Annotated in this window: 215 protein-coding genes (1 of these 215 only partly in view); 97 read left to right on the forward strand and 118 right to left on the reverse strand. The window is 31.4% G+C overall.

Annotated elements, in window-relative coordinates:
* From NMK29_RS12295 to NMK29_RS12305, 3 genes are all read right to left on the reverse strand, one after another.
* Positions 1–183 carry the 5' portion of a MepB family protein gene (locus tag NMK29_RS12295; RefSeq protein WP_371924101.1) on the reverse strand. The gene continues 336 nt to the left of window position 1, outside the view, so 183 of the gene's 519 nt are visible here — the first part of the coding sequence; the start codon lies at positions 181–183; the stop codon falls past the left edge of the window.
* Positions 184–251: 68 nt separating this feature from the next.
* Positions 252–665 carry a VOC family protein gene (locus NMK29_RS12300; RefSeq protein ID WP_108803935.1) on the reverse strand — a complete coding sequence of 138 codons (414 nt, stop codon included), beginning with the start codon at positions 663–665 and terminating at the stop codon, positions 252–254.
* Positions 666–669: 4 nt separating this feature from the next.
* Positions 670–1,599 carry a glyoxylate/hydroxypyruvate reductase A gene (locus tag NMK29_RS12305; RefSeq protein ID WP_108803934.1) on the reverse strand — a complete coding sequence of 310 codons (930 nt, stop codon included), beginning with the start codon at positions 1,597–1,599 and terminating at the stop codon, positions 670–672.
* Positions 1,600–1,717: 118 nt separating this feature from the next.
* Here NMK29_RS12305 and NMK29_RS12310 point away from each other — a divergent pair, with 118 nt between their 5' ends.
* Positions 1,718–2,128 carry an Lrp/AsnC family transcriptional regulator gene (locus NMK29_RS12310; protein WP_108803933.1) on the forward strand — a complete coding sequence of 137 codons (411 nt, stop codon included), beginning with the start codon at positions 1,718–1,720 and terminating at the stop codon, positions 2,126–2,128.
* A 130-nt stretch (positions 2,129–2,258) separates the two neighbouring features.
* Positions 2,259–3,533, forward strand: coding sequence for a M18 family aminopeptidase (locus tag NMK29_RS12315; protein WP_108803932.1), 1,275 nt, complete (start codon positions 2,259–2,261; stop codon positions 3,531–3,533).
* Positions 3,534–3,538: 5 nt separating this feature from the next.
* Here NMK29_RS12315 and NMK29_RS12320 read toward each other — a convergent pair whose 3' ends face one another.
* From NMK29_RS12320 to NMK29_RS12510, 39 genes are all read right to left on the reverse strand, one after another.
* Positions 3,539–4,108 carry a hypothetical protein gene (locus tag NMK29_RS12320; RefSeq protein WP_108803931.1) on the reverse strand — a complete coding sequence of 190 codons (570 nt, stop codon included), beginning with the start codon at positions 4,106–4,108 and terminating at the stop codon, positions 3,539–3,541.
* A gap of 128 nt (positions 4,109–4,236) precedes the next feature.
* Entirely contained in the window at positions 4,237–5,625 is a 1,389-nt protein-coding gene (locus NMK29_RS12325; RefSeq protein WP_108803930.1) for a S41 family peptidase, read from the reverse strand.
* A gap of 86 nt (positions 5,626–5,711) precedes the next feature.
* Entirely contained in the window at positions 5,712–6,578 is an 867-nt protein-coding gene (locus NMK29_RS12330) for a helix-turn-helix domain-containing protein (RefSeq protein WP_108803929.1), read from the reverse strand.
* A gap of 393 nt (positions 6,579–6,971) precedes the next feature.
* Positions 6,972–8,534: an amidohydrolase family protein gene (locus NMK29_RS12335; RefSeq protein ID WP_108803928.1), complete on the reverse strand. Its 1,563-nt coding sequence runs from the start codon at positions 8,532–8,534 to the stop codon at positions 6,972–6,974.
* Positions 8,535–8,591: 57 nt separating this feature from the next.
* Positions 8,592–8,960: a nuclear transport factor 2 family protein gene (locus NMK29_RS12340; protein ID WP_108803927.1), complete on the reverse strand. Its 369-nt coding sequence runs from the start codon at positions 8,958–8,960 to the stop codon at positions 8,592–8,594.
* An 11-nt stretch (positions 8,961–8,971) separates the two neighbouring features.
* Positions 8,972–9,715 (reverse strand): SDR family NAD(P)-dependent oxidoreductase, encoded by a 744-nt coding sequence (locus tag NMK29_RS12345; protein ID WP_108803926.1) that lies wholly within the window; start codon positions 9,713–9,715, stop codon positions 8,972–8,974.
* On the reverse strand, positions 9,712–9,915 hold the full coding sequence (locus NMK29_RS12350) for a 4-oxalocrotonate tautomerase family protein (protein ID WP_108803925.1): 204 nt from the start codon (positions 9,913–9,915) through the stop codon (positions 9,712–9,714). The genes NMK29_RS12345 and NMK29_RS12350 overlap by 4 nt, the downstream gene beginning before the upstream one ends.
* Before the next feature lie 132 nt (positions 9,916–10,047).
* On the reverse strand, positions 10,048–10,611 hold the full coding sequence (locus NMK29_RS12355) for a Crp/Fnr family transcriptional regulator (protein WP_108803924.1): 564 nt from the start codon (positions 10,609–10,611) through the stop codon (positions 10,048–10,050).
* A gap of 152 nt (positions 10,612–10,763) precedes the next feature.
* Entirely contained in the window at positions 10,764–11,462 is a 699-nt protein-coding gene (locus NMK29_RS12360; protein WP_108803923.1) for a thioredoxin family protein, read from the reverse strand.
* Between the two features lies 1 nt (position 11,463).
* Entirely contained in the window at positions 11,464–11,979 is a 516-nt protein-coding gene (locus tag NMK29_RS12365; RefSeq protein ID WP_108803922.1) for a TlpA disulfide reductase family protein, read from the reverse strand.
* A gap of 82 nt (positions 11,980–12,061) precedes the next feature.
* A complete protein-coding gene (locus NMK29_RS12370; RefSeq protein ID WP_108803921.1) occupies positions 12,062–12,958 on the reverse strand; it encodes a DUF2911 domain-containing protein in 897 nt (298 codons plus the stop codon).
* 72 nt (positions 12,959–13,030) lie between these two features.
* On the reverse strand, positions 13,031–14,287 hold the full coding sequence (locus NMK29_RS12375) for a hypothetical protein (protein ID WP_108803920.1): 1,257 nt from the start codon (positions 14,285–14,287) through the stop codon (positions 13,031–13,033).
* Positions 14,288–14,435: 148 nt separating this feature from the next.
* Positions 14,436–17,630 (reverse strand): AsmA-like C-terminal region-containing protein, encoded by a 3,195-nt coding sequence (locus NMK29_RS12380; protein ID WP_108803919.1) that lies wholly within the window; start codon positions 17,628–17,630, stop codon positions 14,436–14,438.
* A gap of 195 nt (positions 17,631–17,825) precedes the next feature.
* Entirely contained in the window at positions 17,826–18,638 is an 813-nt protein-coding gene (locus NMK29_RS12385) for a DUF2306 domain-containing protein (protein ID WP_108803918.1), read from the reverse strand.
* Positions 18,639–18,723: 85 nt separating this feature from the next.
* A complete protein-coding gene (locus NMK29_RS12390; RefSeq protein ID WP_108803917.1) occupies positions 18,724–19,308 on the reverse strand; it encodes a Crp/Fnr family transcriptional regulator in 585 nt (194 codons plus the stop codon).
* A gap of 123 nt (positions 19,309–19,431) precedes the next feature.
* Positions 19,432–20,625 carry a serine hydrolase gene (locus NMK29_RS12395; protein ID WP_108803916.1) on the reverse strand — a complete coding sequence of 398 codons (1,194 nt, stop codon included), beginning with the start codon at positions 20,623–20,625 and terminating at the stop codon, positions 19,432–19,434.
* A 24-nt stretch (positions 20,626–20,649) separates the two neighbouring features.
* Complete coding sequence (locus tag NMK29_RS12400) at positions 20,650–21,060, reverse strand: DUF6326 family protein (RefSeq protein ID WP_108803915.1); 411 nt, start codon at positions 21,058–21,060, stop codon at positions 20,650–20,652.
* A gap of 293 nt (positions 21,061–21,353) precedes the next feature.
* The gene (locus NMK29_RS12405; RefSeq protein WP_108803914.1) at positions 21,354–21,755 is read right to left on the reverse strand and encodes a hypothetical protein; all 402 of its coding nucleotides are present in this window, start codon (positions 21,753–21,755) and stop codon (positions 21,354–21,356) included.
* A gap of 208 nt (positions 21,756–21,963) precedes the next feature.
* Positions 21,964–22,311, reverse strand: a complete 348-nt coding sequence (locus NMK29_RS12410) for a YciI family protein (RefSeq protein ID WP_254097219.1) — start codon at positions 22,309–22,311, stop codon at positions 21,964–21,966.
* 65 nt (positions 22,312–22,376) lie between these two features.
* Positions 22,377–23,339 (reverse strand): RNA polymerase sigma factor, encoded by a 963-nt coding sequence (locus tag NMK29_RS12415; protein ID WP_159092256.1) that lies wholly within the window; start codon positions 23,337–23,339, stop codon positions 22,377–22,379.
* A 31-nt stretch (positions 23,340–23,370) separates the two neighbouring features.
* Positions 23,371–23,640 carry a sigma factor gene (locus NMK29_RS12420; protein ID WP_108803911.1) on the reverse strand — a complete coding sequence of 90 codons (270 nt, stop codon included), beginning with the start codon at positions 23,638–23,640 and terminating at the stop codon, positions 23,371–23,373.
* An 86-nt stretch (positions 23,641–23,726) separates the two neighbouring features.
* Positions 23,727–24,629, reverse strand: coding sequence for a hypothetical protein (locus tag NMK29_RS12425; RefSeq protein ID WP_108803910.1), 903 nt, complete (start codon positions 24,627–24,629; stop codon positions 23,727–23,729).
* 191 nt (positions 24,630–24,820) lie between these two features.
* Complete coding sequence (locus NMK29_RS12430) at positions 24,821–25,267, reverse strand: nuclear transport factor 2 family protein (protein ID WP_108803909.1); 447 nt, start codon at positions 25,265–25,267, stop codon at positions 24,821–24,823.
* A gap of 418 nt (positions 25,268–25,685) precedes the next feature.
* A complete protein-coding gene (locus NMK29_RS12435; RefSeq protein ID WP_108803908.1) occupies positions 25,686–26,234 on the reverse strand; it encodes a hypothetical protein in 549 nt (182 codons plus the stop codon).
* A gap of 302 nt (positions 26,235–26,536) precedes the next feature.
* Positions 26,537–26,914 (reverse strand): VOC family protein, encoded by a 378-nt coding sequence (locus NMK29_RS12440; RefSeq protein ID WP_108803960.1) that lies wholly within the window; start codon positions 26,912–26,914, stop codon positions 26,537–26,539.
* A gap of 138 nt (positions 26,915–27,052) precedes the next feature.
* Positions 27,053–27,865: a helix-turn-helix domain-containing protein gene (locus NMK29_RS12445; RefSeq protein WP_108803907.1), complete on the reverse strand. Its 813-nt coding sequence runs from the start codon at positions 27,863–27,865 to the stop codon at positions 27,053–27,055.
* 273 nt (positions 27,866–28,138) lie between these two features.
* Positions 28,139–28,726 (reverse strand): hypothetical protein, encoded by a 588-nt coding sequence (locus NMK29_RS12450; RefSeq protein WP_108803906.1) that lies wholly within the window; start codon positions 28,724–28,726, stop codon positions 28,139–28,141.
* A gap of 196 nt (positions 28,727–28,922) precedes the next feature.
* Positions 28,923–30,173 carry a DoxX family protein gene (locus NMK29_RS12455; protein ID WP_108803905.1) on the reverse strand — a complete coding sequence of 417 codons (1,251 nt, stop codon included), beginning with the start codon at positions 30,171–30,173 and terminating at the stop codon, positions 28,923–28,925.
* 115 nt (positions 30,174–30,288) lie between these two features.
* The gene (locus tag NMK29_RS12460) at positions 30,289–30,678 is read right to left on the reverse strand and encodes a hypothetical protein (RefSeq protein ID WP_159092254.1); all 390 of its coding nucleotides are present in this window, start codon (positions 30,676–30,678) and stop codon (positions 30,289–30,291) included.
* Positions 30,679–30,943: 265 nt separating this feature from the next.
* Positions 30,944–31,318 carry a GrpB family protein gene (locus tag NMK29_RS12465; RefSeq protein WP_234424281.1) on the reverse strand — a complete coding sequence of 125 codons (375 nt, stop codon included), beginning with the start codon at positions 31,316–31,318 and terminating at the stop codon, positions 30,944–30,946.
* A gap of 22 nt (positions 31,319–31,340) precedes the next feature.
* Entirely contained in the window at positions 31,341–31,529 is a 189-nt protein-coding gene (locus NMK29_RS12470) for a hypothetical protein (RefSeq protein WP_159092253.1), read from the reverse strand.
* A 276-nt stretch (positions 31,530–31,805) separates the two neighbouring features.
* Positions 31,806–32,639: a DKNYY domain-containing protein gene (locus tag NMK29_RS12475; protein ID WP_108803901.1), complete on the reverse strand. Its 834-nt coding sequence runs from the start codon at positions 32,637–32,639 to the stop codon at positions 31,806–31,808.
* A 101-nt stretch (positions 32,640–32,740) separates the two neighbouring features.
* Complete coding sequence (locus NMK29_RS12480) at positions 32,741–33,901, reverse strand: trypsin-like serine protease (protein ID WP_108803900.1); 1,161 nt, start codon at positions 33,899–33,901, stop codon at positions 32,741–32,743.
* A 58-nt stretch (positions 33,902–33,959) separates the two neighbouring features.
* On the reverse strand, positions 33,960–35,327 hold the full coding sequence (locus NMK29_RS12485) for a serine hydrolase (protein WP_108803899.1): 1,368 nt from the start codon (positions 35,325–35,327) through the stop codon (positions 33,960–33,962).
* Between the two features lie 230 nt (positions 35,328–35,557).
* Positions 35,558–36,121, reverse strand: a complete 564-nt coding sequence (locus tag NMK29_RS12490; protein WP_108803898.1) for a porin family protein — start codon at positions 36,119–36,121, stop codon at positions 35,558–35,560.
* A gap of 103 nt (positions 36,122–36,224) precedes the next feature.
* Positions 36,225–37,331 carry an AraC family transcriptional regulator gene (locus tag NMK29_RS12495; RefSeq protein ID WP_159092252.1) on the reverse strand — a complete coding sequence of 369 codons (1,107 nt, stop codon included), beginning with the start codon at positions 37,329–37,331 and terminating at the stop codon, positions 36,225–36,227.
* A 233-nt stretch (positions 37,332–37,564) separates the two neighbouring features.
* Entirely contained in the window at positions 37,565–38,611 is a 1,047-nt protein-coding gene (locus NMK29_RS12500; protein ID WP_108803959.1) for a S9 family peptidase, read from the reverse strand.
* A gap of 254 nt (positions 38,612–38,865) precedes the next feature.
* Positions 38,866–39,381 carry a GNAT family N-acetyltransferase gene (locus tag NMK29_RS12505; RefSeq protein ID WP_159092251.1) on the reverse strand — a complete coding sequence of 172 codons (516 nt, stop codon included), beginning with the start codon at positions 39,379–39,381 and terminating at the stop codon, positions 38,866–38,868.
* Positions 39,374–39,610 (reverse strand): hypothetical protein, encoded by a 237-nt coding sequence (locus tag NMK29_RS12510; RefSeq protein WP_108803895.1) that lies wholly within the window; start codon positions 39,608–39,610, stop codon positions 39,374–39,376. Before NMK29_RS12510 ends, NMK29_RS12505 begins: the two co-directional genes overlap by 8 nt.
* Positions 39,611–39,775: 165 nt before the next feature.
* Here NMK29_RS12510 and NMK29_RS12515 point away from each other — a divergent pair, with 165 nt between their 5' ends.
* Positions 39,776–40,186 (forward strand): Lrp/AsnC family transcriptional regulator, encoded by a 411-nt coding sequence (locus NMK29_RS12515; RefSeq protein ID WP_108803894.1) that lies wholly within the window; start codon positions 39,776–39,778, stop codon positions 40,184–40,186.
* Positions 40,187–40,289: 103 nt separating this feature from the next.
* On the opposite strand, the gene NMK29_RS12520 is transcribed toward NMK29_RS12515, so the two are convergent.
* From NMK29_RS12520 to NMK29_RS12570, 11 genes are all read right to left on the reverse strand, one after another.
* Entirely contained in the window at positions 40,290–40,718 is a 429-nt protein-coding gene (locus NMK29_RS12520) for a VOC family protein (RefSeq protein ID WP_108803893.1), read from the reverse strand.
* A 183-nt stretch (positions 40,719–40,901) separates the two neighbouring features.
* Positions 40,902–41,495 carry a hypothetical protein gene (locus tag NMK29_RS12525; protein ID WP_159092250.1) on the reverse strand — a complete coding sequence of 198 codons (594 nt, stop codon included), beginning with the start codon at positions 41,493–41,495 and terminating at the stop codon, positions 40,902–40,904.
* 45 nt (positions 41,496–41,540) lie between these two features.
* Positions 41,541–42,254 carry a hypothetical protein gene (locus tag NMK29_RS12530; protein ID WP_108803891.1) on the reverse strand — a complete coding sequence of 238 codons (714 nt, stop codon included), beginning with the start codon at positions 42,252–42,254 and terminating at the stop codon, positions 41,541–41,543.
* 212 nt (positions 42,255–42,466) lie between these two features.
* Positions 42,467–42,871 (reverse strand): DUF6326 family protein, encoded by a 405-nt coding sequence (locus NMK29_RS12535; RefSeq protein WP_108803890.1) that lies wholly within the window; start codon positions 42,869–42,871, stop codon positions 42,467–42,469.
* Between the two features lie 34 nt (positions 42,872–42,905).
* Positions 42,906–43,547, reverse strand: coding sequence for a hypothetical protein (locus tag NMK29_RS12540; protein WP_159092249.1), 642 nt, complete (start codon positions 43,545–43,547; stop codon positions 42,906–42,908).
* 312 nt (positions 43,548–43,859) lie between these two features.
* Positions 43,860–44,558, reverse strand: coding sequence for a LytTR family DNA-binding domain-containing protein (locus tag NMK29_RS12545; RefSeq protein WP_108803888.1), 699 nt, complete (start codon positions 44,556–44,558; stop codon positions 43,860–43,862).
* Positions 44,559–44,581: 23 nt separating this feature from the next.
* A complete protein-coding gene (locus tag NMK29_RS12550) occupies positions 44,582–45,607 on the reverse strand; it encodes a sensor histidine kinase (RefSeq protein ID WP_108803887.1) in 1,026 nt (341 codons plus the stop codon).
* Between the two features lie 238 nt (positions 45,608–45,845).
* On the reverse strand, positions 45,846–46,241 hold the full coding sequence (locus NMK29_RS12555; RefSeq protein ID WP_108803886.1) for a VOC family protein: 396 nt from the start codon (positions 46,239–46,241) through the stop codon (positions 45,846–45,848).
* A gap of 25 nt (positions 46,242–46,266) precedes the next feature.
* On the reverse strand, positions 46,267–46,671 hold the full coding sequence (locus NMK29_RS12560) for an AraC family transcriptional regulator (RefSeq protein ID WP_108803885.1): 405 nt from the start codon (positions 46,669–46,671) through the stop codon (positions 46,267–46,269).
* Between the two features lie 105 nt (positions 46,672–46,776).
* Complete coding sequence (locus NMK29_RS12565) at positions 46,777–47,667, reverse strand: sugar phosphate isomerase/epimerase (RefSeq protein ID WP_108803884.1); 891 nt, start codon at positions 47,665–47,667, stop codon at positions 46,777–46,779.
* Between the two features lie 182 nt (positions 47,668–47,849).
* Entirely contained in the window at positions 47,850–48,305 is a 456-nt protein-coding gene (locus NMK29_RS12570) for a hypothetical protein (protein ID WP_108803883.1), read from the reverse strand.
* Between the two features lie 122 nt (positions 48,306–48,427).
* On the opposite strand from NMK29_RS12570, the gene NMK29_RS12575 reads away from it, so the two are divergent.
* From NMK29_RS12575 to NMK29_RS12585, 3 genes are read left to right on the forward strand one after another with little or no spacing between them, the layout of a single operon-like run.
* On the forward strand, positions 48,428–49,153 hold the full coding sequence (locus NMK29_RS12575) for a DUF4386 domain-containing protein (RefSeq protein ID WP_108803882.1): 726 nt from the start codon (positions 48,428–48,430) through the stop codon (positions 49,151–49,153).
* Complete coding sequence (locus NMK29_RS12580) at positions 49,141–49,593, forward strand: MBOAT family O-acyltransferase (protein ID WP_108803881.1); 453 nt, start codon at positions 49,141–49,143, stop codon at positions 49,591–49,593. The genes NMK29_RS12575 and NMK29_RS12580 overlap by 13 nt, the downstream gene beginning before the upstream one ends.
* 12 nt (positions 49,594–49,605) lie before the next feature.
* Positions 49,606–50,073, forward strand: a complete 468-nt coding sequence (locus tag NMK29_RS12585; protein WP_108803880.1) for a nuclear transport factor 2 family protein — start codon at positions 49,606–49,608, stop codon at positions 50,071–50,073.
* A 17-nt stretch (positions 50,074–50,090) separates the two neighbouring features.
* Here the strand turns inward: NMK29_RS12585 and NMK29_RS12590 are convergent, their stop codons facing one another.
* The 14 genes from NMK29_RS12590 to NMK29_RS12655 form a co-directional block, all read right to left on the reverse strand.
* Positions 50,091–50,672, reverse strand: a complete 582-nt coding sequence (locus NMK29_RS12590) for a Crp/Fnr family transcriptional regulator (RefSeq protein WP_027391965.1) — start codon at positions 50,670–50,672, stop codon at positions 50,091–50,093.
* A gap of 98 nt (positions 50,673–50,770) precedes the next feature.
* Positions 50,771–51,412: a DUF998 domain-containing protein gene (locus tag NMK29_RS12595; RefSeq protein ID WP_027391966.1), complete on the reverse strand. Its 642-nt coding sequence runs from the start codon at positions 51,410–51,412 to the stop codon at positions 50,771–50,773.
* A 519-nt stretch (positions 51,413–51,931) separates the two neighbouring features.
* Positions 51,932–52,582, reverse strand: a complete 651-nt coding sequence (locus NMK29_RS12600) for a suppressor of fused domain protein (protein ID WP_108803879.1) — start codon at positions 52,580–52,582, stop codon at positions 51,932–51,934.
* 81 nt (positions 52,583–52,663) lie between these two features.
* A complete protein-coding gene (locus NMK29_RS12605; RefSeq protein ID WP_108803878.1) occupies positions 52,664–53,404 on the reverse strand; it encodes a hypothetical protein in 741 nt (246 codons plus the stop codon).
* 89 nt (positions 53,405–53,493) lie between these two features.
* Positions 53,494–54,144 (reverse strand): hypothetical protein, encoded by a 651-nt coding sequence (locus NMK29_RS12610; RefSeq protein ID WP_155839625.1) that lies wholly within the window; start codon positions 54,142–54,144, stop codon positions 53,494–53,496.
* 184 nt (positions 54,145–54,328) lie between these two features.
* Positions 54,329–55,006 carry a hypothetical protein gene (locus NMK29_RS12615; protein WP_108803877.1) on the reverse strand — a complete coding sequence of 226 codons (678 nt, stop codon included), beginning with the start codon at positions 55,004–55,006 and terminating at the stop codon, positions 54,329–54,331.
* 211 nt (positions 55,007–55,217) lie between these two features.
* Positions 55,218–56,978: a hypothetical protein gene (locus tag NMK29_RS12620; protein WP_108803876.1), complete on the reverse strand. Its 1,761-nt coding sequence runs from the start codon at positions 56,976–56,978 to the stop codon at positions 55,218–55,220.
* Complete coding sequence (locus tag NMK29_RS12625) at positions 56,971–59,193, reverse strand: tryptophan-rich sensory protein (protein ID WP_369862977.1); 2,223 nt, start codon at positions 59,191–59,193, stop codon at positions 56,971–56,973. Before NMK29_RS12625 ends, NMK29_RS12620 begins: the two co-directional genes overlap by 8 nt.
* The gene (locus NMK29_RS12630) at positions 59,193–60,491 is read right to left on the reverse strand and encodes a BatA domain-containing protein (protein ID WP_108803874.1); all 1,299 of its coding nucleotides are present in this window, start codon (positions 60,489–60,491) and stop codon (positions 59,193–59,195) included. The genes NMK29_RS12625 and NMK29_RS12630 overlap by 1 nt, the downstream gene beginning before the upstream one ends.
* A 1-nt stretch (position 60,492) precedes the next feature.
* Positions 60,493–61,389 (reverse strand): DUF58 domain-containing protein, encoded by an 897-nt coding sequence (locus NMK29_RS12635; RefSeq protein ID WP_108803873.1) that lies wholly within the window; start codon positions 61,387–61,389, stop codon positions 60,493–60,495.
* 11 nt (positions 61,390–61,400) lie between these two features.
* A complete protein-coding gene (locus NMK29_RS12640; RefSeq protein WP_108803872.1) occupies positions 61,401–62,402 on the reverse strand; it encodes a MoxR family ATPase in 1,002 nt (333 codons plus the stop codon).
* A gap of 14 nt (positions 62,403–62,416) precedes the next feature.
* Positions 62,417–63,037 (reverse strand): DUF4159 domain-containing protein, encoded by a 621-nt coding sequence (locus tag NMK29_RS12645; protein ID WP_108803958.1) that lies wholly within the window; start codon positions 63,035–63,037, stop codon positions 62,417–62,419.
* 200 nt (positions 63,038–63,237) lie between these two features.
* Positions 63,238–64,554, reverse strand: a complete 1,317-nt coding sequence (locus tag NMK29_RS12650) for a TldD/PmbA family protein (protein WP_108803871.1) — start codon at positions 64,552–64,554, stop codon at positions 63,238–63,240.
* Positions 64,555–64,585: 31 nt separating this feature from the next.
* Positions 64,586–66,226, reverse strand: coding sequence for a TldD/PmbA family protein (locus NMK29_RS12655; RefSeq protein ID WP_108803870.1), 1,641 nt, complete (start codon positions 66,224–66,226; stop codon positions 64,586–64,588).
* A 526-nt stretch (positions 66,227–66,752) separates the two neighbouring features.
* On the opposite strand from NMK29_RS12655, the gene NMK29_RS12660 reads away from it, so the two are divergent.
* Positions 66,753–67,325 (forward strand): uracil-DNA glycosylase family protein, encoded by a 573-nt coding sequence (locus NMK29_RS12660; protein WP_108803869.1) that lies wholly within the window; start codon positions 66,753–66,755, stop codon positions 67,323–67,325.
* Between the two features lie 12 nt (positions 67,326–67,337).
* Here NMK29_RS12660 and NMK29_RS12665 read toward each other — a convergent pair whose 3' ends face one another.
* Positions 67,338–67,856: a DinB family protein gene (locus tag NMK29_RS12665; protein WP_108803868.1), complete on the reverse strand. Its 519-nt coding sequence runs from the start codon at positions 67,854–67,856 to the stop codon at positions 67,338–67,340.
* Between the two features lie 85 nt (positions 67,857–67,941).
* Positions 67,942–68,595 (reverse strand): hypothetical protein, encoded by a 654-nt coding sequence (locus NMK29_RS12670; protein WP_108803867.1) that lies wholly within the window; start codon positions 68,593–68,595, stop codon positions 67,942–67,944.
* Between the two features lie 474 nt (positions 68,596–69,069).
* On the opposite strand from NMK29_RS12670, the gene NMK29_RS12675 reads away from it, so the two are divergent.
* The gene (locus tag NMK29_RS12675; RefSeq protein ID WP_027391981.1) at positions 69,070–69,291 is read left to right on the forward strand and encodes a hypothetical protein; all 222 of its coding nucleotides are present in this window, start codon (positions 69,070–69,072) and stop codon (positions 69,289–69,291) included.
* 65 nt (positions 69,292–69,356) lie between these two features.
* Here NMK29_RS12675 and NMK29_RS12680 read toward each other — a convergent pair whose 3' ends face one another.
* From NMK29_RS12680 to NMK29_RS12705, 6 genes are all read right to left on the reverse strand, one after another.
* Complete coding sequence (locus NMK29_RS12680) at positions 69,357–71,195, reverse strand: YfiR/HmsC family protein (RefSeq protein WP_108803866.1); 1,839 nt, start codon at positions 71,193–71,195, stop codon at positions 69,357–69,359.
* Positions 71,192–73,897, reverse strand: coding sequence for a TonB-dependent receptor (locus NMK29_RS12685; RefSeq protein ID WP_108803865.1), 2,706 nt, complete (start codon positions 73,895–73,897; stop codon positions 71,192–71,194). Before NMK29_RS12685 ends, NMK29_RS12680 begins: the two co-directional genes overlap by 4 nt.
* Before the next feature lie 128 nt (positions 73,898–74,025).
* The gene (locus NMK29_RS12690; protein ID WP_108803864.1) at positions 74,026–74,436 is read right to left on the reverse strand and encodes a response regulator; all 411 of its coding nucleotides are present in this window, start codon (positions 74,434–74,436) and stop codon (positions 74,026–74,028) included.
* Positions 74,402–74,854 (reverse strand): response regulator, encoded by a 453-nt coding sequence (locus NMK29_RS12695; RefSeq protein ID WP_108803863.1) that lies wholly within the window; start codon positions 74,852–74,854, stop codon positions 74,402–74,404. Before NMK29_RS12695 ends, NMK29_RS12690 begins: the two co-directional genes overlap by 35 nt.
* Before the next feature lie 180 nt (positions 74,855–75,034).
* Complete coding sequence (locus NMK29_RS12700) at positions 75,035–75,436, reverse strand: response regulator (RefSeq protein WP_108803862.1); 402 nt, start codon at positions 75,434–75,436, stop codon at positions 75,035–75,037.
* A 46-nt stretch (positions 75,437–75,482) separates the two neighbouring features.
* Entirely contained in the window at positions 75,483–75,908 is a 426-nt protein-coding gene (locus NMK29_RS12705; protein ID WP_108803861.1) for a response regulator, read from the reverse strand.
* 266 nt (positions 75,909–76,174) lie between these two features.
* Between NMK29_RS12705 and NMK29_RS12710 the strand changes: the two genes are divergently transcribed.
* Together NMK29_RS12710 and NMK29_RS12715 are read left to right on the forward strand one after the other, a co-directional pair.
* Positions 76,175–77,362, forward strand: coding sequence for a hypothetical protein (locus NMK29_RS12710; RefSeq protein ID WP_108803860.1), 1,188 nt, complete (start codon positions 76,175–76,177; stop codon positions 77,360–77,362).
* 2 nt (positions 77,363–77,364) lie between these two features.
* Positions 77,365–78,375 (forward strand): metal-dependent hydrolase, encoded by a 1,011-nt coding sequence (locus NMK29_RS12715; RefSeq protein WP_108803859.1) that lies wholly within the window; start codon positions 77,365–77,367, stop codon positions 78,373–78,375.
* A gap of 53 nt (positions 78,376–78,428) precedes the next feature.
* On the opposite strand, the gene NMK29_RS12720 is transcribed toward NMK29_RS12715, so the two are convergent.
* Positions 78,429–78,929 (reverse strand): DUF1761 domain-containing protein, encoded by a 501-nt coding sequence (locus tag NMK29_RS12720; protein ID WP_027391989.1) that lies wholly within the window; start codon positions 78,927–78,929, stop codon positions 78,429–78,431.
* Between the two features lie 57 nt (positions 78,930–78,986).
* Positions 78,987–79,586, reverse strand: a complete 600-nt coding sequence (locus NMK29_RS12725) for a LysE family translocator (RefSeq protein ID WP_108803858.1) — start codon at positions 79,584–79,586, stop codon at positions 78,987–78,989.
* A gap of 302 nt (positions 79,587–79,888) precedes the next feature.
* On the opposite strand from NMK29_RS12725, the gene NMK29_RS12730 reads away from it, so the two are divergent.
* The 4 genes from NMK29_RS12730 (at position 79,889) to NMK29_RS12745 (ending at position 83,839) form a co-directional block, all read left to right on the forward strand.
* Positions 79,889–80,374, forward strand: coding sequence for an acetyl-CoA carboxylase biotin carboxyl carrier protein subunit (locus NMK29_RS12730; RefSeq protein ID WP_108803857.1), 486 nt, complete (start codon positions 79,889–79,891; stop codon positions 80,372–80,374).
* 54 nt (positions 80,375–80,428) lie between these two features.
* Positions 80,429–81,871: an acetyl-CoA carboxylase biotin carboxylase subunit gene (accC, locus tag NMK29_RS12735; RefSeq protein ID WP_108803856.1), complete on the forward strand. Its 1,443-nt coding sequence runs from the start codon at positions 80,429–80,431 to the stop codon at positions 81,869–81,871.
* A gap of 3 nt (positions 81,872–81,874) precedes the next feature.
* Entirely contained in the window at positions 81,875–83,416 is a 1,542-nt protein-coding gene (locus NMK29_RS12740) for an acyl-CoA carboxylase subunit beta (protein WP_108803855.1), read from the forward strand.
* Positions 83,417–83,482: 66 nt separating this feature from the next.
* Complete coding sequence (locus NMK29_RS12745) at positions 83,483–83,839, forward strand: hypothetical protein (protein WP_108803854.1); 357 nt, start codon at positions 83,483–83,485, stop codon at positions 83,837–83,839.
* Positions 83,840–83,965: 126 nt separating this feature from the next.
* Here the strand turns inward: NMK29_RS12745 and NMK29_RS12750 are convergent, their stop codons facing one another.
* Positions 83,966–84,856, reverse strand: a complete 891-nt coding sequence (locus NMK29_RS12750; protein ID WP_108803853.1) for a hydroxypyruvate isomerase family protein — start codon at positions 84,854–84,856, stop codon at positions 83,966–83,968.
* Positions 84,857–85,184: 328 nt separating this feature from the next.
* On the opposite strand from NMK29_RS12750, the gene NMK29_RS12755 reads away from it, so the two are divergent.
* Genes NMK29_RS12755 through NMK29_RS12785 form a run of 7 tightly spaced genes read left to right on the forward strand, consistent with a single transcriptional unit; the run spans position 85,185 to position 92,810 of the window.
* Complete coding sequence (locus NMK29_RS12755) at positions 85,185–86,876, forward strand: GMC oxidoreductase (protein ID WP_108803852.1); 1,692 nt, start codon at positions 85,185–85,187, stop codon at positions 86,874–86,876.
* Between the two features lie 10 nt (positions 86,877–86,886).
* On the forward strand, positions 86,887–87,525 hold the full coding sequence (locus NMK29_RS12760; protein ID WP_027391997.1) for a gluconate 2-dehydrogenase subunit 3 family protein: 639 nt from the start codon (positions 86,887–86,889) through the stop codon (positions 87,523–87,525).
* Between the two features lie 25 nt (positions 87,526–87,550).
* Positions 87,551–88,537, forward strand: a complete 987-nt coding sequence (locus NMK29_RS12765) for a sugar phosphate isomerase/epimerase (protein WP_108803851.1) — start codon at positions 87,551–87,553, stop codon at positions 88,535–88,537.
* Between the two features lie 13 nt (positions 88,538–88,550).
* On the forward strand, positions 88,551–89,783 hold the full coding sequence (locus NMK29_RS12770; RefSeq protein WP_108803850.1) for an MFS transporter: 1,233 nt from the start codon (positions 88,551–88,553) through the stop codon (positions 89,781–89,783).
* A gap of 2 nt (positions 89,784–89,785) precedes the next feature.
* The gene (locus NMK29_RS12775; RefSeq protein WP_108803849.1) at positions 89,786–90,931 is read left to right on the forward strand and encodes a Gfo/Idh/MocA family protein; all 1,146 of its coding nucleotides are present in this window, start codon (positions 89,786–89,788) and stop codon (positions 90,929–90,931) included.
* A 6-nt stretch (positions 90,932–90,937) separates the two neighbouring features.
* The gene (locus NMK29_RS12780; protein WP_108803848.1) at positions 90,938–91,990 is read left to right on the forward strand and encodes a sugar phosphate isomerase/epimerase; all 1,053 of its coding nucleotides are present in this window, start codon (positions 90,938–90,940) and stop codon (positions 91,988–91,990) included.
* Positions 91,991–92,006: 16 nt separating this feature from the next.
* A complete protein-coding gene (locus tag NMK29_RS12785) occupies positions 92,007–92,810 on the forward strand; it encodes a DUF1080 domain-containing protein (protein WP_108803847.1) in 804 nt (267 codons plus the stop codon).
* On the opposite strand, the gene NMK29_RS12790 is transcribed toward NMK29_RS12785, so the two are convergent.
* A complete protein-coding gene (locus NMK29_RS12790; protein WP_108803846.1) occupies positions 92,811–93,692 on the reverse strand; it encodes a carbohydrate kinase in 882 nt (293 codons plus the stop codon). It abuts the gene before it with no gap.
* A gap of 207 nt (positions 93,693–93,899) precedes the next feature.
* On the opposite strand from NMK29_RS12790, the gene NMK29_RS12795 reads away from it, so the two are divergent.
* Positions 93,900–94,304, forward strand: coding sequence for a response regulator (locus NMK29_RS12795; RefSeq protein ID WP_108803845.1), 405 nt, complete (start codon positions 93,900–93,902; stop codon positions 94,302–94,304).
* A gap of 30 nt (positions 94,305–94,334) precedes the next feature.
* Here NMK29_RS12795 and NMK29_RS12800 read toward each other — a convergent pair whose 3' ends face one another.
* From NMK29_RS12800 to NMK29_RS12855, 12 genes are all read right to left on the reverse strand, one after another.
* Positions 94,335–95,459: an ATP-binding protein gene (locus tag NMK29_RS12800; RefSeq protein ID WP_159092248.1), complete on the reverse strand. Its 1,125-nt coding sequence runs from the start codon at positions 95,457–95,459 to the stop codon at positions 94,335–94,337.
* A 305-nt stretch (positions 95,460–95,764) separates the two neighbouring features.
* The gene (argH, locus tag NMK29_RS12805) at positions 95,765–97,042 is read right to left on the reverse strand and encodes an argininosuccinate lyase (RefSeq protein ID WP_108803843.1); all 1,278 of its coding nucleotides are present in this window, start codon (positions 97,040–97,042) and stop codon (positions 95,765–95,767) included.
* On the reverse strand, positions 97,039–98,103 hold the full coding sequence (locus NMK29_RS12810; RefSeq protein WP_108803842.1) for a M20 family metallo-hydrolase: 1,065 nt from the start codon (positions 98,101–98,103) through the stop codon (positions 97,039–97,041). The genes argH and NMK29_RS12810 overlap by 4 nt, the downstream gene beginning before the upstream one ends.
* A 2-nt stretch (positions 98,104–98,105) precedes the next feature.
* Positions 98,106–98,888 carry an acetylglutamate kinase gene (gene argB / locus NMK29_RS12815; RefSeq protein WP_108803841.1) on the reverse strand — a complete coding sequence of 261 codons (783 nt, stop codon included), beginning with the start codon at positions 98,886–98,888 and terminating at the stop codon, positions 98,106–98,108.
* Complete coding sequence (locus NMK29_RS12820) at positions 98,885–99,835, reverse strand: N-acetylornithine carbamoyltransferase (protein ID WP_108803840.1); 951 nt, start codon at positions 99,833–99,835, stop codon at positions 98,885–98,887. The genes argB and NMK29_RS12820 overlap by 4 nt, the downstream gene beginning before the upstream one ends.
* Positions 99,828–100,616: a glutamate 5-kinase gene (proB, locus tag NMK29_RS12825; protein ID WP_108803957.1), complete on the reverse strand. Its 789-nt coding sequence runs from the start codon at positions 100,614–100,616 to the stop codon at positions 99,828–99,830. Before proB ends, NMK29_RS12820 begins: the two co-directional genes overlap by 8 nt.
* Positions 100,600–101,796 (reverse strand): glutamate-5-semialdehyde dehydrogenase, encoded by a 1,197-nt coding sequence (locus NMK29_RS12830; protein ID WP_108803839.1) that lies wholly within the window; start codon positions 101,794–101,796, stop codon positions 100,600–100,602. Before NMK29_RS12830 ends, proB begins: the two co-directional genes overlap by 17 nt.
* A gap of 2 nt (positions 101,797–101,798) precedes the next feature.
* On the reverse strand, positions 101,799–102,938 hold the full coding sequence (locus NMK29_RS12835) for an aspartate aminotransferase family protein (protein ID WP_108803838.1): 1,140 nt from the start codon (positions 102,936–102,938) through the stop codon (positions 101,799–101,801).
* A gap of 6 nt (positions 102,939–102,944) precedes the next feature.
* The gene (gene proC / locus NMK29_RS12840) at positions 102,945–103,739 is read right to left on the reverse strand and encodes a pyrroline-5-carboxylate reductase (protein WP_108803837.1); all 795 of its coding nucleotides are present in this window, start codon (positions 103,737–103,739) and stop codon (positions 102,945–102,947) included.
* Position 103,740: 1 nt separating this feature from the next.
* Positions 103,741–104,718 carry an N-acetyl-gamma-glutamyl-phosphate reductase gene (gene argC, locus NMK29_RS12845; protein ID WP_108803836.1) on the reverse strand — a complete coding sequence of 326 codons (978 nt, stop codon included), beginning with the start codon at positions 104,716–104,718 and terminating at the stop codon, positions 103,741–103,743.
* Positions 104,715–105,905 (reverse strand): argininosuccinate synthase, encoded by a 1,191-nt coding sequence (locus tag NMK29_RS12850; RefSeq protein WP_027392013.1) that lies wholly within the window; start codon positions 105,903–105,905, stop codon positions 104,715–104,717. The genes argC and NMK29_RS12850 overlap by 4 nt, the downstream gene beginning before the upstream one ends.
* Positions 105,893–106,534, reverse strand: a complete 642-nt coding sequence (locus tag NMK29_RS12855; protein ID WP_108803835.1) for a GNAT family N-acetyltransferase — start codon at positions 106,532–106,534, stop codon at positions 105,893–105,895. The genes NMK29_RS12850 and NMK29_RS12855 overlap by 13 nt, the downstream gene beginning before the upstream one ends.
* Positions 106,535–107,426: 892 nt before the next feature.
* On the opposite strand from NMK29_RS12855, the gene NMK29_RS12860 reads away from it, so the two are divergent.
* The 14 genes from NMK29_RS12860 (at position 107,427) to NMK29_RS12925 (ending at position 127,115) form a co-directional block, all read left to right on the forward strand.
* Positions 107,427–108,140 (forward strand): FadR/GntR family transcriptional regulator, encoded by a 714-nt coding sequence (locus NMK29_RS12860; RefSeq protein ID WP_108803834.1) that lies wholly within the window; start codon positions 107,427–107,429, stop codon positions 108,138–108,140.
* Positions 108,141–108,465: 325 nt separating this feature from the next.
* A complete protein-coding gene (locus NMK29_RS12865) occupies positions 108,466–111,612 on the forward strand; it encodes a SusC/RagA family TonB-linked outer membrane protein (protein ID WP_108803833.1) in 3,147 nt (1,048 codons plus the stop codon).
* An 82-nt stretch (positions 111,613–111,694) separates the two neighbouring features.
* Complete coding sequence (locus NMK29_RS12870) at positions 111,695–113,188, forward strand: RagB/SusD family nutrient uptake outer membrane protein (protein ID WP_108803832.1); 1,494 nt, start codon at positions 111,695–111,697, stop codon at positions 113,186–113,188.
* On the forward strand, positions 113,188–115,605 hold the full coding sequence (locus NMK29_RS12875) for a polysaccharide lyase 6 family protein (protein ID WP_108803831.1): 2,418 nt from the start codon (positions 113,188–113,190) through the stop codon (positions 115,603–115,605). The genes NMK29_RS12870 and NMK29_RS12875 overlap by 1 nt, the downstream gene beginning before the upstream one ends.
* A gap of 18 nt (positions 115,606–115,623) precedes the next feature.
* Positions 115,624–117,174 (forward strand): IPT/TIG domain-containing protein, encoded by a 1,551-nt coding sequence (locus NMK29_RS12880; RefSeq protein ID WP_108803830.1) that lies wholly within the window; start codon positions 115,624–115,626, stop codon positions 117,172–117,174.
* 35 nt (positions 117,175–117,209) lie between these two features.
* Complete coding sequence (locus NMK29_RS12885) at positions 117,210–119,474, forward strand: heparinase II/III family protein (RefSeq protein WP_108803829.1); 2,265 nt, start codon at positions 117,210–117,212, stop codon at positions 119,472–119,474.
* Positions 119,475–119,477: 3 nt separating this feature from the next.
* Positions 119,478–119,846, forward strand: a complete 369-nt coding sequence (locus NMK29_RS12890) for a cupin domain-containing protein (protein ID WP_027392020.1) — start codon at positions 119,478–119,480, stop codon at positions 119,844–119,846.
* A 4-nt stretch (positions 119,847–119,850) separates the two neighbouring features.
* Complete coding sequence (locus NMK29_RS12895) at positions 119,851–121,125, forward strand: MFS transporter (protein ID WP_108803828.1); 1,275 nt, start codon at positions 119,851–119,853, stop codon at positions 121,123–121,125.
* 71 nt (positions 121,126–121,196) lie between these two features.
* Positions 121,197–121,958 (forward strand): SDR family NAD(P)-dependent oxidoreductase, encoded by a 762-nt coding sequence (locus tag NMK29_RS12900; RefSeq protein ID WP_108803827.1) that lies wholly within the window; start codon positions 121,197–121,199, stop codon positions 121,956–121,958.
* Positions 121,959–121,976: 18 nt separating this feature from the next.
* Positions 121,977–122,981 (forward strand): sugar kinase, encoded by a 1,005-nt coding sequence (locus NMK29_RS12905; protein ID WP_108803826.1) that lies wholly within the window; start codon positions 121,977–121,979, stop codon positions 122,979–122,981.
* Between the two features lies 1 nt (position 122,982).
* Positions 122,983–123,663, forward strand: a complete 681-nt coding sequence (locus NMK29_RS12910; RefSeq protein ID WP_108803825.1) for a bifunctional 4-hydroxy-2-oxoglutarate aldolase/2-dehydro-3-deoxy-phosphogluconate aldolase — start codon at positions 122,983–122,985, stop codon at positions 123,661–123,663.
* Between the two features lie 175 nt (positions 123,664–123,838).
* Complete coding sequence (locus NMK29_RS12915) at positions 123,839–125,035, forward strand: T9SS type A sorting domain-containing protein (protein ID WP_108803824.1); 1,197 nt, start codon at positions 123,839–123,841, stop codon at positions 125,033–125,035.
* Between the two features lie 106 nt (positions 125,036–125,141).
* On the forward strand, positions 125,142–126,263 hold the full coding sequence (locus NMK29_RS12920) for a T9SS type A sorting domain-containing protein (protein WP_108803823.1): 1,122 nt from the start codon (positions 125,142–125,144) through the stop codon (positions 126,261–126,263).
* 30 nt (positions 126,264–126,293) lie between these two features.
* Positions 126,294–127,115: a heparin lyase I family protein gene (locus NMK29_RS12925; RefSeq protein WP_108803822.1), complete on the forward strand. Its 822-nt coding sequence runs from the start codon at positions 126,294–126,296 to the stop codon at positions 127,113–127,115.
* 44 nt (positions 127,116–127,159) lie between these two features.
* Here the strand turns inward: NMK29_RS12925 and NMK29_RS12930 are convergent, their stop codons facing one another.
* Together NMK29_RS12930 and NMK29_RS12935 are read right to left on the reverse strand one after the other, a co-directional pair.
* Complete coding sequence (locus NMK29_RS12930) at positions 127,160–128,014, reverse strand: DUF5777 family beta-barrel protein (protein WP_108803821.1); 855 nt, start codon at positions 128,012–128,014, stop codon at positions 127,160–127,162.
* 32 nt (positions 128,015–128,046) lie between these two features.
* Positions 128,047–128,430: a hypothetical protein gene (locus NMK29_RS12935; RefSeq protein WP_108803820.1), complete on the reverse strand. Its 384-nt coding sequence runs from the start codon at positions 128,428–128,430 to the stop codon at positions 128,047–128,049.
* A gap of 127 nt (positions 128,431–128,557) precedes the next feature.
* Between NMK29_RS12935 and NMK29_RS12940 the strand changes: the two genes are divergently transcribed.
* The 9 genes from NMK29_RS12940 to NMK29_RS12980 all read left to right on the forward strand — a co-directional run bounded on the left by NMK29_RS12940 (position 128,558) and on the right by NMK29_RS12980 (position 138,033).
* Positions 128,558–128,923 carry a hypothetical protein gene (locus tag NMK29_RS12940; RefSeq protein WP_108803819.1) on the forward strand — a complete coding sequence of 122 codons (366 nt, stop codon included), beginning with the start codon at positions 128,558–128,560 and terminating at the stop codon, positions 128,921–128,923.
* A 12-nt stretch (positions 128,924–128,935) separates the two neighbouring features.
* Positions 128,936–129,475, forward strand: coding sequence for a YceI family protein (locus NMK29_RS12945; RefSeq protein WP_108803818.1), 540 nt, complete (start codon positions 128,936–128,938; stop codon positions 129,473–129,475).
* A 271-nt stretch (positions 129,476–129,746) separates the two neighbouring features.
* On the forward strand, positions 129,747–130,646 hold the full coding sequence (locus tag NMK29_RS12950; protein ID WP_108803817.1) for a nucleotidyltransferase: 900 nt from the start codon (positions 129,747–129,749) through the stop codon (positions 130,644–130,646).
* Positions 130,639–132,102, forward strand: coding sequence for a radical SAM protein (locus tag NMK29_RS12955; protein WP_108803816.1), 1,464 nt, complete (start codon positions 130,639–130,641; stop codon positions 132,100–132,102). Before NMK29_RS12950 ends, NMK29_RS12955 begins: the two co-directional genes overlap by 8 nt.
* Positions 132,095–132,886: a class I SAM-dependent methyltransferase gene (locus tag NMK29_RS12960; RefSeq protein ID WP_108803815.1), complete on the forward strand. Its 792-nt coding sequence runs from the start codon at positions 132,095–132,097 to the stop codon at positions 132,884–132,886. The genes NMK29_RS12955 and NMK29_RS12960 overlap by 8 nt, the downstream gene beginning before the upstream one ends.
* Positions 132,883–134,259, forward strand: a complete 1,377-nt coding sequence (locus NMK29_RS12965; RefSeq protein ID WP_108803814.1) for a B12-binding domain-containing radical SAM protein — start codon at positions 132,883–132,885, stop codon at positions 134,257–134,259. Before NMK29_RS12960 ends, NMK29_RS12965 begins: the two co-directional genes overlap by 4 nt.
* Before the next feature lie 27 nt (positions 134,260–134,286).
* Positions 134,287–135,273, forward strand: coding sequence for a glycosyltransferase family A protein (locus tag NMK29_RS12970; protein ID WP_108803813.1), 987 nt, complete (start codon positions 134,287–134,289; stop codon positions 135,271–135,273).
* Between the two features lie 28 nt (positions 135,274–135,301).
* Positions 135,302–136,984: an ABC transporter ATP-binding protein gene (locus NMK29_RS12975; protein WP_108803812.1), complete on the forward strand. Its 1,683-nt coding sequence runs from the start codon at positions 135,302–135,304 to the stop codon at positions 136,982–136,984.
* Positions 136,981–138,033, forward strand: coding sequence for a glycosyltransferase (locus NMK29_RS12980; RefSeq protein WP_108803811.1), 1,053 nt, complete (start codon positions 136,981–136,983; stop codon positions 138,031–138,033). The genes NMK29_RS12975 and NMK29_RS12980 overlap by 4 nt, the downstream gene beginning before the upstream one ends.
* Here NMK29_RS12980 and NMK29_RS12985 read toward each other — a convergent pair.
* A complete protein-coding gene (locus NMK29_RS12985; protein ID WP_108803810.1) occupies positions 138,006–139,109 on the reverse strand; it encodes a glycosyltransferase family 4 protein in 1,104 nt (367 codons plus the stop codon). The genes NMK29_RS12980 and NMK29_RS12985 overlap by 28 nt on opposite strands.
* A gap of 210 nt (positions 139,110–139,319) precedes the next feature.
* On the opposite strand from NMK29_RS12985, the gene NMK29_RS12990 reads away from it, so the two are divergent.
* Both NMK29_RS12990 and NMK29_RS12995 read left to right on the forward strand, forming a co-directional pair.
* A complete protein-coding gene (locus NMK29_RS12990) occupies positions 139,320–140,453 on the forward strand; it encodes a hypothetical protein (protein ID WP_108803809.1) in 1,134 nt (377 codons plus the stop codon).
* An 89-nt stretch (positions 140,454–140,542) separates the two neighbouring features.
* Positions 140,543–141,625 (forward strand): hypothetical protein, encoded by a 1,083-nt coding sequence (locus tag NMK29_RS12995; RefSeq protein ID WP_254097221.1) that lies wholly within the window; start codon positions 140,543–140,545, stop codon positions 141,623–141,625.
* 6 nt (positions 141,626–141,631) lie between these two features.
* Here NMK29_RS12995 and NMK29_RS13000 read toward each other — a convergent pair whose 3' ends face one another.
* From NMK29_RS13000 to NMK29_RS13035, 8 genes are all read right to left on the reverse strand, one after another.
* A complete protein-coding gene (locus NMK29_RS13000; protein ID WP_108803807.1) occupies positions 141,632–142,312 on the reverse strand; it encodes a sulfotransferase in 681 nt (226 codons plus the stop codon).
* Positions 142,313–142,356: 44 nt separating this feature from the next.
* Positions 142,357–142,899 (reverse strand): adenylyl-sulfate kinase, encoded by a 543-nt coding sequence (cysC, locus tag NMK29_RS13005; RefSeq protein WP_108803806.1) that lies wholly within the window; start codon positions 142,897–142,899, stop codon positions 142,357–142,359.
* Positions 142,900–142,949: 50 nt separating this feature from the next.
* Positions 142,950–143,108 carry a DUF5989 family protein gene (locus tag NMK29_RS13010; protein WP_255411785.1) on the reverse strand — a complete coding sequence of 53 codons (159 nt, stop codon included), beginning with the start codon at positions 143,106–143,108 and terminating at the stop codon, positions 142,950–142,952.
* Between the two features lie 2 nt (positions 143,109–143,110).
* Entirely contained in the window at positions 143,111–143,518 is a 408-nt protein-coding gene (locus NMK29_RS13015; protein WP_108803805.1) for an SxtJ family membrane protein, read from the reverse strand.
* Positions 143,505–145,256, reverse strand: coding sequence for a carbamoyltransferase N-terminal domain-containing protein (locus tag NMK29_RS13020; protein ID WP_108803804.1), 1,752 nt, complete (start codon positions 145,254–145,256; stop codon positions 143,505–143,507). Before NMK29_RS13020 ends, NMK29_RS13015 begins: the two co-directional genes overlap by 14 nt.
* Positions 145,257–145,259: 3 nt before the next feature.
* The gene (locus tag NMK29_RS13025) at positions 145,260–146,246 is read right to left on the reverse strand and encodes a hypothetical protein (protein WP_159092246.1); all 987 of its coding nucleotides are present in this window, start codon (positions 146,244–146,246) and stop codon (positions 145,260–145,262) included.
* A 76-nt stretch (positions 146,247–146,322) separates the two neighbouring features.
* On the reverse strand, positions 146,323–146,829 hold the full coding sequence (locus NMK29_RS13030; protein WP_108803802.1) for a nuclear transport factor 2 family protein: 507 nt from the start codon (positions 146,827–146,829) through the stop codon (positions 146,323–146,325).
* A 256-nt stretch (positions 146,830–147,085) separates the two neighbouring features.
* Positions 147,086–147,628, reverse strand: a complete 543-nt coding sequence (locus NMK29_RS13035) for a hypothetical protein (RefSeq protein WP_108803801.1) — start codon at positions 147,626–147,628, stop codon at positions 147,086–147,088.
* A gap of 114 nt (positions 147,629–147,742) precedes the next feature.
* On the opposite strand from NMK29_RS13035, the gene NMK29_RS13040 reads away from it, so the two are divergent.
* Both NMK29_RS13040 and NMK29_RS13045 read left to right on the forward strand, forming a co-directional pair.
* A complete protein-coding gene (locus tag NMK29_RS13040; RefSeq protein ID WP_108803800.1) occupies positions 147,743–148,120 on the forward strand; it encodes a hypothetical protein in 378 nt (125 codons plus the stop codon).
* Positions 148,121–148,128: 8 nt separating this feature from the next.
* Complete coding sequence (locus NMK29_RS13045; protein ID WP_108803799.1) at positions 148,129–149,040, forward strand: IS3 family transposase; 912 nt, start codon at positions 148,129–148,131, stop codon at positions 149,038–149,040.
* A 116-nt stretch (positions 149,041–149,156) separates the two neighbouring features.
* On the opposite strand, the gene NMK29_RS13050 is transcribed toward NMK29_RS13045, so the two are convergent.
* The 6 genes from NMK29_RS13050 to rpmH all read right to left on the reverse strand — a co-directional run bounded on the left by NMK29_RS13050 (position 149,157) and on the right by rpmH (position 161,942).
* Positions 149,157–149,669, reverse strand: a complete 513-nt coding sequence (locus tag NMK29_RS13050) for a hypothetical protein (RefSeq protein ID WP_108803798.1) — start codon at positions 149,667–149,669, stop codon at positions 149,157–149,159.
* A complete protein-coding gene (locus tag NMK29_RS13055) occupies positions 149,669–153,358 on the reverse strand; it encodes a DUF6443 domain-containing protein (RefSeq protein ID WP_159092245.1) in 3,690 nt (1,229 codons plus the stop codon). Before NMK29_RS13055 ends, NMK29_RS13050 begins: the two co-directional genes overlap by 1 nt.
* Before the next feature lie 34 nt (positions 153,359–153,392).
* Positions 153,393–157,091 carry an RHS repeat protein gene (locus tag NMK29_RS13060; RefSeq protein ID WP_108803796.1) on the reverse strand — a complete coding sequence of 1,233 codons (3,699 nt, stop codon included), beginning with the start codon at positions 157,089–157,091 and terminating at the stop codon, positions 153,393–153,395.
* A gap of 5 nt (positions 157,092–157,096) precedes the next feature.
* Positions 157,097–158,452, reverse strand: a complete 1,356-nt coding sequence (locus NMK29_RS13065; protein ID WP_108803795.1) for a hypothetical protein — start codon at positions 158,450–158,452, stop codon at positions 157,097–157,099.
* A gap of 368 nt (positions 158,453–158,820) precedes the next feature.
* A complete protein-coding gene (carB, locus tag NMK29_RS13070; protein ID WP_108803794.1) occupies positions 158,821–161,673 on the reverse strand; it encodes a carbamoyl-phosphate synthase large subunit in 2,853 nt (950 codons plus the stop codon).
* A 110-nt stretch (positions 161,674–161,783) separates the two neighbouring features.
* Positions 161,784–161,942: a 50S ribosomal protein L34 gene (gene rpmH / locus NMK29_RS13075; RefSeq protein ID WP_081414554.1), complete on the reverse strand. Its 159-nt coding sequence runs from the start codon at positions 161,940–161,942 to the stop codon at positions 161,784–161,786.
* A gap of 174 nt (positions 161,943–162,116) precedes the next feature.
* On the opposite strand from rpmH, the gene NMK29_RS13080 reads away from it, so the two are divergent.
* Together NMK29_RS13080 and NMK29_RS13085 are read left to right on the forward strand one after the other, a co-directional pair.
* Positions 162,117–162,632, forward strand: a complete 516-nt coding sequence (locus NMK29_RS13080) for a hypothetical protein (protein ID WP_108803792.1) — start codon at positions 162,117–162,119, stop codon at positions 162,630–162,632.
* A gap of 147 nt (positions 162,633–162,779) precedes the next feature.
* Entirely contained in the window at positions 162,780–163,604 is an 825-nt protein-coding gene (locus tag NMK29_RS13085) for a redoxin domain-containing protein (RefSeq protein ID WP_108803791.1), read from the forward strand.
* A gap of 11 nt (positions 163,605–163,615) precedes the next feature.
* On the opposite strand, the gene NMK29_RS13090 is transcribed toward NMK29_RS13085, so the two are convergent.
* From NMK29_RS13090 to NMK29_RS13100, 3 genes are all read right to left on the reverse strand, one after another.
* Positions 163,616–163,984 (reverse strand): sulfite exporter TauE/SafE family protein, encoded by a 369-nt coding sequence (locus NMK29_RS13090; protein WP_108803790.1) that lies wholly within the window; start codon positions 163,982–163,984, stop codon positions 163,616–163,618.
* A 71-nt stretch (positions 163,985–164,055) separates the two neighbouring features.
* The gene (locus tag NMK29_RS13095; RefSeq protein WP_108803789.1) at positions 164,056–165,003 is read right to left on the reverse strand and encodes a lytic transglycosylase domain-containing protein; all 948 of its coding nucleotides are present in this window, start codon (positions 165,001–165,003) and stop codon (positions 164,056–164,058) included.
* Between the two features lie 72 nt (positions 165,004–165,075).
* Positions 165,076–165,735 carry an alpha/beta hydrolase gene (locus tag NMK29_RS13100; RefSeq protein ID WP_108803788.1) on the reverse strand — a complete coding sequence of 220 codons (660 nt, stop codon included), beginning with the start codon at positions 165,733–165,735 and terminating at the stop codon, positions 165,076–165,078.
* 293 nt (positions 165,736–166,028) lie between these two features.
* Here NMK29_RS13100 and NMK29_RS13105 point away from each other — a divergent pair, with 293 nt between their 5' ends.
* Positions 166,029–166,331 (forward strand): N-acetyltransferase, encoded by a 303-nt coding sequence (locus NMK29_RS13105; protein ID WP_027392050.1) that lies wholly within the window; start codon positions 166,029–166,031, stop codon positions 166,329–166,331.
* 140 nt (positions 166,332–166,471) lie between these two features.
* Here NMK29_RS13105 and mtaB read toward each other — a convergent pair whose 3' ends face one another.
* Positions 166,472–167,785 carry a tRNA (N(6)-L-threonylcarbamoyladenosine(37)-C(2))-methylthiotransferase MtaB gene (gene mtaB, locus NMK29_RS13110; RefSeq protein WP_108803787.1) on the reverse strand — a complete coding sequence of 438 codons (1,314 nt, stop codon included), beginning with the start codon at positions 167,783–167,785 and terminating at the stop codon, positions 166,472–166,474.
* Between the two features lie 242 nt (positions 167,786–168,027).
* Here mtaB and NMK29_RS13115 point away from each other — a divergent pair, with 242 nt between their 5' ends.
* Positions 168,028–169,548 carry an ABC transporter substrate-binding protein gene (locus tag NMK29_RS13115; protein ID WP_108803786.1) on the forward strand — a complete coding sequence of 507 codons (1,521 nt, stop codon included), beginning with the start codon at positions 168,028–168,030 and terminating at the stop codon, positions 169,546–169,548.
* A gap of 118 nt (positions 169,549–169,666) precedes the next feature.
* Positions 169,667–170,749, forward strand: a complete 1,083-nt coding sequence (locus NMK29_RS13120) for a hypothetical protein (RefSeq protein ID WP_108803785.1) — start codon at positions 169,667–169,669, stop codon at positions 170,747–170,749.
* Positions 170,750–170,813: 64 nt separating this feature from the next.
* On the opposite strand, the gene NMK29_RS13125 is transcribed toward NMK29_RS13120, so the two are convergent.
* The 3 genes from NMK29_RS13125 to NMK29_RS13135 form a co-directional block, all read right to left on the reverse strand.
* Positions 170,814–171,992, reverse strand: coding sequence for a GlmU family protein (locus NMK29_RS13125; protein ID WP_108803784.1), 1,179 nt, complete (start codon positions 171,990–171,992; stop codon positions 170,814–170,816).
* A 107-nt stretch (positions 171,993–172,099) separates the two neighbouring features.
* Positions 172,100–172,351 (reverse strand): type B 50S ribosomal protein L31, encoded by a 252-nt coding sequence (locus NMK29_RS13130; protein ID WP_027392055.1) that lies wholly within the window; start codon positions 172,349–172,351, stop codon positions 172,100–172,102.
* A 126-nt stretch (positions 172,352–172,477) separates the two neighbouring features.
* Positions 172,478–172,948, reverse strand: a complete 471-nt coding sequence (locus NMK29_RS13135) for a hypothetical protein (RefSeq protein ID WP_108803783.1) — start codon at positions 172,946–172,948, stop codon at positions 172,478–172,480.
* 234 nt (positions 172,949–173,182) lie between these two features.
* On the opposite strand from NMK29_RS13135, the gene NMK29_RS13140 reads away from it, so the two are divergent.
* From NMK29_RS13140 to NMK29_RS13180, 9 genes are all read left to right on the forward strand, one after another.
* Positions 173,183–173,713, forward strand: coding sequence for a DUF4199 domain-containing protein (locus NMK29_RS13140; RefSeq protein ID WP_108803782.1), 531 nt, complete (start codon positions 173,183–173,185; stop codon positions 173,711–173,713).
* A 110-nt stretch (positions 173,714–173,823) separates the two neighbouring features.
* Positions 173,824–174,351, forward strand: a complete 528-nt coding sequence (locus NMK29_RS13145) for a DUF4199 domain-containing protein (protein ID WP_108803781.1) — start codon at positions 173,824–173,826, stop codon at positions 174,349–174,351.
* 119 nt (positions 174,352–174,470) lie between these two features.
* The gene (locus tag NMK29_RS13150) at positions 174,471–174,980 is read left to right on the forward strand and encodes a DUF4199 domain-containing protein (protein ID WP_108803780.1); all 510 of its coding nucleotides are present in this window, start codon (positions 174,471–174,473) and stop codon (positions 174,978–174,980) included.
* Between the two features lies 1 nt (position 174,981).
* Positions 174,982–175,929, forward strand: a complete 948-nt coding sequence (locus tag NMK29_RS13155; RefSeq protein ID WP_108803779.1) for a glycosyltransferase family 2 protein — start codon at positions 174,982–174,984, stop codon at positions 175,927–175,929.
* A gap of 143 nt (positions 175,930–176,072) precedes the next feature.
* Positions 176,073–177,800, forward strand: a complete 1,728-nt coding sequence (locus tag NMK29_RS13160; protein WP_108803778.1) for a phospho-sugar mutase — start codon at positions 176,073–176,075, stop codon at positions 177,798–177,800.
* A 31-nt stretch (positions 177,801–177,831) separates the two neighbouring features.
* Entirely contained in the window at positions 177,832–179,658 is a 1,827-nt protein-coding gene (locus NMK29_RS13165) for an ABC transporter ATP-binding protein (protein ID WP_108803777.1), read from the forward strand.
* A gap of 962 nt (positions 179,659–180,620) precedes the next feature.
* Positions 180,621–181,166 carry an RNA polymerase sigma factor gene (locus tag NMK29_RS13170; RefSeq protein WP_108803776.1) on the forward strand — a complete coding sequence of 182 codons (546 nt, stop codon included), beginning with the start codon at positions 180,621–180,623 and terminating at the stop codon, positions 181,164–181,166.
* Between the two features lie 31 nt (positions 181,167–181,197).
* Entirely contained in the window at positions 181,198–181,839 is a 642-nt protein-coding gene (locus NMK29_RS13175) for a hypothetical protein (protein ID WP_108803775.1), read from the forward strand.
* 10 nt (positions 181,840–181,849) lie between these two features.
* The gene (locus NMK29_RS13180; RefSeq protein ID WP_159092243.1) at positions 181,850–182,293 is read left to right on the forward strand and encodes a hypothetical protein; all 444 of its coding nucleotides are present in this window, start codon (positions 181,850–181,852) and stop codon (positions 182,291–182,293) included.
* 43 nt (positions 182,294–182,336) lie between these two features.
* Here the strand turns inward: NMK29_RS13180 and NMK29_RS13185 are convergent, their stop codons facing one another.
* Complete coding sequence (locus NMK29_RS13185; RefSeq protein ID WP_108803773.1) at positions 182,337–183,410, reverse strand: oxidoreductase; 1,074 nt, start codon at positions 183,408–183,410, stop codon at positions 182,337–182,339.
* A 76-nt stretch (positions 183,411–183,486) separates the two neighbouring features.
* On the opposite strand from NMK29_RS13185, the gene NMK29_RS13190 reads away from it, so the two are divergent.
* The 9 genes from NMK29_RS13190 (at position 183,487) to NMK29_RS13230 (ending at position 201,101) form a co-directional block, all read left to right on the forward strand.
* Positions 183,487–184,695: an RsmB/NOP family class I SAM-dependent RNA methyltransferase gene (locus NMK29_RS13190; protein WP_108803772.1), complete on the forward strand. Its 1,209-nt coding sequence runs from the start codon at positions 183,487–183,489 to the stop codon at positions 184,693–184,695.
* A gap of 20 nt (positions 184,696–184,715) precedes the next feature.
* Positions 184,716–186,533, forward strand: coding sequence for an endonuclease (locus NMK29_RS13195; RefSeq protein WP_108803771.1), 1,818 nt, complete (start codon positions 184,716–184,718; stop codon positions 186,531–186,533).
* A gap of 156 nt (positions 186,534–186,689) precedes the next feature.
* Positions 186,690–190,355: a phosphoribosylformylglycinamidine synthase gene (purL, locus tag NMK29_RS13200; protein WP_108803770.1), complete on the forward strand. Its 3,666-nt coding sequence runs from the start codon at positions 186,690–186,692 to the stop codon at positions 190,353–190,355.
* A gap of 168 nt (positions 190,356–190,523) precedes the next feature.
* A complete protein-coding gene (locus NMK29_RS13205) occupies positions 190,524–192,923 on the forward strand; it encodes a M14 family metallopeptidase (protein ID WP_159092242.1) in 2,400 nt (799 codons plus the stop codon).
* A 276-nt stretch (positions 192,924–193,199) separates the two neighbouring features.
* The gene (locus NMK29_RS13210) at positions 193,200–194,972 is read left to right on the forward strand and encodes a long-chain fatty acid--CoA ligase (protein WP_108803768.1); all 1,773 of its coding nucleotides are present in this window, start codon (positions 193,200–193,202) and stop codon (positions 194,970–194,972) included.
* A gap of 193 nt (positions 194,973–195,165) precedes the next feature.
* A complete protein-coding gene (locus tag NMK29_RS13215) occupies positions 195,166–195,621 on the forward strand; it encodes a MarR family winged helix-turn-helix transcriptional regulator (protein WP_091408787.1) in 456 nt (151 codons plus the stop codon).
* A gap of 19 nt (positions 195,622–195,640) precedes the next feature.
* Positions 195,641–198,046 (forward strand): 3-hydroxyacyl-CoA dehydrogenase/enoyl-CoA hydratase family protein, encoded by a 2,406-nt coding sequence (locus NMK29_RS13220; protein WP_027392073.1) that lies wholly within the window; start codon positions 195,641–195,643, stop codon positions 198,044–198,046.
* 15 nt (positions 198,047–198,061) lie between these two features.
* On the forward strand, positions 198,062–199,252 hold the full coding sequence (locus tag NMK29_RS13225; protein ID WP_027392074.1) for an acetyl-CoA C-acyltransferase: 1,191 nt from the start codon (positions 198,062–198,064) through the stop codon (positions 199,250–199,252).
* A 31-nt stretch (positions 199,253–199,283) separates the two neighbouring features.
* Positions 199,284–201,101 carry an acyl-CoA dehydrogenase family protein gene (locus NMK29_RS13230; protein ID WP_108803767.1) on the forward strand — a complete coding sequence of 606 codons (1,818 nt, stop codon included), beginning with the start codon at positions 199,284–199,286 and terminating at the stop codon, positions 201,099–201,101.
* Positions 201,102–201,213: 112 nt separating this feature from the next.
* Here NMK29_RS13230 and NMK29_RS13235 read toward each other — a convergent pair whose 3' ends face one another.
* Complete coding sequence (locus NMK29_RS13235; RefSeq protein ID WP_108803766.1) at positions 201,214–202,005, reverse strand: hypothetical protein; 792 nt, start codon at positions 202,003–202,005, stop codon at positions 201,214–201,216.
* 746 nt (positions 202,006–202,751) lie between these two features.
* Between NMK29_RS13235 and NMK29_RS13240 the strand changes: the two genes are divergently transcribed.
* Complete coding sequence (locus NMK29_RS13240; protein ID WP_108803765.1) at positions 202,752–205,046, forward strand: starch-binding protein; 2,295 nt, start codon at positions 202,752–202,754, stop codon at positions 205,044–205,046.
* Positions 205,047–205,272: 226 nt separating this feature from the next.
* Positions 205,273–206,067, forward strand: a complete 795-nt coding sequence (locus NMK29_RS13245) for a CBM9 family sugar-binding protein (RefSeq protein ID WP_234424280.1) — start codon at positions 205,273–205,275, stop codon at positions 206,065–206,067.
* Positions 206,068–206,114: 47 nt separating this feature from the next.
* Here the strand turns inward: NMK29_RS13245 and NMK29_RS13250 are convergent, their stop codons facing one another.
* Positions 206,115–207,917 carry a glycoside hydrolase family 15 protein gene (locus NMK29_RS13250; protein ID WP_108803764.1) on the reverse strand — a complete coding sequence of 601 codons (1,803 nt, stop codon included), beginning with the start codon at positions 207,915–207,917 and terminating at the stop codon, positions 206,115–206,117.
* A 92-nt stretch (positions 207,918–208,009) separates the two neighbouring features.
* On the opposite strand from NMK29_RS13250, the gene NMK29_RS13255 reads away from it, so the two are divergent.
* From NMK29_RS13255 to NMK29_RS13365, 23 genes are all read left to right on the forward strand, one after another.
* On the forward strand, positions 208,010–210,223 hold the full coding sequence (locus NMK29_RS13255; protein ID WP_108803763.1) for a bifunctional alpha,alpha-trehalose-phosphate synthase (UDP-forming)/trehalose-phosphatase: 2,214 nt from the start codon (positions 208,010–208,012) through the stop codon (positions 210,221–210,223).
* 46 nt (positions 210,224–210,269) lie between these two features.
* Positions 210,270–211,397, forward strand: coding sequence for a nitrate/nitrite transporter (locus tag NMK29_RS13260; protein ID WP_367182328.1), 1,128 nt, complete (start codon positions 210,270–210,272; stop codon positions 211,395–211,397).
* Positions 211,398–211,458: 61 nt separating this feature from the next.
* Complete coding sequence (locus tag NMK29_RS13265) at positions 211,459–212,640, forward strand: nuclear transport factor 2 family protein (protein WP_108803761.1); 1,182 nt, start codon at positions 211,459–211,461, stop codon at positions 212,638–212,640.
* A gap of 252 nt (positions 212,641–212,892) precedes the next feature.
* Positions 212,893–213,564: a DUF6624 domain-containing protein gene (locus NMK29_RS13270; RefSeq protein ID WP_108803760.1), complete on the forward strand. Its 672-nt coding sequence runs from the start codon at positions 212,893–212,895 to the stop codon at positions 213,562–213,564.
* Positions 213,565–213,693: 129 nt separating this feature from the next.
* Entirely contained in the window at positions 213,694–214,626 is a 933-nt protein-coding gene (locus NMK29_RS13275) for an NAD-dependent epimerase/dehydratase family protein (protein ID WP_108803759.1), read from the forward strand.
* 146 nt (positions 214,627–214,772) lie between these two features.
* Positions 214,773–216,323, forward strand: coding sequence for a tetratricopeptide repeat protein (locus tag NMK29_RS13280; RefSeq protein ID WP_108803758.1), 1,551 nt, complete (start codon positions 214,773–214,775; stop codon positions 216,321–216,323).
* A gap of 59 nt (positions 216,324–216,382) precedes the next feature.
* Positions 216,383–216,718, forward strand: coding sequence for a n-acetylglutamate synthase (locus NMK29_RS13285; protein ID WP_108803757.1), 336 nt, complete (start codon positions 216,383–216,385; stop codon positions 216,716–216,718).
* 59 nt (positions 216,719–216,777) lie between these two features.
* Positions 216,778–217,338 (forward strand): outer membrane beta-barrel protein, encoded by a 561-nt coding sequence (locus NMK29_RS13290; RefSeq protein WP_108803756.1) that lies wholly within the window; start codon positions 216,778–216,780, stop codon positions 217,336–217,338.
* An 87-nt stretch (positions 217,339–217,425) separates the two neighbouring features.
* Positions 217,426–218,190, forward strand: coding sequence for a toxin-antitoxin system YwqK family antitoxin (locus NMK29_RS13295; protein ID WP_108803755.1), 765 nt, complete (start codon positions 217,426–217,428; stop codon positions 218,188–218,190).
* 24 nt (positions 218,191–218,214) lie between these two features.
* Positions 218,215–219,354: an AraC family transcriptional regulator gene (locus NMK29_RS13300; RefSeq protein ID WP_108803754.1), complete on the forward strand. Its 1,140-nt coding sequence runs from the start codon at positions 218,215–218,217 to the stop codon at positions 219,352–219,354.
* 93 nt (positions 219,355–219,447) lie between these two features.
* Positions 219,448–221,088: a serine hydrolase gene (locus NMK29_RS13305; RefSeq protein WP_108803753.1), complete on the forward strand. Its 1,641-nt coding sequence runs from the start codon at positions 219,448–219,450 to the stop codon at positions 221,086–221,088.
* Between the two features lie 342 nt (positions 221,089–221,430).
* Positions 221,431–222,012 carry a Crp/Fnr family transcriptional regulator gene (locus NMK29_RS13310; RefSeq protein WP_108803752.1) on the forward strand — a complete coding sequence of 194 codons (582 nt, stop codon included), beginning with the start codon at positions 221,431–221,433 and terminating at the stop codon, positions 222,010–222,012.
* Positions 222,013–222,114: 102 nt separating this feature from the next.
* Positions 222,115–222,630, forward strand: coding sequence for an NAD(P)H-dependent oxidoreductase (locus NMK29_RS13315; RefSeq protein ID WP_108803751.1), 516 nt, complete (start codon positions 222,115–222,117; stop codon positions 222,628–222,630).
* 50 nt (positions 222,631–222,680) lie between these two features.
* Positions 222,681–223,172, forward strand: coding sequence for a RidA family protein (locus NMK29_RS13320; protein WP_108803750.1), 492 nt, complete (start codon positions 222,681–222,683; stop codon positions 223,170–223,172).
* A gap of 36 nt (positions 223,173–223,208) precedes the next feature.
* On the forward strand, positions 223,209–224,084 hold the full coding sequence (locus NMK29_RS13325; protein ID WP_108803749.1) for a sulfurtransferase: 876 nt from the start codon (positions 223,209–223,211) through the stop codon (positions 224,082–224,084).
* 193 nt (positions 224,085–224,277) lie between these two features.
* Positions 224,278–224,841, forward strand: coding sequence for a Crp/Fnr family transcriptional regulator (locus NMK29_RS13330; RefSeq protein WP_051335997.1), 564 nt, complete (start codon positions 224,278–224,280; stop codon positions 224,839–224,841).
* Between the two features lie 65 nt (positions 224,842–224,906).
* Positions 224,907–225,278: a hypothetical protein gene (locus tag NMK29_RS13335; protein WP_108803748.1), complete on the forward strand. Its 372-nt coding sequence runs from the start codon at positions 224,907–224,909 to the stop codon at positions 225,276–225,278.
* A 256-nt stretch (positions 225,279–225,534) separates the two neighbouring features.
* Positions 225,535–227,205: a DUF4832 domain-containing protein gene (locus NMK29_RS13340; RefSeq protein ID WP_108803747.1), complete on the forward strand. Its 1,671-nt coding sequence runs from the start codon at positions 225,535–225,537 to the stop codon at positions 227,203–227,205.
* A gap of 99 nt (positions 227,206–227,304) precedes the next feature.
* A complete protein-coding gene (locus NMK29_RS13345; RefSeq protein WP_108803746.1) occupies positions 227,305–228,012 on the forward strand; it encodes a DUF3667 domain-containing protein in 708 nt (235 codons plus the stop codon).
* A 136-nt stretch (positions 228,013–228,148) separates the two neighbouring features.
* Positions 228,149–228,919, forward strand: a complete 771-nt coding sequence (locus NMK29_RS13350) for an alpha/beta fold hydrolase (protein WP_255411793.1) — start codon at positions 228,149–228,151, stop codon at positions 228,917–228,919.
* A gap of 162 nt (positions 228,920–229,081) precedes the next feature.
* Positions 229,082–229,516, forward strand: a complete 435-nt coding sequence (locus NMK29_RS13355) for a DUF1801 domain-containing protein (RefSeq protein ID WP_108803744.1) — start codon at positions 229,082–229,084, stop codon at positions 229,514–229,516.
* A gap of 87 nt (positions 229,517–229,603) precedes the next feature.
* The gene (locus tag NMK29_RS13360; RefSeq protein WP_108803743.1) at positions 229,604–229,981 is read left to right on the forward strand and encodes a DUF2200 domain-containing protein; all 378 of its coding nucleotides are present in this window, start codon (positions 229,604–229,606) and stop codon (positions 229,979–229,981) included.
* A 29-nt stretch (positions 229,982–230,010) separates the two neighbouring features.
* Complete coding sequence (locus tag NMK29_RS13365; protein ID WP_234424278.1) at positions 230,011–230,244, forward strand: DUF2071 domain-containing protein; 234 nt, start codon at positions 230,011–230,013, stop codon at positions 230,242–230,244.
* The last annotated feature ends 442 nt before the right edge of the window (positions 230,245–230,686 follow it).

A 230,686-nucleotide genomic window follows, 5' to 3' on the forward strand; every position in this document is an offset into this window, starting at 1 on the left:
TGGTGTAACTTTAGCAGTTCTACTTAGAACATTTTGTCCATTAAGGGTAAATCGGCAAGCACAATATTCTTGACTTTCAGTTTCTTTTACATATTCTAAAATTTCTAGAGAACATCTATCATACACTTTCTTTTTTATCTGACTAAGATTATCATCCATGCGTTCAACTTTATTTATTTTCAATTCTTAAGATAATTAATAATATAAGTTATAATCCCGTTTTGTTTGTATTAAGTAGATATGAATGGCCCTTATTTAAAAATATCATGATCCTTATTAAATGTTTTAAACTCAATAGGATTCTTACTAAAATCTAAAATAAACATGGTTTGTTGTTCCCCTTTTTTATTTTGATATCTTTTTTGAGGTTTAAAAATAAAATCTACTTTATGATCTTCTAATCTATTTTTTATATCCTGAAATACCTTGTTATCTAAAATACAACCAAAATGCGGAATTGGGACTTTAAGGTTCTCTACTATTCCGCAATAATCTAATTCAGGTATATTATCTGATACGTGAGCTGAAAGTTGATGTCCAAAAAAATTAAAATCTACCCAATGTTCCGTTTGTCTTCCTAATTCGGAACCTAGTACGGTATGATAGAACGCTATGGTACTTTCTATATCTTTTACCTTAAATGCTAAATGAAACTTTGTATCCATATTACTAATACCCTTTATTTAACGAAACCATATTTAACAGTTCTCTATTATCTAAAAACCTCCTGTAATTTTCTACAATTTGATTTGCTGCACTTTCTACATTAGTTAAACTTGCCACATGTGGTGTTATTTGAATTTTGGGATGCTTCCAAAAAAGATGCTCTTTTGGTAATGGTTCTGTTCTAAAAACATCAAGAAAAGCTCCAGCCAGTTCATTAGTATCAAGTAACTCTATTAAATCATTTTCTACCAAATGCTCACCTCTTCCTACATTAATAAAAAATGCATCGGCAGCTAGTTTTCTTAAGGTTTTTCTGTTTATAATATCTCTAGTCTCATCAGTTAAAGGCAATAGATTAATCAAAACATCAGATTGACTTAAACAAGAATCAAATGCATCAACTCCATTGAAACTTTTTACTCCAGAAATTTCTTTTCTCGAATTACTCCATCCTTTTACGGTAAATCCTAAATCAGCAAATTCTTTAGCTACGTATCCTCCAATACTACCTAAACCCAAAATTGTAATGGTTGTATTTTTAATAGATTTATATTCTTTTTGATCCCAAATTCTCTTTTCTTGTTGTTGTATATATGTTTTAGTATTCTTTAATTGTGCAAGTACAATAGTTAACAAAAACTCCCACATATCAATAGACAATTTCATATCCACAATTCTAGTAACAACAATGTTTTCTGCAATTGTTTGCGAATTAGTAATATGATCTATGGAAGCTCCCACAGATTGGATAACTTTGATGTTTGGAAACTTTTTCAGAATGTCTTTTTCTGGTTTCCAGCAAATAACAAAATCTACGGCAGCTACATCTTTTACCTTTGGATATACTTCAATACTGGTAGTAGCTATTTTTTTAGTTAACACCTTCTTCCAAGGTTCTGGATCTTTATTATTAAAAATTATAAGAATACTCATGGACAAGAATTTTACACAAAGGTATAGCAAAGCCTACATACCAAAAAGTTGAATCGTCGAAAAATAATTATATTTACCATTGAAAAAATTAATTTAAAAACAAAAAACCATCGATTCTATGATAGATGCTATAGATAAGCAGTTATTAGATATTTTAACAAATAACTCTAGACTATCATTTGCTGATTTAGGGAGAACTATAAATTTATCTCCTTCATCTGTTAGAGAAAGAGTTCAAAAGATGGAAGATTTAGGTGTAATCCAAAAGTATAGTATTCAAATTGATCATAGTAAACTTGGATACGATTTAGAAGCTTTTATATTGCTTAAAGTTTTTCCCGGACAATTAGCACATATTCTTAAAATAATTAAAGACTTTCCTGAAGTTAAAGAAGCACATCGTATTACGGGAAACCAAAATATTCATCTAAAAGTTGTAGTAAAAAATCAGACTTCTTTACAAGGATTATTAGATAAACTAATGATTCATGGAGATACTAATACATTCCTTATTTTATCCGAAGTTTAATACTGTTCTTTCTCTGACATCACTTATATAATATAAGTACAGTATCTTATTCTATAGAATCTTTAACTACCTTTGTTTTTGATTAAAAACCATCCTTTAATTATATTTAGAGCAACTAAAAACACCATTAATGTCTTACTCCCAGAGCCTTTTAAATTTTATAGATTCGAGTTCTACCTCTTTTCACGTGGTTTCTAACTTAAAAAAAGAATTGATTTCTCAGAGCTATCAGGAATTACAAGAGCAGGATACCTGGGATCTAAAGAAAGAAGAAAAGTATTTTGTAACTAGAGCTGATGGCTCGATCATAGTATTTAGAACTCCTAAAAAATGGTCTAATGATTATTCTTTTAAAATTATCGGTGCGCATACAGATTCGCCTTGTCTTAAAATAAAGAACAATCCTGTTTCTACAAAAGAAGGATATCAATTATTAAATATTGAAATCTATGGAGGTGTTTTATTAAGTAGTTGGTTTGATAGAGACCTTTATTTTGGCGGTAGATTAATTATAGAAAATGAAAGTGGAGAATTAGAACAAAAACTTATTACGGTAGAAAAAAAAATAAGAATCCCTCGTTTGGCTATTCATTTAGATCGAGAGGTTAATAAAAAAGGATTTACTCCCAACCCGCAAGAACATATGTTTCCTATTATTGGGCTTTCTAATGACATCAATTTTGAAAATTGGTTAAAGGAAGAAACTGGAGTATCTGGAACCATTCTGAGTTGGGATTTATTTTTATTTGATGCAGAAAAATCAAGTTTTGGAGGTATCCACGATGAATTTATTTATGCACCTAGATTAGATAATTTAGCAAGTGTCCACGCCTCTTTTGAAGCGTTAAAACAATCTACCATTACTGATAATGAAATCCAAATGGCTGTTTATTTTCAGCATGAAGAAATCGGTTCTGAATCACAAAATGGAGCAAATTCTAATTTTTTAGAAACTACACTAAAACGTATTCATTCTTTTACTTCTGCTAAGGAAGAGAACTATTTTCAAGCAGTGGCACGTTCCTTTTTTATTTCAGCAGATATGGCACACGCAGTACATCCGAACTACATAGTAAAACACGATGCCAATCATAAACCGATGATTAGTGCTGGTCCAGTAATTAAAAGTAATGCTAATATGCGTTACGCCACAGATGCATTTTCTATAGCTAAATTTAAACAATGGTGTAAAAAAGCAAATGTTCCGTTTCAGGATTTTTGTAGTAGAAATGATATCGGTTGTGGTTCTACTATAGGGCCTATGGTTGCATCAAATATTGGAATGCCAACCATTGATGTTGGAAACCCAATGTTATCAATGCATAGTATCAGAGAAATGTGCGGTACACAAGATCACGAATATATTATTAAAGTTTTTACAGAGTTTTATAAAACCTCATCTTAGATATATTAGTCTTGGGATCTTACATCCATTAATGCTTCATACATTGCATCAAGAAAATCTTGTTGTTTTTTATCATCCTTATCATAGCGCTGGTACAGCACGCTGCAACCTTCTACATCTAATATATTAGAATTATTAAAAGACCAGTCATCTCTATTCTTTACGGTGATACCAAGATCACAACCTTCTTCTTTCCATTTTTTGTAAAATATAGTTTCATTATCAGGTGCTACTTCAAAATTCGCATACACACTATACCCGCTCATATCTTTATTATAAAACTTATGAATAGCATTTATTGGTACACCTCCCCAATTTATTGTTTTGTTCTCTGGTAACCTAAAACCAGTAAGGTATTTTTCATTAAGTATTGAGCCTTGTTCTCCTTTTTTAAGGAAGTGTTTTTCATATTCTAACTTGGTTCCTTCTGGTATTGTTATTCCTTTAACCGTAACCTGTTCTGTAGCTATAAAAAAAGGATTGTTAGGGCGCGGACCATTAGGATTTAGGGTAAGATTACAGGCCGTAAGAAAACTTATAATTGTTACGATAAAAGATAGTTTTAGGAGCTTCATGAGTTGTTATCTATTTTTTTTAGTAGAAAAATAATATTCATATAAAAATAAGGAAAATGTATACAACCACTATAATTTTAAACTTCCGTTATTTTTATTCTTATTAGAAACAAATCATTGCTAAACGCTTACTTTTTCTGCAGTGCTTTTTTTAAGTTTTCTTGATATACGGAAAGATCAGGAGAGTTGTCAGTCTTTGCAAGCTCTACTGCTTTTTTATAATTTTTTATAGACTCATCATAGTTCCCCAGATTCATTAACCCTTCTGCGTAGCTATCAAATCCATTTGCTGATTGTGGATGTAAAATAGTATTGGACTTAAATATACAGACTGCAATTTTTGGTTTTTTATGTTCTATCATGTATTGATATCCTAATGCGTTAATTTCCCATTCTTCAATAAATCCTTTTTCTTTACATTTTTTTAAAGTAGCTAATATATTTTTTTCAGAATTCACTTCATCATACTTGTCTAATTTTGATAAAAGATCAATGAAAGTATTAGTGTATAATTCTTTTAAATTCTCTCTATATTGATCCGCTCCTTCTTTTGCTAATTCATGTGCTTTACTATATGAATCATCTTTACTTACTTTAATTTCAGGAACTACACCTACGCCTTCCCAATTTGTTTTAGTAATCGGATTAATCGCTTTTCCAGTTGGAATAAAAACACTTAAAAATTCATTAATTGGAATGGTACCACCTGGATTAGCACCTCCTCCTGTAGTTTGACCTATAATAGTCGCTCGCTTTTGTGTTTGCATATTATATGAAAACTCTTCAGCACCAGAAAATGTTCTTTTACTTGTAATTACAAATAAAGGAACATCTATCATTTTTTTTCCATCTACTTTATCAAGTGTATGAAAATCGATTGTTCTATCACCTTCTCTGAAATAAAGGCTGTTTAAGTGAATATCCCCTTTAAAAAAATAACTACATAAATATTGAACCATCTCAGGATCTCCACCACCATTTTTACTTAAGTCAATTATTACCGCATCTGTATTTCTGATAAGTTTCATGTAAGCATCTGCAATTATTTTTCCTTCTTTAAAGTAAGTAAAACCTCTTAAATCCAAATACCCTACATTTCCTTCAAGGATTTTAACATTATTAAATCCAGCATTGTATTCTTTTTTTCTTTTGAGGTTAAAAATCTTCTCTTCAATAAGTCGTTCTGGAGTCATCGCGGGAGCTTCATATGGAGGCTGACTCATAATTTTCATATGCTTATCATTATTGATAGATTGTACCGATTCTGTTAGAGCAGTAGCAAAACTTTCATTAGATGTAAACTGATCAAAGTGTCCTTTATTAAGTTGTTCCTTTACATGTTCCTCTGTCTTTTTTGCAATATCAGGGAAGACGTACTTATCATTCATCAAATTAGACAAGGTATTAATAACCTCTTTTTTATATTCTATACTTAACTCACTATCCTGTGAATAACTACTAAAACGACATAGTGATAGGATTAAAAAAAGAAAAATGTATTTACGAATTACCATCATTGTTTTTAGATTTTTAAACGAAATTAAAAAATAGAATTTTTATAAAATTGTAAAAAAGTAAATGGTAAACAATAACCTCAAACATGTTATCTTATAATAGGATCGTATTGATTGGTAAATCGTTTTGCAATATTAAGGTTTGCAATTTCTACCAAGTTTGATTTTTGAGCAAAAAACTTAAATGGTGTTATCTTAAAAATTGCATTGAAATCTTTAATAAAATGTGCCTGATCATAAAACCCGGCCTCTAAACCTATAGAAGTCAGATTCATGTCAGGAAATTCTTTTCTTAGTTGAAGTATTCTATTCATTCTCCATATTTGTGAAACCTTTTTTGGAGAAAGCCCTACTTTATTTATGAAATGTTTATGTAAAGTAACTTTACTTACATTAAATTCTTCAAACAATTCACTGATCTGTATACTACCATGTCTAAACATTATATAGTTTAACTGAGCTCTTAAACTTTCATCTACTGACATTGTTTTTGATAACAAACCATTAATGAATTCATTAATAAGTTGTTCTTGTATTGCAGTTTTACTTTCCATAGAAATTCTTTGGATAAGTAAGTGTGCTATATTATCAAGAGAGAAAATATTTTCTAAATTAACTATAGTATCATTAAAATCTATGAGTGGATTCTTAATAAGATTTGCAAAAGCAAATGGTTTAAATCTTATTCCTGTAATATTAACAGCTTTTTTAGACTTAAAACTTAATGAAGTATTTGTTTGTCCAATAAAGTAAGCGCCGGGATTTAAACGTTTCCACTTGGTGTGCAAACTACTTCTTACAATACATTGAGAATCAATAAATATTATATTAAATGTACAAGTTGGCAGAAACATTTCTAAAGGATTACCTGTTGGTTGTTTCTCAAAAAAAACATGCCAATAACTTTCTATATGATGAGAAAATAAATGATCTGGTAATGTTTCTTTGTATTCCATTTTTAATATATAACTATTATATGCCTTCTAGTTTTATTCTTAAATAAAATCTTAAAACAAATTCTAACTTATTGACACTAGATTATACACCATTGTTGCTAGTACTAGCGAATTATTTACCTAAAATTAAGTTTTATACTTCACAATTTACATCATCTTCTATATTCGTGCTAAAAATAGTGATGTATAACCTTTTTCATAATTTGATTTTTCTATAATTTCCAATACCATAAGAAACTAATAAACAATAAAAATGTTCTAATTAATTTCAAAATGAGTGGTTTATATCCGTTTTAAAACTCATCAAAAATGAAGCCAGTTTAGAATAAACTATTTAGATAATAATACCGTTGATAACAGAGAAATCTTTCAACCCTTTAAATGGTCTTAGATTTAGTCTGCAAATTGTACTCTTATAAGAGGGCTTTTTAAAAAACTTAAGAGTACTTTGCTATTCATATGGAAGCTAGCAGCAATTGACTCTGTAAAGTTTTTTAGTTCAATTATTTTTTCTGAGTCGTAATAGACCCCATTCATAAATACTCCATCAATTGTACTAGTATAAGTAATATTTTCTAGAGGATTATGCTGTAACAAAACCAAATCGGCTACTTTTCCTTTTTCTATACTCCCATAAAAATCTTCTTTTTCTGCATACTTAGCAGGCACTATTGTAGCACTTTGCAGAGCTTCAAGGTTTGTTAATCCACTTTTTGTTAACTCCATCAATTCTTCATGAATACTAAACCCTGCAAATATATACGAATCTGTTACATCTGTTCCCGTCATTATTGGCACTCCGATGCTATTAGCCAATCTCACTTGATTCATTGCTGCTTTGTAAAAATTTTGGCTTATATCTTTAGTCTGATCATCCATATTTCTTGAAGCATTATTATTAGTATCTATACCCCACCATAACCTTTTTCTAATTCCTGTTATATATTTTAAATTAGGATTCGCTACATAATTTTCGAGATGTGCATTCGCTTCAAACTTTAGTGTTTGTAGGGTTGGTGTCCAATGTGCATTTTTCGATTTCATTAATTTCATAAGCTTAGTAGCTATCTTTAGATCAAATTCATCAACTAACCTTCTCTTCGATTTAGAAAAATAGCTTTTCCAATTATTAGGATTCTTTAAACTATCTGCTTCCGGAAATGATTCGAACATAAAAATACGCCCATGTTCGAAACTACGTTGTCCTAAATTAACAGCCTCCTCTAAACTAAGAAACATTGGTTTATGCCCAGCAATATGCATTTCATACGATGGTGCTTTTTTAGCCAAGGCTTTGTATGATTCTTTTGGTATTTGCTGATATACCTTAATAAAATCTACCTGTTCTTTTTTATAAAAATGTAACAATGAATCTACTTGTTCTGGGGTATCTAGTTTAAAAAAATCTGGAAATCCATCAGGTACACTAGAAGCTCCATCTATTTGATAACTACTTTGTAAAACATATCTAGGCATAATTCTTTTATGCACACTCAATTCAGCATTCCATTGCAACCGTTCTTTACTGCCTACCCAATAGCTATCTTTACGATCTAATTGCCCAGACATATCTCTAATTCCTGTAATACCATTGGCTATGTAAAGTGGATGATGTAACCAAGGAGAATGCTGATTTGAATGTGTATGCATATCCCATAAACCTGGGATCATATATTTATTAGCACCATCAATTATTAATGAATTAGAATTTTCGACTAAAATTTCTAAACTATCAATGGCAACAATGATATTATCTTTTATCAGTACATTTCTGTTTTCTAAAACTTGACCAGACTTTACATCTATAATGTTTATTGATTTTATAAGTACGGTATCGTACTTTGCCGGAGGAATGAGTTTTGGCATTGGCCAAAAAGCTCCAACCATAATTATTAGTCTTAGAAATAATAAAATACCTAATAAAATTTTCAGAAATTTAAATAGTTTCTTTTTCATTATTATTTGAATCTGTTATCATCTAGACTCTATACTTTAAAAAATGTAACAGCATCTTTAGGCTACATGCGTAAAAATTTTGTTTACAATTTTCCAGTTGTCATTCACTTTCGCTAGCGATAAATAATCATAATAGTTATAGCCTAGCATAGGTACTCGCAGTTTTACCATAGCCACATTTCCAATAATATCAATCCCTACAACTTCCATTTTAAACATTTCGTTTAAATCATTAAGGCTTTTTCTTTCTTTAACACCATCCAAATATTCTATCACGCTTTTCTTATAAGGAACTCCGTTTATATCACCATAGATAAATGCACTATCAGTAAAACAAGGAGCTAGTTTATCAACCTCTCCATAAAAAATGCCTTCAAAATAATTCGTTATTACATTTTCAATGTCTTTTATATTGTCTTTATACATAATTTCTTTTTTTAAATAGCGTGTCCAACTGTATGACCTCCAGCTACGTTAATAGTCTCACCTGTGATAAAATCAGAAGATGCCAAATAGTAGGCAGCTTCTGCTATTTCCTTAGCTTCTCCTATACGGTTTAATAAATGTAATCCAGCTAAACTATCAGCATCTTCAATTCCCATTTTTCCTTGTAATGGACTTCTAATGATACCAGGAGCTATGGTATTTACTTTAATATTATTTTTACCAAACTCTGTTGCTAACTGTCTAGTTAATGAATGAATAGCTCCCTTACTCGTTAACGGCGCGGTTGCAGGAAAACCATCAATAGCGTGATCTACTAGCACAGTTCCGATATTTATAATAGAACCATTTTTTTGTTTTATCATTTCAGAGATTGCAGCTTGTGACGTAAAGTAGGTTCCTTTTAAATTTACATTCCAATAAAGCTCTAAATCTTCTTCTTGGACGTCTAAAAAAGGTTTTGGAGCAAATAGACCTGCATTATTTATTAAGACATCTACAGAACCAAAATTTTCTTTAGCCAGATGTATTAGTTCCCGACCTGTAAACTGTTTACTAATATCTCCAGCTAAATACACTGCATTTTTTGGTGATCCAAGTTCTTCATACGTTTTTTGTAAATTCTCTTTATTAGATGAGTTCATAACTACATTACTATTTTGCTCAATAAAATAAGCTGCTATAGCTTTTCCAATACCTGTAGAGGCTCCTGTAATAATTACTGTTTTGTTTTTCATGACTTAAATTTTTCTGAGTTTGAATATTGTTTTGCATCTACTCCCCAATTATCAATAGGGATTTCTTCTATAACCACGTGTGTGGTTTTAGGGTTCTTGTCCAATACATCTGCAAGCAATTGTGTTGTACCTACAATTAACAGACGCTTTTGTTCTTTGGTTACCTGTTCATCGGTAACTTTGATGTTGATGTAAGGCATCTTTTTATAGTTTTAAATTAACACTACAAAGTTGAGAGGAATCAGAAGAAATTATAAGGAGGTATGTCACTACTTTAAAGTGATCTATGTCACTTTATTAGTGTGAAAAAAAATAATATTATAAAAATTGAACTATGAGTTAAGTCTACTCAAGGTTTCTCTAGAAACCCCTAAGTAAGAAGCTATAAGTTTTTTAGGGACTCTTTGAAATAGTTGAGGATATTGTTCTAGTAGTAAATCATACCGTTCTTTAGCAGAATTTTTTAACAATGAAAGGATTCTTTTTTGTAAAGCAATACGTCCAAACTTACTTTTTTTTGCCCAAAACCGTTCCATTTTATGCATTTGAGATGTAAGCTTATCCCTGTTCTCAAAAGAAATGTATAAAAACTCACAATCTTCTATGCAGTCAATATATATGTTTGATGGGGTTTGTTTTACAAAAGATTCATAATCGGTAATCCACCATTGTTCCATTGCAAACCGAAGAATATGTTCCTTACCATTGTCATCTAAAAAATAACTTTTTACACATCCTTGAGTTATCCAATACTCTTTTTTTACTACCTCTCCTTCCTGAACAAGATATTGATGTTTTCGTTTTTTTGTGGTTTCAAAATGACCTAAAACAAAATCAAATTCTTCATCCGTTAACTCAATTATCTCTTCAATATGTTGTCTTAAAGGGTGCTTCATTTTATGTATGGACGAACTCTTATATCTTGGTAGTAATATATTGCCGAAAACTTCTTTTAAAAAGGTAATTTACAAAATAAAAAAGAATAGCGATTTGAATTAAAATTCAAATCGCTATTCTTATAATGGTATTATAAAATAGTTTACTTTACTTAAATCGCTTTAACAGGACATCCTATAGCTTTAGTAAAATTAACCTTTGGTTTTTCACCTTTTTGAAGTGCTTCTATCGCATTTTCAAGATATTTCACCTTCACATCATTAGCTGATCTTGCGTTGTCGTCTATAGTACCTATATACTGTACTTTCCTTTCTTTATCCAAAAGAAAAACATGAGGAGTTCTTACAGCTCCATATTTTGGAAATACATTATGTTGTTCATCCGCTAGATATACAAAAGGGAACTCTTTTTCTTTAGACCTATTTTGCATCGCTTTGAAATTTTCTTTTGTATTAGACTCGCTAACATTTGGATTAATTGCAACTACAGTATAACCTTCTGGAGCGTATTGATTGTGAATTTGAATTAATCGGTCTTCATACATTTTTGCAAATGGGCACTCATTACAAGTAAATACTACGATGTAACCTTTTGCATTATCAATATTGGATAAAGAAAACATAGTGCCATCCACATTTTTAAGCCTAAAATCCGATGCAGTTTCTCCAATTTTGTAACCACCTATTTCCTCTAGCGTTTTTGTTTGTTCTGGACCGTGTCCTCCTCTTGGAGGTCCTTTACGTTCTCCATTAGGTGGTGGGCCTTTTCGGTCTTGAGCATATATACTATTAGTGACTAAAAAACTGCACAAAATTAGAATCATTCCTAAAATGATATTACTTTTTTTCATCTTATTTATTATTTATAGTGGTATTAATTATTTTTTCTAAGTCTTTAATATTATCAAAAGACCGCTCATGATAAGATCTCTTTTGGTTATTAAATATTATTGTAAAAGGAATAGCTCCTGACCAATTGGGATCAATTTTATTTATCCAACTATTTGCATCTGGATCGCTTAACAGAACAACTTTTGATGAAATTCTTTTTTTCTTTAAAAAAGGTTTAAGTTTTGTCTCAATATCTTCTGGAAAATCAAGACTTACTAATATCATTTCTACATCAGGATTATTTTTTTCATATTCCTGAAAAACAGGCAGTTCTTTGACGCATGGAGCACACCACATAGCCCAAAAATTAATAATATGAGTTTTATTGGTTTTCGTGTACAACAGAGGTTCTAATGAATCAAAGTCATAGATGGGAATATCTAATTGATCTACGTTTTCAAATACCACATCTGAGTTAATTTCAGTAGTAAATCCAAAAAACAGAAAAGGAATAATTAAATGAATATTTTTATGCATTAATCGATAATTTAGTCTTTAGACTAACTGTTTGCAAAAAGGTTTAATTAGTAACCAAAATATTTAAAGAAGTTTATTTTAATCACTTACTCCACTTTCTAATATTTTCAGTATTACTATTTATATAATATTCACTTTTTATTTTTTTTGCAATAATTAAAGATTTTTTTGCTGACTGTATGGCTTGTTCTTTTTTATCTAAATCATTTAATATATTTGATTTAAGGTAGTAGTTGTATGCTAATCGTCTATCTTCTAAATTTACATTTTCAAGCCATAGTTCAAACGGCATTCCTTTCTCCTCTATCTCAATAGATTTTTCAATTGCTACAAGCGCTTTTTTGCTATTTTTTTCCTTATCAAAGTATATGTAAGCTGCTAAACTATATTCTCGTGAAAGTGCAGTATTCTTTTCAGAAAGGTAATTTTTTAAAATTTTATCAGTAGGAATTTTAATAGGTATTTCAACTTTTGTTTTTTCCCAAGAAATACTCAAAATCGCAGTATTAGCTGTTAAATTATCAAATGTTATTGCTAGGGTCTCTAATTCTTTATCCAACTTAATTACGGGAACATTAAGTTGTACAACGCTATTTTTAGGATCAAACGTTTCTGGCACGCCATACTCATCTATTTCGGCATGAAAATAAACGTCCCAAATATCCATTGATGGCTTTGTGAAAATAGTGTATATTCCAGGAGCTACTTCAACATCTCCAATTATGACATAATCGGAAAAAACTATTTTAGTATTTTTATTTGCTCCAGTTCGCCAAATTTTATCATACGGTTCCAAAACTCCAAAGATTTTTCTTCCACGCATCGAAGGACGTGAATATTCTAAAGAAACATCTACAATACCTAGCTTAATTTCTGTTTTCTGAAAAGGACTTAGTTTTGGGTTTTTTAATTTAGAAATCTGTCCTATTAATGTAGTAGTAAATAATAGAGTTAAAGCGAATAAAATAGTGTTTTTCATGTATTATATGTTTTCTTGTTTTATAACAACTAGTTACAGGTTAGTCTTAACTGGACTAAGTTTTCGGAAATTTTAATATCTGCTTAAATTCAGTATGGATTCATCATATTCATTTAAACTCTTTCTTCTTTCGTTTATAATCTCTATTATACTGCTCAATAAATTACCGTCAATATGTCTTAAAAGAATTACTATCTCTTTATCAGATTCTTGAATAGAATTATCCATCCGACCAAAAAACCGAATAAGAGATTTTTTGATAATTACTTCTGTGATTTTAATATCTGAAAACTTAATTGCATCAAAATGTTTTGTAGAAAACTCTAATCGAACTCTATTATTTTTTTTATCGATAATATCTCTGTAAACGTTTCTTACCAGCGATTGATTAATGTCATTTTTAGTAAAAATTTCAACATCTAAACCAACTCTTAGTATTTCAGATAACTTAACTGAATTACCAGAATTTATATAGATAATCCAGTCCACAAATCCTTTTACCAGTTCATTATCGTTACTGTATAAAAAAGATAGTTGCTTAGGAGGAAAACTAGAGTACATATAAGTTAGTCCGTCAATAGTACTGGAAGTTGTTTTAATTTTTTCTAGGTTTCCAACTTTAATAGAAGCTCTTTCTTTCTTTTTTAATTTTATCAGTGCTTCTTGATTCTTCCTACCAGTCAATCTAATTCTATCGTGAGCACCAGGACCACCTCCTCGTTCCATAATTTTCATCCATTGTTTATTGGTTATACCATCGGCACCTATACTTTCCTCAAAAATCTTGGAGTCACTTTTATATTTGTTAATATTACTTTGTTTAGGCATATAAGGATTACCCATGTCATTTCTAAATAATATTATTTCATCACAGTAAGCATCAACATAGGCAATAGCGTTTAAGAATCTATTCCAATTCAAAAAAAGCAAGGCTTCTTTATTATTAGTTAGTTTATTACTAGCCTCTTTAAAGTTTAATAATGTATTCTTTCTTATTTCATAAAATGAGATTTCTTTTTTGTTCGATTTTAATAGATTCTCTTTACCTGAAATAGCATTAATTATGTATTCAGACATTTGATAAGTGTCTTCTAATAATAATCTCGGTAATTTTCCTGAATAAAAATTAGCATTTAGCTCATCAGTCATTAAACTATCAGTAACCGAATAGTATTTGTAACCTAAATCATCTATTGCTTTTACAATAATACTTCCTTCAGGTTTTTTTTTATATACTTCCTTTTTATTGTACGGTAATTGTGCTGCATTATATTGAACGTATAGTATACAGAATATTAAAAGGCAAAAAACTTGTTTCTTATATAACATCTTACCTCATTAAACATATTTTCAATTAAACGCATCCATTAAGTTACTACACTCAATATCCTACAAAAGTTCTCATATACTTAAAATATCCGGAGTAATCCTAAAAATGCCAAGAATTCATTATCAATAAAATTGTAGAAATCAACTATTACTTTTGTTTTTTCTTACCTAATGAAATCTTGTAGTCATCAATACTTCCTTTGATCTTTAGATTTAGATATTTTGTTTTTTCATCTGGATCTACTTCTACAATCTCATCTTCTTGTTCCTTACTAATTACAGTATCTTTTTTCTTTCCAAATAATTTTTGCCAAGAAGCTTTTCTTACCGTTTTCCAAGGAATTCGTATGTAATAATCAATGTTTTGATTACTATCATGAGAACCAGATAGTTCCATATGACCTAATGTAGATTCTATTCTCATAGCTGGAATAGTAATCTTTCCTTTCTTTATATCTAAACTATTTTGTAACGTATCAAACCGAATGTTTAGTAGGTTTTTATCTCCCATATAATCCGAAAGAGCAAGCATGGGATCGTAGTTTTTCAGTCTTCCATTTAATACTTTCACATCCATTTCTATAGTAGACTGATCCAAATCCGGCACCATATCAGGGTATACTCTAATCTTACCTTTAATTTTAGAAGTAAGTTTCCCCTGTAAATTTTCTGAAACAAGATGATCTTGTCCAAAATTTTCAAACTTGAACAACAGTTTATCTAAATCTACATTATTCATAACCAAATCCGGTTGCATATAAATATGTTCTGGATCACTACCGTTAAAATAACCATTTAACCGAATATTTCCTCCTGCAGCATTCATATCTAAGGTATCGATATATATATAATGATTAGGTGTTGTCCTTATAGCCGCTTTAATATCCTGAAGATCAATTCTGTGGTAGATAAAGTGAGCAATATCAGCCTTAAATTGCATATCTGTAAATGGCAACTCGTATACATTGAAAGCTTCTGCATGTTCTTTTACATCTGCAGTTTTTGAAGTGTTAACTTCTGTGGATTTTGGAGGATTTATATCAAACTTAAAAAGTGCGTCAAAATCAATATAATTTGCCTTGACCGAGAGATAATTATCTCTTTTCTTTATTTTTTCATCTTTGCCCAAATAATAGTTAAGGTCAAAATTAAAATTGGTAGTTCCTATCTCGCCATGAAAATCTTTTATAACCAAGTGTTCATCCTCATAATGGATTTTTCCTCTAAAATTATCAAAGCGCAAAGGATGCAATTCCATTTTGGTATCTAACTTATCTAAAGTCAAATCGATGGAATGCAAAGCAGAGTCCTTATAATGCATACTAGAAGCAACATGCAATGCCAAATCATCAAAAATCTCATGTCGATACTCTTCTGGAACATAATTTTCTCCCTTATACGAAAAGACATCCTCTAACCTTATTTTTTTAGAAGTAAGATTGACATCTAAGTCCACATCTCCATTGAGTTCGGGTTGCATCCAAAAAGCATACTCATGTATAAGTCCATCTAAATGAAAATCACTATCATCGATAAACCCTGTAAAATCAACTATTTCGAGATCCTTGTCATCTATTAGTACATCGGCATGAAAATCATGTAATTTATGAGGATAATGCTTCAAATCTGCATATAAACTATCTATAAAAAATTCTCCTTTTGGCAAATATTTAGATTCCGTAAAATCTTTGGCAGAAGCCTTAAAAGAAAGCCCTAAGCTTAAATCTTTTATTTGTTCATCGAAACCTTTTTGAATAGTGTCTTGTTTTGTAAAACCAGTTAATTCTGCTAAATCCAAATACTTGGAAGAAATATCTAAATGTGCCTCTACCGGTATACTGGTATGATGCACAATAGCGGGTAAATCCGAAAGAAATCCACTTACCGATAAATCAGAATTTCCCATCAACAATTCGAACTGATTCAATGTAGCCTCCTTACCATTCATTACTAAATGTACATTCATATCATGCAAAGGAGCAGGAAGTTGTTCTGCCACTAAACTCAAGTTTTTTACAATTAACTCTGTAAAATATGCTTGATTAAGTTTTTGTAATGCTTTTTCGGGCTCATCAATATCTATAATATCGTGAAAATTCATTTTTAGTGAAACCTCTCCAGAAGCTTCTTGTACCTGCTCTAATTCTAAAAATTCTGCTATAAAATCAAGATTGAAATTAGAATTTATCTTCATATCCACTTCCGGAGATTCAAAATTCTTTACAAAAATCGAACCTTCGAATTCTCCTTTTTCTAAAGATGCAGTCATGTCCGTTAATGAAAACTCCATAGTACTTGGATCTCTGTTTTCTCCATTGGTAAAATGACCATTGAATCCCATATTATCAATCTTTTTTGCTCTTTTAGTATTCTCTAAAAAAGCTTTTCCAGCTCCAAAATTGGCTTTGATAAAAGGTCTGTTTCCTTTATTAGCAGGTCCTTGAATACTAGCGTTAAAATAGATTTCGCCCGCATTTTTGTATTTCTCTAATACCGGTATTACGTCTGTTGGTGCAAAAGCGATCAACATATCAAAATTAGGTTTTCTTCCTTCTATAGAAAGATTTAGATCTACATCATTCTTTGTATCTATGGATCCTTCTAACTCGAAATCTCCATTTTCCATAACAATACCAGAAGGCTGTATATCAAGAATACCCGTATTTTCATTAAATACTACATCCGTATGTACTTCAAAATGTTTATTATGGATAAAAGTGGTATCGCCATCTTTAATTACATTTAATTCAAAATGGGTATCTATGTGACCAGCGATAACACTATCCTTTTGACTAAAACCACCTGTCCCTGCATAAATAAACTTTTCGACATCCGTATTGGTAGCTTCGTCTAAAGTATGGATATCCAAACTTTTAAATCTAATTTTTTTTAAATGAATATTGGTAGATGGTGTTTCTGTTCCAGAAGTACTGGCTAAAGAATTTTGAATATTCGTGGTATTATTTTCATGAATCACAATATTAAAAACACCATCTTCTATTATTAAAGACTGAATATCATAATTCCCTTTCACCATATCCCATAGATTAAAACCAATGTAGATATCTTTTACATCCATGATAATGGGCGCATTGTCTTCTTTGGTTTCTAAAATTTTTACATCATATACTTTTATGGAAATGTAAGGGAAATTACTAAAAAGAGATAATTCACTTTCGCCAACACTAATAAGACCTTCGTGCTCTTTATTTAGTTTTGCAATTTCTCCTTTAATAATTTCAGATTGATTACTCTGAATATATAACATGAGTCCCCCTATTACCACAATTGGGACTACGATTAATCCTACTAAAATTCGTTTCCAGAATTTCTTAATTTTCACAGCAGTGGTCTTTTAGGGTTAACAAAAGTCTTTAACGTTAAAAGTAACGAATTCGTATGAAAAAATCTTGTTTCGCATACGAATTCGTCTTTAATTGAACTGCATTTTATAATACATCTTAAACTCTTAATCAACTATATGTTATATTGTTAATATTTCCCTTAGTTATAAATTAATGATTGTAAGATCTATAAATCAAATACGTGGTAACCACATCCCCATAGTTGCAGAAAACGTCCCTATTGCAATACAGCCCGTAAGTAGTACGATAAAAATGGAAAGCATAAATTTCCTTTTAACCGATTTAGATTTTTTTGCTCTAAAGTAAAAGTTTGCAAATAGTACTGGTAAGATATAACTAAAAACATATAGCATATTTAATGCAGGGCCCTGAAAAGACTCCATATCAAAACCAACTGGACCCTGATTAATAGTAAGCCATAACATTAAAAACACTCTAAAAAACCAAACTCCGCTCATAGCTAAGAATAAACGAATTGCCCATTTTCGATGTATCTTTAGTTTTCTAGAAACGGCAAATTTTATGGTGTTATAAGCACATATGATAATAAAAATTCCATTTATAGTAATAAAGATGGATCCTATTAATCCTCCAACAGAACTTCGGATCCAAGCTAAATATAAACCAGCGATACTTATCAAGAAAGCTGCACTAATATAAATGCGACCGTTTATTCTATGAAACTTCGGAAACTTAGCGCGCACTTTTTTTATAAGTTGCAGAGGTCCACCAATTGTAATTATAGCGGCTAATACTATATGTAAACCAAAAAATATATTACCCACAAAATCTTTTTCGACATATCCGTGACCACTTGCTTCGTTCCAACGTTCGAAATCACCTGCAATACCGCTTATACCATAAAGCCCCATAATATATAAGGCAAATATAAATTGACCAGTTATTACTACAATAAACCAAATGTTTACAGATGTTTTGAGGATTTTTAGAGGTTTCTCTTTTGAAAGTATTACTGAAGACGACATATGATTGATTTTTTGATTGATCTACAAACCTAAAAATCATATAATAGAAACTACTTCACAATTGTGAAGAAATATAAGGTAATCCCTATTTAACCAACTCATTACGTATGCGGCTTAGACTCCCTGGATTAATTCCTAGATACGAAGCAATATATTTTAGAGGAATGTTTTGAATGATTGAAGGATATTCTTTTTGCAATTTTACATACCGTTGCTCCGCAGAAAGTGTAGCATGGTCAATGATTCGTTGTTTATTCTTTTCCAACTGTTGTTGCAAGATCTGTACAGTGTATTCCATTTGGGTGATTCCTAGTTTCGCTGTAATATCTACATCATCTCGTTTAATTCGCAATAACTCGCAATCCGTAATACATTGCAGATTTTCGTTTGAAGGTGTTCGATGCATAAAATGATTATATGAAGTAAAAAAGCGAGGACCATCATTAATATCAGTAATAATTTCTTGACCTAGCTCATTACTATAAAAATTCCGCATAAACCCCGAAACAATGAAATTATGATACTGAGGAACTTTTCCGGAGGATTCAATTATCTCCCCTTTTGTAGCAGAAAAAGGTTTAAAATATTTACGACATAAGTCTTGATCAATTTTTGGGATATCTACGAGCAGTCGTACATAGTTAAAAAATATTTCAAAATTGTCATTCATATAACGTTCGATTTAAAAGATTAATATCAAAAAAATGAATCCTGTCACGGCTTACAAATATTAAATTAATTTAGTTTTTGGCTTTTTCTTATTGACTATAAACAAGTTGATCCGTAGTACCTATTACTTATCATAAGGTACGAAGTTCTCCCAATACCAAGGCATCCAAGTATCTCCTATCGCAACTTCTAGTAATTCTTTAAAAATACTTTCGGCATTGGAACTGTTGGACATGATTATAATTCCTAAATTCTGTGATGGATAAAATACGGTATAATGTTCCCAACCCCGAATATGACCTTCTTTAAAAACTGCTTTTCCAAATGGTGTTTTGTAGGTGCCAAATCCCAAGGCATAGCTTAATTCGATGTTATTATTTTCTGTAGTTTTTATCAATCGATTTTTACCAAATTGTTGCTTAGACTCAATTCTTATTTGCGGTTTAAAAAACTCTTCATACGTTTCTTTGCTCATTCCCTTTTGGGCTAACATTGCTTGTATAAACTTAGTATAATCCTCTGGTGTAGTATCCATACTACCGGCAGCATATTCTTGACTTCTTTTTATTCGTTTTAAGGTTTTTCTTTTCTTGTAGTGACCAACGGCATAGTTAGTATCAAATCTTTTTTGCCATAGAAAACTTGTCATATCCATTTTAAATGGCTTAAAAACGTATTCTTGTGCAAGTTCCTCCAAGTTAGTTTTTGTAATTTGTTCTACCACAAACTGAAGCAATTGAATCCCTTCTCCCGAATAGCTATAAAAAGTTCCTGGCTCTAATTCTATCTCCAACGGGTTTTCCATATCAATACCAGATTTTTTGATATATCTCCAGTTCGGAAATCCAGTGGTATGTGATAAACACATTCTTGCGGTTATTTTTTCATATCGTTTATCTGCTTTTAAATCTTTGAAACCTTCATAACCATGAGTAAATTCATAAGAATATAAAGGATTATCTAAGTATTCTACTAAAGGTTTGTCTAAATCAATTTTTTCTGCATCCACTAATTTCATAACAACAAATGCAAAAAGTGGTTTGCTAAGAGAAGCTGCATAAAAATTATGTGAGATTTTTAGTTCTTGCTTATCTTTCAGGTTTCTTGCACCATAGGCTTTCTGGAATAAAACACTGTCTTTAGTAACTATCGTAATTGTAAGTCCATGAACATTTCCAGCATCTTTTAACCGCATAATTTCATTGTCCAAAACTGAGGTAATGATTGCCGAATTGTCTATTCTATTGATGGATTGAGCATCAATATTAAAACTAACCACTAGAAATAAGAATAAAATGAAATATCGTATCCTGCCCATACTAAATCTATTTTTATTTTTTTGCTATATCGTCTCTTCTTTAGGCCATTTCCAAGCATACCAAACTATTAAAGCAGTAAGAATACTTTCTAAGAATGCTAAAAACACATAAAAACCATACCATCCAGTGTTTGAATTGAACCCGATAAACAACATCATCAGTGTAAATAACATTCCGAATATAATATTCAGAATACGACTTATTTTTGGTTTTAAAATAATTGAGAGCGCAACCATTACCGATGAAATTGCCAAAATCACCGTCGCTATTAATAATTTGGTGGGACTATCTAAAATATTTTCACCTGTTAGTAAGCTATCTATCTTACCTGGCGTATAAAGCTCGAAATAATCTCCATATAAATAACAGAATGTTACAGAGGCCCACAAAGAAGCAAGTTTTATTTTGATATTTACTTTTGGGTTTTCTAACATATCCTTTTGACTTTTAAAATTGAATTATAAGCCTCTTTATTCATAAAGACGCAAAATTCCTTAAAATGGTTGCTTGAATTTAAAATTTAATTGGGTTTTCAGTAGTAAGAAGCATATAACAATTACCTATAGTCTTCGCTAAAACCATTTTTTATTGGCAATAATTCTTCTCTTTTCCCATTTAATGCATAATCAAAAATAGCAGGGCTAAATAAAAACATGTCATTTCAAAGGGTAATGTCTCCTATCCAACCATTACCGATATAATCATAAATACGTTGTTGTAGCGCTTTTTATTTAGAATTCATATCAAGCCATAGTGAGTACGCTCCAAGAAAAAGTCCTATAGGAACACAAATTGCGCAAAACCCTGAATATTCATTAAGTTCAATGGATTTAAAAATAAATATAAATAAAATAAAAAAAGAGCATATCATTCCAAAAATAGCAAACCCTTTGGTTAATATCCCTCCCACTTTCTTATTAAATTCATTATGCATTAAAGTGTTATAAGAGCTTCGATAAATAGTGGAATAAAATAAATAAAGCATATGATATGCAGCATTAAACGAAATAGCACCAAAAATTCGTTCCATCAATTCAATTTCTGGCGAAATAATAATGAAAATCACTCCTAAAATAAGATTTAAATATCCGAAAATCTTATAATATATTTTTATTCGAATCTTGATCATTCTAAATGTATGTAGCACGGGAATTGCGAATTACATATAATTTTCCTTACTATATTTTAAAACTTTTATGATATGAAATCTAGAGTTGCTAACCTTACCTATTAGAGCTGACTGTAAATATAAAAAAGCGACTTTGAGTAAACACCAAAGTCGCTATTATTTCTATAGACTATTAGAAGTCCTTTTTCATCTACTTTCTTTATTGGATTTATTCATTGATTCCATCAATTTTCATAATTGGACGAACTTCCACTCTCCATTTTCCGTCCTCAAATCTTGGATCAGATTTTGCAATTTCAATTGCTTCTTTTAAGTCTTTTGCCAACATGTGGTAATATCCCGAAATGACTTCTTTTGTTTCGTTAAATGGACCATCTGTAAAACTTCCATTTTCATAAGATAGAATACTGCCCTGCATTTCTAAAGGTTGGGCAGATTTCATTTTTCCTTCGTCGACCATTTTTTTTATAAATCCTCCAACTTTTTGAACATGTTCTTGTTGTTGCTCTGGCGAAAGATTCACCACCGGATTTCCTTCGCTTCTAATAAATAACATAAATTCTTTCATAATTTCATTCTTTAAATTAATAGATTATTATACTCTTAAAACAATCCAGTTTGTCAAATAGGGACAACATCTATTAATTTTTTTCGAAGTAATTTTAAATCTCGCTCATTTTCAGCCAACGATATAGCCTTTTCATAGTTCTTTTTTGCTTTTTCTAAATTGTTTTCTAATTTATAAAACTCCGCCAAAGTTGAGAAGAAAAGGTGACTGTTGTCAATTTTTGACTTTTTTACGAATTTTTCTAATTCCAATATGGCAAATCTATTTCCTTTTACTTTAGAAAGAGGAACACTTCTATTAAGCCTTATAATTGGTGTGTCTTCTAATTCGAGAAGACTATCGTAAAGAGATAAGATTTCTTTCCAATCTGTTTTTTCAAAACTTGTTGCTATGCAATAATTTGCAGAAATAGTTGCCAAAATTAAATATTTGGAGACTTGTTCACCTTTGGTAGCTTTATTTAAATTCTGAATGCCTTTATTAATTAATTGTTGATTCCAGTTTTCACGATTTTGTTTATCCATTTCTATAATGGAATTGGTAGAGTTCATTCTTGATTCAAATCGAGAAGCATTGAAATACATAAGCGCCAAAAGAGAGTAACAATCCGCTTTTTGTTTAATTACTTTACTTTCAACTAAAATTTCTGTTAATCGAATTGCCTCAAGACATAAATCGTATCGAATCAACTCATTTTTTTGTGTAGGACTATAGCCCTCATTAAAAAGTAAAAAAATAGTTTTTAAAACAATTGGAAGGTTTTTATTAATGTCCTTTAGAAGTTCAAAACTAATGTTATTCGTTCTCAATTGCTTTCTACCTCTTACCAATCGCTTATTTATAGTTTCTGTTGAAGTGAAAAAAGAATTGGCTATTTCCGAAATACTAAAGCCACAGAGGATTTTTAAAATCAGACAAATTTGTGAGCTTTCTGATATTTGGGGATTACAGCAAACAAACATCATTTTTAATTGCTCATCAGAAATGAGTTCTTCTGAAATTAGCAAATTTTCCAATTCATCAGAATTTTGTTCAATTGATCGATTTTTAAACTCTGACAGATATTTTTTTTCGCTTTAGAACGTTAATTGTCAAATTTTTAGCGGTTGTATACAACCAAGCTTGTGGGTTATTTGGTATTCCGTTGTGTTGCCAATTATCAACAGCTTTCAATAAAGTTTCTTGTACAATGTCTTCTGCTGTTTGAACATTCCCTGCTCCTATGTACTTGGTGATGACAGAAACCATTTTCCCATACTCATTTCTAAAAAAATGTTCAGTTAATTCTCGACTATGTTTCTCATTAGTTATAGCCATGTTTTAACTTACTATAAACGTCCGTTGTATGTAACATCTGATTCCTAAAGTTAGTATTTGTAATAAATATATTGTTTTAATCAGTTTTATAACCATTCTGCTTCAATTCCCATTTTATTGAATTCATCGATTACATTTTCCTTTGCATAACACAACACCACCTTCTTTAAGTTCGGAAACTGTTTTACATCTTTAGTGTTTTCTATATCCCAATAATCTTCCCAACCTTCTCCAAATCTTAAAAGTTGCATATAAATATTATTCCCACCGTTTTGATATATTTCGGTTACCTCATTTGCCATTCTTTTAGGTATAGGTAATTTTTTAAAGTAATTTGTTACTTCCGATATAGGTTCGTAACCTTCTTTTTCAAGGTCAATCTCTCTCTTAGTATACCATATCACAAATTCAAATAAGTCAAACTTGGGTTTAAGAAGGTCTTTATTATACATTAATTCTTGGATAATGGATAACTTAAACCCAAAATCCGAAAACTCAATCACTTCTTCATCTAATTCCTTTATTATATACTTTTCTTTAGATATTTCTGTAATTGTAGAACCTTTAAAAGCACTTATTTCAATAGCCTCAATATTATTATCTACAGTGTCAAACCAAACACTAATATTATTTAGCACTAAAGCCCCAGATGAATCTCCATCAAAAAGCTTGATTCTTTCATTTTTATTGTTTTTATAGTAGGTTATAACTTCTTCTTCTTCAAAATAAAATCTCCCTTTAAAAATCTGCTTAGAACTAAAATCAAAATCCTCATCTTTTAATTCTATTACCAAACTCTCTACAACTTTATCATTTTTTGAATAAGCAAGGATTCCTAAATCATCCCAAGTGTAGATCGTATTGTGTTTCTTCTTTTTTTTTCTTCGGGAACCTGATAATAATTTATCTAAAACCTCAATTTCAATTGGAAAAGATATAGAAGTATGATTAATGCTGAAATTACTTTTAGATAATCGTAATATAATCATATTAATTTGGTTAATTAGCTACAGTGCCTTTTATATTATTTTGTTTCATGCTTATAATAAGTAAATGGAAAATATGAGAAGACTTTTATAAATAGCCTCTAATAAGTAATAAATTATGAACGACATTGGTAAATCGTTTTATTTTGTGAGTACTATTTTTTCCATTTCATAGTTTTCTATGATTTGTTCTTCTATTTTTCTTGGCTAAAAAGGTTTTTCTGTTGTATAACATCGACTCTTTCGATTTTACCATCTTTATTAAAAGTAAAAATTTCTACAACAGAACTTCCATCTTTTTTCTTGGGTGTAAGCCAAACTTTGTCATGCATGATAAGCCTATTATCAATTTCTGCCAAGTGTTGTATTTCATTTCGAACTTCTGGATGATTTTTTAGATGTTCTGCACGATTCTTATATAACGCTTCAATTCCATCAACTCTCAGCACAAAATTGCCATCTTCGCCATACATGTATACCTTTACATTTTTACTAAAATTATCAACGTACATTTTGGCATCTTTTTGATTTACAGCCTTTACAATACTTCTAGCTCTATCTGATTTAGTTATCTCTTGAGCCTTTGACAGTATAGGAAGCAACATTATTATAACCAATACAAAAAAAATATTCTTTTTCATTTTATCTATTCTTTCAAAATTAGTGGCAACCTCTGGTATAAGAAATGTAAAACAGACGATAAGCACTTCTGTTTAGATTGGATACTTAGCTAAATATAGATATTTTACTTTTATCTTTTTTATTGAAAATGCTAAATTTCATATTTAACGACTTTGCTAATATTCACAGATCTTTTGATTAGAACAATTATCCTGTACTATTATACACTGTTAACTGTCCTTTCTTATTTCTTAGTTTTTTTTGATAGACCAACTTTATAATACTCAATTTTTTACTGTATTTTAAATAAAATTTAACTGAAGTGCCAAAAGTTCAAAGTTATTATCAAAGTGAAATATTTTGTCTTTTTTATGCATTTTTGGGTAACCTTAAGTAACAGTTTGGTTCAACGTTTTTTATTTTGAAATGATAGTGAGTTTACTTTCTTTTTTTAAATATCAATACTACTAAACCTAATGTTAATAAAATATGGCCCAGTACAATAAGTAATCTACTGTCAAAAGCAAAAGCTCCTAAACCAATACCAATAACTCCAATAAAAACCAAAATTGGCCATAATGCATGAGTTCGTATGAATTTTCCAGCGTGTGCCACTAACCCAAAATAGAATAGAGATGGTCCTACAGTCATAAACGGAATTCTAATTGATGGTCGTTCCATTATTTGACTTGTTAATTTATCCATTCCTTCAAAATCGGTCCCGTAACTCCACCATAAGAAATCAATAGTTGACTGTCCGATTAAAGCAACTATTCCCAAAGAAGTTAAAATTGTCGCTACGTTACCAAAAATAGTGTCTGAAAAAACGTAGTTTAAAGATAAACACAATAGTGCTCCAATTAATAATAACCAATGCGCATAATCAATTGGTTGTTGATTTTGAATAAATTCGTTGCCTCCTAAAAGCAATACTTGATTTAGAATTAGAAAAACAAGTCCAATTGTTGCAAATATTTTTAATTTCATTTGTGCCGTTTAATGTCTATTTAACTGGTTTATTTTTCAAAACTCTAGTATTCTTTATAATTTAAAAAGATTTTAATCTCGAATTGTCAAATATTAGTGACAGATTGTAATAAATGTTGTGCAACTTCTCAGTTAAGATATCTAAAGCAGTAGATAAGTGATTACTTTCTGCCACTCAATTAGCAAAACCAAGAGTTTTGTTTTTCCCTTTTTTATCGAAAACGACAAATTAAATATTTGCAGATCTTTTGATTAAACTCAAAAATCCTATGTTTTTTCACATGATTGTACATAGTCTTTTATCATTCAGGTTTAGTGTAAGTAACAATGTCAATTCCAATTCCATTTGGATCAACGATTGCAAAATGTCTGTCTCCCCAAGGTTCATCTCTAATTTCAATTTCGATAGCTACTCCTTTATTTTTAAGTTCTTGGTAAAATTTATCCACTTCTTCTATTTCTATCGTCAAATAAGCACCTTTTCCATTAAATGGTAATTGAAAAATTGGTTGTTGGCTTGGATGATTCGGTTTTAAAAAACCTATTTCTGCCGACTTATCAGGAGTGTGCATCAAAAGGTAAAAGTCATTTTCGAAGCTTACTCCAAAATTTAAGGTATTCGTATAGAATTCTTTTGTTTCCGTTAGTTTTTCCGTGATTATTCCAGCATTTAACTTCATTTTACTTTGTTTTTGTGCATTTGCCCAACTTAATGTTAGGATACATACGATTGATAATAGTGTTTTCAAATTTTTATATTTTCTTGAAACAAATTTAGAATGAGATGTTTGAGAGAAATTGTAAAAATCGGACAAAGTCTAACGGAAGGCTTCTGAAGGTGTTACACCATAAAATGTTTTAAAATTTTTGATAAAATGAGCTTGGTCAAAAAACCCAACATCAAAATATAGTTTATTTTCCTTAAGGCTCTGTTTTGATGGTTTCGTATTTAAAATATGCTGAAATCGTACAACATTACTAAAGCTTTTTGCGGTTGTACCTATATGGAAATTAAAAATTCTACGAAGTTGTCGAGAACTCAAACCTGTATTAAGATCTTTCTCTGTATCTAAAAATCCATTTTTTTGAAAAATGAGATTTAGCGAATTAAAAAAACGTTGATCTAGCTCAAAATTTTGCTTTTTAATTATATGAATTAATTGCTCATTTAAATGTTCAATAATGTTTTCATATGATACCGATGGTTTGATTTCTGACGAAATCCAATCTGAAATATCTGGTAAAATATATTTTAATTCTTGTGATTGATTGCTCAAGGATTTTGCATCTACTCCAAATATGATTGGAAAGGCACAAGGCAAAAATCGAATTCCGATATAGTCAAATGTTTTACCAATAGGAAATTCTGTATATTTTTTACAAAATCCCATTACGAAATTTTCATTCGGTTGATTATGGTCGAAAAAAATATCAATACATCCGTCAGAAACAACTCGGTATATGAAAGGTTGATTGAGCGGTTTTTGTGTTTTGAGTTGCCAAAAACAATACACAAAATTTTCTAGTTTCTTATCAGGCTGGACTTCTTTGTAGATTATTTTTCCTTTTTCAGATTTTACAGTTGGCTGAATCGGTTTGTAATATTTTTTTATAGCTTGAAATTCTTTCACTTCATTCTTACAAATTATGACACCTTCTATTTGATTTGATTTCGTTGCGTTTTTAAAAACTAATTTAGCAAATACAAACTAAATAGAAAATCCGAGAGGACTTTTCATAAGTATTCGATTACTATCTTATATCCTCCATACGAAATCTATTACTCTTCTATATGTTTTATTACCTGTAAAACAACCAGTCACGAACTAGTTTTGGAATCAGTGTTATTCTTATCAATTTGAATGATTCCATCATTTATAGAGAACACTGCTAACACATGTTTTCTAATATTCATATTCTAATTTCTCTTTAATCTCTAATAATTCCTTTTCTTTTTCAGGAAACATTATAAAGAGTTTATCTAACAGTTCTTTAGCCTTGTGACAATTTTTAAATTCACTTTCGCAATGAAAACTATATGATCTAACGAGTCTATAGTTAATTTCATAATTTCTTTGAAAAACTTCTTTTGCTTGTTCATAGTAAAAGATAGAATTATACCATTTTCCTTTTTCGAACCAATCGTCTCCTTTATGCACTAGTAATAAAAACTTTTTTTCTTTTTCTTGGAATTTTAATGCTTGTATACTTTCCGTATTTACATTATTTTCTCGAATTACAAGTATAGTAAAATATGTAAAAACACTTGTTATAAGTATTGCGATACCAATTAGTATTTTACTTTCTTTTCGGCTTTGCTTTCTTATTTTTTTTCTTATTTGTTCTAACTCTTCCTCTGAAGGGTTTTTAAATTTCACCTTTCTCCTAGTCGATTTTAAGTTTTCCTTTTCTAATAACTTTTTAGACCTAATTAACTTTTTATCATTACTTAAGCCCGTTATAATTCCCCGAACACTTCTTCCCTCAAACATGTTTAACTATTTACCAATAATTAGATGTAAACAATTGGATACATCCCTATTAATTCCCTACTAATATGTAGATCCAAAATGGAATTTGTTACAATAGTTTTATGGAAAATAATTAAAAGCAGCGTACAATTTCTCATTACTTTTAATATGAATAGTCAAAACCCATGAATGTTTTGAAAATTTCAAAAGAACTGTTTTATCTATTATAAGGACGCTCATTAATCCAATTGAAACCACGAGAGTTTAAATTAAATTTCATGTGGTCTTTTCTCGAAAATATGATATGTAACGTATCAGATTCTATAATTCCATCGAGTTCAAGAAATTCTGAGTTCGGATTTTTATAGCTGAAATTATAATTTTCAGCTTCAGAATCTTTTTTATGTATCATTATTTTTTGAGACGTTGAATCTGTTACAAATTTATATTGATGTTTTATATCATCCATTGTTTTTACAGTTGCTTTATCTTTTAAATCTACGATAAGATAACGCCATCTATAATTATCAGTAATTAAAGGCTGTAATGTATCCCTATTTTTAATAAAATATGAAGCTTCCCATATACCATAGAGCAATGGTTTCTCTCTATTGTTTCCTCTATGACTTTCTGTCGTATAAAAATTAAATGAAATTAAACTTACAAGAATAAATAAACCAATAGATTTAATCCAAAAAATCACTTTATGATATTCACTATTCTTAATCGGGTGAAAATAAGTGTATACATCTACTGCTTTATTTTTAATAAATACTTTTAAAAATCTATCGTCAGTCATAAAAATCACCAGAGCCATTAAGACTAAATGAATGGAAAATAATTTAACAGGAATGTCATAACAAAAATTCATCATAGCCACTTGCGTCATTACTCCTATAATTATAAATGAGCCAAGTGTTTGTGTTCGTCTAGGAATTAATAATAAACCACCAAGTACTTCCATAAAACCTACAAACACGTTAAAACTTTTTGAGAACCCCATATAAGTCCACGCCAATCCCATTGGCGAAAAATCGCCTAAAGGATCAAGTAAATGAGTCAATGAAGCTGATGGAAATTGAAGTTTAAAAACCTTAACAAACCCATAAAGAAACATTGCAGCTATTAAAACAATACGAAGAAATACTAAAAACCAATATAAAAGTGTATTATAACTCTTACGATTTCGGTCTAATATGCCCCAAATAAAAACAGTGATTAAAGTTAAAATCATTGTTGCAAATAATGTTAAATATGCAAAAGTGTGATCTCCGCTACCGCTACCACTTACATCATATTCATAATCTATTTTAAAAATTTCTTTCCCAATCCACCTTAATGGTGTTTCAAAAAGTGGATTCAAAAACATTAGAAGTATATAGAGAATAAAATAAGTAAATAATACTCTGAATATGAATTTGCTTATTGTATTCCAGTGTTCCTTATATTCTTGCGTCAATAATTTCATGGATGATTCCTTGTAGATTATTATAATCTATTAGTATCCAGAATTAATAATGTGTTACAACGACCTTGTACATAAGATCCACTATTAGAAAAAAACAGAATTATATTATAAAACTTTAGTTTGACTTAGCAGGTCGGTTAGTGTTATTCTTTTTTATAGTAGCCAGAAATAGAATCAATTGTAAAATTGTATTAGGCAATGTAGCTAAGCCTATAGATAAGATATTAAATGAATCTAAAGGTATGTTTGAACCAAATTTTAACCATAAAAAAACAGTAATGAACATTAATAAACTTGGGAAGAAAAAAGCAAGAATTTTTTCGTTATTAATTTCTTTAAAGGGTTTATAAAACAGATAAGGTAAATATGTGATTGCCGCTATTACACAATAAGAAAAGGCTAAAATAATTATCAAGCATCTTTCACCTTCGCAATTCAAACTCAATAGAAATCCAACTAATATATTTACTAATACTACTATTAAATATTCCTTCCAATTATTCATATATAATCGAATTTGTGATCATTATTACACATGTTTTTACAATAAACAATATATCCTATATTGTTGTACTAAGTTTAAAAATAGCTTAAAATCATCCTTAAACAAGATCTATTACTCTTTTCTACATTTACTTACTGATATTACCACTAGTCCAGATTGACAATGACAAGATGCTATTTTCATTACTTTAAACATTAGACCTTACCCAAATACAATAACTACTAGATCACACGAGTGTTTCTATAAAACCATAGTAATCATTTCATTATCCGTTGGCTTTTTCTTTTATAATGTTCAAGGTTTCGTTTACAAAATCTGTTTTACCCAAAACATAAGAGCCTCTATCATTCTTAAATTTAGAAGCTAAGTCAATTTTTAAATCCTCATATAATTTTGCTCTCTCAGGATTGGCGTTTAAATAATCCCTAAAATCAATTTGTTCCCACATTACATTATTATTGGGGCACATATGAATATGGAAAATTTGTTCTTTTACTCCGTCGAGATTATATCCTTTCCCAAATGAGGAATATGCTTCAATATGATCTCTTGCAGGAACAACAAAATGAGCATAACCCAACTCCGAAAATTGTTTGATCAAACCTTCATCAAACAAAAGCTCTTTCGGAATTTCTATCATTAAATCTATATATGGTTTTGATTTAATACTTGATATCGAAGAGCTTCCAAAAATGCTCGATTCGTAAAATTGTTTTACTTCCTATTTTATTTACAATTCGCTCCTTTTCGTTTCTGAAAATATTTTTCCATGCTGGATTATGATCAACCAATTCAATTGGGAAAAGTGTATTCCATTCATCTTTGGTTAAATCATTAAGTGTTTTTTTCATCTTTAGCATTGTTTTTTCCATATTTCGTGCTACAAAGTCATATGTATCACAGCCAAATAATGCTCCATTTGTAAGTAATCACAAACATTCTCAGCGAACTGTAACCTAATACTTCATTTAAAAATGTAAAAATAACCTAAAATCTCTAAGTTACTGCGAGTTTGCAATCTGTATATGGGGAATTTTGGTGTAAGAATTTATATCGAACCAACTATCACTTATTTATGTGTTTTCTTATATATTTTGGTGTTATTCGTAGAATGGTATCAGTAATAGTTATTCTATTTTTTTCCTTCTCCCCTTCTCATAGATATATTTAGAATCTATTCCATAACCAATCTCATCTTTTATTACAAATCTAAAATTCGCTAAGTCTTTTGTCTTGATTATTTTATAACCAAACGGTACATTTATGAAATATGCATATTTATCATCTTTTGCATAAAAATGAATATCGCATTCTAAATAATAGGATGAATTTTCACGAATACATTCTTCTAAAAACTGAAAGGTTTTGGGATTCGCTCCTTCGATTATTTCTGATTTATAATAAACGTGATTATTATCTTTAGCTACTGTCTCTACTCTATGATTAATAATTTCAAAACTCTCTACATCACAAATTAGCTTATCCGTATGTCCAAAATAAATTGAATTTCTTACTTTCTGATAGCTTCGGTTTATACGAGTTAGGTCCGTAAGCGCGTAAGGCAATTTTGCATAATACCAATAGTCAATATCACCAGAAGAGGCATAACCTTTATCTATATCTATTATTTGAAACTTCTCTGGATCAGCTTCTTCTAATACTACACAGCTCGACATATAACTATCTAAGTACACTGCATGTTTATCTTTGAAATAAACAGTGTTTTCAGATTCATTTGCTTGAATAAGTTCGAAACTTGAAATATCAATACCTTTTAGCTGTTTTCGAAAACACTCTTTAGTCCAATGGTAAATACGCTTAGAATCCTTGGAATATCCGGAGCCTAGGTGTTGCCAATCTAGATCATAATCTTTACCTCTAAAAATCTCAAACTCTTTTCCAGACTTATCTTGAACCAATCGTTTATTCCAAAAAATGTCTACTATTATTATATCATTCATTTTATTTATTGTCGATGGTCTGGTTAAGTATAATGAACGATTAAAATACAGCTAATTTCTAACTTAGCAATAGTCTTTTTTCTTGTTGCAATTGGCTTTTTTTATTTACGAATCGCTTCTCTGCTTGTTCCATCAGGTAGTTTTGCTATTAACTCTTTAAAAACACCATTTTCTGAATTCTTAAATTCTAAGTTAAATCCTTCAATTTTTTTAGAAGAAAATTTGTGTTTCCCAGTTGGAATAAATTCATACTCCGAATTATCCGATGTCATAATATAAAACTTAGTACCATTCTCTTTTGTGTAAACTTTTACTGTTGTATTTTTTACTGTTTTATATTCACCAACATATTGTTTTAAGGTACTAGCATGTATGTCTATGGCTTTTGGTTTATACTTATATGCAATAGCATCCGGTGCCGGTTCTACTCTTAATATTGCTTCAGAAATGTCACCATTTCCTGTCATTTCTTTATTAATCCATTGTATATACTGTGATACTCTTGTATAGTTTTCTACAACGCCATAAAGTCCTTCGTCTCCGCCTTTAGTATCTTGCCATGAGCTAATTCCTGCTAAGTAAACTATATCGTTCTTTACAACAAAAGCAGGTCCTCCACTATCACCAGGACCGCTAATCCCCTCATATTCTGTAAGGTATTTTGTTTTGGTATCCGGATGATCAAATGTCCATGTTAACCAATTTTTAGTTGCTGTTTCAATCCTATTGGTAGCACCTCTTTTTTTTCCATCGTTACCGTTTATTCCTATGAGTCCATCACCTTTGTCTCCTCTTCCTACCATATACACTAGCTTGTCTACTTCGTCTTCATCAACATATAATTTTGCTTGCATAACATTCATAGGTTTTGTCTTTAAATGTAATAATGCAATATCTTTTAATGAAGAATTATCCGCTTGCGGATTACCCCATTCTTTATACATTATGACCTTGTCTACTTCAATTTCGACGTCGTCTATGATCACAAAATGTTTTCTGCCATTATAGAATTTTTCTGTAATTGCTACCGCACAATGCGCTGCGGATAACACCCATTGATCCGCTATAATTGTACCTTCACAATCGGGTAGGTTTAAAAGACACATATATTTTTCAAATTTCTCTGCAAGTTTTAGGAAATCGGCTTCATCCTTATCATGCCTTGTTATCATTAGCTCGTGCTCGTTACTAGTTGTATAGCTAAAATTCATTGATAGTAATAATACCATTAGAAGCAATGCAATTGAATTTATTCTTTTCATTTTAGTTTTTTGTATTAATTACTCTCTATTATAGAGAATAGTTTTTGGTCTAATGCTTTTACTCTTCTAGTAAAAAATTTGATATTCTTTTTGCAATTGAAAAGACACGTAGATCCGATTTATTACTAAGAATAATTATTGTGATTTCTTTTTTAGGATACATCCATAGATCCGAACTAAACAAATCACTCCCACCAGCGTGACGAACTATTTCATCCTCTAAATCTTTATTTACAATTCCCCAACCATACCCATAATGAGCATTTCCACCATTATATTCAAAATGAGGATGAAGATATTTAGATGTTGTCGCTTCATCAAGTACTGTGTGGTCTCGTATTGCTTGACTCCAGAGCAATAAGTCACTTGCTCTTGTTAAAATACCTCCATTTCCTTTGAGATTGAGGTACGGACCTTTTTCACTCCAATTCTCTTCATTAGGTTTTTTAGCTTCACTACTATCTACATAACCATTAGCAACTTCGTTATTTTTCCAATCAGGAATTACATAGCCTGTATGGTACATTTTCGAAGGTTTAAAAATTTCTTCATTCAAAAAGGCTTCATAATCCATTCCGCTAGCTTTTTCAATTATTAATGCGAGTAAGCTATATCCTATATTAGAATAATTAAATGCTGTCCCAACCGGACTTGTCAGTTTACTGCTAAATACTTTGCTTAGAAACTCTGATTCTGTAATAGTATCGTAATCACCTCCTATCCCAGCTGTTAAACCTGAAGAATGTGTGAGTAACTGATGAATGGTTATATTTTTTTTGTCATTAGGGACAGCCTCGAAGTATTTTGATAGTTTATCAGTAACAGCCAGTTTATTTTGCATTGATAATTTTAGTATTCCTGCACCCGTAAACTGTTTTGTGATAGAACAAATATCAAAAACTGTATTTACGTCATTTAGTCCATTGTCTTGACTATTTTTTCTCCCATATGCCTTGTTAAATATGATGCTGTCATTTTGAGCGATTAAAATAACTCCTGAGAAATCTCTTTCGGTAAGTTTCTTATCTATGGTATTTAAATCATCAATTTCCATACGAACTGCTTTAAACGTTTCGTCTGGTTGTATTAGAGTAAATTCATTAAAAACACCATTTTCTACCTTCTTAAATTCTACTTTAATTTCTTCTTCTGCTCTAAAGGCAAATTTGTGTTCTCCAGATGCAATTAATTCACTTTCTCCTTCAAAGAGTGAATTAAAATAAAGCTTCGTGTCATTTTCTTTCTCTTTTGTGTAAATATTTATTATGATTCCCATTTCTTCATGCATATAATCACCTACGTATTGTTTTAAATTACTACCCGTAGTTACATGTATGGCTTCTTGTTTATTAGTATTTGTACAACTAAAACTCATTAATGAGAATGATAGCATAAGAAGCAATATTATTGTGTTTGCTTTTTTCATGTTTTTATGTTTTTTGATTTATTACTGCGAATGTAAATTTCAAAACAGAACCAAAAGCTACTTTTGAGGTTGGAGAAGTACTGAAATAAAACAGTTTTACGAATTAGGACGTTTTACAAACCAAATTGTACTTTAAATTATAGAAATGTATTATTTGGCTAAGCTCTTTAGTTGGGTAAAGAAAAACCTAAGTTTTTATCACTTAGATTTTTCTTTGTACAGCTATTGTTTTAGAAAAAGAAATAGCCAATAGATAGTTGAAATACTCCATTCCTATTCTTGTCCGAAATACCATCTATATTATTAATATTAGATAATCCTAGATTATATCTTGCGCTAAAATAAAGCCCGTTATCTAGTTTATATCCTAAACCAAAATTCACTCCAAAATCCATTGTTTTAAACTGATCTTTATTGGTATTGATACCTCCTTTAGTAGAAAGTAAAAAACCAATTTGAGGTCCTGCTTCTATACTCAATCCTTTGGTAACATAATATTTTGACATTAATGGAACATTAAAATAGTTGAGTGCAATAATACCTTCAGAATCAACATCCGAACCATATCCTTGTCCGGAATACATCAATTCTGGTTGCAAAGAGAATTTTTCTGAGATTTTAATTTCCGCCATGACTCCCAAATTAAAATCTGTTGTCCAGCCAATTTCTGAGTTATTCCCTCCTGTAAGTGTTGTAAAATTAAGACCTCCTTTTACTCCTAAGCTAAAGTCTTGTGCATTAACAGTTGATAATCCTAAAACGGTTATAACGATTATTAATATTCCTTTTTTCATAAACTTATGTTTTTTGATTTATTCGTGTAAAAGTAGATTTCAAAAGAAAGCAAAAAGCCAATTTTGAGGCTGGTGAAGTACTAAAACAAAGTATTTACACGAATTAGGACGTTTTTTTGAGCTTTCTATATGCTCCTGGAGACATTCCCATAGTAGAATTGAATGTTTTATAGAAAGCACTTTTAGAGGTAAAACCAACTTCCATCCCAATAGCTTCTACAGAATATTTATTAAATACCGGATTATGTAATATATTTTGAGCAGCTTTCACTCGGTATTCATTTACAAACTGGACAACACTTTTATTAGTTTCTTCATTTATAATCTGTGATAGATAGCCTTCATTAGTTTCTAATCGAATTGCTAAATCCGACCTGCTCAAAAAAGGGTCTTTAAATAATTGCTCCTCTTCCATTAATGCATATAGCTGTGTAACAACTTTAGAAACGGTAGTCTCGTTTATTTTCCTTTTAGGCTTAGTAGTACTTACTTTTTTAGATGTTAGATATTGGTGTATTTGATCTTTTTGGACGATTATTTGTAGTTTAAAAACTCCATAATACAATATCCACCAAGATAAAATCGATAGTAGAATTCTCAAGAGATTTGCACTATACTCTGACTCAAAAATAGTTATCTCAATATTAGCCAAAAGCCAACAAACGATAATACTGGTAATAAAAAAGTTTAACCGCAATAACCAGCGCTTTTTTTCTTTTGAGATTGTATTGGATTTTTTTACTAAATACCTACTCCAAAAAATTAAAAACAAATTATAACTAAACACAGTAAAGAGTTTAATATAGTCTACAAAAAGCGCAAAATCCGAATCGTACAGGTGAAAAACTGTATCTAGATGAAGTATAATTTCTATGATAACAGAAATGATAAAGGGAACGTAAAGCCACTTGAACCACCTCTTTTTTAGATAGGTATGCTCGATTTGGATAAGAAAATAGGTAAATAAAGTGACCCCAACCAGATACTCTAACATGATAAGTCCTAAAAAGTCTAAAATAGGATTTTCTTTATCAGACCAACTGCCTAAAAAGGTTAGGTTTATTAGTAAAAATAGGGATAATGAAAGATAGTTGTTTGCACGACTCTTATAAAAAGATGTAGTTACCAATGAAAGACATAAGAAACACCCTAATACCCCACTGGTAATAACTACAGAATTTAATATAGTTTCATTCAATTTGTTAGACAATTAAGTGCAATCCGTTTTTTAATATGAGTTCATCTCTTATTAAAAAACCTTCACTTTTTACAATCATTTTATAAGTAACTGTCTTATTATATCTCTTGTTGCAAAATTTCTACAAAGAAGTAAGCCAGAAGACTCTGGATTAAGGATAAAAAAACAAGTTTACTACTCTTCTTCTATGTTTTTTTAGGAGAAAACATCATGATCTCTAATAGTCATAAACTATCAGTAACATTTTATCTTTTATCTAACCAATCTTCAATAGTATCAAGAAAACCATCGCATCTTTTGTAAGGTAGTTTGTTGTCTTGAAACTCATAGAATCCTCCAGTGCGGCATTCATGAATATTATGATTACAATTTGGGAATGATTTTATTATAAAGTCCGTATTTTTTCCCATTGTTTTTTCATATAATAATTTGGTTTTCTTCCAATCTACGTTCATATCAGTTTTTCCAAATAATGCTAAAACCGGAGTTTTTATATTTGATAAGACCTCATCAAAATCTTCTATATAAACTGGCAAACCTGTTTCTTCATCAAGTATTTCTTTCATAAGAGGTACTTGAAAACCAATATATGCCTCTTTATTCATCTCTCCCATATTCTCTTGAACAAATCGTAACCAAAACGCATTGTTCTGGAGTTCTTTAGTAGCATTCATATAGGTTTCGAAACTTTCGCCCGAGTGAGCTATTTTTATTCCTTTTAACCATTGATCAACAATTAGGACAATGGAATCTTTAGACAGTCCTTCAATTCTTAGATTTTCTTCTAGAAGGTAGCCAAAGTTTTCTTTATCATCTACACCACTTACCGAAATCCAAAATGCAATGTCTTTGTATTTGTTTATTATAATTGGATTTATCCAACCTGCCCTGCTAACTCCATATAAACCAATGTTATTTGATCCTAATATATTCTCTTCTTTAAGCATATTGATAGCTGTGATAGCTTCAGATGCGCTATTATAGACCGATTGATTATAATTGAAGCTGCCACCACTTTTTCCACATCCCATTTTATCCCACATATACGTAGCATATCCGGTTTTTACGATTGTTTCTCTTACATCCGAATACCATTCTTGAGCAACGGCATTAGTTTTTCCTGATCCATGAATGATCAGCACTATTCCCTTAGGTTTTTGATTTTTAGGGAGATTTAATACACCGTTTAAGGTTACACCTTCAAACTTAAAATCTAAAATTTGTTTTTTGCTTTGTGCATGTGAACTGATGGCAATTAGGAATAGGATTGTGATTATGACTATTTTTCTCATTTCTATAGTAACACTTTTCAATTTGTCTCCAATCTTTAGATACGACTAATGATTTAATTTTCAAAAGGTTTCCTAATAAGGATACTCATTTTTTAATAATGTTACAGTTACAAAAAGAATTACCTACAGCTGTCTCTAGTTGCAAACTAGCGATAGTGGGGTTTTCTTATTCATTGTCGAAAATATTTCTTTTCCTTTATCATAGGTTCTCATAAATCAATTCCTGTTCATAGATTTTGAATGGTCATACATACTTATATTTCTTTTGAGAAAACTATATTTTCGTATGCTTTTCCATTGACAAGAAAGTTTAATTCTCCAATATTTTTAAATTTATTCCTTTCGTAGAATCTAATGGCTCTTTTATTTTTTATGTAAACAGTAAGCCATATCGTATCTAATTGTAAGGCTTTAGCTCTTTCTTCAACAAAAGTTAGAAGTTGCTGTCCAATTTTTAATGGAATAAATTCATTTTGAATAAAGATTCTTTCTAATTGACAACTATTTTGAGAGGCAATATTTTCATTTTTTGCGTTCATCACTAATTTTGCATAACCAGCAGGTAAATCATTTACATAGATAATGTAGAAAAGATTTTTAGAGTCGGTTATATCTCGTTTCATTTTAGAAACTGAAAAATTCTCGTTTAGATATTTTAATAGGTTGTTTTTATCCTCTATATAATGTCCATGAGATTCGGCCCAAGTTACCCTTCCTAAAAGTGCTAAAATGGTTATATCAGTTTCTTTAGCTTTTTCTATTCTAATCATTTCCATTCTTTTTAATTATCAACCGTCTTAAATGATATCCATGCAGAAATACAGCAATAGTGCACCCTACAATTATTGGAGTTGCACTGATTATTGTGCCGTATAAAATGTAGACTGCATTAGCAATTAATGAGATTAGTCTTAGTTTATACTCACCTTTAGTGGACATTGAATATAAGTTTATGACTAAACCTCCGTAACCAATACAATCAATTAAAAATGGATTCATATTTTATCTTTTTTTATTTAAATACTTAAAATTGGAAGCTACACACCCAAAACCAATACAACAAATATAGAATGCATAAAGTTGTTTTTACTTTATAATCGAATTTATTAAACTATATTTACATTCGATTCTATCAAATAAACAATATTTTAATTTTGATCACAAATGGATACGCTAGATAAAAAAATATTAGAAATGCTACATATTAATGCTAGAGAAAGCTTTGCCACTATCGGAAAAGAAGTTGGGTTATCTGCTCCTGCAATAGGTAAACGCGTTAGGCAAATGGAAGAAGAGGGTATAATCGAAGGTTATGCTTTAAAAGTGAATCACGAAAAACTGGGTATTGAAACTAAAGCATATATAACATTAGTAATGCACCAAGGACCAAAAGGAACATCATATGCTCAAAAACAAATACAAGCAATGGAAGAAGTACAAAGTTGCGATAGAATTACTGGAGATGATTGCCTATGCGTTTTGGGATATTTTAGAAACAATAAGCATCTTGTTTCTTTTCTTGAAAAAATTTCTGAGTACGGTGCTTCTAAAACGAGTATTATTTTAGAAGTATAATACATTTCTTTTGAAAGGTAAAAGAGATGTATTCTTTTAGAAATATCAGATTAACTTTAATAGGCTGCAATGTTCGGGTCTATGGTTTAATCATACTTCATTTTTAGTTTGTTGAAAGATAATTTACCATCCATTGCACTCCGAATTTATCTGTAAATGTTCCAAAGTATGCTCCCCAAAATGTATCCTCTAATGGTGATGTTATTGTTCCTCCTGATGAAAGCCCATTAAACAATTTAATAGCTTCTTCTTTACTCTCTGGATTGATAGATATATAATAATTATTTCCAAATGTTAGAGATTGTCCCTTGGATTCAAGTACATCAGTCCCCATAAGAAAATTTCCAGAGCCTATTGGTAATCCAACGTGCATTACTTTTCTCTTGTCCTCTTCCGACATTAAATCATTCTCTGGCATATCCCCAAAACGTCTTATTCCACCAACAAATTCACCACCAAATACCGATTTGTAAAAATTAAATGCTCTTTCAGTATTACCCATGAAGCTTAAATAAGTATTGATTGTTGCCATATTTTATTTTTTCAGAAATTAATTCACTCTTAATCCTTTATTGATTAATGTGCCATGTTTTATAAATTGTTTCGTTGCATGTTTAAGTTACTAATTTAGCAAATACAAACTCAATTCTTTGTTCTTGGAGTATTAACTTAACTTCTGTTATTAGTTATTTAAAGATCTGCCTATTTTTATAAATCAAAAATGATAGCCTATAAAAAACCAAAAATTGTTTACGAATTTATGCGATGAAATTGTAGTCTCTCCCCACGTTGTTTCAGGAATATCATTGACGTAGTATCTAAAGGGTATTGATATATTGACGTATAAATGCTTTATGCCAAATAAATTTTCTTTTCTATAACCAAAGGCAAATCCAACAGTAGGCGTTTCATTTTCTAAACTATTATCAGAAATAAGGTGATTATACTCATCTTTAACATAAGCCATACTTCCACTATAGTAAAAGTTCTTACGCTTCCCAAAATATCGATCATAGTAAAGTTCATAGATTCTAAAATATCCCTCTACATTATCTCCATCTACTGCGGCAGCTTCCCATTTACTAGACAAGTGTCTTTCCGTTAGGTTGACTTCTCCTATCATTAATCTAATTTGATTTTTATCATTAAATCGATAACCTACTTCTCCTGCAAAATTCTGAAATTTGTTCATGGTCATCTCAAAGGTTTCATAACCAACAAAAAATGACGAACGTTTATTACTTTGGGCATCGATTGAGCTAATTAAAAAGATAAGGATAAGTGTAATTATTAATCTTAAATGTATCATTATTTCTAATTTATTATTTACGGAGTTTATTGTAGTTGTTTATAATTAGTTTAGATTAATGCTTTTGAAAGCAGGCAAGTCTTCTTTATTGTCTAAATAAATTGTTTGGAATCCGTGCGTAAAATTCAACTGTTTAGTTTGTTCTTTGTATGCTGCTCCAGAAATAACATAATGTCTTTTTTGAAAGCAATTAGAATCGTTACAAACGAATTCACAATAAATATGATCTTCAGAAATCCAAATCAATTGATTGTTATTGTTTAAAAAAGCATAATGTGGATTTTTTGATATGGTATTTGTATTATCTTTATAATGAAATACAAACCCCAAAATGATGACTTGGTTCTTTTCTTTTAGTACATAATTCCAACCAAAACCATCTCCAGTAAAACATGATTGAAAACCCATCAGAGTCACTTCATCTGTTATTTTTTGAACACATTTTCTAACCGGTAACCACAGATGATGTACTTGCATTTCTCTCCAATTCCCATACCACTGACCCGAAAACTGACTAAGTGAATTTAGAGCTATTGATAAATTTATTTTTGCAACTTTAGGTTTTGCTATGTGATGGTTCAAACCTGAATTCCTATAAAGGTTTGTTTCTATCAAATTATTTATATCAGAGTTATTTATGTATGTTAAAGATTTATAGAACGCAAGTGATTTAGATAGACCTTCCTCAAAAAACTGATTAAATTCTTCTACTCTCAAGTCATAACTTCGCATAGTTTCAGAATAAAAGATCAAACGCATATAATCAAACAGTAGCGTATTGTTAAGGTTTATATGGCTTTCATATTCTTTATCAAATTGATGATTAACTTATTGATGAGATATTAGATAGTTGAACTCTTCTAAAAAGGTTGTATGGCTTATACCCCTTACGCTACCATAAAAGAATATGATTAAGGTAAGTAACAAGTAAACATGAGCTTTAAAAAACCTTATGGATTTAACGATCATGATCATGCCTCCAATGATTTAAAACCGTTATCATCCGCAGTTAACTTCCATGCAATTCTTAGAACGATTACTAGAAGAATATTTTGAATAATTACAAAAAAAACATCATCCATATCAGCTGTTGGTAAAGTACTTAATAAGCCTAGCGATGTAATAAATGCAGCAACTGTATTGTACCATTTATTAAGTGTTTCTTTTAAAACCCTTGATAAGAGAATCATTAGGATAGGTATTTGCGCTATTACACCATATACCAACATTGTTATTTCTGGTATCTCAAGCGTCATCATTTCTTCCATATAACCATCACGTAAAAACTCGTGTAGATCTCTGATTATCATATTGAATAGTATGACAATCCATAAGGTAGATAAAAGTACTTTGGGGTCTGTATTTTGCGTTTTCATAATAAATTATTTTATAATGTATTAAGTAAAATTTTCAATTTACTTGTGCTAAGTCTTTAATGTCTACAAACTTTAAATCATCTAATACGGCATTAGAATGTCCCCAATAATAACTATCATCACTACCAGATATAAGTTGAATGACAATGGTTATATAATTGTTCTTTTGGATATTGTTTATATCTATATGAAACCATTCGAATTGTGCTTTGGGTGTGCTTATATTTAGAGCCGTAACATCTTCAGGAAGTGTCTCTGGAGTATTCTCTATTGAGTTTTCTGATGAAAAAACTGTAATACGTAAGGTATCCTTAGCAGTATCAATATCTGAGCCTGAAAATTTATATCGCCCAACCAATCGGAGGTTTTCTTTGTTTTCAGGAATGCAAAAACTTGTGAATATTGTGTTAGTTTGTGCATAATACTCTCTGTATAAAACTAGTGCATTTCCATTAGCATCTGGCACATCATATTTGTACGCAAAACCTTGTCCATCAACTTGTCGTCTAGAATTATTTTTTTCATGCTCTTTCCAACCTACAGGTAAACTATAAGTATGGATTTCTGTTTTAATAATTTCAAACTGATTAAAATTACCATTTGGAATTTCCACTTGTGCTTCTAACTTAAACGATACTAAAATTGTTAGTATTATCATTTTAATTAAAGTGCTCATTATTTCTTTTTTATTGGATTAAACAATTAATAGTTAAGCAAATATCAAGTGAAGTGAATAGAGAAAAAACTTTAATATGCAAGACCAGTATATATGTCTGCATACTCCTCTTTTTAATCTGCAAAAAAATTGAATAAACCGAAACAAAAACCTAACTATCAACCACTTAAACATACTTACTAACGTCTTGTTCGGTTTTATATCTGAAACCAGAATGAGGAGAAAATTAAATTGAAATATTATAGATAATTAAAGTAATCTAAACCTTAAAAGAGTATATGAAAATGATGATTACCTATGTACTAAAAAACGCTACCATTTGGTAGCGCTTATCAATTGAAAAAAAATGACCTTATACGTTTCGGAAATTGGAATGAGTTGATCCGCAATTCTTATTCTATTTCTTTCTATAGAATCTATTTTACGTAATGAAACCATATAGGATTTATGTACTCTACATACCAGTTTAGGTGGTATAATTTGTTCAAGCTCTTTAAAGTTCTGCAAGGTCATAATCCTTTTATTAATAGTATGGATTCTACGATAATCACGCATTCCTTCAATATATAAAATATCTCGAAGGTTAATTTTTTCCAGTCGATTCTCCGTTTTGACAAAAATAAATTCAGGAGCAATGTTTGTCGCTACTTTATCCAAATTATCCAAAGCTTTGTTGGCCGCTTGAAGAAACCTATTAAATGTAAACGGTTTTAATAAGTAATCAGTAACATTAAGTTCAAAACTTTTAAGTGCATATTCTTGATAGGCTGTGGTTATAATTACTTGACTTTCTATTTTTGAACTTTCTAATAACTCTATTCCGGTTAACTCATCCATGTTAATATCCAGAAAGAGAACATCTATTTTGTTTGTTTTTAGATAAGTAAGACCATCTAGTGCATTGTCAAAAGTGGAAGATACCTCAAGGAAAGGCACTTTTTGAGCGAACTCTTTAGTTCTCTCGAGCGCCAATGGCTCGTCTTCAATGATAATGCATTTATATTGTTTCATTAGTAATGCTGTTCTTTATAATTTTATTGAACAATTGTTAACTTAACGCTATAGTATTCGTTTTCTTTTTCAACTTTTAAAGTGTGCTTTCCTGGATATAAAAGATTCAGTCTTCTTTGAATAAGCGTATTTCCCAAACCGCTATTTTTCTGGCTTAATTTTCTATTCGGATTGAATTTGTTTCTACATTCTAATTTCACAAATTCTTTATCTATAACAATACAAATTGTAATTGCATTATCTAGTTTTTTATTTGTGGTATGCTTAAAAGCATTTTCTATAAAAGGTAGAAAAACCATTGGGGCTATAGTTTTACCATTTGACGAACCAATAATATTAAAATTGATATAATTAGAATTTACCGTTCTTATCTTTTGTAACGCAATGTATTTCTCAATATATTCAAGTTCTTTAGATAGTAGAATTTTATCTGTTTTTGTTTCAAATAACATAAAACGCATAATATCAGATAATTTATTTAAGTAAGTAGAAGCCTCTGTAGCATTTTTAAGAATTAGAATGTCAATATTGTTCAATGTATTAAACAAAAAGTGTGGGTCTAGTTGTGATTTAACCAAGGCCATTTCCATTTCGTAATTTTGTTGCTTCAGTTCTTCTTTTAGTTTTAATTCTTCATACCACGTAATAAACCCTTTAGTTATTAGAGCAACAGCACCTGTCGTAAGACATATAAAAGAACTGAAAATGAACCCAACAGTCATAGATTCCTTACGTTCTATCAAGCTCTCAGTTCCCAAAAAAATATAAATTAAAAGATGTCCAATAAAAGCTGCGCCAATTGTAAATGAAAATGCATACATAATAGTCCGTACAAACTTCTTTTTACGAAATTTTGGAAATACAAGAAAATAGAATAAATAATAAGAAATAACAGACGGAATTACGGTAAAATAAAGTACTCTTTCTGTTGTTTCTTCTACAATAGTATTATTTTCTCCTCTCAACGAAAGGACAACTAAAACAATAGTTAGGACAAAGTAACATATCCAAAATCCAATATGTAATCCTACAATAATTGATTTTTTCACGATATTAAAATACTAAATAATTTTCAGCAAAAATCAATCTATTTATTACATATAAAAAATACATTCTGCAAACTGGGAATATTTGTCTGCAAAATTTCTCTAAATAACTTGGCAGCGGTATAAATCTGATTAATAATCAAGCATTACAGTTTGCGAATCTTTGATTTTAGAAAATCCGCTGTGATTTCTGATTATATTGGCGTATTAATCAAACATATTATTAACCACTTCTCTTTTTTTACAGTGTTTCGACAATTTGAATGTTATTCCCACAAGTGTCATTAAATACCGCAAATTTTACAGTTCCCATTTTAGTTGGTTTTATGCTAAACTCAACATCAAGTTTGATAAGTCTTTCATATTCCTTATTAACATTGTCTACATCAAACTGTGTATAAGGAAATCCGGCTTCCATTAAAGCATCTTGGAAGACTTTACATGGTTCAAAATGATTAGGAGCTGGTTCTAATAATAATTCTGGTCCATCTTGCCACTCTGGCGAAACCAAAGTTAGCCATCTGTTTCCTCCTTCTAATGGTGCATCTTTCTTTATTAAGAAACCTAATTTTTCTGTATAAAATTTTAAAGCCTTTTCTTGATCACGAACTGGAATACTAATAAGTGTTACTTTCATCTTAGATTTATTTATTTTCCAAAGTTCAGGACTTTAATTCAAATTTACTTCTCGAAAATTGCTCTTTTCGAAATTCACTTGGCGACTTTCCTGTTTTATTTTTAAATAATGTACTGAATGATCCTAAACTTTTAAATCCAACTGAAAAACAGGTTTCAGTTACAGAGATTCCATTCCTTAAATTCTCTTTTGACTTTTCAATTCGTTTATCGATTAAGTATTGCCTTGGAGTTAGTCCGTAATACCTCTTGAAAAGTCGTAATAAGTGATATTTAGAAGTAAACAGTGCATCTGATAAAAAATCTAAATTCAATTCTTGGTCAAAATTATTGTTGATAAAGTTGCGGGTTGCTATCACAGTTTCTATCTGTATATCATTTGAATAATGATTACTTTTTATTCGACTAATTTTTCTTTCGTAGAATGTCATTTAATTAATATCAAACGCTAAATATATAAATCATCGCAAACACACCTGAACCAATTGATATATCTGCGAGTTTTTATTTCTTATTCAATTTATAAAAATCTTGCATCAATGCAAAAAAGAAGAATGCCTTTTATGTTTAGAATTAATCAATTTTAACCCTTCCATATTTCGAGTTAGTACTTTTTGTACATCCTCTGTTTTAACGTGCCCAAGAATCCCCCATGGTCCATTATATCCCTCATCTAATAAACTCTTGATCATTTCGTATTCATAATCACCTTTACCAATTGGTAAGATTTCAGGTCCTTCTTTTTTCACACCACTTAAATTTACATATGATAAATGGGGCTTCATTTTTTTTACAATCTCAGGAAATTCATCAACATATTCTTGAGCATGATGAAAATTATATACCATAGTCAGCGACTTTTCGTTCAATTGTTTCAAAATCTCTATTTGGTGATGAGGATTCCCAAACCAACCACGATGATTATAAAGAGCCATTTTACAACCTACTTCATCTGCTTTTGCTTTTATATACTTAATCATTTCAATAGACAATTGTAATGATTGCTCTTGATTTTTCCCTTCAAAAAAATTATCGCTAAAACTAACCCATATCGTTGGTTTATATTCTACCTCTTTGAGATTACGTAGCAACTCTTGATTAGATGAACTCAATTTTCCGATACTGTCTCTTTTGGAATTTAGCCAAAGAAAAATAGAGGTTATTTCAATGTCATTTTCTCTAGCCAACTTAAATTCTTCTTTCATTGTACTCAAGTCTCCTTTGCCTTTGTTGAAACCATATTTTGTAAATCCCATTTCATTTAACATTGCAATTCGCTCTTTCGGAGTTCTATCTAAAGAATCAAACCCCAATATACACCAAGGAGATACTTCATCTACTTTAAAAGAATATTCTACAGCCTTGGTACAAGAAAAAAGAAATACCACACTAAAAACTAAAATATTTAATCCGATTCGATTTTTCATATTGCCAATAATATCAAATTTCTGTTTTTTCCTTCATAACATACAACCGTTTGGTGTATTAGTAGTAACGTAATTTACACGACTACTCATAAAATAACAATATACTTAATTAAATATAGAAACGGTTTAGGCTAAGACCTAAACCGCTATTTTTACACCTTATTAGCCACTTGCTTTTTTAGTTAATACATTCGTATAGTACTAAGAAAAGTCCAGATTATAAACAGAACTTGTAGAGGAATTCTAAACCATAAATATGCCAGACCGCTTCCGTCAAATGTTCCTTTTTGGTAATTTATATTATTTATTGAAGCATAAATATTAGCAGGTAACATTAGTAGAAGAAAAATAATTAGAGTCCAACCAGATATATATTTCAATCGCGGAATGAGAAGGCTTATTGCAAGTAAAATTTCGAATACACCTGTTAGATGAACGAATACCCCTTTATATGGAATAAGTTTAGGTATCATCATAGACATTCCTTTAGTAAATATAAAATGTCCAATTGCTGTAAATACCAGCATTATTGACATTGCAATTCTTCCTGATAATGCAAAATCATATTCCTTGTTTATAATTTTAATAGCAAACAAGGAAATTACAAAACTTGATAAAAGTATAATTAAAGGTTTCATATAATAAGATTATTGAAATACAAAAGTCAAAAAAGAGTTCTTGAAAAAAATTGACTTTGGTTAAGTAATAGATGCTCTTATTTATTTCACTTCTTAACTAAAGTCAATTTATAACTTTCTAAATGGCTATAGTTTTGTATTACTATGTAAAATACAACACTATGAAAGCAATGGCTAAAGCTTCGGGGATTGCATACCTCTTAATTTTCATTTCCGGTTTTTACGCAAACTTTGCAATTCTAGAAAATCTGGTAGATTTAGATAATAGTGAACAAACAACCTTGAATATTATAAATGATTCCATTCAATTTAGACATGGGTTGATTGCTTTTTTTATAATGTTAATTTCAGATGTGTTTTTGATCTGGTCATTATTTAAAATCACAGAACCAACTCAAAAAATAGTACCATATATAGCCTCCTTATTTAGAGGTTTACACGCTTCATTTTTTATAATTGCTTTAACTAAATTATTTGAGGTTTATAAAATTACATCTCGATCAATAAATTCGGAAGAATTACAAAATAGTGTCATTTACTTACTGTCTAATTTCGATAAGCTTTGGACGATTGGACTGCTATTTTTTGGTGCGCATTTAGTGATGCTTGGTTTTTTGGCTTTCAAATCTAATTATATACCAAAATTTATTGGTGTTTTATTAGTGCTAGCGGCTTTAGGTTACTTTATTGATGGATTTTCAAAACTATTTTTACCTAGCTATCATGAATATCAATCTTATTTTCAGGCAATTGTTGTTTTTACTGGTGTAATTGGTGAGTTGTCATTTACGATTTGGTTATTGGTTAAAGGCTTTTCACAAAAAACTTTTAATGTATGGTATCTTTAAATAACTATGTAAAAAAGCGAAATGGTGTTCCTCTTGGACATCCAAAGTCTTTGGGAAATATGTTTAAAAGGTCCTTGGGCGCCAACTCTTTTGATTTGTTTTGGGTACACTGGAATCCAATATGGAACTACTATCTCAATAAATATATTTATAAACCATTAAAAAGAGTATGTCATTCGTATGTAGCTCTGGTCTTAACGTTTGGTTTTTCAGGATTTGTACACGATTTAGCTGGTCTTTTAATTTACACAGAATTATCTTTCCTATTTACCATTTGGTTTATAATTATGGGAGTTTTAGCAGCTGTTTTTAAAAGGAATAAGATTTATTATAAAACACAAAAGAAAGAAGTTAACTATGGTTTTAATGTAATATTAATTGTCAGCAGTTTTTTACTAGCAAAGTGCATACTAAATGGAATTTATTTTTTTAATACGTAACCAATATCAATTATGAAAACACTTATTAAAATATTAATAATCTCAATACTCATACTTTTTACAACAACTCAAACTATAGCGCAGCATGTTACTAAGACGCATAAGGACTCATTAGAAATTGGAGTTCAAAAATACTATGATGTAAACCTTAAGACATTTCAGGCTAATTCAACAATAAAAGATATTGACATAATTTTTGAACTTTTTACTGATGATTTCACCTATGTTCATCCAAAATATGGAGGTATTTATTCTAGAGAAGATTTGTACAACGGTTATATTCGAAATCAAAAAAATGGAGCGTACAATGGAGAAATCGTGGATATTAAAATAGAAAATAAAATTGTTGGACTCAACGTTGTAGTGGTTAAAAGAAGCTATATGTTAAAAAACAATGGAAGGATTGAAGAAGGAGAACCGCAAGTGACACTTTTTGAATTTAGAAAAGGTAAAATCTCTAAAATATTTGAATATTGGTAGTAAAGTAAAAACAACTATTAGGATCTATTTTTCATAATTCTTTTTCTAATTCTACTTAATGATTCTGGTTTTACACCGATGTAACTTGCTAAATAATATAATGGAACTCTATTTAAAAGCTTTGGTTTATCATTAAGTAAACTTACGTAGCGTTGTTCGGGTGAAGAAATTAAATAAGCAGCCAAAGAATCCTGTTGTTTTCCCAAATCTTCTTCTACTGAAGTTCTACACAAGGCTTCATACTTTGGCACTTTTTCTATAAGCTCCTTTTCTTTATCCTTATTTAAAACAGCTAGTTTACAATCTTCTATACATTCAAAATAGTGTTTAGCAGGAGATTGTTGATGTAGACTTGTAAATGAAGCGATCGATGTGCCTTCTTCGTAAAAATTAGTTGTTACTTCATTGCCATCAATGATATAATATTTACGAACTAATCCAGATAAATTTTGATATGATTCTCTTGAGACTTGACCTTCTTTTAATAATATTGTCCCTTTCTCAAAGGTTTTGATTGGAATACAATCTTCAACTATTTTAGCTTCTTCATCAGAAATCTCTATTGCTTTTCTAATAAGTTCTACTATTTCACTAAACATTATGCTATTTTTATCTTATTTCAGTTTTATAGCCAAATTAAAAATTTGGCGGTCTTTGTTAAAAGTTCTAAAATTTTGGTCAAGAACTGAGCCCTGAATTAATTATAGCCCTTGTTACTTATTGGTTTTTTATTTTTTATTACAATAGCACAAAAGATTACCCATATAACAAACACCAACTCTACCATTCTTTGATAAAGTCCGATATATTCAGATTTTGAGTTAGAAACTAATATATATACAAGCAACATACTAATTGCGCCAAATACAATTGATTGTAAAGAAAACGTATTATTGAGCCCTTTTTTTAATTCAAATCCAATTAAAATCATAAAAACAGGAACAAATAAATAAGTTAGTATACCCACAAAATTATGAATTAGCTGAGAAGAACTAGGATCAATTAATTCTTTATTACAACCACTGTCACAAGGAAATATTCCAACAACTACTGTAGCTAACCCATAAAATATTCCGATTCCGCGAAATCCTATTTTGAGTAGTTTAGACGGTGGAAAATATCTCACTCCAAGAAAGCAAAATAAAGCAATAAGAATACCACTTGGAATATAACCAAATATTCTAAAAAAAATTCCATATTTAGTATCAATTGCATAAGATTCACTTATATATTGACTGAATATGTTATAATTTTCAATTAGAAATCCACCTAAAATAGAAGAGACTACAAAAAGACTAACTCCTAGTATTCCTATAAAAAAAGTGATTTTATTGTTCATTCACTATTATTTTAGATCTCTTTTATGCACTTGCAGGTAAGGTCTTCGTATATGACTAGTTCCAGCCCAGGTACTTAGTACTAGCTACACGAAAAATTAATTGTTTTTATAAAACTAGTAATTTTTTAGGTAGTAAGCCTGATATTAGTTCTATGTGTTTTTATTAGCAGTTGATTCAATTACACCTGACCAATCTTGAGATCGAATCCGGATATTTTCTAAGATTAAAGTAAAACGGATAGTTTTTGACTTTAATTAGTTTATATCTATCGTAATGCAGCGAGTCCAAATTTATTTGAAATCTGCGATTAGTTTCACATTTAAAGAGGCTCAAATTGTAGTCCCAGCTGTTGTTAGTTTATAACTAGTGTGCTACGTAATTTAGATATATCATTTATAAAAAATGTATCAAATAGGGTTTAAGACTCTTGGTTATGTTTTCTCATGAGTATTGCCACTAGCTGCAGATTAGCGGTAGCGAGTGGAGTAAATGAACTATACGAATTGTTAGCAGTTGTATTATTTTCTTTTTAGGTCAGTTATCAATAATGGATTTTCTTTTTTTAACCTATCTAGCACAATCTTAGTTTCACCAGTCTTAGGGTTTTGCTTCAATTGCTCATATTCTTCCGTTGTAATTCCTACCATCTGTAAAAACTGAACATTTCCATTAGGTGTCTTAATTGTTCCCATTTTAGGGTCTTCAACGAAAGCAATTGCGGTAATATTAGTTTCCGTGTTTAATCTAATAGGTCCATTTGCAGGTATAAAATGATATTCTTCAAACCATTTTTTACTATTAAAAACATATTTTGCAAGATTTTGCATTAAGGAAATCACCCATTTAGGATCTTCGTTATCTTCCTTAAATGGGATTAGTCTAAATGTAAACTCAAATCCCCATCCACTAAATTCCTCTTCACAATTATCCAGATCATAGTACAAGTTAGACATTCCGTAAGACACAAAATGATAATGGTTATTTTGATTTTTACTTTCATAAATACTAACTCCATCTAATGGATCTTCGCCACCAAGCATATATTTGATAACTGTTCCATAATGTTTAGGTTCTTGGTTTGGGTATAGTTTTTCTGTCAATTTATCCAAACTTAACCACCCAACAGCTTCATCTTCTTCAAATTTTCTTTTATATTCTTCTTTAGTCATTTTTTGTTATAACTACTAACGTTTTATACATGTTGTGTTTACTTCCCAAAGGGAGGATATGAATTATACAAACTGTTACACCTAGTTTTCATTTTTTTTGAATTTCAAAATAGATTCATTTTTAGGATTGTAAAGATGAAGTTCTTTACCGTCAAGTTTTACAATTTTTATGAATTCAGTTTTGTTTTCACTTTCAATGACAAGAGTCTTTTTATCTTTTTCGATTTTCCAAATACCAATAAGTTCTATATCAAGTGGTGCATTGTTTATGAACATTCCATCTTTTTTGAATTCGTAATTAACGACCTCATCTTTATTGTGTTTAAGTATTACCCCACTCTCTTTTCCATCTTTTATTCGTCCATTATAAAACCATTTTCCAAGTAAGTTTTTCGCAACTATTTTTAAGCCTTCTATTTTATCTAGTGAATTCTGTTGAATCTCAATAGCAGCCTTTTGGTCAGATTTTATTAATTGCCATTCTCTATTTTTCTGTTTGAATATGATTTGATTTTTACTAATCTTTTTAATTATAACTTCATATTTATAACCCTTTGATGAACTGAATTCGTAAGTACTTTCGCTAATTAAAGACCATGTTCCGCTTTCTGATTTCCCCATTACAATTTGAGTATAATTATTTTGGTCGAATGAAAGAGTCATGTCTTTAAAAAATTCATTAGCCATTTTAAGTCCTTGTTCATCTATTTCAATATGGTCAGGGATTTTTTCATATTTCCATTTTCCTGCTAAAAAATCCTTCTGCGCAAAAGAAAATGAAGTTATTAGTAGTAGCGTTAAAATTAATAATCCTTTTTTCATGTTGTTTATTAAGGTTAAGTGTAACGTTCATTCTATGATGCGTTTGCATCCTCGGGATGCTTATACATTATACAAATTGTTAGCAATATTTATTCAATGTATCTAAAAGTTTTATAAACTTGTCCGATCATTCCATTAGTTGCAAAATCTGAAAATTCCTTTATGTCAGATTGCTCGTTAGCAATGAATGTAATAAGTACAGCATTTACATCTGGATTTTGTTTAGGGATCGGAAGTAAACACATAACTTTATATATTCCATTATAACCTTGATCAATAAAATCAGAATAATCAACTTTACCCTCAAAAAGATAGGTCATCACTCCATTAAGATTCTTTTTTCCTACCGAAACAATTTCTAAATCAGGGAATTGTTGCTTTAAGTTTTTTGAAAGATTCTCCAATAGTTCTAAGGCCAAATTTTCGTTTTTTAGGTTTAAGGTAGAATTACCAATAGTAAACTCTTCAGTAACTATATTATCAATAATTTTTTTTACAATTATATGATTTTGTTTATCATTCGGTGTTTCCACTTCAAATATACTTGGATATTCCACAGCAAACCTAGTAACCGGTAATTCTTTGGTCTCACAAACTTTCTCATCCACAACATAAATGTTTTCAAAATATTGAGCTTTAACCTCAGGCATTATACCTAAATTGTTTTTACCTGACTTTACAGTAAATTGACAAGAACATATCAATATGATGATTAAAATGAAGTAAAGGTTTTTTTTCATAATTATTGTTAACATTTAATATATGTATCGTAACAAGGCAAAATGTTACCCTATTTTTCGATTTTTCTGCACATTGGTTACTAACTTTTACCTTATGCAAGCATTCCGTCTTACCAAAAAAACAACAACCATTCGATTCATCACTTAGCCGCTATGATCACATATATGTTGTTGTAAGTAGTTTTTAGTCATAATATTGGATCCAACTACTCTCATAATTATCATCAAAATTCTGTTTTGAGTCTATTGTAATTTTAACGTTTTCTCTTTTCCAATAATTGAACTCATCGTATTCTTTTAGTAGGTCAAAATATTTGCCCTCAATCAGCTTAAATTTAACTGAATTTTTGATTTTATTTTTTTGTTCGTCTTTATAAACTAATAGGGTCACATTTTCAAAGCAGCGAGAAATTCTCCAAATTTCAGGAAGTTCTAATTCTTCATATATATTCTCAATTCTTTTTTCAGGAATTAATAAACTTGCTTCTTGTTTAGCAAGTGGTTCAAAAGCGAAACAAAAAATAGAGATATCGTTTATTTTTGGAGATATATTCAGGCTATTTGAGGAATTTATGATTTGAATGTATTTTTCTGCAATCTCTTTCTGTTTATTAGTAGTAATATCATTGAAATAATACTCCTCACTCATTGTAAGTTTCAGTTCCTCTTTAATGGTTTCTACATGTATATCAATTTTTAATATATTATTATCTTCATTAAGATCCTCTTGAATATTAAGAACGGTAACATTATAATTCTCAGAAATCCATTTTGAAAGAAGCTTAAATTCCTCATCAATTCTACTTTTTCCTTGTTTTATAAGTTTTGTCTCTTTGTATTTTGTATCTGATGGGAAAAACATTTCAGGTAGGTTTAAATTGCTTACAACATGCAAATATAGTCACAAAAGGTAACTATATATCTTTTTTATGTTTATCGATAACTGTTTAATTCGATAGTCAATTTTTGCTTTAAATTCCAAAAACAACTTAAAAATTCCCTTAGAACGCATAAAAAAAAGCTTTCTTATATAAAGAAATCAGCTTTTATCAAACCGAGAAATAAGAATCTAATCAGGTAGTTTCTATTTTGGGCACTAGCCATAGATATCCCATACAGCATAAAAATAAGATATATAACCCTATTGGATTTATGGGCGCTAAAGGAGCCCTTGGTGCCTTGGCTGTAGGTATGGACCGATCAAAGAAACGACTGTTTTGTTGCATCCTATCATATACCAATTGCGATAACCAAGCGGTCGTATCCGTTACATAATACTCCAACACCGTAGTGCTGTCTTGTGCAATCGAGATTTGGTGCCAACCTAGCTTTTTAGGATAGGTGGTTCCCTGCCAACGATTAGGTAAGTGTATGTCTTGCTGCATCGCTATGCGATATCCATCTGCTATTATTACTTCTGGTGTAGCTACTTTGGTTCTAAGCGTAGTAATATAGGGGTGATCTTTTATCGCTAATAATTGGTTGGTATCCCAATCTACCTTAGCAATGTCTTTTTTAGCAATGTCCGTAAGTATCCTAGTCCATAATTGTTGATATTCTTGTACATTGCCTTCTAAAATCAGTTCATAAGTACTATTTAACACAGTAGTAGCTACTTTTCCCTTTCCTTTATATTTATATCCAGAAATAATGCGCGCATCTATATTATTATGTACCGGTAAAACCTCTCTCTTATCATTAAAAACAAAAGGATGGGTCGCTATCTTAGTTTTGGGTGCCGTGGTTAACTTAGTTTCTGTTCTCTTTACCGCTATAAAATCAAATGCAGCAAAGCCACTATTGGATTTAAAAAAAGAGTCATCTGGTTGGATAAATACACCTAGCCCTTGTTGTCTTATAGCATTCTCTAATACTGTTCTAGCGTTTTTTCCTAGATTCTGTATTGTACGAGCATCTAAAATTACCAGATCAAAAGGCGCCAAGTTCTTTTCTGTAAAAGCACTCATTGGTATTCGATCTCTATTAAAATACTCAAACTTAAACTTGCCCTTAGTAATCTTACTTTTTACCAAAACCTCATGTCCCGTTTCGGAGAGGTAGTTTTTTAAATATTTCGTTTCAAAAGTAGGAAAGTCATTAACAATCAACACCTGTAACTTTTTTCGATCTTTTACGATCACGGGAATAGGGTCCCTGGATAATATGTTTCCTATAGTATCTTTCTCCGTAACCGAAAAAACATATCGTCCACTTGTTTTTAGAATTGTCGTTAGTTTAAATGTTTGCTGTTGATCTGTTACCAAGCTAATAGAATCCATCCCATTACCACCAGGTCCTTCTAATACAAGCTTGTTTCCTGATGTAGGATTGTTATAAATTCCTTCTAATAAGAACTGTGCTCCCACTACTCCTTCTTGATCATAATGATATCTAATGATTCCGCTAGGTACATCGCCGGGCATATACTGTACCTGATTGTTTTCTAATTGCCAAAAATCAAAAGGTGCAACCCCAGATCCTAAAACAAAAACAGTATCTGAAGTTTTTGTCTTGCCAAAAATGGATTGATTCGGTGAATACTCTAGTATTTTTAATCTTCTATACTCTTTTTTTAAACTATCCAATTGTGCAGGTTGACATCCTGATGTTAGTACCGCTACTTTGGTATCTTTAGGCGGAATCGACTTAGCTGGTTGTAATGCTATAATTGCCAAGGATCCAATCGCAAGAAAAGCAACAGCAATGCGTATCCAAAATCTAGGTGTTGCAATGTTTATCCATTCTTTCCAGATAAAAACCATCCATAGCAGCAGTGCGCAACTTGCGATTTGCCAAATCCAATTACTATGTAAAAAAGTAATATTCTCAATCATTAATCTCTAACTCTTTTACTAATAAATCATTTATTTCGCTAAATTGTTGTTCTTTTTTTGCTGGGTTTGGCGCTATTGCAGGCAGTGCCGTCAATAATCCTTTCTGCAAGACAATCAATGCTTCTTGCGGAACTGTAACATCTTCAGAAATCCATTTTAGTTGTTGCAAGGTTTCCAGATATTTACCAGGATCTTCGATTGCTTTTATCGCTAGTTCATTTCCGGCTTGACCAAAAAGTTGTTTATCATCCTCGGTTAACATTGTTTTTTCTGAAATTAATACTTCTAATCTAGCAATCGCTACTCGTATCGAAGGATATGGATCTTCTTGTGTTAGTTCTTCTGTTTTTCTATACCCAAGTACTTTATCAATCTCTCCGGTAAGTCTTTTATCTTCTTTAATAGGTGGTGGGTCAAAACCAATACGATGTACATAAATACGGGCACTGTTTTTTATTTCCTGGATTAATTTTAGCGCTCTGTATTGATACGGTAATGATTTTTCTGGAGTGTATAGTCGTAAATATAATTCTGCATCCCACATTTCGTTCAATGCTTGACGTAGTTTACTTTTTAGCGATTGCGTAAAGAGTGTAGATTCTTCTGGATCTCCGTGATTATGCAAATATTCTTCTAGTGGATCTTTCTTTTTTTCTTCCACTAAATTGTGCTCATTCTCGCTATCGTGCTTATGCGTATATTTTGCTAAAGGATCTTCTTCTTCATGTCCTTCTTCGTGGTGATCTTCGTGTTCATGCTCGTGTTCTGGAGATTCTACATCTCCTTCTGCAGTGCCACCAAATTCTGATTCGTCGCCCATGAATTCGGCATATTTAAGACGTAATACCTTCTGATCAAAACCAAGTTCATTACTTCTGGATTTATACTCCTGAGTAGAAAGTTTTGATTTGTCTTTCAGTAATTTTTCTGTATCGATAATGAGTTGGCGTTGGCTTCTAAAATAATCAGGCATCAGATCTACTCCCATGGTTCCTTCTACCGCAAAGGTATCTGAGATCGTATCTTTGATTACTGCAAAAAAGGTTTCGCTTCTGGCAATATTGGCTTTTGGCCGCTTACGATCCAAGGCTTCTACATAAAAATACAGTTCATCGCCTGGTTCCATCTTCATCTGATCCAGATCGATGTTTTTGGACAAACTCATATTCTTATTGCCTTTGATAATTTTATTATTGAAGCTTAACTTCTCTTCTCTAAACTTAACTGATTCGCCAGAACCTTTGCTCACCGTTGCAATAATATAAGCGTCTTCGATCCCATAATCATCCGTAATAGTAGTGGTAAAGGATACTTTTTTATCTTGATTAAAATCAAAAGAAGTAAATTGTTTTATTCCTTTAATAGCCACTGTTGGGTTTTTATCTTTTGTCACTTCTATCCCATATAAATCAGACACATAAGAGTTGTTTTGGAGATCAGTAAATTTAAAATTATAGAATCCAGAGGTGTTTAGTACTGTAGTTCCTGTATATGCACCATCCACCAATTTCATAGCATACCTATTGCCAGAACTTTCGATAGTCACTTCTTTTATTTCCTTATCAAACTGTATTTTCCAAAAAACTCTGGATCCTTGGACTGCTTTGATATCCATCTTGGTAGTTGCAGAAGAAGGAAGTTGTGTATAGCTAGGATATGTGACACGTAACTCTTGTTGTATTAATTTTGGTGGTGATTGACTCACTGCAGTCGAGTCTGTAGCCTTAAATACAATATCCTCTGGAGTAATTTTCGGTTGAGAAGAATTTTGTAAACTTCCAAACAGATTATATTTGTGTATGGCAAGACCAATTAAAATACAAATGCTTGCTAACACCATGCCTCTAAGTATATGATGCGGAGGTTTGATCGTTTTTAGCTTTGCTACTAATATATCTTTAATCCTATGTTGCTGTATTCTAGCCAAAGTAGATAAGTGTTCTTCTGAAGTCAATAAAAGACTAGTGCTATATTCTGTCTCATCTAGATGAAGATCTATATAACTCGCTATGCTTTCTAGACTCTTTTTCCAAGGTTTTAAGATTATCGCAGTAATTCCTCCAACTAAAAGTAAGGTTATTACAGTCCATAGTACATTATTAAATACAAGATATATTAATACCGCAGGTCCCAAAGCATATAAGGCTACTTCTAGCCAAAGCATCAATTGCCATCGCTGTCTAAAACCTACTAATATGTTATGTCCTGTTCTCACTATTGTTTTCTATATTTTGCAATACTACGTTCGGCAATCAATCCAAATGCTAATAACAACCACAACCATTTTGAAATATCTAATAACTGATATGATTTTTTAGTAGTAACCTCAACAGAAGTTACAGGTTCTAGCTCTGATATATCTATACTCCTTTTATCGTAAGTATTGATATCTGATGCAATATCTCTATAAAAATCAAAAAGTTCTAATAATCGTTCCGATACATTTTTGGTAATACTATTTTCTCTATTCAATGATGCTGTCAAATAAAAAACAGTATTAGAACTTCCTGGTTCTATAATTGTATTCGCATATATATCTGGTTTATATGCCAGTAATTTAGTAGTTGTAGAAGGAACAGGATCTGTAGATAACCACACTACTAAATCATATGCTGAATATGTTATTCCTTCTGTTTTTTTTCTTACTTCGATATCTATAGTTCTTTTTATATATTTTGATATCGCATTAAGGGAAGCTTCTACATACTTTTTTTGTTGTTGTAAACTATCTGTATATATAATCATTACTTTGGGCACTACTGCATTAGTAAGTGCTATGGTTTTTTTATTTTCTTTTGAAGAAATAAACACACTATCCTTAGTTTCATTAAAGGATAGCGCAGTATCTTTTTTATCCAGCCACTCTTTTCTAAAAGATGTTAGGTGCTGATCACTAGTCATCGATACAATTTCTAGAGAATCTCCTTTATTGCTTACCTGCAATACCTTTTCTATAGATTCGTTGGTGTTAATCGATATCCAAGTATTATTTTTTGCGATTTCGGGACGCGCACCTTTTAACCCAATTATCTTAGTGTCTGTAAGCACTACAATACTATCCGTTTGTAGTGTTTCCATTTCTCTTGCTAATTGCCAATAGTTCGTAATTGTGTTATTTGGTAATTCGAATTCATCAGGATCTAACTCTGGGAAACCGGTTTGTAAGAGTCGTAAGGAAGATCCAGGTTCTATTGTATCTATAATTGTTTGTACCTTTTCATTATCTACAAGTTTAGGTGAGATAATATAAGTTACCGGTACTGTACTAGATTTCTTCTTCATCTGAAAACCTGCAAGTAATAACACCAAAACTCCTATTAATAACATTCTAAGTATTAGTAGAAAAAACTCGTTTAACTGAATACTTCTTGATTGTTTAGAATCTGATTCACTTAATAATTTAGTACTTCCGACTTTTATTGTTTTTCCTTCATTTTTACTCCAAAGATGTATGACTAAAGGTACCAGAAGTCCTAATAATGCCCATAAGTATGTAGGATACAAGAAAGACATATCAACTCAGTTTATTTCGTTTTTTGAGGAATACTCGTAAGGCTTCTCCAATATGATCTTCTAATTTGAACAAATGATAACTAATATCATTGATTAACAAGGTATCTTTTGTTGTACTGATCATGCTATCTAAAGCTTTCAAATATGTTTTTTTAGCAGTCTTTGTATCTATTTTTAGCTTTGCTCCTGTCTCTAAATCCTCGAATGTAACAGTTCCTTTATAAGAAAATTCTAATTCATTATTTCCCATAAGGTGTAATACCACCACTTCATTTCTGGGTGTTTTTAAACGTTTTATAAAGGAGATTAACTCCTTATCATGCTCATATAAATCTGTTACAAAAAAAATAAGTTCTTTATGATTGCGATCGTGTAAGCTTTTTGATGCATTTGGATTTGCCGGCCACTTCCCTTTATTCTCTATATTAGTCAACTCTAATAAAAAGCGATTGTAATGTTGCTTCTGGATTTTTGGGTACAAATCATATAATCGGTCTTCATTTAGTCCAAACAACCCAATAGCATCTCCTTGATTTTGTGACAAATATCCTAATGAAGCTACCAATATTCTGGCATAATCCATTTTAGAAAGTTCTTGCTCCGTATGTAGCATAGAATTACTAGCATCCAAAATAAATTTTATAGAAATATTAGTCTCTACCTCTGATTGCTTGATGTAATACCGTCCGGATCTGGCAAGCATTTTCCAATCAAGTAATCTTAGATCATCTCCTGGTTCATAATTACGGAATTGCGTAAACTCCATTCCTGCACCCACATTACGGCTGTTGTTTAATCCTGACAAATACCCATCCACAATCACCCTCGCTATAAGCGATAAGCCAGAAACACTTTTTATCAGTTCTGGTTTTAATAATTGATGATAGTCTTGTCTCACGTATTTTTTTTCTAAGCTCCTACTTTTATATCGTCTAATAGGTGATGTGTAACATCATCAGATGTAATACCTTCTGACTCTGCTCTAAAATTGACAATAACTCTATGTCTTAAAACAGGTATGGCTACATGTTTAAGATCATCTAAGGTTACAGATAATCTTCCTTGAGCCAATGCTCTTGCCTTAGCTGTTAATATCATTGCTTGTCCCGCACGTGGTCCTGCACCCCAATTAACCCATTCTTTTACAAAGGAGTTGGTTGTTGTTTCTGGTCTTGTTGCTCGTATTACCTTACTCACAAAAGAAATCAAATCGTCACTTATTGGTACTTCTCTAACCAGATGCTGTAACCTTATAATATCTTCTCCAGAGATTACTTTATTTAAGGTTTCCTTCTTTGCTCCTGTTGTATTTTTAAGAATAGTAGTTTCATCAGTTTCCGTAGGATAACCAATTTTTATATATAATAAGAATCGATCTTGTTGCGCTTCTGGAAGTGCAAATGTTCCCGATTGTTCGATAGGATTTTGTGTAGCAAGAATGAAAAAAGGTCTGTCTAATGCATAGGTCTTTCCTGAATATGTTACTTCAAATTCCTGCATTGCTTCTAATAAAGCAGCTTGGGTTTTTGGTGGTGTACGGTTAATTTCATCTGCCAATATGATATTAGAAAAAATAGGCCCTTTATTAAATTTGAAGAACTTTTTTCCTGTACTATAATCTTCTTCTAATATCTCGGTTCCTATGATATCAGATGGCATCAAATCAGGCGTAAACTGAATTCTTTTAAAATTTAAATCAATGGCTTGGGCTAATGTTCTAATCATTAACGTTTTTGCCAAACCTGGAACTCCTTCTAGTAAGGCATGTCCACCTGCAAGAAAGGTAATTAATAACTGCTCAATAGTTTCTTCTTGACCTGTTATAACTTTACCTATTTCCTTTCTTAGCTGTTGAAGCTTTTCGGTAAGAATATGTACTTCTTGTTCTATATCTACTAACTCTTTATCCATATAAATACTGTCTTTTATGATGTTAATGCGTACATCACAATATTAACTCCAAATCGGGTATTATCGATTTTATACCATCGTTTATTTCTAAAATCATAATCCCATTCGCAACCATAATCTTTGTTACTAAATAAAACTCCTATCCTTCCATTAATAACTATTGCTTTTAAATAATCATGTACAATATCATCTCCCCATCCATTTAATTCCTGAGATGTAGTTGGAGGTCCGTCTTCAAACTCAAAAAACACCTTATAAATTTCATGATTATTCGGTATTTTTTTTAATGCATCTGGACCAAAAATCTCTCCCATCTGTCGAACAAAAGATTTAGAAAATAATCCATCGATATCGTGATTACAATCATCTGCAAAAACAAAACCTCCATTGTTCACATATTTCTTAAAATTTTCTCTTTCCTTTTTGGTAAATTGTACTAGTTTATGACCAGAAATATAACAAAATGGACTTTTGAAAATTTCATCACTACTTAATGAAATTATGCGCTCTTGGGTATCCACTCGCAAAGTAGTATACTCTACGAGAGAATTTAATAGATTAGAAGGCATCCGCTGATCTACATCCCAATCTCCTGATTCGTATTGTAATCGTGTAAAGAAAAATTTATTGCTCAATATGAAATTAACTAGGTATACTAACGAAACAATATAGATCATTAATTACTAAATGATCTAAAATTAAAGTTAATTAGGATTCTCTTAAAACAACTACTACCTCATAGCGTAGTTAAAAAATACATGATAGTAAGCCCATACATTTTAACTACGCTCCATGGATAGTTTATTATTTTTAGTTTTAAGGAAGGACTATGGAATTATACTGCATCCGAAAGACTGGTAAAAGTAAAGTCTCTTATTTTCATATAAGGAACTAAATTACCATCGATTCGTACTTGTTTCCCTAAAGTTTCTAGGTTATTAAGCATAATAATCGGACTCTCGTTAAATCTAAAGTTCTTAACTGGATGTTTTATTTTTCCGTTTTCGATATAGAAAGTACCATCTCTAGTAAGTCCTGTATACAGTAACGTCTGTGGATCCACTGTTCTGATATACCATAATCTCGTTACTAAGATTCCCTTTTTTGTTCCTTTGATAAGATCTTCTAATGAAGCATCACCACCTTGCATAATGAATCCATTAGGAAAAGGAACAGGATCTACTCCCTTTTTCTCTGCCCAATATCGACTATACGCTAAGTTTTTTACCACTCCATTTTCTATCCAGCTTGTCTTTTTTAATGGCTGTCCAGAACCATTCCATGTTCCAGTAGGTACTTCTGGGTTTAATGGGTCAGACCAGATATTTACTCGCTCGTCTACAATCTTTTCTCCCATTTTCGTTCCTCCGCCTTCTTTAGACATAAAACTACGTCCTTCATCCGCAGTACGTGCATTAAATGCAAACGCCATATTACCTAAAAGACCAACTGAAGCAGCTGGCTCCAGAATAACCGTGTATTTTCCTGGTTCTATTGCCTTGGCTTCTTTAGACATTACTGCTTTGTTAATCGCTACATTTGAGGCTTCTACCGCATCAAACTTAGAAATATCGTTGTAATCTCTAGTCACCCATCCAGATCCAGTACCATCGTTACTACGCATGGTTACTGTAAAACTGGCATTGGTAGATTGATTATATGCAAATAAACCACTAGAGTTCATCATTGCACTAAAACCTGCAGAATCATTAAAAAATCCTGCTGCAGTAACATTCTTTGCTGCTGCTGGTTCGATACTACTATTAGCTACTTCTGCACGATACTCTGGCGACACTTTTGCTGTAGCTTCTTTATAGGTAATAGATTTATCATATGTTTGTGGTCCTAGAGGAGCCATAAATTCTGGATTCTCTGGTGAGAGTTTTGCCAATTCTTCAGCTCTTTTTACCACTTTTTTTAATGACTCATCATCAAACTCATCGATAGTGGCTGTACCAGATTTTTTTCCAAAATTAGATTGTACAACCAATGTTTGATTGGATCTGTGTCCTGCTGTAGACACTGTATTTCTAGCATAGCGGATATTACCACTTTCGCTTCCGCTTAAATTTACTTCACAAGCATCTGCAGTAGAAAAGCTCAACGCCTTTTCCATAATCTGCTTTGCTTCTTCTTTAGAATATATTGCCATGATATTTTTTATTTGTAAATAAGACTGTGATTTAAATTTTTCTACCTGTGTTGATCACATTCACGCCATTAAAACGTGTAGTAGAACTTCCGTGAGATACAGCACTTACTTGCGAAGGCTGTCCTTTACCATCAAAGAATGATCCGAACATTCGGTAATCATCTTTGTCACATATCTTAGCACAAGAATTCCAGAACTCTTGTGTATTAGATTGATATGCTACATCATCTAGCATACCTACGATTTTTCCGTTTTTGATTTCAAAAAACACAGTTCCACCAAATTGGAAATTATATCGTTGTTGATCTATAGAATAAGAACCTCTACCTGCGATGTATATTCCTTTTTCTACGTCTTTAATCATATCATCTATAGAATACTTCTCTTTTCCTGGTTCTAGAGAAACATTAGGCATGCGCTGGAATTGTACATCATTCCAACTCTGAGAATAACAACATCCATGAGATTCGTTTTGATCTATCATATGCACTTGATCACGGATTGCCTGATAGTTTGTTAATACACCATTACGTACTAAATCCCATTTCTTTGTTTTTACTCCTTCGTCATCATATCCTACAGCTCCTAAGGAACCTACTTGAGTTTTATCCGCCACAAGGTTTACAATATCACTACCATATTTAAAGTTTTTGGTCTTCCATTTATCCAGAGTAGCAAAACTTGTTCCTGCATAATTAGCTTCATATCCTAACACTCTATCTAGTTCTAATGGATGTCCAACCGATTCGTGGATTGTTAACCCTAAATGATTTGGTTCTAACACTAGATCGTATTTACCAGCTTCTACAGATTTAGCAGTTAATCTTTGCTTTGCTTGCTTCGCTGCTAAGGTTGCGTCTTCTAGGATATCATAACTTTTACGATATAGATTAAGACCCTCAGGACCTTTTAGTTTTTCTGAAGCTAATCCGTCCATATATTCATATCCCATTCCCATAGGAGCACTCATTGCCTGACGTGATTTAAATTTACCTGTACCTTTATCGATAGCAGTCACAGTAAATGTCGGCCAGATACGATGTACATCCTGATCTATGTAGGAACCATCTGTAGACGCAAAATATTTTTGTTCATTTACCATAAAAAGTCCGGAGTTAACATAATTAGCTCCGTTCTCTAATGCTGCTGCATTTGCAGATAATAACAAATCTACTTTTTCAGAAACTGGAACATCTTTAAAATCCTTTTTTATAGGCGTTTTCCAAGATACTTCTCCGTGTGATTTTACAGGAGCCAGTTTCACTTCTTCTTTTTGAAATTTAGAATTAGCTTTTGCAATCGCTACTGCTTGATCTGTAGCTTTCTTAATTCCGTCTTCGGTAACACTATTAGTGGATGCAAATCCCCAAGTACCATTAACAATTACTCGGATTCCGATACCAAATGATTCTGTATTAACTACATTTTGCACTTTATCTTCTCTAGTAAATACATATTGGTTTAGATACCTACCTATTCTGGCATCTGCATAACTTGCTCCCAATGATTTTGCTGTATTAAGTGCTACGTCTGCCATTCGTTTTTTAATGGCAATATCCATTCCTGGGCTAAGCAGTGCTTCTGCAGGAATATCATTTCCCAGAAGTAGTGAAGGCATCATTAACGCGCCTGCCCCTAATCCTGTGTATTGAATAAAATCTCTACGTTTCATAAACCTCTTTTTTGATTGAGTGAATATTAAAATAAGTCTGATGAACTTTTTCTTGTAAAAAATACTTTAGCTAATCAATTACTAGAAGAGATTATTAAAGTTTTGTTACAAGACTAACTTCCGTTAGCTTTAAAAGTAGAAAAATAATATTAAACTTCCATACTCTGAAAGAGAACTACGATTAAATCCACAACGTAGGATTCCGCAAAGTAACCCTTTCAACCAAACAAACATAAACAGCTGATAAATAAACTATTAACTTTGTTTTGGTAATTAAATAATTCTCAAAGAAATACACCAAAAACAACGAAAAAATCATTAAAAACACACATACTTAAACTTTTGTTAAACTTTTAAGCTCTTCCTTATTAAATACACAAAAACACGACTAAATAGGCCATATGGAATAATACGAACCACAAAATAGGGCAAACGAAGATGAATGTATTGTCTTTATAATAAGCTTATTATTAAAATAAACTGTTAGAATATTTTGTAATTTAACCTTCTAAATTTCCAACATTATATGGATACTCTTTTATCTTCAATTTCAAAATGTGATGTATGTGCTCAAAAATTAGAATTAGGTCCAAGACCTATTGTTTCTGCGAATACACGAAGTAAAATTGTAATTATAGGGCAAGCTCCGGGAAGTGTTGTTCATAAATCCGGAATTCCTTGGGATGATAAAAGTGGGCAAAACTTAAGAGCGTGGATGGGAATTGATAATGACACTTTTTATAACGCTGAAATTACAGCTTTAATTCCAATGGGTTTTTGTTACCCAGGAAAAGGAAAATCTGGTGACCTACCTCCTACTAAGGAATGTGCTCCATTATGGCATCAAAAATTACTAAGCAATATGAAGGATGTAGAACTTATACTACTAATTGGTACCTATGCACAACAATATTACTTAGGAAATAAACTTAAAAGAACACTGACAGAATCTGTAAAAAATTATAAAGAATATCTACCTAATTATTTTGTACTACCACATCCATCGCCAAGAAACAATATATGGCAAGCAAAAAATGAATGGTTTAGGAAAGAGGTAATTCCTGAATTAAAGAATAGTATTAAATCTATACTTACCTAACGAAATTAAGTTTTATAAATATCTTTCTTTTATAATATCCATATGCCAAATCTCATGACCAATTATGGTAAAAGCTGCAGCTCTAGCTGACATATCGCCTCCATTAGCATTACCGATATACATCAACTGATCATCATTGATACTATTTAGGAATGAAATAGAACTTTGTCTTACTATTTCGAATTCGCCAATCAACTCGCTCATAGATTTTTGATTTGCTCCCGAAGGATCTATATAAATATTTTGATCGTAACCCGCTAAAGGAGTTTGATCATTTCTGGCAATACGGAAACACCTGTACATAAATATACGTTCGGTATCTATTAGATGTTGCAAAACCTCTTTGACACTCCATTTATTAATATCATATCGATATTCTTGCTTTTCCGGAGAAATAGACTCAAAAAAATTAATTACATCATCTTTTCCTATTTCAAAACCTTCTATTATACTTACTTGTGGAGACAACTTTTTAATATATCTACCATAATATTCATCATATTCCTTGGGGCTCAAATCTGTACTATTCATTTTTCTTGATTTATAATATACATACAATGATATCAAATCGTATTAAAAAAATAGTAGTCCAGTTTTTATAAACTAAAGATTCCAGTTATCTATAGGCTGTATATAGAACAATGATTCCCTCATTATCTATATCTTCTGGTAGAACATTTTGTCCTACATTAGTAACATCTCCATCAATATATGTAATATTAATTGTAAAACCATCGGAATTAAAGTCTGTCAAATCACCTAAAATGTTTCCCAATAAAAGTCCATTCTGGTCTCCATATCTTAATCCTATTGAATACATGTCCGAAGCGAAACGAGAAATATCATTAATAGAGTTTCCATGAGAGCCAATATAAATGACCTGTTGAATAATATCACCTGGATCATTTCGTGCAAAACCATTCATAGTCCCAAAAGAATTCCTTATTCCTCTATCATTATTAGCAGTTCCATTATCGTTGTTTATATTAAAATCTTCAACATTAGCATGTGCAACAAAGGTCACCAATGTAGGTCTAAATGGGATTCCTGTTATATTTATTGTACCTGAGCTAGATACCTGAAACGCTCCTACGTAAACATTACCAGTAGTTAACATTTCTTGCCAACCAGTATCCGTAAACTCATAAACCCTATTGACATCAGTATCATAAACTAAAGCTCCAACAGAAACACCTGTAATCGCTACTCTTTCTGCAGTAGAAGCAGTAGGCAATCCCATTAAAGAATTAGCATCAATTTGAGCTAACATATTATGACTTATACTAAAAAAACAGATTACAAAAACAACAGAACTCTTCATTAAAAACAATAATTAAAGGGATTTCTCCCTCTAAAAATACATTTTTTTTATTATATGAAAAGAATGAATTTTCTTGGTTTTAAAACAAAATATAAAAAAATCAAAAGTTTAAAACCCACTTCGCTGTGTTATGTTATTTTTTTACAAACTTTTTATTAAAATGAAATATTAAGAACATAAACAACTTCACATTGAATTCGTTAAATATTTGAAGTAAATACAACATTTGCTAAAAAAACATCTATTTATTAAAACTAGGTATAATGATCATTTATCATTTCATTTATTTCCGTTATATATAAGAGACAATAAATGTCGATTTTTTTTATATATTTACCCCAAAAGTGTTAAATTAAAGATGAAATAGTTTATTTTTCATAGAGTAGTCTAAAACATTTTTATTATTACAATAAATACTGAGTTATGGAATTAATGGAGAAAGCACGTGAGTTTGAGGGCAGAAGTATGAGCAATATGTCCACTAGTGATCGAGTTGAAGCATCAAGAGAAGCGAAAGATCTCGTTTTGAGTCTTAATGAAATCTACAAACAAAATAAAGATCCGGAAATCATGGAAATGATGAAGATCATTACTGCTAAAAAACAAAAAATAGAAAAAAGACTTAAGGGTAGACCTGAAGTTTAAAAAAACTACATACCTCATAAGTAATTATATATTATAGTTACTTATGAGGTACTATTTATGTATTGTTATTCGGGAATTGTAAAGTAAAAAGTAGTTCCCTTTCCTTCCGTTGATTCTAACCAAATTTCGCCATTGTGAGATTCTACAATTTTCTTGCAATGCGCTAATCCTATTCCGGTACCTTGATATTTTTCTCTAGAATGAAGTCTTTGGAAAATTGCAAAAATTCTATCTTGATGAATTTTAGGAATCCCTATTCCATTATCCTTTACTGAGAATTCCCAGTATCTTTTAGAAGGTTCGTCTTTTCTTTCTTTTTTAATTGCCTCTACGTGAATTTCGGGGATTGTATCTTCTTCTATAAATTTAATCCCATTACTAACCAAGTTTTGTAACAATAATCGTAGCTCTACAGGATTTCCTTTTACAACAGGCAACTTTTTTGAATAAATTTTAGCATTAGTCCTTTCTAAAATATTAGTAAAATCACCTTTTAGTTCTACTAAGACTGTATTCATATCCACTTTTATGAAATCTCTAGTTCTTCCTAATCTAGAATATTCTAATAAAGAATCAATCAGTTTCTTCATCCGAATACTAGCATTTTTTATAAAATTTAAACTTTCCTTTCCTATATCATCAAAACTATCACCATAATCTTCGGATATAAGCCCTATGAAACTAGATATTGTATTTAAAGGCTCTTGTAAATCATGGCTAGCAATATATGCGAATTGCTCTAATTCTTTATTCTTTGATTCTAAAACTAGAGATTGTTCGTGTATTTCTTTATTTTTCGTTTCTAAAGCAGCATTTAATCTCTTTTTATTGAGGTAACTTCTATATACAAAAATACCACCTATTAAAATCAAAGAAATCAAAGCTATCAAGGACCAATTAATCGTTTTTTGATTCTCTATTTCCGAACGTTGCTCTTCTAAAATCTTTTCCTTTTCCTTGATTTCTTCATTTTGTTGCTCTAAATATTCTTGTTGCTTTTCAATCTCTTGAATACTTGCTTCTATCTTTTTCTCCTGATTTTTAATAAATGCAACTTGATCCTGAATATTTTTCTCTAACTCTTTTTCAATTAAGAGTTTTTCTTCGTATTTCTTTTCTTGTATTTTACTTTCACTTGATAGCTTTTCAATCCACCTATTTCTATCTGTAATACCTCCTTTTATTGTATCAATAGCTTTTGCTTGGTTAGATATTTTTTCTTCTTGCTGTTTTATTCGTTCTTCTTTATCCTTAATCGCAACCTTCTGTTCCTCATTCTCATCTAATGCTTTTTCTAAAGATTCTTCTGTTGTTTTAAATAACCCTTTCCATTTTTGAGAAGATGTAATGGCATATTGTTCTAATGAGGAAGCAATCTGGAAATTTTCATTTTTAATACGGTTTGCATTAATTTCATACTCAAAAGAATTACCAACGTTAACCATATTGATCATAGAAGAATTATAAAAATAATCTTCTGTCACAAGCAATATATTTTTCCCTGAAATCTTACCAAGAATATAATTAATGTCATAATTATACTTATTATGAACATATAACAATTGAATATCTTTGATATTCTTTACAAATTGAAAACGACTAATTTCTACAGGTTTCCCAAAAATCTCTCTTTTTTGAGCCATCGATTTTAGATCAATAATTGTGCGATCTGGTCCTAGTACTCCAATTCTAAAAGTATCTATTTGATCTATTTCTGGCCAGCCTACTTGTTGTGCGAAGTTATAGATGAATATTGCGCGCTGTACTCTTTTTACCTCTTCATTGGCTGTATTTTGGGCAGTAACTTTATTATTACTAAATAAAGTCATCCATGCAAACAACATAATTACGCCATATTGTCCACAAAAAATAGCACGTAAAAAACTACATAAATTATCGATCATAACTTTAACAATACCCGAAGATAGTAATTAGCGCCATTAACTCCGAATTGTTGTACTCTTCTACTGTAAATAAAATTACCGTTGTTAGTATTCGCCGAGTGTTTGTGCCTATCTGGATACATGTTAAAAATATTATTTCCTCCTAAAGTACATTTTATATAATCATTAATCTGATATGAAACTGCAAGATCTGTTGTTAATTTTGGAGAAAATGTTTGATCCCGAGATTCTACATTACCTGTAAAATCATTTAGCAGCCAATTGGCTTGATCTCCATCATCTGGATGTACAAACTTTACTTCTCCAAAGAGTGTATTGACCATTTGCAACCTAAACTTACCAAACTCATACGATAACAGAGAATTTACTTTGTAATTAGGCTGTGCATACTCTACCCTCGCTATTTCTTCTCTATTAAACAAAACATCTTCTTGTCCCACAAGAGAAGGAGATACTTTTATATCTCCCTTGACTTTAGTACTTGTTATATTACCGCCTAAAGAAGCTCCTAATTTTCCGTTCCCAAGATCTGTTTTATAGTGTATTGCAACATCTCCTCCTGATGTTTTAGAATCAATTGCATTGGTAAAAAATTGAGCTGCGCCAACTCCAAAAGGTTCTAGAATTGCTTCATACCCTTCGGCAAATCTACCTGAAAGTACAATTCTATCATCAATATTAATTAAATAATAATCAAAGGTATAAGTGAAATTGTCATTTAATTTCCCACTGATTCCCGCGCTAAAATGTTTTGACAACTCTGGTTTTAACTTATCGATCTGAAATGCTTCTGTAGCTACTGCACTTTCATTATTAAACGTTCCTACTTGAATACTTTCGCCATTAACGAACTGTGTACTAATATTCTGGAAAAACACTTGATGTAACGATGGTGCTCTAAAACCTGTAGAAAATCCTGCTCTAACACTTACATTATCATTAATCCTATATCTACTAGACAGTTTCCAGATAGCTTGTCCCCCAAAATCATTATAAGCTTCATACCTTGCAGCTGCTTTTATCAATAATTTTTCTGAGATATTAGTCTCTACATCAAAGTATGCAGAACTATTTGTTCTAAAGCGATTTAATTCATTCTCCGGCTGAAAACCAGGAAAAACTTGGGCTCCAGCTGCTCTTGGAAGTTCATTGCCAAATTCATCAAAATACGTACTACCTCCATTAACATATGATGCCTCTTCACCAGCAATGATCTGATAATTCTCTACTCGTAATTCTGCTCCGAATGCTATGTTAACGCCTTTTAACCAATCAAAGGCTTTAGAAATATCTAAGTTTGTAGTATTTTGTTGGTACTCAAATCCTCCTGCATAAAAAGTTCTTGGCGAAGCTACACCTAATGAAGCGTTATTAGAATTATTCACTGTATAATCCAAACTATTGATACCGATAGAGTGACTAAAATCTACATTCCATCCATTCTTTACTCCTCGAATTCCCCCAGCAACTACATCGTCCTGAATATCTGTTAGTATCTCTGGCGAAAAACCATTGGAAAATAATTCTGGAACTACCCTATCTTGATCTTTAGGAAAACGATAAAACCCTGCTGCTTTACCTTCTCGATAATTTCTCCCACCTTGTAAATAAAAAGTAGCTTTATCAGACATCTTAATTTCTCCATTAAATGCCAACGTTAGATTTTGCGTTTCTGCACTTCCTATTTCCATCACTCTGTTTCCGGAATACCCAGTTTGACCAAAAAAATTATTTTCTTGAATAAGCCTCTGATCCTCTACTGCATCATCGGTATAAACAGTACCGGTATAATCTCCCGCTCTATTTACCGATTCTCTATCTCTATATTCTGCTGTAACATTAATATATCCTTCTTTTCCAATTTTTAATCCAAAATTAGCCGCAGAATATGTAGTAAATCCATCTCCTTCGGTTGTTATACCAACTCTATTATCGATATTAATGACTTCTGTTTGTTTCTTTAGAATAATATTTATAACACCAGCAATTGCATCCGATCCATATTGAGAAGTTGCACCATCACGTAATATTTCTATTCGTTCTATAGAGGCTATTGGGATAGCATTAAAGTCTGTCCCTACAGTACCTCTACCAACAGTACCATTTACATTTAATAAAGAACTGTTATGCCTACGCTTTCCATTGACCAATACCAAGATTTGATCTGGCCCTAAACCTCGTAAAGTTGCTGGATCAATATGATCTGTACCATCCGATATTGTTTGATTAGTAGAATGAAAAGATGGAACTAAATAATGTAAAATATGACTTAACTCAATCTGCGAAGAATTAGTAATCTCCTGCGGAGAAATAATATCAACTGGAGCCGTAGTTTTTAATAAAGATCTCGGTTTTGCTCTGGAACCTACCGAAATTGGCTGATCAATAGAGAATCCTGTTTCTAATACAAAATCTAATTGAGCCGTTTCTCCTACTTTTACAGTTGTGGATTTAGAAACCGAATTATACATCACAAATCCAGCTGTGAGTATATATTCTCCTTCTTCTACATCAAAAGTATAATTCCCATTTACATCTGTTGTCGTAGTCTGGCTAGTACCTTCTATACTAACTCGTGCTCCTGGCAAATTTCCAAATTGATCAGAAACATTACCCGAGATTACTGCTCTAGATTGTGATAAAGTTATTTGACAAAAAAAGAATATTGAGGCGATACAGGATATAGTCTGTAATCTAACCATAAGGGGTAATTTTAAATTATTTCCTAATAAAACGTTTGTGTACTTAAACCTTACGTGCAAGATAAATAATAAAAAATAAAAGTTTTATTAAAACTCGTATTCTTTAACACCTATTAAAAATGGGACGTTTATCCTACAAGGGTTAACTTTTTATCAAAAAACTTAGTTATAATAGTATCAACAAAAACTCTTGATAACATTTTACCACTAAACTCCTTAATTTGATCTATAGACTCAGCCAATTCCTTATCTTCTTTGGTTAATTCTGCACCTATCATTAAAATAATAGTACTATCTTTTAAAGTGCTTTCTAACTTACTGAATTCCGATAAAAATTCCCATCCATTCATCACTGGCATATTAATATCTAAAAAGATAATTTCTGGAACTACTCCTGATTTTATAATCTGTAAAGCTTCTAAACCATCCTTAGCAACTAATACCTCATCAACATATCCAGTTTTTGAAAGAACGATCTTATTAAAAAAAATAGTCGCATCACTATCATCTACTAAAAGTGCTTTTTTTATTGTTTTCATATAAGTGGGGTTTAAAAAAATGTTTTTTAACTACGTTATTTAATGTTGGGAATGATAATGGTTTATTAACAAGATCTTTTACAAAATAATTTTCTTTAGATTTTTCTAGATCTTTGATATCAGAAGAAGTGGTTAGTATTATAATTTTAATGTCCTCTGTAACTTTTTGGTCCAATTTGGAATATTCTACCAAAAACTCCCAACCATTCATAGCGGGCATGTTAAGATCTAAAAAGATTAGGTTTGGTTTCAATTCGATTCCTTTATCTACGTCGACTAAGTACTGTAAAGCTGCCTTCCCGCTTTGTCGAACCTTTATTGAATTGAAACTATCGTGTCTTGATAAGATTTTACTATTGAAGAAATTGGTAGGTTTATCATCATCAATCAATAAAACACAATCAATTGGATTATTCATAATATATTTTTGTTGGTTTCGGACAAAAGAACCACATCAATACAAGAAAACGAATCTTAATAAAATTTTAGACAACCAATTTGCGATAAAATGCAAAAATAAACGATAAAGTGCATTTTTTTATTAAAAAAAGTACTTTTAAAAAAGGAAAAAAAGGTAATTGGAATACCCTATAAGATATTAATTTATAGCATTCTTGAAATACTTAGAAACAATTTCTAAAACAATTTCCTTGGTTAACATCTTATCTCTGAACTCCATAACCTGCGGAAAAGATTTTAGTTTTCTTTCTTGCTCCTCATTTAATTTGGCTCCCAACAATACTACTATTATTGTGTTCTTACAAGAATCTGATAATTTATCATATTGCTCTAGAAACTCCCACCCGTTCATTATAGGCATATTCAAATCCAAGAAGATAATTTCGGGAATAGCAACTGTCTGAATACTCTGCAATGCGTTCTCACCATTAGTAGCTAAAACAACTTCTTCAACACAATTTGTTTTTAAAATTATTGTTTTATTAAAGAAATTGGTTGCTTTACTATCATCAACTAAAAGAATCTTTTTTAACTTATCCATTTAAGCAAAAATATAAAAACACTTAAGCAATAAAGGTGATCTTAACTTAACTTTTTACCACACATTTAGAAAAATGTTTTTGTATTACATTATCCAATAAATCTAACGATAATGGTTTATTAATAAAATCATCTACTGAATGATTCTTTATCGATTCATTAACATCATCAGGGTTAGAAGATGTTGATAATAAAATTACTTTAATTCCTTCGGTAATAGTTTTGTTCAGTTTTGCAAACTCTATCAAAAACTCCCATCCATTCATGGCTGGCATATTGATATCTAAAAAAATAAGATCAGGTTTTATTACTTCTTTATTTTCTACTTTAGAAAGGTATTCTAATGCAGCTTTCCCACTCTGCACAGTATTTACATTATCAAAACTATTATGTTTTGTAACTACCCTCTCATTAAAGAAATTTGTGGCCTTATCATCATCGATTAAAAGCACACAAGTGACTGATTTCCCCATAAAATTTTCCAATTACAATCAAAAAAACTAAACTTATTTGAAATATGCATCATAAAATCAGACTTTTCATGGCATTTTTCGTTTAAAAACGTGATTTACACGACAAAACAACGTCAAATGTTTTTCCGTATCTAAATTACGGTATTAAATCCTTTTGAAATTGTAAAATCAAAATTGACAATCGTTTAACAGACTACTATTAAAAATAAATGTAAATTTGAAATCTATTCAGACAACAGTTTGTCAAAAACATTGGTAAGGGATTTATGCTTGACAAAATAAAAAATAGTTGTAAAACAACTAAACTTCATTATTCAATATTTCAGAGTACTAATGATGTTCCTTCTAAAGATTGGAATAGTGTAAATAATGAAAATAATCTTTTTCTTACACTAAACTATCTTAACACCTTAGAACAAACATTATCAGAAACTATTGGATTTCGATATGTTTTATTCTATGATCAAAATATCCCTGTAGGTATTGCTCTAACACAACTTATAAAATTTAACACAGAAGATTTAAAGTTTCAGGAGTTCCCTTGTCGAATAAGTGACGCAATCAAAAATACTTTTATGAAAAGTATGGATGTGAGAGTACTTGTCTGCGGAAATCTTTTTTCTTGTGGAGAACATGGTTTTCTGTATGCTCCCCACATTAGTTCTAAAGAAGCGTTTGAAAGTTTATCAGATGCGTTACGAGAAATTCGAAAATCAGAAAAATCAGAAAAGCCATCATTTATATTATTAAAAGAATTTTGGCCTTCTTCATTTAATCAAAGTGATTCTATTAAAAGACAAGATTTTAGAGAGTTTAGCATCGACGTCAATATGGTATTAAAAATACAACAAGACTGGAATAGCTTTGATGATTATCTTGATAGTATGAAAACTAAATTTAGAACAAGAGCTAAAAAGGTTTTTAAAAAGTCTGCTGATATCATTGTCAAAGATTTTACGGATGAAGATATTAATACATATCATAAAGAAATAGACGCCTTATATCTTTCTGTTCTGGATAAAGCTGATTTTAAAATTGGAAAACTTAATGCAATTACTTTTAAAAATTTAAAAAAGACGCTTCAGGATTCGTTTATTTTTAAAGCGTACTTCTTAAAAGGTACCCTTGTTGGTTTCACCACTTCTTTTATTCTTAATAAAATTGTAGAAGCAAATCATATTGGTATTGATTACAAATACAATAAGTCTTATGATATTTACCAACGTATGCTTTATGACTATGTAGATCTTGCTGTATCTAAAAAAGTAGACGAATTAAGATTGGGTAGAACAGCAGAAATCATAAAAAGTTGCGTAGGTGCAAAACCCGTAGAAATGAAATTATATGTTCGTCATGGAAACTCAATTTCTAACAAACTATTAAAACCTTTGGTTGATTTCATTTCTCCCAGCGAATATGAAGTAAGAAATCCTTTTAAACTTCAGTTAGGTTAATAATGGATTCATTAACTCAGATTGTACTCGGTGCTGCTGTTGGTCAAGCTGCTATAGGAAAAAAAGTGGGAAATAAAGCTATGCTTTGGGGAGCAATTGCTGGAACGATTCCTGATCTAGATGTTTTAGCCAAACTATTTTTTGACAGCGTTACTTCTAATGAACTGCATAGAGGGTTTTCACATTCTATTTTGTTCAGCATACTTATGGCTCCAATTCTGGGATGGCTAGTAAGTAAAATATATAAAAACAAAGAAGCAGATTCGAAAGATTGGACCAAGCTTATGTTTCTTGGTCTGTTTACGCACTCTATTTTAGATGCATTTACCACTTGGGGAACACAATTGTTTTGGCCATTAGACTATAAAGTGGCTTTTCATAACATTTTTGTAGCAGATCCTTTATATACTGTTCCGTTTTTAGTCTTTGTACTCATAGCTATGCTTTACAAACGTACAAATCCTAAAAGAAGATTTTTTAACAATCTAGGATTGTACTGTAGTAGTTTTTATATGTTGCTTACTTTAGTCTTACAACGAATTGCTGAATTTAATTTTACCACTAATTTAGAAAATCAACATCTCACATATAATCAAATACAAACTCGACCTACTCCATTAAATAGTATTTTATGGACAGCCAATATAGAAACTGACAAATCCTTTCTTATCGGATATTATTCCTTACTTGACGAACCAGATGTTATTAATTTTACTGAGTTTCCTAAAAACCATTATTTACTGGGTGAAGCAAAAAATGATCCTTTAATTCCACGTCTAATTAAATTAAGTGAAGGTTGGTATACGATCGAATCTGATAATGATAAATTATACTTTAATGATCTTAGATTTGGACAATTAGGAATGGGTAAGGATGCTAGTCGTTTTGTCTTTAGCTACGAATTATATTATGATCAAAATGGCAATTTACAAGCTAAAGAACGTGAACGTAATGTAAAAGAAGCTTCTCCTATGCTTAAAAAACTCTTTTCTCGCGTACTTGGTAATAAATAAAAAAAGAGGGTTTATAATAGATATAAACCCTCTTTTTTTTATTGTCAAATACATTAAGTAAACTCACAAATAATGCCTCCCATTAATGCTAGGCATACAGTCCAATATCCCACATTTACTAATATATATTTTACTCCTTTTCTTTCGAATAAAGCATTTGTTCCCAGCACAGGTAAAACTAAAAATATTCCAGCCATAGCACCGTGCAAAGCACCATGTTTAAATGTTCTAAAGTTGGTTCCATATTTATTCATAAAATCCTGAGTATACTGATAGATTTCTGTCCCTTCCTTAGTTAAGTCCGGCTCATTCATTAAGCTCTGAAAAAAACCATTTTGATGTATTACCATAGTAGGAAGCGAAGAAGCCAACATAAGACTTAGAATAAGAGAAACAATAAAAATTACAGCCATGTTCCCTCCTTTTAAATCTTCTGTTGTAAATCCACAAGCATTCATCCAAGCAGTACCAAAAACCTTTGGGTTATACCATATAAACCCTAATACTATAGGTACAAGAGCAGCGATTGCAACTATTAATAAATTAAATTCCATATTGGTTTGTTTTTTAAGTTGTTACTCAAATATAGCGAAAATGAATTTTATCAAACATTACCAAACCAAGTAGGCTAAACGAAAAGAAAAGATTAACAGAACTACTCCGGTTATCCTAAAGAATATTTTCAATCTATAAGGAGATATGAATGGTTTAAGCTTATCTGAAAGAAAAACTTTTAATAAATCTGTAGTCAATATACCTGATAGCACAGCTATCAAAAAAACTAAAAGCGCTATGGAATCTGAATATTTTTCATATCCATATTTAAACACTCCGATCCAAACAATAAATACAAAAGGATTAAAAAAATTAACGCTAAAGCCTTTGATAAAAAAAGAAGTCCATTTTTTAGAACTAATAGATATATTACTAGTAATTACAGCTTTTTTAAGCAGATAATTAATTCCCAATCCAAAAAGTATAACACTTCCTATAATACCAATCCAAAATTGATTCTGAGTTGCTGTCATAAAAGTAGAAAGTCCATAATAACATAATAAAACACATATGACATCACTGACTATAATACCAAAAGCAACAGAAAACCCTGCTTTTAAGCCATACTGAAAACTACTATTGAGTAACAAAAAAAATACTGGACCAACAAAAATGATCATCGCTATACCAATAAAAAAGCCTTCAATAAATGACATAAATTAAAATTGTTCCATAACAAATATAGTTTTATATATGTTATGTAAATATAGATATAATCGTCTGCTTTTTTAACCAACTATTTTAAGAATATAAAAGCACAAAGTGATCTCTCTGAAACCACAATGAAACCCTTTTGACACCTTTTTGCAACCCTATTTTTTAAATATTTCAACCTTCTCCTTTTTTTCATTTTTTCAGAAAACATAACATTTATCAAACAATTTTTAAAAATTTCACAAGAAATACCTATGATGAATATAAATACCTATATTTATCGACCAAATTGAATGGTTTATCTATGAGTACAAACTATAAAGTAAAAGTAAATAAGGACTTTGAAACTAGCTTATCTGAAGATACTATTTCGAAAACCAATATTATTGAAACTTCCAATTCAAAATTTCACGTTATTAACAATAATCAATCCTATCATACAGAAGTTATAAAATCTGATTTTGTTAATAAGAACTATACAGTAAAAGTAAATTCTAATATCTATGAGGTCGATATATCTAACTCATTGGATATGATGATTTCGGAAATGGGGTTTTCTATTGGTGCGTCGAAACAAGTAAACTCTATAAAATCTCCAATGCCTGGGTTAATTATAGATATACAGGTAGAAATTGGTCAAACCGTTAAAGAAGATGACTATTTACTAGTTTTAGAAGCAATGAAAATGGAAAACATTATTACTTCTCCAAGAGAAGGAACTATTAAATCCATAGCTGTCTCTAAAGGAGATGCAGTAGACAAAGGAAAATTATTGATTGAATTCGAATAAAACCTCAAAGTAAGTTTAAATCAAAAGACATATCATAAGTTCTACTAATACATTATGAAAAAAATACTTGTTGCAAATAGAGGAGAAATTGCCATTAGAGTAATGAAAACCGCTCAAAAAATGGGAATTAAAACAGTGGCTATATATTCTACTGTAGATCGAGATGCTCCTCACGTAAAATTTGCTGATGAAGCAGTTTGCGTTGGCGAAGCACCTTCTAGCGAATCCTACTTGTTAGGTTCCAAGATTATTGCATTTGCCAAAGAATTAAATGTGGATGCAATACATCCTGGTTATGGATTCTTAAGTGAAAATGCTGATTTTGCAGAGGAAGTAGAAAAAAACAACATCACTTTTATAGGACCAAAATCCAAAGCTATTAAAGTTATGGGTAGTAAGCTTGCTGCTAAAGAGGCAGTAAAAGCATATGATATACCTATGGTCCCAGGTATTGATGAAGCAATTACTGATGTTGATAAAGCTAAAAAAATAGCGCTAGAAATTGGATTTCCAATTCTAATAAAAGCTTCTGCTGGTGGCGGTGGAAAAGGAATGCGTGTAGTAGAGAAAGAAAGTGAACTAGAATCACAAATGCAACGTGCTATAAGTGAAGCTATTTCTGCTTTTGGTGACGGATCAGTATTCATCGAAAAATACGTAGCATCTCCAAGACATATTGAAATACAGGTGATGGCGGATACTCATGGAAATGTTATTCACCTTTTTGAAAGAGAATGTAGTGTACAACGAAGACATCAAAAAGTAGTGGAAGAAGCTCCTTCTGCTGTCTTAACTCCAGCTTTGAGATCCGCAATGGGCGAAGCTGCTGTTAGAGTTGCACAAGCCTGTGATTATGTTGGCGCAGGAACTGTAGAATTCTTATTAGATGAAAACCATAATTTCTATTTCCTAGAAATGAATACTCGTTTACAAGTAGAACATCCTGTAACAGAACTAATAACGGGCACTGATCTTGTAGAGCTACAAATAAAAGTAGCAAGAGGAGAAAAACTTTCTATTAAACAAGATGATTTAAAAATAACTGGACATGCATTGGAATTAAGAGTATATGCAGAAGATCCGTTAAATGATTTTTTACCTAGTGTAGGGCACTTAGATACTTACACAATTCCGACAGGTAATGGTATTAGAGTAGACAACGGATTCGAAGAAGGAATGGATATTCCTATTTATTATGATCCTATGTTGTCAAAATTAATCACTTATGGTGATAGCCGAGAAGAAGCTATTCAATTAATGATTAAAGCCATTGATCAATATCATATAGAAGGTGTACAAACAACCTTATCCTTTGGAAAATTTGTGTGCAAACACGAAGCGTTTGTATCCGGTGCTTTTGATACTCATTTTGTAAAAAAATATTACACCCCAGAAGTGTTAAAATCCGAAATGGAGATAGAAGCAAGAATAGCAGCGCTCACAGCCCTAAAACAATATAAAAAAGATCAACAAGTATTACGTTTACCAATTCGCTAACATATGAACTCTAAAATAAAAACTTTACAAGAAAAAATTGATCTAGCGCATTTAGGTGGCGGTAAACAACGTATTGAAAAACAACATCAAAAGAAAAAATTAACCGCTAGAGAACGTGTAGATTATTTCTTAGACGAAGGATCTTTTGAAGAAATCGGAATCCTAGTTACTCATAGAACAACAGATTTCGGAATGGAAAAAGAAATCTATTATGGTGATGGTGTAGTAACAGGTTATGGTACCGTACATGGAAGATTAGTATATGTATTTGCTCAGGATTTCACCGTTTTTGGAGGAGCACTATCGGAAACACATGCTGAGAAAATTTGCAAAGTAATGGATCTGGCAGTAAATGTTGGAGCACCTATTATTGGATTAAATGATTCTGGTGGAGCTAGAATTCAAGAAGGAGTGCGATCCTTAGGAGGTTATGCCGATATTTTTCATAAAAATGTACAAGCTTCTGGAGTAATTCCACAAATTTCTGCTATTATGGGACCTTGTGCCGGTGGAGCAGTTTATTCTCCGGCTATTACTGACTTTACTATTATGGTAGAAGATACTAGTTATATGTTCGTAACTGGACCAAATGTAGTGAAGACTGTAACCAATGAAGAAGTAACTTCTGAAGAATTAGGAGGAGCTAGCACACATTCTTCAAAATCGGGAGTAGCTCATATAACTTCATCAAATGATATAGAATGTCTAGAAGATGTAAAAAAGTTACTGAGTTATCTTCCTCAAAATAACCAAGAAACACCAAAAACTCTTTCCTATGAATTATCTGATGAAAAAAGAGAAGTTCTATCAGAAATAGTGCCGGATAACCCAAATAAACCTTATGACATGCATGAGGTTATTGAAGGAATTATTGATGAAGATTCTTTTTATGAGATTCATAAAAACTATGCTGAGAATATCATCGTAGGTTTTGCCAGAATTGGTGGAAGAAGTGTTGGAGTTGTAGCTAATCAGCCTATGTTTTTAGCAGGTGTATTAGATGTTAATAGTTCTAAAAAAGCTGCACGTTTTACACGTTTTTGTGATTGTTTCAATATTCCATTACTTGTTTTGGTTGATGTTCCAGGATTCTTGCCTGGTACAGATCAAGAATGGAATGGAATCATAGTACATGGAGCAAAATTATTATATGCACTAAGTGAAGCAACAGTTCCAAAAGTAACGGTAATAACCCGTAAAGCATATGGTGGTGCTTATGATGTAATGAACTCTAAGCATATTGGAGCAGACCTTAATTTTGCTTGGCCGACTGCAGAAATAGCTGTAATGGGGGCAAAAGGCGCCAGTGAAATAATTTTCAGAAAAGAGATCAAAGCTTCGGATAACCCTGAAGCAAAACTTGCGGAAAAAGAAGCTGAATATGCAGATAAATTTGCAAATCCATATAGAGCAGCACAACGAGGGTTTATAGATGAAGTAATTCTTCCAGAAGATACTAGAAGAAAACTAATTAAAGGATTTAGTATGCTAGAAAAAAAATCTGTTGATCATCCAAAAAGAAAGCACGGTAATATTCCTCTATAATATGTATAGGTAGTTTACATAACATTTTTCTATTTTTACGATATTATAAAAATAGATGAAGACCCCATGAATAATAGAAAGCTTACTAAATTTGCAATCTATGCAATTGCAGTACTTTGTGCAGCACTGATTAACGAGTTTGTGATTAAATATGTAAAAAGACATATTCATGAACAAGGGTATCTTTTGGTAATCATAGATATGTTAATAGTGGTGTTAATTTTTGCTCCAGCTTTTGCGCTAGTATCTAAATACACAAAAAAACTATCTAAAGCGTATTTAAAGACATCAAAAAAAGTTTCAAGTAGCAAAAATGGGAATCTGTTAGGTTTTACTGTAGCAATTATTATTTTGTTTATTCTTTTTGCCTATTTACGACATAATATTAATGTGATTCAGGATTTAAAAACTATAGTACCTTAGTTTAGTAAATTGTCAATCTGATCTTGTCGAAGACTTTAGAATCTTTGTTTTATTAATTTTACTTCGACAAGTTTGGTGTAACAAAAAGAAAAACATTACTTTTTATTAGACAGTAATAATAGAAGGTTAAACGTCACAAATTGTTATTCCTTCTTTTAGCGCCTCTAAACTATCTTGATACGTCGGAATAAACTCTTGAGCTACATAACCTGTAAACTTATTAGCTACAATAGCTTTCATAATAGCTGGATAGTTTAATTCTTGAGTGTCATTTATCTCATGTCTTCCTGGAACACCACCCGTATGATAATGAGAGATATAATTTTTATATTTATTAATGGTAGCAATAATATCTCCTTCCATAATTTGCATATGGTAAATATCATAGAGTAATTTAAAATTAGTAGAACCAATTTTATCAACCAATTGAACTCCCCAAGGCGTATGATCACATTGATAATCTTTATGATCTACCTTACTATTAAGTAATTCCATTACTAAAGTAACATCATTCTTTTCTGCATGTTTTACAAGTGGTTCTAATCCCACAGAACACTGTTCTAACCCTTGATCAGAAGAAATACCATTCCTATTACCCGAAAAAACGATAACCTGTTTTATACCCGAGTTAGACGCTTGTGAAATGAGATTGAAATATTTTTTCTGAAGTTCCTCATGATTCCTAGGATCATTAAACCCTTTAGTAATACTAGCAAAGGTATCTGTTGCCAAAGAACACTTAAGTCCTTTTTTTATAACAACTTCCCATTCATCCGGTTTTAAAAGATCTATCGCCTTAATGCCTATATCGTTTGATTTTTCTGTAAATTCTTCCAATTCGATATTACCATAACACCACCTACATACCGCGTGATTTATATTTCCTTTCAAACTATTTTGAAAGGAATTCGAAATATCTCCTGATATGGACTGCGGTATTACGACACCTCCAAGACCAATAGCACCAATACTAAGAGAAAGATTCTTAATCGCTTTTCTTCTATTTAATTTTGACATTAGCTTTGAATTTTTTTTTAATGTATCACTAATTTAATTAATGATTTGTTAATTGTATTGTTAAAAAGCAAACAAACTTCTTATATTAGAACCTGAATTTGATGATATTAATTTTATAACTATTAATTATTATCATTTTTAGCTAAAACGCCTTTCTTCCAGAACAAGAAGAAAACAGACAAACAAAACTACTATCAGAGCTAACAATAGTGCTTGTAAAATCACTATATGAGTTATATAAATTAATAGAAGTCTAATACTATTTCTATTGATTTATCCTATTCATTATTATTTAATTTATAGACTGTCTGTAAACATCAAAAAAAGTATGGAACAAGAACCTCAATATGACGCAATTGTCGTAGGAACAGGAATTAGTGGTGGCTGGGCTGCCAAGGAGCTTTGTGAGAAAGGGCTTAAAACACTGGTATTAGAGCGTGGCCGTATGGTTACCCATATCGATGATTATACCACTGCCAATGATGATCCTTGGGATTATGATTTGAAAGGTGAACCTTCAAGATCTGAAATCGCCGAACAGCCAAAACAACATCGTACGGGATACGTAACTGATAAGGCGCATCGTCATTTCTTTGTTAATGACCTAAAACACCCCTATAATGAAACCAAACGTTTTGATTGGATACGAGGCTATCACGTTGGAGGTCGATCATTAATGTGGGGAAGGCAAAGTTATAGATTATGTGATTTTGATTTTGAAGCAAATAAAAAAGAGGGGATTGCTGTTGATTGGCCAGTTCGTTACAAGGATATTGCTCCTTGGTATGATAAAGTAGAAGAATTTATTGGTGTTAGTGGAGAAAAGCTAGGATTAGAACAACTACCAGATGGACAATTTCTTCCTCCAATGGAACTAAATTGTGTAGAAGATCACCTAAAAAAGAATATTGCTGAGAATTATGAAGATAGACTTTTAACTATTGGAAGAACTGCACATATTACTGGCACCAAGACGTTTGAAGGAAGGATGAATTGTCAATACCGTAATCGTTGTATGAGAGGTTGTCCTTTTGGAGCATATTTTAGTAGTAACTCCTCTACTCTGCCAGCGGCAGAGAGAACTGGAAATATGACTTTACGTCCTAATTCTATTGTTCATCAAGTATTATATGATGATAAGACAGGAAAAGCAACTGGCGTAGAAGTAATAGATACGATCTCCAAAGAAAAAATACAATTTACTGGCAAAGTTATATTTCTATGTGCATCAGCAATTGCTTCAGCGAGTATATTAATGCAATCGAAATCAGAACGTTTTCCGAACGGAATGGGTAATGACTCTGGAGAATTGGGTCATAACATTATGGATCATCACTTTAAAGCTGGTGCTTTTGGAAAATATAATGGGTTTGAAGACAAATATTTCAAAGGTAGAAGACCCAACGGAATTTACATCCCTCGTTTTAGAAACATCGGAGGAGAAACTGACCAAAAGAATTTTAAACGTGGATATGGGTATCAAGGAGGCGCTAGTCGTTCTAATTGGGAAGAAACTATTGCCGAGCTTGGATATGGTAAAGAACTAAAGGATAAAATTTTAGAACCTGGTGGATGGCGTGTTGGACTTATGGGGTTTGGCGAATGCTTACCATATCACGAAAACAAAATGAGTTTAGATTATAATAATTTAGATGAGTGGGGATTACCAACAGTAACATTCGATGCAGAGTTTAAAGAAAATGAACTTGAAATGCGAAAAGATATGATAAAACAAGCAATGGATATGCTTACCAAAGCTGGTTTTACAGATATACAACCTTGGGACGATATTGGAGCTCCTGGTTTAGGAATTCACGAAATGGGAACTGCTAGAATGGGTAAAGATCCAAAAACATCAGTTCTAAATGCAAACAATCAAATCCACGCAGTACCTAATGTATATGTTACTGATGGAGCATTTATGACTTCTGCCAGTTGTGTAAATCCATCATTAACCTATATGGCATTTACCGCAAGAGCTGCAGATCACGCAGCAACACAAATCAAAAATAACGCTTAATCTTAGTACTATGAACAGAAGAGAAGCATTAAAAAACATAGGGTTATCAGCTGGATATATTGCCGCTACCCCAACAATACTAAGTCTATTACAAAGCTGTCAAAAAGAATATGTATTGGATTGGACTCCAGAGCTACTATCAATAGATGAAGGAAAAGCTTTAGAACAAATAGTAGATCTTATTCTTCCGGAAACGGATATTCCTGGCGCAAAATCATTACATGTACCAATGTTTATTGACAAATTTATCAATCAAGGTGTAGAAGAAGCTGAGGAAGCACAAATGTTTAAGTACGGTGCAGGAGTTATCTTAGATGAACTAGGCGTTAACGAAGAAAAAAATGTTGACGATGTAACCGTAGAAGAATATGATGCATTGCTAGCTAAATATTTAAAAATTTCTAAAGAAAAACGAAAAGAATACTGGGAAGAAATGGCCATGATAAAAACTCCTGAAGATTTAGAAAAAGTATCTAAAGAAGCAATATCTTTTACTTTCCTTTCTTCTGTAAGAGATCTATCTATTTATGGATTTAAAACCTCAAAAGAGATTGCAGAAAATGTACTTAACTATCTACCTGTACCTGGAGAATATATTGGTTGTGATTCTGTAGAAAACTTAACCGGCGGAAAAGACTGGGCTTTATAAAAATTACCTAACTAAACTTAAAATTATGTACAAAACCATCCTTAAAGGGCTTTTATGCTTGCTAATCATTAGCTCCTGTAAGAAAACTACTAAAGAAAATACAACAATCGAACAAGAAGAAGAAAAAATCATAGAAGAGCCAAAAGAATCAGTACCTTTTTTCGAACTATCACTAGCGCAATGGTCACTTCATAAAGAAATACAATCTGGGAAATTAAATCCTATGGATTTTGCAAAAAAAGCAAAAGAGTTAGGTTTTTCTGGAGTAGAATACGTTAGTCAATTATATTCATACAAAGATGCAAAAGATCCTAAACTAGCATTACAACAAATTTTGGATTCTTTAAAATCAGAAAGTAACAAACATAATGTACAGAACCTTCTGATTATGGTAGATGGAGAAGGAGACTTAGCGGTAATTGACGAAAAAGAACGAAATCAAACTGTAGAAAATCATAAGAAATGGGTAGATGCAGCTCAGTTTTTAGGATGTCACTCGATACGAGTTAATTTATTCGGTACAAATGATCCAAAAAAATGGGTAGAAGTTGCTACTGATGGGTTGACTAAATTATCAGAATACGCAGCTACTAAAGATATCAATATAATTGTAGAGAATCACGGATATCTTTCTTCTAATGGCTCTTTACTTGCAGAAGTGATGCGAAATGTAAACAAACCAAATTGTGGTACGTTGCCTGATTTTGGGAATTTTTGTTTAGAACGTGAAGGAGGTAAACGATGGGGTGCTAAATGTGTTAAAGAATATCCTAAATACAAAGGAACTGAAGAATTAATGCCATTCGCAAAAGGAGTAAGTGCTAAATCCTACGATTTTGACGAAAATGGAAAGGAGACTACCATAGACTACAAAAAGATGTTAGAGATTGTTAAAGCATCAGGATATCAAGGGTATATCGGTGTAGAATATGAAGGTAATCGATTAAGTGAAATTGATGGAATTATCGCTACACGTGATTTATTAATTAGCCTTTCTAAACAACTAAATTAACCAACTACTAACTATGAATAAATTTATTCAGTTTCAGTTATCCTTACTAATGTTCTTAGAGTTCTTTATTTGGGGTGGCTGGTTTGTAACCATGGGTATTTATTTACCTAATTCTTTAAATACAAATGGCGGAGAAATAGCTATGGCATATTCTACGCAATCTTGGGGAGCTATTATTGCTCCATTCATCATTGGGCTAATTGCTGATCGTTTTTTTAATGCAGAACGTATCTTAGGAGTATTACATCTTATAGGGGCAGTTTTAATGTATCAAATGGCAAATGCAACGAATTTTTCTGCTTTCTATCCATATGTACTTGGGTATATGATCGCCTATATGCCAACACTTGCTTTGGTAAACTCTGTATCATTTAATCAAATGACAGATCCTGCAAAACAGTTTTCATTTGTACGAGTTTTTGGAACAATAGGATGGATTATTGCAGGTCTTGTGATTAGCTATGTCTTTCATTGGGATTCCGCAGAAGGGGTTGCTAATGGAATGCTAAAAAACACCTTTCTGATGACTGCTATAGCCTCTGCTATCCTTGGCGTATTTAGTTTCACTTTACCTAAAACACCACCTAAAATTGGTAAAGATCAAAAAGTAACAATTTCAGATATTTTAGGATTAGATGCAATAAAACTTTTAAAAGATAAAAACTTCTTAATGTTTTTCTTAGCATCCATACTTATATGTATTCCTCTTGCATTTTATTATCAGCATGCTGGGCAATTTTTAGGAGAAATAGGTGTTGCAAATCCGGCTGCAAAAATGACCATTGGTCAAATATCTGAAGTACTATTTATGTTACTTCTACCATTTTTCTTTAAAAAATTTGGATTCAAAAAAACAATATTAGTAGGAATGTTAGCTTGGACAATTAGATATTTATTATTTGCATATGGTAATTCAGGAGAGCTTGCTTTTATGCTTATTGTTGGTATTGCCTTACACGGTATTTGTTATGATTTCTTCTTTGTTTCGGGACAGATTTATACCGATTCTAAAGCTGGAGAAAAGTTCAAAAGTGCCGCGCAAGGCCTTATTACTCTAGCTACCTACGGATTAGGAATGTTAATTGGATTTTATGTTGCAGGAAAAATTACGGATACAAACCTGATTTCTGAAGGGCAACATAATTGGAATAGCATTTGGATATTCCCAGCTATTTTTGCTGCTACAGTAATGATACTATTTGCTGTTTTCTTCAAAAACGAAAAAATAGAATATAAAGAAAACTAATTATGTCAAAACTTAAAATGGGAATGGTCGGTGGTGGCACTGGATCATTCATTGGTGATGTTCATCGCAAAGCTGCTGGTATTGATGGGATGATTGAATTAGTTTGCGGAGCTTTTTCTTCTAGTAAAGAAAAAAGCCTTATCTCGGGAAAAGAACTAGGGATATCAGATAAAAGAGTATACGGCGACTTTGAAGAAATGATTGTTAAAGAAGTAAAGCTTCCAGAAGAAGAACGGATGGATTTTGTAGCTATTGTTACTCCTAATCATATGCATTTTCCACCCGCAAAAATGGCTTTAGAACATGGATTTCATGTAATTTGTGACAAACCTCTTTCTCTAACATTAGATGAAGCAATTGAATTAGAAAAAGTAGTCACTTCTTCTGGGAAAGTATTTGCATTGACACATAACTATACCGGGTATCCAATGGTGAAGCAAGCAAAAGCTATGATTGCGAAAGGAGATCTGGGAAACATCCGAAAAATCAACGCTCATTATTTACAAGGATGGCTTTCTACTGCGGTAGAAAAAACCGGTCAAAAACAAGCTGCCTGGAGAGTGGATCCTAAACGTTCTGGTATCGGTGGTGCTTTAGGAGATATTGGAACGCACGCAGAGAATTTAATAGAATATATATCAGACATTAAAATTAGTTCTATTGCGTCCGACCTTACGGCTTTTGGGGATGGACGAAGTCTAGATGATGATGGTAATATATTATTACGATTTGAAAATGGTGCTAAGGGAATCATGTCTTTTTCGCAAATTGCAACTGGAGAAGAGAATAACTTAGGTATTAAAATCTATGGTACTAAAGGTAGTATTGAATGGTATCAAGAAAATCCAAATCAGCTTATTGTAAAATGGCTAGATCAACCCAAACAAATATATACTCCTGGTGGTAATGGAACATATCCAGAATCATCAGAATATGTTAGGATTCCGGCAGGACATCCAGAAGGATATTTAGAAGGATTTGCAACAATTTATAGAAGCTTTGCCAAAGAATTAATAAATTTCAAAAGTAAAAATATGATTTCCCAGCATTTAGATTTCCCAACTGTTATTGATGGTGTTAGAGGAATGAAATTCATCTATGCTGCTGTAGAAAGCAGTAAAAATAATGCTAGCTGGATTAAAATTTAAAAAATTATGAAAACGATAAAAGGACCGGCAGTATTTCTTGCACAGTTCATGGATGATAAAGAACCTTTTAATTCGTTAGACGGATTATGCAAATGGGCATCTGATTTAGGATATAAAGGAATACAAATACCCACTTGGGAAACTCGGTTAATTGATCTAAACACTGCAGCAGAAAGCCAAACGTACTGCGATGAATTAAAAGGTAAAATAGCCGATTATGGTTTAGAGATAACGGAATTATCTTCACATCTTCAAGGGCAGCTAGTTGCAGTGCATCCTGCTTATGATTTAATGTTTGATAACTTTGCTCCTGATGATTGCAAGAATAATCCTAAAAAACGTACCGAATGGGCAGTTAATCAAGTTAAGAATGCCGCTACGGCAAGTAGTCGATTAGGAATTAAAGCACACGGCACATTCTCAGGCTCCTTGCTATGGCATACCATGCATCCATGGCCACAACGTCCAGCTGGATTAGTAGAAATGGGATTTGAAGAATTAGCTAAACGCTGGTTACCTATTCTTAATCATTTTGATGAGCAAGGTGTAGATGTTTGCTACGAAATTCATCCTGGTGAAGATTTACACGATGGAGTTACTTTTGAAAGATTCCTAGAAGCAACAGGAAATCATAAACGCGTAAATATATTATATGACCCTAGCCATTTTGTTTTACAACAATTGGATTATTTAGAATACATTGATCATTATCATGAATTTATAAAAGCTTTCCACGTAAAAGATTCAGAATTTAATCCTACAGGGAAAAAAGGAGTTTTTGGAGGATATAGTGATTGGATAGATCGAGCTGGACGCTATCGTTCTCCTGGAGATGGACAAATTGATTTTAAAACAATATTCTCTAAACTGACACAATATGGTTGTGATGTTTGGGCGGTTATGGAATGGGAATGTTGTATCAAATCCCCGGAGCAAGGGGCCAAAGAGGGCGCCCCATTTATTCAAAATCATATTATAGAAGCCACCGAAAAAGCTTTTGATGATTTTGCTGGAGCAGAAATCGATAAAGAACAACTAAAAAAAATATTAGGATTATAACCAACAGAACATCATTATGAACAAAATCATATATCTATTTTTAATTTGCAGTATCATTTTTTCCTGTAATGAACAAAAAAAAGAAGCAAGCACTGTCCCTAAGATGGATACTGTAAAAGATGAACAACCTCCTACCCCTAAAAAAGAAATCACCGATCCTAAAGAAACTGAGGTATGGGAACCAGAACCTAAAGCAATTTCTTTTGATAAAACCAATATTCCTTCAGATGCAATTATACTTTTTAACGGAGAAGACTTAAGTCAATGGATCTCGACAAAAGATAGCACTACTGCCGGATGGACAATCAATACTGATAAAACAATGACGGTAAAACCTGGAACGGGAGATATTCAGACGAAAAATAATTTTGGAAGCGTCCAATTACATCTAGAATGGAAAGCTCCTAATATTGTAGAAGGAGAAGGCCAAGGAAGAGGAAATAGTGGTGTGTTTTTTCAAAATAAATACGAAGTACAAATTCTGGACAGTTATCAAAATCGCACCTATTCTAACGGACAAGCTACTTCTATTTATAAACAACATATACCGTTAGTAAATGCTACCAAACCGAATGATCAATGGCAGACGTATGACATTATATTTCATCAACCAGAATTTACAAATGATAAAAAAGTGAAATCAGGGTCATTTACTGTAATTCACAATGGAGTCTTAGTACAAGATCATGTAGAAATATTAGGTAGTACAGAATATATTGGCCCTCCAAAAAATGAAGCACATGGCAAAGGACCTATAAAATTACAAGATCATAATAATCCAGTACATTATCGAAATATTTGGATTAGAGAATTGAATTAACTATTGACTTTTTATAAAATCCTGAACCTCTCTATCACTAAAAAAAGGATTAGCACCTGCGCTACCTGCTACCATGGCTCCTATCGCACAAGCATAATTCACAGATAATTGAGGTTCATTTTTTTCTACTAATTTAGATATTAACGTTGCTAAAAAAGAATCTCCTGCACCAACAGTATCTACTACTTTAATGGTATATCCATCATTATGATAAAAAGAATTATTATAATATAAGGTTGCCCCCTTTCCTCCTTTGGTAATACAGATTTGAGAAGTATTGGTATATGCCGCAATTGACTTAATCTGCTCTTCGAGAGTAGATTCTTTTATTCCAAAATGAGTACAGATCTCATCCAATTCTTCATCGTTCAATTTAATAAAGTCTGCTTTTTTCATTAAATCGTTAAGTAACTGTGTGTCATAATGTGGTGGTCGAAGGTTGACATCTAAAATTTTAAACTTGGCTTTATTAAAAAGTTTAAACAAAGTATTTCTTGAAACATCATTTCTAGCTGCTAAACTTCCAAAAATAAAAGCATCAGAAATAATCACTTCTTCTTCAGCTTTTTGAGTATTTTCTATAAAATCCCAAGCAACAGGACGACTAATCTCATAGGACGCTGTTCCTTCTTGATCCAAAGAAACCAAAACTTCACCAGTATGATATTGATTATCCTTTTGAATCGTATCTAACGATAACCCCTGTTTATTTATATATTGGATAATGTCTTCTCCTAAGTCATCGTTCCCAACTTTAGTAATAATCGAAGCATCTATCCCCATTGTTTTTAATCGTAAGGTAACATTTAATGGTGCTCCTCCAATTTTTTTGTGATTAGGAAATATATCCCAAAGGACTTCTCCGAAACAGGTGATTTTCATAAGTAATTATTTTACAAACTAAAATAACTCTTTTTTAAAGAAAATTTAATAGAAATAATTATTCTATAAATCTATACAATAAACATAGTTAATGCAGTTAATCCGATAATTTAAACCTTTGCCCCAAAAGTGCTTTTAAAGTATCTGTCATTTTACAATATTTTTTCTATTCTTTACGAAATTCGAAGTTCACTAATTATAACTTCAATGGTAGAAACGGTATTACTAATCGATGATGATAAAGCTACTCAATATATTCATAAAAGAATTATCACCAAGCATAATGACTTTAAGAATGTACTTACATTTTTAGGAGGAGATATCGCGTTGACTTATCTAAAATCTATAAATGTAAGTTTCATAAAAAAACCACAGCTTATTTTTGTAGATTTAAATATGCCGTCTATGAATGGGTGGGAATTTATTGAAGCGTACAATAAATTGGGTGATGATATTATAAAACATAGTAAACTTATGATTTTAACGACTTCTTCGAATCCCAATGACATTTCAAGATCAAAAACAGTAAAAGGTGTTAGTGATTATATTGTTAAACCTCTTTCAAATCAAAAATTAGATCACATTCTAAAAACATATTTTGTAAATCATTAGTATTTATAAAATTAACATCTAAATAAAATACTAGGTTAGAAAAACCTTAAAACTTGTTCCCACTCCGACTTTACTTTTCACCTCTATTTTACCTCCCATTGCTTCTATTTGATTTTTGGTAAGAAATAGTCCGACCCCAACAGCATCTTTATTTTTATGAAAAGTTTTATACATCCCAAATAAACTCTCTCCATGTTTTCTAAGGTCTATGCCTGCCCCATTATCAGAAACTTGTAAAATTAATCGACCATTCTCGTGAAAAGCATTCAGTTTTATCTTTGGGTTGCGTTCTGAATCAGAATATTTAATAGCATTAGATATTAAATTAAGTAAAATGCTTTCTATAAATGCTGGATTATATTCTAAAAAACACTCTGTTGGGACTTGGTTTATAATTACAGCCTTTTTTTGGGTTATATTTCCTTTTAAGATATTAACTGTCTTCTCTATAGATGTATTGAGGTTTACCGTTTTCAATTGTTGACTTACGTCTGTATAGACCGTTACAATTTCGTTTAGATGTGCCATCGTATCCGAAAACCCTTCTGACACTTTTTTCACATGCCCCATAATTTCGTTCTTTTCATTAAGGTCAGATTCTTTTTCAGCTAATTCAAGAAGTAATTCTAGGTTATTGGAGTATGATCGTAAATTATGAGTTGCTATATGGGCAAAATTCATTAATCTTACATTTTGTGATTCTATAACATCAATTGTCCTTTTTACTTCTTCTTCTTTCTTTTTTTGAGATGTTATATCTATTACACATCCATTCCAAAGAAAACTACCATCCATCAATTGTATCGGTCGTCCGTTTCCTCTTAACCAACGAACACCTTTGGAAGGTAATACTACCCTAAAATCATAGCTCCAACTTTTTAACGTTTTCATTGAGTTATTTACTATGTCAAAAACTGCCTTAACATCATCTTTATGGATCCTATTAATAGCTGGGGCTGCATCATATTTTACCTCTTCAGGCATTACTTCATACACATTCCATAGGCCTCTACTGGCAAAAGGAAGTGTATATTTTTTTTCTTCTGGAAAATATCGAAATTGATAAATTAGTTCATCCGTATGCTCTAACAAAGATTGAAGTTCATCCTGATCATTCACAATAATATCATCGCTTTTATTCTCGGAAACTTTCATTTCTTGGGGTTTAGTTATTGACATAATGAAAGTATAAAACTAAATTTTAAAATAATGGAAACTAATTTTACAACCATCAAAAAATCGATAAAAAACACAAAAACAAGTCAAAACACTTAAAAACTTATTTATTTTTAAAAAACAACCCTCAGTGGTTAACTACTCCACTGAGGGTCTAGGTTGAAGCTAAAAAAATTAAACTAACTCAACTTACACTCAATTAACTGCTTCAACTTCTCTTCTATATCATCTAGTTCCTTGTTTGAGTAGATTCCGGTCAGCACGGAATAACAAAGAATATTTCATTACACTCTATTTAATTTCTCTTTAATATGATCTAAACACAAATTATTAATACTACCTGCATGACTATGCTTTGTATTCTTCTCTGGTTTGTAATTTCCATTTTCGATGTCTAATCCAATTTTTACATACGCATCTCTAAAGGACATTCCTTTCATAACTAATTCATTTAGTGTATCTACACTAAACAAATAATCATATTTATCATCATCTAATATCGTTTCATTAACCTTTACATTTTTCATGGCGTAGATAGCCATTTCTAATGATGCTTTCAGATCCTGAATTGCAGGAATAATTCCTTCTTTTAGTAATTGTAAATCCCTATGATATCCGCTAGGTAAATTATTAGTCAATAAACTCAATTCATAAGGTAATGCTTGAATTTTATTACACTTCCCTCTAATTAGCTCAAATACATCCGGATTCTTCTTATGTGGCATAATACTAGAACCAGTTGTAAATTCTGAAGGGATACTCATGAAATCAAAATTCTGACTCATATATAAACAAACATCCATAGCTAATTTAGATAATGTTCCTGCCACACTACTCATTGCAAAAGCAGTGGATTTTTCGGATTTACCTCTACTCATCTGAGCCGCAACTACATTATATTTTAAGGTTTCAAAACCAAGTTCTCTAGTCGTGAATTCTCTATCTATTGGAAATGAACTTCCATATCCTGCGGCACTCCCTAATGGATTTTGATCTACAACTTTTAATGCTGCATTTACAAAATGTAAATCATCTACAAAACTCTCTGCATATGCAGAAAACCATAGTCCAAATGAAGATGGCATTGCAATCTGAAGGTGCGTATATCCTGGCAACAAAACTTCTTTGTATAATTCTGCAGAATCTAATAAGTTCTCAGACAACTCTTTAATTTGAGATTTTATTTGTATTAATTCATCTTTCAGGTACAAATGCATGGCTACTAACACTTGATCATTTCTAGACCTAGCAGTATGAATTCTCTTCCCTGCATCTCCAATTTTTTTTGTTAATTCAAATTCTATTTTAGAATGTACATCTTCAAATTCATCTTCTATTACAAAAGTCCCTTCTTCGATCTGCGTAGCCAATACTTTTAGTTCTATTTCAATTGCAGAAATATCCTTATCCGTCAGTAATTCTATCTTATGCAACATTTTAGCATGTGCTAAAGTTGCTTGTATATCATATTTAGCTATTACTAAATCTAGTTGCCTGTCATTACCAACAGTAAATATGTCTATTTTTTGATCTGTTGGTAATCCTTTATCCCAAAGTTTCATACTATTCCTTCTAAAATTTTAATATACAATGCTATGCCTTCTTTAATTTCATCTACATATATAAATTCATCTGCAGAATGCGATCTTGTAGAATCTCCAGGACCTAGTTTTAAAGATGGACAACTTAATACAGATTGATCTGAGAGTGTTGGCGAACCATAGGTTGTTCTCCCTAAAGCAATTCCTGATTTTACAATTGCATGATCTTTTGGTATTGATGAGGAACCTAAATGCAACGATCTAGGTTGTACCTCAACATTACTTGGCATTGCTTGTTTAACTATTTCTAAAACCTCTTGATTTTTATATTTATCATTCACCCTAATATCAATTACCAGATTACAATGAGATGGAACCACATTATGCTGATTCCCTGCATTTATCTGCGTAACGGTCATTTTTACATCTCCTAAAGTTTCAGATCTCTTTTCAAAGGTATATTCCTTAAACCATTCGATTACGTCAAGCATATTATAAATTGCATTATCATCATTAGGATGTGCTGCATGACTTGCAGTACCTTTTACAGATACATCCAATACCAACAATCCCTTTTCTGCAATTGCTAACTGCATCAATGTAGGCTCTCCAACAACTGCAAATTCTACATTTTTTAGGTATTTAAGAATACTTTTTAACCCTAAAGCCCCACTACTTTCTTCTTCTGCAGAAGCCGCGATTACAAAATTATATTTTAAGTCATCTCGATCGTAGAAATAGGTAAATGTAGCAATTAATGACACCAAACAACCTCCTGCATCATTACTACCTAACCCATATAATTTACCTTCTTCTACAAAAGCTTTAAAAGGGTCATTGGTATAATTACCATTAGGTTTTACCGTATCATGATGAGAGTTTAATAATATTGTTGGTTTTGTTTCATCAAAACTTTTGTTATACGCCCAAATATTATTGTTCTCTCTTTCAAAAGGGATATTATATTGATCAAACCAATCTTCTATTAACAATGCAGTTTCTTCTTCTTCTGAAGAAAAAGATTGAGTTTCGATCAGTTTATGTAATAGCTCAATAGCTTTATTAGTTAGTTCTTGTATCATTATTATAGACTTAAAGTCGTATGTTTTATCGTATTATCCTTTATAAAATTTGCATTTGCTATATGTACTTTACACACATCTTTTTGTAATGCATCAAAACAGTTCTTCAATTTTGGTAACATCCCATCCGAAATTGCCTCGGAATCTCTTAACTCTGTATACTTCTCTAAATCAATATATTCAATAACCGATTCTTTATCATCTATGTTCTCCAAAACTCCTTTCAATTCAAAACAATAAAATAATGACACATCAAAATGTGCCCCCATTGCTGAAGCAACTTCTGAAGCAATAGTATCTGCATTTGTGTTAAATAACTGACCGTTCTTATCGTGTGTTACAGCACAAAAAACTGGAGTTATTCCTAATTCTAAAAACCCTTTGATAATCTTACCATTTACATTTTTTACATCGCCAACATATCCATAATCAACAAATTGTGGAGGCCTTTTATCCGCTACAATTACATTAGCATCTGCTCCTGTTAACCCTAACGCATTACAATTATATTTTTGTAATCCAGAAACAATGGTCTTATTCAATAAACCTGCGTATGTCATTATTACAATATCTAGATTATCTGCAGAAGTAATTCTTCTACCATCTATCATTTCTGTCTTAACTCCTAATTTTGAAGCTAACTTAGTTGCCGATTTACCACCGCCGTGAATTAATATTTTGGGATCTTCAACTTTTGAAAAATCTTCCAAAAATGAATCCAAAGCATGTTTATCTTCGATAATATTTCCGCCTATTTTTGCTACTAACAATTTTTGTTTTTTCATCCCTTAGTTTTTTCTAGAATTTTCTTTAAAACCAATTGAGCAGCATATGTTCTATTATTTGCCTGTTCTATCACAATAGAATTACCACTATCAATTACCGCATCATCTACAACTACATTTCTTCTTACTGGTAAGCAATGCATGAATTTAGCATTATTAGTTAACTTCATTTTTTCTTCAGTAATTTTCCAGTTTCGATCCTGAGATGTTTTTCCATACTCGGCATATGAGCTCCAGTTTTTTACATACACAAAATCTGCGTCTTTCAATGCATTTTCTTGATTGTAATCAATGGGCACCTCATTAGTAATATGACTGGCTAACTCAAATCCCACAGGGTGGGTAATTACAAAATCTGCTTCCATTTGCTGCACCATTTCTACAAAAGAATTTGCAACTGCCTGCGGTAAGGCTTTCGGATGCGGTGCCCATGATAATACAATCTTTGGTTTATGTATTGGTTTATTTTCTGTGATCGTTATTGCATCAGTTAATGCTTGTAGAGGATGGCCAGTTGCACTTTCCATATTAACTACCGGAATAGTTGCGTGTACCATAAAGTTTTTTAATACATTTTCTTTATAATCATCCTCTCTGTTTTCTAGTTTAGCAAATGCTCTAATTGCTAATACATCGCAATATTGAGAGACTACTTGAGCTGCTTCTTTTACATGTTCAGAATTACCTTGATCCATTACTGTACCATCACCATATTCCAGAGACCAACCTTCTCCTGTAAAATTCATTACAATGACATTCATTCCAAGGTTTAAAGCAGCCTTTTGAGTACTTAAACGTGTACGTAAACTAGGGTTAAAAAACAATAAACCTATTGTTTTATCTGCTCCTAACACTTTATTAGACAAAGGATTTTGTTTTAACTTAATCGCTTCATTGACCCAAGTATCAAGTGAATCAATATCTTTTATTGAAAAGTAACTATTCATTATATACTGCTTTAACTATTTTGGTAAAAGGAATTTTCCTATCTATCACATCTACCATAAAATTATCTTCTAATCCATTTACAATCCAAGTTTCTATACCTGCATTTTGGGTAATACTTGCTGCCTGCACTTTAGATTGCATTCCACCAGTTCCGTGTGTTGAGATAGAGGAAACAATTTCATCAGCCAGTTGCGCCATATCATATACCTCATCTATTGTATTATAAGTTCCATTCTCTACTGATTCTTTAGTACAAATACCATTGGTATTGGTAGCTATCACTAATAAATCTACTTCTAACAAACAAGCTGTCAATGCTGCTAACTTATCATTATCTCCAAACTTAATCTCATCTGTAGCTACAGTGTCATTTTCATTAATGATAGGTATGTAATTATTAGCCACTAACACATTTATTGTATTTACTATATTTCTTTTAGATTGTTCTCTTTCAAAATCAGAATAAGACAATAAACATTGGGATGTTAGTAATCCGAGATCTCTAAAACTCTCTTGGAAAATTCTCATTAAATGAGGCTGCCCAATAGATGCCAATGCTTGTTTTACATTAATTTCTTTACCATTACTTTCTAAGTTCACAAATTGCTTAGCCACGGCAATAGCACCTGAACTAACAATTACAAATTCATATGTATCTTGTAAAGCAACAATTTGTTTACCTATATCTTCTATCTTACCTCTAGATATATGATCTGTTCCTTTGGTTAAAACATTAGACCCTATCTTCAGTACAATGCGCTTTTTATCTGATCTGTCCATTACCATGTATATACCATTTATTAGTAACCAAATGCTGTAATCCTATTGGACCTCTTTGATGTAATTTATCTGTACTTATTGCCAATTCTCCTCCTAAACCTAATTGAAAACCATCTGTAAACCTTGTAGAAGCATTATGATATACCGCAGCACAATCTACGTTCATCATAAAAGTCTCGGCTTCTGTCTGATTTCTCGTAATAATTGCTGCAGAATGCCCTCCGCTATATTCATTTATTTTAGAAATTGCATCTTGTGCATTCTCCGTTTCTCCAATAACTATCTTATAATCTAAAAATTCTTCTTGCCAAATACTGTTATCAGATATAGGTAAAACTTCTTCGTATTTGGATAAAGAAGTATCCCCTAATATTTCTACATTAAAATTTTTAAGGGTTGTAATAAGGTTTTTTACAAAATCTTCTTTATTAGGAAGGTTCTTATCAATTAGAACTTTATCCACAGCATTGCATGCTGAGATTTTATCAGTTTTTCCATTAATGATATTATCCAAAGCCAATGCTTTATCAGCCTCATTATGGACATAGACAAAGTTATTACCTCTTCCACTAACTATTACAGGACAAGTAGCGTGTTCCTTTACAAATGCAATCAATCTTTCTCCACCTCTTGGAACAATTAAATCCACATTTTGAGTTGGTTTTTCTAAAAAAGATTGTGTCTCTAGTCTATTATAATTTAAATATGTAATCCAATCAAAAGAGATAGTCTCTTCTTTTAGTGCTTGATGCCAAAGTTTTACTATTGCTAGATTAGAGTGTAATGATTCTTTTCCTCCCTTTAGTAAAATTTTATTTCCTGATTTAAATGCAATTCCAGCCGCTTCAACGGTTACATCTGGTCTTGATTCATAAATAATCAATACTGTCCCGAAAGATGCTGTTTTATTATACACTTGCATACCATTATCATGGGTAAATCGAAACCGCTCTACTCCAATTGGATCTTCTTGATTTGCCAATTGCTTGAGAGCAGCAATCATCACTTCAATTTTATGGTCATCCACTTTTAAACGGTCACGCATTGCAAGATCACTCCCTTGATAAGATTTAAGATCTTTAAGATTTTCATCTAGTATTTCACCTCGGTTTTGATCCACTAAAATTGCCATCTTTTGCAATACTGAATTTCTTTGTGATATATCTAACACTATGCTCATAATCATATCTTTTGTAACACCAAAATATCTTGTAACGCCCTAATGAATTGGTCTATTTCAGATTTTCCAACTGTTAGTGGCGGGAGTATTCTTAACAACTTTTTATTCATCGCTCCACCAGTAAAAATATGCTCATCATAGATCAGTTTTTTTCTAAGATCTCCTACTTCAAAATCAAATTCTAAACCTAGCATTAACCCTCTACCTTTTACTTTTCTAACTCCAGGAATACGAAGTGCTTGAGAAACAAAATAATCACCTGTTAGTCTAGCATTATCTATTAAGTTTTCTGTTTCTAATATTTCTAAAACCGAAGATGCTGCAGCGCAAGCAAGATGATTTCCGCCAAAAGTTGTACCCAACATTCCATAACTAGGTTTTATATGAGGTGCTATCATAATTCCACCTATAGGAAAACCATTTCCCATACCTTTAGCAATTGAAATAATATCTGGAGTAATCCCATGATGCTGATGACCAAAGAATTTACCCGTTCTTCCGAATCCAGCTTGTACTTCATCTAGAATAAGCACTACATTGCTTTCCTTACACATCTCTTCTAATCCTTTAAAGAATTCAGTGGTTCCTTCATCTAAACCTCCAACGCCTTGTATCGGTTCTATAATTACGGCACACACATCTCCTTTTTTTAATTCAGTTTTTACAACTTCTAAATTATTTAATGGTAAAAAAGTTACTTTTTGTTGTTGATTTAAAGGAGCATTGATTTTTTCATTATCTGTTGCAGCAACTGCTGCAGAAGTCCTTCCGTGGAAACCATTATAAAAAGAAATTACTCTCGATTTTCCTGTATAAAAAGAAGCCAATTTTAATGCATTTTCATTTGCTTCTGCCCCAGAATTACATAGAAACAACTGATACTCTTTGTATCCAGATAATTGACCTAATTTATTTGCTAATTCTGATTGTAAACTATTATGAACAGCATTAGAATAAAATCCAATTTTTTCTATTTGCTCTTTTAATCTTTTTACATAATGTGGATGTCCGTGACCTACTGAAATTACAGCATGACCTCCATATAAATCTAAATATTCTACACCATCCTTATCGATAACAATACTGTCATGTGCGCTAACAGGTTCGACATCATAAAGTGGATATACATCAAATAGTTTCATAACACTTTATTTTATTGTATTAATTTTCTCATAAGAAGCCATTACTCCTTTTATCACTGAGGAACTCAATCCCTGATGCTCCATTTCATTTAATCCTTCGATTGTACATCCTTGTGGTGTAGTCACTTTATCAATTTCTCGTTCTGGATGAGTTCCATTTTCTGCCACTAGCGTTGCCGCCCCTATAGCCGTTTGCACTGCTATAATCTGAGCTTCGTGTGGATGAAATCCCATTTGGATTCCTCCTTGTATCATTGCTCTAAGAAACCTTAAAAAGAATGCGATCCCGCTAGCTCCAAGAACAGTAGCCGCTTGCATTAATCTTTCTTCGATTACCAAGGTCTCTCCAATAGTGTTAAACATCTTTTCTACAACCAATAATTCTTCTTTAACACTATCATTGGCCGCAATACAAGTCATCGATAATTTTTTTGATGCTCCAGTATTAGGCATGACCCGAACTACTTTATTATCAGGAACTATTTCATTAATTTCTTCAATAGAAGTACCTGTAACCGTTGAAATTAATATTTGATCATTACTTAATGCATCTTTAATCTCCTGTAAAACAGCATCCAACTGCCGAGGTTGTACACATAAGATTACCCATTTAACATCTTTTATAGAAGTAATAATATCCTGTGATGTTGATACATTTAGTTTTTCTTCTACTTCTTTTAAATTATATTTTGATTTATCTACTACAGTAATATTTTTCGCTTCAAATAAATCACTATTTGCCAATCCAGATATTATAGATTTACCTAGATTACCTCCTCCTATGATCGTTATTTTATTCATCTTAAAACGCACTTGCTTTTAATTCTAAACCTATTTTTTCTTCTAATCCAAACATTAGATTCATATTATGAATTGCTTGTCCAGAAGCTCCTTTAATCAAATTATCAATCACAGAAGTAATTAATAACATCCCATCTTTTTTAGTAATATGAATAATACATTTATTTGTATTTACCACTTGCTTCAAATAAATTTCTTGATCTGATATAACTGTAAATTTTGCATCCTTATAGAAAGAAGTGTAAAGTTCTTTAGCCTCTTCTTCGGATCCGTCATATCTAGTATACATTGTAGCATAAATCCCTTTACTGAAATTACCTCTGTTGGGAATAAAGAAAATTGGAGATTCAAAACTAGTTTGCAATTGTTTTATACTCTGATGAATCTCATCCAAATGTTGATGTGTAAAAACCTTATAACTAGAGAAATTATTATCTCTCCAACTAAAATGTGTAGTACCACCAGGCATTACTCCTGCTCCCGTACTACCTGTAGTAGCATTTACGTGAACGGTATCTATTAATTTGCCCGAAAATGCAAGTGGTAATAAACCTAATTGAATGGCTGTTGCGAAACATCCTGGGTTTGCTATGTACTGCGCAGACATGATTTTGTCCTTTTGTAATTCTGGCAAACCATATATGAAATCTTTATTCTGAAATTTATGATCACTCTCTAACCTAAAATCATTTCCTAAATCAATGATTTTAGTGGTCTCAGAAAATGTATTTGTTTCCAAAAAAGCTTTAGATCTTCCATGCCCAAGGCACAAAAACAAAACGTCTACATTTGGATTGATTGTATCTGTAAATGAAAGAGTGATATCTCCTAATAAATCAACATGTTGTTTACTAACTGGTACACCCGCATTAGTCGTACTAAATACAAAATCTAAATCAACTTCTGGATGGTGAACCAATAATCTTAATAATTCACCAGCCGTATATCCAGACCCTCCTATAATCCCTACTTTTATCATGATTCACTTGGATTTACATTGTGATATATCTTATTGGCATTCCCATAGATTTTTATAAAACCTTTAGCATCGTCTGAAGTCCAAGAATTATTCATCTCACCATACTGACCAAAATCCGATTTCATCATATCAAACTCTGACTCGATTCCTTCTAAAGTAAAATGATATGGTTTTAATTTCACGATTACGTCACCTGTAACTGATTTCTGAGAATCATCGAGAAATACTTCAATATTTCGCATTACAGGATCTAAATAATTACCTTCATGCAATAACATACCATACCAATTAGCTAATTGTTCTTTCCAATATTGTTGCCACTTGGTCAATACATGTTTTTCAAGTAAATGATGAGCTTTGATTATTACCAAAGGTGCTGCTGCTTCAAAACCAACTCTTCCCTTTATACCTATAATAGTATCTCCTACATGAATATCTCTACCTATAGCAAAGGCGCTTGCTAGTTCTTCTAACTTCTGAATGTTTTTAACTGGTTCATCTTTGATTCCATCTAAACCAATTAATTCTCCTTTTTCAAAATTTAACGTGATCGTTTCTTCTGTTTCTTTTTTCAGTTGACTTGGATATGCATCCTCTGGCAAAGCATTTTTAGATGTAAGTGTCTCTTTACCTCCTACACTGGTTCCCCAAATACCCTTATTTATAGAATATTGTGCCTTTTCCCAACTATAGTGTACCTGATGTTTTTTAAGAAATTCTACTTCTTCTTGTCTAGAAAGTTTTAAATCTCTTATAGGAGTAATAATTTCAATTTCTGGAGCCAATGTCTGAAAAATCACGTCAAATCTAATCTGATCATTTCCTGCACCCGTACTTCCGTGTGCAATATATTTTGCTCCAACTTTTTTTGCGTAATTAATTACTTCAATTGCCTGAAAAATTCTTTCAGCGCTTACAGACAAAGGATATGTATTATTTTTTAATACATTACCAAAGATTAGATATTTAATAGCTTTCTGATAAAACTCATTTAATATTGTTTTATTTACATGAGAACTACTTCCTAACTCATACGCTCTTTTTTCGGTTTGTATGAGCTCTTCATCAGAAAATCCGCCTGTGTTTACTAATATCGTATGAACTTCTAATTTCTTTTCATGAATTAAATATTTTACACAATACGAGGTATCCAAACCTCCACTATATGCTACTACTACTTTTTCCATAACAACAACTGTTTATTGCTTGTTAGCATTGTTTGTTTTATTTTCTTTAATCTTTTTAATACTTTTTTATCGTACCATTTTTCTTTTTTCTTCACTTCAGTAGAGGGATCATATAACATACCAGTACATAAACACATTTTATGATCTTTAGCTTTTAAAATATCGTAGTTTGTACAAGTCTTGCATCCAGCCCAAAATTTAGGGTCATCGGTTAATTCTGAAAATGTAACTGGTTTATATCCTAAGTCTGAATTTATTTTCATTACTGCTAGTCCAGTAGTAATTCCAAAAACTTTAGAATCAGGATACTTTTTTAAAGAATAATTAAACGTAAACTCTTTAATTCTTTTGGCTAATCCTTGATTTCTATAATTAGGATGTACGATAAGACCAGAATGCGCAACATATTTTTCATGACCCCAAACCTCTATATAACAAAAGCCTGCAAACGCTCCATTACACAATGCTATAATTGCATTTCCATTTTCCATCTTTCCTTTAACATAGTCAGGTGTTCGTTTTGCAATACCGGTACCTCTTACTTTAGCAGAATCCGATATTACATCACAAATCTCCTGAGCGTAATCAAGGTGATCATTAGTGGCTATGATTATTTTTATTTGTTTCATCCGTTTGTTTCTATAACTCTTTCTTAATGCCAGATGTAATCCATTATGAACAACTTTTATATTGATGAAAACTCATTTTATACATGAATTATCAATATCAAAAAATGTCAATACTTAAAATTTAAATGATATGATTCCTGAGAAGATCCGTAAGTAGTTTATATCCAATACCAATTATAAAAGAATATTCTTTTAAATGGAATTAATAACTAAATCGTGAAAAAGGAACTTTTTATAAGGGAAGTAGGGCGCACCTACTTCATAATAATTTTAAACCCCCAAGGGGCGACGAAAACGGCGTATAGATGATATAGTAATATCAACTGATTTGTTCAAGGATTGAACTTTCACTTCTCTAATAATAAATGTTGGCGTTTTCATAATAGTAACTCTAAATCGTCGGCCGTAGCCCCTTTCGTTAACTAGATGGTACAATATTACGCAAAAATAATTTCTAGATTAAAATAAAAAAACCAATTTATAAAAGAATTATCATTTTAATAAAATCAACCTCCCAATTCCTTATAAATCCCAATAAAACAATAAAAAAATTACATTTTGCTCATTATTAATGATTTAATAATACCTTAAAACAAAATATAATTTATGATGATTAAATAAATAATTTGTTCAACTATATAATATAATAGGTAATAACTCTAAAAAAACCGAACTAAACAGGTATCACAACAAGGTATCCCATAAATAAATATGTAGTACATAAAATACTGATATCATAAAACGAAAACCATATAGAATGTGTTTTTAGTTAAAAAACAATACTTTTTTTAAACTTTCATAAGATTTTTAACATATAAATTTTGTGATAATAAAAAAAAACTATACTTTTGGTTAACCAGATTGGTCAACCAGTTAAAGTCAAACCCAGTATATGAGATTAAAAATAGAGAAGGAAACGGAGGTTTTATCCAATCCTAAGAAAGGTTCCGAAGATATAATTATTTCTAAAATTAGGGAATTAATTGTTTCTAAGCAACTTGAACCAGGAGATAGACTTCCGGCAGAAAGAGTTCTTGCCGAAAAGTTAGGTGTAAGTAGGAATCAATTACGCCAAGCAATTCAACGATTAGAATTCTATGGGTTGGTTAAAAAATATCCTCAAAGTGGGACAAGAGTATCAAATATAGGAGTTACCGCACTTAACGGAATGATGACTGATATTTTACAATTACAAGAACCAGATTTTAAATCTCTAGTAGAAACAAGATTGATACTAGAAACAAATGCTGTAAGGTTAGCTGCTACAAGAAGATCAGATGAACATTTACGACAAATACAAGCTGCGCACGAAGCTTACAGTGAAAAAGCAATTAATGGTCTTAATGCAGTAGAAGAAGATTTAATGTTTCATCTTAAACTGTCTGAAGCTAGTGGCAATAGCGTAATCAATTCATTAATGTTAGTGATTACGCCAGAAATAATTACTCATTTTGTAGCAAATAAAGTTTGTGACAAAGATGAAAATCACTTATTAATTAAGGAGCACCAGGCTATTATTGATGCTATCATAGATAGAGACCCCGATAGAGCGGTTGCTAAACTAGAAGAGCACTTTAACGATTTATATAAATTTTGTTATGATTAAGGAAATCAAAAAAAATAAAGGAAATAAATCTAATACCAATCGGATATGTAACACAAACAATAAAAACTAAAAAAAGGGACAGCTACCACACTAATCCCTTTATTTTCGAAACTTTACTTAGTTTAAAAAGTAAAATCCTTACTATAATTGCTTATAGATAGATGAAACAAAGATAGAAAAAATAGATAAACGCAATTCCGTTTATATTTTTTTATGATTTGTTTATAAAGTAGGTAATTACGAAAACTAGGTTTTGCTTTTAAAATTGAAAAATAAATCAATTAATGATTTAAACTAAAGCATTAAAAAACAAAAATAATTACTTATGTATTTCAAAAAGATTATAGCAGTCTTCCTGATTGTTCTATCTCATTGTACGTTGCTTGCTCAAGATAGCATTACATTAGAAGGAACAGTAACTTCTCGGGAAGATGGGATACCAATACCGGGAGTTAATGTATTGATATTGAAATCCAATACGGGAACTACTACGGATTTTGATGGATTTTATCAACTTAAGGTAAACAAAGGTGATGTCGTTTCATTCTCTTTTACCGGAAAGAAAACCATAACAGTGGCAATCGATAATCAAACAACACTTGATATCGCTCTGGAAGAAGAAGCATCTGAACTAGAACAGGTTGTCGTTATAGGATATGGAGTCCAAAAGAAGTCGAGTTTGACAGCTTCTGTATCCAAATTAGAGAACACCAATCTAGATGAATTGCCTTATTCTGATGTTTCTAACAGTATAAAAGGTAAAATTGCCGGAGTTCAGATTAGAAATACCACTGGTAATGTTGGTGATGAACCAGAAATAATAGTAAGAGGTATTGGGTCTATAAGTCTTAGTTCTGCTCCACTTGTTGTTGTTGATGGATTCCCTTTTGATGATGGGCTTCAATTCATTAATCCAAGTACTATAGAGTCTATAGAAGTATTGAAAGATGCAAGTTCTACAGCAATATATGGATCTAGAGGAGCTAATGGTGTTATTCTTATAACTACTAAAGAAGGAAAAGCAGAAAAAACTTCTTTTGAGTTCAAATCACTCTCAGGTTTTAAACAAGCTGCAAGAAGTATTGATATTATAGATGCAATTGCATTTTCTGACTTAGACAGAAGTAGAGATCAATTAGTAGAAAATTTTAATGCTCAGCAAGAAAACAGAGAACCTAATTTTGTAAATTATGATAATGTTCAAATAGGAAAAAGAACCATTGCTCAAAACATTGGTGGTCCTACTAACTGGCAAGATGAAGCTTTAAGAAATCCTGCTAGAATTGACAATTATCAATTAAACGTTTATGGAGGTGGAAGTAGAACAAACTACTTAATATCTGCCAACTACATTTATAATGAAGGACTTAGAAAAGATAACGATTTAGAAAGATTAAACTTATCTGCTAGACTTAAATCTAAATTATCTGACAACTTAAGTTTTGATTTAAAAATAAATCCTTCTTACACACTTACAAGAAGATCTTCTATTAATTTTACAGATACCGGAAGATATGAAACTTGGATTCCTGTTAGACATAATCAATATACATCAGACTTAACAGGACAGCCTGTTGGAAGTTTTGCACATGCTTTACATTTTAGAAACCTTAATTTTGATTATGTAGATCCTGTAACTGGTCTAACAGAAAATACTGGTAATATAGAAAACCTATGGTCTTCATCTAACTTTAATCCTATCTCTAGACAGGAAGCCAGTAGACGTAATCGTTTTGAATACAGATTACTTGCTAACGGTTCTGTGAAATGGAAAATAGCGCAAGGACTTACTTTAAGATCTTCATTAGGTGGTTATGTGAGATACCGTACGGGAGAAGAATATTTTGGTTCTGATGGTGATAGAGATGGAGAAACAGAAGGAATCTTAGCAGATCAACTTACTGTTAAATACATAAATGAGAATACATTAAACTACAACAGAGATTTTAATGGTCATGATATTGGATTATTATTAGGTATCACTTACGAGAATACTACAGAACGTCTTAGCAACCTTAGAATAACTAATTTTGATGATGAGAATATAACAACTCTTAATGGAGGAACAATTATAGATCTTGACAATACATTTACTTTAAAAGATAAAACAGTATTATCTTCATACTTAGGAAGAATTAATTATGCTTATAAAGATCGTTACTTAATTTCTTTAGCAGGAAGAGCAGATGGTTTCAATAAGTTTGGTAAGAATAACAAATACGGATTTTTCCCTTCTGTATCGGTAGGATGGAATGTTGCAAACGAGAATTTCTGGAGAAATAGCATTGGTAATACAGTTAATAACCTAAAGTTAAGATCTAGTTGGGGAATTAGTGGATCTGCTCCTGCCCTATTTGATTTCTTAGCACCAACTATAGTAGATTTCGGAAATTACAGCATAGGAAATACTGGTGGTGTAACAACAGGACAAGGTGAAGTAGACTTTTTACAAGGAAACCCTGATATTACTTGGGAAACAAACACAGAATTTAATAATGGTATAGATTTAGGTCTTTTCAATGGTGCTGTAAATCTTACTGTGGATTACTACTATAAGTTATCAGAAAAACTTTTATTGAGACAACAAATTTCTAATTCAACTGGTTTTGATGAGCAATGGAATAATATTGGAAAAGTTCAAAACTCAGGATGGGAATTTGATTTATCTACAAATCTTGGAAGAGGAAAATTAAAATGGCAAGGAAGTGCTAATATCTCATTTAACGAGAATAAACTTGTTTCATTCGGTGGATCTGAAAGAATAATTAATAATGGAGAGCGAACTGATCAATATATTACTCGTGTAGGAGAACCATATATTCAGTTTTATGGATATCAAACTGACGGTATTTTCCAGAACGCCGAAGATTTAGCTAATAGCCCAAGTGGTATTGCTGATGCAGTTGGTGGTCTTAAGAGAGTAGATGTAAACGGTGATGGAGTTATTAATGAAGATGATAGAACTGTTATTGGTGATCCATTCCCTGATTTTATTTGGGGTTTCACCAACACATTTACATACGGAAACTTAGATCTTAATTTCTCTTTCCAAGGATCTCAAGGCGGTGAAGTTGTTTGGGGAGAAGCATTTTATAATGAAGTTGCTCGATATGGAGCTACATATGCAGAAGACCAATGGTTTAATGAAAATATCCCTGCTAGCAGACCCGGAATTAGAATTGGTGTTCCATGGTTAGAAACTGACTATGCTGTTCAAGATGCTTCTTATATATCATTAAGAGAAGTAGTACTAGGATACTCTATACCTATTCATTCGACAAAGAAAATGGGATTAGAAAAAATGAGAATTTATATCTCTGGACAAAATTTATGGTATCAAGCTGCAGATGATTATTTAGGTAATAATCCTGAAGGAAACACGGATAGAGATAATGTTTTGATCAGAGGGTATCAAAGAGGAGTTACACCAGTGCAAAGGCAACTAGCACTTGGATTAGATATCAATTTCTAAAAAGCAATTAATGATAGTCTATTTCATATTTAATTAGCAAAAGCTAATTAAATATGAAATAACAGACTAAAAAATATACATAATGAAACATATTTTTAAACTTCAAAATAGATTCATAAATTTTAATATTTATGCATTGTCATTGACATTATTGATGGTGTCTTGTGATCTAGAAGAAGAAGTAACTTCTTTTAGAACAGATGACAACTTCTATCAAGACCAAGAAGAGTTAAATAGAGGAGTAATTGCTTCATATTCTAGTTTATATGATGTGATGGAAGTAGAATGGAATATTACAGAACTTCGTTCTGATAATACATTTACTAATCCAGATAGATCTCCAGAATCAGATGCTCCTCGTTTTACATTGGATCGACTTACAGTAGATACCAATAATTCGATAAATCAAGCATACTATGCTAATTGTTACAAAACCATAGCTTTAGCGAATAGAATCATTGCTAACATAGATGTTGCAGTTGATGAAGACTTAAGAAATCAATATGAAGGTGAAGCCAAATTTCTTAGAGCATTAATGCATTTTAACTTAACACGATTATATGGTAGTATTGTAATTGTTGATAGAGTTTTAATTGGTGAAGAAGGTTTTCAATTATCTCGTAGACCTCAATCAGAAGTATATCCTTTTATTATTCAGGACTTAGAAGACGCTATCGCACTTTTACCAGAGCAATATGATGATTCAGAATTCGGTAGAGCAACAGCAATAGCAGCAAGAACTATATTAGGTAAAGTTCATTTAACAAACCCTAATAGAGATTTAGAAGCTGCAATTACTCAACTAGAATATGTTAGAGACAGAGGAATAAATGATCTAATTACGGATTATGATAATCTTTTTGAACCAGGTGATGAATTAAACAATGAAGTAATTTTTTCTGTTCGATATGAACAAGGACTTATTGGTTTAGGTTCTCCTTTTCCAAACTTCTTTGCTCCTTTACAAAGTGATGGAAATGTAGTTTTTGGTAATGGTGATGGACTTAACGTACCTACTGAAGATATATCTGATTTATATCTAACAAATGATTTAAGAAAACCTTCATCTATGGCGGACAGCTATATTGCAACCAATGGAACTGAAATCTTTAACAAGCACGTTACCAAATACAATTCGGCTTTTAACGCACTAGATGATGGTGATGTAGATTGGCCAGTTACAAGATTTGCTGATGTACTATTAATGCTTTCTGAAGCTTATATAGATGCTAGAGGAATTTCTGAAGCCTTAATCGAACTAAACAAAGTAAGAGCGCGTGCTGGTCTAACTGATCTATTAGAAGCTGATGTAAATTCTAGCTTTGCTTTTAAATTAGCCTTAGAAAATGAACGACGTCTTGAGTTTGCTTTCGAAAACCATAGATTCTTTGATCTACTAAGAACCAATAGAGCTTTGACTGTAATAAATGAACATTTTACAACAGAGTTTGCTTATAACAACCCTGATAATCCTGATCTTGATGCAAGTCCTATTTCTGATTTTCAGCTACTATTACCAATACCACAAAGAGAAATTGACCTAAACCCTAATTTAGCTCAAAACATAGGTTATTAATGATTATAAATAAACAACATATCATTACTACAATAGTATCCATTCAACTATTTCTTATTGGATGTACATGTTTTGCTAATGAGATTAAAGTAGCAACTATTGATGAATTCAATAATGCTATAAAATCTGTAAAAGCTGGAGATCGTATAATATTAAAAAATGGAGAGTGGAAAGATGTAAAATTAGTAGCTAAAGGTGAAGGAACTTCAGAAAATCCTATTATTATAGAAGCAGAAGAATCCGGTAAGGTGATCCTTACCGGAGATTCTAACCTAAAAATCGCTGGAACCCATTTATTAATCAAAGGGTTGTGGTTTAAAAACGGCTACACTTCTGGAAAATCAGTGATTTCGTTTAGAGTAAATTCGAAAGAATATGCAAGTCACTCCAGACTTACTGATTGTGCAATTACATACTACAATCCAAGTAAAAAATCTATCGATTATAAATGGATAAGTGTTTGGGGTAAAAATAACAGAATAGATCACAACTATTTTGTGGGAAAAATTAACTCTGGTACCACTCTAGTTGTATGGTTAAAGGGAAAAGAGCATATAGAAAACAACCATCGAATTGATCATAATTATTTTGGAGAAAGACCTACTTTAGGTTCTAATGGTGGAGAAACTATTAGAATTGGAACTAGCAAAAACTCATTATTATCTTCTAGAACAATTGTAGAAGATAATGTTTTTGAAAAATGTAATGGTGAGTTAGAAATTATTTCTAATAAATCAGGTAACAACGTATATCGTAATAATCTTTTTTTAGAAAGTGAAGGTGTCTTAACATTAAGACACGGAAACAAGTGCCTGATAGAAGGTAATGTATTTATAGGAAATCAAAAACCGAATACTGGTGGTATAAGAATTATAAATGCAGGTCATGTTGTTAGAAATAACTTAATGATGAATCTTACAGGTGATGGTTTTAGAGGGCCAATAGTTGTAATGAATGGCGTACCTAATAGCCCTGCAAATAGATATCATCAAGTTAATGATGTAAAAATTCAGAACAATACTATTATAAATTGTTCTCCAATTCAACTTTGCGCTGGAAGTGATGAAGAAAGATCATTAGCCCCAATAAATACAACCTTTTCTAATAATATCATATACAATGATAAAAATGGTGATATCGCAACAATACATGATAAAATAGATGGATTTAATTTCTATGGGAATATTTTAGATACTCAGAAAAATTTTGATCAAAAAGGCTTTACAAAAATGAAAGTAAATTGGGATACATTTGAAGATATTCTTTACATCCCAACTGAAACGAATGAAGAATTAATCAAAAATTCGAAACCTGAAGCTAAATCACCTAAATTAGATATTACTGGAGCAAAAAGAACTACTTTCATTGCTGGTGCTTATAATCTAGGAAATAATAAGTTCCCTAAGGCATTGGTTCTTAGAAGTGGAACATCTTGGGATTCTAAAACAAAACCTGAGAAACTTGTGGCTACATCAGAAATCATTGAAGTAGAACCAGGTTTAGGAACATTGCGTAAGGCATTAAAAAAGGCTTCTTTCGGTAGTATTCTAAAATTAAAATCTGGAGAATACATTCTAGAAAAAGGAATAAAAATTACAACAAAAATTACTATTCAAGGAGATACTAAAGGTAAAAAACCTATATTAAAAGTAAAAGAAGGTTTAGAAAAAAACCCAACATATTTCTTTAGAGTAGAAGGTGGTAATAGCTTACACTTAAAGAATTTAGAAATTTCTGGAAACTTAAAAACACCTATAAAATATGCTGTAGTCTCTCCTGACAAAGGTGTCGCCGAATCATACTCTGTATTTATTGACAATTGTCATATTCATGGGTTTAAAAACAAAAAAGGTGGTAGTTTTTTCAAAGGATACAAAGGAACTTTTGCAGATACTTTAAGTATTGCTAATTCTAGAATTGAAAACTCATACCGAGGGATCAATCTTTCAGAAGAAAAAGAAAGTTTCGGAAAGTATAGTGCTCAAATAGTACGTATTAATAACACAATTTTTAAAGACATAGAACAATGGGCTTTAAATTATTATCGTGGAGGAACTGACGAATCTACTTTAGGAGGTAATCTTTCTGTACAAAACTCTGTGTTTAGTAATGTAGGAAATATAGAAAAAGGTACCGTGCTTAGAACCAAAGGGATTGTAACAGTAGATATCAAAAATTCAGTTTTCGAAAAAAGTTATAAAGTAATTAACCCTGTTAATTTAAATGGAAGTAAAAATACGATAAGTAACTGTGTCGTTTTTGATTGTGGCACTGTAAAAGCAACAAAAGGAGCATCTGAAAAAAATGTAATATATAAAAACCCTAAATGGGAAGATAAAGAAAAATTCATTCCAAGTGAAAAATCGCCATTGCGAAAAGAACAACATATTGGACTGAAATGGGATACTAAAAAATAAAATTAACACAATAGAATTATGAAAAATTACGAAGCATCTTTTAAGAGAATCTTAGCAGGTCTATTGGTTTTCTGTTTAATGTTGATATTTGTAATATCCTCATCTTGTGATGCGGATATCGAAGTGGATCAGACTGTAGAGGAAATAGAATCTGCAACTCCAATAATCTCTAGTTTTTCTCCATCTAGTGCAGAAATACTTGAAGAAGTACTTGTAGAAGGAGAATTTCTACAATTTGTGGATAGAGCAACCATAGGTGGAATACCTACTGAAATTAAAAGTAAAATTAGCGATACTCAAATTTTACTAAGAATTGACCCTGCTGTTATTTCAGGACAAATCGTACTTATCAATGATTTAAGTAGACAAGGTGCAGAAAACTTGGAATTTACAGCTACTTCTACCGAAAGTTTAACTGTATCGTATCCTGTACCATCAGTAACAAGTGCAATCCCTGGTGAGGCTACAGCAAATGATTTACTAATCATAGAAGGTGCTAATCTTGGTGTAGTATCAAGTGTTACTTTTGGAGGCGTACCTGGTGTTATATCTTTTCAAGAAAATGATGTAATTGTAGTAACTGTGCCAAACCCAGGAACTCTAGATCCTGTTGCTATTAATTTAACTTATAATAGTAATAGCGGAGAAATTGCACAAGAATTAAGTTCTTCTTTCTTAGTTAACATACCGACACCAGAGCCAGATAATGTGCCTAGAATAATGGCTAGAGATAATATGGTAACAATCACAGGAGCTAATATCAATTTCACAACATCTGTTACAGTCGATGGTATTGAGGCAACAATTACTACGTCTCCTACTGATTTAACTTTTATGGTTCCATCTGGAGTAACAACAGGTATATCCGAAGTTATCATTACAGATACAGAAATGCGTCAAACTGTATTTAATATACCATACATCAACGGACCATATTACGAATATTATGATTTTGATACGAAAGCTTTAGAAACTGTAAGAGATAATAAGAATGGTGATCCTACTGAAGTGGTTTTATCATTAGGAGAAGACGAAGCGGAACAACCAAGATTCCCAGGAATGACAGAATCTTTTGGAAGTAGATATTTACACTTAGATTACCCTAAAGCTACTACTAGTACCTTAGCCTCCATATATTGTTATGATTTTAGTGATGATTTTGGAACTGAAGAAATGGGAGAAGAATCAGCAGCTTTATTAGATCCAGCCGGTAGATTTGGCGGAAACCCTGTATTACATTTCTGGATGAGAATTAATGGAGCAAACTGTAGAACAAAAATATATCTAGGAACTTCAAGTGCTCAGCGTAGAGAATCTAATGGTCCTCTTTTAGACACAGGAGGAGAATGGGTATTAGTTGCTGTAAGACTTAATGGTTTTATGGATAGTGCAGCAGATTTTTCAAGATTTCATTTCCGTCTTACTGCAGGTAGTTCTTCTGATAATATACCAAGATCAGCTGATTACGATTGGATAATTGTAACCGACAGAGTATTAACAGAGTTTGGAGCTGTAGATTATTCAGCAGCATCCATTACGGACGAGACTAACTGGAAAGATCAAGGTTAAAAAACAATAAATAACGAATTTTCATAATATTATAAATGATCCAATCACCTTTACATACTATTCGGTTAAGGTTAGGCATTCTTTGCCTAACCCTAACTCTTAGTATTCTAAGTTTTGGCTGTACTAAAAAAGAAAACACAGCATCAACCAAAACAGAGATTAAAAATCAAAAACCAACACTTTCTTTATCTACTTCTGAAGCTAATGAAATAAAAAAATTACTAAACACTAACGATGTTTTAAAAGTCTCCTTTGAACAACATAAAGAAAAAGCAGACAAAGCAATTAAGAATGGTATTGAAGTGCCTCTCCCAAAAGACCCTGGTGGTGGATATACACATGAAAAACATAAACGCAATTATGGAGAAATGTATTCTGCAGGAATTTCATATATAATTACTGAAGACACTAAATACTCCAAGTTTGTTACTGATATGTTATTAGCGTATGCTAAAATGTATCCTAATTTACCTTTACATCCAAAGAGTAAAAAAAATCACCCAGCTGGAAAGCTTTTCTGGCAAGGATTAAATGAAAGTGTTTGGTTAGTTAATTCAATACAAGCATATAATCTGGTAAGTGATGTAATTTCTGAAGAAAATAAGAAAATAATAGAAGACCAAGTTTTTAAGAAAGTAGCAGAATTTATTAGCGTTGATTCTAAAAAAACCTTCAATAAAATACATAACCATGGAACCTGGGCAGTAGCGGGCGTAGGTATGACAGGATATGTTCTCAAAGATCAGGATATGGTCGACCGTGCTTTGTACGGTAGTAATAAAGATAAAGAAACAGGTTTTCTTAAACAGATAGATATGCTTTTTTCTCCGGAAGGATACTATTCTGAAGGTCCTTATTATCAGCGATATGCTATGATGCCTTTTATGCTTTTCGCTCAAGCTATCCAGATCAATCAACCTGATCTTAAAATCTTTGAATACCGAGATCAATTATTAGGTAAAGCGGTAACCACAGTATTGCAACTAACTGACGAAAATGGAGCATTTTTTCCTTTTAATGATGCATTAAAAGAAAAAAACTATTTAACCAGTGAATTGATATTTGCCAGCAATATTGCATACGCCTACTATAAAGATAGCTCGCTACTGCCTATTACTTTAGCACACAAAAAGGTTAGCATATCAGGTGCAGGACTTGAAGTAGCTAAAGCTTTGAAAAGTTATAAACCAAAACCATACGAAAAAAAACCACTACTAATTACAGACGGAAAAGATGGAACCGATGGAGGTTTAGCATTATTACGTATGTCTAATGGTAAAAAAGATAAAAAACTTACCACTGTTTTTAAATTTGCTTCTCAAGGGATGGGACATGGTCATTTTGATCGATTGTCGATATTTCTGTATGATGGAAAACAAGAAATTTTACAAGATTATGGAGCTGCAAGGTTTCTAAACGTAGAATCAAAACAAGGAGGAAGATATTTACCAGAAAACAAAACGTGGGCAAAACAAACTATAGCGCATAATACAGTTACTGTAGATGAGTCTTCTCAATTTGGAGCTAACGTAAAAGAATCGAGTAAAGTAAATCCAAAACTTCTTTTTTCTAACCTGAAAGACACTAATCTACAAATTGTTAGTGCTAAAGAAGAAAATGCATACCCAGGAGTTCATATGCAAAGAACGCTAGCCTTAGTAAAAAATGAAGCTTCAGAAAGACCTCCTTTTATTATTGATGTATATGCTATTGCTGCTAATGAAGCTCATCAATACGATCTAAACTTTATGTATCAAGGGCAAGTAATGGAAACTAATTTTGAGTATCTCAAAGAAAACACATTAAACCCACTTGGAACTAAAAATGGATACCAACATCTATGGAAACTTGCAGAAGGTAAGAGTAATCAAAATTTTGCAACGTTAACTTGGTTAAACCAAAACAGCTTCTACTCTATCTCAAGTCTTATAGACAAGGAAAGTAATATGGTCTTTTCGAGTCTAGGAGCTAACGATCCTAATTTTAATCTTAGAAATGAAGCTTCCTACATGCTAAGAGAAAACAACAAGAAGGATCATGTTTTCGTAAACGTCATAGAACCTCATGGAAATTTTGATCCAAAATTAGAATCTGTACAGAATCCTCATTCTGATATTAAAAATATTGAACTGATCTTTTCTGATGATAGCTATACTATCGTAGAAGTGACATTCAAAAATAATGAAAGTTATACACTAACGGTCGTTAATAAAGACCACGACCCACACAAACAACACGAAATAACTATTGATAATAGAACATATCAGTGGACAGGAAATTATAATTTAAAAACTAACTAAACAATGAGCTACTCAAAAATCAAGAGTGAAGTATTCTTCGTAACCAAAGATAAACCGTGGGAACAAGCCGCAGAAGGTATTACTCGTCAAATGATCGGTTATGACGTGAATATAATGATGGTTAAAGTAAACTTCGAAAAAGGGGCAATTGGATACATTCATGACCACTTTCATTCTCAAACTACATATGTTGAATCTGGAAGTTTTGAAGTTACTATCGGAGATGATAAAAAAGTATTAAATGCTGGCGATGGATTCTTTATTCCACCTAATGTTCCTCACGGAGCGGTATGTTTAGAAGCAGGAGTTCTTATTGATGTATTTAGTCCAATACGCGAAGATTTTTTAGAAATTTCACACGAAAAGAAGTAATTAGATGACTAAGCTAAAAGGATTGCGTTGGTGGATTATTGTGTTAATTTTCCTAGCAACGGTTATTAATTATATCGATAGAACTGCATTTGCACTTTTATGGCCTGAAATGGGTAAGGATTTAGGGATGGATAACTCCGATTATGCTCTAATGCTTAACTTCTTTCTCGCTGCATATGCCATCGGTAAATTTGCTTCAGGAAAATTGTATGATGAAATAGGTACTCGCTTAGGATTTACAGTTTCTATTATTGTTTGGTCTGTAGCCTCTGTTTTTCACGCATTTGCAAGAGGACTTGTTAGTCTTTCAATTTTTAGAGTACTACTAGGTTTAGGAGAAGCAGGAAATTGGCCAGGAGCGGTGAAAAGTAATGGTGAATGGTTCCCTATAAAAGAACGTGCAATTGCTCAAGGTATTTTTAATGCCGGTGCTTCTATAGGAAATGTAATTGCGCCATTTATTATCATATTCTTATACACGCAATATGGTTGGAAAACCACTTATATCATCTTAGGGTTTGTTGGTATATTATGGGTAATTCCTTGGTTATTTATTAATAAAGCTAAACCAGAAAAACACCCATGGATTACAGATGAAGAAAGAGCACTAATCATAAAAGATAGAATAGAAAAAATCGATACAGAAAATGAAGTAAAGGAAAAAGGTTTAAGTATTGGCCAAATATTAAGCCATAAAGAATCTTGGGGTGTTCTATTCTGTAGGTTTTTCATAGAACCAATATGGTGGTTTTTTGTAGGATGGATGCCTATTTATTTAGGTGCAAAATTTGGATCTGACATTGAGGAAACCAAAAGTATTTGGATTTCTTATTTGATGGCTGCAGCAGGAAGTATAATTGGCGGTATGTTTACAAAAGCTTTAATGAAAAAATTCTCCGTAGATGCATCGAGAAAAATTACAATTGCACTAGGAGGTATTCTAATTTTAATAGCATTTGTATCCATCATCAACTTCGTTACAGAGGAAAACTTTATGATGTTCATATATCTTGCTGGATTAGCATTATTTGGATTTCAGTTTGCTATTGGAAACATACAAACAATTTCTAGTGACTTATTTAGAGGTCCTTCTGTTGGAACACTAGCAGGATTAGCAGGAACTGTAGCGGCGGTATCGCCAATGATTATGAACTGGTTTGTCGGTCAGATAACAACAAGTTCATATACCCCAGCATTTGTAGCAATATGTGTTTCTGTAATACTTGGGGTCTTATCTATTTTCTTGTTTATCAAAAAAATTGGACCTGTAAGAAAATAATACACCAGTATAGATTGGTGTAAAATAAAATTAATCAACTATCAATAATTTATAATTAATAAAAAGAAAAAATGAGTTTAAAAGGAAAAGTTGCCATTGTAACTGGTGCAACCGGTGGAATTGGTTTTGAAGTTGCTAAGAGATTAGGTAACGATGGATATACTGTAGTTTTAAATGGTATAGAAGATGATAAAGGAGCTGAAAGAATAAAAGAACTTACAGCCCAAGGAATAACTGCAGAGTATTATGGATTCGATGTTACAAACGAAGAAGCAGTTACTTCTAATATTGTAGCTATTGGAGAAAAATATGGTAAAATAGACCTACTGGTAAATAATGCTGGTGGATTAGGAGGAAGATCTAGATTTGAAGGTATGACAACAGAATTTTATAGATCTGTAATGGCCTTAAATTTGGATTCTACATTTTTTGCCTCTAGAGCTGCAATCCCATTTTTGAAAAAAGGAGAAAATTCTTCAATTATTAACTATACATCTAATGCAGGATGGACTGCAGGAGGTCCTGGTGCTGGAATTTATGGAACATCAAAAGCTGCTGTTAATGCAATTACAAGAGCTTTAGCAAAAGATTTAGCAGAATACGGAATTAGAGTAAATGCAGTATCGCCTGGTACGATTGACACTCCATTTCATGCTCAAATTAAATCTACTAAACCAGAAGTTTTTGCATCATGGAAAAACAACATTATGTTAGGTAGATTAGGACAACCAGAAGATGTTGCTTCTGTGGTTTCCTTCTTAGCAAGTGATGATGCTGCTTTCATAACGGCTGAAACTATCCAAATTGGTGGTGGACAAGCATTAGGTATTTAATAAAAAGAAAAATATAAAATGAAAAAAGTAGTAACCTTTGGAGAAGTTTTAATGCGTATAGCTCCTTTAGGGAACAAAAAATTAAAACAATCTAACCAATTAGAATACTACTTTGGTGGAACCGAAGCGAACGTAGCGATATCGCTCGCTCAATTCGGGAACAATACACAACATATTACAGCAGTATCCAACGATTTTGTTGGTGATGCAGCAAAGAGCTACTTGCAGAAACTGGGAGTAGATACTGGTTTGATTATTGACTCGCGTCATCCTCTGGGATTATACTTCCTGGAGGTTGGTGCAGTCATGCGATCAAGCACTATAGCATACAACAGATCTAATTCTGCTTTTTGCAACATAAATCCTGATGAAATTAATTGGGAAAAAGCCCTAGAAAATTGTGATTGGTTCCACTGGACAGGTATTACCCCTGCTTTATCCTTAAATGCATTTAAAGCACTAAAACAAGGACTAGAAATTGCTAATAAAAAAGGAATTACAATATCTGCTGATCCAGCATATAGAAGTGGTTTATGGAATTACGGTCATGAAGCAAAAGATATACTTAATGAATTAGTAGCGTTATCTAATATTTTTATCGGAGGTCCAAATGAAATTAATGAACTTCTAGACACTAGTTTCTCCTTTACTAATGAAGATTTTATTGAAGCCAGTAAAGCTTTATTACAAAAATATTCTAATATCAGAGGCGTGTTTGATAAAACAAGAGTTTCTCTTAATGCAAGCTGGCATAAGATAAAAGCTAGAATGTGGAATGGGCAAGAATTTTCGGAAACCAATGAATTAGAAATAACACACGTTGTTGATCGAATTGGTACTGGTGATGCTTATGCTGCAGGATTAATTCAAGGTCTATTGCACTATGATGATATAAAAGCATTACAATTTGCCAATGCATCTTGCGCTTTAAAGCATACTATAGAAGGTGATGCAAATCTAGTAACTGAGGCTGATGTCTTAAGTATCATTGAAGGTAATATATCTGGACGAATAAAAAGATAAAATGGCAAAATATACACGAATTGAAGTAGCACAAGTAATGGGAAACACAGGAGTTGTTCCCCTATTCTATCATAAAGATATTGATATTGTAAAAAAAGTGATCAAAGCTAGTTATGATGGAGGTGCACGAGTATTTGAATTTACCAATAGAGGTGATCACGCACAAGATATATTTACTGAAATATCCAAGTGGATTGAAAATGAATTACCTGGTATGATTCTAGGAATTGGATCTGTTGTTGATCCGGGTACGGCATCATTATTTATACAAAAAGGAGCAAATTTTATCGTATCCCCCATTTTAAATCCTGAAATAGCAAAAGTTTGTAATCGCAGAAAAATTGCATGGCTTCCAGGTTGTGCAACACTTACTGAAATAAATTATGCCGAGGAATTAGGAGCAGAAATCGTAAAAATATTTCCGGCAGCACAAATTGGTGGAGCTGATTTTGTCAAAGGAATAAAAGCGCCTTGTCCATGGACTAGTATAATGCCAAGTGGAGGAGTATCACCAGAAGAAAAAAACCTTACGGATTGGTTCAATGCAGGAGTGCACTGTGTAGGAATGGGATCTAAGCTCATTGCGAAGGATGAAAGTGGAAACTTTGATTATGATAAAATAACAGAATTAACTAAAAGTTCACTAAAGATTGTCAAAGATTTAAAGAGTAGCAATCATTAATTTTTCTGCATTTATCGATCTAAAGACTTATTTCGAATAACAAATTGTTAAGAAATAAAGCAAATCACATGATTTTCAATAAAAATTGTGTTAAATAAAAATAAATCTATATATTTGGTTAACCAATGTGGTTAACCAAATATAAATTTCACCCAATTATCAAAACAAGACAATTATGAAAAATTTATTACTTATCTGTATAATGTTTACGATGAGCTTCGCTTTTGCTCAAATTCCTTCGGGATCCGGAGTATATCTTAACAAACTAATTGTTAGTCCTAATGGAGATGATCTTACTAATGAGTATATCGAAATTCGCGGTACTCCTGATGCAGTTATACCATCTGATCTATATTTAATTAATGTTGAAGGTGATGGAGAAGCTAGTAGAGATGATTACGGAGAAGTTGGTGAAGTAATTCAACTAGGTGATGGAACAAGAACTTTTGGTTCTAATGGCTTTTTAGCGATTGTAGCCAACTATACGGATGAAAACACAAATGTGGTAACAACAAATCCATATACTAGTGTTATTGCAGCAGGAACAACCATAGTGACTATAGAACTTATTGGAAATGATGTTACAGGTTCTTCTAGTAGTAATGTTTCTTCATTCACACCAGATATCGGTTATGATGGAAATTTCGAAGATTGGAGTGCTACATATATGTTAGTACAAGCTCCAAGTGACCCAAGTGGTGTTGATATTGATGCAGATAATGATGGTGTTATTGATGCAACTGGAGATCATACAATGTGGACTCGTTATGATTCTGTAAGCTTTTTAGATGAAGATGATTTATTAGATTCAGGAGATAATGGTGAGTTTGGGTATGGACAAATCATAGTTGTTAGAGATTTAGCAGAAAACTCTAGTAATGGTATTTTCACTGACACAGGAGCAACTGTAATAGAAAACACAGGTAGTAATGTACATTTCTGGGGAAGACAAGGAACCTCTACAGGTTTTACTACATCGGATTGGATAGCTGCCTCATTTGATGGAACAGGTCCTAATTGGGAATTCTCAGGTAACACTGCAAGAGTATCTCCTGCAGAATTTGCAAGCTATATTATTCCTAGTGAAATATATGGAGCCCTAAATCCTACTGCTGCTACGCTATCTATTACAGAACAAGAATTAACCGACGATATTTCATTTTTCCCAAATCCAACTACTAACGTAATTAATGTAAGTTCTAAGAATGACATCATTTCATCTATTGAAGTTGTAGACGTGACTGGTAAAATATTAGTTCAAAAAGAAAATAATTTAGACGTTATTGATTTAACATCTTTCTCCACTGGATTATATTACATGAATATCTATGGTGATGGAGCTAAGATTACCAAAGCAATCGTTAAAAATTAAGAAATACTTTTTAAACAGTTTGATTTTAATTTGAGTTTAGATAATATCCTTGCATATTTTTGCAAGGATATTCCTATTAAAACCTAAATGTAATACCCCATAGATAATGAAACCTTTTACAATAATTTTTATTCTATTTATAAGTTTTGGTACTCAAGCTCAGGTAACATTAGATGCTGATGGTCCCGGCAACACCTATGAACTTATTAATAGCGTTTTTGCACCAACAAGCGGAAATGTCATAGAAGCACCCGGAATTACCGGTAGTACTTGCGATAACCATTCTACCTATTCTGGAACAGATGGAAATCGTCATATTGATGAAGTATTCAATACAGACTTAGGGGTTAATGTATTTAGATTTATCATGCATGTTAATGAAGATATTGATCGCGACAAATGTTCCACTACAGATCGCCAGCGCAATGAAATTAAAACTTACGCTCCTTCTCCTGATAATCTTAAAGGAGTAATAGGAGAAACTGTGGAATACAAATGGAAATTTAAAATAGATGCCAACTTTCAACCTTCCGGAAGTTTTACTCATTTTCATCAATTAAAATCTGTTGGAGCAGATTCTGCAGAAGAAAGTCAGCCGCTGATTACCTTAACTGCTAGAAAGGCAAGTCCGGATCGATTAGAATTAAGATATGCACCTACTACTTCACAATCTACCCTTACTACAGTCGATCTATCTGTATTAAAAGGAAATTGGGTTGAAGTTATTGAAACTGTTACCTATGGAGAAACTGGAAATGCTTCTTATAGCATTATCATCACTAATGTAGATTCGGGATCAGAAATATTAAACTACTCTTCAACTGAACTTAGAATGTGGAAGACAAATGCAGATTTCATTAGGCCAAAATGGGGAATATATAGAAGTTTAAATTCTGCCTCAGATTTAAGAGATGAAGAAGTATTGTATGCTAACTTTTCCGTAACTGAAAACCCTACGCTCTCTGTACCGACAATATCAGAAAAAGAATTGTTTGATGTATTTCCGAACCCAACTAAATCAGTCATAAATTTTAATTTTTTCGAGAACACAAATGACTACACAATATCAGTTATAAGTGGATCGGGAAAAATTGTCAAGAAACCACAAGAATTAAAAACTACTGATCAGTTAGATATTAGTGATCTTTCTAATGGAGTCTATTTTATAAAAATTATTGATAAGCAAACTAATACCTTTTCTATAAAGAAAATTGTAAAAATAGATTAATAGAAAGTTTAAAATAAAAAACAACATATTATGAAATTTGCTTTTGTACTATTTGCTCTTTTGACATACATTTCTTCTTATGCTCAGGTTTCTCTTACTGCTGATGGCCCAGGAAACACATATGAGCTTATTACTTCTAAATTGGCTCCAGGATATAATCCTATAGAAGCGCCAGGTATGGTAAGAAAAGATTGTGATAACCATCTTAATTATGGTGAGCACATTAGTGAAGTTTATGATGATGAACTCGCTAAGAATGTATTTAAATTTGTCATTCATGTTAAAGAAGACAATGACCGTTGCAAAACTTTTGATAGACAACGTAATGAAATAAAAAGCTATAAATCATCACCAGATAATCTAAAAGCTACGATTGGGGAAACTGTAGAGTACAAATGGAAATTCAAGATAGATAAAAACTTTAAGCCATCTAAGAACTTTACGCACCTCCATCAATTAAAATCTGTAGGAGAAACAGAAAAAGCAAAACCTATTATCACCCTTACAGCTAGAAAAGGAAGTGTTGATAAATTAGAGCTTAGACATTCTAGCGGAAAAGATCAAAATACACTTAAAAAAGTAGATTTGGACCTATTAAGAGGTAATTGGGTAATGGTTACAGAAAAAGTTACTTACGGAAACTTAGGTAAAACCTCTTACGATATATCTATCGCCAATATAAAAACAGGAAAAATAATTTTGGAATACCAGAGTACTAACCTACAAATATGGAATGCAGGTGCAGAATTCGTTAGACCAAAATGGGGAATCTATAGGAGTTTAAAAAACGCACAAAACCTTAGAGATGAAGAAGTACTATTTGCAGATTTTTCTATTAAAGAAAGTAAATAATTGACATTAGCAGAATTAATCACCTATAAAAATATTTTTTCGCTCTACAGATCAAAGACTCTACTTAAATTAAACCCAAAGAAAAAATCACCATCTCCCCAATCTCCAGATCCTTGACCTAAGAAACCATTTTCAAACATAGGTTGTGCATTTGTAAAATGAACCTGAAATACATGACCTCCTGTTTCTATATCAAAACCTATTGATAATGGATTTTTAAAAGTAGAAGTACTACTTCTATTAAAATGATATCCGTAATCTACATTAAGACTAAAACGTTTCGTTAATTTGTAACGACCTCCTACTCCCATAATAAACTGAGAATTATCCTGATCATCAAATCTAACAAAATTTTCATGTAAATAAGACGGTGCTAGTTCTAATGAAAGCCTTTTGCTAAACTTTCTAGAAATTAAAACTTGAGACACATAAGATAATCTATTATTAAATTCTAATTTAGGTAATTGATTTTTTTCTAAACCTGTATTAATCGTTAATAAATTATATCCAACAATAGTAAAAGGGAATCCGTTTTTTTTCTGTCTTGTTAATCTATACTTAATATGAGCTCCATAGGTTTTTTGAAAAGAGCTACGAGCGAAACCAACATTTAATCCATCAGTAATACCATAAATAAACTTAAGTTGAGTGACAGCCTGATCCAACCCGAAGAGATCATCAATACCATTTTCTACACTCCCGAAACGGTGAGCAACTACAAAAAATAGGCTTCGTTTATTAACCAATTTTGTGGATTCAAAATTCACAACCTTAAGTCCCTTAAAAGTAGATGTGACATAATTATCTTCCTGAACATCAGACTCTAACTCATTTAACAAGTCATCTTGAGCAAGTGTAATATATGGTAGTAAAAATAAAATGAATAAGAGTTTTCTCATGAACATGATTTTAAAATACTAATAAAAAGAAATTATTTAATAATTGATGCTTGGTCTAGCTTAACTACTTCCAGCAGTTCGTCATAACCGATGCACCTACCCTTTATGGTATATTTTGATTGTAAACTAGATCCGGCAATATTATGATCAACATCAAAAGTACAATATGCAGCTTCATTGAGCATTAAAGAATTATCTTCTATTTCGGTCACTTCTCCTTTAACAATAATTGTTTTATTTAAATACTTTTTAGAAGCCGTATCAGGACTTTCTGAAAATTCTCTTGCCAAATCAGTAGCATCAACTGTAAATTCAGCCTTTTCCTCCTGAATATCCCTATGAGATTGATACACATATTTATATCCAACAAAAGCCGTAATACCTAAAATTAAAATTACTATGAGCAGTTTTTTCATTGTGTATTTTCTGTTTAAACTTGTTTTAAAAGTATGAAAATTATCGACCTAATGAAACATATTTTTGCATATCAATTAAATTTGATCTAATTTTTACCTTCCAAAACTAGAACTCAATAGGCAATTTATGAAAATATATATTTCGAAATTTTTAATTTTTTGTGCAATTTTATTCAACATAAGTTGTGAAAATGATAGCGAAAAAGATTTAATAGATATTACTCCTGTTACTGTGGTGACTTATGACAATAATGTAAAATCTATTATTGACAATAACTGCACCTCTTGTCATACTGACCCACCGATTAACTTTGCTCCAATGCCACTTTTAACTTTTGATCAAGTAAAAGAAGCTGTAGATAATAGAGCATTACTTGATAGAGTTTCTTCAGAAGATATTAGTTTTTTGATGCCTTCTGGTGGACCTAGATTACCACAAGCTACCATCGATATTATATTACAATGGAATACTGATGGATTATTAGAACAATAAAACCGCATACCCATGAAAAATCTCTTATTCTTTTTGTTAATGCTTGTTTCAGGATCTATTCTTGCGCAAGGAAAATTTATTACCAAGAAAGGTACTATTAGTTTTGAAGCTTCTGTACCATCTTTCGAAGAAGTAAAAGCGAAAAACAGTACCGTAACTGCTATTTTAAATACAGATAATGGTGACTTTGCAGCTTTAGCCTTAATTAAAGGTTTCAGGTTTAAAAATGCTTTGATGGAAGAACATTTTAATGAAAACTATATTGAATCTGACGATTATCCGAAAGCTACTTTTAAAGGTAAACTTGTAGATTTTGATAACAGTAATATTCAAAATGAATACATGATTAAAGGAACATTATCATTACATGGAAAAACAAAAGAAATCGAGGTAAAATGCATAGTCAACAAAGATGGTGATGATACAATTTCTATCTCTTCATCCTTTGTTACAAAACCTGAAGAGTTCGATATTAAAATTCCAAGTATCGTTAGTAAAAAGATCGCTGATGATATTTCGGTATCACTAAATTTTATTTTAAAAAAGAAATAATTTTTAATATTTCACTTTTTTCAACTTGAAATATTCCTTTTTTAAATCTAATTTTTCCTTTTTAGTACTTTTTTATTGAAAGCATGTACCATAATCCTGTTTATTAGCACTAATAAACTGTTTGAATATTGTTCTATTTAATCATTAATATATATAACCAACAATTATGTAAATAACTATACAATCAACATATTTAGATTCAAACACACTAATTAGTTATTTAAAAATCATATTATTTTTTAATAACGCTCTAATTAAAACTCAACTCTCTGTGAAATCTCTTAAAACGTTGCTATATTTTTCCATTTTTAAATATCCTCTTTCGGCCGAAGAAGTTTATTTGTTTTCTGCTGCATCCGATCAAAATGAAATCAAAAACGAATTAGAATATCTCAAAAAAAAGGGAGTTATTTCTTATGACAACAGTTATTATTTTCTGGATGGAAACTTACAATCTGTTTCTCGACGTATAGAGGGAAATAAAATGGCCAAATCAGTTATGCAAAAAGCAATTAAAAAAGGTACTTTAATTGCTAAGTTCCCTTATGTAAAAGCTGTTGGTATTTCTGGTGCTTTGTCTAAAAATTATCATGATAAAGATGGTGATGTTGATTTTTTTGTGATTACAAAATCAGAACGGCTTTGGGTTTCAAGAACACTATTAATGTTGTACAAAAAAATATTCTTATTCAATTCCAGAAAGTTCTTTTGTATCAATTACTTTATATCTGAAAGTTCATTGGAAATATCAGAAAAAAACATATTTACAGCTACCGAATTATTAACTTTAATTCCGGTTTCTGGAGACTTCAGTAGTTTTTACAAACAAAATCAATGGGTTTCTAACTTTTTACCCAATTTAGAAATAGGTAAATCTTCCATAAAAAACTTAAAAAACAAACCCTTAATAACTAAAACAATAGAATTAATACTTAACACTAAAATCGGAAATAGTTTAGAACGTATTTTTCTAAAAATGACATTAAAAAAGTGGAATACTAAATTTAAAACTTTACGCAAAGATGATTTTGACATAGCAATGAAATCAACAGGTGGGGTATCCAAACATCATCCTAGAAATTTTCAGAAAAAGGTCATTGACAGGTTAAACAAACGGTACAATGAATTTCAATTAAAATATAATATCGAATTAGAAAAAGAGCATGCTTGATATATTGTTTTCACATTCTTATTACTACCCTTTAGATCTTAAACAATGGAAGAATCAAACACCTTATCCTCCATTAGGAACTATATACGCTGCTTCTTTAATGAGAGAAAAGGGTTTTATGGTTGATCTTTTTGACACCAACCTAAGAGACAATCCATATGATATTGAAAAAGAGATCATAAAAAAGAAACCTAAATATCTGGTACTATTTGATGATGGTTTTAATTACTTGACAAAAATGTGCTTAACCACTATGCGTGAAGCTGCTTTTGAAATGATGAGAATCGGAAAAAGTCATAATTGCACCATAATTGTCAACAGTTCTGACGCTACGGATCATTATCCTAAATATTTATACAATGGCGCCGATTATATTATCCAAGGAGAAGGAGAACTGGCTTTATTAGAACTCGTATCAGCTCTTAAAAATGACCAAGCAATAGACAAAATTAAAAGCCTTGTATATAAAAAAGCTGAAAACACTGTTACTAATCCTAAACGAGAAGTTTTAAAAAAACTAGATGAATTACCTATGCCTGCTTGGGATCTGGTGGACATTAATTCTTATAAAAAAGTATGGATCAATGGTGGAAAAGAATTTACTCTTAACCTTGCCACTACCAGAGGTTGTCCGTTTAAATGTAACTGGTGTGCTAAACCTATTTATGGTAATCGGTATAATACACACTCTCCAGAATATATTGTAAAACATATACAATATTTGCAAAAAAACTATGACGTGGAACGTTTCTGGATGTGTGATGATATTTTTGGTTTAACACCAGGATGGGTGCAAGATTTTAATTTAGAATTAAAAAACACAAATACTACACTAAAATATTACATACAAAGTAGAGTTGATTTATTACTTAAAGAAGATACTATCAATGCACTCGCAGAATCTGGTTTGCAAGAAGTTTGGGTCGGAGCAGAAAGTGGCTCTCAATCGATACTTGACGCGATGGATAAAGGAACTAAAGTAGAGGAAATATATAATGCTACAATTTTATTAAAGGAAAAAAATATTCGGGTAGCATTTTTTATTCAATTTGGCTATCTAGGTGAAACCAAAAATGATATTTCGAAAACTATAAAAATGATAAAAGAACTAGTTCCCGATGATTTAGGTATATCTGTTTCCTATCCACTTCCTGGTACTAAGTTTTATGATAAAGTAAAAGATGATCTTCGGTTTAAAGCAAATTGGACAGACTCGGATGATTTAGCCATGATGTTTAAGAGCACATATAATTCTAAATATTACAAAAAATTGCATAGGTACGTGCATAAGGAATATAGAAAAAGTCAGGGATTACAGTTCTTAAAAACGATATTAAAAAGTCCTTCTAAACTTTCTACAAATGCGCTAAAAAGAATATCATATTTATTGTACTACTTTCCAAGTGCATATATGGATGCACAAATTTTAAAAAGAATGGAACATCTCAATGAATGAAAGTTTCGACATAGCGGCAGTAACTTATGATAGTACTTTTACTAACAGCAAAATTGGTGAACTCCAAAGAAACCTTGTACACGAGCATTTAATAAAAATACTACCAATCAATCAAAAATTGGATATTCTTGAAATTAATTGTGGAACAGGTCATGATGGCATATGGTTAGCTAACCGAGGTCATCGTGTTATTGCTACGGATATATCCTTAGAAATGATTTCGATAGCTCGATCAAAACAACAGAATAACAATAGTAATGTAAAGTTTGAGCAATTAGATATTAACAAACTAGAAACTTTTAGTTATGAACATTCTTTCGATTTGATATTTTCAGATTTTGGAGGATTAAATTGTCTTTCTCCGAATCAATTAACTCAATTTTTTATTACCGCTGAGAAAAAGTTAAAACCAAACGGCCAGATTATTGGAGTTATTATGCCCAAGCATTGTATTGTAGAAAACAGTTATTTTATAATAAAAGGAGATTTAAAAAAAGCTTTTAGGAGAAACACCAATAATGCGGTAATGGCAAATGTAGATGGAACCGATGTCGCAACTTGGTACTATGATCCAAAAAATATAAAAAAAACAACTAGGAACTTATTCTCCATTGACAAAGTAGCTCCTATTGGATTTTGTATTCCTCCTTCCTATTTAGAGCCTTTTTTTAAAAACAAATTAAGAATTTTAAGAGTTTTAAAAAATCTTGATATATTTTTTAATCGTTTTTCATTTCTATCAAAATATAGTGATCACTATTTAATCTCTCTATCTAAAAAATGAGCATTGTTCTTACCCACGCATATTATCTTAGTACTGATCCTAAAGAGCAAAGGATTATGAAACCTTATCCTCCTTTGGGACAACTTTATATTTCTGGGTATTTAAAGGAACAAGGTTTAGAAAATTATGTTTTTGACACTACTTTTAGCTCTAAAAAAGAACAATTGAGTTTTATAGCATCTAAAAAACCAGATGTAGTAGCTATATATGCGAACTTAATGACTAAAGTAGAAGTCATTAAACTTATCCAAATTCTGACAACAGAAGCTACCTATGGTTTTCCAAAAATAGTACTAGGAGGTCCCGATGTAACATACAATACTGAAAATTACTTAAGATCTGGCGCTCAATATATCGTAATTGGTGAAGGAGAAGAAACTTTATATGAACTTCATCAAGCAATTAAAGAAAAAACTGATATAAAAGCTGTTCCAGGAATTGCATATTTAGATAATAACAAAGTAATAAAAACTACTGCCAGAATAAAAATGAAAGATTTATCGTTGCTTCCACTCCCGAATCGAGAAGCTATCGATATGCAAAAATATCTTGATACTTGGAAAAACAACCATGGGCAAAGTTCTATGACCATTAGTACTCAGCGTGGTTGCCCATATACCTGTAAATGGTGTAGTACAGCAGTTTACGGACAGAGTTATCGTAGAAGACCCGCTAGTCTTGTAGCACAAGAATTAGCGATGCTTAAAAGAGAATACAATCCTGATACCATTTGGTTTGTAGATGATGTATTTACAGTAAGTCATAAATGGTTAGCTGAATTTCATAAAGAAGTGATACAACAAGATGCTGTTATTCCTTTTGAGTGTATTACCCGTGCAGAACGATTAAATGATGAAGTTTTACAACAGTTAAAAGAAGCCGGTTGTTATCGGATATGGATTGGAGCAGAAAGTGGTTCACAAAAAATAGTGGATGCAATGGATAGACGAGTAAAAGTTGAAACCGTAAGAGAAGCCATCCAGAAAACGAACCAATTAGGTATCGAAACAGGAACTTTTATCATGGTAGGATACCCTGGTGAAGATGAAAAAGATATTGCAGAAACCATACATCATCTAAAAGTAGCAAATCCTACTCATTTTACTATCACTGTTGCTTATCCCATAAAAGGGACTTCTTTATATAATGAAATTGAAAACGATATTACAGTACAACCAGATTGGAATACCTCAACAGATAGAGATATTGATTTTAAAAGAACGTATCATCGTAAATTCTATGATTTTGCTGTAAGAAGAATTGTTAACGAAGTAAACTATTTTAAAAACAAGAACAACATAACAGAAAAATTAAAATTAAAAGTAAAATCGATCGCCGCTTTACTACTAATGAAGTATTATAAATTGAGATAGCATTCTTTATTTAAAAATGGACGATATATGATTAGTGTTGTGATACCAACCAGAAATAGATTAGAATCTTTAAACAGAGTATTAAATTCTTTATATAATCAGACTCTAAAACCTAAAGAGATTATCATTATTGATTCCAGTGATCAAGTTTTTACTGCTAAAGATCTTATTAAATCTCCTAATACTATTAATTTAGTTTTAAAACGATCTACTCCTTCTGTCTGTCAACAAAGAAACATTGGTATTAAATTAAGTTCTAATCCTTTTATTTTATTATGTGACGATGATTTAGTTTTCGAAGAAGAATATATAGTAACATTATATGAATATTTAAAAAAAAATCCTTCTAAAAATGCCGCTAGCGGAATAATTTTAGAAAAAAACACAAAAGATGAATGGGCATACGCCAATGAAATTTCTAACATCAAATTATTTTATAATTGGTTTTTTGGACTTTCCATCTTTTCTGACTTATCTAAAAAGAGAAAAGGTAATATTCTCATTAATCGAATAAAAACTAAATTATACAATAGAGGAAATCAAATCTCAAAAGCAGGTTGGCCTATTTTTGTTACTTGGAATAAGGATGAAAATGATTTTCCTTTTTTTTCATTAATGGGTGCTATGATAAAAAAGCCAGAAAAAGAATTATTTGATCCTATTTTTGTTTTTAATGGCATTGGAGATAATTATGATGCTTGTATTAAATTAGGTTTCGATATTACTATCCTAAAAAAGGTTAAAGCTTTTCATTACAAAGAAATAACGAATCGAATCAATCCAAAAGAGGCTTACTATTACCGAACTTCTGCATTACATTATATACTACTTAACAATTCTAATTTCTCTAGTTCAAATCGTTTATTTTTACTTTGGTCCCTGATTGGAGTTTTAATTGCAAACTTTCTTAAAATGGATACAGAAATGATAAAATATAATCTGATATTAATCTTCAGGATATTATTTAAAAAAAATCTATATCAACAAGAAACCCTTAATAGTATCAGTACATAACAATAATTAAAACATTTGATTTCAAATTTTGAAAAAATTAATTGAACATATAAAATATCTAATTCCTCAATCTAAAAGGAAAAGACTTCCCTTTTTCTTTTCTATTTCAATTGTCAATTCAATTTTAGACTTCATTTCCATCGCGTTTTTAACACCATTTATTCTATTAATAATTGATAAACAGAAAGTAGATGATTTTTTGGTTTCCCATTTTGGTATTACTTATCAAGAAAAGCATATACTATATGCCCTTATAACTCTAATAGTTTTTTATTTACTAAAAAATTTACTCCAAACTAAAATTGTATCCCAACAATCAAAATACCTCTACTCTATTGGTACTTTGTTATCTAAGAAACTAGTATCCAATTTTACCTATGGAAACTATGAAAAATATTACCTCATCGATAAAGGACAATTAATCAGAGATTTTCATAAACTTCCAACTATTTTCGTAACTAATATTCTTATCCCAATTTACCACTTGACGTCTGAAATAATTATATTATCTATGATTATGATAGCAGGGTTTATTCTCAATCCTTTGGCAACCATTTTTTCTATAGTTTTTGTCTCTATTTCTGCACTATTACTACTGTTTTTACGGAAAGGGAAAACACAACATTTTAATGAAATTATTTCTAAATCGTATAGAGATACCTTAAATAATTTAATGAATATCTTAAACGGAATCATCGAAATAAAAAGTTCTAAATCAGAAAGCGATTTCATTAATCGATTTGGCAAATCCTATGAGGAACAAAATGATACGCTAGCATCATTAAGTACTTTTAAACAAAATAATGTACGATATCTCGAAGTAATGACAATTGTTTTTATTTCATTTTCTATTGCTTTCATATTATTAAACTCAAGTTCAATGAAAGATTTGGTACTACTTTCATTTTATGGTAGTGCTGTTATTAAAATTATTCCGTCATTCAATAAAATCATTAATGCATACATAGATTTAAAAAGTAACAAACATGCGGTTGATATTTTAGCATCTTACAAATTTGATCAACCAAATGAACTAAATGACAATCCATTCGAAAATTCTTTACGATTAGAAAACATTAATTTTAATTACCCTAATAATGATTTAATTATATCTAATTGTAGCTTAGAAATAAAGAAAGGGGATTTTATCGGAATTATGGGTAAATCTGGTTGCGGAAAAACAACCTTACTACATATTATCTGTAGAATGCTTCCATTTAAATCAGGTAAGATTGTATTAGATGAAAATGCTATTACAAATACAGCATCGTTTCCTTTTGTATATATGTTATCACAACATTCATTTATTTTTCAAGGAACATTGATTGAAAATATAACAATGAATAAAACAGAAGATATTGATTATAACTACATAAATCACCTCTTTGATAGTTTTGATTTAAAAGATTGGCTATTAAATTTAGATGAAGGTTTTGACACTGTATTAAACATTGATAGTAAAAGTATTTCTGGCGGACAAAAACAACGTTTAGCTTTAATAAGAGCCTTGTACACAAGACCAAAAATTCTATTACTTGATGAAGCTACCAATCAATTAAATGAAGATTTAGAGATAAAAATCATGACATATTTAAAAAATGAAACAACAAAAAATGAATTATCAATAGTTGCTGTTTTTCATAATAAAGACCTCTCTAAATTTGCCGAAAAACATTATACATTTCGCAACAGCAATCTCATAAAGGGATGAAAAAAAAGTTGTTACTTATTACGCCACTATTTCCAGGAAACAAAGATGAGGATACTATTGTACCTTTTATTTATCAATTCTGTAATTATTTAGATACTAATTACAATGATCTAGAAATAGATGTAATTACACTCCGATATCCTATTAAAAAAAAGGAATACAATATTAACTCTATTAAGATATATGCAATAGGAGGAGGATTTAAAACCAAATTGAATAGCATTTTAGTGATTAGTAAAGCATTTATCAAAGCTCTTAAACTTTTTCGTAGAAATGATTATGATGGAATATTATCTTTCTGGTATAGTGACACTGCTATCCTCGGTAAATTACTTAAGTTTATTTTTAGGGTTAAGCATTTTACTTGGTTGCAAGGACAAGATGTAAAAGCAAATAACAAATATTTTAAACTCTTCAGACCATCCGCAGATCAATTGATTGTCGTCGGAAAAAACCATCAAAAAGTTTTAAAAAAACATTGGGGTATTACTGCTAAAAAAATTGCTAATGTAGCTGTAGACACCAATACCTTTCCGGAACTTAATACTGGAACAAGAACCATTGATATTATTGGTGTAGGAAATCTGGGCGCATTAAAAAACTATTCATTTTTTATTGAAATCATTTTCGAGTTAAAAAAGATATTGAACACTATAAATGTTGTTATCTGTGGAGATGGAGAAGAAAAAGAAATTCTCACTGCCAAAATCGACACACTAGGATTAAGAGAAAATATTACATTAATGGGGTATGTACCCAATAATGAGGTTCGAAATCTTTTAAATAATAGTAAACTGTTATTACATACGTCACAATTCGAAGGTAATTCCATGGTTGTTCAAGAAGCTCTGTATAGTGGCTGCAAAGTAATTAGTACATTCCCGTTATCAGAAAACATAACGAACTTTTTCTATGAAGACAATAAAGTAGACTTAATTAAAACATCAACGGGTTTATTGAATAAAAAACAAGAAATTCAACGGGTTAGGCATTTTAAAATAGAAGAGACTGCTGCTGTAATCTATTCTTGTTTTTTTGATTCTAAATAATGAAAAGTTTGATAAATATCTTCAGCTATTGCTTTATGAGTCAATTTATCTTCTACACATTGCAACAATTCTGATTGTTTTTTAGAATAATCTATAGTTTTTGTTTCACAAAATGCATTAAATAGTTGTTCTCCATTACCTGGTTCAAACAATAAAGCACAGGCTCCATTATTAGTCATATAATTAAAAGACGGAATACTAGTTACAATCGGAACACAACCACAGGTCATTGCCTCTGCAAGTGCAAATCCACTACCCTCATAATGAGATCCCAAAACAAAATACTCATGAGTTTGATATAATAACTCGATTTCTTTTCTATCTAATTTCCCTATAGTATTAACTGCTTGTTTTAAAGGTGTACTTGAGCTTAACAATTCATTTACTTCTTCTAATAATTCAAATTCATTATATACCATCGTTAATGTAGCCAAGGGTTCTTTAATCAGGTATTTTTGAAAAGTATTCAAAACAGTAATTGGGTCTTTATTCTGATCCAATCTCCCGACCCATAAAAAAGATTCTTTTTTTCTATTAACCGTTGGATTAAATTTAAAATCTGTAGCACCTTCCATTACTTCGAAAACTTTATTATTATCAAAAACTCCAGATTCTACCCAATTTTTGGCATTTTCTTTTCCTGTAAAAAGATATCCGTCAATATATTTATCAGCCCAAGTATATATTAATTTCTTTAAACCTTTGGGTGCTTCGGCATATCCTTGAACTTGAACCAAAATTATTGATTTCTTACGTAATTGTTTCCGAAGAAAATAACTATACCTCCCATATCCCATTCCATGTATTAAAATATAATCTGGCGATAGCTTTTTAATAAAATTGTGATACACAAAAGGAATACTATATTTTTTTATTTTCCTTCCTTTATAGAATAGATAATGCACTCCTTCTTTTCTCATAGAAAAATTAATGCCAATTCTATTCAATGAAATTGTTTGTGTTTTATCCTTCAAATATGGAAGATATCCTAAACTATAATTAAACTTTTTAATTAATAAATCTGGTTTCTTTGTCTTCTCAGAGTAATAATTTAAATCTAGAAAAACCTTATTCATACACAAAAACTAAAAATTTAATCATAACGAAATCTTACTTTACTATAATCTATGATTACTAAATACTTTTTTTAAAATCACTAGATATTAAAGATTATGACTAAATTTAATTAAATATCTAATAATAAACTCTTAAGACTTATATTAAATTCTATTAGTTGTTTTTTACAAAATCAACAATTGTTTGACAAATAATTCCTCTTAGCCAATATGAAAAAAAAAATTCAGGATTTCATTATCATTATCTTCATATCATTCCTTTTATTAGTAATACTAGAAGTTATCCTTGGTTTTTTTTTCGAAAACAGAAAATTTCAACATCAATCTAATAAAATAGACCGTGTCTTAGCATCCGATTCATATTCCGAAAAAGATATTCCTTTTATAAAACAGTTTTACAATGATTATCACAAGCTAACCTATGAATGGAATCCTTTTACTGAATATAAACTTAAATCGTATCACGGTAAAACAATAAATATAGATCAACAAGGAAATAGAAAAACTATCAATGAAGACACTATTGTAACAGATTCTACATTTACTATTTATTGTTTTGGTGGATCCACTATGTTTGGAGAAGGAGCTAGAGATATAATGACAATACCTTCGTTAGTATCAAAAAAATTAAAACAAAAAGCGCCAACAAAAAAAATTCATATTACCAACTACGGTGTTCCTGCTTATAGTAGATCACAGGAAACTGCATTGTTAATAGAAGTTTTGAAAAAAGGAAAAAAACCAGACATCATCATATTTTATGATGGTTTCAATGAGGTACTTTTAAAACACCCTAATTATTTAAAAAATGTACAATTGCCAATAAAAAAATCATATGAAGCAATTAAGAAATCTAACAAACAATTATTATTAGCTCTTAATTCGAGTAACATTAATACAGGCATCAAAAAGGTACAAAATAAATTAAAACCTATAAAAGAAGAAAATTATGATGTTGTAATAAACGACTCTATCTTAAATGAAGTTATAAGAGGATATCGAAATAATATTAAGATTACAGATGCTATTAGCAATCAATATGGTTTTACTATCTTTAATTACTTGCAACCATCTGTTTATACCAAAAAATTAAGAACCGAATATGAAAACAATCAATACAATAAGCATAAAGGTTTAGATAACGTTTTTCATAAACTATATAAAAGATTGAGCGCAGATTCGATATTACAAAACTCAAATAACTTTATTAATATCAGTAACTGCTTTGACACTAATAAAGAAAATATATTTATTGATAATTGTCATATCTCTGAATATGGTAATTCTATAATAAGTGAAATTATTGCTAATGATATTATTACATCAATTAACCGTACAAATTAGCTTAGAACTTATATACTAGTATTAGAACATCACATTCGATGAATCAAGATTTATTTAAAAAAAAGCGCTTAATTTCCCTATTAAAAAAAATGATTTTAATATTTAGTTTTACATTCCTCCTTTTGGAGATTGTACTAGCTATCTATACGAATAATAGCAATCTTAATATTGAAATCCCAACATACTCTTTAGAGAATACTCAGAGTTTTTGGTATGACATTAATGAAAATTTTGGAACCTCTCATCTCCCAAATAATAATTATAGGCAAAAAAAAACATGCTTTGATGTAACTTATCAATCCAATTCCAAAGGTTTTAGAGATCAAGAAAGAACTATGAAAAGTTCTAATAGGAGAGTATTGGTTATTGGAGATTCATTTATCGAGGGTGTAGGTGTATCTAGAGAGTTCAGATTATCAAATCTATTAGAAAAAGAAAAAAAAATACCACACTTAAATTTTGGAATGGCAGGCAATTTTGGATCTACGCAATATTACCTGTTATATAAAACATTAGCTAGTTCTTACACTCATGATGCCATTTTAATAGGTGTTTTACCTGCAAATGACTTTATTGATGATGACTATGAAATAAACTTAAAAATTAATTCGGACCGATATCGACCATATCTCGTTGGAGACTATCCGCATTATTCATTGACCTATCATCTGGATAGCATCCATAAGTCAAGAGTGCATACTAAGAAACTTAAACCAATTAAAAAAATATTTAAAAATTTCACATATTCATATAACGTTCTTTTATATGCTAAATCAGTATTAAAACAATCTATAAAAAAAGATCATAAAATAGTATCTGAAGATGAAATTCCTGGATATTTTAATTATTCAGAAAAGCAATTAAATCGCCTAAAATATTCATTAGAACAGATTAAATCAATAGCTGGAGAAAGAGAGGTTATGGTTTTTACAATTCCAGTATTAAGAGATATTCAAAATTATAAAAAACATAAAAATAATCCTTTAGGTAAAGAAATGTCCGCTTTTTGTAAATCTACAGGAATCAAATATTTGGATCTTCTTTTAGAAACAGATAAGATTTCCAAAAAAGATTCTGAAGAACAGTTTTTAACTTGTGATGGGCATTGGAGTAAAAAAGGAAATGTTTTTGCTAAAAAACATATCCAATCTTTTTTTGATTATTACAATTAATATCTATTACATATTAATCAATTGATTAAACAACTCGTATTCTTCTGGATATTTAGATGTATTAACATCAATGTACTGTGAGTTATTAATAATTTTTCCTTCTTTTATATTAGCACTAGGATCCCCACTGGTACCTGTAAAATTAAATGTTTCATATTCCGATTTAAGTGGTGTAGACATCTCTAAAAATTCACATATCTTATCTAAAATTACATTTGGTGTACGCACTAACTCCTCAGAATTTATAACTAAACACTGATCATTAGATAATTTTTCTCTCAATTTTATTAGATAAGACATCCGATCATGATAATATTTTTTTGATTTATCATCTGACCACGGAGTATAATGTTTTTTAGTAAGTGCCATAATACTAGCTACTGACGGATCAGGAGGTCGTGTCAGAATAATCACTTTAAGATTCTTCTTTAGAAAAATTTTTGAATTCGGAGTTTTCGAATTATGATTTATTTGATCTACATAGACTTTTTTAAAAAAGTTGAGTGATCTATTCTTTAGTAAGGTCTTAGATTTCATATAAAGTAATTTTAAATTACTCTCATATACTGCATTACTTTCTCCAAGTCCCGCCATAGTAGAATGTGATAAAAGAATATGAGTTAATAAAGAAGACCTACTCCTCATATGCCCCATTACGAAAATATATTCGATTCTTTTACTTGCCATTATAGTGTGTGAGTTTATATTATATTCAAAAAAAGCAATTCTATTTATAATTTTTCAGGTTCTGTTTTAATAAAACTATGCTCTATCATTTTTTTTAATGAGTTCTGATAATTTACTTTCTCAGTTTGTATATGCAAATCTGCCTGTTTAGGAGGTTCATATGGATCATCAATCCCTGTAAAATTTTTTATTTCTCCTTTTAGTACTTTTTTATATAATCCTTTGGGGTCTCTTTCTATACAATCTTCAATAGAACAATCAACATAAATTAGTTTAAAATCAAAACCGCGACTTTCTATAAGTTTCTTAGCATCTAATCTATGGTCATTATACGGAGCTATAAGAGAAACAATAACACTGATTCCTTTCTTAAGATAAGAGATCGATAACTCAGCCGTTAACATTAACTGCTTATGTCTATCTTCTTTACTAAACCCTAAATCACAGTGCAATGCCTTGCGAAGATCATCTCCATCTAAATGAAAAACTTTATTTTCTCTACTTGAGTAGTAATTTGTTAAACCTTTTCCCAAAGTAGTTTTCCCACTACCTGACAAACCCGTTAAAAGAATAAAAACTGGTTTCAATTATGCTACTATTTTAATTATTAAAATGATCGTTCTTTTTATATGTATTTTTAAAATAAAGAATAGACAAAGGGTGATACAACAGAATTCTCAGTGAAAACTAATAAAGCCCCTAATAAAACCAAAACAATAATAATTGGGATCAACCAATACTTTTTTTGACGCATCAAAAACTTCAAAAACTCTAAAAATATCCCTGATTTATTCATTGTTAATATAATTTTTCATAATCGATACTTTCTTTTTTATCTATCCATCCAGTAGTCGTTTTTTTCTTATTTGTAATTCTTAAAACAAAAGTAATTGGAAAAAAAAGTAAGTAATACACTATCCCTAAAATAACAAAAGAACTGATTTCTCCCAAAATATTACCAACAAATAACCAAACGAATAGAAAAGGATAAAACAATATCGGTAGCAAAATTGTAATTATTGAAACTACCATAAAACTAATGGCTGTATTAGTTTGTTTTGCATTAAATATAAATCCATCTTTATATACAGAGACACAAAAAATTAACAACAATAGTACTAACACTAATCCACCAAATTGTTGCTGCTTTCTTTTAGCACTACTATTATCCTGAACAATATCTATAACACCACTAATCCAACTCATACTGTATTTGTTTAGAAAGTGTTTCACTCACATCCCTATTTCTTTCTTTGTATATTATATAATTACCTAATACCAGTATATCCATTTCTGTCTGAAAAAAACATCTCAACGCATCTAACGGAGACGCAACTATAGGTTCGCCTCTAACATTAAATGATGTATTAATCAATACAGGGCAAGACGTTTTATCTTCAAAAGAAGAAATTAATTGATGTAGTAATGGATTTTCTTCTGAAGAGAGTGTTTGAACTCTAGCTGTGTCATCTTCATGAATACAAGAAGGTATTTTTTCTTTCTTATCACTTCTAAACGTAAAAAGCATGTATTTAGAAGATATACTATCAAAAAACCAGTCTTTAGCCTTTTCTTCTAACACTATAGGAGCAAAAGGTCTAAACCCTTCTCTTTTTTTGATTCGCATATTCACATGCTTTTTCATATCACTATATAGCGGACTTGCCAAAATACTGCGATTACCCAAAGCCCTTGGTCCAAACTCCATTTTACCTTGAAACCAACCTATTATCTTTTTACCCTTAAGCTGATCCGAAACCTCCTCACATAACTCATCATCATTTACCAAACTATAATCAATCTGATGTTCCTTTAAAACAGCTTCTATAGCATCATTATTATAACCAATTCCTAGATATGCTTGTTCTGGTAATGTATTATCGATATAAGTTCTTTCGTTTTTTAAATAATGATACCATCCCACAAAAGCTGCTCCCATTGCTCCTCCTCCATCTCCTGAAGCAGGTTGCACCCATATGTTTTTAAATATATCTTTTTTAAGTAACTCTCCATTTGCTTTACAATTCAGTGCCACTCCTCCTGACAAACATACGTTTTTAGAATTAGTTACTTTCTTGGCATACTTAAGTAATTTTTCCATAAAGCCCTCTGTAACTGACTGTATAGAACTTGCGACATCACAATAAAACGATGTCATTTCTTCATTTGGTTTTCTTGCTAATTGTCCTAAAATGTCGCAAAATGCTTTGTTAATTGTAGTTTTACCTTTATCAAATGAGAAATATTTAAGATCTAAATGTATTTCTGCCTGATCTGTAATTGTAACAAAATGTTTTAGAATTAACTCCTTATAAATCGGTTTACCATACGGAGCCAATCCCATTAACTTATACTCTCCAGAATTAATTTTAAAACCGCAATACTGGGTAAATGCACTGTATAAAAGCCCAAAAGAATGTGGGTAATGTTGTTCTTTTAAGATTTTTACTTCATTATTGTTACCTAAGCCTATAGTGGTACAAGCCTTTTCTCCCACTCCATCTATCGTAACTATAGCACTCTCAGAAAAAGGTGAAGAAAAGAAAGCTCCTGCTGCGTGTGCTTCGTGATGTTCAGAAAACAAAACGCTACCTGTAAATGCTAATTCCTTTTTAATAATTGCGGGAATCCAAAGCTTGGTTTTTGTCCAAGATTTAATAGATTTTCTAAAAAAAGAAAAACCAAAAGGTGTGTTAGCTTGAATAGAATTAATAATCCTATCAAATTTTAGAAAAGGTTTCTCATAAAAAACGACTACCTCGATCGATTCTATATCAATCCCTCCTTCTTTTAAACAAAATTCAATTGCTTTTTTAGGAAATGAAGGATCATGTTTTTTTCTAGTAAAACGTTCTTCTTGAGCTGCAGCTATAATTTTTCCATTTTTAAGCAAACAAGCTGCCGAATCATGATAAAACGCTGAAATTCCTAAAATATAACTCACACTCTACTCATTTATTAATAATGCCTTTTCTAAAAAAGTGCCCAAAACTTTTTGCCCCTCTTTATTTAAATGAGGATCGTTAAGATAATAAAGTCTTTTCTCTTTCGTATCTTTTTCTTGTAATTGTTCTAATGGGTTTAGTAAAGTCACATTTTTATATTGTTGTACATCCAACGATGCTTTTTCAAAAAAACCGTATTCCGTTTTCTTAAATTCAGTTTCATCAGAAAACTTTGCTCCCAATTGACGCATACTATTGAAATAAAAAGAATTTAATTGCGAACAATGTGGGATAAAAACGATAACAATCTGAACATCAGTTGGAATTACTTCTATAAATTCTTTTAATTCATCAATCCAAATATTATATCGGTTTTCAAAACTCCCTTCAGCTGTTACTGATTTATATAAGTATGCTGAATCCGACTTAAAATATAATTTGCTTCGCTGATTATAATCCTTTACACTAAATCTTTGATCATTAAACGTCTTATTAATTGGTGCAACGCTCGATTTAAAATGCCCTAACCGATAATTGACATAAGAACTACTCAGAAACATATCCGATATATCCCAGTATACATTTCTTATCAAGGATAATGCTTTATAATTCGTTAAATGATCGACATCTATAAGATCATTCCCTACATATACTTGATAGATAATATTTTTTGGCTGATATTTTTGTATACGACGATTTGCGAAAGTATTAACCTGCTTCACTCCTATTCCTTGTACACCAGAATTTATAAAAGTTTTATTACTAACACTTCTTAAATACGTAACATAATTATTTGTTGTGGCAGAAAAAGAATCTCCAAACACTAAATAATCTATATTCTTAGATTCGATATCATTAGCATCATTTAGAGAAGTAAACTCTGTTTTATAAAAATCAATAACAGAAAATCGATACGATAGCTCAAATAGAAGAAACACAATAATCAGAATAATCATTGTTTGATATAACCATCTTAAAACTTTCTTCACACCTTGGAAAATTATCTAATTATGTTTCTAAATCTCACATGCTTGTAGCATAATCAGCAGCATAAATTGAAAAACATCAAAATCGTAAAGAGTTCTTTTTCTCAAAATCTTCTTTAGTAATCGGCTTACCATTAATTGTGGTAGTATCCCAATCTTGTGTTATTTTCCATATACCATTGATCTTTTTTAATACAATATGGAATTGACCATAGATATATTGAGTTTTATCGTCTGTAGTAATCCCAATTTTATAAAAACCAACTTCATACGAAGTATCTTCATTGGTATGCCTACTATCGAACCAGAAATCAAGTTTTATTTGTGTATTACTTTCTTTAGAAGCTTCTAGACGTTCTACATTCTTACTCTTAAAAACATTCTTAGTATCAATACCTTCTGATGTAACACGTAATACATCATCTGCATATATCTCGTTTAATGATACTGCATCCAATGATTCATACGCTTTCTGGAACGGTTTCCAAACGGTTTGATCAATTTGCTTTTGGATTTCCGAACTACTCACCTGCCCAATCATAATGGAATTAAATAACATAAAAAAAGCAATAAAAATTCTAATCATAATATATGTATTTGGTAAAAGTATAAAGTTAAAACTTTCTTTAGTTTTAAGACTTAATTATTAACAAACAAAAAATCCTGCTGTTATAGCAGGATTTATATCAATATTATTCAAATAATTAATGAATGTTAAAATATCAGCCACAAATCAATGTAACTCGTTCTTAGTATTTATTCTTTATTCGTACCGCTTACTCATAGACCGCACAGATTACAAATCTGCGTTATCACATCCGAGCGATAGGGTGCAAAATGTTTTAATGAGGGTTTCCTATCTTATCTATAATTTCTTTGGAGCATTTTTGAAAACAACTAAAACCTTTCTTTAATCGTTTTTTAGGTTTCATCTCGTAATACTCATATAAACAATAAATATCCATTTCTTCTATCTCATTACCTCCTTCTAAATCCTTAAAAAGGATTATTTCTTGTTCTTTTAAATCTTTTATAAAATTATCTATATCTATAATATCAAAACCTCCTAAACGATAAAATCTAGTATTCAGTAAATTAAATGCCAAATAAAATGAACAGCCTTTTTTATTCCTATACCAACCAACATCAGGCTTTTTTGACACAATCTTAATAAAAACAAAACTTGAGTACTTTGTCTTTAAGAAATAATGTTCCCTTTTATTTTCTAAATGATTAAGTATACTTTCTTTATTATCAATTCCTGTCAAATCAACTGTAAGTAATTTTGCCTTAAAAACTAGTGATGTAGAATCTAATACTTTAATTTCTTGAGCATTTGAAAAAATGCTTAAACATAAAACTATTATAAATATTATTTTTTTCATTTTTTAATCATCCCGTTTTTCAAATTCTTCTGCTCCCTCGCTCCCGCTAGTCTGTGACTAGTGGCCTTCCTATTGTCTTGTCCTGAAATAGGTTTACACAAAAAGTGTGAAAATATGGAAAGATATTCAAAAACATCAACAACAAAATGGCAAAATAGGTATAGTGAAGAGTTTAAAGATTTCGTTTGCAACGAATTTTTAACAGGAACTTTAAAGCGAAAAACAATTGAAGATAAATATAATCTGGGTCACGGAACATTAACAAGCTGGTTAAAAGACAAAGGATATGATTATACAAACCCAAGTATAGTATCTTTACCAGTAATGGCAAATCAATCAAATAAAACTTCAGACAACAAAAACGAATCTGTATCTCAATTAAAGAGGGAACTACAAGAAGCTCGATTATTGGCCGAAACTTACAGAAAAATGATTGAGGTTGCAGAACAAGAATTTAAAATAAGAATTGTAAAAAAGTCCAACACCAAGTAATCCAAGAGATGAAAACCCTTTATCCAAAAGTAAGTTTAGGCAGGTTCTGTCGATTACTTGGTGTTACCCGACAAGCATATTATCAGCATTTTTGGTATCGAGAGCAACTAGCTTTCGAAGATGAATTAATTGTTTGTGAGGTCTTAAAAATCAGAAAGAACCATCGTCATATGGGAGGAAGAAAGTTATACGAGCTTTTACAACCCTTCTTATTGGAACATCAAATTAAGATGGGAAGAGATAGGTTATTTGATGTTTTATCTGCTAATCACTTATTAGTTAGACGTAAGAAAAAACAAACAATAACCACAAACTCATTTCATAGATTCAAGAAGTATTCGAATCTTATCAGAGAACTTGTTCCTGAAAAACCAAATCAATTATGGGTTAGTGACATAACTTATTGGAGAATTGAAACAGGCTTTGTGTATATAAGTTTTATCACAGATGCATATTCTAGAAAAATAGTTGGATATCATTTAGCTGGTAGTTTACAAACATCTGAGACAATCCAAGCGTTGAACATAGCAATATCGAATCTCAAAACAGATATTGATAGTACCTCTAAACTTATACATCATTCAGATAGAGGAACTCAATACTGCAGTTATGAATATGTGAAATTGTTAAAAAACAATAACATTGAGATTAGCATGACAGAAAATGGAGATCCCTTAGAAAATGCAATAGCAGAAAGAGTGAATGGTATTATAAAGGAGGAATACCTAAACGATTATCAAGTAGAAAACATACAAGAAGCTACAGAATTATTAGAAACTGTCGTGAAGTTATATAATAACGAAAGACCACATATGAGTATAGGAAACCTTACCCCAAACCAAGTACATCAAAACAATATAAAAACTGAAAAACTATGGAAGAATTATTATATAAAAAATCCTATTATTGTAAACCAATAATAGGATTAAGAATAAGTTGTAAATCTATTTTAGGATTAATATAAAATATGTAAACTTTTTTTAGGACGAGACAGCTTTGACGTCACCCGTTACAAATGGGCGCTAGCGAGACGGATCTAATCATTCTCTCTAATTCTGAGAAGCTTTAAAGTAAAATCAAAACTACACTCTTCATCCGAAGTATCATTGGTTTTTAAACTTAATACCTCATAAGTCTCAAATAGCCCATTGATATTGTAAAGACATAAATAAGTCATATTATCTTGTTCTTTAACTTTAATATCCATAAAATCTTCATCTTTTGAAGCTACCTTAGTCGGAGGTTCATTACAATTATCAGTTTTTTCTAATATGAATTTTTCATTTTTATAAAAACTCCAGCTTATACTATTGCAGTAATCCATTACATAACATCGAGCACTATTCAAAACAATTGTATCTTTTTTGAAATAATCATTATTCGAATTGTCAAAGAACCAGGAATTTGTTGCTTCTGGGACTAAATTTCTAGATTTAACTAGTGTTTCTTTAAAAACAGATAGTATCTCTTTTTGCGTAGTTTGAGCATTTGCAACCCCAAATACATTTAGAGATAGTATTAATATTCCTAATAAAATTATATTTTTCATTATCTACCTTTTTTTAATAAACTTTTTAAATGTTTAGTGAAATTAACCGTCCCCGTGGTATTAGTTCCTTTTGTTTTACCTGCAAAATTAAGCCTTGTACCATTTTTTGTAACTCTATGTATAGCTCTTTCTGATCCAGCACCTTGTTTGGAATCAAATGCATCAATTGCAAAAACAGTAATTCCATAGCTAGCAGCTGCATTTTTATCTTTTACAGATGTAGACTTCCCGTTTTTCATTCCTTTCTTTGTAGTCTTAGGGTGTCCGTGCATTTGTGCTATGAGCATTAATCCATTCCCAGTTCTTGGAGCAGCATCTTTAGCTTCACTTACAGTTGCATCTATTTCAACTTCTTCACTATTACCATCTTGACCTCTTTGAGCGCCAACTTCTCCGGTATTTACATTTAGAGTAATATAAGCTTGGTTTTCAACTCCCTCACTTGCTGTATCATCACCAACGCTTTGTGCTTGATCTTGTATTTGTTGTTCATTGAAGGTGACCAATGTACTGTTATTTTGAAGTTCTTGTGTTGCTTCCTGTGATATTGTACCACCATATTCTTCTTTAGCATAATCAAACTCCCTCTTATCAATTACTCTTAATTCGTTTGTAGCAGCACCATCCTGACCTAATATTTTGCCTGTTACTCTATCAATATAATAATCTGTTGGAGCCATTCCATCAGGATCAATAAAATAAATTGGATTATTAAATGCATAATTATATGGGGAATGTCTACGCATCTGTTCTGCAAGAGGATCAAGGTTCATCCACCTAGCAATTGAAGGATCGTAATTTCTTGCAGTAATATCTATCCAACCAAGTCCTAACTCGTCTTGTTCTTCTTTTCCACCAAAACCATAGTTATGTTCTCTTCCAGTAATAGTATTATTGTACCCTTTATGTTGTAGTCCAAAGGGATAATAATTCTTTTCTTCTATGATTTCGTTCTCCGCAGAACCGGGGATTAGATCAATATCACCGTCTTTATTTTTATCTGAGTAAGACAATCTAATATTTCCTAAATGGTCTTTGTATTGGTAAATATAATCATATCCACCAGTACTATTAGGTTCTAAATATCCTTCTGGGTGGTTAAAGAATTTAAGTTCATCGGTAGTATCTGTTTTTTCGTAAACATAATTTCCTGCATAATCCGTAAACACGGTTACATCCCTATAAGGTGGAGCATCTGTTTCATGGATCGTAAATTCTTTTCTAAGTTTTTCTCCAGTTACAGAATAAGTATAAGTTATCTCGCCTTCCTCTGTTTCTATTACTACTGGAAGGTTCAAATGATTATACGTAATATTAGAAATCCCTTTGTTCAAATCTTTAGTCATATTTCCATTATCATCATAAAGATAATCATTTCCTGTAGTATTACCATCGTTAAATCCTTCTGTCACTCCACTGCTATCTGCAACACTAGATAACTGATTTCCTATTCCACTTTCATTATAAGTATACGTTAGGTTATCCATTGTACCGAAACCAGTAACTGCTGTATTAAGGGTTCCTTTTCTTTCTAGGTTTAAGATATTTCCGTTTTTATCGTATATAACATTGGTTAGATCATAATTACCTGTATTATCAATAGCGGTTTTAATACGGTTCAGTGCATCATAGCTATATATATATTGATTACTTTCTGGATTGCTAGTATTATTAATACTTGCAGTACTCCAACTAGTTTGACTTATATTACCGTTATATAGTTTTTTAGTCACATCAGTTATATCATTATAAGCAATACTAAAATCAAACAAATCATTGTCATTTTTACCATCATCGTTAATCTTGTTTAACCAACCACGTACATTATAAGTGTAATCTACATCCTGTAAGCCTCCACCTACTGCTTTAGACTCCAATTGTCCTAATTCATCATAGGTATTAGCTATGAGGTGTTCTTCTGCTTGATTATTAATCTTTTGTTTTTGATCTAATAACCTACCCATATGGTCATATGTAAAAGTATCAATAGTCACTATGGCAGCATTGCTGTCTTTAGTATGGCTAGTTTTGGTTTCTAGTACTTTTCCTGCAAAGTCTAACTTACTCTCTACAATATCTATTGTATTAAGATACTCATTGGTACTATGTACATAGATAGGTCTTCCCTTCTCATCATAATAGGTAACGGTAGTAATCCAATCATCAGTTCCTAAAACGCGTACTTTAGATCCAGTAGCTAATCCTTTTACATTGGTATCAACAGTTTGTTCTAAAACTATACCGGGATTAGTTACATTATGATCAAAGGTATAGTTGTCATAGTAGTTTATGGTATGTATTTCGCCTCCACCAGGAAAAGTAGTATTGCTATAATAAAGTCTGGTGCCATTAATAAGGATAGAAGTATCATTGGTTTTTACTTCATATTGGGAAGCATCGGCGTCATTGTCTAAATTATATTGTAATCCAGCTCTTGTGGTATCCCATGGAAAAGTTTCTAATCCTGTAAAAACAACTCTTCCAAAGGCGTCATATTTGGTAAATAACCAATGACGATTAGGTCTTTGTACAAGATCTTGTGTAAGTATGGGTTGATCTAATTTATTGTAAATAATGTATTCCCAACCTTTACCTGGTATTTTCTTTTCTACCAATCGATTTCTATGATCATATTTATATTGATAACATAGTTCTGCTAGTTCTTCTGGGGATACTTCGTCTGTAACATCTACTTTAGGAGGAATTACATAGGTAAGATTCCCAAAATCATCATATACATAATAGGTATCGTGCGATACTCCTTGATCAAAAGTACGTTTTAAGATTACTCTTCCTAATTTGTCTGTATATTCTCTAGTGGTATGATCTTCTGGGTATGTTTGTCCGGGTTGCCAATTTTCATCTTTGGTAATGGTAACCATTAGTTCATTAGCAGCATAATATCCATCTTTTACTAAGATTGGCACCTCTGTATTATCCAAATGAAAATTTACTTTAAAATAGACCACCTCATCAGTTCCATTAGTACTCCAATCAAATTTAATCGTATGATCTGTATCTGCTTGATCATCTGCTTTCCAATCTTTTCCAGGAGCTCCTTGTTCTAAAACTCTGTTTAGTGGAGATGCTTCAAAAATACTTTCTGAATAGGCATTAACATCGGCTTCTGCCATTCCTGTAAAATCAGTTGGATATTTGCCTTTATAATAACTATTGATATCCGCAGTAATAGCGACAGGATCATAACTTCCTAATGGATCATCTTGTCGCTCAAACGGCAAATACTGTTTGTTTTGTCGACCGTAATCATCATAACCGACATGTATTACAATATCCTTTTTATCAGGAGAGGCTTTGATCCCTATTTGTTGTTTTACACGACCTAGTCCATCAAAATATGTAATATTCTCTATTACATCACTATTGTTTTTGATTCCAACAGCAGGGTCCAATAACATCCCTTCTGTGATCGGTGATTGAAAAGCTCTAGTTAATACATAATTTTCGTCTGTACTTAAAATATGTGGTATATATGCGTCTGCTGTTACAATTGCTGTAAAAACAGTTCCTGATTGTATCCAAGTGTTTGGCTTAATTGTGATCGATTGACCAGCTCTTACATTCAGCAATGCTGGATCACTGGATGCATTTATGGTTTCATCTTCTATTATTACTGTATCCGCTACCTGAGCAGTAGCAGTCATACCTACTAAAACTAGTAGGGCCATTATACTATGTTTTATAATATTTTTCATCCGTTACTTAGTTTTTGTAGTTATATTGATTTTCTGATACCAGATTACCATCTGCATCTTTTACGAATTTTAATCTATTAAACTCGTCATAATGATAGGTCATTGTATATCCTCGCGGATCAGTCATACTGGTTACTCCAACTAAAGGTTGATATTCATAGGTGGAAATCATAGCATTCGGCAAATTGACACGCAGTGTATTTAAATCATTCATATCATTTTCATCAAAACTCATTAATACTGTTTCAGAAATTCCTAAAGCGTTCGCAACATCAGAAAAAGTAGCGTTCTCTACTTTAGCAATAGGATATTGTTTATTATATCCCCAGATGTAACTGATATGAACGCCCTCTGCTTTACTGTATTGGAGTATATTACCATATTTATCGTATTTTTCGTAAAATTGTCGCTCTTCTAAACTTCCTGTATTTCCTTTAGATACTTCTACTTCACTTGGTAATATTAATCCATTTGGAGAATGTGTATCATCATAATTCATAAATTGAGTGTATAACAAAGATTCTTGTGGATTCGCAGTATTACCCTTATAGGATTCAAATTTAATCTGAGATGACAATCTATTTTGTACCTGTAAATCATTCATAAATGGTTCTGTGATCAAATCCTGAGGATAGTAAACTTTAGAAGTTCGTATGTTTCCATCACTATCTGTAGTTACCATTTTGGTTGTCATATAATGCTGTGAATTCTCATAAAAATAATTTGTAGTGTTTACTAACGCTCCACCAAGATAATACTGGGTATTTTCTGATGATTTGATCCTAAACATGGTATTATTCTTAAGGTCAGAACCTGTAAATTGTTCATATGGATTCGTTAAACTAAAAACATTACCTGTATATAACATAACAGGGACATATGAAAATGGCATAGAACCAAATGAATATTCTTGATAGGTATTTATTACTTTACTTTTCGATCCTCCAAATGAATCTAGAACCTCTTCTTCTAACACATTACCATTTATATAATCATACATCGTAGGAGTCATCCCTAAGATATATGTATCGCCATAGGATACATTAAAATATGTGTAATTGCTTAGATTAAAAGTTTCATATATATTTGTTCCACCGGGACAACTACTGCAAGCTAAAAGTTGTGGAGTAACTCCTATAAAACGAGTCTTATATTCATTAGGCTTGTTTATATATTTAGTTACTATACTTCCATTATCATTATTAGACATATCAACTTGGCGCTCTATCACGTTACTATATCCAATATGACTCCCAGAAGCCGATGGATTTCCTCTAATTAGATTACTAGAGTTCAAGGAAACAGCATTTTGAGAATCATCAGAAAAATTTTCCGGTGTATATTCATGAAAACCAATCCCTTTAGAAGCGAAAACTAAATCGTCCATTAACATCCCACTAGATCCAACAGAACCATTATCTAAGACATGGTTATATTCAAATCTTTTAGCATTTACAAAAACTCCATCTGCATCTTTATTTATTATTTGATGTATTCTTGCTCCACCAACTTCGAATTCTTCAAATACGTCAGAATTTATACTAGTATCATTCCAGATTACCGCAGATGCTGATGCATTTGCTACTACTAAAAATGGAGTATTTATGCTCCAAGCAGAATATTTAAAAACATAGTTACCCATCGGTAACGTCATAACTTTTTCTAACTGTACGGTATTATTGTTACCAAATTGATTGTCATAATAAAAAACATTAAATCGTTGATTAGTTTCCGTGTTTTCTACCCAAACAGCTGGGCCAACTGGATTAATACCTTGTCCACAACCAACACTACAACTCAGAGTGGCATTAACTTTTATGTTATACGATTGATTATTACAAAAAGAAGTATCTGTAATTTCGAACTCTTGATTAGAAGTTACATTATTAGAAGATATTGAACACTCATTATAATCAACAAAAGAATAAGAGGGGTCATTCGCTAACTTAAGTTGTTGATACCTAAAATTGTATTTTTCTGATGCATTTACTCCAGAACTTCCGAAGTTTCCATTATCAAAGAAAACAGAATCATATGAAGGACGCTTTAAACTTACTTTATTCCCTTCATATTCATACTCTGTAAAACCTCCAGTGGGATAAGTTACTTTAGTTAATATACCATACTTACCATAGTTAATATCACTCTTACGAATAGCTCCATTTACTTTATAATAATCCTCAAAGATTTCTGTTTGATTAGAATTCCCATTATCTGGTAGAGAAAGAAAAAAACGATTATAACTAGGAATTCTAATAGAATTCGCAACTCCATTATAAAATCCCCAAAAATCCGTTGATTTTGTATCCTTAGCAGGAAGTGAATCCTGCTCATAATACTCAAAATCATATGTTTGTCCCTGAACAGATACATTATCTAATTTTAATCGAAGGTATCTTTCCTTATAAGTGTCATCTATTTTATCATTATTGAAATATGAATATTGAAATTCTGCGCTTTTAACAATATCATTATCCTTATTTTTAACTACAATATTTTCTAACTTTTTTGCAGTATAAGTATTGGGTTGAATGACAGGATCCCATCTACCAATAGTTTCACCTGCAAAACGATCTTTTGCCTCTTTAGAAAATAAATCCGTTCTATCGGATAGGTTGAACTCTATACTCCCGAAATCACCAGAAATATTTGTTAAGTATAGATTATGAAAAGCATTGATTGATGCACTCATAGAAGTCGGAGAAGTTATATCAGTAACTTTTCCCATTGGATTTTGATTTCTATGATCTCCAAATATCCATAACGTATATTTTTCTGTATAGTTTGGAAAAGACATAAAAAATGCATCCTGATATGTGAAATTTAGTTCTCTTCCTGTATATGATGTAATTTTAGATACTTTCCAAGCAGAATTCAATCGTTTTGTCTGATTTGTAGACCAACTAGGTATGCCTCTCAAAGCATAAATCTCTTCGGCAGCAGTTGGAGCATCCCAACTACTAAAACCACTAGAAAACTCTTTAGCATCAAAAGAGTAGGTAAACCCTTTAGGATCTATCACTTCAAAAGTATGATCACTTACATTAAAAAATACTTTAAAATTTTTATTATCAATAACCGATCCTATTAAGGTCTGTTCGTTATTTTGAATTTTTGGTAGGTAAAATTTGAAAGAACCGCTTGGCAAGTTAACTTTAAATAAATCTGGTTCTGTATCATGAGGTCTATTAGCTGTATATTCATTATTAAGAAAAAGTAAATCATCCGTAGAAAACTCGAATTCATAGTTATTAGAAGGTCCTCCGTTAACAATAAATTCCTGAGAATATATCCATCCAACTCCCTGCGCATCTTGATTTCCTCCAGTATTCAAAAAAGAATTTCTAATATCATCAAATCCATTAATCTCTCGAGTTATAGTGATTCCATCTGATAGACTCCATCCTAAACCAACCCAAGAGGCATCTTGATTCACCTTTATCCCAGATGTATTATAACTTAATGAAAATGGAATTGAAAGCCCATCAAAATCAATTTGATGAATAGGTACATTTACATTTGCTGTCCCATTATATTTATTAACAGGGAAATCTCCAAATTTACCTAGGTCAGCTACATCAGGACTTTCCGGTATTAATTGTACTTCGTAAGAAGATGGACCAATCTCATTTTGGGCAAATATTACATAGCTTGCGAATAGCGAAATAAGTACTATGCTATTCTTTATTATAGGATAATATTTCATATTATTTACTTTTTTAACAATGATTCAATTTTAATTAATCTAGCTTCAAGCTCGCTATTCTTAGCTTTTACTTTTTGTAGCTCTTCAATCTTTTTTTCCTGCTCAATCGTATACAAGGTCAATTCTTCGATTTTTTCTAAAAGCTTTGCATTCATTTCACCTAGTAGAATACCGTTTTCAGCTACTTCTGATGCCGATGGGATATTTATTAAATGACCTTTGGTAGTAATATGATCTTCTACTTGTTGTAAGGTTGGGAGTTCATACGAATCTTCGAATACATAGTCTGGCCATCCTGTTAAATCAACTTTTACTTCTTTGGTATGGATATTACCGTTTACAGCTAATTTAGCATCTGGTGTATATGTTCCAATACCAACATTACCATTGGTCCCATGCCTATTGGGATCTAAAACAATATGCTGCTGAGAAGCCAATACCAAATCTGTATTTAATGCACTAGAACTTGAACGAGTAGCTTGAATTTCAAACCTTCCGTTAGTATCTGTATAAAATCTAGCTAAAGAGAAAGCCCCTTCTACTCTTAATTTAGCGTCAGGATTTGATGTTCCAATTCCTACATTACCCTCATTGTTGATAATCATTCTGGTAGCAGGGGTAATGGTTTGGCCGCTTGTGGTATTCTCTCTATTTGCATAGAAATAAAGATGTCCCCAAGATGCTTTAATTCCAGCGTAACCATAACTACTGGTATGAGAATATGGAGTAAAGAGTTTGTTATGGTTGGTACCACCATTTTGAATCGCTAAGTTGGTTCCAAATACAGCATTTCCACCACCTGATCCCGAGATCGTAGCTCCAAAATTACTTCCTACAACTAATTGGGTATTCGGAGAATTAGTTCCAACTCCTACATTACCGCCATTAAAATAGGTATTACCATTGGATGCAATCAAAAATTTATTTTCAAAACTAGAATTCCTTCCTGTAATATACCCATGTTCTTGTCCATTGAGACTTACTAAAGAACTTCCTCCTTTTTGAACATTAATAAATTCTTGACCAGCTATGGAACCATTGACATCTAATTTCCTGCTAGGATTATTTTTTCCAATACCAACTTTACCGCCTCCATAACTAAGAACAACATTATCACTAGTGTAGTGATTAAGGCTTACATATTGAGAAAACTCAGAATCAATAATTAAATGTCCAGATCCTTGCTGACTTGATTTTATACTTGCATTTCCATCTTTTCTACCTACTAAAAGCGTTACTCCAGAATCCGAAGGGCTAATTGTTAAAGGTCCAGGAGTCTGTGAATATATTAACGTAGAGATAAATACAAAAAGTGTCAATACAACGGACTGTTTTTTCATAATTCTAAAATTGGTATTCATATAGATAATTATTTTCAAAAATTATTTTAAGGCTAAATAAAAACGTGCAAATATAGTATGAATAAGATAATTGTAAAGCACAAAATCACTGGCTGTTAACAACTTTTAAAGCGGTCTGATTTCACTTTTATTTAGATCACCGATAATTAAATTCTTCAACTTAAATGCTAACAAAAACTATACGCTCTTAATATTATTTTCTTCCTCTTAATTTCGTTTTATATAGGTAAGTGTCATGAGCTTTGCATATGTTACCATCAAAATCATTTTTTTTTAGAAAAAAAAGTAATCTAAATTTTAGAAGAACACTTTGCAAACAAAAAATCCCGCTAAAAAAGCGGGATTTAAAATTCTATATTTTATTAAAATTACTTACTTAAGTACATCTTACGTCTTGAATATAGATCGTAAAACTGATCATCTTTAAGATCATCAATAAATAAAATACTTTCTCCAGTACTCTTCATCTCTGGTCCAAGTTTCTTATTTACATTCGGGAACTTATTAAATGAAAATACAGGCTGTTTGATTGCATATCCATCCAAATGTGGTTTAAAATCAAAATCCGTAACCTTCTTCTCTCCTAACATTACCTTAGTAGCATAATTTACATATGGTTCTCCATACGCTTTCGCTATAAAAGGTACTGTTCTAGAAGCTCTTGGATTTGCTTCTATGATATATACAACATCATCCTTTATAGCAAACTGTATGTTAATCAATCCAACCGTATTTAATGCTAAAGCAATTTTATGCGTATGATCCTTAATTTGTTGCATAACAAATTCTCCAAGGTTAAACGGCGGCAAGGTAGCATTAGAATCTCCTGAGTGTATCCCGCAAGGTTCAATGTGTTCCATAATACCAATGATATACACATTCTCTCCATCACAGATTGCATCTGCTTCGGCCTCTATAGCTCCATCAAGGTAGTGATCTAATAATAATTTATTATTCGGTATTTTGCGCAACAAATCAACAACGTGTTCTTCTAATTCTTGTTTATTGATCACAATTTTCATTCCTTGACCACCAAGTACATAAGATGGACGTACTAATATTGGAAAATCTAAACGATCAGCAACTTCTAAAGCTTCATCAGCTGTTTCGGCAATATCAAACTCTGGATAAGGAATGTTATTTTCTTTTAATAAGGTAGAAAAACTACCTCTATCCTCTGCTAAATCCAGTGATTGATAGGTTGTTCCAATAATCTTAATCCCATATCTATCAAGCTTTTCAGCAAGTTTTAAGGCTGTTTGCCCTCCTAACTGAACAATAACACCTTCTGGTTTTTCATGTCTAATGATATCATATATATGCTCCCAGAAAACAGGCTCAAAATATAACTTATCCGCTGTGTCAAAATCGGTAGAAACTGTCTCAGGATTACAGTTAATCATAATTGTTTCGTACCCACATTCTGCAGAAGCCAAAACTCCGTGAACACAACAGTAATCAAACTCAATACCTTGACCAATACGATTAGGACCAGAACCTAATACTACAATTTTCTTTTTATCTGTTACAACACTTTCATTAGCTACAATAATCTCTCCGTCAGCCGTCTGTGTTTCAGCCTCAAAAGTAGAGTAAAAATATGGTGTTTGCGCCTTAAACTCAGCAGCACAAGTATCTACCAACTTATACACTCTATTGATCCCTAACTCATCTCTTTTGTTGTATACTTCGCTTTCATAACAACCAAGCATATGTGCAATCTGTCTATCTGCAAATCCTTTTTGCTTAGCTTCTAGAATCAAATCTTTGGTTAATGATTGGATTGTATATGTTGAAATTTCTTTTTCTAATAAATATAATTCTTCATACTGTTTTAAGAACCACATATCTATTTTAGTAATCTCATATATTCTACTCAGCGGAATACCCATTTGGATTGCATCATAGATCACAAAAACTCGATCCCAACTGGCGTTGGTAAGCTTTTCGATTATTTGATCATAATCTTTATATCCTTTTCCGTCTGCTCCAAGACCATTTCTCTTAATCTCTAGAGACTGAGTAGCTTTATGCAAGGCTTCCTGAAAAGAACGTCCAATTCCCATTACTTCACCTACGGCCTTCATCTGAAGTCCCAATCTTCTATCAGATCCTTCAAACTTATCAAAATTCCAACGAGGTATTTTTACGATTACATAATCTAATGTTGGCTCAAATAAAGCTGAAGTAGATTTTGTAATTTGATTATCCAATTCATCTAATGTATAGCCAATTGCCAGTTTAGCTGCTATTTTGGCAATAGGATATCCTGTAGCTTTAGAAGCTAATGCCGAAGAACGAGATACACGTGGATTAATCTCAATTGCTATAATATCTTCATTTTCATCTGGACTTACAGCAAACTGTACATTACATCCTCCTGCAAACTCTCCAATACTTCGCATCATATGAATTGCCATATCACGCATACGTTGATATGTTTTATCACTAAGAGTCATTGCTGGTGCAACGGTAATAGAATCACCTGTATGAATACCCATAGGATCCATATTTTCGATCGCACAAATAATTACCACATTATCATTAGCATCTCTTAATAACTCTAATTCATACTCCTTCCATCCTATCAATGCTTTATCAATCATTACTTCGTGGATAGGAGAAGTCTCTAACCCTCTAGTCAATAATTCATCAAACTCTTCTTCTTTATACACAAAAGATGCACCTGCACCTCCTAATGTATAAGAAGCTCTAATTACTAAAGGAAAACCAAACTCTTGAGCAATTTCTTTTCCTTTTAGATAAGATCCTGCTGTAGCTTGTGGTGCCATTCCTATTCCGATCTTAAGCATTAGCTCTCTAAACTTCTCACGATCTTCTGTTATATTAATGGCATCTATATCTACACCTATTATCTCTACATCAAAATCCTTCCAAATTCCTTTCTCATCCGCTTCAATACAAAGATTTAATGCAGTTTGACCACCCATAGTCGGCAATACTGCGTCTATATTTGGATGTTTCTTAAGAATTTCGATAATAGATTTGGTATTCAATGGTTTCAGATATACATGATCTGCCATTGAAGGATCCGTCATTATAGTTGCTGGATTAGAATTTATCAATATGGTTTCTATTCCATCTTCACGTAAAGAACGTAAAGCTTGTGATCCGGAATAGTCAAACTCACATGCCTGGCCAATAATGATTGGTCCTGATCCAATGATCAATATACTTTTGAGTTTTTCGTTTTTTGGCATTTTGGTGTTGGTATTGAAATTTAAAAAAATAATTTAGGAATCAACTAGATATAAAAAAAGGCGTTACTCCTAAAAGTAACACCTTAAATATTTTCGTCGCACTACAATCATTAGTGCTTATGTCTTAATTCTGAAGAAACAGATAGCTTCTTTCTGCCTTTAGCTCTTCTACGAGCAAGGACTTTTCTACCATTAGCAGAAGCCATACGCTCTCTAAAACCGTGTTTGTTTTTTCTCTTTCTCTTCGATGGTTGAAACGTTCTTTTCATTGCTATCTATCTTTATATATCTTCTTGAAATCTCTTTTTTGTAAAACTAGTTGGAATCTCATCCCAAAACTGCGGGCAAATATACGAAGAGTTTTTACTTTCACAAACCTAAATATCAAAATATTTATAATTGTTTTTATTACCTTTGCCGCGACAAAAAAAATAATACATTTTATGTACAACAAAAACATTAAATTAGTAATTGCAGCATTAATTGTTGGTACTGCCATTTGGCAAATGATAGAAGGATATATTGGAAACGGAATTATGCTGATTTTACTAGCCTCGATTTTTGTCTTTTTATATTTTAAAAACGAATTAATTTTACTTTCATTCTTAAGATTACGTAAACAAGATTTTCCGGGAGCAAAAAAATGGTTAGATAGAATTAAGGATCCTGAAAGTGCTCTTACTACTAAGCAACAAGGATATTATAATTATCTTTTAGGTATTATGTTATCACAAACAAATATCACGCAAGCAGAAAAATATCTCAAAAAAGCTATAAAATTAGGGCTATCCATGAATCAAGATTTAGCCGTTGCTAAACTTAATCTTGCTGGTATTGCCATGACCAAAAGAAGAAAAAGAGAAGCTCAAAATTTGCTTACCGAAGCTAAAAAATTAGATAAGCATGGTATGCTAAAAGAGCAAATCACTATGATGAAACAGCAAATGAAAAAGATTTAGGCACACTAATTGTTCTTATAATTACGTTATCTAGTAGTTCAAAGGGTAAAATAAGGGCAGTACTAAATCTATAAATAATGTTTTAAGACACTAAAACTGTTATTTTTAAAGACTTTATAGTACATTAGCTCGCGTAATAAAGTTGTAATGAAGAAAATATTAATTCTAGGAATACTTTTTTTATATATAGGAAATGTTTTTGGACAGCTAGAAAGAAAGATTCCTTTTTCAATTGCTGTTGCAGCCCATATCAAAAAATATAATTTAAAAAGTAATGAAGCATACAAGGATCAAGATCTAGAATATGCTAAATTCTTATTTGATTCACTTGTTCAAAATCATCTGGTTGGAACTTATATGGATGATTTTAAGATGAGTCCTTTAAAAGGAGAACCAATCTCTTTTAAAGAAATTGAAAAACCTATATTCTTAATTACATATGCCACTTGGTGTGTTCCTGGTATTGGAGAAATACCAGCATTGAATGACTTATCCGATAAATTTCATGATCAAATAGATTTCATTGTCTTATTCTGGGATACTAAAGAAAGATTAAAAGAAAAAGTAGGAGAGTATAGCGAAAACATTCAACTCCTATATGTAAATGAGCTTACGAACCAAAATTCTTATATCATTAATAACCTTAAACACTCTCTTGGTTTTCCTATGATGTATTTTATGGATAGTGACAAAAAATTATTAGATATTCGGAAAATTGTCACACACCATTCTAGCGAGACCCTTAGTAACTCTTATACTATACATTACAATTCATTATCCAAAGGTGTTTCTCTTTTAATAGCGGATTTAGATGCTAAAGGAGCGCTAGCAACTCCTGCAGAAGAAGATAAAAAAGAGCTTAAAATAAAAGGAGATACAAGAACACAAGAAGAGCGTGATATAGATGAAGAATATGAGCGTTATAGACGAGAGAAAGATTCTTTAAACAATCAGCGCGGTAATAATAAATAAAAACTTATCATCTATTTCCCAAAAATCATTTTTAATGCTACGAGTAAAAGGATCCCTCCAAAAATCTTTTTTAGAGTTGCTTGGTTTACAGAAATAGCAAATTTACTTCCTAAATACCCTCCAATAATAAAGGTAATAGCCATTATAGCTGCAAACCTCCAATTTACGTGACCTTCTTTATAATAATTAAAAGCCGCCAATAAAGTTACTGGTACAGAAAGAACTGCTAAACTAGTTCCTTGTGCTTGATGCTGCGTAAAACCAACCCATAAAATTAATAGCGGTATCATCACAACACTACCACCAATTCCCATCGTTCCACTAAGAAAACCAGCTAAAAGGCCTATAATTACTAATGAAATAACCGTCATTGTATCCATACCACAATTTTACAATAATTGTAGTTATAGCACTAAAAAAATGTATAAATATTTAGAAAGGTTAACGAGTATTATTGTCCAACACCTGTTTTATAATATCCTTCTCTAGGTATTTTTATCAAGTATTCCTTTCCCGTACCATTATTAAGATGAGTTTCACGCAACCAAGGGTTATGCAATTTTAAAATCTTATAATTGATATTGTATTTAGCGGCAAACTCATTAAAATCAGCTATTGGCTCATCAACTAAAACATTAAAAGTAGGAATATATTCGTATAAATCATTTTTCGTAAAGTTAAATCCATACTTTTTAGGATTACTAAGAATTTCCTTTACCGCAGTGATTCTAAAAACATACCTTCCCGTTTCCTGACCTAAAAGAAGATCGTAATATGTTGTAGCATTTTGTCTTTTTAATTGCTTATTTATTCCTCCAGGACCAGCATTATAAGCTGCTGCAGCTAATGTCCAACTACCAAAACGCTTTTTAGCATTCTTCAAATACTTACAAGCAACTCTTGTTGATTTTTCGATATGGTATCGCTCATCAACGTTATTGTTTACTTCTAAACCATATTCCTTTCCTGTATTTTTTAATATTTGCCAAAAACCAGTAGCTCTAGCTGGAGAAACCGCCTGAGTTAAACTACTTTCTATAACCGCTAAATATTTAAAATCATCAGGAACACCTTCTTCTTTCAAAATTGGCTCTATAATCGGAAAATACTTATTCGCTCTCTTAAAAAGCAATAATCCATTCGATTGCCAATAGGTGTTAACCAACAACTCCCTATCCATTCGTTCCCGAATATCTGGATTTTCTACAGGAACTAATTCTCCTGCAAAATTCATGTTATCAGGCATAGGAACTGCATAGACATTGTAGTCATTAATCAATTTTTCTTCTAAAAGTTCCTGGGCAATAGGTTTCTGAGGCTCTTGTTGTGTAGCATTTACTAGAATACTGAAAGTAAATAGCACACCTAAAAAAACTAACATTTTTTTTATCATCTTCATCTTTAAGTAGGTTTTATTGGGGAATAAATTCTTAAGTTTCCAAAATAATGTAAAATATTGGAATATTGGCTATTAATTCTCAATTATTTCTGGAAGATGCTTGTTAAACCAACGCGCTCTATTAATAATCATCACATGAGTCCCTTTTTCTACGGTTATACAGTTATCAATATAAGAGATCGGAAAAACGATATCTTTACTACCATGGATATGAACAATTCCATCAATAACCTCTTCTTGATCCCAACAAACTATCTTCTCGATTGCCCAATCCAAATAAGTTTTGTCATTTACAGATAAATATTTTTGATACATCGCAGCTCTCTTTTTTGCAAAATCACCAAACGCCAGTTTCTCCCAATTATCTATTTTAGAAACCAATGATGTTGGCATCAATTTATATGCTTTTGTCTTTCTTACTAATCGCATTCGCTTAGGTAGTTCATGTTTTGTCTTAACACTAGAAATCACAACTAATTTACTAACATTAAGATACTTACTCATTTCTTGAACCATAATACCACCAAAAGAAACACCAATAAGTACACATTTCTTATGTTCAATTTCCTCACACATTCGTTTTGCGTAAGATTCCATTGATTCATTTTTTTTGGGAATCTTCCATGGAATGGTATATGTTTTATACTTTTCTTCTGGGAGATTTATATATTCAAAAATAGATACGTCTGCAGCCATACCAGGAACAAAATAAACATGGGTAACTTCCTTCATACTAGGTATTTTAACAATGGTTTATACGTTTTAAAGTTCTAATTTTCTTATCTTTGCAGCTCAAAACTATAGTAATACTTTATCAGAAAAAAGTAAACAGGATATTAAATTATTGTAAAAGGGAAAATTTTAACTAACAAATCTTAGTTAGGCTAAGTAAGGAATACTAAAATTTAATCTACACAATATCTTAATTTTTATAATTATTATCAGATTTCTGACAAAGAAAAATTATGAGTTTTAGAACCCATTTTAATTTTTATCAATAGTAAATTAAAAAAAATATGGAGAACATGAGCGATGTGGAATTAGAAATAGTAGACAACGAATTTTTAAGACAATTCGAAACTACTATTGAAGGTCAAAAATCAAAGATCGAATATGCTCAACAAGAGAGAAAAATATTCCTTACTAAACTCGTGATGAGCGAGGAACAAATGGAAAAGGGATATTCCGAAGAATTTATAGTAGCTGTTTTTAATATTATCGAAGAACGTAATATTAGACTTGTTCCTACAAGCCCTATCATCGCAAAATTCATGCGAAAGAATAGAAGAAAATACAAAGATTTACTTCCTGTTGGAATCAACATATAGAAGTATCTTTTAAAAACATCAAAACCTGCCATTCAGCAGGTTTTTTTATGTTCTATTAGTACTAATTTATCTAGTATAGACAAAAAACAACTCGTTTTCAGCCTAACAATCACACATACTTTTGAATCCTTAAAGCGGTATTACTTTAAAAACTCAAACCGCACCAAACCATCATCATCAATATCTGTTAGCTGTACGGGACATAATGTATTTACATAAGAAGGGTTCCAAGGCATCTTTACCTTTACATAATTCTCTGTAAACCCATGAATATATCCTTCTTTATTTTCTGACTCAAACAATACAGTTCTTTCTGTTTTCAATTGGCTTTCATAAAAAGCTCTACGTTTTTTAACAGACAAACCTCGCAACATTTTACTTCTCTTCTTTCTAACATCTTGTGGAACTACATTATCCAATGAAGCTGCTACCGTATTCTCTCGTTCAGAGTAAGTAAACACGTGTAAATAAGAAATATCCAATTCGGACAAGAAATTATAAGTGTCCAAAAAATGATCATCTGTTTCTCCTGGAAAACCAACAATCACATCAACCCCAATACACGCGTGAGGCATTACTTCTTTTATTTTCTGCACACGATCTACATACAAATCACTTAAATACCTACGACGCATTAACTTTAATATTTCGTCATTACCAGACTGTAATGGAATATGAAAATGAGGTACAAATGTTCGTGATTTTGACACAAAATCAATCGTCTCATTCTTTAAAAGATTAGGTTCTATAGATGAAATACGAAGTCTTTCTATACCATCTACTTCATCAAGAGCTTGTACTAATTCATAAAAAGTATGCTCGTGCTTCTTATTACCGAACTCTCCTTTTCCATAATCACCAATATTAACTCCGGTAAGTACTATTTCTTTAATACCTTTTTCAGAAATCTCTTTTGCATTTTTCAACACATTATTTAATGTATCACTACGAGAAATACCTCTTGCTAATGGAATTGTGCAATATGTACATTTATAATCACACCCATCCTGAACTTTTAAAAAAGCTCTCGTACGATCACCAATAGAATAACTCCCAACATAAAAATCTGCTTCCTCAATTTCACAAGAATGAACTTCTCCAAACTCATTCTTAGACAAGTCATTAATATAATCAGTAATTTTAAACTTCTCGGTAGCACCTAACACCAAATCCACTCCATCTACCGCAGCCAACTCTTCTGGCTTTAATTGTGCATAACAACCAACTGCAGCTACAAAAGCATCTGGATTTACTTTTTGAGCCTGTTTTACTATGGTTTTAAATCTCTTATCAGCATTTTCTGTTACAGAACAGGTATTAATCACATAGATATCGGCATTTTCAGAAAAATCTACACGATCAAAACCCTCATTCGTAAAATCTCTAGCTATAGTAGAGGTTTCCGAAAAATTCAGTTTACAACCTAAGGTATAAAAAGCTACTTTCTTTCTCATCAACAATTATGAAGTCATTTCTGCAAAGACAGAAATCTATTTATATTTACACTTGTTTTTAACCAAAAGATCCCGACCTTCGTTAGTATCTTAGTTAAAAGCCGTCAAAGATACCAACAATAATCCGTTTACTAAAATTGAAAATCAACCAATTAACTTATATAATTCACTATTTAACAATAGTTTACCTATGCACCCTATGCTTTTCTTGCGGAAATCCTTCTGAAGAAAATAAAGATCATATGGTATTTAGATATAACGAATACTCTAACACACTTACACTAGACCCAGCATTTGCTCGTAATCCATCTATAATTTGGCCTACCAATCAATTATTTAACAGTTTAATTCAACTTGATGATTCATTAAATATACAACCTGATATAGCAAAGAACTGGGAAATTTCTGATGATAATTTAAACTATACGTTCACACTAAGAGATGATGTGAAATTTCATAAACATCCTGAATTCAAAACTACAGATAGCACACGAATTGTAACTGCTAATGATTTCGAATACAGTTTTGATAGATTAAAAGATCCAAAAGTTGCATCTCCCGGAAACTGGGTATTAAAAAACGTAGATACATATAAAGCGATAAATGATACCATATTCGAAATACAACTAAAAAAACCTTTTCCTGCATTTTTAGGATTAATGAGTATGCGTTATTGCTCCGTCGTCCCAAAAGAGATTGTTGAATTTTACGGAAGTGACTTCAGAGCGAATCCAATTGGTACTGGACCTTTTAAGTTTAAATTATGGGAAGAAAATGTTAAGCTAATCTTACGCCGCAATGAACTATATTTTGAAAAAGACAAGAACGGGAAACAATTACCATACTTAGAAGCGGTAGCCGTAACTTTCTTGCCAGATAAGCAAACCGAATTTTTGCAATTTGCAAAAGGAGAAATCGACTTTTTAAATAGCCTTGATGCATCATATAAAGATGAATTACTGACTCCAAGTGGAAAACTTAGAGATAAATACAAAGATCAAGTAAACTTATCTAAAGGCCCTTACCTAAACTCAGAATATCTAGGGTTCTACCTAGATGGTGACAAGGATGAAGTTAAATCAGAACTATTACGCAAAGCTGTCAATTATGGATTTGACAGAGAAAAAATGATTACTTATCTAAAAAATGGTGTTGGAACGCCTGCTAGGAATGGTTTTATACCAAAAGGTTTACCTGGATTCAATAATCAAAAAGGGTTTATTTACAATCCAACAAAGTCTCGTAAACTTATTAAGGAATACATCAAACTTACCGGAAACCAAAACCCAACCATTAGCATTGCTACCGACAGTAATTACCAAAGCATCTGTGAATTTATACAACGTGAACTAGAAAAGATTGGCCTTAACATTATTGTAGATGTGATGCCGCCATCCACCATCAGAAAAAAGAAATGGAGCGGAGAATTAGATGTATTCAGAGCGAGCTGGATTGCAGATTATCCAGATGCCGAAAATTTCTTATCTCCTTATTACAGTAAGAATTTTACACCTAATGGTCCTAATTATACCCATTTTAAAAATGAAACTTTCGATCGACTATATGAAGAAAGTTTTTCTATTAAGGATATAAAAAAACGAGAATCATATTACGCAAAAATGGATTCAATAATAATCTCCCACGCTCCTATTGTACCTTTATACTATGACCAAGTAGTTCGTTTTACTAGGAAAAATGTGAAAGGATTAACCAATAATCCTCAAAATTTCTTAGTTCTAAAACGCGTTTGGAAAGAAAAGTAATCCCAGTAGAAATTCCTTCTAAAAAATCAAAATAAACACTTCGTCGATTAAAAAACACACTTAGTCGATGTTTTTTATTATATTCGCCATCAATTAATATTATTTTAACCTAAATCTTATGAAAAAAACCTATGTATTTGCTTTAGCATCCTTAATGCTAGCAGCAGTATCTTGTAGTGACGATGACTCTAACCCAGGAATCGTAACAGTTACTCCAGATCCAACTGAAGAAATTTCTCTTAATCCTGATGACGTATCTGGAGGTATTATCATTGACAACGGAACGCAAGTTTCTGGAAATGCACCTACACCCACTGGAACACTACCTTTTAGCTTAGACGAAACTTCGCAATCTGGTTTTCAGAAAAATGGTTTCGACATTACTTTTGATGCACCATCTAATTATGCAGGAGCATATATTCAAGTACAGTCTGAAGATGGAACTGCTGCCGATGAATACTGGGATGTTTCTATCCCTGGTAGATCAAATGTAACTTCCAGTGAAGAGAAAAGAAAAGGATTATTTAGCGAGCAAACAAACAGATTAAATGATCAAGAAATTGAAATTGATGTAGATTTTGAAGACAACGTATCTGCTGGTACTTTTTGCTACCTAATTTGTATTTATGATACCGATGGAAATATTAGTCAGCCAGTAGAAGTATGTGTAGAAGTAGAAGCGTGGGGAGGAAATCCTAACTTAATTGGTACTTGGAACTACACAAAAAGAACTAGAAATGGGGTTACAGAAGATACTATCGGCGCAGAAGAATGTGATGAAACTACTGTATTTTGTGCAAATGATACAGAATTATTGGTAGAAAATGCTTATTGTGATACTCTTTTATCACTTCCTATAACATTTAATGCTGATGGTACTTATACTTATGTAGAGACAACCAATTACACCAATTTGGATTACGAAGCTACAAGAGAAACTTGTACAGCAACTTTCGAAACTGAAGCTGAAGAATTATATAGTTCTAGAGGGAATTGGGCATATGATGAAGAAGAAGGAAAATTAACTTTAGTAGAGTTTGAATATACAGAAACTGTTAATGGAGATCCTTCAACAGGTATCGAAGAAAACGGATATCTTTTATTTGATGGTAAAGCAACTGTAACTGACAGTCTTATTATCGAAGGAGATTATGACGATGACCAGGAGACTTACACTGCAGAATTTCATTTTAATAGATAACATTTCTTTTATCTAAATACTATAAAACTAAAACCCCATCTTTTTTATTAAGATGGGGTTTTTATCACTCATAACTCTTTCGCCATATTTTTGTTTTTTCAAAAATATGTTCTAAGATTTTTTGATCCTCTTCCGTTAATTCGATTTTACGTCTAGCCATCACTACTTTTGCTACTTCAAAAGCTTTTTTAGTAAGATATGTAGTAAAACCACTATTTCCACCCCAACTATAACTAGGTACAAAATTACGCGGAAATCCACTTCCGAATACATTAGCATTTACTCCTACTACCGTTCCTGTATTAAACATCGTATTAATACCACACTTAGAGTGATCCCCCATCATCAATCCACAAAACTGTAACCCTGTTTTAGCAAAACCTTCAGTTTCATAACTCCATAATCGCACTGGAGCATAATTATTTTTAAGATTCGATGTATTGGTATCTGCACCAAGATTACACCACTCTCCTAATACTGTATTCCCTATAAAACCATCATGCCCTTTATTAGAATATCCAAATACAACAGAATTACTAACCTCTCCTCCTATTTTAGAATGAGGTCCAATTGTAGTTCCTCCATATATTTTAGCACCCATTTTTACAGTAGCATGATCACACAACACAAAAGGCCCTCTGATTAAACTTCCTTCCATAATCTCTGCATCCTTACCAATATAAATAGGTCCTGCAGAAGCATTAAGTGTAGCAAACTCTAATTTAGCACCTTCTTCTAAAAAAACATTTTCTGGTGCGATTACATTATTACTTTCTGGTATCGGTTGACTTTCTCTATCCTTAGTCAACAAATCAAAATCTTCTTTAATTGCCTGTTCATTTTTAGAAAAAATATCCCAAGTGTATTTAACCGTAAACACATCATAATTATATTGGATCACTTCATACACATCAAAATCTACCTCTTGATCTTCTTTTGCATAAAAAGCAATTGGCTCATCTTCATAAAAAATAGCTTGATCTGGTTCTAAATTTGAAACCATTTTTACCAAATTTTCTGTGGGAAGAAATGAAGCATTAATCATCACGTTCTCCTCTAATTCTACCATTGGATATTTCTCACTAAGATAATCCTCAGTAATCGTAGAAGTAGCATACCCTAAATGTTTTTCCCATTTCTCTCGAATAGTCAAAATTCCGATTCTGATATCAGCAACAGGTCTGGTATACGTAAAAGGAAGAAGTGAATTTCTGGAAGCTCCATCAAAAAGAATATAATTCATAACTCTAAAAGTGAAAAATTTGTATTGCGAATCAAAAATACGGTAACGTATAAAAACAAAAAAGCCTTTCTGAAAAGAAAGGCTTCTTAAAATCGTTGTGTACTAAATTACTTTTTGAATTTAGCATATTTGTTTTTGAACTTGTCGATACGTCCTGCAGTATCGATAAGTTTAGATTTACCTGTATAGAAAGGATGAGAAGTTCTTGAAATTTCTAATTTCACTAACGGATACTCAACACCATCAACTTCAAGTGTTTCTTTAGTATTCGCAGTAGATTTAGTTAAAAAAACTTCATCATTTGACATATCCTTAAAGGCAACTAGTCTGTAATTATCTGGGTGAATATCTTTTCTCATTATATTATATTATCATTTTCGAGGTGCAAATTTAAACATTTTTTATAAAACAACAACTCTAAATAAGATATTTTTTTATAGATAATGCGCTAATTAAAATCTAATTAGTTATCTCTAAATAATCAACTAATTATCAGAAGTATCTGAATCCTTACAAACAAGAGCAGCTATTAATGCAAAAAAGGTAGAACCTCCTTCCGAAGCCGCTATAATTTCAGCGCAACTATCACCTTCTTTGTTTGCTTTTATTATTTCTATTAAACTTTCATAATTGAGAATTATTCTAATTATTTCCTCATTTGATAAATTCAAACTTACAACTGAATTATAAAGATTAACAAATTCTGTAGTTTGTTTACTTAAAAATTGTTGTTCCAAATGATTTATTTCTTCAGAAGATAATCCAATTGAAGATTTAGTTTCTATTATTTTATAAATATCAGGAGTATTTTTAATACTCTTAGAAAATGAGTTAAATAGATTCTTTACCATTTGTTCTTTATCATTCAACGATAATTCTGCACCATCATCATTAGTAGAACAAGAAGTGAATAAAACAAGAACAAGTCCTGTTACATAAAATAATTTTGTTTTCATACGATCATATTTTGGGAGTTAAAGAGCTAAAAAAGCAGCTAAAAGACATCTTGACTTTTATTATCTTTGACTTGTAAAAAACAACAAAAACGATGGTTTAACCGTAATTCTATAACGTAAATATAGTCTTTTTTTGATAATTATTCATTATAAAGGCACAAAATAACTATCTTGAGACCAACATTTTATTATCTTTGATCACTGTTAATTAAAAAAAAAACAAAATATATCTATATGGAAAGTAAGAGTATTCCTATAAAAAAATATATTCTAACTTACGGTTTGCTTTTTGGAATCGCTAGTATAATTCTTAGTTTCACATTTTATTTAACTGGGAACTATGTAAAGCAAAACTTACTTCATTCTGCAATTCTATTTTCAATTACTGTATTTTTTATAATTTTTGGTTTATTAGTATTCAAAAAAAACAACAATGGATTTATATCATTAATTGAAGCTCTTAAGATTGGTATTGGAATAGCAATTTTAGGAGGGTTAATGGCTGTTTTATGGAAAATTATTCTTTTAAAACAAATTGATCCTAACATAATCAATCAGTTTGAAGACAAGCAAATTAAGAGAATTGCTGAAATGTCTTCGGATCTTACACAAAAAAACATTGAAGAAAAAATTAAAATTACCAAGAAATATACCTCACCACTAAGAATGACTATAACTGCTCTTATTGAAGATACTTTTGTTGGTTTTTTACTATCTCTTATTGGTGGCCTCATCATAAGAAAAAAGAGGAATCCTTTTAAGTAAACCTACTCCACATTTAATTATCTATATCAATATTTTTCTGAGCAAAATGTAACAAATTCGTAAATTTGTGTACTTATGTGTTATATCTAAATAACCAAAACTATATAATTATGGAAAAATCTGTTAAATCTAATGCGATATCTCTTGGAGTTATTTTAGGAGTAGTCCTATCACTTGTAACTGTTCTTGCCTATACTGTATATCAAGGAATGTATACTAATTGGATGGCAGGAATTGGATTATCGCTAATGATCATCGTCTTTGGTATCGTATCCGCAGTAAAAAGTAGAAAGTTACTTGGTGGTTTTATAGACTTTAAAAAAGCATTCACTTCGTATCTAATTACCGTTGCAATTGGTACCTTAATAAGTACTGTCGTAACTATTTTAATATATGTTGCAGTTGATCCAGATGCAGCCACGGCTATTAATGAACAAATTATAGAATCTACTGTTGGTTTCATGGAAAAATTTGGAACTCCCGAATCAGAAATTGAGAAAGCGGTAGCAAAAATGCAAGAAGAAAATCAATTTAGCCTTGTTAATCAAATAAAAGGTTGGTTCTGGGGAATGCTTATATATATCATTATTGGATTATTAGCTTCTTTAGCAATAAAAAAGAAAGAGCCTTTATACTAGAACACACATAAAGTAAAAAACACAATTGGATTGCCGTTTAGGCAATCCAATTTTTTTATGTAATTTTCTATAAATGGAATACCTATATTTGTCAACCAAATCATTTTACTAAATTATCAATGGGAATTTCTCATAAAAACTTTCTTACTTATATTATTACCATAGCTATATCCACTGGTATCGCTAGAGTAGCATTGGATTACCTATCAAGAATATTAAACATATCTCCCATCTTATATTATCTTACTTTTTTGATCGCTTTGATACTAGAGATTGTGATCATTATATATGTAATCAAAAAGTATAAAACACATAAAAGTGTACTAAATATTACTGATGCATTAAAGGTTGGGATTATTATAATGGGTATAGTTGGCTTGTGTTACTGTTCTATGGCATATATATATGACGTTTATATAGATCCTGATTTTCAAACTAATATGACATTACGCTTTACAGAACAATTTACTCCAGAACAATTGGATCAGGTAAAACAAAATTTAGAAAATCAAGATAGTAGTAAATCCTATATCGGTGTAATCATGTATACCATATGGTTCATATTTATTGGAGCTGTGATATCATTAATTGCAGGTTCTGTTTTTAAAACTAAAGTAGCATCATCATAGTATGGATATTTCTGTAGTCATACCATTGCTTAACGAGCAAGAATCACTTACCGAACTTTATAATTGGATTGTAAAAGTTTTGCAATCCAAGCAATATACTTATGAAATTCTTTTTATTGATGATGGTAGTACCGATAAATCGTGGGATACTATTACTTCTTTATCAAAAAAAGATCAAAATGTAAAAGGGATACAGTTTCTTAAAAACTATGGTAAATCGCAAGCGCTACACGCAGGTTTTGCAGAAGCGCAAGGAGATGTTATCATTACTATGGATGCAGATCTGCAAGATAATCCAGAAGAAATTCCGGAGATGTATGATATGATCATTAAGGATGGATACGACTTAATATCTGGTTGGAAAAAGAAACGATATGATTCTGTAATTGCTAAAAATTTGCCATCTAAACTTTTTAATGCAGCTGCTAGAAAAACATCGGGATTAAAATTACACGATTTTAACTGCGGATTAAAAGCATACAAAAATCAAGTAGTTAAACACGTTGATGTTCATGGAGAAATGCATCGATACATTCCTGTATTGGCAAAAAATGCAGGATTTAATAAGATCGGCGAAAAAGTTGTTTTACATCAAGCGAGAAAATATGGTAAAACTAAATTTGGGATGAACCGTTTCGTAAATGGTTTTTTAGATTTAATTACCATTTGGTTTATGTCTCGTTTTGGAAAACGCCCTATGCATTTCTTTGGTCTTATAGGAACAATTCTTTTTATAATAGGATTTTGTTTTTCGTTATATTTAGGGATAGATAAACTCTTTATAGAAAAAACAGGAAGATTGATTGCCTCGCGACCAGAATTTTATATCGCTTTGACATCCATGATACTAGGAACTCAATTTTTCTTAGCTGGTTTTCTAGGAGAAATTATGTTAACTAGTAAACGTGATAAAGAACGATATCATATTTCCGAAAAAATACACCTATAAACCCCTATTTTATGATAAAAACATAAATGAACACCCCTTTTATCATTACATTATTAAATAACTTAAATTTAACGTGAATCTTCTCTTTTGCAGGAATTTTCAAACAAAATTAAATAGTAATTTTATCAATAAAACCTAAACAAATGCAAGTTTCAGAATCCTTAATCCACACTAGAGTCCAAGAATGGTTATCACCAATTTTTGACAAACAAACTCAAGAAGAAATTGTAAAATTACAACAACAAGATTCCGAAATATTAAAGGAGAGTTTTTATAAAGACTTAGAGTTTGGAACCGGTGGTATGCGAGGTATTATGGGTGTAGGAACGAATCGCATTAATAAATATACCTTAGGAAAAAGCACGCAAGGTCTAAGTAATTATTTACAAAAGCAATTTCCTGGCGAACAAGCAAAGACTGTAATCGCATACGATTGTAGAAATAACAGTGATACTTTGGCACAATTAGTAGCCGATGTATTTTCTGCTAATGGCATACAAGTTTATCTATTTTCTAGTCTTAGACCAACACCAGAACTTTCGTACGCTGTAAAAGAATTAGGATGTCATTGTGGAATCGTACTAACCGCTAGCCACAATCCTCCTGAGTATAATGGATATAAAGTATATTGGCAAGATGGAGGGCAATTAGTACCACCGCAGGATGGAGAAATCATCGCAGAAATAAATGCACTTAATTATGCCGATATTAAATTTAATGCAAATACGGCTCTTATAAAGAAGATCGATGAAGAAATTGATACTCCTTTTATAGAAAATAGTGTAAAGAATGGAAGTTTTGCTGCTACGCAAGAAGCAAAAGATAATACAACTATTGTATTCACTTCTTTACATGGTACATCAATTACTGCAGTTCCAGAAACTTTGAAAAAGGCAGGATACAAAAATGTTCATATTGTAAAAGAGCAAGAAGTTCCTGATGGTAATTTTCCAACGGTAAAATCACCCAATCCTGAAGAACCAGAAGCACTCGCAATGGCAACAGCACTTGCAGAAAAAGTGAATGCCGATATTGTTATTGGAACAGATCCTGATTGTGATCGATTAGGGATTGCTGTCAGAAATAATAATGGAGAACTACAATTACTTAATGGTAATCAAACTATGATTGTAATGACTTGGTTTTTACTAAAACATTATAAATCAGAAGGAATAAAAGGAAACGAATTCATTGCTTCTACCATCGTATCTACTCCAATGATGAAAAATCTTGCAGCAGCATATGGAGTAGAATACAAAGAAGTACTTACCGGTTTTAAATGGATCGCTAAACTTATTAAAGACTTCCCAGAAAAACATTTTATTGGTGGTGGCGAAGAAAGCTTTGGTTTTATGGTAGGTGATTTTGTTAGAGATAAAGATGCCGTTACCTCTACCCTTCTTGCTTGTGAAATTGTTGCTTACACAAAATCTAATGATAGTTCTTTTTATAATGAGCTACTAAACTTATACGTTGATCATGGATTTTATAAAGAAAATCTAGTTTCTCTTGTAAAAAAAGGAATAAAAGGAGCAGAAGAGATTAAACAAACAATGATCGATTTAAGAAACAATCCACCAACAGAGATTGCTGATGAAAAAATCGTATTAATTGAAGATTACCAGACTAGTATTGCTACAAGTACTCTAGATAAAAAAGAGCTTTCGATTGAAATTCCAAAATCTAATGTGTTAATTTTTTATACCGAAGCAGGAAGTAAAATAGCTGCAAGACCAAGTGGAACAGAGCCTAAAATAAAATTTTACATTAGCGTACAAGAATCTATTGACGATTTGTCATCTTTTGATACTGTGGAACAAAAACTGAATACTAAAATAACAGCAATCAAAAAAGATTTACAATTAACTTAAATAACGGTAATTACCGTTTCTAAAATAATTAATGAATTACTTTAAACAAATTCTTCGCTTTGCGAAACCTTATAGATTATATGCTATATTGAATATTATATCAAATATTTTCTATGCATTATTTGGGACATTAGCAATGGTATCGTTGTTTCCTATGCTGAACGTTCTTTTTGATAAAACTAAAAGAGTTAGTCAGGAACCGGAATGGAATGGTATTTTTAAGATTAGAGAGTACGCAGAAAGTTCCCTTAACTATTTTGTTACGCAAAAGGCGGAACAAGGAAACGATGATGTATTATTATTTATGGTCATACTTGTTATTAGTATGTTCTTCATGAAAAATATTTTTAGCTATTTAGCTATGTATTTCATTACATTTTTAAGAAATGGAGTATTAAAAGATATTAGAAATGAATTATATCAAAAAACAGTAGACCTTCCTCTCTCTTACTTTTCAGAAAAAAGAAAAGGAGACACAATTGCTAGAATTTCTACAGACGTATTAGAGATTCAACATTCCTTTTTATCCATATTAGAATTGATCGTAAGAGAACCGTTAATGATTATATTCACTATATGTGCGATGTTATTAATTAGTGTCAAATTGACGATCTTTGTTTTTATTTTTATTCCGGTTTCAGGTTTTTTAATTTCCTTAATCGGAAAAAAACTTAAAAAACATTCTGATAAAGTCCAAAAAGAGCAAGGATACTTTCTATCCATAGTAGAGGAAACGTTAGGAGGGCTAAAAGTTATTAAAGGATTTAATGCCGAGAATATTTTTGGAAGAAAATTTCAAGAATCTACATTAAGGTTTTACAATTTTTCTAATTCATTATTAAACAGGCAAAATCTAGCATCACCTACAAGTGAATTTTTAGGAATTACAGTAATAGCTATATTATTATGGTATGGCGGTCAAATGGTACTAGTCGAAAAATCATTAGATCCTGGTCTTTTTATTGTTTATATGGGACTGGCATATAACATTCTAACTCCTGCCAAAGCTATTTCTAAAGCAAGTTATGGTGTAAAAAGAGGAAATGCGGCAGCAGAACGTGTATTAGAAATTCTTAATACAGAATCTCCATTACAGGATAAATCAGAAGCTACAACTAAAAACGACTTTACTACCGACATACAGCTAGAAAATATTTCCTTTAAATATGAAGATGAATATGTTTTAAACGATTTTAATCTTACCGTCCCAAAAGGGAAATCGGTAGCCTTAGTAGGTCAATCAGGTAGTGGTAAATCTACCATAGCAAATTTAGTAACCCGGTTTTATGATGTAAACAGAGGGGCTATAAAAATTGATGGTACTGATATTAAGGAAATTACTAAAAATTCTCTTAGAGGATTACTGGGATTAGTTACTCAAGACTCTATTTTATTTCATGATACCATTAAAAATAATTTGCTAATAGGTAAAGAAGATGCCACTGATGAAGAAATTATTAATGCTCTAAAAGTTGCTAATGCTTGGGAATTTGTAAAAGAAAAACCTGAAGGACTTAATTCCGTTATTGGTGATAGTGGTGATAAATTAAGTGGTGGGCAGAAACAAAGGCTTTCTATTGCTAGAGCAGTACTTAAAAATCCGCCCATAATGATTCTGGATGAAGCTACCTCAGCATTAGATACAGAGAGCGAACGTTTAGTTCAATCTGCTTTAGAAAATATGATGAAGAATAGAACGAGTATTGTAATAGCACATAGGCTATCAACTATACAAAACTCAGATTTAATCGTTGTAATGCAAAAAGGACGTATTGTAGAACAAGGAACTCATGAAGAACTTATTGCTAAAAATGGTGCATATCAAAAACTAGTTACTATGCAATCATTTGATAATTAAAAAATAGATTATCAAACATATACAAACAAAAAAGAGCGTCTCCACGCTCTTTTTCTTCACACAAATCATCTTAATTTAGGGGCTTAATCTAAAATTAAAACTCACTTTTATAAAAACCTTCATTTTGGGGGAAATGAAAGTACTAACTCATTTTCACAATGTGAAGATAAAACTATTTTTAGATATAGCAAACAAAAATTGCATTTTATCCGAAAAAATATACTTTTTAACATTTTAAAGCGTTAAAATCAAACAAAATATAATCTTTTTCTTACTTAAATTAATTTGCCAACATTTAATAATTTAATTGTAGTAAATGAAAACATATACACACATAAACAAAAAAGAGCGTCTCCACGCTCTTTTTCTTCACACAAATCATCTTAATTTAGGGGCTTAATCTAAAATTAAAACTCACTTTTATTAAAATCTTTCATCTTGGGGAAAATGAAAGCGTTAACTCTTATTCACAATGTAAAGATAGTATAATTTTACATACACACAAGCTTTTTTAGCTTTTAATCTATAAAAACAGTAATAAAACATTAAAAATAAACCAAATTACAATAAAAAGTAGTCTTTTTCCTACTTAATCAATAATAAAAATAAAAAAAAGTAAAAACAAAAAAAGAGTGCTTTCACACTCTTTTAATTGAAACAAATCATCTTAATATAGGGGCTTAATATAAAATAAAAACTAAAATTATTTTTTTGAACTTTCCATTTCAAAATGCGAAAGTATTTTTCTCTAAACTACGTTGTAAAGATAATGCAATTTTTCAATTAAACAAATTAATTGTGTTTTTTATCTATAAAATACATTATTTTAACTGAAATTATATTTATATTCCTACAAATTCTTACAAATAAAATAATTCAATATCATATTAAACCTTTTTTTGTTATTTTAGTCTAATAGTAAACTAGCGTATACTAATCATTACTTAAATCATTATTTACTATTGAATATTCAAGAAGAGAACTTACTTATAGCCTTACAAACAGATAAAGACATAAATCATGCCTTTACCAAACTTGTATCTATGTATAAGCAACGGTTATATTGGCATATAAGAAATATGGTTAAAAATCATGACGATACAGATGATATCCTGCAAAATGTATTTATAAAAGTATATAAGAACATTTCGAAATTTAAAGGGGATAGTAAACTATATTCTTGGATGTACAGAATTGCTACCAATGAATCGATCACCTTCTTGAACCAAAAAGCAAAAAAGTATAATATTAGTAATGAAGAACTGCAACAACAACTTATTGAAAACTTAGAAGCCGATGTGTATTTTGAAGGAGATGAAATCCAACTTAAGCTACAAAAGGCAATAGCATTGCTACCCCAAAAACAACAGCAGGTTTTTAATATGAAATATTTTCAAGAACTAAAATATAAAGAAATCTCTGAAATTCTGGAAACTAGTGAAGGAGCATTAAAAGCATCTTATCATTTAGCAACCAAAAAAATCGAAGAATATTTAAAAACTAATTAAACCTTTTTACATTTACATCGTCTTAGATATAGTGAAAAATAACAATTTACATAACAACAAAGAAGGATTTAAAGTTCCCCGTGATTATTTCGAGAATTTCGAAGAGAAACTTTTTGAAAAAATTTCTAAGGATGATCAAGTCATTTCGGTACTGCCTAATAAAGTTGACTCTGGCTTAAAAGTTCCAGAAAACTATTTTGATACGCTTGAGCATGATATTATAAAAAATATAAATTCCGAGAATCAGGAATCCTCTATACTTGCTGGTAGTATCAAAACAGGATTAAGCACTCCTGACAAATACTTTGAAAATGTAGAAAACACTATTCTACAAAAAACAATAAATACCAATCAAGAACCTAAAATAATATCACTTTTATCTCGGAAAAACATTTTATATATCTCTGGTATAGCTGCTATGATAGCTATTATAATTTCTATATCAATAAATAAAGGACAAGATTCTTTTAGTTTTGATTCTGTTGATATTGTAGATATTCAAGAATATTTCGATGAAGGAAATGCAGAATTTAGTGATTCTGAAATTGCAGAATTATTAGACGAAGAAATTAACCTAACGAGTACATTTAGTGACGAAGATATTACTGATGAAGAATTAGAAAACTATTTATCAGATGAAGAGTTAGAGGATGAAATTATATATGTTGAATAAAAAAGAGCACATGAAAAAGATATTATTACTATTTATTATCGTTTTTACTATCAACTTCTCTTTTGGTCAAAGAGGACCTAGAGGAAAAGTAAAAGCTTTAAAAATAGCTTACATAACAGAACAATTAGACTTAAGTAGTAAAGAGGCGCAACAATTTTGGCCTATCTATAATGAGCATGAAGATACTATGGAAACTCTCAAAAGGACAGAACGTAAATCCCTTAGAGCAATAAAAGATTCTGACGGTTTTGAAAATTTAAGTGAAAAAGAAGCTGAAGATTTTTTAAATAACTATATAAAAGCGGAAGAAAAAAAACACCTAATGCGTAAAAAACTAATTACCGATTTAAGACAGGTGATTCCGCATAAAAAAATCCTAAAACTGGTAAAAGCAGAAATGGACTTTAATAAACGTTTATTAAAACAACTACGAAATAGACGTCAAGGAAAGTAAAAAAACAATCTATTATCATAAAAAAGTAAATGAACTCTATTGATCATTTACTTTTTTTGCTTTTAAAAATCAATTTTGCCATTCTATTTTTACCTGCTGCAATCGCTATACTATCATTAATAAATCGTATTGTATAAAAGCTTTCTGCGCTTATATCTTTCCAGGTATTTCCGGAGTCATTGGAAATAGATATTCCTGTAAAACCAACCGTAACAATCTCATTTCCCTCACTATTAGGTACATAACGGACACAACTCTTATAACCCGCTCCTACCCCATCTGCAATTAAATTCCAAGTTTTTCCTCCATCAGTAGTAACGGCTTTATTTTTTTGATTTGCTTCTGGCTTTGTATAATCTCCTCCGAATATTATTCCAATATTCTTATCATAAAAGTCCAATGAATACGCTCCTTTAGTCTCTGTACCTTGAATTATCGGAGTTTCTGAAACACTCCAAGTATTACCTTTATCAGAAGAATAAAACGTTCTGGATTTAATTCCACCAGAAACCATCCAAACATCATCATCTATTATTTTTATATTTCCATTACTAGCAGCAAATGCAGCTTCTCCTTCTGCAGTTTTTGGTAATACATTGCAAGAAACTTTATTCCAGGTTTCTCCTCCATCTTTGGTTCGTATAACTGATAAACATCCATCGGTAGGATCCCCCATTGCTATTCCATCGGTATTATCCCAAAATACCATAGAATCATAAAATACTTTATCATGATCCTCTTTGTATACTAATTTTGGTTCCCTACTTTGCTTGTTAACCTTATATAATAATGCTGGCGATTCAATACTTAATACAAAAAAATCGGTCTTAGTTTGCGCAATAGCTCTAAATTGAATTTTTCTTCCCTCAAAATCTAAAACTGAGATTTTTTTATTCTTTACGTTAAACTCATTATCAATATCAAAAGTTCCATATATCCCATTACTACCAGCAAAAATTAATTGACTATCACTTATATCGACAGCTCTAATACTAACAGAATCATTATAAAAAGGTGATACCTCGACAGCAGAAAAATTATGATTAACAACTATAGGTTTTTCAGAACTACAACTAAAAAGAAGTATCAAAGTAATTAATGATAGTAAAAATCTCATACCCAATATTTTTAAACCAAATATAACACTATTCTAAAGCAAAGGATTACCTTTGCAAACCCTAAAAAAATAAAGGATGCGTTTACATAGAAATCTGGTCTTTGCTGTAATTGATGGACTCAATGAAATTTTTAATGAAGAAGCTTATGCGGATAAGGTAGTTCAGAAATTACTAAAACGAGACAAAAGATGGGGTTCTCGCGACAGAAGTTTTGTTGCAGAAACCGTTTATGACATTGTACGATGGAAACGTCTTTATGCAGAAATTGCTGATGTTTCGGAACCTTTTTCAAGAGAAAATCTTTGGAGGATTTTTGCAGTTTGGGCAACACTTAGAGGAATTATTTTACCCGACTGGAAACAGATTGTTCCAACTCCGACAAGACGTATTAAAGGTCGTTTTGATGAATTAAGTAAAACTCGAAAATTAAGAGAATCTATTCCTGATTGGATGGATGAATTGGGAGAAAAAGAACTTGGAAAAAAATGGGAAAAGGAAATTGCTGCCTTAAATGAACAAGCTCCAGTAGTACTTAGAACAAATGCTTTAAAAATCACTAAAGAGAAACTTAGAAGTATTCTTGAAGATGAAAATATAGATACCGAATTTATAAAAGGATATTCATCAGCACTTCAACTCACAGAAAGAGCTAATGTCTTTTCTACAGAAGCTTTTAAAAAGGGATTCTTCGAGGTACAGGATGCTTCTTCTCAATTAGTAGCCGATTTCTTAGATGTAAAACCTGGTCAACGAGTAGTAGATACTTGCGCCGGAGCTGGAGGAAAAACACTACACCTGGCTGCATTAATGGAAAATAAAGGCCAAATAATTGCTATGGACATCTATGGCAATAAATTAAAAGAACTTAAAAGAAGAGCAAGACGAGCAGGTGCTCATAATATAGAACCAAGAACTATAGAAAGCTCTAAAGATATCAAGAAACTACACGCCAAAGCAGATCGTGTTTTAATCGACGCTCCCTGCAGCGGATTAGGTGTTTTAAGTAGAAATCCGGATGCGAAATGGAAATTGCAACCAGAGTTTCTAGATAAAATTAAACAAACTCAATTACAGATTTTAGAAAGTTATTCTAAAATGGTTAAACCAGGTGGGAAGCTAGTATATGCAACTTGTTCCATACTTCCATCTGAAAATCAAGATCAAGTTAAAGCTTTCTTAACTAAAGAAATAGGAAAAGATTTTACTTTTGTAAAAGATAAAAAGGTACTTTCTTCAGAATCTGGATATGATGGATTTTACATGGCATTGCTAGAAAGAAAATAACTCAACTTACGTAACAAACAATGAAAACAAAACTACTTCTTATTGCACTTTGTACATTTCATATAGGATATAGTCAAGTTCCTACTGGATATTACAATTCTGCTACTGGATCAGGATATACGCTAAAAACACAATTAAAAAATATTATTGATAGTGATAATGATGGATTATCTCCAGAGTTTCAATCAACAGATCCCGGATATAGCGGGCTGTACACTACATATGTAGCGTCAGATTCTGATTCATATTATGAAAATAACGGAAGTGTATTAGATATGTACTCAGAAAACCCGACAGGAGCTGATGATTACGAATATACTCACTTTACAGATCAAGACCCTGGATCTGGAGGAACTTCAGAAGGAGAATTTTACAACAGGGAACATATAATACCACAATCTGTTTTTAATCAAGTTACTCCCCAACGTTCAGATGCTCATTTTGTAGTTCCTTCTGACAAATTCGTAAATGGTGCTCGTGGTAGTTTACCATTCGGAAGAGTGGAAACAGCTAACTTAACTACCACAAATGGTTCTAAAAGAGGAAATAATGTAGATTCAGGATATTCGGCAGGATATACAGCTACCGTTTTTGAGCCAATAGATGAGTTTAAAGGAGATATTGCCAGAATGCATTTTTACTTTGCCACTCGCTATGAAGATGACGTAGCTGGGTATTCATATACCATGTTTAATGGAACTAGTGATCAGGTTTTTGATCAAACGTTTTTAAATATTCTTATAACTTGGCATAATCAAGATCCTGTATCAACAAGAGAAATAGACAGAAATAATGCAATTTTTGGAAGACAGAGTAACAGAAATCCATTTATAGATCATCCAGAATACGTAGAAATGATATGGAGTACTGTAATTGATTCAGAAGCTCCAACATCACCTTCTAATGTAATGGTATCTAATGAAACTTCTAATAGTATCGACTTGTCTTGGACAGCTTCTACGGATAATATAGCCGTAACTGAGTATGATGTATATGTAAATAGTATTTTTAATAAATCTGTTTCTTCGACAACAACCACAGTAGGTGGTTTAAGCCCGGAAACTACATATGCTTTTACGGTCTTGGCAAAGGACGCGGCAGGAAACGAATCTTCTCAAAGTGCTTCTGTGAATGGAACCACATTGGCAGGCGGAACAGGAGAAACTGATTGTGCCACAGAAACATTTAGTAATGTTGGAGCTGCTTCTAGTTCGTATTCTGAACGTACTTGGACTGGTGATGACGGAGGAGAATGGACCGCTACGGATGCCAGAACAGACCAGACATTAACTGCAAGTGCAATTACTATTAGAAATGGTGAACTAACTTCTTCTTCAATTTCTGGAGGAATTGGATCACTTACCGTTACTACGCTAAGAGCCTTTAGTGGTGGTACAGGAACATTTACTATTAGAGTTAACGGAACTGAAGTAGGAACAATACCTTATAGCGATGTTCAAGAAACTACTACTATTAATAACATCAATGTAACTGGAAATATTATAGTTTCTTTTACTGATAAAGCCACAACTAGTGACCGAGTAATTATTGATGATTTATCCTGGACCTGCTATGATCCTACTTTAGGTGTAGATGATCTTGATCTGGATAACCTTATAACAGTATATCCAAACCCTTCTTTAGATCGAAGATTAACGATAGACATTTCAAATAGTGTAAATAATGAAGTAAACGTTTATGATATTACTGGTAAGCGAATAATCTCTAAAAAGAATATTGACGAAACCATTCAATTAAATAATTTACCTCAAGGTGTGCTGCTCGTAGAAATTATTTCTTCTAAAAGAAGTATTACCAAAAAGGTAATCATACGATAAAACCAAAAGCGGCTTTTCTAGCCGCTTTTTTTTATTTCTAATCGTTGTTTAAAATTTAGTGAATAACTCTATCATTACGATAAAGTTTTATACAATACTTTCTTAAGAAAAGTAGTAAATTTGCAGCTTATTAAAAACAACACAAAGTCTGGGAGCATGATCCACTTCTTCGGAAACCAAAATGAGAAAGTATTTGCAGTACAAACCACTGACGAAATCTCAACAGAAAACATCAAAAAATTAGTATGGTTATTTGGCAACCAACCTAAAATCTCAACGGCGTCTATTGACGCTTTTTTTGTTGGTCCACGGGCCGCTATGATAACTCCATGGAGTACCAACGCAGTGGAAATCACACAAAATATGGGGATACCGGGAATTATCAGAATTGAAGAGTTCGAAGCAGTTACTGAAAATTTCACTAATTTTGACCCTATGCTTTCGCAAAAGTATCCTAATTTAAGTCAAGATATTTATACCATTGATATTGAACCAGAAGCCATTCTAGAAATTGATGATATCGATGCGTATAATAAAGCAGAAGGTTTGGCATTAAGCGCAGAAGAAGTAGCGTATTTAGAAGAAGTTTCTAATAAAATCGGAAGAAAACTTACAGACTCAGAAGTTTTTGGTTTCTCTCAAGTAAATTCAGAACACTGTAGACACAAAATATTCAATGGTACTTTTATCATCGATGGAGAGGAACAGCCAACTTCTCTTTTTAAATTAATAAAGAAAACTTCAGAGACAAACCCTAATGATATTGTTTCGGCATACAAAGATAATGTAGCTTTTATAAAAGGTCCTAAGGTAACTCAGTTTGCACCAAAAAGTGCTGATAAACCAGACTTTTATCAAGAAACACCCTACGAAAGTGTAATATCACTAAAAGCAGAAACACATAATTTCCCTACCACAGTAGAACCATTTAATGGCGCTGCTACAGGTTCTGGTGGAGAAATTAGGGATCGTCTCGCAGGTGGAAAAGGTTCTTTACCGCTAGCGGGAACTGCTGTATATATGACCTCTTATTCTCGATTAGAAGAAAATCGTCCTTGGGAACAGTCGGTCGAAGAAAGAAAATGGTTATACCAAACTCCAGTAGATATTTTAATCAAAGCTTCTAATGGTGCTTCAGATTTTGGTAACAAATTTGGACAACCATTAATTACTGGATCTATATTAACTTTTGAACACGAAGAAGATGCTCGTAAACTAGGTTTTGACAAAGTTATTATGCAGGCTGGTGGTATCGGATATGGCAAAAACGAACAAGCACTAAAAGACAAACCTGAAACCGGTGATAAAATCGTTATTCTTGGTGGAGAAAATTATCGAATTGGTATGGGTGGAGCTGCAGTATCTTCTGCAGATACCGGTGAATTTAGTAGTGGAATTGAATTAAATGCAATCCAACGTTCTAATCCAGAAATGCAAAAACGTGCTGCCAACGCTATTAGAGGTATGGTAGAAAGTGAAATAAATACTATTGTTTCTATTCATGATCATGGAGCTGGAGGACATTTAAATTGTCTTTCCGAATTAGTGGAAGAAACAGGAGGAAAAATTGACCTTGATAAATTACCTGTTGGGGATCCTACCCTATCCGCAAAAGAAATTATTGGTAATGAATCTCAGGAACGTATGGGATTAGTTATAGGACAAAAAGATATCGACACTTTAGAACGTATAGCTGATCGTGAACGTTCTCCAATGTATCAAGTAGGTGATGTTACAGGTGACGATCGTTTTACTTTTCAGTCAAAAACCAAAGGTGATAAACCAATGGATCTTGCACTAGAAGATATGTTCGGTAGTTCTCCTAAAACGATCATGAATGATAAAACAATTGATCGTAATTATAAGGAGATATCTTATCAAAAAGAAAATATTCATGACTACCTAGAACAAGTGTTACAGTTAGAAGCTGTTGCTTGTAAAGATTGGCTTACCAATAAAGTAGATCGTTGTGTGGGTGGAAAAGTTGCCAAACAACAATGTGTTGGACCATTACAATTACCACTTAATAATTGCGGAGTAATGGCTTTAGATTATACCTCTAAAGAAGGTATCGCTACATCTATTGGGCACTCCCCCATTTCTGGACTTATTAATCCCGAAGCGGGAAGTAAAAACTCTATCGCCGAAGCTTTAACCAATATCGTTTGGGCTCCACTTAAAGATGGATTACAATCTATTTCTCTATCTGCAAACTGGATGTGGCCATGTAAAAATGAAGGTGAAGATGCCAGATTGTATAAAGCAGTAAAAGCAATTTCTGATTTTGCTATTGATTTAGGAATCAACGTGCCTACTGGTAAAGATTCTCTTTCAATGAAGCAAAAATATCCTAATGAAGAAGTAATCTCTCCGGGTACTGTAATTATTTCTGCAGCTGCCAATTGTAATGATATAACTAAAGTGGTAGAGCCAGTTCTTCAGAAAAATGGTGGAGATATCTATTATATCAATTTATCGCAAGACAAGTATGAACTAGGTGGCTCATCTTTTTCACAAATAACAAATAAAATTGGTTCTAAAGCTCCTAATATTAAGGATGCTCAAAGTTTTAAAAACACTTTTAATACTATCCAACAATTAATAAGAGAAAATAAAATAGTTGCTGGACACGATATTGCTTCTGGAGGTTTAATTACTACCCTACTTGAACTATGTTTTGCAGATGTTAATCTAGGAGCAACCTTAGACCTTTCTAAACTTGAAGAGCAAGATACTATCAAGTTACTCTTTGCTGAAAACGCTGGTATTGTATTCCAAAGTGCTAATAATTGTAATATAGAGGACGTACTTTCTCAGAGTAACATCCAGTTTTTCAATATTGGTACAGTAACCAATAAAGCTTCATTAGAAATTAAAAATGTAGATGATTATTACAATTTTGATATCGAAAAACTTAGAAAAACTTGGTTCAAGACATCGTATTTATTAGATAAAAAGCAAACTGCCAATAATCTTGCAAAAGATCGTTTTGAAAATTTTGCAAATCAAGCTTTACAATATAGTTTCCCTAAACATTTTACAGGACAGCTTCCTGTAATTACTAATTATCAACCAAGGCCTAAAGCTGCTATCATCCGTGAAAAAGGAAGTAATTCTGAGCGTGAAATGGCAAATGCTATGTATTTAGCAGGTTTCGATGTAAAAGATATTCATATGACTGACCTAATATCTGGTCGAGAAACACTAGAAGATATCCAATTTATTGGAGCTGTAGGTGGATTTTCTAACAGTGATGTTTTAGGATCTGCGAAAGGTTGGGCAGGCGCTTTTCTTTATAACGAAAAGGCAAATACTGCGCTAAAAAACTTTTTCAAAAGAGAAGATACTTTATCTGTAGGGATTTGTAATGGATGTCAATTATTTATGGAATTAGAAGTAATCAATCCTGATCATAGTGAACATGGAAAAATGCATCATAATAATTCTCATAAACACGAAAGCAATTTTACTTCAGTTAAAATACAAGAAAACAATTCGATTATGCTATCCACATTAGCAGGAAGTACATTAGGAGTATGGATTTCTCACGGTGAAGGAAAATTTAACCTTCCTCTTTCTGAAGATCAATATAACATTGTTGCTAAATATGGATACGAAGGATATCCGGCAAATCCGAATGGGTCAGATTACAACACTGCTATGATGTGCGACACATCTGGACGACATTTAGTAATGATGCCGCATATAGAACGTTCTACATTTCAATGGAATTGGGCAAATTATCCTGAAGGAAGACAGGATGAAGTATCACCTTGGATAGAAGCTTTCGTAAATGCTAGAAAATGGATTAAAAATCAATAATTATAAGAATCAGCATATTATTAGTTTAATCTGTTTAGGGTTTATTATAGTCTAACTGTTATATATCTATACCGGTTGGATTAATCAATAGAATATTACAATTGATGATTTAATCAGTATTTTTATCCCATTGCTATTAACTATTTTAAAACCTAAACACCTAAATCCTTGAAAAAAATATTTCTTTCCCTATTTTTTTTGGTCTCGGCCATAATTATAGCGCAAACAAAACCGTCATATAGCAGAGCAAAAATCACTTATAATACTCCGGCTAATTTTAAAACCTTAATGGACGCTGGAGTGCCAATGGACCATGGACAACATAAACGAGGTATGTTCATTATTTCTGATTTTTCTAATGAAGAAATTCAAACTGCAAAAGATCTTGGATTTAAAGTAGAAATTATAATTGAAGATGCAGAGGCAGATTTTACACGAAGAAATGAGATAGCGAAAAATCAAAAAGCAATTCAGAATTTAACATGTCCATCCGGAAACGGAACTGTTAACAACTACCCAACTCCATCTAATTTTTCTCTTGGATCTATGGGTGGATATCTAACTTATCAGGAAATGTTAGATAATCTTGATGCTATGAGAGCGCAATATCCAACATTAATTTCAGCTAGAGCGGACATTGGTACATTTGTTACAAATGGTACCCCAGATAATTCTGTATCTCCATCCATAGGAGGAAATACAATACAATGGGTGCGTATTTCTGATAACCCTGACGTAGATGAAAACGAATCTGAAATATTATATGATGCCATACATCACGCAAGAGAACCAGCAAGCTTATCACAACTTATTTATTACATGTGGTATTTATTAGAGAATTACAATACCGATCCGGATATTAAACAAATTGTAGATAATACCGAGTTATATTTCGTACCTGTAATAAACCCAGATGGATATCTTTATAATCAAGTAACAAATCCAAATGGAGGTGGATTATGGAGAAAAAATAGATTCAATACGCACGGAGTTGATAATAACAGAAATTACGATCACTATCCAAATGGAAATGCTGCAAATGCTACTTGGGGAGGTCCAGGTTCATCTAGTAATACAAATGATCAAACGTATCATGGTACTAGTGCTTTTTCTGAGGTAGAAAATCAAGCAATGAAATGGTTTACTGAGCAACACGAGTTTATCATTGCTTTAAACAACCATACTTTTGGTGAGTTATTATATTTTCCATATTCTTATGCCGCTAATACTCCTACTCCTGATGAAGATATTTTTATTACAATAGGAGCAGAACTTACTTCTCAGAACGGATATAATCCACTAAGAGATGCCCCATTTGCTGGTGATAGTGATGATTTTATGTATGGAGGTACATCACAATCTCACAATAAAATATTTTCTTTTACTCCAGAAGTCGGAACCTCTTTCTGGCCTGCTTCTAACCAAATAGATGGGATCTGCAAAGAAATGATGTATCTAAATCTTACTGCTGCAAAAATGACTAACAATTATGCACAGTTAGAAAGTATAGGAAGTCTTTTTGTAGGAGAAACATCCTCTTTTAAAGCAGAGTATACTCTAAAAAGACTTGGTATTACAGGAAATGGAAACTTTACTGTAACCATTATACCAATATCCAATAATATTACTAGTGTCGGCAATGCTAAGACGTATAGCAATACACAAATCGGAGCAGATATTCTAGATAATATCCAGATCAACGTTCATAACACAATCGAAGTTGGCGATGAGATCTCTTATACTATACAAATAGATGGAGGAACGATTACTGAATCTATAAATGTCATTAAAAAATATGGATCGCTACAGAGTATTGTAAATAATGATGCTAATAGTTTAGCAGATTACACACAATCTGGATGGTCTACAACAACGGCTACATTTGTTTCGGCTAATGCGTCAATAACCGAATCATCAACTGGTAACTATGGTGCTAATGAAAACAAAACAATTGAACTTACTCAAAGTATTGATCTAACTACGGCAGCTTTTGCGAATGTTCAATTTAATGCCAAATGGGATATAGAAAATAATTGGGATTATACTCAATTTGAAGTTTCAATAGATAACGGATCTTCTTGGATTCCTCAATGTGGAAAATTCACTAATTCGGGAAGTACTAATCCAGGACAACCAACAGGAGAGCCTTTATATGATGGAACTCAAACAGATTGGATATTAGAAGAAATTGATCTTAGTGATTACCTAGGAGAAACGATTAAAATTCGTTTTCAATTTGTTTCGGATAGTGATATCGAAAGTGATGGATTCTTTTTTGATGATTTAATCATAAATAGCATCAATGAAAATGTATTAACTATTGAAGAAAATTTATTTTCAGAATTCAAAGTTTTTCCAAACCCAGCAAAAGATCTACTAAAGATAATGGCAACTTCTTCTTCCAATTTCGATCTACATTTAAGAAATGTCATTGGACAAAAGGTCGCTACAAAAAACAAAGTTTCTGGAAATCAAGAATTTGATATCTCAAAATTAGATATAGGATTGTACTTTTTAACGATTGAAATGGAAGAAAACGTTAAAACTTTTAAAATTCTAAAACAATAATTATTCAATTAAATCCCATAAAACTTAAGGAGTTATCAAAAGATAGCTCCTTTTTTTATATATTAGGGTTGTGTATTGTTAGATTTTTTATAATTTGCGAAACTATGCGCGCATAGTAATTTCTCAAAAATTCTCTCAAAAATAAAAAGTGTGAGAATTTTAAGAATATAAAATAAATTTTGTGCAACTTTATAATAACGGTTAACTATCAATTTTTCTAAAAAATACAGTTAACTGAAGGTCTTTTAAACAGAGTAAAAATATCTGAAACAACGTATGAATACAATTACTAGATTATTTGATTTTCCGCATTATCAATTAGAAAAATACAACTTAGACAAAGCTTTAATTACAAAATATAATGGCAAGTGGGTTGCAACTTCAACTAAGGAATATGTAGATAAAGCAAATCAGATCAGTCGTGGTCTATTACGATTAGGAGTTAAACCTAATGATAAGGTCGCAATTATTTCTTCCAATAATAGAACGGAATGGAATATTGTAGATATTGGAGTTTTACAGATCGCTGCACAAGATGTACCTATCTACCCTACTATTTCTCAAGAAGATTATGAATATGTTCTAAATCATTCAGAATCTGTTTATTGTTTTGTTTCAGATGATGAAGTTTTACAAAAAGTAAATAACATAAAAGGCAATGTTCCTTCATTAAAAGGAGTATATTCTTTTAATGATCTTGACGGATGTGATAGTTGGAATAAAGTATTAGAGCTTGGTAAAGATGATAGCAATCAAGAAGAAGTAGAAAAAATAATGGCTTCTGTTAAAGAAGATGATTTAGCTACATTAATTTACACTTCTGGAACCACTGGAAGACCAAAAGGTGTAATGCTAAGTCATAAAAACATTGTATCCAACGCTTTACATAGCTCTACAAGATTTGCAGATTTTGGAGGAGAGGTTAAAGCATTGAGTTTTTTGCCTGTTTGTCATATTTATGAAAGAATGTTGATGTATCTATACCAATATAGAGGTATTGGTATTTACTTTGCAGAATCTCTAGAAACTATAAGTGACAACTTAAAAGAGATACAGCCGGATATGATGACTGCTGTTCCTAGACTTTTAGAAAAAGTATATGATAAAATTATTGCTAAAGGAGCTGACCTAACTGGTGTCAAAAAGAAATTATTTTTCTGGGCGGTAGAGCTTGGTCTTAAATATGAACCTTATGAAGCAAATGGTTGGTGGTATGAAAAGAAACTAGGTATTGCCAAAAGATTAATCTTTAGTAAATGGCAAGAAGCACTAGGAGGAAATCTTAAAGTAATAGCTTCTGGTAGCGCCGCTTTACAATCTAGATTAGCTAGAGTATTCAATGCTGCTGGTATTAATGTAATGGAAGGTTATGGATTAACAGAAACATCACCGGTAGTCTCGGTTAATGACATTAGAGATAGAGGTTTTAAAATTGGTACTGTAGGAAAAATGCTTCCTGATACTGAAGTAAAAATTGCAGAAGACGGAGAAATTCTTGTAAAAGGCCCTCAAGTTATGATGGGATATTACAAAGATGAAGAAAAAAGTAAAGAAGTATTAAAAGATGGATATTTCCATACCGGAGATATAGGAGAAATAGACAGTGAAGGTTTCTTGAGAATTACGGATCGTAAAAAAGAAATGTTCAAAACTTCAGGCGGAAAATATGTAGCACCTCAAGTCATTGAAAATGCAATGAAACAATCTCGTTTTATTGAACAAATAATGGTAATTGGGGATGGAGAAAAAATGCCAGCTGCATTTATCCAACCGAATTTTGATTTTGTAAAAGATTGGGCAAACCGAAAAAGTATATCTATCGGTACTACTAATGAAGAAATTGTTAGTAATCAAATAGTAATTGATCGTTTCCAAGAAGAAGTAGATGAACATAATGAAAAATTCGGAAAATGGGAACGCATCAAACGATTCGAACTTACATCAGATGAATGGAGTATTGAAGCTGAACACCTTACTCCTACAATGAAATTAAAAAGAAGAGTGATCAAGGCAAAATACCAAGATCTATACAGTAAAATTTATGGCTAATTCAATTCACTGATTACAAATGTATAGTGTAAAACTTTAACTTTAAATCAGTAAACTCCTCATTTTATGAGGAGTTTTTTTATTAATTCAATAGAAAAATGTAAATTACTTACTCTTTTTTTGATTTTTTACACAATTTATTATGCGTGCATAGTAAATTTTTCTTACCTTTACTGCATAACAAATTTTCTGAATGAGAGAAAAAACGATTGATTATGCACTACGAGCTACATGGATGGCAGTTGCCAAGATGTATAACGAAGAAGCAGGTAAAAAAGGTAGTACAATGGCAACAGGTTTTGCTTTAATAAGCATCGATCCCGAAAACGGAACACCATCTACCTCATTAGGCCCTAAAATGGGTATGGAAGCCACCAGTTTATCTAGAACTTTAAAAACCATGGAAGAAAAAGGATTAATCTTTAGAAAGAAAAATCCTCAAGACGGGCGTGGTGTTCTAATTTATCTAACCCCTTTCGGAGTAGAAATGAGAAATTTTTCAAAAGATGTAGTTTTCACATTTGATCATGCAGTAAGAAAGCATGTTTCTAAAGAAAAGTTGGATACTTTCTTAGAAGTATTTCAATTGATCAATGATCTCATTGCGACGAAGAAAATATACACAAAAAAAGAATCTATAACATCTTAACAACCAGAAGTTAAAAAAAATGAAAAGAGTCATTAAAAAAGTTGCAGTAGTTGGTTCAGGAATTATGGGATCCGGTATTGCATGTCATTTCGCTAATATCGGCGTCGAAGTACTATTATTAGATATAGTACCAAGAGAATTAAACGACAAAGAAAAGGCCAAGGGTCTTACATTAGAAAGCAAAGTGGTTCGTAATAGGTTAGTAAATGATTCACTAACCGCCGCTCTTAAGTCTAAACCCTCTCCTATTTACAGTCAAAAATTTGCAAATCGTATCACTACGGGTAACCTAGAAGATGATGTTGCAAAAGTAGCAGACGTAGACTGGATCATAGAAGTAGTAGTAGAAAGACTGGATATCAAAAAACTAGTTTTTGAAAACCTAGAGAAACATAGAACTCCTGGAACACTAATAACTTCCAATACCTCAGGTATACCAATAAAATTTATGAATGAAGGAAGAAGTGAAGATTTCCAGAAACATTTCTGTGGAACACATTTCTTTAACCCGGCACGATACTTAAAATTATTTGAGATTATTCCTGGTCCAAATACTTCGACAGAAGTTCTAGAATTCCTTAACGGATATGGAGAACAATTCTTAGGAAAAACATCAGTAGTAGCTAAAGATACTCCAGCTTTTATTGGAAACAGAATAGGTATTTTTAGTATTATGAGCTTATTCCATATGGTAAAAGATATGGGATTAACTATAGAAGAAGTAGACAAATTATCAGGTCCAGTAATAGGACGCCCTAAATCTGCTACTTTTCGTACAGTTGATGTAGTAGGGTTAGATACTTTAGTACATGTGGCTAACGGTATTGCTGATAATTGTCCTGATGATGAACGTCACGAATTATTTAAACTTCCTGCTTTCATCAATACAATGATGGAGAACAAATGGTTAGGGAGTAAAACAAAACAAGGATTTTATAAAAAGAGTGTTTCGCCAGAAGGAAAAAAGGAAATCCTTTCTTTAGATCTTGACACTTTAGAATATAGAAGCAAAAAAAGAGCTTCATTTACTACTTTAGAAATGACCAAGACTATTGATAAAGTAGTGGATCGTTTTAAAGTACTTGTAGCCGGAAAAGATAAAGCAGGCGAGTTTTATCGTAAAAGTTTTGCTGCATTATTTGCATATGTATCAAATCGCATCCCTGAAATCACTGATGATCTTTATAAGATTGATGATGCCATGAAAGCAGGATTTGGATGGGAACACGGACCTTTCCAAATATGGGATGCTATCGGAGTAGAAAAAGGAATCGAAATAATGAAAGCAGAAGGGTACGAACCAGCTGCTTGGGTACATGATATGATCGCTTCAGGAAGTACTTCTTTTTACACTGTAAAGAATGGAGCTACTAATTATTACGACATTCCGAAAAAGGAACAAGTAAAAGTTCCTGGACAAGACGCATTTATCATTCTTGATAATATTCGTAAATCATCAGAAGTTTTCAAAAACAGCGGTGTTGTAGTAGAAGATCTTGGCGATGGAATCCTTAATGTAGAATTCCAAAGTAAGATGAATACTATAGGTGGTGATGTACTTGCAGGATTAAATACAGCTATTGATATGGCTGAAAAAAACTTCCAGGGATTAGTTGTAGGTAATCAAGCCGCTAACTTTTCTGTTGGAGCAAATATCGGAATGATTTTTATGATGGCTGTAGAGCAGGAATACGATGAGCTAAATATGGCTATTAAGTATTTCCAAGATTCTATGATGCGTATGCGTTATTCTTCGATCCCTACAATTGTTGCTCCTCACGGCATGGCATTAGGTGGTGGATGCGAAATTTCATTGCACGCTGATAAAGTAGTTGCTGCTGCAGAAACATATATGGGATTAGTAGAATTTGGTGTTGGTGTAATCCCTGGTGGTGGTGGATCAAAGGAAATGGCTTTAAGAGCTTCAGATCTTTTTAAGAAAGATGATGTAGAACTTAATGTATTACAGGAACATTTCTTAACTATTGGTATGGCTAAAGTATCCACTTCTGCTTACGAAGCATTTGATACAAACTTACTTCAAAAAGGAAAAGATATAGTTGTTGTTAATAAAGATCGTCAGATCGCTACAGCGAAAGCATATGCAAAATTAATGGCAGAACAAGGATATACACAACCTGTTAGAAGAAAAGATGTAAAAGTCCTTGGAAAACAAGCACTAGGTATGTTTTTAGTTGGAACAGATTCAATGGAAGCAAGTAAATATATCTCAGAGCATGATCATAAAATAGCAAATAAGTTAGGATATGTTATGGCTGGAGGAGATTTATCAGAACCTACCCTTGTAACAGAGCAATACCTATTAGATCTAGAGCGCGAAGCTTTCTTGTCTTTATGTACAGAACGCAAAACGTTAGAGCGTATTGAACATATGCTTAAGAAAGGTAAACCTTTAAGAAACTAGAAAAAAGAAAAAGAAATGAAAACCGCATATATAGTAAAAGCATATAGAACAGCCGTAGGAAAAGCGCCTCGCGGAGTGTTCAGATTTAAAAGAACTGATGAGTTAGCTGCTGAAACAATTCAGCATATGATGAAAGAACTACCACAATTAGACAAAAGCCGTATTGATGATGTTATTGTTGGTAATGCTATGCCAGAAGGATCTCAGGGTCTTAATATGGCACGTTTAATATCATTGATGGGACTAGAATCTATTGATGTACCAGGTGTTACTGTAAATAGATTCTGTTCTTCTGGAATTGAAACTATAGGTATGGCTACTGCAAAAATACAAGCTGGAATGGCAGATTGTATTATAGCTGGTGGTGCAGAAAGTATGAGTTCAGTTCCAATGACTGGATACAAAACAGAATTAAACTATGATTTAGCAAAGTCTGGTCATGAAGATTATTATTGGGGAATGGGAAATACTGCAGAAGCGGTTGCCAATCAATTTAATGTTTCTAGAGAAGATCAAGATGAGTTTGCTTACAATTCTCATATGAAAGCTTTAAAAGCGCAAGCAGAGGATCGTTTTCAGGATCAAATTGTTCCTATCAATGTTGAACAGATTTATGTTGATGAAAATGGTAAAAAAGCTAGCAAATCATACACCGTAAATAAAGATGAAGGACCACGTGCCGGAACTAGCAAACAAGTATTAGGTAAACTAAGACCTGTATTTGCAGCTGACGGAAGTGTGACTGCTGGTAATTCTTCTCAAATGAGTGATGGTGCAGCTTTTGTAATGGTAATGAGTGAGGATATGGTAAAAGAATTAAACCTTGAGCCAATCGCAAGACTTGTAAACTATGCAGCAGCTGGTGTAGAACCTAGAATTATGGGAATTGGTCCTGTAAAGGCTATTCCTAAAGCATTAAAACAAGCTGGTTTAAAACAAGATGATATCGATCTGATTGAACTTAATGAAGCTTTTGCTTCTCAATCACTAGCCGTGATGCGTGAACTAAACATCAATCAAGATATAGTGAACGTAAATGGCGGGGCTATTGCTTTAGGTCACCCACTTGGTTGTACTGGAGCTAAACTTTCTGTTCAGTTATTTGATGAGATGCGCAAACGTGATATGAAAGGTAAATACGGAATGGTAACCATGTGTGTTGGAACAGGACAAGGAGCCGCAGGTATTTTTGAATTTTTGAACTAAAAAAATAGAATAAAGAAATAACACTAATAAAATGAGTACAGAAACTTTAAATAAAGACATTCTTAGAGGAGGACAATTCCTTGTGAAAGAAACGAAAGCTGAAGATGTATTTACTCCAGAAGATTTTTCTGAAGAGCAAAAGATGATGCGTGATAGTACCAAAGAATTTGTAGATAGAGAACTTTGGGCAAACTGGGAGAAATTCGAATCAAAAGATTATGCTTTTACTGCAGAGTGCATGAAAAAGGCAGGAGAACTTGGTCTTCTTGGTGTTGCTGTACCAGAAGCATATGACGGTCTAGGAATGGGATTTGTTTCTACAATGTTAGTATGTGATTATATATCAGGTGCTACAGGATCATTTAGTACTGCTTTTGGAGCTCATACTGGTATTGGTACTATGCCAATATCATTATATGGTAATGAAGAACAAAAGAAAAAATATGTTTCTAAATTAGCTACTGGAGAGTGGATGGGAGCATATTGTTTAACTGAACCAGGAGCAGGATCTGATGCTAACTCTGGTAAAACTAAAGCTGTTTTATCTGATGATGGTAAGCATTATTTGATCTCTGGTCAAAAAATGTGGATCTCTAATGCAGGTTTTTGTAATGTAATGATTGTTTTTGCTCGTATTGAGGATGACAAAAATATCACTGGATTTATTGTAGAATATGATCCTAACAATTCTAACGGTATCTCATTAGGTGATGAAGAAAAGAAATTAGGTATCCACTCCTCTTCTACTCGTCAAGTTTTCTTTAGTGACACTAAGGTCCCTGTAGAGAATATGTTATCAGAAAGAGGTAATGGATTTAAAATTGCGATGAATGCTTTAAACGTTGGACGTATCAAATTAGCAGCAGCTTGTTTAGATGCGCAACGTAGAGTAATTGGAGAAGCTACTAAATATGCTAATGAGCGTATTCAGTTTAAAACTCCAATTATGAATTTTGGAGCAATCAAATCTAAGATCGCTGAAATGGCTACGAATACCTATGCAGATGAATCTGCAAGTTACCGTGCTGCAAAAAATATCGAAGATAGAATTGCTATCCGACAAGCGGAAGGAAATACACATCAAGAAGCTGAATTAAAAGGAGTTGAAGAATACGCTATCGAGTGTTCTATACTAAAAGTAGCTGTTTCTGAAGATGTTCAGAATACTACAGATGAAGGTATTCAAATATTTGGAGGAATGGGATTCTCTGCAGATACTCCTATGGAATCTGCTTGGAGAGATGCTCGTATTTCTCGTATCTATGAAGGTACTAATGAGATCAACCGTATGTTAGCTGTAGGTATGCTAGTAAAGAAAGCAATGAAAGGTCATGTAGATCTTTTAAATCCTGCTATGAAGGTTGCTGATGAATTAACAGGAATTCCTTCTTTTGATACTCCTGATTACTCTGCTTTATTTGCAGAAGAAAAAGAAATCATTGCAAAATTAAAGAAAGTATTCTTAATGGTGGCAGGAGCTGCTATGCAGAAATTTGGTCCGCAATTAGAAGAGCACCAACAATTATTAATGGCTGCCTCTGACATTCTAATTGAAATCTATATGGCGGAATCTACAATTCTACGTACAGAGAAAAATGCTAAGCGTTTTGGAGAAGATTCTCAAGAGATTCAAATTGCAATGTCTCAATTATACTTATATAACGCAGTAGATATCGTTATTAAAAAAGGAAAAGAAGGAATCGTTTCTTTTGCTGAAGGAGATGAGCAACGCATGATGTTAATGGGACTTAAACGTTTCACTAAATATGCGAACCAACCAAATGTGGTTGCATTAAGAACAAAAATTGCTGATAAAGTAGCTGCCGAAAACGGATACTGCTTTTCATAACAATAATAATATATCCGTTCCTAAGGATTAAAACTAGGAAGTTGTTTAATTTTGATTTAAGAAACCGTCTTTCTGTTGGGGAAAGACGGTTTTTTTATTTATCAAATTTTATCTACCCTCTACATCCACGTAATACTCCAAAAAGGAAATCATCAGCAGCTTGCGCATATTCATCTCCACAATTACGATCAAAAGGATTCGTACTTCCACCTAATACACGTCCGCATTGATCATGATCTAAACAATCTTTAGTCCAAGCACTAGCGATAGAAAAAACACCCGGACAACCAGAACCGCAACGGCCTAAACAACGATCACCATTTACCAATTCACGATCTCTATATATTTGGCCTTCATTATCATCGTACACAGCAGTAACATATGTATTTTTTCTAATACAAGTTATTCCATCATCATTACCTTTCACTAGATTGGTTTGGTTCCCTTTAAAAACAATTTTTTCGTAACTATAATTACTTGGAGATTTAGCCCAATATTCTAGTAATTTCAATAAGGTGAATTCTGCCATCGTAAAATCATCCACAGAACCATCCTTAAATAGATATGCAGAGATCTCTTCTCCTATCATTAATAATGTTTCTTTCTCTTTACTAGATAACACAACATTCTTACCATCGATTTCAATAAATTCTGTATCATAATCTATTGAAGCGACTAGCCTTACATCATTTATCGCTACTTTAACAGTATAATAATTCGATTTTTCTACAACTTTATATGCTATCTGGAAACCGTTAAGTTCTTTTTTTCCTTCTAATTGATCTTCTTGATGAATTTCTAATCCAATTGTTTCATCATTATTGGAGTCCTCTTGATTATCACAAGAGTTTAATAAAAATAAAAACAAAAAGATGTTTACTAAAAATTTAAATTGAATTTTCATGATTTGATATATTTAAGTTAGTTATACTAAAATACTTTACTAATCTAAATTTCTTACTACCAAATGATTATCAAAACATTAATCTAATTTAATATTATGGAAATATCACATTATAGTTCATTAAGAAATTTTTAAAAAACAATAAATAAGTACGCTAATAATTCATTAAAAGAGCCTCAAATTTTTACAAATACAATAAACAACTGTTAATTATATGTTGTTTTTCAATATATTATGTGAAATAACAAGAATTTATCAACACGAAAACGTTGTAGTAGCTTTTCGGAAGATAAGAATTGAATATTTCGTAATAACTTAGTAGAAATTTAACACAAGAAACACTTTTACAAACTAAAACTTATGAATTATGAAATCAATTTCCCCTCCTCCGAAAATTTCGAAATTATTTGAGCTACTCTAATTAAATAAAATAGTTCTATTAACTAATCAGTCAGAATAAATAGAACCTGTTTTTTTTGAATAAAAATTTTGAAAAAATCACTTATCTATAGTCGTCATAATTACTGTTTTTATAATTAAGAGCACCAAATTCTTGATTATCTTTTCATTAAAACAAACAAAGTAAGTTTCGCTGGTTGTCAGACAAACTTCTATTTTCTTGTATATATACGTCTTTCCATAAGTTATTTATTTCATATTCTTATTTACCTAAGAACGAAAATTTGCGAAAAAAACTTACTCACTTATTACAAACTACTGTTTTCAACAGAACAAAAAATCTTAAAATGAAAAGAAAAAACCTCTTAAAAATCCTGGTAAGCTTTTTATGTTGCTTACCATTTTTACAGTTACAGGCACAAGATGAAGATGTAATGTTTCAGGCTTTTGACTGGAATGTACAAAACCAACCTGCAGGTCAAACTTGGTACGATGTTGTTTCTAGTGTTAGAAATACCATCAGTGATGCAGGAATTGACCTAATCTGGATGCCTCCTCCAAGTAATTCTGCCGCCCCACAAGGATATCTGCCTAGAGAGATTAATAACTTCGATAGCGCCTATGGTACTACTAATCAACTGAAGTCATTGATCGATCAATATCATAATTTAGACATTAAAGTAATAAGCGATATTGTAGTGAATCATCGAGTAGGTACTAACGACGCAGTTACATTTACAAATCCGGCTTGGCCAACATTTTATATTACAGCCGATGATGAAGGTAGAAATTTTGTAAATGGTCCTGTAGAGTTTAGTATTAATAATGATTTTGTACCTGGATTTGAGTTAAAAGCAGATGGTTCTAGTGGAGGATTTGCAGCTGCCAGAGACTTAGATCACAGAAATCCAGCAGTAAGAGCAGAGATTATAAAATGGATGAAAAAGTTACAAGATGACCTTGGTTTTGATGGATGGAGGTATGATTTTGTTCATGGATACGATCCCATATACAATAAAGAATATAATGATGCTACAAACCCTTACTTTGCGGTAGGAGAATTACTAGAAAGTAGCAGAGTACAAACGAATAATTTTGTAAACAGAACACAAGGTTCATCTTCTGCTTTTGATTTTAACACAAAAGTAAGTTTACAAAATGCAATTAGAGACAATAATTTATCCTATTTAAGAGATGGTCAAGGTAGACCTTCTGGTATGATGGGTATCAATCCAACTAAATCAGTTACTTTTCTAGACAATCATGATACTGGTTTTGCACAGCAATGTTGTGGATCAAATTTTGTTTTTCCAGGTGGAGAGACTAATCTTAGAAAAGGATATGCATATATTTTAACACATCCTGGAAATCCAATGGTATTCTGGACTCATTTCTTTGATACTGGAGCAGGTGTGCAAAATGCTATTAAAGATCTTATAGCAGCTAGAAAAAGTGTAAGAATTCATTCTGGATCTACAATTAGTATTGATGAAGCAAGAGGAGATTTATACGCAGCTTACATCGACGGAAGATCTGGAACACTAGCTATGAAACTAGGATCTGGTAATTGGTCTCCTAATGGAAGTGGATGGACACTACAAACTTCTGGTACTGATTATGCGGTATGGACACAAGGCGCAAATACTGGCGGAGGAGAAACGGTACCTCCATATACTGTTAATTTCTTTAAACCATCAGGTTGGGGGTCTAATATCAATGCATATGTATTTGATGCTGGAGCAAATGCTACACTTCCTGGGACTAGTGATTGGCCTGGAAATAATATGACGAACATTTCAGGAACAGATTGGTATTCTTTTACCATTACTCCTCCTGCAGGTGTTTCTGCAGCTAATCTTAGAGTTATCTTCAATGATGGAAATAACCAAACTGATGATCTATCGAGGAGTACCAATGGGTGGTACCGAGGAAATAATTGGTCTAACAATTGTCCTAGCGATTGTAGTAGTAGTGGATCAGGAACATCCAATGATGTAACATTAAACTTCCAAAAACCTGGCGGTGGATGGGGTAATAATACCAACATGTACTTATATAATAAATCCACAAACCAAACACTGTCTGGAACCGCAGGTTGGCCTGGAACAATTATGAACAACTTAAGTGGTACATCTTGGTGTAGAAAAACTTTTACATTACCTAATGGAGTAGCTACAAATGATGTTGGAGTAGTTTTCAATAATGGAAATGGTCAACAAACAGTTGATCTCACAAGAGGTACTGATGGATGGTTTATAGTAACCGGAAGCAGTAATGGAAAGAGAACCGGAACTTGGTCTAATAACTGCACTAATAATTGTCCTACTAACAGAGCAATGGAATTAGCTGATACAGCTGATAAAGAAAATACTTCTATAATAGAAAAAAGTATAGTTACTCTTTGGCCAAATCCAATTAAAGATAGAGGTACATTAAGCGTAAATACATCAGAAAATGGTATTTTAAAAGTTAGTATCTCTAATATTTTAGGTCAAACTAAAACTATATACAGTCAAAACACACAAGTAGGAAATCAAACTATAGAAATTAATTCAAGTGATATGCGAGAATCCGGCATCTATTTTGGTACGGTAACATTAAATGGTAAAAAACTTAAAAGAATTAAAATTGTAAAACAATAATTTTTTTGTCCTAATTACTTACCAATAATTATCACAAGTTGATATGTTAGTCAAGAAGCGGTCGTTTTAATAAAACGACCGCTTTTTTTCAACCTTATTTAATTCTGACATCTTTTCTGTCAACTTTACAAAATCTTAACTTTTATATATCGCCAATAAAAAGCGTATTGTTTTTAATATCTTTCCACTCTTTAAAAATTCAATTATTAATTATAATATTCATATTGTGAAAAAAATAGCTTTCATTTTATCTCTAATCATATTGATATCTTGCAAAAATCAAGAACCAAAAAATTCCGATAAAACAATTGCAGATTCAACGGAAAAAACTGCGCTTCCAAAAAAAGAAAAAAAAGATCATCAAATTCGAGATATTAAAAAAGCAGAAATAGCTCCCAACATTGATGGAGATATGAATGATCCTATTTGGAATCAGACGAAATGGTATCCTATGGATCAAAATTGGATTGGAGAGTTTCCTGATTTCAAAGATTTCTTAGGTAGATATAAAATGGCTTGGACTCCAGAAGCTTTGTACATTTTAGTAGAAATTAAAGATGATATCTTATATGATCAATATAAAGATCCACTTAAATTATGGTGGGATGATGATTGTGTTGAGATATTTATAGATGCTGACAATTCTGGAGGAGAACATCAATACAACAACAACGCGTTTGCATATCATGTAGCATTGGATGGTAATGTTGTGGATCTAGATTCACAGAAAAAACCATTACTTTATAATAATCATGTAAAAATGAAACGTACAACAAAAGATGATGTTTCTATATGGGAATTCGAACTAATAGTATATGATGATACTTACCAAGAAGGTAAAGCCAATGATCCTGTTGTTTTATCTAAAGATCAGAAATTAGGTTTCGCTATCGCCTATAATGATAATGATACGAGTAAAGAAAGAGAAAATTTCATGGGTTCTGTATTTGTTCCTGGCGAAGATAAAAATCAAGGCTGGATTAATGCTGATATCTTCGGCACTATAGTTCTTGTCGAATAAAATAAATCTCTAAAAATATAGAAAAGGAATTTTCCGTTATAATACTCTTATAACATTGTTTCCATCAATTGTTCGTCTTTAGTTACATCTTCAGAAAAATTAACTGCGGTTTCTATAAGTGCTAAATGAGAATATGCTTGCGGAAAATTCCCTAACAATCTTTTAGATTTAAAATCTATATCTTCGCTAAAAAGTCCTAAATGATTACTATAAGATAATAATTGATCAAACATTTCTTTTGCTTTTTCCTTCTCTCCTATTTTATTTAAGCTATTGATAAACCAAAAACTACAAATAGTAAATGATGAGGACGGCAATCCAAAATCATCTTTGTTCTTATAACGATATAACAACCCATCATTACATAATTCTTTTTCTGTAGCTTTTACAGTACTTATAAATCTTGGATCCATTGCCTCTATGAAACCATAAGATTCCATTAATAACGTAGAAGCATCTAAATCAGAGGATCCATAAGATTGGGTATAAGCCTGCACCTCTTCATTCCAGGCGTTCTTATAAATATCATTATAAATCCGATCTCTAAGCTCAATCCATCTCGTATTATTTTCTGTTTTACCAATAAGTTCTCCTATCTTAATTGCTCTATCTACAGCTACCCAACATAACAATTTCGAAAATGTAAAATGTCTTTCTTCTGTTCTAAACTCCCAAATACCTTTGTCCGGTTTTTCCCAGTTTACATTTACAATATGAACGATACTTTTACTAATTGTCCATAAACTCTCGCTATCATCTACAGCACAATCAAATTTTACGAATTGTTGGTAAATTACATTCATCAAAATCCCATAAATATCATTCTGTTTTTGATGAAAAGCAGCATTCCCAATCCGTACGGGACTAGAATCTTTATAACCGCTTAAATGATCCAATGTTTTCTCTGTAAGATCCTTTTCGCCATTAATCCCATACATAATCTGGATCTTTTCATCTTTATCCGGTATAATATCTATAATAAACTGAAGAAAACGTTGCGCTACCCTTTTATGCCCTAAATCAGAAATCACTTTTATTACCATAGAGGCGTCTCTAATCCAACAAAAACGATAATCCCAGTTACGAACTTCTCCTATTGTTTCGGGTAAAGATGTAGTCGCAGCAGCCAAAACAGCTCCAGATTTTTCATAACTAAGTAATTTAAGTACCAATGCACTTCTTAAAATCTGATCATTATAAACTGCATACGAAGTAGTTTTCTCACTCCAATTCATCCAGTACACACGCGTTCTCTGTAGCTTAAGATAACATAGTTCTAAGGATTGCTTTAGAATTTTTTCGTGATAACTGATTAAAAAATAAGCATTACCAGATAAAACTATCTCTTCTGAATTTAAAATAGCTTCTAAATCTAAATCAGAATAAAGGTATAACGTATCATATTTATCTTTATCTGTTATACTTTTTATGTATTCATCAGTTTTTCTAGAATAAGTCTCCTCTTTAGCATATTCCAATCTAGGATTATATCTAACTCTAAAAGATGGCTTTCCTGAAATCAATTTAATATATCGTATGATATCAGCTGGTGTATGATAAGTACCATCTTCATTCTGATATCTAGGCATAAAATCTATACTTTCGAAAGCATCTGTCCCATTATTAAATTCGGTAACTAGAATATTTGTTTTGGCGATATACTTTTGAGAAATAGTATATTTATCTGAAACTAAAATTTCAAAAGAGCCTCCTTTTTTTTCATCTAAAATTTTTGCAAAAACAGACGAAGAATCAAAATTTGGCAAACAACACCAATCGATTGCTCCTTGTTTAGAAATCAACGCTGCACTTTTACAATTCCCTATAATTCCGTAGTCCAAATTGTCCATATAACCTCAAGTTCTTTTAAATAAACGTACCTTTATTCACTGAACCGAAATTTAATCAATCAAATTTAGTCAACCAACTTTCACCACCCTTTATGAGCAAAACTATCATAATCTCAAATCGACTACCCCTACAATTAGAAATTGATAATAATTCTATTAAAACTACACCAAGTGTTGGAGGATTAGCAACAGGAATGAAGTCCGTACACTCCGGAAGTGATAGTATTTGGATAGGATGGAGTGGGCTAACCGAAGAACAATTAGACACTAAAAAGAGAAATTTAGTTAATAATGCACTAAAAAAACATCAATGTGTTGGTGTACCACTTACAGAATTAGAAATAGAAGGATTTTATTATGGTTTTAGTAATAATACCCTTTGGCCGTTATTCCATTATTTCATGGAATATACTGAGTTTAACAAAGACAGTTGGGAAGTATATCAACAAGTAAATCAAAAATTTGCAGATGTAATTATAGAGAACCTTGGAGAAAATGATACCATTTGGGTGCATGATTATCAACTATTATTATTACCAGAAATGATCCGAAAAAAGAAACCAAATGTAACTATCGGTTTCTTTTTACATATTCCATTCCCTTCTTATGAAGTTTTTAGAACAATTCCTTGTAGAGAAGAATTGTTAAAAGGATTATTAGGTGCGGATCTTATTGGTTTCCATACCTATGATTATGAACGTCACTTCCTAAGCTCAGCCCAAAGAATTTTGGGATTAGAAATCAATTTTAATAATGTTCATATTGACAATAGAATAGTAAAAGTAGATTCTTTTCCTATGGGAATTGATTATGATAAATTTCATAACGCTGCGACTATTCATAATGAAAAAGAAAAAAAGGATCAAACTGAAATACAACAGAAAATAGACGAACATTTAGTTAGTGGAGATCGTGCCAAACTTATTTTATCCATTGATCGATTAGATTATACTAAAGGGATTGCTAATAGATTAAGAGCTTTTGAATATTTTTTAGATAAATATCCTCAATTTAAAGGTAAAGCTAGACTTGTTATGCTTGCCGTTCCATCCAGATCTAATGTTCCACAATATCAATTACTAAAAAACGAAATTGACCAATTGGTAGGTAGAATTAATGGAAAATTTTCTGAAGTAAGCTGGACTCCTATTTGGTATTTTTATCGTTCTATGCCTTTTGAAAACCTGATTGATTTATACACTTCTAGCGAAGTTGCTTTACTTACTCCTATTAGAGATGGGATGAATCTTGTAGCAAAAGAATATATTGCTTCTAGAGTAGATCAAAAAGGTGTGCTTATTTTAAGTGAAATGACCGGAGCTTCAAAAGAAATGAGTGAAGCACTTATTATCAATCCTAATAATTTTGAAGAAATAGCAGATACATTAAAATTTGCTTTAGAAATGCCAGAAGAAGAACAAATAAAAAGAAATAAAGCACTACAAAAACGATTAAAAAGATATAATGTAGAGAAATGGGCAAATGATTTTATGGAATCTTTAAATACAACTAAAACTACTGCCAAGAAATATTCTTTAAAAAAACTGACGCCTTCTATTAAAAAGGATTTATTTAATGATTATAATACTTCAAAAAATAGAATTTTATACATTGATTATGATGGTACTTTGGCACCCTTTGAAAAAATTCCAGAAAATGCAAAGCCAACTCAAAAAATATTTGATATTTTAGATACGTTACAAAGCGATGATCGTACCAAAGTAATTTTAATAACTGGAAGAGATAAATTCACATTTAATAAGTGGTTTGGTCATAAGGATTATACCTTAATCACTGAACACGGTGCTTGGTTAAAAGAGTACAATAAAGATTGGGAACTTTTGGAACGAGTTAGTAATGATTGGTTCGAGTCGATCGCCCCAGTTTTAGAGTCGTTTACTGATAGAACACCAGGTTCTCTTATAGAAGAAAAAAATTATTCATTAGCTTGGCATTTTAGAAATGTAGATCCTGATTTGGGAAAATTAAGATCCATGGAACTAAAAACAACCATACAACATCTAATAGCTAATCACAACCTAGAAATTCTAGAAGGTGATAAAGTATTAGAGATAAAAGTTAGTGGAATTAATAAAGGTAAATCAGCGTGTAAAATGCTAACTGAAAAAGAATATGATTTTATCTTTGCCATTGGAGATGATTGGACAGATGAATACATGTTTAAAGAATTACCTTCTTCCTCATATACAGTTAAAGTTGGACTTAAAAAGACTATTGCTAAATATTATGTAGAAGATACAAATCAAGTTCACGAATTATTAAAAGAATTTAATAACCAATTATAAGAACATATATCTGAAACCAAAAATTTATATACTTCCGGTAATAATTATTGCGCAATTTTTCTGTACTTCATTGTGGTTCGCAGGTAATGCAGTAATTGATGATTTCGCTGCTCAATTTAGTGTAGGATTTAATATTCTTGGATATCTTTTATCCACTGTACAATTCGGTTTCATCGTCGGCACGCTAACCTTTGCATTACTTACGATAGTAGATAGATTTCCTCCTTCTAAGGTGTTTATGATTTCGGCAATTCTAGGAGCACTTTGTAATATTGCCTTGCTAATACCTAATATTACCGTATTAAATGTATTAACAGCTAGATTTGGTACTGGTTTCTTTCTTGCAGGAATATATCCTGTAGGTATGAAAATAGCATCTGACTACTATAAGGATGGATTAGGAAAAGCCCTTGGGTATTTAGTTGGTGCTCTGGTTTTAGGAACTGCGTTACCACATTTGCTAAAAGAACTTTCTTGGAATAGCGATTATAAAATTGTAATACAATCTACAAGTCTTTTAGCTGCTATAGGAGGAATTTTAATCTTTATGTTTGTTCCTAATGGTCCATATAGAAAACCTGTTTCTAAACTTCAATTGGGTGTCATCACAGAGCTTTTTGGAATTGTTAGTTTTAGAAAAGCAGCTTTAGGTTATTTTGGCCATATGTGGGAATTATATGCTTTCTGGGGATTTGTTCCTATATTATTAAAAACATATGTAGAACAACATAGAATAGGAATTCCGATTTCATTTTGGTCATTTATTATTATCGCAGTAGGTTTTTTCTCTTGCATCATTGGTGGATATATTTCTTTAAAAACAGGTAGTAGAAAAGTAGCTAGGTATTCACTTATTGTTTCGGGATTATTCTGCATTACCTCTCCTCTATTATTTCAGTTAAATACAGAAATCTTTTTAGGATTATTATGTGTTTGGGGAATGGTTGTTATATCGGATTCTCCTCAATATTCAACTTTAGTTGCAGCTGCTGCCCCACCAGAATTACGAGGAACAGGGCTTACTATAGTTAATTGTATAGGTTTTGCTATTACAATCATAAGTATTCAATTACTTTCATATGCAGTTACCAAAATTGATCCTATATATATATTCGTATTTTTAGCAATTGGACCAGCCATTGGATTATATAGTTCTAGAAAACAACTACTATAAACTCTTAACAAATACTTAAGAGAATACTTGATAATTCAGTGTATTTTAGAAAACAAAACCAATGCGAAAACATCTCTCATTCATACTACTATTTCTTGTTTTTATAGTATCAGCCCAACCAAGCACTGAAGTCTATTTGTTTGATATTCTTGTAAATGGAGAAACATTAGAGCTAAAAAACAAACGAAACATTTCTAATAACGAAGGATACGACAACCAGCCATCCTTTTACAATGATAATATTGTACTTTTTGCTTCTACTAGAAACAAACAAACGGACATTGCCAAATATAATATTAGAGATAATAAGGTAGATTGGATATCTCAAACAGCAATAGGCAGCGAATATTCCCCTACTAAAATTCCAAATCAAAAGGCAGTATCCGCTATCAGATTAGATACAACAGGAACACAGTTATTGTATCAATATGACTTTAAAAGTGGAAAACCAACCATTCTTATAAAAGATCTAATTATTGGCTATCACGTTTGGTTTGATCAAAACACATTAGTTTCTTCTGTTTTAGAAGATGGAGGCTTATCACTAGTAGTCTCTAATCTTAAGACAAAGGTAAATAAGACTTTTCAGAAAAAAATAGGACGATCATTACATAAAATCCCCAATACACCACTCATTAGTTATATAAGTAAAGAAAATGAAGAATGGGAAATAAGGTCGTTAAATCCAATTACCGGTGAAACTAATAAAATAATCAGCACCATACCAGAAGCTGAGGATATGTGTTGGTTGATTAATGGAACCATTTTAATGCCAAAAGGGAATACTATTTTTAAGTTCAACCCTAAAACGGATACTCGTTGGAGTATCTTTCATACATTTCTTGATAACGAAATTGCTAATATTAGCAGAATTAAATCCAACGAAATAGGAACAATGCTCGCTTTAGTATCAGATGTTTCTCCGGAACAAATTGTACAAAAACAACTAGATGCTTATAACAAACGAGATGTTAATGGCTTTGTAGATACGTATTCGGATAATATAAAAGTATATAATTATCCAAATAAATTGATTTACGAAGGAAAAGATCGACTAAAAAAAGGATATGCCTCTTTTTTCGAACAAACTCCAGACTTACATTGCGAAGTAAAAAAACGGATTGTTTATGGTAATAAAGTAATTGATGAAGAATTTCTGATCATGAATGGTCAAAAGAGAAAAGCTGTCGCGATTTACGAAGTAGAGAATGGAAAAATTGCTAAGGTTACTTTTATACAATGATCTTTTTTACAGATTTCAAGTTTTTTTAAACATAAAAAACCTGAGAAAATAATAATCATTTTAAAGCAAATTGAAATTATAGATGTTTTCTTAATTTGATGAGTTCTTGTATTAAAATAAAAATTCAATTACTAAAAATTAATACATTTAATACCATAAAAGATCATCGCTTAATCAAAAATTAGTAATTCAAAACCTGTAACTAAAAATTCTATCCGCAGTCCTTAGTTATAAAGTAAACTTGAATCTAATATGAAAAAACTAATCTTATTATTAACTGTAAGTATAGCACTTACAAGTTGTACAAATAACAAAAATATCTCTGAGGAAGATAAAAAACAGATCATATCAGAACTTAATGCTATCGAAATACTTGATCAAAAATACGCTAGTATACCTCCTAAAGGATTAAGAGAAAAATATGGTAATGAAAAAGCTTGGGAGATTTTTGAAAATCAAAGAGATAGTGTTGGAAAAATAAATCAACAAAAAATTAAAGAATTATTTAATAAATATGGTTATCTCGGAGAACGCAAAGTTGGGCAAGAGGCTTCAACAAGTTTTTGGCTTCCAATTCAACATGCAGATAACGACATCCCTTTTCAGCAAGAAATGCTAACAGCGATGGAGAAAGAAATTAAAAACGGAAGTAATGACAAATATCATTTCGCAATGTTAGAGGATAGAATTCATGTAAACCTAAATAAACCTCAACGTTTTGGTACTCAATTGACATACAATAAAAATGGACAAGCAATACCTAAAAATGGCTTAGTAGATTCCACAAATATTGATAACCTTAGAAAAGAATACTCTCTTCCTGCTTTAAAAAAATATTATAATGAAATGACAAAGGCACATTTTCAAATGAACAAACAAATGTATCTTAACAAAGGAATTACAAAACCACAGTTATATCAATAAAACCTAATGAGATATAAAAATAGTAAGTAGTTTAAGCGTTGTTATCAAACCCTACATCAACATTACCTATATCCCTATTTACATTTTAAAGAGTATCTTACAAAGTATTGAACAGGAATTAATACTATTATGCAGGTAATTTTAGGTGCAAATGGAATAATTGGAGAGGAACTAGCTAAAGAATTACGATCCCATTATACCAAAGAAATTAAACTAGTCGGACGAAACCCAACAAAAGTACATACAGATGACTTTTTGTTCAAAGGTGATCTGTTGCAAGCAACAGATGTTCATAAGGCTTTAGAAAATGCTAAGATTGCGTATTTAACCGTAGGACTACCTTACCAATCTAAAATTTGGTTAAGAGATTGGCCTATAATCATCAAAAATGTAATATCAGGCTGTAAAAAAAACAACTGTAAACTTGTCTACTTCGACAATACATATGCATATCCGCAAGACAGTAAAATTCAAAAAGAAGATACACCTCTACAACCAAAAGGTAAAAAAGGAGAAGCAAAAAGAATAGCTACAGAGCTTCTGTTGAATGCAATAAAGAACAAAGAAATTAATGCTGTAATATGCCGAGCACCTGAATTTTATGGGCCAGGTAAAACAAAAGGAATAACGAATACACTTATTTTTGATGCGCTAAAAACCAATAAAAAACCAAAAGTATTTCTAAAAGATAATGTCTTAAGGACTTTTATTTATACTCCGGATGCTAGTAAAGCAATGGCTTTAATTGGAAATACTTCAGATACATATGGTCAAACCTGGCACCTTCCGTGCGATGACAATCGATTAACATACAAAGAAATCATAGAACAAATCTCGTTACAATTAGATAGAAAAATAACATACAATATATTAGGAGTATTTATTCTAAAAATAGCATCGTTTTTTAATCAAAATATCAGAGAAACTAAGGAATTATTACCTAGGTATAATATTGATAATATTTTCGATTCTTCTAAATTCAAAAATAGATTTCCTGATTTTAAAATAACTTCTTATCAACAAGGTATTAGCAACATAATTAAAGATTATAAAATTAGGTAAAAGAACAAAAAAGTAACCTCACCTAAAACTTAAAATATATTCTTTTACTCTATTAATGTTTTATTATTTTACCTAATAATAAATCTAAAGTGTAACATTTATTAGATAACCAAATCTTTAAAAATAAACACTTAAAATCAAACCTCATGCGAATAACTACAGTTATAATTTTCGTCTTTTTTCAATTATATCTTATAAACGCGCAAACATCTTTAAAAGAAATCAACTTAGATTTTGGAAAATATAAGGTAGGCTTTAAACACTATACATCTATTGATAGTACAAGAACTTATCAAATCGGAAATGAATTCAATAATCAATATATCTATAGACCGATACCAATCAGTGTATGGTACCCTGCAAGTATTAATAATAAAAACTCAAAACAATTATCCATTTTAAATTATTTAGAAATTCTAAAAGAAGAAGAAGAATGGAAAGATTTACCAAACTCGTTTTTATTAGATTGGTTTTCTTATTTATGGAACACACCCCAAAACCAAGCTCATCTTTCCGAAAAAGTAAATGCTTTTACCAATATACTAGCCATAAAAAATAAATTTCCTGTTATTGTTTATGCTCCTAGTTATGAAGCCTCATCTATCGAAAACTTTACATTATTCGAATATTTAGCAAGTAATGGGTTTGTGGTAATATCAAGTCCATCTAGAGGAACAGATACTAGATTATTAGAAGGAGGGAGTACAAAAGACGTGGAAACACAATCTAGAGATGTCGAATTCCTTTTAAAAGAAATTCATAAATATGAAAATATTGACCCCAATAAAATAGCTCTTATGAGCTTTAGTTTTGGTGGTTTATCTAATGTGATAACAGCGATGAAAAATAAAAATATTAAAGCCATAGTAAGTCTAGATGGAACTGAAAGGTATCGGTATGCTGTTCTAGAAAAATCACCATACTTTAATTTAGATAAATTTGATATCCCATATATACATTTCGCCCAAAAAGATATTCCTAAAAAAGTACTTATTAGTGATAAAATTCCTGATGAATTAAATTATGAATTTCAATTATATGATTCTCTAAAACATAGTTTCATCTATAGTTATAAATTCCATGATCTTTCTCATTCTTATTTTAGTTCTTTTGGGGTATTATTTGCTAATAGAGATAAAAGGCAAGATAAAAGTGATAAAAAAATTATGTCTTCCTATAAACTATTATCCGAACAAACATTGCAGTTTTTAACTGCTACTTTAAAAAACAATCAAGATGTGAAAATAATGATTGAAGAAAATCTTGCCAAACACAATATCTCAGATAGCTTGATTTCCAGAAGAAATAAAAAACCTATCCAAAAAGCATTTGATTATACGGATTTTAATGATATCGCATATTATCAAGATTATCAAAACCTAATTTCACTTTATAAAAAAACAATAATAAAACATCCAAAACTTAAGTTAGAGGAAAGCATGCTAAATACACTAGGGCTTAGATTATCTTTTAATCCTTTAAAAATAGAGCAAGGTATAAATGTGTTTTTATTAGCGCTATACTTATATCCTACATCCGCCAATTTATATGATAGCTTAGCAGAAGTATATCTTTATAAAAAAGATTACAAAAATGCTATTACAAACTTCAAAAAATCATTAGAATTAAACCCTGAAAATCAGAATGCAATCAATAGACTGAAACATTTAGAAAATAAGAAATCCATAGAAGACTAAATTATTCTTAAGTAAAAGTAGTAGGCAAATAATTAATACAAAAAGTAATTTTTAAAAAAATGAACTACCATAATAAGTCATTTCGTCCAATACAAAATTCGGAAAATGGGGAAACAACAGAAGAAACAATTTTTGAATATATACAGGAAGGTACAATCTTAACTTCGGAATATAGTGGTGGTCAAATCAAAAAAGGACACCTAATCGGATTAGTGGATGAAAACGGAAATATCGAAATGCGTTACCATCAAATAAATAACAAAGGAGAACTAATGACCGGAATCTGTTTTTCGAAACCAGAAATATTAAATAATGGAAAAATACGCCTTCATGAAACTTGGGAATGGACATCTGGAGATAAATCCAAAGGAACATCCACTTTAGAAGAAATATAAAAAAAACAGGGTAACATTTTTAGCTATAAAGCTACATACGATAAACCATGTTACATCTCATGAAAAACACAATCATACTACTTATCATCGTTCTAACTTCTAACTTAGCTCAGGCACAGTTTATAAAACAAAAATCTATCAATGCTCAAATTGGTTATGGACTAAGTGCTCCTTATAACAGTGTTGATCAAGTTGTTAATAATGGTTTTTTTATACAAGGAGAATTTGTACTAAAAATTACTTCTTGGGTTGAGTTCAAACCTTATGCAGGTTTTATAACTACTAGTTCTAATAGAAAAGATATAAATGATAATCCTACAGATGAAAAAGCCGAGACAAAAGCTTTTTTACTAGGTGGAAAAGCAAGATTGAGAGCACCAATTCCTTGGGTTGCTCCTTATGCAGAAATTGGAATTGGAACTTCTATTGGAAAATTTGAAACAGTAACTACCTTTGATAACATTGATAAAAGCGGTATTATTTATCACATCCCATTTTCTTTTGGATTAGAATTAGGAAAAAATCATACTATTGATTTAGGATTTGCTTATTATTTTCAGCCAACTGTCCAGCAATATGTTGGAGCATTATCCCTTGGATTTACATTCCCGTTAAACTAAAAACAAAGAGTTATATTATCAATAATTTATTCCTCCTTGTTATTTGTAATTAAAATAATAAGCGTAATTTTCATAAAAAGATATACTATGAATAATAAAGCTACTCTAGTTTTTCTAGCTTTAATAATTACATTTTCCTTTACTCATTGTTCCAAAAAGAAAAACACTAGTAAGAATGATAAAAGTTCAGTAATTGACACTACAAGAATCGAAAAATTCAAAGACTATTATCCTTCGGGAAATCTTAAATCTGAGGGACAATTCAGTAACAAACAAAAAACGGGAGAATGGATTTCATATTATGAGGATGGAACTCAAGAATCCATAAGAAATTACAAAAACAATGTGTTAGATGGATATCAAAAGATTGATTATTCGCAAGTTTTGTGTATGGAAGGATATTATAAAGACGGAATAAAGATCGGTACTTGGAAAAGCTATTTTAAAAGTAATAAGAACCTTAAATATCTTAAACATTTTGATGATAATGGAAAAGCAACCGGAGAATGGAAAAGTTATTATGATAGTGGTGAACTCATAAACGTTGAAAATTATTCAAATGGAACACCCAACGGAAAACAAATTGAATATTTTAAAAATGGTAATATAAGTAAGATTGGAGAAAAACAAAATGGCAAAGAAAATGGAGTTTGGAAATATTACTATGACAATGGAATCTTAAGGTGTGAAAGAGAGTTTAAAAACGGAGTCGACAACGGAAAGTATGTTCAATATTTTAAGAATAGTAAGATTTATAAAATAGGTACTAAACAAAATTTTAAAAAAATTGGAACCTGGAAAACTTTCGACAAACAAGGAAAATTAGTAGAAACCATTTCTTATGAGAATTAAAATTACAGATACCGAATTCAATTAATGTGTGAATTAAATTTAAATATTTTTAATCTTCTTATAATAGCATCTGTATTTATAGGAACTACGTTTGGACTATTATTAATTCTTACTAAGCGGGTAAATAAAAAAGCCAATGTACTACTTGGGCTACTTACGTTTATCATTGTTTTATGGAATATTTGGATATTAAGTCTAGACTTTCAGGTAAGCAACTATCTCCCAAATTTTCACTTAATACCATTACATTACTCTCTAGCTCTAGGACCATTATTATATCTATATGTAAAAAAAATAACCAACTTTAATTATCGTCTTTCACGAAAAGATATCCTTCATTTTTTTCCTTTAGTTATAGAACTCATTATACATTTTGTAATTAGTCGTGATGCACTAATAAATAACACCATTGGTATCGAGACGACTACATATCTTCAATTAATGCCTATTGTACAGTTTCTTGCTATAATATCTATTGTCACTTACTGTATATATGCGCTAAAAGAAATTAGAACTTATCATAATTGGCTAAACAAAAATTATAGTAATAACGATGCATACAGCTTAAGATGGTTATATAGATTAATTATCATATTTGCCATACTTTGGTTCTTATGGACACCTTACACTATTATAGATTACGTTCTATTTAATTTCCAATTAGGACTAGCAGATTATTATCCAATTTATGTATTACTATCAATTGTTACTATTTGGATTAGTGCCGAAGCCTTTTTGAGACCAGAAGTAATTTTATTAGAAACCAACAGAGAAAATAATATTAAAAAAGAGAAACCATCCGAAGAAATCTTAAAAAAAGCATCTTGGTTAAAAGAACAAATGACAACCAATAGATTTTACCTTAACTCAGAATTGACATTAAAATCCTTAGCAGAAAACCTTGATATGCATCCTAATATTTTATCGAAGGTAATCAATGATGGTTTAGGTAAAAATTTCTCAGATTTTATAAATGAATATCGTGTAGATACAATTATAGAAAAAATGAAGAGTGAAAATTATGATCACATTACGTTGTTAGGTCTATCATTTGAGTGTGGTTTCAATTCAAAAACAACTTTTAACCGAGTCTTTAAAAGTATTAAAGGAGTTACTCCTTTACATTATAAAAAGTCTATCAAAAATAGTTCAAAACATCCTTAAATGAGTCCCATTATATAACATGGAGCTTTTGGAAGCCTCAATAAATCTATGTTTGTTGAATAATTCAATTATCAATCAAATATAAAATCAAAAATGAAATCAAATTATTTAGTACTTATTGCTTGTCTTATAATGGCCTGTAATACCTGTAAAAGTTCAACACCCGAAATCACCCAAACTAAAGAAACTGATAATCTATATTTTTCTAAAGTTGACTTCAAAAAAAATCGCCCTACATCGGATAATTATATCAAAAGTTTTACATTAAACAAAGATGCTTTTCTGAACATCCATTTTACTTTAGAACAACCTCTTATTGAAAGTCTTAAATTATTAGCTCCTACCCTATCCCAAGATCAACTATTAAACAAAGGGAATTTTCAATTTTCATTCTTTGTAGATGGAAAAAAAGTTCACGTAGAAAATCTAAATAAAGGTGCAGGAACTATAGATGCTAAAACAACCAAACTTAAATATATGGTTCCCTTACTCTACCCTAAACAGATTGATTTTTGGGGTTGGTTCATGTGGTTAAGATTCATGAAATTAAGTGGCGGACAAGATATCTTAACAGAAGGTAATCATTCTTTAACAATAGAGATAAGGCCCTATTTAAAGCAAGAAACATTAAAAGTAGGTTCTATTCTCGCTAAAGGGAGTATCTCAATAGAAGTGGATAAAATCAAAGTTAATGAGAACTTAATACCCCTTCAAAAAATACAACCAAATAGTGGTTGGGAAATATCGAAAGATAATTTTGATCATCGAAAAATAGAAGCGTTAAATAGAAAAATCGCTGAAAAAAGATTTGAAAACATTAACGGAATTATAGTCATAAAAGAAAATAAGCTTCTAATAGAAGAATACTTTAATGGTGAACATAGAAATAGCTTACACGATGCTAGGTCCGTAGGAAAATCATTTGCTTCTACAATGTTAGGAATTGCCATCGAAGACAATTTTATTGAGAGTGAGAAAACTTTTCTAAAAGATTTTTACAGTTTAAAATCCTTCAAAAACTATAGTAAAAAGAAAGATTCAGTAACCTTAAAATCTCTTCTAACCATGAGTTCAGGATTTCTTGGAGATGATAGCGATTATAGCAGCCCAGGAAATGAAGAAAACATGTATCCAACAGATAACTGGGTTAAATTTTCACTGGATTTACCCATGGAAAAAAGTAAAAAAATAGAAACCGATTTCACTTACTTTACCGCAGGAGTAGTGATTTTAGGTGATATCATTCATAAATCTGTTCCTGATGGATTAGTTTCTTATGCGGATAAAAAACTTTTTAAACCACTTAATATCACTAATTATAAATGGCAATATACACCTCAAAAAGTTGGTAATACAGCGGGAGGAATACAACTAAGAGCTATTGACTTTGCAAAATATGGCCAACTATACAAAAACAAGGGTAAATGGAATAACAAACAAATTATAACCAAAAAGTGGGTAGAAAAAAGTTTATCAAAACAAATATCACAAGAAGCTGCAGGCATAAAAAATGGATATTACGGATATCTTTTTTGGAACAAAATATATACTGTTAATGGCAAAGATTATGAGGTTTCTTTCTGCAGTGGTAGAGGCGGAAACAAAATTTTTATATGTAAAGACATTCCTTATGTAATAGTTATAACCTCTTCTGCATATAACAATCCTAACGCACATCCTAATGCAGACAAAATAATGAAAGAATATATATTACCTGCAATCACTAACAACTAATAAAGTTAGCAGGTATACTATAGAAACATAAGGCGGTTTATAATTATTCTTTAAGGTTTTACTAATTAATAAAACCGTCTTATGCATTTTTAGACGACAAAGCACAATCTAATGCAACAGATGATTGTAATGAAACATCAATTTACATTTACATAATAACGGCATACAAAAAGTTTACACCTTTGCAGAGTGATAAAAACATCTATTTTATTTAACTTGGAATCAACACTAAAACAAACCACTTCCTGCCCTATCTACCCCATACTAGAAGATACAAAGTAGTTTGGCACACAGTATCAGAATTTAGATAATAAATTATAACCAGAAACAAATTTCAAAAAAATGGACGAAATACTTATCTCTGAGGTTTTCCAAGAAGTTGATCTATCCAAAAAAGATATATCAATGATTGACAACAATTTAACGCTAGTCAATTATAAAAAAGGAGACCTAATTCTACGGCAAGAGGAATTTGTCTCTAATAAATATTATATTCATTCAGGATGCTTAAGATCTTTTTATATAGATGAACAAGGAAAAGAGCACACACTACAATTTGCAATAAAAGGATGGTGGATAAGTGACTATAATGCCTACTTCAAGGGGGAAAAAGCAATCTCAAATATTGAATGTATTCAGGATTCTGTATTGATTAAAATGTCTAAACAAAACAGAGACTATCTTTTTAAAGAAATCCCTAAACTAGAAACGTTCTTTAGAATTAAATTTGAAAACACCATTGCTAGTTTTCAAAAAAGGACGTTAGCCGTATTAAGTTATAATGCAAAAGAAAAATACTTACAGTTTGTAAATACCTATTCTGAAATTGAACAAAATGTAAAAAATTATCACATAGCTTCTTACTTAGGAATAACAAAAGAAAGTCTAAGTCGTGTTAGGAAAGAGATTGCAAAAGGCTTATAATGTGATTTTAAAAAAAAGTGCATTGTTAATTTTATTATCATATATCAATTTTTAGCCTTTTGATTGCATATACATTTGTATTCATAACTTAAGAAAATACAGATGAAAAAATTAATAATCGTAACCCATCCAGATTTAAAAAATTCTAAAATAAATAGGTCTTGGCTTCGTGAATTCAATAAATACCCCAATGATTTTGTTATTCATTCATTATATAACAAATACCCCAACCTCAATTTCGATATTACGGCAGAACAAGAACTCCTATTGAAACATCAAGAAATAATCTTTCAGTTTCCTCTTCATTGGTTTAGCACCCCCTTTGCCCTAAAGCAATATATCGATCAGGTACTCACCTATGGATGGGCGTTTGGTCCTAATGGTGATAAAATAAAAGGGAAAAAAATTAGTTTTGCGATTTCTACTGGAGGAAAAAAAGACTCATACGAATCTATAAATGCAATTAGTGTTTCCAATTTATTAAATGATTTTAAATTAAGTTTTCAATATTGTGGCTGCCTCATAGATGAACTTCACATTTTTTATGGCGCAATGTTTAATCCTTCCGAACAATCCATACTAGAAAACACAGAAGAATATTTGAACAAATTTCGATAACGTGAAAGATCAGAACCTTAGATCGAAATAATCATTTCAATTATATAAGCATGAAAAATATTATAACACTTTTAGCAATTACATTATTAGCTATTGGATCTGCAATAGCACAAAACAAAAACGACAAATACATGAAAAATAAAACAGAAAAAATAGAATATTTTCAACTTCGCTCTAAAGAAGTGGAGAATGGATTTGGATATTCATTTGCTATAAAAACAGGTAATAAAATTAAAGCTTCTGGAGCGGTTAGTATGGATGCTCTTGGAAAACCAACAGCCGTTGGAGATTATACTCAGCAAATGAAAAACTGTTATGCGGATATACAAAAAATGCTAGAGCATTATGATTGTACCTTTGATGACATAATTGTCGAAAATATATACACAACTGATATGAAATTATTTATGGAAAATTTGGAGTATCGAAAATCATTATATAAAAAAAACCACTATCCAAAATCTACCTGGTTAGGAGTTACGGAATTAGCTTTACCAGAGTTTATGATCGAAATAGAAGTCGAGGTATTCAAGCCAGAATAGTATTTAATTGCTTATCTATAATACACTATTAATATCATGGAAAAACAACATAATTTAAAGAAAGTTAACGGCGAAAAAATCCTTTCTCCATTAATTTCAGCAAAAGAATTAAATAATATTTTAAGAAAATCAAATATCAAAATTTTTGATGTAAGAGGAACTTGGGGAGTAGATCCTAAATCATTGTATGATGAATATAAAATTGGACATATTCCTACCGCAAGCTTTTTAGACTGGAGAAAAGAATTTATTGAAGTGAACGTTACTCCCAATTTAGCGCAAATATCTTCGTATCCTGAGGCAAAACAGTCTTTTATAGATTTAGGCATTCATAAAGATGATACTGTAATCCTGTATGATGATTACAATCATATGTTTGCTGGCAGAATTTGGTGGGCTATGCGTTACTGGGGTTTTGATAATGTTCGAGTTCTAAACGGTGGTTTTAAAAACTGGAAATCAGAAAATCTGCCTGTTTCACAAGAAATACTGAACGTATCAAAAGGCACATTTGAGCCGATAGCTAGAGAAAACTTAAGAAAGTCATTAGAAAATTTTATAATTGAAAAAGAGAATTCTTGTGTTCTAGATGGACGAGGTATTGCTGGGTATAGAGGAAAACCAGAAGATCCCCGCACAGGTCATATACCTGGTGCAATAAGCGCTGCATATACTTCATTTATAGATAAAGAAACAGGGCTTTTTATCAAACCTTCAGAGATTATTGCTTTATTTAATACTACTATTCCAAACTGGAAGACTGAAAAAATAATTTGCTCTTGTGGAGCTGGTTATTCTGGTACTGTAGCAATGTTAGCATTGGCACAAATAGGGATCGAATCTAGTTTATTTGATGGATCATTTAATATCTGGAAACAAGATCTTAATAGGCCAATATCACAATCTATTTAAAACATAAATTTATATTTTACTTAAATAAAAAGAAAACAATACTTAATACTGGATTAAAAAGATCGTTTGTTATTGTATCATTGTTAGACTTTTATAATATAAAAAAACAAAAAACTATCGCACAATAATAAGTTTAATAATATTTTATACTACACTAATTTATATATTTGATATAGGCAGTAATTAAACAAAAGTGGAAAAATTAAAAAACTGTATTCTAAGTCAAATTGCCATTGAAAAAAAATCAATGGATACCATTCTTTCAGTTTTTGAACCATTAGAAATTGTGAAAGGTGATTTCTTTCTAAAATCAGGAAGGATTTGTCGCCAAATGGCCTTTATTGAATCTGGTTATATGAGAATGTATGACATTGCAGATGGAAAAGAAATAACCTTATGGATTGGTAGTAGTGGTAAATTTATCACTTCGCTTTCAAGCTTCATTTTCCAAACAACAAATAACTGGAACATACAAGCAATTACAGACTGCAAACTATATGTAATTAACCGAGAAAATCATTTTAGGCTAAATAAAACTGAGCCCAAATGGTTAGAGTTTGATAATATGTTATTGGCACATTCTTTTGCCTTACTAGAAAAAAACATGTTTGCTCAATTACATACTACAGCAAAACAACGATTTATAAGTTTACTAGGTGAAGAACCAGATCTTTTTAAAAATGTCCCATTACAATATATAGCGTCTATGTTGGGAATTACTCCAGAATCATTAAGTAGGCTTAGAAGAATGAATTAACTATCATTTGTCAAGAGAGATTAAACTTTGTTTACAGAAATTTGCTAAAACAAAATCTCATTCAAATGAATAAACTACAAAATGCCTTAAGAATCAATACCCTCTTCTCGAGTACATTAGGCATTATTTTGATTATATTAAATCAACAAATCGCAAAACTATTCGGTACCGATAACAATACCGTTTTTTGGATCGTGGGAGTCGTATTGATGTACTTTGCTTTGACCATTTGGTTTGAAATCAAGAAGCAACGAAAATCAGCTATCATTTGGATTATAACTCAAGATTATGCCTGGGTGCTGGCTAGCGTATTGCTCGTAACATTTAATCCCTTTCAAATTACCAAAACAGGGAACTTAATAATCAGTATTATTGCGTTAATTGTTTTATATATGGGTGTAAATCAAATGATCAAATTAGACTCAATCAACAAATAACTTCCCGTAAGCCCGATAGATAGAACTAATCACTTTTGATAATAATTATTTTAAAAGGTTTTATTTCCTAAAAAATAATAATGATTTTTTTTAAACGTATACTGTACTGGCCAAGTATACGTTTTTTAAATAGATACAAAATATAAGGGTAAGGATGAGTAGCTTAATCGAAAGTTCATTACTTTTAATTCCCATTCTAACCAAACCAAGATGTTAGAATTTATTTTGACTATTTAAAAAGATAAATTTAACCATTATGAAAACCTACAATATGACTAGTCTCTTAAAAAATATAATTGCATTCGTGCTACTCTTATTTAATTATACATTAGTATTAGGGCAATCGATTAACTATACAGCGTCTACAGATATTATAGCAAACCCTGAAAGGGGATTACAAAAATATTCTATTACATCCAGTGAGTACGCAACGACTGCGGATTTTAGCAACTTATCTGTTAGCACTTTAAATAATTGGAAGACAAGCACGGACAAAGTAACTGTTGTATACCGTTATTTTCTTTTAGATGCATTTTTAAATACAGATATTAACGCTACTTTTTTAGACAATATTCAAGGAGATTTCGATAATGTAAGAACCGCTGGTCTAAAAATCATTGTGAGGTTTTCTTATTCTAATTCTCAAGGGACTTCAGCACAACAACCAACCAAATCCCAAATATTAACACATATTTCTCAACTTTCTACAGTATTAAATACCAATAAAGATATTATTTTTTCTATTCAAGCTGGTTTTATTGGTACTTGGGGAGAATGGTATTATACAAACTCTACAGAATTTGGTACCGATGGTAGTATCTCCGAAACTCAATGGGCTAATCGCAAAGAAATAGTAGATGCAATGTTAGCAGCTACACCAATAGAAATCCCTATCCAAGTTAGATATGCAGCTATTAAAACTACAATGTATGGCGATACACAACTAAATGAGCAAACCGCTTATGAAAATACTGAAAATGCCAGAATTGGATTCTATAATGATGCGTTCTTAAATGATTTTGGTGATCAAGGAACCTACGGTGTGTCATCCCAATGCGAAAACCCTGTTGGAGCAATTGATTACTCTTATATTTCTAACGAAACCAAGTATTTACCAATGACAGGAGAGACTAATGGTATAAATACTTGCGATAATGGTTTTAGAACGAGCGGCGCTAATGCGTTAAATGAATTAAATTTAACCAATTGGACAACCATAAACAGAGATTACTATACACCCTTTTGGACTCAGGCAATCAACTCAGGCCATTATGACGATATTGTAAAAAACGTCGGATACAGATTTGTTTTAAATTCATCAACGATAACGACTAATAATAGTGATTTTGACCTAAGTTTAGATATCACAAATGTCGGTTTCGCAAGACCTTTTAAAAAAAGAACTGTATATCTAATTTTGAAAAATACAGCTACAGATGAAATCATTACAGAAGTGATCAACACAGATATTAGAACTTGGGAATCTTCTGTTTCAATAACACAAAATTTTGATTTAGGGTTAACCGGAACATTTCAATTATATCTTTGGATGCCTGATACTGAAGCATCTTTAGCATCTAATTCTGATTATAGTATTCAACTTGCAAACACAAATACTTGGCAATCTGAAACAGGCTACAATAACCTACTACAGACAATATCTTTAAACAACACACTTAATGTTGATGATTTTTCGATTACAGACAATTTCTCAATCTATCCAAATCCGGCATCCGATATTATTACAATAAAGTTAAAAAAATATGATAGTGCAGAACTTGAAATTTTTGATATTAACGGCCAATTAATCAAAGGATTATCTGTATCTCAAGATTCTCAGTTAGATATTTCTGACTTATCAAATGGAGTGTATTTTTTACGTTTAAATAAAAACAAATTAGTTACTCGTAAATTGATAAAAAAATAAACATTATATTTTGTAATAAATCGTAATCACCATCAGTAGATCGTAGTCGTTATACGTACTGTTAATGAAACACAAGATTCTGATTATTCGAAGAATATAATGGCTAAAAAACCTGACAAAAACATAAAAGAAAAGAATAAAACGAATTCAGAACTAAAAAGGATTGATAGACACTATTTATATGCCGAAATTCAAAGTTTACTTAATTTAGAAAAAGGTTTTTTATTAACCGTAAAAAACCTCTTGATTAAGCCAGGAAAATCGGTTCGGGAATTTATACACGAAAATAGAGAAAAGTACGTAAAACCCATTCTATTCTTAATTCTTACTTCTGTGATTTTTACATTTATTATAAATTCATTAGATATAAGTTTTAATCTTTTTAACATTGATAAAATTCAAGGTTTTCATGGAAAGATTCGGTCTAAAGAAATTGGAGATTGGACTCAAAAAAACATTGGATATTCTCAACTCGCAATGGGTGTTTTTATTGGGTTATGGATAAAGTTATTATTCCGAAAATCGAATTACAATTTCTATGAGATATTAGTTCTTTTATCATTTATTTTAGGTGAATCCTTTATAGTTTTAGGCACTTTTATTCTTTTAGCTACAATTTTAAAAAGTCCAATTATAGGGCTTGTTGGTGGCTTTATTTACTTTATTTATATCATTTGGGGAATTGGACAATTTTATGGAGAGAATCGGATCATAAATTATCTAAAATCACTTTTAGCCTATGTTTTAGGTAATGTTACTTACATGATATTAATGGCATTATTAGCTTATATTTTTAAATTTATATAACGAAAATAATACTACTTTTTATTTAAAAACATTTAATAAACCAGTCCTGAAAGAACATCTTTATCATATCAAAACTGATGACAACGAAATCATTGCTCTTTGGAAGCTGAGTTCTAAAAACATATCTGGTAAACATATTTTCCTAACTCACGGGACATTTTCTAATAGAAAAATATGTGACGGTATAACATCATATTTAATAGAAAGAGGTTTTACTTGTTGGATTATGGAATGGAGAAATCACGGAAAAAGTTCAAAAACCAAAAAGGAATTTAATTTTGAAACCATTGCAAAATTTGACATTAAATCAACATTCAATTTTCTTTTCAATATCCAAAACATAAAAAAAATAGATTGTTTAACTCATAGTGGTGGTGGTATTATCTTAACAATGTTTTTAATTAACAACCCGAGTTATAACCCAATGATTAATAGTATTACTTTATTTGCTGTACAGGCATTCGGAGCTGGAGAAACATTGAATAGTAAAATAAAAATAGTATTAAGCAAATATATAACCGCTTTATTAGGAAAAGTTCCTTCGAAAGCTGCAGGTTCTACAGAACAAGGCGAAAGTTATTATACCATGAAACAATGGTTTGATTGGAATTTAAAAAAGAACTTTATAGGAGCAAACGGATTTGATTACTTAAAAAGGATGAATAGTATCAATGTACCTATTTTATCAATTTGTGCGCAAGGTGATCATTTTATAGCACCAAGACAAGGTTGTGAAAAGTTTCTCAATGCATTTGACAACGAACAGAACAAGCTTCTTTTCTTCTCAAAAGAAAATGGAAATTTAGAAAACTATAATCATAGTCGTATTTTAAAATCTCAAAACTCAAAAAAAGAAATATGGCCTATAGTAGCAAACTGGATTACCCAAAGAAAAACTAATACTTGATACTAGAGAATTAATTATTAAATTAGAAATGTAGAAAACAAGACTAATACTATTAAACAAAGAGTTGTTTTTAAGTATTAATAATTAATTATAAGCAACAAAATAGTTACGATACTATCATTTTGGGTAGACATTTTGAAACACCTTAAAATATTTAAGAAAATGGCTAAAAATAAAACCACAGAAACAGAAGTAAATGTCTACGATTTTATTGAATCATATGTAGATAACGATCAAAAGAAAGCTGATAGTCATAGATTAATAGAATTAATGAGTGAATGGTCAGGTTTTGAACCTAAGATGTGGGGACCAACTATAATAGGTTTTGGAAGCTATCACTATAAATATGCAAGTGGTCATGAAGGTGATGCTCCTTTGCTAGGATTCTCACCACGTAAAACACAATTTTCACTCTATATTTATTCAAAAACAGAAAAAAGTGATATTCTCCTGACGGATTTAGGGAAATTTAAAATGGGGAAAGCTTGTATTTATTTTAAGAAACTAGCTGATTTAAATATCTCAATTGTTGAAAAACTGAGTATGGAAACAATTGCATATTTAAATGAACATCATGAATGTGCTTGTAGAAATTAATAATAATTGCAAGCCAGCACTATTCAAAAATCTATTAAACGAATTTTATATTAACCGTTAGCACCAAATAATTTAAAATCAAATAAAATGAAAGTTACTGTCGAAAAAAATGAAAAGGTTGCCAATATGATATTTGCATCCATTTACCCACTTTACCTTAACAGATTGGAGAAAAACGGTAGAACAAAAGAAGAACTCGACCAAGTAATTAAATGGTTTACTGGTTTTGATAATGATGCTTTACAAAGGCTTATTAATGAAAAAGCTACGTTTAGAACGTTTTTTCAAAAAGCTAAAATAAATCCAAACGCACACATGATTAAAGGAGTCGTTTGTGGTTATCGAATTGAAGAAATAGAAGATGAATTTGAATTATATAAACAATGCAGACGTATGGAAAAGCTAATTGATGAATTAGCAAGAGGCCGTAAAATGGAGAAGATTTTGCGAAAAGAAAAGAAATAAAAACTGATAATAGCAATTATCCATAGAAAATGAAAATCCCTAAAATAAAAGGAATAATTGACAGGCGAATTCTTATCAACTATCAAGTTGACAAGGAGATCTTGGAAAATTATTTACCGAAACCATTTAGACCCAAACTCATTAATGGAAAGGGTATTGCTGGAATATGTTTGATCAGGCTAAAAGAAATTAGACCTAAAGGATTACCGAAACAATTAGGAATTTCCTCAGAAAATGGAGCTCATAGGATTGCAGTTGAATAGAATGAAAACGGAAAAGTAAAAGAAGGTGTTTACATTCCAAGAAGAGATACTTCTTCTAAAGTAAACTCTTTAGCCGGAGGTACTATTTTTCCGGGTGTTCATCATCTTGCTGAATTTACGGTTAATGAATCAGACGGAAATTATAATGTAGCATTTATTAGTGATGACGATACCTCTTTATCAATTGAAGCAAGTGAAACAGACAATTGGAACGAAGAAAGTGTATTTGATAATCTAAATTGCGTCTCAGACTTTTTTGAAAATGGATCAATTGGTTATTCTCCTGACAAAAATGACTTTGACGGATTAGAGCTTAAAGCATATAACTGGAAAGTATCCCTCTTAAATGTAAAAAAAGTTCACTCTAGTTTTTTTGAAAATAAAACTATTTTTCCAAAAGATTCTATAAAATTCGACAATGCACTTTTAATGAAGAATATTA

This window comes from Aquimarina sp. Aq107, from assembly GCF_943733665.1.
GTDB lineage: Bacteria > Bacteroidota > Bacteroidia > Flavobacteriales > Flavobacteriaceae > Aquimarina.

Excerpts from the sequence above, each read along its gene's own strand:
- NMK29_RS12300 (WP_108803935.1), bottom strand. The coding sequence starts at position 665 with ATGGATACAAAGTTTCATTTAGCATTTAAGGTAAAAGATATAGAAAGT.
- NMK29_RS12305 (WP_108803934.1), bottom strand. The coding sequence starts at position 1,599 with ATGAGTATTCTTATAATTTTTAATAATAAAGATCCAGAACCTTGGAAG.
- NMK29_RS12310 (WP_108803933.1), top strand. The coding sequence starts at position 1,718 with ATGATAGATGCTATAGATAAGCAGTTATTAGATATTTTAACAAATAAC.
- NMK29_RS12315 (WP_108803932.1), top strand. The coding sequence starts at position 2,259 with ATGTCTTACTCCCAGAGCCTTTTAAATTTTATAGATTCGAGTTCTACC.
- NMK29_RS12320 (WP_108803931.1), bottom strand. The coding sequence starts at position 4,108 with ATGAAGCTCCTAAAACTATCTTTTATCGTAACAATTATAAGTTTTCTT.
- NMK29_RS12325 (WP_108803930.1), bottom strand. The coding sequence starts at position 5,625 with ATGATGGTAATTCGTAAATACATTTTTCTTTTTTTAATCCTATCACTA.
- NMK29_RS12330 (WP_108803929.1), bottom strand. The coding sequence starts at position 6,578 with ATGGAATACAAAGAAACATTACCAGATCATTTATTTTCTCATCATATA.
- NMK29_RS12335 (WP_108803928.1), bottom strand. The coding sequence starts at position 8,534 with ATGAAAAAGAAACTATTTAAATTTCTGAAAATTTTATTAGGTATTTTA.
- NMK29_RS12340 (WP_108803927.1), bottom strand. The coding sequence starts at position 8,960 with ATGTATAAAGACAATATAAAAGACATTGAAAATGTAATAACGAATTAT.
- NMK29_RS12345 (WP_108803926.1), bottom strand. The coding sequence starts at position 9,715 with ATGAAAAACAAAACAGTAATTATTACAGGAGCCTCTACAGGTATTGGA.
- NMK29_RS12350 (WP_108803925.1), bottom strand. The coding sequence starts at position 9,915 with ATGCCTTACATCAACATCAAAGTTACCGATGAACAGGTAACCAAAGAA.
- NMK29_RS12355 (WP_108803924.1), bottom strand. The coding sequence starts at position 10,611 with ATGAAGCACCCTTTAAGACAACATATTGAAGAGATAATTGAGTTAACG.
- NMK29_RS12360 (WP_108803923.1), bottom strand. The coding sequence starts at position 11,462 with ATGAAAAAAAGTAATATCATTTTAGGAATGATTCTAATTTTGTGCAGT.
- NMK29_RS12365 (WP_108803922.1), bottom strand. The coding sequence starts at position 11,979 with ATGCATAAAAATATTCATTTAATTATTCCTTTTCTGTTTTTTGGATTT.
- NMK29_RS12370 (WP_108803921.1), bottom strand. The coding sequence starts at position 12,958 with ATGAAAAACACTATTTTATTCGCTTTAACTCTATTATTTACTACTACA.
- NMK29_RS12375 (WP_108803920.1), bottom strand. The coding sequence starts at position 14,287 with ATGTTATATAAGAAACAAGTTTTTTGCCTTTTAATATTCTGTATACTA.
- NMK29_RS12385 (WP_108803918.1), bottom strand. The coding sequence starts at position 18,638 with ATGTCGTCTTCAGTAATACTTTCAAAAGAGAAACCTCTAAAAATCCTC.
- NMK29_RS12390 (WP_108803917.1), bottom strand. The coding sequence starts at position 19,308 with ATGAATGACAATTTTGAAATATTTTTTAACTATGTACGACTGCTCGTA.
- NMK29_RS12395 (WP_108803916.1), bottom strand. The coding sequence starts at position 20,625 with ATGGGCAGGATACGATATTTCATTTTATTCTTATTTCTAGTGGTTAGT.
- NMK29_RS12400 (WP_108803915.1), bottom strand. The coding sequence starts at position 21,060 with ATGTTAGAAAACCCAAAAGTAAATATCAAAATAAAACTTGCTTCTTTG.
- NMK29_RS12405 (WP_108803914.1), bottom strand. The coding sequence starts at position 21,755 with ATGATCAAGATTCGAATAAAAATATATTATAAGATTTTCGGATATTTA.
- NMK29_RS12410 (WP_254097219.1), bottom strand. The coding sequence starts at position 22,311 with ATGTTATTTATTAGAAGCGAAGGAAATCCGGTGGTGAATCTTTCGCCA.
- NMK29_RS12420 (WP_108803911.1), bottom strand. The coding sequence starts at position 23,640 with ATGGCTATAACTAATGAGAAACATAGTCGAGAATTAACTGAACATTTT.
- NMK29_RS12425 (WP_108803910.1), bottom strand. The coding sequence starts at position 24,629 with ATGATTATATTACGATTATCTAAAAGTAATTTCAGCATTAATCATACT.
- NMK29_RS12430 (WP_108803909.1), bottom strand. The coding sequence starts at position 25,267 with ATGAAAAAGAATATTTTTTTTGTATTGGTTATAATAATGTTGCTTCCT.
- NMK29_RS12435 (WP_108803908.1), bottom strand. The coding sequence starts at position 26,234 with ATGAAATTAAAAATATTTGCAACAATTGGACTTGTTTTTCTAATTCTA.
- NMK29_RS12440 (WP_108803960.1), bottom strand. The coding sequence starts at position 26,914 with ATGAAGTTAAATGCTGGAATAATCACGGAAAAACTAACGGAAACAAAA.
- NMK29_RS12450 (WP_108803906.1), bottom strand. The coding sequence starts at position 28,726 with ATGTTTGAGGGAAGAAGTGTTCGGGGAATTATAACGGGCTTAAGTAAT.
- NMK29_RS12455 (WP_108803905.1), bottom strand. The coding sequence starts at position 30,173 with ATGAAATTATTGACGCAAGAATATAAGGAACACTGGAATACAATAAGC.
- NMK29_RS12460 (WP_159092254.1), bottom strand. The coding sequence starts at position 30,678 with ATGAATAATTGGAAGGAATATTTAATAGTAGTATTAGTAAATATATTA.
- NMK29_RS12465 (WP_234424281.1), bottom strand. The coding sequence starts at position 31,318 with ATGATAGAAATTCCGAAAGAGCTTTTGTTTGATGAAGGTTTGATCAAA.
- NMK29_RS12470 (WP_159092253.1), bottom strand. The coding sequence starts at position 31,529 with ATGAAAAAAACACTTAATGATTTAACCAAAGATGAATGGAATACACTT.
- NMK29_RS12475 (WP_108803901.1), bottom strand. The coding sequence starts at position 32,639 with ATGAATGATATAATAATAGTAGACATTTTTTGGAATAAACGATTGGTT.
- NMK29_RS12480 (WP_108803900.1), bottom strand. The coding sequence starts at position 33,901 with ATGAAAAGAATAAATTCAATTGCATTGCTTCTAATGGTATTATTACTA.
- NMK29_RS12485 (WP_108803899.1), bottom strand. The coding sequence starts at position 35,327 with ATGAAAAAAGCAAACACAATAATATTGCTTCTTATGCTATCATTCTCA.
- NMK29_RS12490 (WP_108803898.1), bottom strand. The coding sequence starts at position 36,121 with ATGAAAAAAGGAATATTAATAATCGTTATAACCGTTTTAGGATTATCA.
- NMK29_RS12500 (WP_108803959.1), bottom strand. The coding sequence starts at position 38,611 with ATGAGAAAAATAGTCATAATCACAATCCTATTCCTAATTGCCATCAGT.
- NMK29_RS12505 (WP_159092251.1), bottom strand. The coding sequence starts at position 39,381 with ATGATTAGAATAGAAAAAGCTAAAGAAACTGATATAACCATTTTAGCA.
- NMK29_RS12510 (WP_108803895.1), bottom strand. The coding sequence starts at position 39,610 with ATGAATCCATTTTTAATTGATTGTATTGGTTACGGAGGTTTAGTCATA.
- NMK29_RS12515 (WP_108803894.1), top strand. The coding sequence starts at position 39,776 with ATGGATACGCTAGATAAAAAAATATTAGAAATGCTACATATTAATGCT.
- NMK29_RS12520 (WP_108803893.1), bottom strand. The coding sequence starts at position 40,718 with ATGGCAACAATCAATACTTATTTAAGCTTCATGGGTAATACTGAAAGA.
- NMK29_RS12525 (WP_159092250.1), bottom strand. The coding sequence starts at position 41,495 with ATGATACATTTAAGATTAATAATTACACTTATCCTTATCTTTTTAATT.
- NMK29_RS12530 (WP_108803891.1), bottom strand. The coding sequence starts at position 42,254 with ATGCGTTTGATCTTTTATTCTGAAACTATGCGAAGTTATGACTTGAGA.
- NMK29_RS12535 (WP_108803890.1), bottom strand. The coding sequence starts at position 42,871 with ATGAAAACGCAAAATACAGACCCCAAAGTACTTTTATCTACCTTATGG.
- NMK29_RS12540 (WP_159092249.1), bottom strand. The coding sequence starts at position 43,547 with ATGAGCACTTTAATTAAAATGATAATACTAACAATTTTAGTATCGTTT.
- NMK29_RS12545 (WP_108803888.1), bottom strand. The coding sequence starts at position 44,558 with ATGAAACAATATAAATGCATTATCATTGAAGACGAGCCATTGGCGCTC.
- NMK29_RS12555 (WP_108803886.1), bottom strand. The coding sequence starts at position 46,241 with ATGAAAGTAACACTTATTAGTATTCCAGTTCGTGATCAAGAAAAGGCT.
- NMK29_RS12560 (WP_108803885.1), bottom strand. The coding sequence starts at position 46,671 with ATGACATTCTACGAAAGAAAAATTAGTCGAATAAAAAGTAATCATTAT.
- NMK29_RS12565 (WP_108803884.1), bottom strand. The coding sequence starts at position 47,667 with ATGAAAAATCGAATCGGATTAAATATTTTAGTTTTTAGTGTGGTATTT.
- NMK29_RS12570 (WP_108803883.1), bottom strand. The coding sequence starts at position 48,305 with ATGAAACCTTTAATTATACTTTTATCAAGTTTTGTAATTTCCTTGTTT.
- NMK29_RS12575 (WP_108803882.1), top strand. The coding sequence starts at position 48,428 with ATGGCTATAGTTTTGTATTACTATGTAAAATACAACACTATGAAAGCA.
- NMK29_RS12580 (WP_108803881.1), top strand. The coding sequence starts at position 49,141 with ATGGTATCTTTAAATAACTATGTAAAAAAGCGAAATGGTGTTCCTCTT.
- NMK29_RS12585 (WP_108803880.1), top strand. The coding sequence starts at position 49,606 with ATGAAAACACTTATTAAAATATTAATAATCTCAATACTCATACTTTTT.
- NMK29_RS12590 (WP_027391965.1), bottom strand. The coding sequence starts at position 50,672 with ATGTTTAGTGAAATAGTAGAACTTATTAGAAAAGCAATAGAGATTTCT.
- NMK29_RS12595 (WP_027391966.1), bottom strand. The coding sequence starts at position 51,412 with ATGAACAATAAAATCACTTTTTTTATAGGAATACTAGGAGTTAGTCTT.
- NMK29_RS12600 (WP_108803879.1), bottom strand. The coding sequence starts at position 52,582 with ATGACTAAAGAAGAATATAAAAGAAAATTTGAAGAAGATGAAGCTGTT.
- NMK29_RS12605 (WP_108803878.1), bottom strand. The coding sequence starts at position 53,404 with ATGAAAAAAGGATTATTAATTTTAACGCTACTACTAATAACTTCATTT.
- NMK29_RS12610 (WP_155839625.1), bottom strand. The coding sequence starts at position 54,144 with ATGAAAAAAAACCTTTACTTCATTTTAATCATCATATTGATATGTTCT.
- NMK29_RS12615 (WP_108803877.1), bottom strand. The coding sequence starts at position 55,006 with ATGTTTTTCCCATCAGATACAAAATACAAAGAGACAAAACTTATAAAA.
- NMK29_RS12620 (WP_108803876.1), bottom strand. The coding sequence starts at position 56,978 with ATGATTGAGAATATTACTTTTTTACATAGTAATTGGATTTGGCAAATC.
- NMK29_RS12630 (WP_108803874.1), bottom strand. The coding sequence starts at position 60,491 with ATGTCTTTCTTGTATCCTACATACTTATGGGCATTATTAGGACTTCTG.
- NMK29_RS12640 (WP_108803872.1), bottom strand. The coding sequence starts at position 62,402 with ATGGATAAAGAGTTAGTAGATATAGAACAAGAAGTACATATTCTTACC.
- NMK29_RS12650 (WP_108803871.1), bottom strand. The coding sequence starts at position 64,554 with ATGGCAATATATTCTAAAGAAGAAGCAAAGCAGATTATGGAAAAGGCG.
- NMK29_RS12655 (WP_108803870.1), bottom strand. The coding sequence starts at position 66,226 with ATGAAACGTAGAGATTTTATTCAATACACAGGATTAGGGGCAGGCGCG.
- NMK29_RS12660 (WP_108803869.1), top strand. The coding sequence starts at position 66,753 with ATGGATACTCTTTTATCTTCAATTTCAAAATGTGATGTATGTGCTCAA.
- NMK29_RS12665 (WP_108803868.1), bottom strand. The coding sequence starts at position 67,856 with ATGAATAGTACAGATTTGAGCCCCAAGGAATATGATGAATATTATGGT.
- NMK29_RS12670 (WP_108803867.1), bottom strand. The coding sequence starts at position 68,595 with ATGTTAGCTCAAATTGATGCTAATTCTTTAATGGGATTGCCTACTGCT.
- NMK29_RS12675 (WP_027391981.1), top strand. The coding sequence starts at position 69,070 with ATGGAATTAATGGAGAAAGCACGTGAGTTTGAGGGCAGAAGTATGAGC.
- NMK29_RS12680 (WP_108803866.1), bottom strand. The coding sequence starts at position 71,195 with ATGATCGATAATTTATGTAGTTTTTTACGTGCTATTTTTTGTGGACAA.
- NMK29_RS12685 (WP_108803865.1), bottom strand. The coding sequence starts at position 73,897 with ATGGTTAGATTACAGACTATATCCTGTATCGCCTCAATATTCTTTTTT.
- NMK29_RS12690 (WP_108803864.1), bottom strand. The coding sequence starts at position 74,436 with ATGAAAACAATAAAAAAAGCACTTTTAGTAGATGATAGTGATGCGACT.
- NMK29_RS12695 (WP_108803863.1), bottom strand. The coding sequence starts at position 74,854 with ATGAATAATCCAATTGATTGTGTTTTATTGATTGATGATGATAAACCT.
- NMK29_RS12700 (WP_108803862.1), bottom strand. The coding sequence starts at position 75,436 with ATGGATAAGTTAAAAAAGATTCTTTTAGTTGATGATAGTAAAGCAACC.
- NMK29_RS12705 (WP_108803861.1), bottom strand. The coding sequence starts at position 75,908 with ATGGGGAAATCAGTCACTTGTGTGCTTTTAATCGATGATGATAAGGCC.
- NMK29_RS12710 (WP_108803860.1), top strand. The coding sequence starts at position 76,175 with ATGCTTGACAAAATAAAAAATAGTTGTAAAACAACTAAACTTCATTAT.
- NMK29_RS12715 (WP_108803859.1), top strand. The coding sequence starts at position 77,365 with ATGGATTCATTAACTCAGATTGTACTCGGTGCTGCTGTTGGTCAAGCT.
- NMK29_RS12720 (WP_027391989.1), bottom strand. The coding sequence starts at position 78,929 with ATGGAATTTAATTTATTAATAGTTGCAATCGCTGCTCTTGTACCTATA.
- NMK29_RS12725 (WP_108803858.1), bottom strand. The coding sequence starts at position 79,586 with ATGTCATTTATTGAAGGCTTTTTTATTGGTATAGCGATGATCATTTTT.
- NMK29_RS12730 (WP_108803857.1), top strand. The coding sequence starts at position 79,889 with ATGAGTACAAACTATAAAGTAAAAGTAAATAAGGACTTTGAAACTAGC.
- accC (WP_108803856.1), top strand. The coding sequence starts at position 80,429 with ATGAAAAAAATACTTGTTGCAAATAGAGGAGAAATTGCCATTAGAGTA.
- NMK29_RS12740 (WP_108803855.1), top strand. The coding sequence starts at position 81,875 with ATGAACTCTAAAATAAAAACTTTACAAGAAAAAATTGATCTAGCGCAT.
- NMK29_RS12745 (WP_108803854.1), top strand. The coding sequence starts at position 83,483 with ATGAATAATAGAAAGCTTACTAAATTTGCAATCTATGCAATTGCAGTA.
- NMK29_RS12750 (WP_108803853.1), bottom strand. The coding sequence starts at position 84,856 with ATGTCAAAATTAAATAGAAGAAAAGCGATTAAGAATCTTTCTCTTAGT.
- NMK29_RS12755 (WP_108803852.1), top strand. The coding sequence starts at position 85,185 with ATGGAACAAGAACCTCAATATGACGCAATTGTCGTAGGAACAGGAATT.
- NMK29_RS12760 (WP_027391997.1), top strand. The coding sequence starts at position 86,887 with ATGAACAGAAGAGAAGCATTAAAAAACATAGGGTTATCAGCTGGATAT.
- NMK29_RS12765 (WP_108803851.1), top strand. The coding sequence starts at position 87,551 with ATGTACAAAACCATCCTTAAAGGGCTTTTATGCTTGCTAATCATTAGC.
- NMK29_RS12770 (WP_108803850.1), top strand. The coding sequence starts at position 88,551 with ATGAATAAATTTATTCAGTTTCAGTTATCCTTACTAATGTTCTTAGAG.
- NMK29_RS12775 (WP_108803849.1), top strand. The coding sequence starts at position 89,786 with ATGTCAAAACTTAAAATGGGAATGGTCGGTGGTGGCACTGGATCATTC.
- NMK29_RS12780 (WP_108803848.1), top strand. The coding sequence starts at position 90,938 with ATGAAAACGATAAAAGGACCGGCAGTATTTCTTGCACAGTTCATGGAT.
- NMK29_RS12785 (WP_108803847.1), top strand. The coding sequence starts at position 92,007 with ATGAACAAAATCATATATCTATTTTTAATTTGCAGTATCATTTTTTCC.
- NMK29_RS12790 (WP_108803846.1), bottom strand. The coding sequence starts at position 93,692 with ATGAAAATCACCTGTTTCGGAGAAGTCCTTTGGGATATATTTCCTAAT.
- NMK29_RS12795 (WP_108803845.1), top strand. The coding sequence starts at position 93,900 with ATGGTAGAAACGGTATTACTAATCGATGATGATAAAGCTACTCAATAT.
- NMK29_RS12800 (WP_159092248.1), bottom strand. The coding sequence starts at position 95,459 with ATGAAAGTTTCCGAGAATAAAAGCGATGATATTATTGTGAATGATCAG.
- argH (WP_108803843.1), bottom strand. The coding sequence starts at position 97,042 with ATGAAACTTTGGGATAAAGGATTACCAACAGATCAAAAAATAGACATA.
- NMK29_RS12810 (WP_108803842.1), bottom strand. The coding sequence starts at position 98,103 with ATGATACAAGAACTAACTAATAAAGCTATTGAGCTATTACATAAACTG.
- argB (WP_108803841.1), bottom strand. The coding sequence starts at position 98,888 with ATGAAAAAACAAAAATTGTTAGTAGCAAAAATAGGCGGAAATATTATC.
- NMK29_RS12820 (WP_108803840.1), bottom strand. The coding sequence starts at position 99,835 with ATGAATAGTTACTTTTCAATAAAAGATATTGATTCACTTGATACTTGG.
- proB (WP_108803957.1), bottom strand. The coding sequence starts at position 100,616 with ATGGACAGATCAGATAAAAAGCGCATTGTACTGAAGATAGGGTCTAAT.
- NMK29_RS12830 (WP_108803839.1), bottom strand. The coding sequence starts at position 101,796 with ATGAGCATAGTGTTAGATATATCACAAAGAAATTCAGTATTGCAAAAG.
- NMK29_RS12835 (WP_108803838.1), bottom strand. The coding sequence starts at position 102,938 with ATGAAACTATTTGATGTATATCCACTTTATGATGTCGAACCTGTTAGC.
- proC (WP_108803837.1), bottom strand. The coding sequence starts at position 103,739 with ATGAATAAAATAACGATCATAGGAGGAGGTAATCTAGGTAAATCTATA.
- argC (WP_108803836.1), bottom strand. The coding sequence starts at position 104,718 with ATGATAAAAGTAGGGATTATAGGAGGGTCTGGATATACGGCTGGTGAA.
- NMK29_RS12850 (WP_027392013.1), bottom strand. The coding sequence starts at position 105,905 with ATGGAAAAAGTAGTAGTAGCATATAGTGGAGGTTTGGATACCTCGTAT.
- NMK29_RS12855 (WP_108803835.1), bottom strand. The coding sequence starts at position 106,534 with ATGAAACAAATAAAAATAATCATAGCCACTAATGATCACCTTGATTAC.
- NMK29_RS12860 (WP_108803834.1), top strand. The coding sequence starts at position 107,427 with ATGAGATTAAAAATAGAGAAGGAAACGGAGGTTTTATCCAATCCTAAG.
- NMK29_RS12865 (WP_108803833.1), top strand. The coding sequence starts at position 108,466 with ATGTATTTCAAAAAGATTATAGCAGTCTTCCTGATTGTTCTATCTCAT.
- NMK29_RS12870 (WP_108803832.1), top strand. The coding sequence starts at position 111,695 with ATGAAACATATTTTTAAACTTCAAAATAGATTCATAAATTTTAATATT.
- NMK29_RS12875 (WP_108803831.1), top strand. The coding sequence starts at position 113,188 with ATGATTATAAATAAACAACATATCATTACTACAATAGTATCCATTCAA.
- NMK29_RS12880 (WP_108803830.1), top strand. The coding sequence starts at position 115,624 with ATGAAAAATTACGAAGCATCTTTTAAGAGAATCTTAGCAGGTCTATTG.
- NMK29_RS12885 (WP_108803829.1), top strand. The coding sequence starts at position 117,210 with ATGATCCAATCACCTTTACATACTATTCGGTTAAGGTTAGGCATTCTT.
- NMK29_RS12890 (WP_027392020.1), top strand. The coding sequence starts at position 119,478 with ATGAGCTACTCAAAAATCAAGAGTGAAGTATTCTTCGTAACCAAAGAT.
- NMK29_RS12895 (WP_108803828.1), top strand. The coding sequence starts at position 119,851 with ATGACTAAGCTAAAAGGATTGCGTTGGTGGATTATTGTGTTAATTTTC.
- NMK29_RS12900 (WP_108803827.1), top strand. The coding sequence starts at position 121,197 with ATGAGTTTAAAAGGAAAAGTTGCCATTGTAACTGGTGCAACCGGTGGA.
- NMK29_RS12905 (WP_108803826.1), top strand. The coding sequence starts at position 121,977 with ATGAAAAAAGTAGTAACCTTTGGAGAAGTTTTAATGCGTATAGCTCCT.
- NMK29_RS12910 (WP_108803825.1), top strand. The coding sequence starts at position 122,983 with ATGGCAAAATATACACGAATTGAAGTAGCACAAGTAATGGGAAACACA.
- NMK29_RS12915 (WP_108803824.1), top strand. The coding sequence starts at position 123,839 with ATGAAAAATTTATTACTTATCTGTATAATGTTTACGATGAGCTTCGCT.
- NMK29_RS12920 (WP_108803823.1), top strand. The coding sequence starts at position 125,142 with ATGAAACCTTTTACAATAATTTTTATTCTATTTATAAGTTTTGGTACT.
- NMK29_RS12925 (WP_108803822.1), top strand. The coding sequence starts at position 126,294 with ATGAAATTTGCTTTTGTACTATTTGCTCTTTTGACATACATTTCTTCT.
- NMK29_RS12930 (WP_108803821.1), bottom strand. The coding sequence starts at position 128,014 with ATGAGAAAACTCTTATTCATTTTATTTTTACTACCATATATTACACTT.
- NMK29_RS12935 (WP_108803820.1), bottom strand. The coding sequence starts at position 128,430 with ATGAAAAAACTGCTCATAGTAATTTTAATTTTAGGTATTACGGCTTTT.
- NMK29_RS12940 (WP_108803819.1), top strand. The coding sequence starts at position 128,558 with ATGAAAATATATATTTCGAAATTTTTAATTTTTTGTGCAATTTTATTC.
- NMK29_RS12945 (WP_108803818.1), top strand. The coding sequence starts at position 128,936 with ATGAAAAATCTCTTATTCTTTTTGTTAATGCTTGTTTCAGGATCTATT.
- NMK29_RS12955 (WP_108803816.1), top strand. The coding sequence starts at position 130,639 with ATGCTTGATATATTGTTTTCACATTCTTATTACTACCCTTTAGATCTT.
- NMK29_RS12960 (WP_108803815.1), top strand. The coding sequence starts at position 132,095 with ATGAATGAAAGTTTCGACATAGCGGCAGTAACTTATGATAGTACTTTT.
- NMK29_RS12965 (WP_108803814.1), top strand. The coding sequence starts at position 132,883 with ATGAGCATTGTTCTTACCCACGCATATTATCTTAGTACTGATCCTAAA.
- NMK29_RS12970 (WP_108803813.1), top strand. The coding sequence starts at position 134,287 with ATGATTAGTGTTGTGATACCAACCAGAAATAGATTAGAATCTTTAAAC.
- NMK29_RS12980 (WP_108803811.1), top strand. The coding sequence starts at position 136,981 with ATGAAAAAAAAGTTGTTACTTATTACGCCACTATTTCCAGGAAACAAA.
- NMK29_RS12985 (WP_108803810.1), bottom strand. The coding sequence starts at position 139,109 with ATGAATAAGGTTTTTCTAGATTTAAATTATTACTCTGAGAAGACAAAG.
- NMK29_RS12990 (WP_108803809.1), top strand. The coding sequence starts at position 139,320 with ATGAAAAAAAAAATTCAGGATTTCATTATCATTATCTTCATATCATTC.
- NMK29_RS12995 (WP_254097221.1), top strand. The coding sequence starts at position 140,543 with ATGATTTTAATATTTAGTTTTACATTCCTCCTTTTGGAGATTGTACTA.
- NMK29_RS13000 (WP_108803807.1), bottom strand. The coding sequence starts at position 142,312 with ATGGCAAGTAAAAGAATCGAATATATTTTCGTAATGGGGCATATGAGG.
- NMK29_RS13010 (WP_255411785.1), bottom strand. The coding sequence starts at position 143,108 with ATGAATAAATCAGGGATATTTTTAGAGTTTTTGAAGTTTTTGATGCGT.
- NMK29_RS13015 (WP_108803805.1), bottom strand. The coding sequence starts at position 143,518 with ATGAGTTGGATTAGTGGTGTTATAGATATTGTTCAGGATAATAGTAGT.
- NMK29_RS13030 (WP_108803802.1), bottom strand. The coding sequence starts at position 146,829 with ATGATTAGAATTTTTATTGCTTTTTTTATGTTATTTAATTCCATTATG.
- NMK29_RS13035 (WP_108803801.1), bottom strand. The coding sequence starts at position 147,628 with ATGAAAAAAATAATATTTATAATAGTTTTATGTTTAAGCATTTTTTCA.
- NMK29_RS13040 (WP_108803800.1), top strand. The coding sequence starts at position 147,743 with ATGGAAAGATATTCAAAAACATCAACAACAAAATGGCAAAATAGGTAT.
- NMK29_RS13045 (WP_108803799.1), top strand. The coding sequence starts at position 148,129 with ATGAAAACCCTTTATCCAAAAGTAAGTTTAGGCAGGTTCTGTCGATTA.
- NMK29_RS13050 (WP_108803798.1), bottom strand. The coding sequence starts at position 149,669 with ATGAAAAATATAATTTTATTAGGAATATTAATACTATCTCTAAATGTA.
- NMK29_RS13055 (WP_159092245.1), bottom strand. The coding sequence starts at position 153,358 with ATGGCCCTACTAGTTTTAGTAGGTATGACTGCTACTGCTCAGGTAGCG.
- NMK29_RS13060 (WP_108803796.1), bottom strand. The coding sequence starts at position 157,091 with ATGAAATATTATCCTATAATAAAGAATAGCATAGTACTTATTTCGCTA.
- NMK29_RS13065 (WP_108803795.1), bottom strand. The coding sequence starts at position 158,452 with ATGAATACCAATTTTAGAATTATGAAAAAACAGTCCGTTGTATTGACA.
- carB (WP_108803794.1), bottom strand. The coding sequence starts at position 161,673 with ATGCCAAAAAACGAAAAACTCAAAAGTATATTGATCATTGGATCAGGA.
- rpmH (WP_081414554.1), bottom strand. The coding sequence starts at position 161,942 with ATGAAAAGAACGTTTCAACCATCGAAGAGAAAGAGAAAAAACAAACAC.
- NMK29_RS13080 (WP_108803792.1), top strand. The coding sequence starts at position 162,117 with ATGTACAACAAAAACATTAAATTAGTAATTGCAGCATTAATTGTTGGT.
- NMK29_RS13085 (WP_108803791.1), top strand. The coding sequence starts at position 162,780 with ATGAAGAAAATATTAATTCTAGGAATACTTTTTTTATATATAGGAAAT.
- NMK29_RS13090 (WP_108803790.1), bottom strand. The coding sequence starts at position 163,984 with ATGGATACAATGACGGTTATTTCATTAGTAATTATAGGCCTTTTAGCT.
- NMK29_RS13095 (WP_108803789.1), bottom strand. The coding sequence starts at position 165,003 with ATGAAGATGATAAAAAAAATGTTAGTTTTTTTAGGTGTGCTATTTACT.
- NMK29_RS13100 (WP_108803788.1), bottom strand. The coding sequence starts at position 165,735 with ATGAAGGAAGTTACCCATGTTTATTTTGTTCCTGGTATGGCTGCAGAC.
- NMK29_RS13105 (WP_027392050.1), top strand. The coding sequence starts at position 166,029 with ATGAGCGATGTGGAATTAGAAATAGTAGACAACGAATTTTTAAGACAA.
- mtaB (WP_108803787.1), bottom strand. The coding sequence starts at position 167,785 with ATGAGAAAGAAAGTAGCTTTTTATACCTTAGGTTGTAAACTGAATTTT.
- NMK29_RS13115 (WP_108803786.1), top strand. The coding sequence starts at position 168,028 with ATGGTATTTAGATATAACGAATACTCTAACACACTTACACTAGACCCA.
- NMK29_RS13120 (WP_108803785.1), top strand. The coding sequence starts at position 169,667 with ATGAAAAAAACCTATGTATTTGCTTTAGCATCCTTAATGCTAGCAGCA.
- NMK29_RS13125 (WP_108803784.1), bottom strand. The coding sequence starts at position 171,992 with ATGAATTATATTCTTTTTGATGGAGCTTCCAGAAATTCACTTCTTCCT.
- NMK29_RS13130 (WP_027392055.1), bottom strand. The coding sequence starts at position 172,351 with ATGAGAAAAGATATTCACCCAGATAATTACAGACTAGTTGCCTTTAAG.
- NMK29_RS13135 (WP_108803783.1), bottom strand. The coding sequence starts at position 172,948 with ATGAAAACAAAATTATTTTATGTAACAGGACTTGTTCTTGTTTTATTC.
- NMK29_RS13140 (WP_108803782.1), top strand. The coding sequence starts at position 173,183 with ATGGAAAGTAAGAGTATTCCTATAAAAAAATATATTCTAACTTACGGT.
- NMK29_RS13145 (WP_108803781.1), top strand. The coding sequence starts at position 173,824 with ATGGAAAAATCTGTTAAATCTAATGCGATATCTCTTGGAGTTATTTTA.
- NMK29_RS13150 (WP_108803780.1), top strand. The coding sequence starts at position 174,471 with ATGGGAATTTCTCATAAAAACTTTCTTACTTATATTATTACCATAGCT.
- NMK29_RS13155 (WP_108803779.1), top strand. The coding sequence starts at position 174,982 with ATGGATATTTCTGTAGTCATACCATTGCTTAACGAGCAAGAATCACTT.
- NMK29_RS13160 (WP_108803778.1), top strand. The coding sequence starts at position 176,073 with ATGCAAGTTTCAGAATCCTTAATCCACACTAGAGTCCAAGAATGGTTA.
- NMK29_RS13165 (WP_108803777.1), top strand. The coding sequence starts at position 177,832 with ATGAATTACTTTAAACAAATTCTTCGCTTTGCGAAACCTTATAGATTA.
- NMK29_RS13180 (WP_159092243.1), top strand. The coding sequence starts at position 181,850 with ATGAAAAAGATATTATTACTATTTATTATCGTTTTTACTATCAACTTC.
- NMK29_RS13185 (WP_108803773.1), bottom strand. The coding sequence starts at position 183,410 with ATGAGATTTTTACTATCATTAATTACTTTGATACTTCTTTTTAGTTGT.
- NMK29_RS13190 (WP_108803772.1), top strand. The coding sequence starts at position 183,487 with ATGCGTTTACATAGAAATCTGGTCTTTGCTGTAATTGATGGACTCAAT.
- NMK29_RS13195 (WP_108803771.1), top strand. The coding sequence starts at position 184,716 with ATGAAAACAAAACTACTTCTTATTGCACTTTGTACATTTCATATAGGA.
- purL (WP_108803770.1), top strand. The coding sequence starts at position 186,690 with ATGATCCACTTCTTCGGAAACCAAAATGAGAAAGTATTTGCAGTACAA.
- NMK29_RS13210 (WP_108803768.1), top strand. The coding sequence starts at position 193,200 with ATGAATACAATTACTAGATTATTTGATTTTCCGCATTATCAATTAGAA.
- NMK29_RS13215 (WP_091408787.1), top strand. The coding sequence starts at position 195,166 with ATGAGAGAAAAAACGATTGATTATGCACTACGAGCTACATGGATGGCA.
- NMK29_RS13220 (WP_027392073.1), top strand. The coding sequence starts at position 195,641 with ATGAAAAGAGTCATTAAAAAAGTTGCAGTAGTTGGTTCAGGAATTATG.
- NMK29_RS13225 (WP_027392074.1), top strand. The coding sequence starts at position 198,062 with ATGAAAACCGCATATATAGTAAAAGCATATAGAACAGCCGTAGGAAAA.
- NMK29_RS13230 (WP_108803767.1), top strand. The coding sequence starts at position 199,284 with ATGAGTACAGAAACTTTAAATAAAGACATTCTTAGAGGAGGACAATTC.
- NMK29_RS13235 (WP_108803766.1), bottom strand. The coding sequence starts at position 202,005 with ATGAAAATTCAATTTAAATTTTTAGTAAACATCTTTTTGTTTTTATTT.
- NMK29_RS13240 (WP_108803765.1), top strand. The coding sequence starts at position 202,752 with ATGAAAAGAAAAAACCTCTTAAAAATCCTGGTAAGCTTTTTATGTTGC.
- NMK29_RS13250 (WP_108803764.1), bottom strand. The coding sequence starts at position 207,917 with ATGGACAATTTGGACTACGGAATTATAGGGAATTGTAAAAGTGCAGCG.
- NMK29_RS13255 (WP_108803763.1), top strand. The coding sequence starts at position 208,010 with ATGAGCAAAACTATCATAATCTCAAATCGACTACCCCTACAATTAGAA.
- NMK29_RS13265 (WP_108803761.1), top strand. The coding sequence starts at position 211,459 with ATGCGAAAACATCTCTCATTCATACTACTATTTCTTGTTTTTATAGTA.
- NMK29_RS13270 (WP_108803760.1), top strand. The coding sequence starts at position 212,893 with ATGAAAAAACTAATCTTATTATTAACTGTAAGTATAGCACTTACAAGT.
- NMK29_RS13275 (WP_108803759.1), top strand. The coding sequence starts at position 213,694 with ATGCAGGTAATTTTAGGTGCAAATGGAATAATTGGAGAGGAACTAGCT.
- NMK29_RS13280 (WP_108803758.1), top strand. The coding sequence starts at position 214,773 with ATGCGAATAACTACAGTTATAATTTTCGTCTTTTTTCAATTATATCTT.
- NMK29_RS13285 (WP_108803757.1), top strand. The coding sequence starts at position 216,383 with ATGAACTACCATAATAAGTCATTTCGTCCAATACAAAATTCGGAAAAT.
- NMK29_RS13290 (WP_108803756.1), top strand. The coding sequence starts at position 216,778 with ATGAAAAACACAATCATACTACTTATCATCGTTCTAACTTCTAACTTA.
- NMK29_RS13295 (WP_108803755.1), top strand. The coding sequence starts at position 217,426 with ATGAATAATAAAGCTACTCTAGTTTTTCTAGCTTTAATAATTACATTT.
- NMK29_RS13300 (WP_108803754.1), top strand. The coding sequence starts at position 218,215 with ATGTGTGAATTAAATTTAAATATTTTTAATCTTCTTATAATAGCATCT.
- NMK29_RS13305 (WP_108803753.1), top strand. The coding sequence starts at position 219,448 with ATGAAATCAAATTATTTAGTACTTATTGCTTGTCTTATAATGGCCTGT.
- NMK29_RS13310 (WP_108803752.1), top strand. The coding sequence starts at position 221,431 with ATGGACGAAATACTTATCTCTGAGGTTTTCCAAGAAGTTGATCTATCC.
- NMK29_RS13315 (WP_108803751.1), top strand. The coding sequence starts at position 222,115 with ATGAAAAAATTAATAATCGTAACCCATCCAGATTTAAAAAATTCTAAA.
- NMK29_RS13320 (WP_108803750.1), top strand. The coding sequence starts at position 222,681 with ATGAAAAATATTATAACACTTTTAGCAATTACATTATTAGCTATTGGA.
- NMK29_RS13325 (WP_108803749.1), top strand. The coding sequence starts at position 223,209 with ATGGAAAAACAACATAATTTAAAGAAAGTTAACGGCGAAAAAATCCTT.
- NMK29_RS13335 (WP_108803748.1), top strand. The coding sequence starts at position 224,907 with ATGAATAAACTACAAAATGCCTTAAGAATCAATACCCTCTTCTCGAGT.
- NMK29_RS13340 (WP_108803747.1), top strand. The coding sequence starts at position 225,535 with ATGAAAACCTACAATATGACTAGTCTCTTAAAAAATATAATTGCATTC.
- NMK29_RS13345 (WP_108803746.1), top strand. The coding sequence starts at position 227,305 with ATGGCTAAAAAACCTGACAAAAACATAAAAGAAAAGAATAAAACGAAT.
- NMK29_RS13355 (WP_108803744.1), top strand. The coding sequence starts at position 229,082 with ATGGCTAAAAATAAAACCACAGAAACAGAAGTAAATGTCTACGATTTT.
- NMK29_RS13360 (WP_108803743.1), top strand. The coding sequence starts at position 229,604 with ATGAAAGTTACTGTCGAAAAAAATGAAAAGGTTGCCAATATGATATTT.
- NMK29_RS13365 (WP_234424278.1), top strand. The coding sequence starts at position 230,011 with ATGAAAATCCCTAAAATAAAAGGAATAATTGACAGGCGAATTCTTATC.